Annotated in this window: 104 protein-coding genes and 1 tRNA gene; 26 read left to right on the top strand and 79 right to left on the bottom strand. The window is 36.6% G+C overall.

The genetic code is table 11. The features are described from left to right. Positions 1 to 129: 129 nt before the first annotated feature. The 9 genes from ACRD62_RS05390 to ACRD62_RS05430 all read right to left on the bottom strand — a co-directional run bounded on the left by ACRD62_RS05390 (position 130) and on the right by ACRD62_RS05430 (position 20,909). Complete coding sequence (locus ACRD62_RS05390) at positions 130 to 1,812, bottom strand: hypothetical protein (RefSeq protein WP_430819107.1); 1,683 nt, start codon at positions 1,810 to 1,812, stop codon at positions 130 to 132. 49 nt (positions 1,813 to 1,861) lie between these two features. Then, complete coding sequence (locus ACRD62_RS05395; RefSeq protein WP_430819108.1) at positions 1,862 to 5,080, bottom strand: SusC/RagA family TonB-linked outer membrane protein; 3,219 nt, start codon at positions 5,078 to 5,080, stop codon at positions 1,862 to 1,864. Between the two features lie 24 nt (positions 5,081 to 5,104). Then, the gene (locus ACRD62_RS05400) at positions 5,105 to 6,673 is read right to left on the bottom strand and encodes a fasciclin domain-containing protein (RefSeq protein WP_430819109.1); all 1,569 of its coding nucleotides are present in this window, start codon (positions 6,671 to 6,673) and stop codon (positions 5,105 to 5,107) included. Between the two features lie 24 nt (positions 6,674 to 6,697). Further along, positions 6,698 to 8,662: a fasciclin domain-containing protein gene (locus ACRD62_RS05405; RefSeq protein WP_430819110.1), complete on the bottom strand. Its 1,965-nt coding sequence runs from the start codon at positions 8,660 to 8,662 to the stop codon at positions 6,698 to 6,700. A gap of 11 nt (positions 8,663 to 8,673) precedes the next feature. After that, the gene (locus ACRD62_RS05410; RefSeq protein ID WP_430819111.1) at positions 8,674 to 10,266 is read right to left on the bottom strand and encodes a RagB/SusD family nutrient uptake outer membrane protein; all 1,593 of its coding nucleotides are present in this window, start codon (positions 10,264 to 10,266) and stop codon (positions 8,674 to 8,676) included. 49 nt (positions 10,267 to 10,315) lie between these two features. Further along, positions 10,316 to 13,594 carry a SusC/RagA family TonB-linked outer membrane protein gene (locus tag ACRD62_RS05415; RefSeq protein ID WP_430819112.1) on the bottom strand — a complete coding sequence of 1,093 codons (3,279 nt, stop codon included), beginning with the start codon at positions 13,592 to 13,594 and terminating at the stop codon, positions 10,316 to 10,318. 13 nt (positions 13,595 to 13,607) lie between these two features. Continuing rightward, positions 13,608 to 16,199 carry a hypothetical protein gene (locus ACRD62_RS05420; RefSeq protein ID WP_430819113.1) on the bottom strand — a complete coding sequence of 864 codons (2,592 nt, stop codon included), beginning with the start codon at positions 16,197 to 16,199 and terminating at the stop codon, positions 13,608 to 13,610. Positions 16,200 to 16,855: 656 nt separating this feature from the next. Then, positions 16,856 to 19,651: a glycosyl hydrolase gene (locus tag ACRD62_RS05425; RefSeq protein ID WP_430819114.1), complete on the bottom strand. Its 2,796-nt coding sequence runs from the start codon at positions 19,649 to 19,651 to the stop codon at positions 16,856 to 16,858. Between the two features lie 394 nt (positions 19,652 to 20,045). Next, positions 20,046 to 20,909, bottom strand: a complete 864-nt coding sequence (locus ACRD62_RS05430; protein WP_430819115.1) for a tetratricopeptide repeat protein — start codon at positions 20,907 to 20,909, stop codon at positions 20,046 to 20,048. Between the two features lie 386 nt (positions 20,910 to 21,295). On the opposite strand from ACRD62_RS05430, the gene ACRD62_RS05435 reads away from it, so the two are divergent. Both ACRD62_RS05435 and ACRD62_RS05440 read left to right on the top strand, forming a co-directional pair. Further along, the gene (locus ACRD62_RS05435; RefSeq protein ID WP_430819116.1) at positions 21,296 to 23,854 is read left to right on the top strand and encodes a cadherin-like beta sandwich domain-containing protein; all 2,559 of its coding nucleotides are present in this window, start codon (positions 21,296 to 21,298) and stop codon (positions 23,852 to 23,854) included. 206 nt (positions 23,855 to 24,060) lie between these two features. Next, the gene (locus tag ACRD62_RS05440) at positions 24,061 to 28,965 is read left to right on the top strand and encodes a LamG-like jellyroll fold domain-containing protein (RefSeq protein ID WP_430819117.1); all 4,905 of its coding nucleotides are present in this window, start codon (positions 24,061 to 24,063) and stop codon (positions 28,963 to 28,965) included. Between the two features lie 130 nt (positions 28,966 to 29,095). On the opposite strand, the gene ACRD62_RS05445 is transcribed toward ACRD62_RS05440, so the two are convergent. The 7 genes from ACRD62_RS05445 to ACRD62_RS05475 all read right to left on the bottom strand — a co-directional run bounded on the left by ACRD62_RS05445 (position 29,096) and on the right by ACRD62_RS05475 (position 42,009). Further along, on the bottom strand, positions 29,096 to 31,177 hold the full coding sequence (locus ACRD62_RS05445) for a glycoside hydrolase family 88 protein (protein WP_430819118.1): 2,082 nt from the start codon (positions 31,175 to 31,177) through the stop codon (positions 29,096 to 29,098). Positions 31,178 to 31,189: 12 nt separating this feature from the next. After that, complete coding sequence (locus ACRD62_RS05450; RefSeq protein ID WP_430819119.1) at positions 31,190 to 32,353, bottom strand: glycoside hydrolase family 43 protein; 1,164 nt, start codon at positions 32,351 to 32,353, stop codon at positions 31,190 to 31,192. A 185-nt stretch (positions 32,354 to 32,538) separates the two neighbouring features. Next, positions 32,539 to 36,690, bottom strand: coding sequence for a hybrid sensor histidine kinase/response regulator transcription factor (locus ACRD62_RS05455; RefSeq protein ID WP_430819120.1), 4,152 nt, complete (start codon positions 36,688 to 36,690; stop codon positions 32,539 to 32,541). A gap of 183 nt (positions 36,691 to 36,873) precedes the next feature. After that, positions 36,874 to 38,154, bottom strand: coding sequence for an L-fucose:H+ symporter permease (fucP, locus tag ACRD62_RS05460; RefSeq protein ID WP_430819121.1), 1,281 nt, complete (start codon positions 38,152 to 38,154; stop codon positions 36,874 to 36,876). A gap of 82 nt (positions 38,155 to 38,236) precedes the next feature. Further along, complete coding sequence (fucU, locus tag ACRD62_RS05465) at positions 38,237 to 38,671, bottom strand: L-fucose mutarotase (protein ID WP_430819122.1); 435 nt, start codon at positions 38,669 to 38,671, stop codon at positions 38,237 to 38,239. A 4-nt stretch (positions 38,672 to 38,675) separates the two neighbouring features. Next, complete coding sequence (gene fucK / locus ACRD62_RS05470; RefSeq protein ID WP_430819123.1) at positions 38,676 to 40,154, bottom strand: L-fuculokinase; 1,479 nt, start codon at positions 40,152 to 40,154, stop codon at positions 38,676 to 38,678. A gap of 70 nt (positions 40,155 to 40,224) precedes the next feature. Further along, positions 40,225 to 42,009: an L-fucose isomerase gene (locus ACRD62_RS05475; protein ID WP_430819124.1), complete on the bottom strand. Its 1,785-nt coding sequence runs from the start codon at positions 42,007 to 42,009 to the stop codon at positions 40,225 to 40,227. A gap of 107 nt (positions 42,010 to 42,116) precedes the next feature. Here ACRD62_RS05475 and ACRD62_RS05480 point away from each other — a divergent pair, with 107 nt between their 5' ends. Together ACRD62_RS05480 and ACRD62_RS05485 are read left to right on the top strand one after the other, a co-directional pair. Continuing rightward, positions 42,117 to 43,025: a helix-turn-helix domain-containing protein gene (locus tag ACRD62_RS05480; protein ID WP_430819125.1), complete on the top strand. Its 909-nt coding sequence runs from the start codon at positions 42,117 to 42,119 to the stop codon at positions 43,023 to 43,025. Between the two features lie 89 nt (positions 43,026 to 43,114). After that, positions 43,115 to 45,973 (top strand): bifunctional fucokinase/fucose-1-phosphate guanylyltransferase, encoded by a 2,859-nt coding sequence (locus tag ACRD62_RS05485; protein WP_430819126.1) that lies wholly within the window; start codon positions 43,115 to 43,117, stop codon positions 45,971 to 45,973. A gap of 76 nt (positions 45,974 to 46,049) precedes the next feature. Here the strand turns inward: ACRD62_RS05485 and ACRD62_RS05490 are convergent, their stop codons facing one another. The 5 genes from ACRD62_RS05490 to ACRD62_RS05510 form a co-directional block, all read right to left on the bottom strand. Then, on the bottom strand, positions 46,050 to 48,005 hold the full coding sequence (locus ACRD62_RS05490) for a DUF3857 domain-containing protein (protein WP_430819127.1): 1,956 nt from the start codon (positions 48,003 to 48,005) through the stop codon (positions 46,050 to 46,052). A 92-nt stretch (positions 48,006 to 48,097) separates the two neighbouring features. After that, positions 48,098 to 50,020, bottom strand: a complete 1,923-nt coding sequence (locus ACRD62_RS05495) for a transglutaminase-like domain-containing protein (protein WP_430819128.1) — start codon at positions 50,018 to 50,020, stop codon at positions 48,098 to 48,100. Between the two features lie 5 nt (positions 50,021 to 50,025). Then, positions 50,026 to 53,289 carry a tetratricopeptide repeat protein gene (locus ACRD62_RS05500; RefSeq protein ID WP_430819129.1) on the bottom strand — a complete coding sequence of 1,088 codons (3,264 nt, stop codon included), beginning with the start codon at positions 53,287 to 53,289 and terminating at the stop codon, positions 50,026 to 50,028. Positions 53,290 to 53,594: 305 nt separating this feature from the next. Next, positions 53,595 to 54,479, bottom strand: a complete 885-nt coding sequence (locus ACRD62_RS05505) for a lysophospholipid acyltransferase family protein (protein ID WP_430819130.1) — start codon at positions 54,477 to 54,479, stop codon at positions 53,595 to 53,597. 192 nt (positions 54,480 to 54,671) lie between these two features. Then, positions 54,672 to 55,040, bottom strand: a complete 369-nt coding sequence (locus ACRD62_RS05510; protein ID WP_430819207.1) for a transketolase-like TK C-terminal-containing protein — start codon at positions 55,038 to 55,040, stop codon at positions 54,672 to 54,674. Between the two features lie 368 nt (positions 55,041 to 55,408). Here ACRD62_RS05510 and ACRD62_RS05515 point away from each other — a divergent pair, with 368 nt between their 5' ends. From ACRD62_RS05515 to ACRD62_RS05525, 3 genes are all read left to right on the top strand, one after another. Next, on the top strand, positions 55,409 to 55,645 hold the full coding sequence (locus ACRD62_RS05515) for a hypothetical protein (RefSeq protein ID WP_319397361.1): 237 nt from the start codon (positions 55,409 to 55,411) through the stop codon (positions 55,643 to 55,645). A 1-nt stretch (position 55,646) separates the two neighbouring features. Beyond that, entirely contained in the window at positions 55,647 to 55,943 is a 297-nt protein-coding gene (locus ACRD62_RS05520; protein WP_430819131.1) for a type II toxin-antitoxin system RelE/ParE family toxin, read from the top strand. A gap of 173 nt (positions 55,944 to 56,116) precedes the next feature. Then, positions 56,117 to 57,076, top strand: coding sequence for a toxin-antitoxin system YwqK family antitoxin (locus ACRD62_RS05525; RefSeq protein ID WP_430819132.1), 960 nt, complete (start codon positions 56,117 to 56,119; stop codon positions 57,074 to 57,076). Between the two features lie 238 nt (positions 57,077 to 57,314). On the opposite strand, the gene ACRD62_RS05530 is transcribed toward ACRD62_RS05525, so the two are convergent. The 12 genes from ACRD62_RS05530 to ACRD62_RS05585 form a co-directional block, all read right to left on the bottom strand. Continuing rightward, positions 57,315 to 59,342, bottom strand: a complete 2,028-nt coding sequence (locus tag ACRD62_RS05530; RefSeq protein ID WP_430819133.1) for a transketolase family protein — start codon at positions 59,340 to 59,342, stop codon at positions 57,315 to 57,317. Positions 59,343 to 59,363: 21 nt separating this feature from the next. Beyond that, positions 59,364 to 59,795, bottom strand: a complete 432-nt coding sequence (locus tag ACRD62_RS05535) for an RpiB/LacA/LacB family sugar-phosphate isomerase (protein WP_430819134.1) — start codon at positions 59,793 to 59,795, stop codon at positions 59,364 to 59,366. A 76-nt stretch (positions 59,796 to 59,871) separates the two neighbouring features. Then, positions 59,872 to 61,509, bottom strand: coding sequence for a ribulokinase (locus ACRD62_RS05540; RefSeq protein ID WP_430819135.1), 1,638 nt, complete (start codon positions 61,507 to 61,509; stop codon positions 59,872 to 59,874). 24 nt (positions 61,510 to 61,533) lie between these two features. Continuing rightward, positions 61,534 to 62,562 carry a zinc-dependent alcohol dehydrogenase gene (locus ACRD62_RS05545; RefSeq protein ID WP_430819136.1) on the bottom strand — a complete coding sequence of 343 codons (1,029 nt, stop codon included), beginning with the start codon at positions 62,560 to 62,562 and terminating at the stop codon, positions 61,534 to 61,536. A gap of 89 nt (positions 62,563 to 62,651) precedes the next feature. Beyond that, on the bottom strand, positions 62,652 to 63,338 hold the full coding sequence (locus tag ACRD62_RS05550; protein ID WP_321412412.1) for an L-ribulose-5-phosphate 4-epimerase: 687 nt from the start codon (positions 63,336 to 63,338) through the stop codon (positions 62,652 to 62,654). Positions 63,339 to 63,356: 18 nt separating this feature from the next. After that, positions 63,357 to 65,039: a sodium:solute symporter gene (locus ACRD62_RS05555; RefSeq protein WP_430819137.1), complete on the bottom strand. Its 1,683-nt coding sequence runs from the start codon at positions 65,037 to 65,039 to the stop codon at positions 63,357 to 63,359. A 68-nt stretch (positions 65,040 to 65,107) separates the two neighbouring features. Continuing rightward, a complete protein-coding gene (gene araA / locus ACRD62_RS05560; protein ID WP_430819138.1) occupies positions 65,108 to 66,619 on the bottom strand; it encodes an L-arabinose isomerase in 1,512 nt (503 codons plus the stop codon). Positions 66,620 to 66,745: 126 nt separating this feature from the next. Further along, complete coding sequence (locus ACRD62_RS05565) at positions 66,746 to 67,438, bottom strand: NUDIX hydrolase (protein ID WP_430819139.1); 693 nt, start codon at positions 67,436 to 67,438, stop codon at positions 66,746 to 66,748. A gap of 344 nt (positions 67,439 to 67,782) precedes the next feature. Then, complete coding sequence (locus tag ACRD62_RS05570) at positions 67,783 to 68,517, bottom strand: LytR/AlgR family response regulator transcription factor (RefSeq protein ID WP_430819141.1); 735 nt, start codon at positions 68,515 to 68,517, stop codon at positions 67,783 to 67,785. After that, complete coding sequence (locus tag ACRD62_RS05575; protein ID WP_430819142.1) at positions 68,507 to 69,715, bottom strand: sensor histidine kinase; 1,209 nt, start codon at positions 69,713 to 69,715, stop codon at positions 68,507 to 68,509. The genes ACRD62_RS05570 and ACRD62_RS05575 overlap by 11 nt, the downstream gene beginning before the upstream one ends. Before the next feature lie 102 nt (positions 69,716 to 69,817). Next, the gene (locus ACRD62_RS05580) at positions 69,818 to 70,168 is read right to left on the bottom strand and encodes a DUF4907 domain-containing protein (RefSeq protein WP_430819143.1); all 351 of its coding nucleotides are present in this window, start codon (positions 70,166 to 70,168) and stop codon (positions 69,818 to 69,820) included. Next, positions 70,161 to 71,183 (bottom strand): Kelch repeat-containing protein, encoded by a 1,023-nt coding sequence (locus tag ACRD62_RS05585; protein WP_430819144.1) that lies wholly within the window; start codon positions 71,181 to 71,183, stop codon positions 70,161 to 70,163. The genes ACRD62_RS05580 and ACRD62_RS05585 overlap by 8 nt, the downstream gene beginning before the upstream one ends. 261 nt (positions 71,184 to 71,444) lie before the next feature. Here ACRD62_RS05585 and ACRD62_RS05590 point away from each other — a divergent pair, with 261 nt between their 5' ends. The 8 genes from ACRD62_RS05590 (at position 71,445) to ACRD62_RS05625 (ending at position 81,175) form a co-directional block, all read left to right on the top strand. Beyond that, complete coding sequence (locus ACRD62_RS05590; RefSeq protein WP_430819145.1) at positions 71,445 to 72,782, top strand: DUF4270 family protein; 1,338 nt, start codon at positions 71,445 to 71,447, stop codon at positions 72,780 to 72,782. Beyond that, positions 72,769 to 74,013, top strand: a complete 1,245-nt coding sequence (gene bamG / locus ACRD62_RS05595; protein WP_430819146.1) for a BamG family beta-barrel-assembly machinery protein — start codon at positions 72,769 to 72,771, stop codon at positions 74,011 to 74,013. Before ACRD62_RS05590 ends, bamG begins: the two co-directional genes overlap by 14 nt. A gap of 424 nt (positions 74,014 to 74,437) precedes the next feature. Further along, positions 74,438 to 75,763, top strand: a complete 1,326-nt coding sequence (locus tag ACRD62_RS05600) for a TolC family protein (protein WP_430819147.1) — start codon at positions 74,438 to 74,440, stop codon at positions 75,761 to 75,763. Between the two features lie 96 nt (positions 75,764 to 75,859). Continuing rightward, on the top strand, positions 75,860 to 77,095 hold the full coding sequence (locus ACRD62_RS05605) for an efflux RND transporter periplasmic adaptor subunit (RefSeq protein ID WP_430819148.1): 1,236 nt from the start codon (positions 75,860 to 75,862) through the stop codon (positions 77,093 to 77,095). A 28-nt stretch (positions 77,096 to 77,123) separates the two neighbouring features. Next, the gene (locus tag ACRD62_RS05610) at positions 77,124 to 77,876 is read left to right on the top strand and encodes an ABC transporter ATP-binding protein (protein WP_321412432.1); all 753 of its coding nucleotides are present in this window, start codon (positions 77,124 to 77,126) and stop codon (positions 77,874 to 77,876) included. A 10-nt stretch (positions 77,877 to 77,886) separates the two neighbouring features. Beyond that, complete coding sequence (locus tag ACRD62_RS05615) at positions 77,887 to 79,107, top strand: ABC transporter permease (protein WP_430819149.1); 1,221 nt, start codon at positions 77,887 to 77,889, stop codon at positions 79,105 to 79,107. A 235-nt stretch (positions 79,108 to 79,342) separates the two neighbouring features. Then, positions 79,343 to 80,464, top strand: a complete 1,122-nt coding sequence (locus ACRD62_RS05620; RefSeq protein WP_430819150.1) for a sensor histidine kinase — start codon at positions 79,343 to 79,345, stop codon at positions 80,462 to 80,464. A 3-nt stretch (positions 80,465 to 80,467) separates the two neighbouring features. Further along, positions 80,468 to 81,175, top strand: a complete 708-nt coding sequence (locus tag ACRD62_RS05625; protein ID WP_430819151.1) for a LytR/AlgR family response regulator transcription factor — start codon at positions 80,468 to 80,470, stop codon at positions 81,173 to 81,175. Here ACRD62_RS05625 and ACRD62_RS05630 read toward each other — a convergent pair. From ACRD62_RS05630 to ACRD62_RS05650, 5 genes are all read right to left on the bottom strand, one after another. Beyond that, complete coding sequence (locus ACRD62_RS05630) at positions 81,172 to 81,813, bottom strand: hypothetical protein (protein WP_430819152.1); 642 nt, start codon at positions 81,811 to 81,813, stop codon at positions 81,172 to 81,174. The two genes, ACRD62_RS05625 and ACRD62_RS05630, sit on opposite strands and share 4 nt — an antisense overlap. A gap of 90 nt (positions 81,814 to 81,903) precedes the next feature. Next, a complete protein-coding gene (locus ACRD62_RS05635; RefSeq protein ID WP_430819153.1) occupies positions 81,904 to 84,219 on the bottom strand; it encodes a glycoside hydrolase family 3 protein in 2,316 nt (771 codons plus the stop codon). 109 nt (positions 84,220 to 84,328) lie between these two features. Further along, on the bottom strand, positions 84,329 to 85,882 hold the full coding sequence (locus ACRD62_RS05640) for a carboxylesterase/lipase family protein (RefSeq protein ID WP_430819154.1): 1,554 nt from the start codon (positions 85,880 to 85,882) through the stop codon (positions 84,329 to 84,331). A 5-nt stretch (positions 85,883 to 85,887) separates the two neighbouring features. Beyond that, positions 85,888 to 88,326, bottom strand: a complete 2,439-nt coding sequence (locus ACRD62_RS05645; protein WP_430819155.1) for a glycoside hydrolase family 3 N-terminal domain-containing protein — start codon at positions 88,324 to 88,326, stop codon at positions 85,888 to 85,890. Positions 88,327 to 88,344: 18 nt separating this feature from the next. Beyond that, positions 88,345 to 90,015, bottom strand: coding sequence for a carboxylesterase/lipase family protein (locus tag ACRD62_RS05650; protein ID WP_430819156.1), 1,671 nt, complete (start codon positions 90,013 to 90,015; stop codon positions 88,345 to 88,347). A gap of 148 nt (positions 90,016 to 90,163) precedes the next feature. On the opposite strand from ACRD62_RS05650, the gene ACRD62_RS05655 reads away from it, so the two are divergent. Then, positions 90,164 to 90,907 carry an NUDIX hydrolase gene (locus tag ACRD62_RS05655; protein ID WP_430819157.1) on the top strand — a complete coding sequence of 248 codons (744 nt, stop codon included), beginning with the start codon at positions 90,164 to 90,166 and terminating at the stop codon, positions 90,905 to 90,907. A 109-nt stretch (positions 90,908 to 91,016) separates the two neighbouring features. Here the strand turns inward: ACRD62_RS05655 and ACRD62_RS05660 are convergent, their stop codons facing one another. The 15 genes from ACRD62_RS05660 to ACRD62_RS05730 form a co-directional block, all read right to left on the bottom strand. Next, a complete protein-coding gene (locus ACRD62_RS05660; protein WP_430819158.1) occupies positions 91,017 to 92,054 on the bottom strand; it encodes an alpha/beta hydrolase in 1,038 nt (345 codons plus the stop codon). Between the two features lie 56 nt (positions 92,055 to 92,110). Continuing rightward, complete coding sequence (locus ACRD62_RS05665) at positions 92,111 to 93,766, bottom strand: carboxylesterase/lipase family protein (protein WP_430819159.1); 1,656 nt, start codon at positions 93,764 to 93,766, stop codon at positions 92,111 to 92,113. A 55-nt stretch (positions 93,767 to 93,821) separates the two neighbouring features. After that, positions 93,822 to 94,994 carry an esterase gene (locus ACRD62_RS05670; protein WP_430819160.1) on the bottom strand — a complete coding sequence of 391 codons (1,173 nt, stop codon included), beginning with the start codon at positions 94,992 to 94,994 and terminating at the stop codon, positions 93,822 to 93,824. 34 nt (positions 94,995 to 95,028) lie between these two features. After that, positions 95,029 to 97,260: a carbohydrate binding family 9 domain-containing protein gene (locus ACRD62_RS05675; RefSeq protein WP_430819161.1), complete on the bottom strand. Its 2,232-nt coding sequence runs from the start codon at positions 97,258 to 97,260 to the stop codon at positions 95,029 to 95,031. Positions 97,261 to 97,510: 250 nt separating this feature from the next. Then, positions 97,511 to 98,494: an amidohydrolase family protein gene (locus tag ACRD62_RS05680; protein ID WP_430819162.1), complete on the bottom strand. Its 984-nt coding sequence runs from the start codon at positions 98,492 to 98,494 to the stop codon at positions 97,511 to 97,513. Positions 98,495 to 98,540: 46 nt separating this feature from the next. Continuing rightward, complete coding sequence (locus ACRD62_RS05685; RefSeq protein WP_430819163.1) at positions 98,541 to 99,680, bottom strand: alpha/beta hydrolase-fold protein; 1,140 nt, start codon at positions 99,678 to 99,680, stop codon at positions 98,541 to 98,543. A 9-nt stretch (positions 99,681 to 99,689) separates the two neighbouring features. After that, positions 99,690 to 100,544, bottom strand: coding sequence for an alpha/beta hydrolase (locus tag ACRD62_RS05690; RefSeq protein ID WP_430819164.1), 855 nt, complete (start codon positions 100,542 to 100,544; stop codon positions 99,690 to 99,692). A gap of 40 nt (positions 100,545 to 100,584) precedes the next feature. Then, positions 100,585 to 101,448, bottom strand: a complete 864-nt coding sequence (locus tag ACRD62_RS05695) for an alpha/beta hydrolase (protein ID WP_430819165.1) — start codon at positions 101,446 to 101,448, stop codon at positions 100,585 to 100,587. Between the two features lie 42 nt (positions 101,449 to 101,490). After that, positions 101,491 to 102,348, bottom strand: coding sequence for an MBL fold metallo-hydrolase (locus tag ACRD62_RS05700; protein WP_430819166.1), 858 nt, complete (start codon positions 102,346 to 102,348; stop codon positions 101,491 to 101,493). Positions 102,349 to 102,441: 93 nt separating this feature from the next. After that, positions 102,442 to 104,625 carry a beta-glucosidase family protein gene (locus tag ACRD62_RS05705; protein WP_430819167.1) on the bottom strand — a complete coding sequence of 728 codons (2,184 nt, stop codon included), beginning with the start codon at positions 104,623 to 104,625 and terminating at the stop codon, positions 102,442 to 102,444. A gap of 169 nt (positions 104,626 to 104,794) precedes the next feature. Beyond that, a complete protein-coding gene (locus ACRD62_RS05710; RefSeq protein WP_430819168.1) occupies positions 104,795 to 105,991 on the bottom strand; it encodes an alpha/beta hydrolase-fold protein in 1,197 nt (398 codons plus the stop codon). Positions 105,992 to 106,099: 108 nt separating this feature from the next. Then, positions 106,100 to 107,464: a hypothetical protein gene (locus tag ACRD62_RS05715; RefSeq protein WP_430819169.1), complete on the bottom strand. Its 1,365-nt coding sequence runs from the start codon at positions 107,462 to 107,464 to the stop codon at positions 106,100 to 106,102. A 28-nt stretch (positions 107,465 to 107,492) separates the two neighbouring features. Continuing rightward, positions 107,493 to 108,320, bottom strand: a complete 828-nt coding sequence (locus ACRD62_RS05720; protein ID WP_430819170.1) for an alpha/beta hydrolase — start codon at positions 108,318 to 108,320, stop codon at positions 107,493 to 107,495. A 33-nt stretch (positions 108,321 to 108,353) separates the two neighbouring features. Next, the gene (locus ACRD62_RS05725; protein WP_430819171.1) at positions 108,354 to 109,907 is read right to left on the bottom strand and encodes a RagB/SusD family nutrient uptake outer membrane protein; all 1,554 of its coding nucleotides are present in this window, start codon (positions 109,905 to 109,907) and stop codon (positions 108,354 to 108,356) included. A 24-nt stretch (positions 109,908 to 109,931) separates the two neighbouring features. Beyond that, positions 109,932 to 113,135: a SusC/RagA family TonB-linked outer membrane protein gene (locus ACRD62_RS05730; protein ID WP_430819172.1), complete on the bottom strand. Its 3,204-nt coding sequence runs from the start codon at positions 113,133 to 113,135 to the stop codon at positions 109,932 to 109,934. Between the two features lie 569 nt (positions 113,136 to 113,704). On the opposite strand from ACRD62_RS05730, the gene pckA reads away from it, so the two are divergent. Next, positions 113,705 to 115,333, top strand: coding sequence for a phosphoenolpyruvate carboxykinase (ATP) (gene pckA, locus ACRD62_RS05735; RefSeq protein ID WP_430819173.1), 1,629 nt, complete (start codon positions 113,705 to 113,707; stop codon positions 115,331 to 115,333). Positions 115,334 to 115,403: 70 nt separating this feature from the next. Here the strand turns inward: pckA and ACRD62_RS05740 are convergent, their stop codons facing one another. The 12 genes from ACRD62_RS05740 to ACRD62_RS05795 form a co-directional block, all read right to left on the bottom strand. Then, positions 115,404 to 117,482 carry a beta-galactosidase gene (locus tag ACRD62_RS05740; RefSeq protein WP_430819174.1) on the bottom strand — a complete coding sequence of 693 codons (2,079 nt, stop codon included), beginning with the start codon at positions 117,480 to 117,482 and terminating at the stop codon, positions 115,404 to 115,406. A gap of 3 nt (positions 117,483 to 117,485) precedes the next feature. Continuing rightward, complete coding sequence (locus ACRD62_RS05745) at positions 117,486 to 119,621, bottom strand: glycoside hydrolase family 3 C-terminal domain-containing protein (protein WP_430819175.1); 2,136 nt, start codon at positions 119,619 to 119,621, stop codon at positions 117,486 to 117,488. Between the two features lie 53 nt (positions 119,622 to 119,674). Continuing rightward, positions 119,675 to 122,062 carry a glycoside hydrolase family 31 protein gene (locus tag ACRD62_RS05750; RefSeq protein ID WP_430819176.1) on the bottom strand — a complete coding sequence of 796 codons (2,388 nt, stop codon included), beginning with the start codon at positions 122,060 to 122,062 and terminating at the stop codon, positions 119,675 to 119,677. Between the two features lie 169 nt (positions 122,063 to 122,231). After that, on the bottom strand, positions 122,232 to 125,042 hold the full coding sequence (galA, locus tag ACRD62_RS05755) for a beta-galactosidase GalA (protein ID WP_430819177.1): 2,811 nt from the start codon (positions 125,040 to 125,042) through the stop codon (positions 122,232 to 122,234). A gap of 401 nt (positions 125,043 to 125,443) precedes the next feature. Next, positions 125,444 to 126,973 carry an alpha-N-arabinofuranosidase gene (locus tag ACRD62_RS05760; protein ID WP_430819178.1) on the bottom strand — a complete coding sequence of 510 codons (1,530 nt, stop codon included), beginning with the start codon at positions 126,971 to 126,973 and terminating at the stop codon, positions 125,444 to 125,446. 10 nt (positions 126,974 to 126,983) lie between these two features. Continuing rightward, entirely contained in the window at positions 126,984 to 128,465 is a 1,482-nt protein-coding gene (locus tag ACRD62_RS05765; RefSeq protein ID WP_430819179.1) for an arabinan endo-1,5-alpha-L-arabinosidase, read from the bottom strand. Between the two features lie 175 nt (positions 128,466 to 128,640). Continuing rightward, positions 128,641 to 132,921: a hybrid sensor histidine kinase/response regulator transcription factor gene (locus tag ACRD62_RS05770; protein WP_430819180.1), complete on the bottom strand. Its 4,281-nt coding sequence runs from the start codon at positions 132,919 to 132,921 to the stop codon at positions 128,641 to 128,643. A 158-nt stretch (positions 132,922 to 133,079) separates the two neighbouring features. Next, entirely contained in the window at positions 133,080 to 134,204 is a 1,125-nt protein-coding gene (locus ACRD62_RS05775) for an aldose epimerase family protein (protein ID WP_430819181.1), read from the bottom strand. Between the two features lie 192 nt (positions 134,205 to 134,396). Then, entirely contained in the window at positions 134,397 to 136,043 is a 1,647-nt protein-coding gene (locus ACRD62_RS05780; protein ID WP_430819182.1) for an arabinan endo-1,5-alpha-L-arabinosidase, read from the bottom strand. 309 nt (positions 136,044 to 136,352) lie between these two features. After that, entirely contained in the window at positions 136,353 to 138,194 is a 1,842-nt protein-coding gene (locus tag ACRD62_RS05785) for a RagB/SusD family nutrient uptake outer membrane protein (RefSeq protein WP_430819183.1), read from the bottom strand. A 27-nt stretch (positions 138,195 to 138,221) separates the two neighbouring features. Continuing rightward, positions 138,222 to 141,485 (bottom strand): SusC/RagA family TonB-linked outer membrane protein, encoded by a 3,264-nt coding sequence (locus tag ACRD62_RS05790; RefSeq protein ID WP_430819184.1) that lies wholly within the window; start codon positions 141,483 to 141,485, stop codon positions 138,222 to 138,224. A 23-nt stretch (positions 141,486 to 141,508) separates the two neighbouring features. Beyond that, positions 141,509 to 143,206, bottom strand: a complete 1,698-nt coding sequence (locus ACRD62_RS05795; protein WP_430819185.1) for a hypothetical protein — start codon at positions 143,204 to 143,206, stop codon at positions 141,509 to 141,511. Positions 143,207 to 143,742: 536 nt separating this feature from the next. Between ACRD62_RS05795 and ACRD62_RS05800 the strand changes: the two genes are divergently transcribed. After that, on the top strand, positions 143,743 to 146,016 hold the full coding sequence (locus ACRD62_RS05800) for a beta-L-arabinofuranosidase domain-containing protein (protein ID WP_430819186.1): 2,274 nt from the start codon (positions 143,743 to 143,745) through the stop codon (positions 146,014 to 146,016). Between the two features lie 110 nt (positions 146,017 to 146,126). Here the strand turns inward: ACRD62_RS05800 and ACRD62_RS05805 are convergent, their stop codons facing one another. Genes ACRD62_RS05805 through ACRD62_RS05815 form a run of 3 tightly spaced genes read right to left on the bottom strand, consistent with a single transcriptional unit; the run spans position 146,127 to position 148,266 of the window. After that, positions 146,127 to 146,483 (bottom strand): response regulator, encoded by a 357-nt coding sequence (locus ACRD62_RS05805; RefSeq protein ID WP_321412478.1) that lies wholly within the window; start codon positions 146,481 to 146,483, stop codon positions 146,127 to 146,129. Beyond that, positions 146,480 to 148,015: a PAS domain-containing sensor histidine kinase gene (locus tag ACRD62_RS05810; RefSeq protein WP_430819187.1), complete on the bottom strand. Its 1,536-nt coding sequence runs from the start codon at positions 148,013 to 148,015 to the stop codon at positions 146,480 to 146,482. The genes ACRD62_RS05805 and ACRD62_RS05810 overlap by 4 nt, the downstream gene beginning before the upstream one ends. Further along, positions 148,012 to 148,266: a DUF8530 family protein gene (locus ACRD62_RS05815; RefSeq protein ID WP_430819188.1), complete on the bottom strand. Its 255-nt coding sequence runs from the start codon at positions 148,264 to 148,266 to the stop codon at positions 148,012 to 148,014. The genes ACRD62_RS05810 and ACRD62_RS05815 overlap by 4 nt, the downstream gene beginning before the upstream one ends. A gap of 259 nt (positions 148,267 to 148,525) precedes the next feature. On the opposite strand from ACRD62_RS05815, the gene ACRD62_RS05820 reads away from it, so the two are divergent. Further along, positions 148,526 to 148,900: a hypothetical protein gene (locus ACRD62_RS05820; RefSeq protein ID WP_430819189.1), complete on the top strand. Its 375-nt coding sequence runs from the start codon at positions 148,526 to 148,528 to the stop codon at positions 148,898 to 148,900. Between the two features lie 15 nt (positions 148,901 to 148,915). Next, the gene (locus ACRD62_RS05825) at positions 148,916 to 151,993 is read left to right on the top strand and encodes a T9SS type A sorting domain-containing protein (protein ID WP_430819190.1); all 3,078 of its coding nucleotides are present in this window, start codon (positions 148,916 to 148,918) and stop codon (positions 151,991 to 151,993) included. 42 nt (positions 151,994 to 152,035) lie between these two features. Here ACRD62_RS05825 and ACRD62_RS05830 read toward each other — a convergent pair whose 3' ends face one another. Continuing rightward, positions 152,036 to 152,698: a Crp/Fnr family transcriptional regulator gene (locus ACRD62_RS05830; protein ID WP_430819191.1), complete on the bottom strand. Its 663-nt coding sequence runs from the start codon at positions 152,696 to 152,698 to the stop codon at positions 152,036 to 152,038. Positions 152,699 to 152,880: 182 nt separating this feature from the next. Between ACRD62_RS05830 and ACRD62_RS05835 the strand changes: the two genes are divergently transcribed. Both ACRD62_RS05835 and ACRD62_RS05840 read left to right on the top strand, forming a co-directional pair. Continuing rightward, entirely contained in the window at positions 152,881 to 153,849 is a 969-nt protein-coding gene (locus ACRD62_RS05835) for a bile acid:sodium symporter family protein (protein ID WP_430819192.1), read from the top strand. Between the two features lie 125 nt (positions 153,850 to 153,974). Further along, positions 153,975 to 154,415 carry a VTT domain-containing protein gene (locus tag ACRD62_RS05840; protein ID WP_430819193.1) on the top strand — a complete coding sequence of 147 codons (441 nt, stop codon included), beginning with the start codon at positions 153,975 to 153,977 and terminating at the stop codon, positions 154,413 to 154,415. On the opposite strand, the gene porE is transcribed toward ACRD62_RS05840, so the two are convergent. The 5 genes from porE to porU all read right to left on the bottom strand — a co-directional run bounded on the left by porE (position 154,407) and on the right by porU (position 162,273). Next, positions 154,407 to 156,392 carry a PorE family type IX secretion system protein gene (porE, locus tag ACRD62_RS05845; protein WP_430819194.1) on the bottom strand — a complete coding sequence of 662 codons (1,986 nt, stop codon included), beginning with the start codon at positions 156,390 to 156,392 and terminating at the stop codon, positions 154,407 to 154,409. The genes ACRD62_RS05840 and porE overlap by 9 nt on opposite strands. A gap of 97 nt (positions 156,393 to 156,489) precedes the next feature. Then, on the bottom strand, positions 156,490 to 156,798 hold the full coding sequence (locus ACRD62_RS05850) for a thioredoxin family protein (RefSeq protein WP_430819195.1): 309 nt from the start codon (positions 156,796 to 156,798) through the stop codon (positions 156,490 to 156,492). A gap of 3 nt (positions 156,799 to 156,801) precedes the next feature. Then, positions 156,802 to 157,281: a 2-C-methyl-D-erythritol 2,4-cyclodiphosphate synthase gene (gene ispF, locus ACRD62_RS05855; RefSeq protein ID WP_430819196.1), complete on the bottom strand. Its 480-nt coding sequence runs from the start codon at positions 157,279 to 157,281 to the stop codon at positions 156,802 to 156,804. Positions 157,282 to 157,290: 9 nt separating this feature from the next. After that, positions 157,291 to 158,421: a type IX secretion system outer membrane channel protein PorV gene (gene porV, locus ACRD62_RS05860; protein ID WP_430819197.1), complete on the bottom strand. Its 1,131-nt coding sequence runs from the start codon at positions 158,419 to 158,421 to the stop codon at positions 157,291 to 157,293. 87 nt (positions 158,422 to 158,508) lie between these two features. After that, complete coding sequence (gene porU, locus ACRD62_RS05865; RefSeq protein ID WP_430819198.1) at positions 158,509 to 162,273, bottom strand: type IX secretion system sortase PorU; 3,765 nt, start codon at positions 162,271 to 162,273, stop codon at positions 158,509 to 158,511. Between the two features lie 326 nt (positions 162,274 to 162,599). On the opposite strand from porU, the gene ACRD62_RS05870 reads away from it, so the two are divergent. Beyond that, positions 162,600 to 164,096: an SUMF1/EgtB/PvdO family nonheme iron enzyme gene (locus tag ACRD62_RS05870; protein WP_430819199.1), complete on the top strand. Its 1,497-nt coding sequence runs from the start codon at positions 162,600 to 162,602 to the stop codon at positions 164,094 to 164,096. 96 nt (positions 164,097 to 164,192) lie between these two features. Beyond that, the gene (locus tag ACRD62_RS05875; protein WP_430819200.1) at positions 164,193 to 165,482 is read left to right on the top strand and encodes a UDP-N-acetylmuramoyl-tripeptide--D-alanyl-D-alanine ligase; all 1,290 of its coding nucleotides are present in this window, start codon (positions 164,193 to 164,195) and stop codon (positions 165,480 to 165,482) included. On the opposite strand, the gene ACRD62_RS05880 is transcribed toward ACRD62_RS05875, so the two are convergent. The 5 genes from ACRD62_RS05880 to ACRD62_RS05900 all read right to left on the bottom strand — a co-directional run bounded on the left by ACRD62_RS05880 (position 165,477) and on the right by ACRD62_RS05900 (position 170,962). Beyond that, the gene (locus ACRD62_RS05880; RefSeq protein WP_430819201.1) at positions 165,477 to 166,508 is read right to left on the bottom strand and encodes a glycosyltransferase family 2 protein; all 1,032 of its coding nucleotides are present in this window, start codon (positions 166,506 to 166,508) and stop codon (positions 165,477 to 165,479) included. The two genes, ACRD62_RS05875 and ACRD62_RS05880, sit on opposite strands and share 6 nt — an antisense overlap. Positions 166,509 to 166,522: 14 nt before the next feature. Further along, positions 166,523 to 167,407 carry a lysophospholipid acyltransferase family protein gene (locus tag ACRD62_RS05885; RefSeq protein WP_430819202.1) on the bottom strand — a complete coding sequence of 295 codons (885 nt, stop codon included), beginning with the start codon at positions 167,405 to 167,407 and terminating at the stop codon, positions 166,523 to 166,525. Beyond that, entirely contained in the window at positions 167,408 to 168,199 is a 792-nt protein-coding gene (locus ACRD62_RS05890) for an inositol monophosphatase family protein (RefSeq protein WP_430819203.1), read from the bottom strand. Between the two features lie 3 nt (positions 168,200 to 168,202). Then, complete coding sequence (gene mtaB, locus ACRD62_RS05895; RefSeq protein WP_430819204.1) at positions 168,203 to 169,525, bottom strand: tRNA (N(6)-L-threonylcarbamoyladenosine(37)-C(2))-methylthiotransferase MtaB; 1,323 nt, start codon at positions 169,523 to 169,525, stop codon at positions 168,203 to 168,205. 117 nt (positions 169,526 to 169,642) lie between these two features. Then, positions 169,643 to 170,962 carry a PhoH family protein gene (locus tag ACRD62_RS05900; RefSeq protein ID WP_430819205.1) on the bottom strand — a complete coding sequence of 440 codons (1,320 nt, stop codon included), beginning with the start codon at positions 170,960 to 170,962 and terminating at the stop codon, positions 169,643 to 169,645. Positions 170,963 to 171,043: 81 nt separating this feature from the next. Between ACRD62_RS05900 and ACRD62_RS05905 the strand changes: the two genes are divergently transcribed. Both ACRD62_RS05905 and ACRD62_RS05910 read left to right on the top strand, forming a co-directional pair. Next, positions 171,044 to 172,348: a bifunctional folylpolyglutamate synthase/dihydrofolate synthase gene (locus tag ACRD62_RS05905; protein WP_430819206.1), complete on the top strand. Its 1,305-nt coding sequence runs from the start codon at positions 171,044 to 171,046 to the stop codon at positions 172,346 to 172,348. A gap of 63 nt (positions 172,349 to 172,411) precedes the next feature. Beyond that, positions 172,412 to 172,486: transfer RNA gene (locus tag ACRD62_RS05910), tRNA-Val, on the top strand. The last annotated feature ends 19 nt before the right edge of the window (positions 172,487 to 172,505 follow it).

Consider the following 172,505-nt stretch of genomic DNA (forward strand, 5'->3'; position numbering starts at 1 on the left):
TCCCTTTTAGGGGAGGTTTGGTGGGGTATAATGAAAGTAAAGTTACAATTTGAAAGATTCCTTATTTGCAGAATCACTTTTTGGACACCCTCCTTAATTATTCAACTATTATAAACAGACTATAAGCACCTACTTACTTTGTAGATACCAATTATTTTCATCCATCAATTTTGCTCTGATAGCTTCTTTATTATCATATTTCTCAGCTACCTTATCAGCCAGATAAGCATTATCTCCTCTGCGTTTTGCTACACGCATTAAATCGTGGAAACGATTACCTTCAAATGCTGTTTCAAGTGCAAATTCTTCAATAATCTTATCTTCTACATAGTCCATTGAATCCTGCATTGTTTCTAGTTCAGGAATTGCAAAGGTTGTACTTGTTTCAATATTTCCACAACCGCGACCATGTATACCAATATTATATTGAGCTGAATATGTATTCTGATCCTCATCTATAAATGTTCCAATCCATTTAGATGCAGAAAAGTTGGTATATGGATAAAAAGTATATGAGGTCTCATCATACGATATATATTTTTCATCCCTTGGAATTAAAATGTCATTAGCCATTGTAAGTGGGCCTAAACCATTCTTTAATACAGCAAAAGCCATATTTGGTTTTTCCAGACGATTCAATGCCTCTGCGAATTTAAGGTACAAATGAGCAGAACGATATAGCACCAATGAACGGTATGATGTTCCATTCATAAAGGCAAATTTCATAATTCGACCTTTTTCGATGTTAAAAAGAGAACTGTTTTCATATAATTCGGCAGGCACATAAGAACCAAATGCTCTGATTCCACCTCTTAAATCACCTTCGATTGTAACAGTAGCTGTCTGATAATAGGTTTGTGTTTCCCAATTATTAATAGCAACATCCGAAGGTGCCAGTTGATTCATATAATAACTATTTAATGAATCCAATGGTGATCCATCCTCTTTATATTCTACAGTAGCAATTAATTTTGTAATTGTATTATATGAATTGCCATACAAGTTAATGTCCCAGTTCCAAGGGGAATACGTATCTTCATCAATGATCCCTTCATCTTCGCCATCGTATTTATTAACATACCTTGGATGTATATAATACAATTCATCATCGATTAAATCATAGTACTCACGAGCAGCATTTTCATACTGACCAGTCCATAAATATAAATCACCCAAAAGCATACGCACGTCAAAATACATATACGATGAGAATGCATCAGGTTTTTCTATTGATTTCCATGGAGCAAGATCATCAATTAACACAGGAGCTAACTCATCGAAGGTATAAACTTTAAATCCGCTATTTGCATCAGTTACATCCAGAATCGGTTCTTCAAAGTATTTTGCTTCACCATAGTTAAGAGCCAGTTGCATATATGTCCATGCTCTAATTGACTTAGCTGCAACATAATCACGATAATTCACTTTCTCTCCCTGAATAACAATTGCAGTATCTACGTTTGCTATTAGATAATTACAAAGATTTATTACAGAGTAATAAGCTCTTGAATCATTAAATTTATTATCCGAGCTAATATCGAAATTATAAATCTCTCTTAATTCCTCATCCGAAAAAGATGTTGTTTCCATCAAATCACCTCGCAACTCCCCTAACAGGACATATTGTTGCGATAGCAATTCCAATTCATTTAATATACCATTAATTGAATAGAAGTCCTTATCAGGAGATGACAGATCGACCTCAGACGGTAGTAATATCTGATCAGAGTCAGTACCTAATAATCCTTCACAGCTAACCAAAGTGACACTCAGTATAATTAATCCGATCGCTATGCTATATATTTTTTTCATACCTTTTATCTTTTTACATGTATGTAGCATGTTCCAATATTCTTTTCTGTTATAGATCTATTTTAACACCCATAAAGTAACTTCTTGTGAATGGTAATAAACCTGTATCAATACCTTGATATAATACCATATTAGAACTTGAAAACTCTGGATCCGATCCAAGATAGTTAGTCCAGGTGTATAGGTTATTAGCCGCAACCCAAACATTTAATCCAGCTATCACATTGGTTTTTAATGGCACTTTATAGTTTACAGTTAACGTTTTAAACCGCAGGAATGAACCATCCTCAATCCATCTGTCAGAGAAACGGGCATTACCCATTGGGTCACCATAGGTTGCTTTCGGTATTTCTGTTTGCTGTCCTTCGAAGAACCAACGGTTGGTCATTGCAGTTGATTGATTCATAAAATCACTTCCTGATTCAAGCAATGCCCTTTGATAGTTATAGACATCGTTTCCATAAGAAAAGGTAAATAATGCATTAACACTTAACCCCTTAAATGAAATATTTGTAAAAAATGAACCATACAAGTCAGGATTTGGGTCACCAATAATCTGTCTGTCTTTTTCAGTTATATAATGATTTCCATCTACATCATCGAAATACATATCTCCGGCACCAAAACTATGCTCAACACCATAACTATCTACAACTTTTAAATTAGCTGCAGTGGCTTCTGCCTCTGTTGAGAAAACACCTTTTGTTTTATATCCATAGAATACACCTGCTGCATTACCCACTGATGTAAGTATATCAGCACCATAAACTTCAGTCTCCATGTCTGTATTACCAGGTAATGCCTCAATTTTATTGGTATAATGACCAATTGATGCTCCTGTTTCCCATTTTAGATTCTTAAGATTCAATAATTTTACATTTGTTGAAACTTCGAAACCTAAATTTGATAACTCTCCATCGTTACTCCAATACATACCTGAACCTGCTATTTCAGGAAGTTCTTTCAGCATCAAAAGGTTTGTTGTATAACTCCTGTAAAAATCAGCATTTAAAGCCCATTTATCATTGAACCATATTGATTCAATTCCAACATTTGCTTTAGCTGTTGTTTCCCATTGTAATTCTTTATTACCAATATTACCAAAGATTAAACCATTGGCTCTGTTGTAATAGCGTACCGAAGTAAAATAGGATTGATTTGCATATGGATCCAGATTATCATTACCTGTAAAACCAAATCCTGCGCGTAATTTTAATTGATCCACAAAATCTACATTGCTCATAAATGTTTCTGATGAAATCAACCATGATGCTTCAACAGACGGAAATACAGCAAAACTATAGTCTCCTACTTGAAATCCCTCCTGGGTTTCTGAACCAAATACACTAGAACCATCAATCGCTACTGATGCAGCTGCAAAATACCTGTTATCATAGCTATAACCAATTCTGGCGTAACCTGATAGATATTTAATCTCATCGTTGATACCTTTTGTAATCTTATTGGTCAAACCTGCTGATAAATCACGGTCCTGATCTGTTCCGGTATTATGTCCTTCTCCAAAATCAGATTCGTAATAATTATATAGATATCTGAATCCAGCTAATACATTTACACGGTTTACTCCTTTTTTAAGATAATAATTAAGATAGGAGTCACTATAAATGGCAGTGTTACGCATCTGTTGGTTTCGGAACATATTCTCAGACCAACCCACATTATCAATGTAAATATCAGCTACACCCACAATAGGTCTGTAATAAGTTTCTTTTACCTTATTAAGACTGTAATCAAAAAGACTTGTAATTGATAGATTATCAAGTATTCTGAATGTTGGTTTAATTCCCATATTAAAGCGATACTGCTTACTTGTATTTAAGGCATTATCGATTACTGCAGTTGGGTTACTAATTCCAAATATATCGCTATCAGCAGGATCAGTCGTTAAGGTTCCTGAGGATGTATATAAAAACGGTGATAGATATGGTGATTTGATAAGTGCATTAAATGTAGGTGAAGTATAAAACTCGGTACCATCATCCATTAACGTTCTGTCAGTATTTGTATAACCAACATTAACTGCCAAATCAATTTGATCTGTCAAAGCTATATCAGCATTAAATCTGGATTGTAAACGATTCAAAGCTGTTGTATTAACAACTCCTTCATTACCGGTATATCCAACTGATAAGTTATATAATGCTTTTTCATCACCACCATTAACACTAATGTTACTGCTATGAAACATTCCTTGCTGATATACCTGATCGGCCCAGTTAGTATTATTATGATAGTCAAGATATGAGGATTTATCAGTATCCAGATTAAGGAAAGGTAAATCTTCAACTTCCATACCAAATCTATCTGCAACCTGTTGCTTACTCATTGAACTTAATACATCAGATGCATAGGTTGTAAACTGATCAACATTCATAGTTGGCAAAGAACTTGGTTTCTCGATGATACCAAACATTGAATTTACTTCAATCTTGGTTGCCATACCTGCTCCTCTTTTGGTTCTAATGATGATTACACCATTACTACCTTTACTACCATATATAGATGTTCCATCTTTTACAACACTTACGCTCTCAATATCATTCAGGTCGATATTCATTAAACTATTCCCAAAGTAACCTGAATGCAATGACTCTGCATCGTATTGATTATTCCAAATAACCCCATCAACCACAAATAAAGGTTGTGAATTGGCGTTAACAGAATTGTATCCTCTAATAAACATTGAAGACCCTATACCGGTAAGACCAGAACGACCAATACTTCTAACATCACCACCTAAATTACTTTGAATAAGTTCGTCAACTGAAACATAATTAGACGGATAAAATTCGTCTAACTCAGCCACTGAATTAGTTATATGTGAAGCTCTTTGATTACCTAATAATGTCTCCTTATCCTTGTATAAAGAATTAAATACATCAGAATACAGAACTATTTCAAGTTCAGTTTTACCTTTTACGGATATTTCGCGTGTATAGTAATCAAATGCCTTTACAACCAATACCTCAGTATCTTCTGTTATGCCAATTGAAAACTTACCTTCAGCATCAGTAGTTGCTGCTGATTCAAAATTTACAGTACTGATTTGTGCTGCAATTATTGGCTCTTTTGTTTTAGCATCTTTTACAACTCCTTTAATAAAACGTACCTCGTCAATATCCATATCCAAATCGCTCAGATCATCCTGTGCAAGAGCTGGGATAATAAATAAGGTACAAACCAAAGCCAGAACTAAACGAGTAAGAGCCTTATATTTTACTGTTTTAAACGATATCATTTGTTTCATTCTATTCATATTACAGTTTATACCTTACTCTAATACTGGTTCTAATTTGATACAGTCAATTCTCATATTTCTTGTGAGTTTTAAATCTGCATTGGAAGATTCAGCATCGGTTACTTCGTTGATTACTTCTAATTTTACAGGGAATTCCTCAATTGTAACATTCTCATCTTCATCGTAAGAGATGTATGGAACATTTGTATATTCAAAATCGAATTGTGTTACAAGCATTTTGGTTAATCCATCCGCCTTTACAACATTATCTGAAGGAGTTACCCTTAAACGACGTACACGACCTGTTGTTGAATTGATATAAGTAAGGACAAAGGAAACTTCCGTTTTAATTGTATCTGTTGCAACAATTGTTTCAGGTACAAACACACAATATATGTTGTATTTTGCTGATAATATGTTATCCAATGAGAAGGTAACACTTGGTTTTGCATTTGGACTGCTTGGTTCAACGTACAAATATGAGTCTTCTGAAATATCCAATCCAGAATTATAACTTGTACGAATAAACGGGTAGCTATTTGAATTATCTCTGGTTGCAGACGTTTCAGCTTCTAATTGAATTTTATTAAACCAACTCACTGTATCGCTAAATGGCATTAAATCTGTTATATACGCATAACCATTGCTTGCTTCTAACATTTCAGTGTTCGCAAATAATTCAGCTGGATTATAATACTTAGTATCAGTAGTTGAACTTATTGAATCGTAAGTAGAAGGATTTTCTATTTTATTTCTAAATACCATATCCTTCACCAAAGTATATTTGGTCATCTCCTCACTATAATCTTCTCCCCCTAAAACATCAGGAAAATTAAAATAAGGTTTGATTCTGTTGTAAGCTTCAATCCAGGCTGTATTAGTAGGATAAATAGTTGTATAAACACTATCTTCATTTGCTAAATCACCAATTGCATCCAGGATTAAGTTATTATCAATAAAAGTAGAGTCATAGATTCTTCTACCTTGCTCATCAATATCAATAACCGTACTGGCAGCTGGATTAAAAATATGTTGATCATTACCGTAAATATAGCTTTTCAACGAATCAAGACCTTCCAAATCACCAATGTACTCTTTTAAATTATTCAGATATGGAGCATATTGATTTAAAACATGCGTTAAGCCATTATTAACAGGAATATTTTGCTGAAGTAATTCAGCATGTCCAAATGTGAATAAATCCCCTGATTTCTCAAAACCAACGTTCTTACCACTTTGCATTTTAATTAAGCTCTCAACAATACCTGAAGTTCCTACTCGTCCTCTGGCAATATGATTGGTAACAATATGCTTTACCAGTGTTTCATCTGTAAGGTCAACATCAACCAATGCATCATTCACAGGAGCCCAAATAGTGAATGATTGGGAAGTTTGTAATACTTTATCATATCCAACAGATTTAACCATTGAAGTGAAAGTACTAAGGTCACTGTTAGCTTCAAGATACTCCATCATTGAAACATCTGCTCCTTCAAAGGTATCTTCTTCGTAGTGCTTATCCCATTCATCGTTACAGGATACAAATGCAATACCTAATGTTAATACCAGGAGAAAAGCACTTTTATAAATAGTATATTTCATATTCTTTTTAATTTCAATAATGCTTTAAAGTACATCTTCTGATTCTAATACCTCAACAGGAACAAACTCAAGGTAATCAAACATGAATTCACCAGCCTTCGCAGCTTTTGCCCGTAATACATGTGTTGTATCTTTATCAAAAGTATATATCCCAAGTATTCTTCTTAATGCTCGCTCACTGTCTCTGGCAATTGGTCCACCATAACCCCACGCATCTCTGACAAGTTTAAATGAACCAGGTCCTTTCATATAACCCCTGTTACGCATCATTTTGTCATTCTCAAATCCATCAGGGTCACTATAATTGGATCCTGGTTTTTCATAACCAATTTTAGGGTTTGTTGCAGTGATGGTTAGATCCAATGGAATACCACATGGTTTTCCATCCCAGTATAATTGTACCACACCTCTGTTACCAGTAGGCTGCCATCCAAATCGCACTTCATATGTACCTGCAGGTATTGGTAAGGTAGTTACCTCAAAGTCATACATTGTTTCACCTTGCTCTCCACCTAAAAACACTTCGTCTCCCTGGTAATCCAGAAATCTGTCATCAGATGTTAAGTAACCAAAACTTGTTCCCGGTGCAACAGAAACCCTTTCAATGTAACCAGTAGGAAATCTCCAGCTTTCATAAGGATAATCATCACGTGCTTGTCCCACTCTGATATTGTTATTGGCAAACTCAGGGAAGAAACTGGCAGCATCCATTCTTAATCGTTTAGTCGATAACATCTGCTTTACTTCTACCGAGTAAGCAAGTATATTATCAATTTCATGATACACACCATTTAAGGCATCATTATCATAGTTATCAGTCAGTTTTACTTCACTTCCATCAGCAACACGGTTAAAAATATCATATGGATCCAGCACGTTTGTTCTGTCGGTTCTCACCTCCAATAATGTATTTGGACACATTGTTTCGATATATTCATACATATCATATGCCTGAACCGAATGTGTTCCACCATCAACACTATAATTTTCACCTGTCTTATCAAACTTCTCAATAAAGAAAAGTCTTGGAATTTTTTTATCAAGCAAGTGATATGCAATAAATCTGTTTAAACTGTTTTTTCGATCAGTAATATCAGTAATACCAGCGTCTTCAGGAAAAACAGGATCATAAATTTCTTTCGCTTTCGCTTTCATATCTTCTAAATCGAAAATACTGTTCTCAGCCAAAACCTGATCGCTCTCAGCTAAAATGGTAAAACCATATTTACGCTCGAAAGGAACTCTGTTGATAGAACCATTACCTCCAGCTGTATTCTCTCTTACTTCAAGATCACTTGGTAGTACATATGAATCATCTTTTATTAAACCCAATTCACCAGCCAAGCCAGTTGCCACGAGTGCCTCGGAAAACAATTTAAAATTCTCATCTTCCGATATTGCTTCAACAACAGTACTTTCTGTAGGGTTCAAGACCTTATCTAATACATGAACAATACCATTATGCAACTCAATATCTTTAGAGATAATTTTGGATTCTGAATTTACCAGATAATAAAAACCTCCTGAAGTCGTTTCAACTTGCGTTTTAAGATATCTTCCACTCATTGTTAATTTTGATAAGAAACCTATTCCAAAATCTGTAGTAGGAATCTCAAAATTCTGAATGATATGATCATGCGCAATCTTTTTTAAACTATCCATCGGAAATTGTTCAATTGAACTCTTACCTTTTGATTGATAGTAGGTATACATTGCCTCATTATCTGGCAAAAAACACGTATACATCCCATAGGCATTTAATAAGCCTTTAACGGAAGTTGTATCTAATATTTTTGAGAATTCTGAAAATTCATCCGGACGTGTTGTAATATATTCACCAATAGTTTCGCCGGTAAATGTAAAATAGTTATTACCCAGGTTATCATCGTAACAGGAAGATAACGTCAGGATCATAAGACCAAACACACCAGCAAATAACTTATTGCTACGTCTCTTTAAATAAAAACTGATTTTTCTGTAACTATTCATAACTCACTGATTTAATTACCTGTTGAACTACTAGAATTAACCTGGTAAAATGGATTCTGCTCTAATGCCGAGTTCGCTTTTATTTCATCAATATGTATTGGAAGATAAAGTGCATCCATCACTGACATTTTAGCTTCAACATTATCACCTGAACCACCAAACTTTTTAAGAACATAATTAACTAAAGTTGATGGAGAGTCTTCTCTACGTGCTAGTCGCATTAGATCAAACCAACGCTTTCCTTCCCACATTAATTCTCTTTGTCTCTCACGAAGGATTAAATTTCTTAAATCAACTCCTTGATAATTATCTAATTGTAACGAATCCTGGGTAACAGGATTTGATCGTAGGAAAGTTTCATTAACTAAATCAATTACTCCCTGATCATCATTACCAATTTCGTACAAAGCTTCTGCTTTCATCAGAATTACATCCGACAAACGATAAACTACCCAGTTTGACCAATCAATACGATATGAATAACCATATGATGAACCATCAGAAGAAGTTGATTCATATTTTAAACCAACATATTTAAACGGATAAAACGTTTCATCGTCGATTTGTTGAATGTAATCTGTTTTTCTAATATCGTCTTCTCCTTCAATTACTCCGGCAGAAGCTTCATAATTAAAAGGACCACCTTTCTGAGTCATATTGAAAGGATACTTCCAAAAACCCAATTCACGACCATAGTAACCCAAATAATCACGTACTATATTATTGGTAATTCCTGAGCTCACATATTGTAATTCAAATATACTTTCAGTTGAATTACCCAGATAGAAAACATTATCCAGTACATCTTCTCTTTCTTCAAGATAAAGGGTTTTATCAGCCAGAACAGCATCACAATAATTAACGGTTGCCTGATAATCGTTACGCCAAAGAGCAATATCAGCTAATAAAGTGTTGATAAGATTTTTTGTTACACGACCTTTATTATAATCCTCAACATCATATCCATCAGTAATATAGTTTAAGGATTCTTTCAAATCTAAGGTAATGGAATCAAGAACTACTTCTTCTGGTGACTTGGCAATATTATAATCCTGACTATCATCAATACTAGGAGTGCTAATCCATGGTACTTCTTTATAGGTTCTTACCAGGTAGAAATATGACAAAGCACGTATGGTTAACACTTCAGCCCTTGCCATCTGATACTTAGCCTTTGTAAAATTTGGATCCAAATCCAGAACATCAGGAGAAAAATACAGCCAGTTATTACAATAGTTAATGGTTCGATACATTGGAGTCCACGCTACATAACCATTACTGGTTGTAATATCCACATTGATCATACGGAACATATCATCCGGTGTATCGCTACCACTTACTACATTATCACTTCTCAATTCACCCCACACCATCACTCTTGCCAGGTAATCATCTTCCAACATTGAACGGTAACAAGCTGCAAGTACCTGGTTTACCTGTGATTCATTCTGCCAGTAATCTTCCAATACCTGATCACTTTCTGGTCTTACATCAAGCCAATCAGTGCATGATGTAAAACTAACTGATATGATAAAAGCCAGGAGTACTGAATAGAAACTACCCAATTTTGATCCTTTTATATTCTTAGAAATTACTTTTATCATTACTAACCTGTTTTTATTAAAATTTATCAAATTCATCCTACATCACTGATTAAAAGGTTACTGATAATCCTAACATACAATCCTTTGATCTCGGAGTTTGACCTGTATCGGTTGTAACACCTAATCCACCGTATCCAATCTCTGGATCAACTCCTGAATAATTTGTCCATACATAAATATTATTCAGAGTAAGAAAGAATCTTAGACTTTCGATATTATACTTTTTCAGTTTTTCTCTCTTTACTGAATAATTGAAGGATAAATATTTGAAACGTAAGAATGATCCATCTTCAACATAACGGTCACTTCCCAGCCAGTTATATCCATACTGATATAATGCTCTTGGCATTTCAGTCACATCTCCGTCCTTACGCCAGCGCCAGTTAACCGAAGTACTCTGATTGTTATAACTGTACATGTTTTCAGCATACATACGGTTTGCATTCACAACCTTATTTCCATATCGGAAGTTAAAAAAGGCTGACATACCAAATTGTTTGAATGTAATCTGAGTACCGAAACCACCATTTAATTTTGGGTTAGAGTTACCTAAATACACAATATCCAGCTCATCAATATTTCCATCATGGTTAATATCTTCATACATGGCATCACCGCCTCTAAACTGGTACTCGTTACTAAGCCCATAAGCAAAATACATTGGCAATGGATTACCTCTTGAATCTGTAATTACATTACCACTGCCATCGCGCGCTACTGGTGCACTTTCCTGACTTCCTTCAATATAATCGTTGTACTGATATACACCTTTATATCTAAAACCATAGATAGAACCAAAAGCATGTCCTTCCTGTAAACGAGTCATGTACTTCCCATTTTCATAGGTATAATCCGTATTATACTGATTCAAAATATCATCACGGAGCTCAATAATTACATTTCGGTTATTTGCTACGTTAAAATTAAAATCGACTCTAAGATCCTTAGTTTTTATTAGATTATTGGTTTGCAGATTAATTTCATAACCCTGGTTATCCATGGTTCCAACATTCTGAGTTGAAATAGTAGTATAACCCGATGTTGAAGAAACCTGTGTATCATTAAATAGTAGATCCTCTGTTCTTCTCTTATATAAGTTCAAATCAAAAACCAACTTATCATTTAACAAACCAAGATCCATACCCATATTCCATTGAGTAGTTGTTTCCCATTTCAAGTCAGACAATCTCATGTTAACAGGTCTTGTTGCAGGTAATCCCATATAATTACCATAATCGGAATAAATACTAAAGTGTAAATATTCTTTTCCGGGAGGGTTACCACCAACACCCCAGCTTGGGCGAACAGCTAAGAAACTAAGCCATCTACTGGTACTTTGCATAAAAGGTTCATCAGAGATGATCCATTTTGCAGAGATGGCAGGAAATGTACCAAACTTTCGGTCTTCTCCAAACTGAGTACTACCATCACTTGTTATAGTACCTGATAAAACATATCTGGATTTGAACACATAATGTGCTCTGGCTAAGAATGAAACGCCACGATAGGCCCATCTGCTGGAACCAAAATCAGCATCCGGCACAAAATATCCCGGTATAGAAGCATCAATAAATTCACCTGGTAAATTTGTTTTACCAATAGTCTGACTGGCTCCATTACCTGTCCTGATCCTGTTCTTACCCTGAATCATTAAACTGTGATTAGGATTTGCAAAACGTGACTGCCAGGTAATGTTATTTTCGATATAAACACTTGTTGACTCGCTATCAGAGTTATAACTTCTATTAACACCATCTTCTGCATAAGGAGCATTACTGGCTTCTGCAGGTAAGAATTGAGTATTCTTTGTATTACTAATGTCAAAATTGACAATTACATCATACCTTAAATACTGTGTCTCAGGATTCAAGATGTCATATCTAAGTCTGAAGGTTGGAAGAATACGATAGTTAGCCTGATTATTGGTAGCCAGATTTGCCAAAGCTACAGGATTATATAAGTTCTTCTGATCATCGTGCAACGATGAGGTTCTTGAAATATTATAATAATTATTCGTATTAACTCCATCTGCATCCTGCTCATAAACACTTACGTTAGGCATTTTGCGATAAGCTATATCCAACAAATTGGCATAACTCCTATCATTATCTGTATAAGTAAATGAGATATCAGATATAAACTTAATTCTTCTAGACACATCGTATTCAAAATATGCTCTTGATGACATCCTGTCGAGTTTCTGACCGATAACAGTACCCGTTTGTGTTAAAAAACCACCGGAAATCCTATATTTTGCTCGATCTCCACCTCCAGAAAGACTCAAATAATGATCGTGTTTAAATCCAATCTGAGAAACTTCTTTTACCCAATCTGTATTATTATTGAAATTCTGATATTCAGAGAAGTTTGGATTATACATCAATTCCGAAATATCGGCAGCTGATTCATCTTGCCTTGGATTAAAAAGAGCTTGCTTCATCATCATGGTGTAGTCATCACCGTTAAGCATCTTTAAACCTCTTGGCTGTACAACTCCGGTTAAACGATACGAATACTGTAGATGTGTTGGTCCTTTTGCACCTCTCTTGGTTTTAATAACCAAAACTCCATTTGCACCTTTGGTTCCCCAAACTGCAGTAGAAGCTGCATCTTTAAGTACAGTAATCTCCTCAATATCGTCAGGGTTAATACTTAACAAAGTAGCAAATTCATCTTCTGTCGCATTTGCAAAATCAAAATTAGGATCAACATCCATTTCAAAAGGTACGTCATTAACCACTATTAATGGTTCACTACTTGCATTAATAGACGTTGTACCTCTAATTCTCATAGAAGTACCAGAACCAGGGTCACCTGAGTTAGCAACAATATCCAAACCTGCAATACGTCCCTGCAGTGCATCATCAATAGAAGTGGTTGGCATACCTTCCAGTTTTTCCATATTTACGGTCTGAACGGCTCCTGAAACTTCTCTTTGGGCAATTGAGAAAGAACCTTCACTATGCCTCTTCTGAGCGATTACGGCAACCTCTTCAATTGATTGCCTATCCTCTTCCATAGTAACATTTATAAGGGTTTTATCTCCTATTTGTCTGGTAAGGCTCTTAAAACCTATAAATGAAAACACTAAATCATGGTTGGTGTTCTTTACTTTCAACACATACTGCCCATTAAAATCAGTAATGGTAGCTGTGATAATCCTTTGTTGAGCATCCATTTCAACAACTGTGGCTCCAACCAGACCTTCTCCATCAGTAGCAGAAATCACTTTCCCACTAATTACAACCTCTCCACCTGATTGTCCAATAGCGTTGACTGGTAACAAAACAAAAGCCAACAAAATGGTAATTATATAATTTAATTTCATATTCATATCGGATTTACTCAAACTTCAAGACTTTATCTATTTGGTGAATAACTGCAGTTGAGGAAGTAATAATTCGAGAACTATTAAATGCAGAGCTTCCAGAGCCACTACCATCTATCTCTCTGAAATTACTTGGGTTATTATTAAACACATAATCCCTTACCAAAATATTATATAATCCAGATGTTTTTAACACCTTGGCAGTATATGGATCTTCATCTACCCCAGGCTTCCAATCTGTTGTCAGATAGATATCCTGACCATCCTGATAAACTCCAATTTTGAAATACTTATTAATGTAGGTTCCAAAATAAGTATCTCCGGGAGCCTTATCCAGATTGATAGTACTCGACTGATATGTGTATGGAGTAGTAGCAGTACCAATTTCAGGTCCACCAACAAAGACTGAATTATCCTGGAAATGATATCTCAGAAAACGTTCCATTTTTTCAATCTCATTTTGCTTCTCTGTTATATCTTCTATGGCATCAATAACATCCCAGGTATTAAGCTCACCTGCATCAATTGCAGCCTGAATAGCTTCATTGGTTGGAACATATACTGTATAATTAAAAGTATTGAAGAAACGTATGTTATAATCAATTCCGAAGTAGTTGGTTTTCCTAACAAATACCACTGAAGTAGAAGTAGATGGAAATCCATTTAATAATTCGAAGAATTTACTGAATTCCGGTGTTTCACTCAATACTTTATAAACCGAACGAACCGGAGTTTGAAGTGGCTTGTCGATTAAATAAGTGTTACCATTATTTTGTCCATAGACATCCAGTATATTAACATCCAAATTATTTGCTACATCAAAACCACCTTGCACCTTTAAATTACCATCATCTGAAACTTTAAGAACATTGTTTCCCTTGGTAAAATAAAAGTTATCTCCTGTTTCAACATTGCCAATTACAATGTGATTATCCAATAGATCCAGTAGGCGATTTGAAATAAAGTCTGTATTTGTTATCACACTTAATGAATCTCCAATTACACCTGTACTGATATCATAACTATATACTGTAGCATTAACCGCACCAGTTGTTTCATTATACCAATATTTTAATGCTCCCGGAACATCTTTACTATATGCTATTGGATCGATATATCGACTAAAATATTCATCAGATGGAACAAAGAAAGAATAAGTATTTTCCAATGAGTTTAAATATAACCTGAACTCATTCTGACGAACAGCCCAATTAAATACTTTCGTTTTTTTACCAAATAACACAGGTGCATAAACCGAAACATAATCATCTGGAGGAAATACTTTATTGGTATGATAAACCAATCCATTTACCCCAACATATGTACTTTCAATATCAGCATCTGAAATCTCAATTTTTGAGTTCTCCGTATCCTTCATATCTTCAAACTGTGAAGGAATACTTCCATTAAAAGAAAGTCTTAGGTGACGATTCATCAATAAGGCAAGAATGTCATCCGGAACTTCTTCCCATGTGATATAACGCTCTTTTAAGATACGACCCGTACCATTTTCCCAATAATCATCCATTGCGGCATCAGTCGGCACAAGTAAAGTACCCATATCTGCCTGAAGACCTGTATTTTCAGCAATATAACGATTGCTTCCAGGATTGAAGTTTAATAAATACTCTTCCCCAATCTCATTTCCATTTATAAACCATGAAGATCCTTCAGGATACTTATATAGATACCCTTTCACAAAAATACTATCATCCGTATTATGCTTTAGGTTGTAAGTTTCACTTAAATCTTCATCATACCAACCAAAGCTATAACGATCCAGTAATTTTGAAAAAGTTGTTGAATTTGCGTAATGATGTACATGTTCAGCCATATTATCACGAGGTAACATTACATCCTGTAATACATGGACATATCCATTCTTGCAAATAATATCTCTTTCAACAACAGGTATATCAAAAACATGGGCATCATGAGTACTTCTTTCCTGACCTGTTATGACTTTGAAATCAGAATTAGTAATACCTTTTGTTTTCAACATTTTTTCAAAGAAGTAAACAATTGGTGCAGATTGATTATCTTTTACAATCTTCATTCCATTAGTTCTGTAACGGTCCCAATAGCTAACCCATGGACCCTGAATTGGAAGATCATTACCAATGTCAAAACCAACACTGTCAACCGGATCATTCGCTGTAGTTCTACGTAATGCGGAGCCATATTGTAAAGTTCCACTGTAATTAAAATTTGATAATGTTTCAATTAGATAAGCATTATCAATCATACCGAATTTCAGAATCATATTCTTCTCCGTAAGAGTCAGATCTTCATAAGAAGTTACTCCCCAGTCATTGTTCTGAAAAAATCTCTCGAATGCATCGTCATCAGCAACAAAAAGAGTCTTACTACCGGTTCTTGACAAAATTTCTTTGTAATCCTTCGTATCCTCTATCAGTTTCACATATGTCTGGAAATTACCGTTGGATTTCAGATAATCATAGATACTTGCTCCTAACCATTCAGGTTCTTCTTCATCGTATCTGAATACATCATCCTTACAGGAAATAACTCCAAAACTCGTCAGTATAATAAGAACAAACAATATTGCCTTACCGACTTGCCATTCCCTAAAATTATTTTTCATCCTTTGAATTAATTTCATAATCTACTTTCATAAAATTATGGACAGTTAATACATGATTTTTATTTATTTTTTAATTCTTAACAAGATTAAAATTGATATCTCATCATTTTACCATGTCAAAACTATTTGACAGCTGTTAATTATTGTTACATTTTTTCGATTATTACTATACTGAATTTGATTCTGTGTTCATTTATATTCATTTAAAATAACTTCACCACCTTTTAATTACCTTATTATCTGCATGATTCGAATTGATTTTATTTTACATCTTATCAAATCAATTATCAATAAAGAATAATGTCGTTATTTGAACATTTTTGAAATAGTGAACATTTTTTATACTTTTTAAATTGGACACAGAAATAGAACAATAATGTTATTTTAACGTTTCACAAGATTATTTAAAATACGGTTTACAGACTATCAATTTTTCGTCAGTTAAGCATACAAATTCAGCAGAACCAATTTATCGTCAAACAACTAAATTAAAGACCTGAATGCTTAGACCTTAAGATTTAAAATCATTTTAAAATAAATATTTAATTTTTTCATTTTGCAGCAAAAGCATCTGTGCAAAAACGAAATCATATAACTAAAAAAAGGTTGTAAAAGTGAAATCGTATCACCTTTACAACCCTCTTCTACTTTAAAATTTATTGTTTAATGATTTTTTGCAAGTATTCTTCACCAACTTTAATCAGATAAACACCAGGCGATAGTTTGCTCAGATCAATTGAGGCATTTACCATTTCTTCAATAACCGTTTGTCCGGCCATATCAATCACCTGTACATTTAGTTCATCTGTTAAATCGATGTATAAAATATCTTTTACCGGGTTCGGATATACATTCAAACCCTTATATTTACTCTCTCCTAAACCAGTTATCACCTGATCAGCAGACATATCCATTATTATCCAACCCAGCTTATCCTGCAATACAGATGAAATACCATTTGAAGTCTCTCTTAGTCTTGCAATTTTAAATGCATTACTTACACTTGTATTTGGATAATATCTGACGTTAGAAGCAAATGAATTTGCTTTTGTTAACAAGCTTCCAAAAACGACAGGATCTGCATATGTTTCATCATATGTTACAGAGATAGGTGTTGTAACAATACCGGCACCATCTTCAGTTGATCCAACTGTTACTCTTTTTGTACCAATCACTCCCTGACCTTTTTCAATCGCTAAAAAGTCAATATTCTCAGCAAAAGTAGCCGTACTAATACTCTGTTCGCTCATTAAACAAAGTTCAAAACCTGTTGTTGTTACATTTTGAATTGCAACGGTTGTTGGGAAGAATGTACCATTACTTACTTGTGTACAAAATACCACCGGAACGGTTTCAAACTCTTCAGTAAAAGTAACAGAAACCCAATCTCTTTGAATTCCGCTAACTTGACCTACCTCACCTTTTAGTCCTCCAAAATCATAAACACCACTATTTAAAGCTAAAGCTGCCACATTATCAGTAGCAGATAATGTTGGATCATTCAGGTATGTCCAGGTATCTATTTGAAACTGAAAAGTTGTGGTTGATACACTATTTACTCTTTGTGTCATTGGGTAGACATTATTAAATGTCTGTGCACCCATAATTATACGAGGAGTAGTAGTAAACTTCTCTGAGAAATAACAAGAGGTCCAGTCTGTATTACTTAACTGCATCTCACCGGTCTGAATAGCATTGGTTCCTCCTGTCTGGAAATATGAAACTTCATTTGAACTTAAATATTCTCCATCGCTTTTTAACAGACTTATACGGTATGTAACTCTTCCACTATTAGTTTGATCAACTGGATCTAAGTAATATAATACACTTACATCGTCACTATAATATATTTCTTCATAAGATCCATCATTGATCTTTTTCTCAATCTTATATGCCTTACTTAGCTCACCATTAGGATCCGTCCATGACAGACGCATATTATTTGATAAAGAAAGATATCTGAAAGCTAGTGTTGGATCGCTATAATTCCATCCTGGTATAATATCATATTGTCCTGTATAAGCAATAGGAGCATTATGATCTCTGTAATACTCACCAAAAGGTGTCAGCACAACATCATAGCCATTACCATCCTGATATAAGACGGGTGCATCTTGAATCCAGTCACCACGCTGATTACCTGTATTTACCCAATCTAAGTATGTATCATTGATGGTAACAACCATAGCTCTACAATCCTCTACCCAGTCATAAAAATAGTAGCGTTCGATAAATGAACAGGTATCCAACACATTAAGAATAGCCTTCATATTACTAAGTTGCTTGGCAACATTATTGGTAGTAGCTAATCTTGTATCATTATCCGGCCAGGTTTCTGTTGTCCAGTTGGCCCCATTATTCATCTCTGTAATCCAGATCGGACGACCACCGCATCTGTCGTGATAATCTTTTAGAGTGCTATACCAACCTGAAGCTGAATTATTCCAATAAGAGTGAACAGCAACAAAATCTACCCTGTAATTTTCGTCTTCACATGCAGCGACATAATCAAAAAGGTTTTTTCCTGTATTACCCGACCAGGCATTTGCATATGCCGGTGATCCAACTCTTAAACCAGAACCATACATACCAGGCCAAATAGCAATCATATCTGCATGTGTCATATTAGACTGATCTGTTTGATCTGGTTCGTTGTAACCCAACAAATGAGTAATATTTTGTTTATTATTTATATCAGTCCAACCTGGCCATCCACCATTCTGACGAATAGCAGCATACTCATAGTTATCCGAACTTGATCCTCCAATATTCCAGTCATAATAACCTGTACCATTAATAATATTTGGATCCCATCCGGCTTTTCCTTTTTTAGTTACCCATTGATGTTTAAAAACTCTGATAAAAGAAACCGAACCTAGTAGTTCGCCCGGCATATTTATTTCTATATCTGCATCATGCGCGATAAAGACACGACTATATCCTGATCCATCAGCATTATTTGCAAAAGTAGCCTGATATCCTCTTTTTAATTTGAAAGAATGAATTGCATTATCAAAATCACCTAAACTATTATAATAAGTATGTATGGCACATTGTAAGGATTCTCCGGAAAAATCATCACCTGTATAAACAGTTAAAGGTTTAAAAGATGAACTGTGAGGCATCAAAACAGATCCGTGACCATAAATAGCTACTCTACCATTGGTACCCTGAACAAAAGATGAACCATTAACCAATACATTGTCAAGATAATTAGCAATTACATCTGAAGGCTTAATATTATCAAAGAAAACCCATGCATCTACATTATTCAACGACACTGTACTATTTACAAATGGTGCATCACTTGATGTTATATGTAATTCTTTAGCTACATCTAAAACTCTGGTTTCATCTGTTAGCTGTGTTACTATTTCAACTTCAATACCCATAGCAGGTATGGATAATAAAGCAAAAAACATTAAAAAGGTAAAAAGAAATTTTTTCATCATTCTTAACTTAATCTAGTTCCTAAATATTTTCCCCTAAGTGTTAATAAACGACTCTAACATTAAATTTTAAAATGAATTTACTAATGTTAATATTCGTAAAATTAACGGCTGCAAAATAGCATCTCAAATACATTTACTCTTGAACAAATCAATAAAAAAGTGTCACTTTTTCTTTATTATAACTCCAAATTCAACCTTAAATGATTTAATTATAATGACGAATTAACATCCAAATCCACTATAATACAATGTTTTTCAACACTTATCACCCAATACTCAATGATGAATCTCTGATTATCAAACAACCAATAATCGATAATGTTAAATAATCAAAATAAAAAAAAGCGATGAACCAAATCTGATTCATCGCTTCTTGTATAATTAATACAATATTTTATTTGTATTGCTCAGCTTTTTCTTTTTCTCCCAAACGTGTATAGATATTAGAAATTGCTGGTTTCAAGTTTGTTTTACCATCATTATAAGCTACCAACAAATACTTAAGAGCTTCCTGATAAACAGCTTTAGCCTGATCCTGCGATTTTAAATAATTTGTATAATCTACCCTTGTAGGAGCTTTCTTTGCTTCATATTTTGCTTTTTCTTTTTTAAACATTAAAGACCCCTGCTTATACAAATATATACCGGCTCCCATATTTGCACCGACATGATCCGGTTCAATTTTTAATATTTTAGCATACATCTCATATGCATTCTTTTCATCGTCAAGATTCTGGTACGCTACACCTTTATAATATAAAAACTTAGTTTCTTCAGGATAAATAGCAATTAACCCTTCTGCTTCTTTTAATAGCGCTTCATAATTCTTATTTCTTAAATAATGTTGAGCAAGACTCTGTGAAATCTCTGTTTTGAAATCCGGAAAAGATTTCATTTTTGCCATCAAAGCCCATTCATAATTTTCAGAATCATCCACATTTTTTGTTAAATTGATTAACTGATCATATATATCCAAACGCGGTACATTATATACTATGGCTTGTTTATAATTTTCGATAGCTTCCGCAGGTTTATTCAAATTTTCATAAGATAAACCAGCATAACTATATGCCATAGAAATATTAACACTATCCAAACTCTCTTTTGAACCAAGTACCTTATTACTTAATTCAAGAGCCTCCTCATACTTTCCATCAAGAAAGGTTGATTTAACTTTATTTAAATCATCATTCATTTCCTGTGCTCCTATACTAACCGCAATAAACAGCAGCATAAAGCATACAACAGATTTAATCATATTTTAATTGTTTTGGTTCTATTTCACACATCAAAGTAACCACTTTTCTTTCAATATTACAGCCTATCCCAATACTTACATGCTTGAAATATTGAGTATTCGACACCCAAATAATCACTTATCCAACAAAATTAATAATTCGCCACAAAACAAGGAGACAGAATAAGGAAACGAATGAAACAGATCGATTTTGTGCTATTTTTTAACGAATAGATACTAGTGTAGCCAATTATGTACTATTTATTCGATGAATATATTCAAGCATCAAAACCCCTTCTTATTTAACTTTGATTAACATTCCTAAAGGTATTTTTTCAACTAAAAAAAACAGATGCAATTAGGATTATAACCAACGATAATTAATTTCTAATCTAATTCACATTTTTATGAAAAAAAGATTTTTACTTTTCTCACTGCTGTTTGCAATGACACAGTTTTTTGTGTTACAAGCTCAAACAGATGTTACAGACACATATTTAACAAATCCAGGTTTCGATAGTAATTGTACATATACAATTAGTTCAACAGATGTTAACTTAGGAACTGCTGATGATGGTTCCACTATCATGACTGTTGATGGTTGGACAGGCAACTATAATGGATGGTCTGCTGGTGCAACTTTCGAATACACTACTGTAACAACTTTAAATGGGAATACAGTACCAACTGCGGATCCTGATGGTGCTTCAGGCACAACCGAAGGAGGTTTAGGTGTTTGCGCTGCATGGGCAGGAAGTACTTATTACACCCAGAGTGTGACTCTACCTGCTGGAACATATACTTTAAAATATAAAGTAAATAATTTCGGGCCGGTAACAGCTGGAACAAGTCTTGCGGGTTTTACTCCTGATGCAGGAACTGCTTCATTATCTACTCTTTCCGATATTGCAATTGATGGATCTTGGGTAACAGATGAAATAACGTTTGTTCTGACAGCTGAAACTACTGGAGTAATACAGATAGGTATCTTAAGTGTTAATGCGGGTTCAGGCGGTAATGGACGATTTATATTTGACGATGTTCAATTATTTTTCACGGCTGAAGTTGACAAATCAAATCTTCAATCATTAGTAGATGAAGCAACAACTATGTACAGCAACCAGGAAGCTGTACCTGAAGGTTCAACTGTTTATGCCGATCTTAATACAGCAATAGTAGCTGCACAGGCCGTTTTAGATAACACAGAAGCAACCCTTGCTGAAGTTGTTGCAGAGGAAGAAGCACTTCAAGCAGCAATAACTGATGTTGAAAACGCAATTGAATTACAGCAAAAGATTACAACATGGACAACACTTCCATATGATGCTACTTCTGAAATTGTTAACCCAAGTTTCGAAACAGGAAATACGGATGGATGGGTTAACGTTGGTGGTTTCGTAGGGCAAAGCAATACTTCTTTTAGTTTAAAAGCTGGCACGTATTACGTTGAAAAATGGCAAAGCTCAGGTAATTGGTCAGGTCTTAAACTTTCTCAAGTAATAGAAAACATCCCAAATGGAGTTTACAAACTAACCGCTGCCGCGCTCAATAATCCTGAAGGTACAGGTGGTGCATTTGTTTATGCTAATGATGTTACTGCAGAAGTATTAGCTACAGCTGAATATACTTTAGAAGTTGTTGTAGACAACAACACTTTAGAAATTGGCTATGACATTGTTAATAGTGGTAATTATATTGCTGTTGATAATTTCCGTTTATCTTATATAAGCGATGGTTCTCCAGTTATAGATATTGCAGAATCTTACCTTGCATTCGATGAGTTTGAAACCACTGCAACACTAACTGTAACAGGATACAACCTTACTGAAAACATCGCACTAAGTGCTCCAACTGGATTTTCTCTAGATGTTTCTTCACTTGCATCTGACGCAACAGGTGAATCTGTTACAGTTACTTTTGATGCTTCTGCAACTACTTCTGGTAATATTGAACTAACCAGTGGAACAGCAACGGCTTCAATACCTGTTTATGCTCGTTTAAATTCAGATAAATTCACTCCATATTTTGGTGACAGAGAAAACCTTGTAGCCGATGCATATTGCTCAGACAGAAGCCTATATGGAGGTTGGGGATCCGTTGTAACAACTACAAATGAAGCTGAAGTATATTGTGGTAAAGCTTCAATTAAATTAGGTACAGGTGATACAGGTTGTGATGCAGCATTTGATATTAATCCTTTTGCATACAAAGCTAATACTACCTACAGAGTTAGGGCAATGGTTAAAACAGTGGATGGTTCAATTGGATTTTTAGCAAATAGTGCTGATCCAAATTATAATGACGCATTTGATACTGGTGGAGAATGGCAACAAATTGATTTCTACTTCTCAACAGGCGCTGCACCTTCTGCAAGTTTTGTAACATTCAACAAATGTGATAACGGTTCAAATTGTACATATGCTTATATCGACAATTATGAAATTTACGAAGTAAATAATGATGCCACACTATCAGCTATTACTTTAAATGTTGGTGGATTAGATATCGCATTTGATCCTGCAACAACTACCTACACTGCTACTGTTCCATCAGGTACAGAAACAGTTACTGTTGACGCAACTTTAAGTGATGAAAGTGCAATGATTTCTGGCACTGGCGATGTAGATGTTTCAACCGGAACAGGTGTAGCTACAATAGTTGTAACTGCAGAAAGTGGTGCTGAAACAACTTACACTGTTACAATCAATGTTGATTCAGCAACAAAATTGTCAAAAATTGATCAGAATGCTGTTAAAGTTTATCCAACATTAACAACATCAGGTATCAATGTTGAATTCAGTGATAAGCCTGGAATGATTAAATTATACAGCTTATCAGGCCAATTAATTAAAACAGTTAAAGCAACATCTCAAATTGAGACTATTCAATTATCAACAGCAGGTATCTACCTTGTTGAAGTTGAAAGTAATGGTGCTAAAACCATACTTAAGGTTGTTAAAAAATAATATTAACAATAGTACTGAAAAAGGGTTACCACATTTGGTAACCCTTTTTTTATATCCTTATTTCTATTATTGCCCGAATTTGTTGTAGTAATTTTAAATTTTATACACCACTTAGTTATCTGTCCTTCCTACTTTTACGTTGTTAACTAAAGTGCAATACGAACTATTGCACTATTTTTTTTAATACCTTTTGTTAATCATTATCTATGAAAACATTCATGAAGCCTTTTAACACCTGGCTAATTTTATTAATCATTGGTTCCAATAATATCTTAGCTCAAAGTGTTACACTAACCCACTCTTATACTTTCGAGGATGGAACTGCAAAAGACATTGCAGGCAATGCAGATGGAACTGTATATGGAGGAACTTTTTCTGATGGTTTATACACAACCTCTAATCAAGGTGAATATATTTCACTACCCGCATCTTATATTGCTATTAACGAATATACAGCTATTACCATTGAGGCATTAATAACAGCCGGAGATGGAACCAATCCGGGAAATACTATGATGTATTATCTTGGAAATACCAATGCATCAGGCTATGGAACTTATGGCTATTTTACATCATTGGCCAGAGCTGATAACAAGAGTCGTGCGGCAATATCGTGTTCCGATTCTTCACCCTGGAGTTACGAAAGTGGTGCAGACGGTACAGAATTGGATGATGGCGAATCTCATTACATCGTCAGTACACTGACAAATGATGTTATTACCCTATATATTGATGGTCAATTAGCTCAAAGCACTACCCTATCAACAACCAATAAAATTGAATACCTGAGTAATGCTTATGCCTATTTATGCAAAAGTGGATACAACACCGATCCAACCTGGTTGGGATCAATTGATGAATTTAATATCTATAATGGTGCTTTCACTGCCGATATAGTTACGAATAATTATACCAGTGCAGATCTTACAGGAATTACTCTTGGTGCTGGTGAACTATCCCCGGCTTTTGATCCTGCTATTACAGAGTATTCAGTAACCTTACCTGAAGGCACATCATTTGTAACGGTTGAAGGTGCGAAAGAAGTAAATGCCGCCAGCCTTATTGGTGAAGGTATTATTAATACATCTTCTGGTACAGGCATGGCTAATCTTGAAGTAACTGCCATTGATGGTTCAACCGTAAAAACCTATACAATTAACTTTACTGTTGATGGTAATTATGGGATGTACCTGCCGGGAGGAACTGACGGAAGTTCAAGCAATATTGATATCTCAGGTCTTTCATTAACTACTTTGCCTTTTACAGTAGAAATGTGGATTAAACCTGAAGGTGATCAAAATGCATACGCTGGTTTGTTCTACCATAGAGGATCAGGCGACGCTGGCCTGCAATATGCTGCTGGTTGGCAAGGTACAAATCTTCTACGTCTTAATTTTGGTGGTAATTCTTTATTAACCGATCCTGTTAAACCAGATCAGTGGCACCATGTGGCTTGTGTTATAACGAGTACCTCTAATACCATTTATCTGGATGGGAAAGAATATACTCAGACTGGATTAAGTCAATCAGCTTATGACTTTAGTGCAGATAACCTCTTTTTAGGATGGGACATGGCTGTGGCAGACCGAACATTCAATGGCACTATCAATGAAGTTAGAGTTTGGAAACAAGCCAGAACAGCTGAAGAGATTCTATCAAATAAATATGAAGTTTTGGTTGGAACCGAAACTGATCTTGTTGCTTATTACAGTTTCGATGATCAGGCAGCATCATCTATTACAGATTTAACAGCAAACGCTCACGCTGGCACCATTAATGGTGGTGTTTATGTTCCTGCTTATACAACAACTGACACCGATGCTGATGGAATACCTGATTTTATTGATAACTGTCCTTTTAATGTCAACTACGATCAGGCAGATATGGATGGTGATGGAATTGGTGATGTTTGCGATGACGATCGTGATGGCGATGGCATTGCTGACAGCATAGATAATTGTCCTGAAGTTGCCAATGCTGATCAGGAAGATCTGGATGAAGATGGAATTGGCGATGTTTGTGACCCTGAATTACCTTCAGATTTAAATTTCGCCATGAAATTACCCGGTGGTTCAGATGGTAGTTTGAGCAACATTGATATCTCAGGTTTGAATCTATCCACCTTACCTTATACTATCGAAATGTGGATTAAACCGGATGGATCGCAAATAGACAACACTGGGGTAATCTATCATAGAGGTACTGGAAATGCAGGTATTCAATATTCTTCGAGCTGGCAGGGATCCGGTAAGCTTCGATTCATGACTAATATTTCGGGCGATTACGGCACAGTGACTGATGAAGTTACTACTGACACATGGCATCATGTTGCTGTTGTGCTTACTTCAACAACACGAACTGTTTACATGGATGGCAAATCTTATTCTCAGACAATAAACAACAGTGCTTATGATTTCTCAACCGGAGCTTTATATTTAGGTTGGGATAGCGGGGCTTCAAACAGGGCTTTTAAAGGTATTATTGAGGAAGTTCGTATATGGAATACAGCTCGTTCGGCTCAGGAAGTGGAAGACAACCAGTTTACACTTTATAATGGAGACGAAGAAGGCTTGGTTGCTTATTATAATTTTGATGATCGAAATTTATCTCTGGTAACGGACGCAACCTCTAATGCAAATCATGGAGTTATAAATGGTGGAATATATGTGTTATCCAATATTTATACTTCGATGCAGTATGGTCAATCTACAACATCGCAACCTTCAGGTTTTGTGAATACTGGTGAAAGCGTTATCATGTGTGTCGAAATTGAAACCAATCATATGCAGGATGCAATTTCTGTAACTCAATTTGATCTTTCTGCAATCGGAACAACCAACTATTCTGATATTGAGAATGTGAAAATTTATGCTGCAGGTACCGATTCTCTTTTCACGACAAATACTCTGATTGGCGAAACAGGTTCTTCTTTAAGTGCAGCTGATTTCACAGTTGATTGTGATTATTCACTTGAATATGGTAAAAACTATTTCTTTGTTGTGTATGATGTTGCCAACAATGCTACCAACGGTAATCAACTTGATTTGGTTTGTAACAACATTACAGTTGATGGCATAGTTGAAACACCTTATGTTACCGCACCGGAAGGTGTTCTGGAAATCAACTCTGATATATTTATTCATAACCAAAAGTTCTCATACGATATAGTTAGTTACGATGCTTATACGTCATCTAACGGAACTAACTTTGTATCTTTCCAGCAAAATGCATTGATGACTTACAAAGGTTACCAATACATTACCTACTGGAACCAGTCTGCACATGTTTGTATGGCTCGTAAAAAACTACCTTCAGGTAGTTGGGAAGAAATTGAGTTTACTGATTTCACCTCATCACACGATTTAAGTGATAATCACTACAATATTTCATTTGGAATATGTGCTAATGACGGAACTATCCATATTTCCTATGATCATCATAATGATGCGCTACATTATCGTAAATCAACAGTTGATTTAACAAACGATCCGGATAATGCCAATTGGTCAACTGCTTCTTTTGGTGCTAACCAGGGATATTTAATTACTGGCAGCTATATTACTGCAAGTTCACCTTATTACGGAGGAGTTACTTATCCTCGTTTTATCAGCAAGCCTGATGGAAACTTATTATTCGAATATCGAAGCGGTAATAGTGGAGATGGTAACTCGCATTTATATGAATACAATGGTGAATGGACATATATTGGTGAATACATGCATGGTCGTACCGGTACCAGTACTGATTACTCTTCAAAATGCGGATATATTAACGGCTTGCATTACACACCCGGAGGAACCAGATTACATGTATCTTTAGTTTGGCGTGAAACACCAACTGCATCAACAAACCACGAAGTATATTATGCATACAGTGACGACGACGGACGAACCTGGTACGATTGTGATGACAACCTGATTGCAACTACGGGTGTTACTCCGTTACATTACGATATGGAAGGTTTTAAGATTCTTTCTGTAGGTCAGAACCGTGGATTAATTAATCAGGAAGGTCAGGCTGTTGACAGTGATGGAAATATTCATATTCTTCAGTCGTATATGCTCGATAGCGAGGGAGATGATTCGAACTGGTATAACTCAAGAGTTAAAGCCTATTTACGACATATTTACAGAGACGAGAACGGAGAATGGCAAAGCGATGTAATTGCACCTTCAATTATTGACCGAAGCGATATTGCTGTAGATAAATTTGATAACCTTTATGTTGTTGCTCCTGGATACCGTGTATTCTTCGCTTCAAAGGCTGATAACTGGCAAACATGGACAGAATTTGATCTTTCTGAAAGTAATTCAGCCACTGCTGAAGGAATAATCGATAAAGATCTTCTTCTTCAGGATAATGTACTTTCCTTCTGTTTTGCCCACAGCGATATGGATGGTAAAATTATTGTACCTTATTATTTGCTTGAAAACACTGATGGCAATGGTAATGGAGTTAACATATCTGTTTTTGATGATACTCAGTTTGTAAACCTGAATGAACAGTCACTAGACAACATCAATATAACCAATGAGGATATTTTGACATCAAGTGATGAATTCAGTATTCTTTATGATGGTAAGCTGGAAACAAAATATGTTGAAGAATACACTTTACACCTAACTACTACTGGTAGCGTAAAAGTATGGATTAACGATGAACTGGCAATTGAAACAGGTTCCTTGGTTTCACCAACTGAGTTTCAAACTACTCTGCAATTAGTCCCTTCACACATTTATAGTTTGAGAATTGAAGGCTTATACACAAAAGGAAACACTGAAACGAAGTTAGAATGGTCAAGTGACAGCCAGACTCGCGAAATAGTGCCTTTAACATCATTTTATGGAGAATTAAAGGATTATTCTACCAATATTGATATGACTAAGGAAACAATCAAGGTAGAAACAATTCCAAACCCATTCCATTCATCATTTACTGTTAAAGCAGATGGTTTTAATGAGTATCAGCTCTTTAATTCTGCCGGAGCATTAATGGAAAGTGGCGAATTCGAAAATCAAAAAGAAGTAGGAAGTAAACTTGCTTCAGGCATCTATTACTTAAAAGTAATAAGTGATAAAAATGAGAACACTGTTAAAGTGATAAAACAATAAGAAGTTTTAAATGAACATTAAAAAAGCCCGATGAGAGAAATTTCATCGGGCTTTTTTAATGTTTTAAATTAATGGTCATTATGCATTAATTTCGAACAATAAACACATCAATAACATTAAGATTTATCCGTTATTGAACTACCAATCCAAGAGTAATATTTTTGATACTATTACTAACCAATAATTGATATAATCCTTTGGTTAAACTTAAATTAGAAACAGAAAAAGCACCATTGAAACCAGGCAACTCTTTACCACTAAAAACTTGCTTACCGCTAATATCAAATATTGACAAACTCCAGAATTGTTCTTCTGCATATGGAGTATTAATAGTTAGCAAACCTGACTTATAAGGATTTGGAAACACCTTCCATCCTTCAGAATAAGCAGTACTATTAATACCTGTTGCCGTTTCAGTATTTATTTTAACCTCTGTAATACTGTTCCACGCATTCGAACTGTTCCCCATCCCTATTATTCTTACATATTGGGCCAATTGATCGGCAAAATCATAGTTTTCCAATTCAAGAGTAGTACCACTTGACGATCCACTATAAACGGTGCTAAAATTCTCTCCATCTGTTGATAGCTGAATAGAAAAATATCCCTGACGTTCATTCCCTTTAAAAAATGCCAGGTCTACTGAAGTAACCGCTTTTTCCTTTCCCATATCAAACTGCAGCCACTCTCCTTCACCAAAAGCAGACCAACGGGTATCCAAGCTTCCATCCATGGCTTTTTCGGCATTATTATCTGTACCTGACTCAAAACTACTTGCAGTAATGGTATAAGATCCAAAATAAGAAAAGCCGATGTATTCACCGGCTTCTACTTTATTTCCTGAAATCCCCTGAATATTTTCTATGGAGAGATAATGATCTCCCAGGGACAGACTGTTAAAACTTAAGGTTACGACTTTTTTTTTACTTACATCAAGATTGGAACTTATCACAGTAACCTGATCAATCGAATAGTTAGCCGCTGTTTCTGCTGAAGTCTGATCCAGTTCTTCGTTGAAATATACCATCAAAGTATTCTCATCAACCACCTTAACAGAATCCATGTACACCATTGGCACTTCAGGCATTTCACCTTCTGCCAGGTGAACCATCTGTGATGCTGCCAGTAAGAAAGCTCCAACGCCAAAGTCAGCAGTTGAATTCTCATCAACAATCTGGCCTGGTATAGCCTTTTCTCCAATAGGTTGAACATATCCTACCCTTCCATCAGCCTGCAAAGCTGTATTATGAAGATAAGACCACGATTTTTTAACAGTTGGTAAATAGGTAGCTTCATCCAGATAACCATTATTTATCCCCCAGGCAAAACCAAATGTAAAAAATGCAGTACCGCTGGTTTCGGGTCCCGGAGCATGCTCAGGATCTAACATACTGCGTGTCCAGTAACCTTCATCCTGCTGGCAATCTTTTAAACTAACAGCCATTTTAGTGTATATCGAAATAAATTCATCACGGTGTTCATAATCCTCTGGCATATCTTCAATAATTTTAGCCAATCCGGCAAACACCCAGCCATCGCCACGAGCCCAAAAATCTTTAAAACCGTTTACTGATGTATGTGCAGGATATACATATTTTGCATCTCTGAAGAAAAGCCCAGTTTCTTCATCATACATAATGCTTTGAGCATATTTAAAGTATTCATACAACTTAGTAAGGTACAAATCATTACCTGTAACATTATATAATTTAGTCATCACCGGCATAACCATATATAAACCATCTGCCCACCACCAGTAATCATTATTTTCAGTGCTCATTTCATATTCCATCACCTCTATGGCACGGGCAATCATTCTCTCATCTTTATCTTCAGAAAGATTGTACAAATCGATGTAAGTCTGAAAACAGATTTGCCAGTCTCCAAAAAGCACATAATCATCTGTCTCTCCGTATGAATATTTCCAATTCTCCTTGATATCTGATTTAGCACCTTTCCACTCATTATGCTCAGCCCAATCCATCGAATATTTTTTATATCGATTGATGCCAGTTAACTTATAGGCTGCCATGTTACCTGTATGATAAGCTGCATGATCCCAAAATGATCTTATATTGGTTGAATTATTCATTTGCCAATAATCATTGGCTTTTTTCATGTCATTAATAATTTCGCTTTTCGTTGGCAATTCCTGCGATACCAAACTACACGACGATAATACTATTGAAACAAAAAACACTAATCTATTCATATAACTATATTACTAAATTTCTTTATCAAAAAAAGACAAATCCCACTGATCATACCATTTAATTACAGGCAGATTATTTTCAAATATGACAGGTAACCAAATATAACGCCCATCAATTGGATTGCGAGGCATCCACCTGTCTCCCATGAAGATAAATGCATCTTTCTTACCCGCAACAGGCAAAATATAAGTACTCTGGGAATGAAATGTCAATTCTGCATCTTTTCCCTGACAAGGATTACCCATGTATTTCCAAGGTCCCATCATTGAATCAGCCACCATCAAACGTGCTTCATTAGGATCCCAACCAGTACACCCCGACGTAATCATGTAGTATTTATCCTGATGCTTAAAAACTGCAGGTGCCTCATTATGCCCCCCTGGAGCAACACGAATCCATTTTCCAGTAAAATCTTTATAATCTGGAGTTAACTCTGATATATGCAATGTAAGATTCTCTTCTGCTGAATGAATATGATATGCCGTTCCATCATCATCAACAAACAATGTCATATCACGCGACATCTGTCCTTCTTTAAAATTGAGAGCCACAAACAGGCCATCTTCCACTTCTTTTCTCCATTCAGGAGTCCACCAATCATACTTTGTTTCACCTGAATGTGATTTCATTACTTGTGAGGCATCTAAAGGCCATACATTGGCATTTACTCTTGTACTCTTTACATAAGTGAAAGGTCCGGTAGGTGTATCGCTAACAGCTAAGGCTGTTCGGGCAGCCGCATATCCCTGACCTTTTAATTCGAGATGAAACCACATTACAAATTGCTTAGTTGTGGCATTATAAATAACCTTTGGTCGCTCCATTACACAACCATGTGTTATTTCTGATTCCGGATCATCAACTGAAGCCAAAGCTATTCCTTCATTCTTCCAGTTATATAAATCTTCTGATGAATAACAACGAAGTCCTAATAAACTGGTATTTCCACCTCTTCCTGAAGTTTTGTGTTCACCATACCAATAATAAGTTCCTTCATGATAAAGCAGGCCACCTCCATGCGCATTAATGTGAACACTATCTGAATCTAACCATAATTCACCCGGTTTAAAGGATTCAGATATTTCTTTTGAATTATTATTTCCAATCATCGTGCATCCTGCTGATAATACTGCACCCAATAACAAACCAGCAGATAATTTCTTAAATAAACACATTCCCATAATTTTAACTACTACCATTATCAATGGCAAAACAACTGTTTTCCTAATGATAAAAGTATTTAAATACTATGCCTGTTTATGTAAGAAATCAATACATAAACTAGTACATAATCGAGAAGTATAGCACTTAACATGCAAATACCTCATAAATCTTATACTAGTCTATCTTTGTCTAAAATTTAAGCCTGATCTACTTTTCCATCATTGGCGATGTATTCTTTTGGAGTGCACTTGTAGAATTCTTTAAAACATCTGGTAAAATAAGACGGACTTGAGAATCCAACCATATAAATGATCTCTGATATGGATCTTTTTTTCTGTAACAGCAATGATGCCGCTGTCTTTAGTCGTTGATTACGGATGAATTCTTTAACTGTCTGCCCTGTCAGGGCTTTTATCTTACGATATGCCTGATTAGCACTTAAACCAATCACTTCACTAAACTTCACAACATCAAAGGTTGGATCATCAAGGTATTTATTAACGGCGTCAACAGCATCCTTCAGAAGCTTTTCATCCAGCGATGTTAATTCAATATTCTCAGGTTCCAATATTTGCTCCTTCCGAATATGCTCATGCAATTTCTTACGACCTTGTAATATATTATGAACCTTTAACTGAAGTGCATTAATATTAAATGGCTTATGAATATAATCAATGGCTCCCAGTTCCAATCCCCGTATCTCATCTTCTGCCATTGTCTTGGCTGTTAAGAATATAACCGGAATATGTGAGGTAGAAATATCATTTCTTATTTGTCGACACATTTCAAATCCATCAATTCCCGGCATCATCACATCTGTAACAATAATATCAGGGTTTAGGGCTTTAGCTTGCGAATACCCTTCGTTTCCGTTAAACACACCCACCACATTGAACTCATTTGACAAACCCGAAACAATGAAATCATTCAAATCCGAATCATCTTCTACAATCAGAACATCAAACACTTTACCACTATCATGGGGCATCACAACTGGTACATTCTCTACTTCATTGACCTCAACATCATAATCAACTTCACTCGGTATTGGCTCCTCTGACATGTGAGAAGCCAGTTCATCGCTTCGGGTTGGAATTACAACTCTGAAACAACTTCCCTGTCCATAATCACTGTCTACCTCAATGGTTCCACCATGTTGCTCTACAAATGTTTTGGATAAATATAAACCAATTCCACCTGTACTATGGGTACGTTTCTGGTGAGTCTGGAAAAAGCGTTCAAATATTCTCTTTTTATTTTCTTCATCAATACCTATTCCATCATCTTCCACCTCTATTGCTAAAACCTCTTTATCTTCTTCATCTTTCTCGATGGCTGCTCTAATGGTTATTTCTCCGTTGTCATCAGAATACTTAAACGCATTAGAAACCAGGTTATACATGATTTTTTCAAGTTTATCACCATCGACATAAGCCATTAACTTGTCCTGAGTCATTTCTAATTCAAGATCGATTCCCCTGGTTTCAGCCATTCCTTTATACGAATCATGTAAATCCTTCATCAACTGACTAACATTGCAAACCTGCAATTGCAAATCCATTTTACCCCGATCGATTTTTCTGAAGTCCATTAACTGGTTGATCAATCGCAACAGGCGATTAGTATTTTTTAGTATCAGATCGGCTTGTTTTACCATATATGGAGATTCTTTGCCCAGCTTTTTCAATTCTTCTGCCGGACCTTGAATCAAGGTTAAAGGTGTTCTGAATTCATGGGTTATATCAGTAAAGAACAACGTTTTTAACTCGTTCAAATGCTGTTCCTTTTCTTTCTGTAACAACTCCAGTTTTATTCTACTCTTCTCTCTGACCTGTATTAATGAGTATTCCTTAAAGAAATAAAGAGTAGCGATAATAATAATAGCATATCCTATTAATGCCCATATGGTTTTCCACCATGGAGGTGTAATACTAAAACGTATCGAATAGGCTTCTTCACTCCAATGCCCGTCGCTGTTAGCCGCATTTACATGAAAAATATAATCTCCCGGAGGTATATTGGTATAGGTAGCAGAATTCCTGGTACCTACTTCATTCCATATATTATCGTATCCTTCAAGAAAATAAGCATATACATTTCGCTGTGGATCTTTATAATCCATGGCCGAAAACATGAAAGTTATTACCTGATCCTTATAAGAGAAATGCAGATCGTTAATAAATGGTACTGAATTAACAATTGTATCGCCCAGAATCCGTTCCTTGTTTTTATGATTAAGAACACTTTGATTTAATACGATACAATCGGTAATACAAACTTTTGGTGCCATCGAGTTTTTAAACAGGCTATCTGGATAGAAATAGATAAAACCTTCATCTTCTCCCAGAAAGATTTTTCCGTCAGAAGTTCTTAATCCAGCATTGGTCTCTACCGACAAGGTCAGATATTCCTTAGTCATGTAACTCTTGATAACCCTTTCTCTTTGAGGACTGAACTTAACAATACCCCGATAAGGTTTAATCCATAGCAAACCCGATTCATCCTCAAGAATATTGGTAATAATGCTGTTTCCTATTTCAGCTGAATGAGGATAACTTTCAAAAGCAATCTTTTCTGTTCCATCCGGCAATCGATCAATATACTTACGATTTAACCCTGAATTAGTCCCAATCCAAAGATTACCGCTTTGATCCTCATACAACACATTGATCACATTATCGTTGATTGCATTAGCTTCATGAAAAGAGTGAAAATATTTTTTGATTTCTGCAGTCTTCGGATCATAACAGTTTAACCCGTTTTGTGTGCCGATCCACACAAATCCATCCCGATCTTCATAAATGGTTCGAATGTTATTGTCAGATAGATGCTTATTATCTGATCCGCTATATATAAATTCGGTCGTAACCTTATTGTCCTGATAAGTCAATTTAGCTACTCCGTTTTGCTGAGTTCCAACCCAAAGAACATTTTCGTTCTTTCGTGATGACTTCAGTACATTAATTTTATTACTGGGTAATGCAGGATTGGTAGCAGTGTTGAAATACCTGAAAGCAGGGTTCTTTTTTTCCACAGCACTCTTTCCCGGATAAAAAATCAAACCTGCATCATCGGTTCCAACCCATAATCCATGTTTATTATACTCCAATGACACAATTGAACTGGAAGCAAATTCATAACCATTATGCTGATAAGAAAAATCTGGTATATCCTTCACATATTCATACCCTTCATTATTCTTTTTATAAAGTTTTAATTCAACAGAAGTACCTGCCCATATATACTCATCCTGCTGTGCAAAGGAACGTACATTTCGAAAAGCAAACTTTCCGGCTGTTTCACCCTCTATTTTAAAACGGTTAATTCCATTCTTCACGATTGATGTTCTGTCAATCTGAGCTGAACCAACCCAGAGAATACCTGTTCGATCGACAAATAAGGAAGAAATATTATTACCAGACAAACTACTTAAATCATTGGCATCCTGCTTATAATGCGATATTACAATATCTGCAGGATCTTTCTTCTGTTCTTTAGCTTCTATCAGAATTAATCCAGAACTCCATGTTCCACACCAGATATTCTGAAAATCATCAATAAAAATCCGATAAATAACATTAGAAGGGAAATTACCATTTTGCGGATTAGAGTTATAATGAGTTACATGTAAACTATCTACCTGAGGATAAACCTCAATTCTGTTTAATCCTCCACCCCATGTACCGATCCATAAATTACCATCTGCACTTTCTTTGACCTGAGTAACTGTATTATTACTAATTGAGTTATCATCATCCTCATCGTGATAATAAAACCGATTGCTCTGATTTTTTTTATCAAATCGAATTAACCCATTGTATGTTGCCAGCCAAAACAAACCTCTCGAATCCTGGCAAATATCACTTATCGTGTAATTACCCAGATATTGCTTTATCTCACCTGTTTTTGTATTTAAAATATGCAGACCTCCATTGGTTGTACCAATCCAGATATCACCCTCATCATCTTCCATTAATGATATTATTCTGTTTTGGAATGGATATGAATGTATTCGGTTGGTTTTGAGATTCAGACAATTTAAGCCCGAAGTAGTTCCAATCCATAGATTATCATCCCTACCTTCACATAACGAAACTACCTCTCGGTTACTTAGCGTAGCAGAATCACGAAAATCGGGGATATACTCCTTCACTTCATATCCATCATATCTATTCAAGCCATTCCAGGTACCAATCCATATATACCCATTCTTATCCTGAATAATTGAATTAGCTCTGCTGGATGAAAAACCATCTTTAATCGATAACTTATCAAATTCAAAAATTCTTTGAGCCTTGATACTGAAACTTAATATGGAGAGAAATACTATTAATTGAAACCGATACATAGTGAAAGTAGTTTACCTTTTATACTGTAAGACTATATAAACCCGGAGTAGTTTGTGGGCCTAAGATATAGAATAGTGGCCTGTTAAAAAAACTATTCTTTAAAAAATGAAAATTTTCTCTATTAAATAAGAAAACCTCTCAACAAGAGGTGAGAGGTCTCGCAATATTCTTTCTATCCTTTATTAAATTCCATGAACTTTTAATACTCGATAACCATAAACTGATATAACCAGAAAACTGATAAATGGCAATATGAAAGACGCATTTACTGCTGGCAACCAGGCGACTTTTCCAAAATCAATAATTAATCCCTGCAAAGGAGGCATTAATGCTCCACCAACAATTGCCATTACTAAACCTGCCGCCCCTAATGTAGAATCTTCCTTTACTTGTTCCAATGCGATCCCATAAATAGTAGGAAACATCAGTGACATAAATCCAGAAGTAACAATTAAGCACCATAATCCTGCCATCCCACCAATAAATATTACTCCAGAAATTGATAACATTCCGCCTACGCCAAATAAAAACAACAATCGCTGACTACTTATATACTTCATTAACATGGTACTCATAAAGCGACTAGCGATAAAAATACCCATGGCAATCATATTATATCTCTGCGCAGTAGCTTTATCAATTCCAAGATTCTCGGCATAATGTATAATGAATGTCCAGCACATAATTTGCACTCCCACATAAAAAATCTGTGCAAATACACCTTCGCGATAAACTTTATTTTTAATTAATCGCTGAAATGATTTCATTGGATGAATTTCGTTCTGATGTCCAATCTTTGGCATTTTTGTTACCATAATTACAATAAACATCAGGATGACTACCAAGCCCAAAATCACATATGGATTGCGAATTACCATTAAATCATGTGTCCGCTGAATAGCTTTGGTTGCTGAATCCAATGCAGAAAAATCAACATTGTTTTTTTCGGATTGTAAAGAAGATAAGATAACCTCCGAGGCTACTGTCATTCCTAGAATGGATCCTAATGGATTAAAAGATTGCGCCAGATTCAATCTTCGGGTGGCTGTTTTTTTATCACCCAACGAAAGAATATACGGATTGGCAGTTGTTTCAAGAAAAGCTAAACCGAACGTGAGAATATACAATGATAACAGAAAAAAGCCAAAGGCCTCGAACTGAGCAGCAGGCCAAAACAAAAGAGCTCCTATTGCATACAAGGCTAAACCAAGTAATATTGCTTGTTTGTAACTATACTTTTGCACAAATAAAGCAGCCGGAATTGCCATTGTGGCATATCCACCATAAAAGGCAAATTGAATCAATGCTGCTTTTGAATTGGAAATCTCCATTATGGTTCTGAAGGCTGCCACCAATGGATTGGTTATATCATTAGCAAAGCCCCATAAAGCAAATAATGTTGTGATTATAATAAAGGTAAGCAGGTACTTTTTTTCAACTACCTTGGCTTTTGATGCATTCATAAAGGGATTTTTAAAGGGATTTAAGGGATTCTAGAACATTAGACTTATAGAATTTAAACAATTAGACTACAAAAAACACATCTCAACTTACAGGAGTAACTCCTTTTTTAAGGATTATATTACCGTATTTTGCTGTTTCACCTGTCATTACGACCGCAAACGCCGATTTTGTCCGCTCGTAAAATGCAAAACGCTCTATCCGTTCAATGGGCGTAACTTGTGGATTTGTTTCATGAATTGCCTTTAAATAGCAATCTTCAACCTGAGGATCAAGTTCATCTCCTTCAACAGCTGCCATCATAATCAAAGGAGTCTTAACGTAAGCATCCAGTTCAAATAAAGGAAGAATAGCCTTTAGTAATTCAGCAATTTTTATTCCATCTGCCCTTAACACATTTGAATTAAAAGACTCTCCGGGAAAATGGGCATCAGCCAAAACAATTTCGTCGCCATGTCCCATTCGGGCAAGCACAGCTAATAAGTCAGGGCTAATTAGTGGTGATATTCCTTTCAGCATTTGATTAATCTTTATGTTTACACTTTAAATATTCCATAAATAAACGGTCCCACAAAGAAGATTCGTCATTTTTAGGTAAAAAGATTTCTGAATTACTTTTAATTACATTCAAAGCTTCTTCAGAAGATGAGTATATTCCTGCCCCTTTAAAAACAAAAAGTGCAGCACCTAAAACAGTGGTTTCTTTTTGATCGACAACATGTAAAGGTCGTTGAATTGCGTTAGCTCTTAACTGATTCCACAAAGCATTTCTGGAACCACCTCCCACACAAAGTACACTCTCGGCTGTAAAACTGCCAGCCTTCTCAATAGCAACTATTCCTTCGCGCAAACGAAGAGCCAGACTCTCCAATAATGCCCTGTATATTTCCTCTCGTTTCGTATTAATTGTTAAACCAGAAATTATGCCACCACCTTTACCTATACCATCATCATAAAAAGCTGGTGAAATAGTTAGTCCATGATCACCCGTCTTGATATCAGAGGCTTCTGATATCATTGTATCGTATAGTTCATCACCTTTTAATCCAGGATAAAAATTGGAGGAAAACCATTCCAGTATTCCTGATCCCAACCAGTTTTGTCCAATATCAAAGAAACCTTTAACAGCATCAGCTTCTGTTGTTAGATTTTGATCCAATTCTGATTTTGTGGCAGTGAAATGATCCGTACGAACCATTAATACTTCCCAGGTACCGGAACTTAAAACAGGTTGATTCAACTTAGCACCCGCTCCGAAGATAGCAAACTGTGTATCGTGGCCTGCAAAATAAACAGGCGTTCCTTTAGGTAAACCTGTTGTTTCACTTCCTATTTCATGAATGGTTCCGGCTAATTCTCCCGGTTCAGCCATCTCACCGAATAAACTTTTATCAATATCCAAACATGATAATATCTCATCTGAAAAACACCTGTTAGTGAGATCTGTCATCATTGAAGTTCCCATCATGGTGGCATCATTCTGCATTGCTCCGGTTAACTTTTGAATCAATAATGAAGGCATGAATAAAAACCGATAAGCTTTCGTAATCAGTTCCGTTTGATTCTCTTTGAACCAAATTAACTTATTAATGGTATTAAAGGCATAAGGATATGTCCCACTAAGTTGATATAATCGATTTAAAGGGCAATACTTTTCAATATTATCCATTATGGTTTTAGTTCGGTCGCATTGCCACGAAATAACAGGATATAAAATATCTCCATTAGCATCAACCAAAGCACCATCCACTCCGAAAGTAGTAAAAGTTACGCCTGCAATTCTCTTTGGATCTATCTGCTTAATTACACCTTGAGAACATTCACATAACTTGCCCCATAATTTATCTAAATCCCAGATCCTTCCACCCAACCAGTAGGGATCAGCATCCGTTTCATTCGACCTTGACTCAGATGCCAGTATTTTCCCATAAATATCCATTGCAATTACTCGCAGATTGGTTGCTCCGCAATCAAATACTATGGCAATATCTTTACGTTCCATACAAGTAAAATTAAGTAATCCCCGAGTCATCATTAAAAAAATCAGACTCGGGAATCAACTGAGAGATAGATTAAATACCATAGAGTGGGCCGTAAGTATTACAAGCCCTGTAGTCAGCTCCTTCCTTATCTTCACCAAAGGAAGCCCAGGCGCTTGGCCTGAAAATATCATTGTCGTTAACATTGTGCATGCAAACAGGAATACGCAACATGGAAGCAAGTGTAATCATATCGGCACCAATATGACCGTAACTGATGGCACCATGGTTAGCTCCCCAGTTTGCCATTACAGAATACACATCTTGAAAAGCACCAGTTCCATTGGTACGAGGCACAAACCAGGTTGTTGGCCAGGTCGGATCTGTACGCTCATCAAGAACCTTATGGATATCATCTGGTAATTCAACCGTCCAACCTTCTGCTATCTGTAATACCGGCCCCTGACCTTTAACCAGATTAATACGGCTCATGGTTACAGGCATCTCTCCTGCCGTTTTAAACAGGGAAGAAAACCCTCCACCCCTGAAATACTCGCGATTAGCTGGAGGCCATATGGTATTCTGCAGACAAGCTTTTACTTCATCTTCTGAAATATCCCAGAATGGTTTCACTGCCGGTTTTCCTTCAGCATCTTTTTGCTGGGCAGTTGCATCCAGAGTAGTTGAACCTGAATTAATCAAATGAATAATACCATTTTTAGCCTTACCTGTTAGTTCATTACCTGTAACTCGCTTTACTGCTTCGGGACTCCAATAGGTTCGCACATCAGAAAATATCTGAGAAGTATTCGTTAACAAATGACCAAATAACATGACAACACCATTCAAACTATCGTTTTCTGTGGCTAAAACAAAGGCTTCACGAATACCATTCCAATCAAAAGACGAATTTAAGATAGCCTCAGTAAAATCAGCATTCGGTTGATAGTCGGTCCATTGACGTTGCCCCTGAAAACCTCCAAGAATAGCATTCCGACCCAAGCCTTCTTCACGATACCCCATTTCAATCAGTTTAGGGTTACCTATCATCATATCCCGACAAATCAAAGTCATCTTCACCATTGTTTCCCATTCATGCTCTTTTCGTGTCTTATCTGCCTGAAATTCCGGCTTATTTCTGTCATCACCTTCCTTGCAATTTTCCTTTGTCCACTGCAATGCCTTATCAAACTCACCTTTGTCAAATATTCCTTCATCAATCCGACGAAGAATTTCTGTACTATCAACAAATTCAGTTCTTATACCCAGATAATCCTGAAAGAAATCTGAATTCACCATTGATCCGGCGATTCCCATTGAGCTATAACCAATTGATAAATATGATTTACCGTTCATTTGAGCAACTGCTAAAGCAGCTTTAACAAAACGAAGTATTTTAACCTTTACATCATCAGGGATGGTTGTATCACCTGCATCCTGCACATCACGTCCGTAGATTCCGAAAGCCGGCAATCCTTTTTGAGTATAACCAGCTAGTGCAGCTGCCAGATAAACAGCTCCGGGTCGTTCTGTTCCGTTAAAACCCCATATTGCTTTTGGAATCAAGGGATCTGTATCCATCACCTCCGTTCCATAGCACCAACATGGAGTAACGGTAACTGATACCCCAACCCCTTCTTTTTTAAATTTGGCTGCACACATAGCTGCTTCAGCAACTCCTCCAATACAGGTATCAGCAATAACACACTCCACTTTTTCACCGCCAGGTGATCTTAAATTGGATTCAATGAAAGTTGCAGCAGCTTTTGCTAAAGTCATAACCTGCTGTTCTAATGATTCTCGAACCCCTCTTTCTCTTCCATCAATAACTGGTCGAATACCAACTTTGAGCACATCGCCTATTAATCTGTTTGCCATTTCACTTGTATTTAGATTGTAACTGATATGGTCAAAAATCACATTTACCCATAAAAAATAAAATATCCAATATTTGTATATTTGTATCTATTTGAAACATTCAGTAAATGAAAAACTCCCTTCATCTTCCATACAAAGGCGACCCATCCGACATTCTTCAATACTTTCCTAAATACAATCTGCAAATACATTGTTGTCGATATTGGTGGCTTGAAAGATGGGAATACAGAGAGTTATCTTTTCCATACTGGAGAATTTATTACAATAATAAAAAAGGAGCTTTTATTACATCTGGAGATAAAACCATTGAATTACTTCCCAATAAAATTTATCTGATTGCACCAAACACCTCCTATTCCACCCATTTGTTTAATCATAAAATACCTACAAAAGGTTACGATTTAAAAGGTGGTAGAATAACCTCAGAATACCAATCCACTAATTCAATGACATCTCTTTATATTGACCACCTGTATATTCATTTTAACATTGGTTTCCCATACGATAATATTTCACCCGGTATCTTAACCTTTGACATTAGCACGCATTTAATGAATAAGATTAATATTATCACGAAACACCTTGGTATTGATAATAAAGAATTTAGTTTCTCCACCTTACTAACCATTCAATCATTAATTATTGATTTACTGGCAGAAGTAAATACAAAACAATGGGAATTACCCACTGGAAATCACCACATTCTTGAATCTCTAAACTTTATCGAGAATAATATTGGTAACCATTTAAGTAATCATACATTGAGCGAAAAATGCAGGTTAGCAACTAATACATTCACTCGATTATTCAAGCAAGAGACAGGAATGTCTCCACAAAACTATGTGAGACAAAAAAGAATTGATAACGCTTGTATACTTCTGCATCACTCTGATGAAAGCATGGATGAAATAGCAATCAGAACTGGTTTTACAAACAGATATCATTTCACAAGAATATTTAAACAAGTAACCGGGATCTCACCTGCTAAATATAGAAAAGAATTTAAGATCAACTAAGCGTAAGCCTAAGACAATCTTCAATATTTACTTATCTTAGCACTTCTGTTAACCCTACTCTATCATTATAATTTATAGACTTTATTAAAATGCAATATCTTCTTTCTTTACCGGAGAATTTGGTTTCTGTTTTTCATGATATCACAAAGCATTCAGTTGAAAACTGGTTTGTAGCTTCCGACCCAGTGGGCACAAAAATTGGGTCTGGTGGTGGAACAGCACACCTGATAGCGGAACATATTAAAACCCGGAAAGATGCAAATCTTGGGAACTATCTCAAACAGGAAAAGAAGATAATTATACATGCGGGAGGACAAAGCAGACGATTACCAGCTTATGCTCCGGCAGGAAAGGTATTATCGCCCATACCTGTCTTCAGATGGAGTCGTGGTCAAAGTCTGGATCAGACTTTATTGGATTTACAAACCCCGCTTCTTGATAAAATGATGGAGGCATCCAATGAAAACCAAAACACTTTAATTGCCAGTGGTGATGTAATGATCTTGGCAGATGACCTGCCCTTTGAATTACCCAATGCAGATGTGGTTTGTCTGGGCATTTGGGTTGATCAACATCTGGCATCGCGCCATGGTGTATTTTTCACCCCCCGAAACAATCCGCAACAGCTGGATTTTATGCTTCAAAAACCATCCCACAACGATATTGAAGATTTAACAGGAAGCCATCTTTTTATGATGGATATTGGCGTTTGGATTTTGAGTGACCGAGCTGTTGAATTATTGATGAAGAAAAGCGGCTGGACCGGGAAAGGATTTGCAAACGACATTCCGGATTTCTATGATTTATACAGCTCGTTTGGAACCTGTTTGGGTGATCATCCTACACAAAACGAGGATGAAATAAATGACTTATCAGTAGCTATTCTGCCTCTTGATAAAGGAGAATTCTACCACTTTGGAACTTCGCGTGAATTAATTACATCAACCGAAAAAATTCAAAATCGTGTTCAGGATCAACGCAACATCTGGCACAACAAAGTAAAAGCACATCCTTCGCTCTTCGTACAAAATGCACTGACGGAGATCAGCTGGAACAACGAGCATAAAAATATATGGATCGAAAACAGTCATATCCCTTCTGGTTGGAGTCTGCATCATAATCATGTTTTAACCGGAATATCTGAAAACAACTGGAATATTGATATTCCTGCCGGAGTCTGCATTGATGTTGTTCCTGTTGGCGATGAACTATTGTGTATTCGTCCGTATGGTATTGATGATGCATTCAGAGGTGATTTATCTGATACTTCGACCTTATGGATGGGGCAACCTTTCAGCCAATGGTTAGAAGAGCGAAACCTGACACTTAGTGATATAAACTTTGAGGAAACAGCAGATCTTCAGGCTGCCAATATTTTCCCATTAATTAAGTCAGATGAAATTAGTGAGCATCTGATTAACTGGATGATTAACCCATCGAAGGACGAAGACATAAAGCAATTATGGTTACAATCTGAACGTTTATCTGCTGATATGATTAGTGCTAAGGCAAATCTTGCCAGAGAAGACAAACAACGAGGACTTTTCAGAAAAGAAAATCTCAAATTTTTAGCAAAGAATTACTCAAAAAGCGTGTTCTATCAGGCAGACCTAAAAAAAACAGCTAAGGAGTTTGCGTCAAATAACCTTGATGTGCCAAATATAAGCGAAGAAACAACATCTATGATGATTCGTTTTTCTGACTCTATGTTTCGATCAGAAGTAAAAAAGAATAAAGGACTGGAATATGAAAAAGATGAGCACCTTGCTTTTAAAATTCTTCAAAACGTCATAAAAGATTCATCAACATCAAAGGTAATCCCACAACTAAATATATATTCCGATCAGATTATCTGGGGCCGTAGCCCTGCTCGTTTGGATCTTGCAGGAGGATGGGCAGACACACCACCTTTCTGTATGCAATTTGGAGGAAGTGTTATGAATCTGGCAGTTGAACTAAACGAACAGCCACCAATTCAGGCTTACATTCGATTGTCAACAGAGAAAAAAATTACTCTTAGATCCATTGACAATGGGGTATCTGAAGTTATAACAACCTTTGAAGATCTGGCTCAATATAATGCTGTAGGATCGGCTTTCTCAATACCGAAAGCTGCTTTAAGTCTTGCTGGTTTTCACCCCGATTTTTGCGCACTCAAATATAAAAGCCTCGAAGATCAACTGAGCGATTTTGGAGGAGGCTTTGAAATATCGATGTTGGCAGCCATACCCAAAGGATCGGGCTTGGGAACAAGCTCCATTTTGGCCGCTACTCTTTTAGGTACTTTAGCCGATTTTGCCAGCTTATCGTGGGACCATCAAACCATTTGTCACCGCACACTTATCTTGGAACAATTACTAACAACTGGTGGTGGATGGCAGGATCAGTATGGTGGAATATTGCCAGGAGTTAAGCTATTGGAATCAGAGCCGGGAACTCAGGAAAAGATGAATGTTCGCTGGTTGCCTGATCAGGTATTTACCGGAACCGATTATAAAGAAAACTGGTTATTGTACTATACGGGTATCACGCGTGTTGCAAAAAATGTATTACAGGATATTGTGCGCGGAATGTTCTTAAATGAAGGACAGCGGCTACAAACTCTGCAGGAGATAAAACAACATGCCTACCGAACAGCCGATGCTATACAACGCTATGATTTTGAAGCAACCGGCAAGATGGTTAGCCATTCATGGAAATTGAATCAGCGTCTTGACTCTGGAGTTAATACTCCGGAAGTACAGAAAATTGTTGATCAAATTGATGATCTTGCCTATGGTCATAAGCTATTAGGAGCAGGCGGTGGTGGTTTTATGGTAATTTGTGCAAAGGACCCTGAAGCTGCAGCACGTATAAAAAATACACTGACAACAAATCCGGTTAATGACCGTGCCCGTTTTGTTAAAATGGATATCAGCCAATCGGGATTCAGAATTTCAAGGTCTTAGAAAACAAAAAAAATCGCCTCATAAAATTGAGGCGATTAATATTGAACCTTGGGTTCCTAAATTTTAATAGCGCCACCTACTTTGGCTCTAAAACCAGCACCACTTTATTAAAGTCAGCAGCCGCATTAACCACATTTTTAAATCCTTCGAAGTGGTTTTCAGTCACAAATATTTCCTTATAATATTCGTCAACTTTAACCTTATAAACCTGACCTTCATAAGTATATTGAGAGTCAAAAATAAATATGGTTTCGTCTCCTTCCTTTTCAATTACTGAAATCACAGAAGCTTCAGGATTCTTTATTTTATAACCATCAGGAACCGTAAATACAATTTCTCTGTAGTAAGAGCGATTAAAGTCGTTTTCTGCTTTAGGATTTCTTTCATCCTCGAAATACATTTCTGTTTGCGGACCAATGGTATTTCCCAAATGAAGGAGCAGTTTATTTCCGGCTTGTTCGACAAACGAATTGGTTTCAACAATTGAATGAATCACCATATCGGCATCATCCATTTTATCCTGTTCTGGCTGTGGCTTTGATAATTCCAAAAGACTAGTCTCTGTTTCAGGAGCTTCAATGGTCATCATATTCTGAAGAATATTCTTTTTTTGCTGTTCATCTGCCATATTATAAATCTGACTAATAAATCCACCACTTAAACCCTTAAATCCAACCCAGGCATCTACCTTGGCCTGAGCCTTATCCACATCAACCCCAACATTAATGTACATATTGTGATAATTTTCATCAGCACTACTTGGTTGGATATATTTGATTTTAGCTATGGCTGATTGAAAAGTGCCGATATTTACCAATTCAACAAACAAACCATAATTAGCCGAGCACATTCCATCGAAACAGCCTAATCGATAAGAATAACTGGACGGATCGATATACGTTACTGCATCCGGTAAATAAATCAGGTATTCTTCCAGATAATTCCATGATTGAAAATCCGGATCGAATTTTACATTATCCCGCTTTGAAGTGAGAACAATCTGATGATTGATGCCATAATAACTAAATAGTTTAGCTATCAAACCTGCCATACCTCTGCTACTGGTAACCTTGTTTTCGTATACAAACGAAATATTATCAAACTCAGGCGAATGAAACTCCTTAATAAATACATTTTTCTTCAGATAATCTTCTATATGAGCAGCTTTGCTAACATTATCGCCTTGCAAAGTTCCAATATCAGCAATCCACTTTTTTAATGTTTTTTCATCATTGTTCAAATACATCATCTCGTAGATACGTTGAGCTGCATCATCCCAAGTAAGCGACTGACTTTTACTTCTGCCCAGATTATAGTCTAATCGATAATCAATTCGTTGACGACGAGGTGTGTCATAATTGAATTTTTCACCTTTCAATGCATCAATATTTGTTTCTTCACAGATATAGCAATTACGTTCATCGTCCAACACCGAATGACTTATATCTGAAACTCCGTTATATCCTTTGAAATCATACAGAATGGTTTTGGGAGTAATCATCTCGAAATATGCCTGTTGCACCGGATATTTATATTGAAAATACAAGCGACCAAAGTTATCGGAACTGACTTTATTAATGACATAATACTCCACATCATCACCCTTTTCAATTCCGTCAATGGCAAAAATCTTATAGGCATTACCACTTCCTTCTTCTTTTATTTCTTTGATGTTGTTCTGATCAAATTCGACCACTTTCCCATTTGGTTTCACTACTCTGGCTCTTATCTCCTGTACATCTATCACATCTCTTAACGAAACTGAAATTTTATTGAAATTATTGATTGATTCTTCATTGTTTAGCCTGTATTTTCGATGTATGGTGTGTTTGCCTATTAGGTTTCCTTCTTCATCATGATAGTAATCCAGTCTTTCATCGAGTAAAAGCCCAACAACATTTTCGTTCATATATTCAGGTTCAACAGCTGAATATTCAGGTTTGGGCTCCCAAAGTGGAGTTACCTTATCTTTTGTATCAGCTAACGCTGTTACCAATGAGAAACTATAGGCTAATAATATCAGGTATTTCATCTATATAATTTTAATGTCAGATGGAACAGCCAAAGAAATTGGTAAATCAAATCTAATATGGCCGTTTCATTTGTATTGTTGTTAGCTTTATTCTAAATCTTTTTTAGTACTAATGTGGATCGGTACTGTTTTCTAAGTTTATTCACCATTTCATTCCAAGTATTCAAATCATCGCCAATCAGGTAAAAGAAATTAAACCTGATTGTATTGCTCATGATAACTTTATTATCCTGCTTCTCATAGGTAATATTAAAACTGCATAAATCAGAATTAAAATGAGAATCTTCAGGCACATAACTTACTTCATAACCCTCAGGAATTTCAAAAGCTGAGATGTATTTCTCAGTACAATAAAAATCATTCTGGATAGGTCCATAAATATTGCTGGTATCAATCACCATTTCCATATATGGTTTCTCCAAATGCAGATTCACATAAATTTCATCTTCGAAATGCTTGCAGTAATCCTGTAATTTAAATTCATAATCAATCTTGGCAGGTTTATCATGCTCAAATAGGTTATAAACCTTATAATCATCAACGTTGAATTTATTATTTCCTTTATTGAATAACCGGCTAAAACTTTTATCGTATTTATCAGCTTTAACACCATCCATAGCATAAGCCAACTCAACTTTATTAAAACCAGTATGAATTCTTTTGGCTTTTCCTTTTATAGTATCATTTTCAAGTGTAATATTCACTGAGTCTTTTATAACACTGTACTCTGCTGGTGAAACAGGCATTTCAACAATCTTATAATTTTTCTCATCCTGTTCAACCAATATTTGTTTACCCTGTATATGATAAGGAACAATTCCATAATCGAGGTATTTAAAGGTGCCATCCATCACAATAACTGAATCACCTTTCTGATATCCTGCAATCATGTGATTGTCAACCGAAGTTAATGGGGTTTCGGTATATTTGTATGGCAGATGACGTGTGCCCACCCAAACAAATTTCCCCTCTAAACCGGATAACAACAGCATTTTACGAATTAAGCTTGACATACCTTTACAATCGCCAAAACGCTTTTTAAATACATCAACAGCTTTCATTGGTCTAAAACCGTCATAACCATCTTCGTAAGCAATGTACTTAATGTTATTTTGAACCCAATAATATATCTGACGTGCCTTATCATCATCACTCAAACCTTTGGTCAGCTTTTCAACCAATTGTCTCAGCTCATTTGATTCATCAGTATTGGCATCAACAATATATTGATGCATATAGCCGTACAAATCATCTACCGTTCCAAAATACTTTTCTTTCTTGCCATTGAGGTTCACCTCTTTAATGTAGGCCATTATATGAGGACTAAATTGTCGTATTGAAAAATATTTACCACCGTAGTATTCGAAGCGATCAATTTTATTGACTTCCAGCTCAATGTAATTATACTTTCCTTTCGAATATTCCTTTGTTATCAGATTAAAACCATCAGTATTGCGAAGAAAATAACCAACATCAATATCACGGTTTATTTTCAATACCACCTTTGATTTTATTACCGGAATATATGACTGAAAATATGCACTGCGTAAAAAATGAGCATCGTTATATACAAATTTGTATTCAAGTGATGTAAGTGCTCCTTCCTTTAACGATGGAAATGAGAATTGTACCAGTTTTGAATCATCGTAAAACACACTACCGTCTGTATTGTGTGTTTCTTTGAAATTATCAACGGTTACTTTCTGATACTTATTACCATTGGGAACCATTGTGTAAGCATCCTTATCAACCAGCTGACAAAATGAACTGAAACTAATTAAATCGTTGGTAAACTCTTTTGAATACTCATTCAGGATTAACATTTCACGTTTCACAGTTTGAGTAACATTCAAACTATCATCAACAATATCAAATACAAATACTTCCTCTTTTTCAGTTATGACTGCATTATACTTCGAGTATTCTTTTTTTAACTTTTCAAAATCGTAGCTTTCTTTTGCATTGATGGCAACTGAAAGTACAATAACGATCATTAACAATAATCTCTTTCTCATGCTCACTAGCTTTTCACCTCTGTAAATCGTCCATTTATATAGTTCACCTTCCTGGTCACTTTTCCAGAAGAGTTGTAAAAGGTCGTTATTCCATGTTCATTATCTGATTTCCAGTTTATAGTCTTTTTAAGCTTACCGGTTTCATAGTATTGCTGTTCTTCCCCTTCTCTTAGATCGGCAATGCTGGTATATTTACTTTTCAATGTTCCATTACTGTAATACACTTCGGTAATTCCTTCGGACATTCCATCTTTCATTTCTTTTTTAAGCCGGAGCTGACCTTTACTATCATACTTTATAAGTCTTCCATTCTGCAGGTAGTCTTTATAATCTGAAATGTAGCTCTTTTGACCATTATCATAGTATGCCTCAATGGTAAAGTCTCCTCCTTTTACATATATGGTATCACACAAAGCACCATGTTTTTTATATTGATATCCAATTAATTCATCTGCATCATAAATTAATTTGATCATTAGTTCGCCGTAATCATCATATTGATAGGAATCTCCTTGTAACTCGCCAATAAAGTATTCTTCTTTTTCTTTCAGTTGGCCATTTTCATGCCATGATGTACAGATTGAATCTTTTTCGTCAGAATAATAATTACATATCATTTCCTTTGCACCATTTTCGTGGTAATAATCCCAAATCCCTGTCTGCTCACCATTCAGATATTTTCCTTTAGCTGCCGGTTTACCATTTTCGTAATAACGAACATAGTCACCTTCTGCAACACCAATTTCCATCATTCTTTTTGAAAGGACATTTCCACTAGGATAAAACCATGAAAGTGGTCCATTAAACATACCTGCCAATGTGTTTATCTCACAATTCTTAGACTTTCCATCGTCTCCCCAAAGATTGACAACAGACTCCTTAGCAAGATCTGTATAAGAAATAGTATCTCCATTTTCATTCAATTGTAAATAATCTAGAACCTTTCCCTGGAATAGCTTTCTCTTTTCAGTAAGTTTACCATTTACACCATATGAATAATCATATCCTACCGATTCTCCATTCAGATAATAGGTAAGACCTTCTAACTCTCCTTTAGAATTATATTTAAACCAGTTATCGTCGGTATTATTATTTTTATAATAACCTTCTGTTTTCACTTGTCCGTTTTTCTCATAAGCAGTGTATTTACCTTCCAGTTGTCCGTTAACATATGGAGTAACCACACTTATCTTACCATTTGGATAATACCTGATCATATCTCCATTCAACTGATCATCTACATATTCATATTCACTTTGGAGTTGCCCATTTCTATAAAACACTTTCCACTTACCAACTGATTTTCCTTTATTCAACTGGCCTTCGGTTAGTTTTCTACCGTTTATGTCGTAGGTAACAAAGCTAAAGGTTCCCTCATCATCTCCCGAAACAGCATACCTTTCACCATTGCGATTAATGGATGCTACCTTTACAATAACACCATTTTTATAGATTTCTTCGAGATATAACTCACCATTTCGATTGTAAAATGCCAGCTGCCCTTCTATTTCACCGTCAGAATTAAAGTTACGTATTGATTCAATTATACCATTATGATAGAAGACCTTATACACTCCATTTAATTTACCATCCACATAATTGGCCTTTGAATTGAGATTACCATTCCTAAAATAAAAGCTCCACGGACCATCCTGATTGCCATCTTTGTACATTCCGGTTGCATAAAGCTGACCATTCATAAAATATTCACGCGATAATCCATCCAGCTTTCCATCTTTGTAATATTCAACCAACGATGTATCGCCTGTACTGAAAAAGCGATAATAAGGTCCGTCTAATTCACCTTCTTTATAATTAAATTTATCTCTAACCTTACCGTTAATGTGATAACTTACTCCTTTGCCATTTCGAACACTGTTGGTAAACTCCACCTCGTCACTTTTCATTCCGAAATAATTATACCAGGTTACCAAACCATTTACTTCCCCGTCTTTATAAGGAATCTCTACGCTTTTATTTCCATTATCGAAATAACCTATGTAATAACCGTTCAACTTACCTTCAACATATGTTTCAGTCGACTCCAAATCTCCTTTAGCAGAGAAATATCTCCACGGCCCCACCTTTTCTCCTTTTTCAAAACTGCCCTTGGCCTGGAACATTCCATTCGAATAAAAGTACTCCCAAGGACCTGTTTCTTCATTCTGATCATTTACATCACCTATGGAATAAATCTTTCCATTGTCGAAATAAGCAAAATCATATGGTTTATCTTCCCCATCAAGATTTGCCTGTCGTTTTTGCTTTATATATGATAACTGAGATCCGGTTGAATAAAAAGCCTTCAGATCCTTCTCGTTTTTTGAGAAATATTTCTGTACTGATTCTGCATTAGTAGAAAGCAACAGAGTATTCAACAATGGCACCAAATGTCCACCTTGCTTGATCGATTGAAAGAAAGGATAATACATCTTTACCCAGAAATCATCCTGCATTTGATCTAAGGGAAGTACATCAAATACCATTTGAGTTTGCTTAACCAGATTGGCATTAAAATCGATTATTGAAGGATATCGATTGGTTAATACAATCTTCGCCTTGATATAATGATCAACTTCTTCGAATAATGAATTATCTATTATTGGCTCGATAAACTGCCCCATGGTAGTATCAAGGTAGTTTCCTGAAAAATTCTCAAGATAAACCAGCATTGCATTGCTTCGCTGACTATTGGGTTCGAGCGCTAAAAAAGTCTCCAGTGATAACAAAGCACGGGTGTACATCTTTTGTCGTGCAGCCATAATAGCCAGCATTCGATGACTTGAAGCATGATATGGATTGCCAGTGGCTGACTCCTGAAAACAGGCTAAAGCATCATTATAATTTTCCAATCGGTAGTAGGTAATTCCAAGATTAAAATACAACAATGGTTCAAAAGGAAACTTTTCAATGGCTTGTTTATACACAGCTATTGCCATATCTGTATCACCTATATTATCGTAAGCAGTTCCTTTGGTTCGCATCAGGTGCATAACATTATCACCTTTCAGCTTTAATCCCTGATCAGCTATCATAATGGCACTGTCATTCTCACCTTTTTGCATGTATGTCATGGCCAGTTCGGCGAGCATCCATTGGTAATTCGAGTCGTTTTCATGAATGGTTCTGAACTGACTGATCGCCAGGTCATACTTTCCTTCGTCATAGGATTTCATGGCTTCTTCCATTACTTGCTGCGAAGGAATCTGTTGAGAGAATGCTACTGAAACAAAAGTAAAGAATACAAGAACAAAAAATAATTTAGGCATAATAAATGCGTGTTTCTGTTATTAGTAATTACTAATCGCAACAACAAGAGATACAAATAAGAATCTACCTTCCACAGAAACAAATAATGTTACTTTACTTACCCTTACAAATATTTGACAAATTGTTATCGCAACATGTCGCTAATGCAAGTTGAAAATACATTAATTTAGTTAAATTAAAAATCACTTAGCTTATTTAGAAGAATTAAAAAGACGCTAAATGATGTACAAAATCATACCAAATATTATCACTTAGTAATTACTGTTTTATTAATATTTTGAATATGATGCAGAATATGAGTTAGCTATAATTCGCCTTCTCTCTTTTTTAATTTCCATCTACGATGGCTCCACAACCAAAACTGAGGTGCATATCTGATATTTTCTTCCAAAGCACGGGCAAATTCTTTGATTCCTCCATTATCCTTTATCCCATCCTCACTATTCGTAAGCTTAATAAAAGTTACTTCGTAATAGCCTCTTTTAACAACCTTAATAAATGGAAATAACAAGACTTGTCCTGTTTTGGAAGCCATCACTTCAGCCCCTTTCAAAAATGCGGTTTCTTTACCTAAAAACTGAACCCAACTTCTTGATGCTTTATAATAAGGACATTGGTCTCCAATAATCAGATTAAATGATACAATACCATCTCTTTTATATTGTAATATAGTTTTGTATCCATATTTAGATTCAACACATTTAACTCCAAAACGGCTTCGCATTCTCAATATCAATTCATCAAAAAATTGACTGGTTTGCTCCTGATACAAGGCTGTAAAACTATAAGGGCGCACTAACGGAAGACTACCAAACCACTCCCAATTACCATAATGAGCCGCATAAATAATTGCACTTTCATTATTTTGTTTTAACTCATCCAAGAGTTCTGGATTCGTTATTTTAAAACGTTTAATAAGTTGCTTGGGCGATATTGTTAGAGCCTTTAAAGACTCAAATACTAAATCGCAAAAATACTTATAGAAACCCTTTACGATTTGTTTTATCTCTTTCTCATCCTTTTCCGGGAAGACACTAGTTAGGTTACTTAAGATTATTTTCTTTCGGTATCTAATTACATAACATAAAATAAATGCACAAGCATCCGAAATCAAATAGAATATCCATAAAGGTATGTATGATAAAGAATATAATAATATCTCTAATAGAAAATTAAGAAACTTCTTCATTGTTTTTTCATTGAATAAAGCGCCGGATAAAATTATACTTATTAAATTCTCTATCAAAAAATCTAACCATGATTTAGTTTACTCCTAACAAAAAGACAAAAACAATGACCTATACATCAATCACTTCCGCATCAATAAAAAAAATAGCCGACAGAACATCTCCTGTCGGCTATCATAACATGTTTATCTAAATTAACCCAATAACGTCTTAACGTTTTTGTATACAGCATCAGCTGTAAAACCAAATTTCTCATCCAACACTGTGTAAGGTGCTGAATAACCAAAATGATCCAAACCAGCAACAAAACCGTCGGCACCAACTAACCCTTCTAAGGTTACAGGTAAACCGGCAGTTAAACCGAATTTAGCAACTCCGGCAGGCAATACTGATTGACGGTATTCTTTTGGCTGAGATGTAAATAATCCATCAGAAGGAACTGATACTATACGTACCTTAACACCGTCAGCTTTTAATTTTACCGAACCTTCAACCAAAGTAGCCACCTCAGAACCACTAGCCAACAAAATTACATCAGGAGTACCTTCGCAATCGTCAACAATATAAGCTCCTTTTGCAGCTTGTAGAGCTTCTTCGTAACGGTTACCTCCTAGAGCGTAATTACGTCCCGAGGCAACTAAACATTAATTACATTTATAGTGCAAGTAAAACTAGTTTCCTATCTGAAGCAGATAATTAACAATCAGTGCAAATACTAAATATTTAAACCATGCAAATTATGCGTGTTTTCTTAAAATCTTTGGCTTGTTGATTTTAATTAGGCAGCCACGCGAAAGATTCACAAGATAGCATTAGGGTTACCAGTTGAAAAATTTGGATACTCCTAAAAACTGGAATATCACCTCCTTTTACAGGAAACTAAAACTAAATATAAATCGTTAACTTTGTAACAGATACAAAATTGATTGCTATGAATCTTCAAGCTAAGAAACTGGAGTTAGTCCAGATGATATTAAATACGGATCAACCGAAATTATTGGAAAAGGTGAGCCGATTGCTTAAGCACCATAAAGAAACTGATTGGTGGGATGAACTGCCTTTGTCCGTTCAGCAAGCTATTGAAGCAGGTATTGAAGAAGCCGACCGAGGAGAAGTGACGCTTCATGAAGATGTTATGAAAGAGGCTCGACAAAAATACGGCTTGTAAGATGAAGATAACCTGGTCTGCACAAGCAAAGCTGGATTATTACAAAGTGTTGGATTATCTGCATGAAAACTGGAGTATTAATGAAGTTAAAAGCTTCATTGATAAAACAGAAGAAGTACTTAATGTTATTAAAAAACATCCTCAATCATTTACTGAAACATCACGCGTAAAGAATGTTCGAAAAGGTCTTGTAACAAAACACAACTATTTGTTTTATAAGGTTATGCTAAAAAAGAAGGAGATTATCTTGTTGACCTTCTGGGATACTCGACAGGACCACCAGAAACTTAAATACTAATTCAACGCTCGGCGTAATTTGTAATTAAGTTAAACTTATTAAGTAGTTTGCAACTACCAATGCTCAGGTTCATCTCATAATGTATCTTATTCACAGACTACTAAATAGATCAAAGGGTCAAAAACTTCGCTAATATATTCGACCAAAATCAAAAGAATTCAAAGATAATAAACATGAAACTAGCCTTTTTTTACGTCTTATTAATAGGTACAATTTCCTTTTCCTGCACAGAAAAAGGAAAGCCTCTGCATGAATATGATAGTAATGGAGTTTTAATTAAAAGCACTTACTTTAAAGATTCTCGCCCTTCAAAAATTATTAAATTCCATAATGACACTATTGTAGAAGTTATATATCTGGACAAAGAAAATAAAAAGCATGGCATCTGTTATAAAAAGAATCTAGGTGAAGATTATTATTCGGAAACGAATTATATACACGGCCAAAAACATGGAAACGTTTATGTTATGTTTGATGATGGAAGTCGTATAGTTCAGCCCTTTAATCATGGAGAAGTACATGGTATTGAATATTTTTACAATTCCTCAGGCAATATAGACTCAGAAATTTTTTGGATAATGGGTAAACCACTAATTGAAAAGGATATAACTTATCTTTCTAAAGGTGACAAGATATATTGCACTGCTTTTGAGAATAGAAAAGCAATGCAACAAATTGAAATTGTGATCGACCAAAATAAAACAATGGAGTTTTATAACTTGCTAGAACTTAACGACAGTGGGCATATTACGAAAAAAGTTCCTATTGGCAATTTAGATATTGTAGATGATACAATAGATACTACTAGTATCCATAATGCATATCACTATGTTGACATGCCTGATACAATTTATTTTGGAGACACTTTGATTGCTAAAATTAAAATACCAATTCCAAATATAAATGGGTGTATTATGAAGTTGAAAGTTGGAAAGTTAAAAAATGACTTAAGTCTTGAGGCTGGTTATATTGAATACACTTTTGAAAAAAACAGTTTGGAAGTCGAATTGCCTATTGACAACTATGAAGTTGGTTATAATTTAATTACGGGATATGTACAATTGGTGAAAGATGATGTATTAATAATGACGAATTTATTATTTGAAGATGTTATTGTACTTCCTGCCAAATAGATTGTAACATACGGTCCTTAACCCGCCCAAGTTTGCAACTTCGTCTGTTAAATAAGCAGTTGATAACTAATAATGCACAAGTATGCGTATAAGTTATAGTAGTCACACACTACTAAACATATCAAACGTAGTCAAAGACTTCGTTTAGCTGTTCTTCCATACAAATGTCTTGGCATTTTGGCACAAAAAAAAGCCGGTATAGTTTCCTACGCCGGCTTTACAAACATGTTTATCTAAATTAACCCAATAACGTCTTAACGTTTTTGTATACAGCATCTGCTGTAAAACCAAATTTCTCATCCAACACTGTGTAAGGTGCTGAATAACCAAAATGATCCAAACCGGCAACAAAACCGTCGGCACCAACTAAACCTTCAAGGGTTACAGGTAAACCAGCAGTTAAACCGAATTTAGCAACTCCGGCAGGCAATACTGATTGACGGTATTCTTTTGATTGAGATGTAAATAATCCTTCAGAAGGAACTGATACGATACGTACTTTTACACCGTCAGCTTTTAATTTAACCGAACCTTCAACCAAAGTAGCCACCTCAGAACCACTAGCCAACAAGATTACATCAGGAGTACCTTCGCAATCGTCAACAATATAAGCTCCTTTTGCAGCTTGTAGAGCTTCTTCGTAACGGTTACCCGATGCAGCTGGAAGATCAGTGATATTCTGACGAGAGAAGATCATTGCAGTTGGAGTTTTTGTATTTTCCAACGCCATTTTCCATGCTACAGTTGTTTCGATAGCATCAGCAGGACGAAGAACTAAAGTTGAATTCTCGCCGTGGTGGTTTTTCAATTTCTCCATCAAACGGATTTGAGCTTCTTGCTCTACCGGCTGGTGAGTAGGACCATCCTCTCCTACGCGAAAAGCATCGTGTGTCCAGATATATTTAACCGGCAATTGCATCAAAGCAGCCAAACGAACCGCTGGTTTCATGTAATCAGAGAATACAAAGAAAGTACCACAAGCAGGAATCACACCACCGTGCAATGCCATACCGTTCATGATAACAGCCATTGTTAACTCACAAACACCAGCCTGGAAGAAGGCTCCAGAGAAATCACCTTTAGTGAAAGCAGTTGTTTTCTTTAAGAAACCATCTGTTTTATCAGAGTTAGCCAAGTCAGCAGAAGCAACAATCATGTTTTCTACTTTATCAGCCAATACAGATAATACGGTAGCTGAAGCACCACGAGTAGCTGAGTTAGCTTTTTGCTCGATAGCGGCCCAATCGATTTCAGGTAATTTACCTGAGAAGAATTGGTCTAATTTAGCAGCTAATTCAGGATTGGCAGCAGCCCATTCTTTTTGAGTAGCTGCTTGCTCTGTAGCCCATGCTTTCAACTCTTCCTTACGTTTAGCGTAAGTTTCAGCAACCTCAGGGAAGATAACGAAAGGATTATCACCATCGCCACCTAAGTTAGCGATAGTAGCTTTGAAATCGGCACCAGCAGCAGAAAGAGGCTGTCCGTGAGTTGATGTTTTACGCTCGAAGCTTTCGCCTGCAGCAGTAACAGCACCTTTACCCATAATTGTTTTACCAATGATAAGGGTTGGTTTTTCTGTTTCAGCTTGCACATCAACAATCGCTTTGCGGATTTGAGCCTCATCATGACCGTCGATAGTCACAACACTCCATCCCCAGGCTTCATATTTTTTAGCAACATCTTCAGCAGTCACTTCAGCAACAGTAGTTGACAACTGGATGTCGTTTGAATCGTAATACATAATCAGGTTACTCAAACCTAAGAAACCTGCGATACGACCAGCACCCTGGCTGATCTCTTCCTGTACACCACCGTCAGAAATGAATGCATAAGTTTTATGAGCAGTCCACTCACCGAAACGAGCGGCTAAGAAACGCTCAGTAATAGCAGCACCTACTGCCATTGTGTGACCTTGTCCAAGAGGACCTGAAGTATTTTCAACACCACGTAACACGTCCACTTCAGGGTGACCAGGAGTTACGCTATCCCACTGACGGAATTGTGCAAGATCGTCTGTTGAGTAAAATCCTGACAACGCCAAAACACTATACAACATAGGTGACATGTGACCAGGATCAAGGAAGAAACGATCGCGGAATGGATTTGTCATATTTGCCGGATCGTACTTTAAGAATTCAGAGTATAAAATGTTTACGAAGTCAGCTCCACCCATTGCTCCTCCAGGGTGACCTGATTTGGCCTTTTCAACCATTGCTGCTGATAAAATTCGAATGTTATCAGCACCTTTTTGTGCAGCACTTGCCATAGTTCGATTCTTAGTTAATGTTTATAATATTTCAATTTTTTCTATTCTACACTGGTGTCTTCCACCTTCAAAGGCTGTATTTAAAAATGCTTCAATAATTTCGATACAAAGCTCTTTTTCAATGAATCGGGCAGGAACAGTACATATGTTGGCATCGTTATGCTGACGAGCCAACTGTGCAATTTCTGTTTTCCAGCAATAAGCTGATCGAATGTTTTTATGACGATTCAAACTTATATTGATACCATTACCGCTTCCGCAAAATGCCAGCCCTAACTGATTTACTCCATTCTCAACTGATTCTGCCAAGAGATGAGCATAGTCGGCATAATCACAACTATCTCCACTGTTTGTGCCATAATCATTCACCGTAAAACCTTTTTTCTGAAGGTGTTCTTTTACAAATTCCTTCATTTCGTATCCGGCATGATCAGAGGCTAATCCTAACACCATCTTTCAATATGATTTTTTAAGAAAAACCGGGAGAAGTTAATGGCTCCCGGTAATTATGAATCAAGCGAGTGCAGGCCTAAAATCCTGCTTCAGTAAGTTTTCCTAATTTGATATACTTTTCGTAAAGTGCTTTGTAAGCCTCTACATTTTCAGCAATTGGATAATATTCTTTTTCGAATCCCTGTCCCATTGCCTTTTGAGCATCAGCAATTGTAGTATGTACACCTGCTGCAACAGCAGCAAACATAGCAGCTCCCAATGCCACACTTTGCTCTGAACGAGCCACTTTAATTGGCATACCTAACACATCAGCCAATGTTTGCATTACAAAGTCTGATTTTTTAGCCACACCACCGATAGCCACAACCTGGTCTACTTTAACCCCGTTTTCTAGGAAACGGTCAACGATAGCTTTTGAACCATATGCAGTAGCTTCCACCAATGCACGGAAGATACGTGGTGCAGTTGATCCCAGATTTAATCCGGTGATCGTACCTTTTACATTTTGGTCAGCATCTGGCGTACGACGACCATTGAACCAGTCAGTAGCTAGTACAGTTGACTCTTCCATTGGAATTTGTGCAGCCTCATCAGCCAAAGCAGGGATAATTTTATCCATGATGGCTTTCTTCTCCTCTTCGCTAGATACAAATTGAAGTGGCCATTCCAATACACGTTTAAACCATGCATACACATCACCAAAGGCCGACTGACCTGCCTCTAATCCCATCATACCAGGTATTACAGAACCATCCACCTGACCACAGATACCAGGAATTAATTTGTCTCCCAATTCATCTTCAGGAGCCACCATAATATCACAGGTTGATGTACCCATGATACGAACAAATGTATTAGCTTCAATCTCAGCACCTACAGCACCCATATGAGCATCAAATGCACTTACCCCCACAACAACATCAGTTGACAAACCTAATTTGGCAGCCCACTCAGCTGTTAGTGTACCGAAAGCCTCGTCACTTGTATATGTATCTTTAAATAAATTTTCACGTAATCCTTTTAATTCAGGACCTAACTCAACCAAAAACTCTTCGGGAGGAAGACCATTCCAGTCTGTATGCCATAAAGCTTTATGACCAGCAGCACAACGACTTCTCTTCACTTCATTCAAAGCTGTTTTACCGGTTAGTACAGCAGGTAACCAATCGCAATATTCAATCCAGGAAGCAGTGGCTGCTTTAACAGCTTCATCTTTACGCAAAGTGTGCAAAACTTTAGCCCACACCCACTCCGATGAATAAATACCACCTTCGTATTTAGTAAAGTCTACATCCCATTTACGAGCCAGTTCATTAATTTCATCTGCTTCTTTAACAGCAGTATGGTCTTTCCATAAAATAAACATAGCATTAGGGTTCTCCTCAAACTCAGGTAACATTGCCAAAGGCGTTCCGTTTACATCAGTTAAAGCAGGAGTACTACCGGTTGTATCAAATGATATACCTACTACATTTTCTGCAACTGAAGAATCACACTTGGCTAAAGCTTCTGCAATAGTAGCTTCCATCACCTCCAAATAATCTTTTGGATGCTGACGGTATTGGTTTTGAGCAGGCACACAGTATTTACCTTCCATCCAACGTGGATAATACTTTACTGATGAAGCCATTTCTTCACCTGTATTTACGTCTACAATCAAGGCTCTTGCTGAGTCAGATCCATAATCCAACCCTATTACGTATTGTTTTTTCATTGTTCTATTTTTTGAATCAGTTAACTAGAAATTAACCATTGCTTTAATTACATTATCACTATATGCAGCTACCTTCTCGAAAGCTAGTCCGGCTTGATCCACCTTATAATCATGAGAGATCATGTTTTGATAATAATCCGGATTACCTGCTATCATATCTATAGCTTCTTCAAAACTATTGTTCTGACGACGGACATTCTGAACACAGATCTCTTTGCGACGCATCATATCCATATTAAAACTCAATGACTGAGTTTCGGGGATACCAACAAACATTAACTTTCCTCCCGGCTTAAGAATTCTTAAAGCCTGATCGAGGGCTTCCTGTTTTCCACAACATTCATACACCACATCATATCCAAGTTCAGCCTGCTTTTTTATTTCTACTTCCTCATCAGGAGTAAAAGCTGAAGCTGCTCCGCATTCTTTAGCAAAATGCTTACGATATTCCAGTGGTTCAATAACGGTAATGTGCTTTTGCCCTCCATGCAGACAAGAGGCCAGCACTGTTAAACCGATAGGTCCTGCTCCTAAAATGGCAACTTTAAAGTCTTTTTGATGCATTGCTGAGAGCTTGTATGCATACAATCCAATTGAAAGGGGTTCTGCAAATGCTGCCAATTGTGGAGTCAAATGATCTGGAACTTTTACACAACAGATTTGTGGTATTACAAAGGTTTCACTCATACAACCTTCCATCTGCCCCGGACAACCTAAAAACTTCTGATTTAAACAGGTATGTCTTCTGTCGTTTAAACACTCTGAACAAACACCACAATAAACTGTCGGTTCGATGGCTACCTTATCGCCAATCTTTAAATCTTTTACTTCGGCTCCTACTTCCAGCACTTCACCAGAAGCTTCGTGTCCAACTCCCCAGGGATATTCGACTACTTGAGAACCAATATTTCCTTCGTTATAATAATGAATATCAGAACCGCATACTCCTACGGATTTGATAGCCACTTTAACTTCATCAGCTTTTACAATGTTAGTCTCCTTAACATCATAAACTCCAATTTTTCTAATTCCGGAAATCTTAACTGCTTTCATTTTTTTAATATCAAGTACAGAGAATTAAGTATCAAGACTAAGCACAAGGTAATATGCTTGTACTTATGTCTTGATACTAATTTCTTCACCTATCCTTGTCCGTAATAAGCATTAGCGCCATGTTTACGGTTGAAGTGTTTTTCTGTCAGATACGGATTCATAGTAGCACGTGGATTAATTTGAAGAGCCACTGAATTCATTTTGGCTACTTGCTCAATCACCACACTATTATGAACAGCATCATGTGCATCTTTACCCCATGAGAATGGAGCATGGTTTTTCACAATTACTCCAGGAACATGCATTGGATTAATATTCTTGAACGTATCAATAATAACCGTGCCTGTTTCTTTTTCATATGCTCCTTCTATTTCTGCAGGAGTCATATCGCGGGTACATGGAATATCACCATAGAAATAATCAGCCTGAGTAGTTCCTAAAATAGGAATATCACACCCTGCATGAGCCCATGCTGTTGCATAAGTTGAGTGCGTATGAACTACTCCACCAATCTCAGGAAATGCTTTATAAAGCTCCAGGTGAGTAGGTGTATCAGACGAAGGTTTCAGGTTTCCATCAACCACTTTTCCATCCAAATCAACAACCACCATGTCTGATGCTTTCATTACATCGTACTCAACCCCACTAGGCTTGATCACAACCAATCCTGATTCACGATCAATCGCACTCACATTTCCCCAGGTAAAGATTACCAGGTTATGTTTTACCAACTCAAGATTGGCTTTAAAAACTTCTTCTTTTAATTGTTCTAACATCAACTAAGTAATTAAATGTTACCAGAAATAAATATAGAACGCAACTGTTAAAGCGATGATAATTACAGTGTGAATTACATCCCACTTACCCCAGCTGGCACGTGTCGCTGCTTTTTGTTCTGGTGTAGCAGTACCAAATACCAAGCCCTGAATTTTTTCTGCACTTGGAGCTTCGGTTACCAAACTCACTACAAATACCACAACCAAACAGATTAACAACATCCAACCACTGAAGAACAGCCAGTTAGTATCATAAAATACTGATTTAAATAAACTATCTGCAGCATCAGCCGTTGATGAGTAATATACTTTCGCACCTAAACGGGTTAATCCGATAATAAAACCAGATAATAGACCCCACATACCACCTTTTGCAGTTGCTCTTTTCCAAAGAACTCCCATTAAGAAGGCAGCTGCGATACCTGGTGCCAATACTGATTGAACATCTTGCAGGTATTCATACAATACATCACCAATGCTACGCATAATTGGAATCCAAAGAATACCCAATAATACAATTACAACCGTTGCAATCTGACCAATTTTCACTAATTTCTTCTCAGGAGTTTCTGGTTTGAAACGCTTGTAGAAGTCAATGGTAAATAACATTGCTGATGAGTTAAACAACGATGCCAATGAACTCATTAAAGCAGCCAAAATACCAGATACAACCAAACCTTTAACACCAGCAGGTAACAACTGTGTTACCAACGATGGGAAAGCAGCATCAGCACTTGGTAAAACATACTCTTGTCCGTTTAAGATAATTCCACCTTTAGCACTCATAGCATAAGCGATCATACCCGGAATCAGGAATAAGAATACAGGAGTCAGTTTTAGGTAAGCGCCAAAGATAGTACCTCTACGAGCCTGAGTCTCATCTTTACCCGATAACACACGTTGTACAATAAACTGGTCGGTACACCAGTACCAGAAACCAATTACTGCAGAACCAATCAATGCTCCCAACCATGGGAAATTTGCATCACGGTTATCTCTGATTAGGTTAACCATGGTATCTCCATATTCATTGGTTTTGGTAGCACCGGCAATTTCCAATACCTGTTCCCAACCACCAACTGCTTTCAAACCTAAGACCAAAATAATTAATGATCCTAATAATAGAATCGGTGTTTGTAATACCGATGTATAAAGAACTGATTTCATACCACCAAAAATGGTATAAACAGCCGTTAAAAGAACCAAACCAACAGCTGAGATCCAGAAGAAATCTATTCCCCAAAGTTCTTCGATACCGAAAACCTGCTGGAATACCAATCCTCCGGCATAAACTGTTACAGCTACTTTTGTTAAAACGTAACTAACTAACGAAATAAGTGAAAGAATAGTACGGGATTCAGGATTGAAACGTCTCTCAAGAAATTCCGGCATGGTTAATACCATACTACGCGAATAAAATGGTACAAATACCCAACCGAGTATTAATATCATCCATCCTTGAATTTCCCAGTGTGCCATTGCCATACCTGATGATGCACCAGCTCCGGCAAGACCAATTAAATGTTCCGATCCAATATTGGACGCAAATATAGAGGCACCAATAGCAATCCATGTTGCATCACGTCCTCCCAGGAAGTAATCTTCTGAGTTGTTAGATTTCTGACTGATAACCCAAATAACGATACCGATCAGAAAGACAAAAAATAGTCCAATTACAACCCAGTCTAATGTTGTCATCATAATAGTTTGTATTTAGTTGTTTAAGAAAGAAGGAGTTGTACGCCTCCTTCTTTCCTTATTTAAGAGTATTATAATCCTTTAGATAAATGATAATACAAATCGTTCCAACGAAGTTCTTTTTTGAACTCAGGAATAGTAGTGTTTTCGTCAATCAATACCAATTCAACACCTGCCATTTCAGCGAAATCTTCCAGATATTCAACTGTTAAGTCATATGAGAAACTAGTGTGGTGAGTACCACCTGCCAAAATCCATGCTGCAGCACCAACTTCGAAGTTTGGTTGTGGAATCCACAATGCACTTGCAACCGGAAGTTTTGGAAGTTTCTTAGACTCGATACAATCAACTGTATTAACGATCATACGGAAACGGTTACCCATATCAATTACAGTTGCAGCAACACCTGGTCCGGTTTTACTTGTAAATACCAAACGTGCAGGATCTGCTTTTCCACCAATTCCCAATGGGTGAACTTCTACGCGAGGCTTATGATCAGCAATCAAAGGACAAACCTCTAGCATATGAGCCTGAAGAATTGAGCTATTCTCACCATCGAAGTTCAACGTATAATCTTCAAGGAAAGAACATCCTTTGTAATCAGGTAAGTTTTGGCTCATAAACCACATATTACGACATAATGCAGCCGTTTTCCAGTCTCCTTCAGCACCAAATCCATAACCATCAGCCATCAAACGCTGTGAAGCCAAACCTGGTAACTGATCAACACCCTCTAAATCATCAAAGTTGGTAGTAAATGCCTTAGCTCCCTTAGCTTCAAGGAAACGACGTAATCCAATTTCGATACGGGCAGCATTCTCAACCTGACCACGAAATTCTCCACCAGCTTTACAGTTATCAGCAAACTCATAATCCTGTTCGTAAACTTTAACCAGCTCAGCAACTTCAGCATCAGTTACTTTATCCTGATAAGCTACTAAATCAGCAATAGGACTGTAGTCAACATGATATCCAAATACTCTTTCTGCTTCAACTTTGTCACCATCTGTTACAGCAACATTGTTCATTTGATCACCGAAACGGATAATCAACATATCACGAGAATCAGCATAAGCAGCAGCTACACGAGCCCATGTTGCGATCTTATCCAATGTTTTTTCATCTTGCCAGTGACCAACAACTACTTTACGATTCATACGCATACGAGCCATGATATGACCAAATTCTCTGTCACCATGAGCACTTTGATTCAGGTTCATGAAATCCATATCGATTTCATTCCATGGAATCTCTTTATTGTATTGTGTATGTAAATGAAGAATTGGTTTACGCAACTCCTGTAGACCGTGAATCCACATTTTTGCAGGAGAGAATGTATGCATCCAGGTAATAACACCCACACAGTTCTCAGCACTGTTTGCTTCTTTACAAATATTATGGATTTCTTTCGATCCGGTTCCGGTAGGTTTTACCACTACTTTCACAGGAATTTTTGACGATGCATCAAATGCAGCTGCTATTTCTTTTGAATGTTCAGCAACTTGCTCTAATGTTTTTGGTCCGTAAAGGTGTTGGCTACCGGTTACAAACCACACTTCTAATTGATCTAATGCAATATTCATCTCTTTTCGATTTATAAATCAGATTAACGTTGTTTTACAAATATGATTAGATAATCTGATCATTAGTTTTTACTTTTATTAAATATACAACTTGTTATAGTACTTTATACTATCATTCTGTTAAAATCAAAGTTTTCCAAGCCGATCAAAAGACTTATCCTTCAAATCGTTTTTAAACTGAAAGTAATAAGCGCCTCTTCTCGATTCGGTTGTATTCTTCTCCTCCAAACGTTCCAACACATTCAGTGACAATACTTTCTTTCTGAAGTTACCCGTATCTAAATCGCGTTGAAATATAGCTTCATACAATCGACGCAACTGAAGCAAAGTAAATTTATCCGGAAGCAACTCGTTTCCAACCAACTCCAAACCTGCTTTAAGTTGCAACTTTTCAAGCGCGTTGTCAACCATTAGCTTATGATCAAAAACCAAGTTTGGCAAATCCTTAACCGACCACCAATGTGCACCGTTTTCGCGAACCTTATCTGAATTATGCTTATCGATACGTATTAAGGCATAATATCCAATACTCATTACCCTACCTTCAGGATCACGCTTTGGATCGGTATATACCTGAACCTGTTCAAGATAAATATCTTCCAAACCCGTAATTTTCTTCAAAACTCTGTGCGCTGCATCATCCGATGACTCTTCTTCCCCAACAAATCCACCCATTAGTGACCATTGTCCTTTGGCTGGTTCAAAGCCACGATGGTACAACAGCAACCTCAGATCACCATCTTCATATCCAAAAATAACACAGTCGATAGCGACATAATATTTGGAAAACTTATTATATTTTTCTCCCTGGTTCATCATTATGCAACAAATGTATAATAGTATTTTGTACTATTATAATTTTGAGAACATTTTTTTACTATTTTTATTAATTCTATTTAAAATGATGTAACTGATTAATTTATTCATTTTGACATAGATCCAATAATAAACCACCATTACAATACACACAATGCACTATAATGGTGACATTTAAACCTGAAAGAAAATAACTTTTCGGGATAAAAATCAGAATTACACTTACGCGTCATTAAAACACGCTGAAATGTTAACTTTTATAAAAAAGAAAGAAATAAAAACGAAGATATTAATTAATAAATGTACAAACTACTTCCATTATACCTGAAGTAATAACTGATCAAGCATTATTGCTCCATTATCCGTTTTTGAACAATGTCTTTGTACGACTTGCCAATAGGGATATATTTATCCAACCCGGCAAGTTTTATTTGATTTCCGTAGAAGGTTGTTATTTTATCAATATTGATGATATATGACTTATGAACACGGATAAAATCTTTCTCAGGCAACAAACCTTCCAGACTACGCAATGATTCCAAAGCAACATATTTTTCTTTGTCACAAAAGTATGTTACGTATTCGCGCATTCCTTCAATGCAAATAATGTTATTGAATTTTATCCGATGAATCTTATAATCTGCCTTTACCAACAGATAGTCTTTGGCAGGCTCCGCAGCCTGTACTGTAACAACTTCCGGTTGAACCACCACCGTTTCCTTATCTGCTACACGATCAAAAGCTTTATTTACACTTTGCATAAAGCGATCGAAAGAAAATGGTTTCAACAGATAATCCATCACATCCAGACTATAGCCTTCCAAGGCATACTCCTGATAAGCAGAAGTAATAACAACCATAGGTTTATGGCGCAATGTTTTCAGAAAATCAATTCCTGAAATCTCGGGCATCTGAATATCAATAAACATCAGATCCACTTTATTGGATTGTAAAACAGCCAAAGCCTTTAATGGAGAATCAAAGCGATCCAAAAGTTCCAGGTTAGGAACCTTTTTTATAAAATCGGTCAGTAATTCTCTGGCCGGAAACTCATCATCAATTACAATACAATTAAGCTTCATTTAAATCAATCTTAAGTAATACTCTAAACTCACTCTCTGTTTGCCCAACATATAATTCATGCTTTTCGGGATAAAGCATTTTCAGGCGTTGACGTGTATTTTCCACACCAATTCCTCCGGGTTCTCCATTTACGTTTTTCCCCAATAAACTGTTTCGAATTTCGAACCGTAGTAATCCTTTTTCAGTAGTCAGCACCATTTTAAGCCACCCTTTCTCAGTATCCTCCAACTTACTGTATTTAAACGCATTTTCGATAAAAGGAATCAACAACATCGGTTCAATCATTAATTGTCCATCTGCTCTGTCAATATCAACATGCAAATTTGGGATTCCCTCAATTTTAACACGCTGAAACTCGATGAAATTTCGAATATACGCTAACTCCTTTGACAATGGCACTTTCTTTCCTTCAGAATCATACAAAACATAGCGAAGCATTTCTGATAATTTCACAATCATATCCGGTGTCTTCACTGAGTTTAGTATCGATAAAGAGTAGATATTATTTAAAGCATTAAACAAAAAATGAGGATTGATCTGCGATTTCAAAAACTTCATCTCATTCTTAAGATTCTGATTCATCAGAGTCATCTCATTCTCATGTTGTTTGCGCGACTCCCCAATCACCCAAAACAAAATACTTATAAATAATATACCAATGGACGAAAGTGTTCCCATACGTATTCCTGGCGGAATTGGCACCCCTAATATTTCTTTCGAAAACGGTGGTTTGCGCCTTTCTCTCATAGCTAAGGAATCACCTTGTTCAAATTCGGGTTTCTGCCTTTTTTGCCATTCGTTATAGTCTTGCTCCCAAACCAAACTATCATTTAAATTTGAAAGTTCTTTGGACATTAAATTACGATCACGGCTAAATTCAACCTGATGATCTCTGTCGTCCGGTCCTTTTAAACCAATGTAATCATCAGTGATATAAAAAAGTATCGATGACACAACTAACACCACACCAACAGATAATACATAAGAAGTATATTTACTCTTACCCAACAAACGTGGTAACAGATAATAAGAGTTGAGATAAAAAAGGATGATATGCATAATTATGGTCCTTCCGGAAAATAATAATGCAACTTTTCTCTCCATCATTACAGATGGGCCATAAAACAAAAGCAGACTATATCCAATCCAAACTATTAAATGAATAATAATACTTGAAATTCTAGGCGGAACTCTCATCTCTCAACTACAATCAACTTAAATTTTAATACAAAAACGGGGAATAAATTTACTTATCCCCCGCAAAATACACCTTTTTAATCTAAACCCAAACAGAGTACTTCAGTTTACCGTTTCATGCTGAATAACCCCTGCTTTTATAAGCTCTTCTCCGCTAACTGTTGGCGACTCGTCATGAAGCAATTTGTTCACAACCATGTCAGCCACTATTTGCGCTTTATCTTTTGATTCGAATAAGTTGTACCCTTTAATGCCAGGTATATATTCCTGATGAATAAATACTTTACCATTTACCATAATCTCATACCCATATCCTTTATCCATGGTAAACACCTGGCTGGAAAATTTTGCATCTGAAGTAAATTCGGCGAATAACAGTGGAATAAAATATACCATTACTACTGCCAATACAATCAGATAATGAAGTTTATATTTCCGAAACAGATTAGTCATTATCGTCTTGCTCTGCGTTTGGATCGAATTTATATACATCATCGAAATATGCACTTGAACTACGACCTGTACCTACAAACGGAACATCATTTAATGTAAATGCAACTGCACCATAGCGAGCTGAACCTTCAAACTCACTTCTCTCTGTCCATAAATCAGTTGATGGATCATATTCCCATGTTCTGACTCCAGGATAACCAGGACCTCCGGTTGCTACATAACCTAATCCACCTGTAGTGAAAGCTGAAGCATAAACCCCAACGATTTCGTAGTCATCATCGTAACTTTCATCTTCGTTAGCATCATTGGCAATCTTTCTTTTCTCAGTCCAGGTATCAGTGTCTGCATCATATTCCCACAAGTCACCCAAATACTCACCATTATCGGTTCCCATACAAACGTATGCCAGGTCATTAATCACAAAGGCTGTACCATTACGTCGTTTACTACCTCCAATACTGGTTACTTTCTCCCATGTATTTGTTGATGGATCATATTTATAGAAATCCTTTAACAAATTACCATCATAACCGGTACCGACATAACCTATATCATTAACTGTAAAGGCAATGGCATCATATCGACCGCTACCCGGGAAATCTGCTTTTTGAGTCCAGGCATTTGCTTCAGGATCATATTCCCAAAGGTCTTTCAGTTTATTTTTACCATCAAAACCGGTTGTTACATATCCTTTACCTGCTGCACTAAAAGCAACTGCACTGTTTCGTCCTACACCAGGAAATTGAGCAACAGATGTTGAATCCCAGGCGTCCTTCTCAGCATTATATCTCCAGAAATCAGTCAATCGCTCATCCTCATCACCATTATATCCGGTTCCTACATAAGCATAATCACCAATTGTAAACGAAACAGCATCGCTTCGTGGAATACCTTCAAAAGAACCTTTCTTTATCCAGTTACCATATAAATCATCATCATCATCATCATCGCTACACGATACAATTAAAAGGGCCATTATGACCATTAACCATGTATAAAAGAAATTTTTTCGCATTGTTATAATTTTGAATTTGAACCAAAACTATAGGCTTGAAAAATCTACATAAAAACTTATCAACGAAAACTTCTCATTTATCCATATTTATCCAATCTTCTTCAACAAAAGTCATTCTTGTCGTTTAGGGAGAATAAACTGACATTCATTGAATTTTATATTTCATAGATAGAGATACGACCTGCATTTGTTGAATAGATTTAATGACTACACGGCTTCCTGTTTTATTTGCATCATCAAATAATTCAGATTCTAAATTGTATGTCATTAATATCGACACATTATAAATTATTTCTTTTTACAGCTCTTACCTTTATTGTTGGACTTTCAGCGTGCGATGAAGGTGACCTGGATGTAGCAAGCGGATTTGTAAGATCATCAACTTATACGGCACTGATTGATACCGTATCGATAAACTTATCCAGTATTAAGGCTGATTCAGTTCAGACTTCTGGTCGTGATGCCGGATTGGTTGGTTATTATAACAACCCGCTGATTGGAGGACAAAAAACGACCTGTTACTTTGCCATCAACATTCCTGAAAGCTTTTCGTGGGATAAGGAAAAGCAAATTATTGACTCAATTTCACTTTTGGTTAAACCCAATGGATACAGTATTGGTGATACCACTTCACTAATGTCATTCAGGGTGCACCAATTAAATGAATTGATTGATAAAGATAACAGTGCTTATCTTTATAATACAAGTCATTTTAGTTATGAGGAAGAACCTCTGGGAAGACGAGATGTTCTTTTATGGCCAGGCGAACAAAAAAGCATTGCTATTACATTAGACAAGCAATTTGCTTCTGACATTATAGATTTTGTTTTAGAAAATAAGAGTGTTTCTACCTATTCAACCTTATTCAAAGAAGAGTTTAAAGGTTTTGTTCTTGAAACAGACACAACCATTACAAAGGCAATGATTGGTTTAAACACTGCATCCGACACCTGTAAATTGAGGCTGTATTCACACATAATCAATCGTGAAAAAGAAAACTATACCATGGATTTTAGTTTACAAACCTCAACTTATCAATTTACTCAGATCGAAGAGAACAATACCAAAGAACCATGGAATAAACTAACGAATGGTACTATTAAACTTTCAGAGACAGAAACAAACTCTGAATGTTTAATCCAGAATGGAAATGGTTATTGTATCCGAATTGACTTCCCCTTCTTAAATAATCTACTTGAAATCAAACAGCAGGGTAGAATCATTAAGGCTGATTTAGTTCTTCGACCGGTAATGGATTATATGAAATATGCCGATTTGCCATCAACCATTTATATTAATGAGATTGATAAGATAAATGGCATTGGAGATTTCCTATATAATTCAAGTGGCGAATATTTAACTCCAACCTTAACCAAGGATATCTTATACAATAAGAATACCTATTATTCATTCGACATTACAAATTATTTGAATGACAGACTGGAAGAAACCATTGTTGACACTGATCAGGGCTTAGCTATTTCTTTTACCGACGATCAGGCCGGAACACAATTAGACTATATGGTAATTGGAGGCCAGTACCATAAAAACTACAAATCACAGTTAAATATTTACTATTACTATTATGATATTCAATAAAAGGCTGATTTTTGCTATCTGCATAAGTCTTCTATCCATCTCGGCATTTAGCCAAAACAATACAGCTTCTCCCTATTCAATGTATGGAGTAGGAAATATTGAATACAAAGGAGATGTTATCAACATGGGAATGGGTCACACGGGGTTGGCTCTTCCATCATCTAATTATATTAATACCATAAGTGCAGCATCGCTCAGTAAAATGGATAGTCTTACCATGCTGTTCAACCTTCAGGCGAAAGCAAGCTTAAGTACTTTTGAGTCATCCTCTCAAAAACAAAGCAATTTTAATTCCAATATCAATGGAATTTCAATGGCTTTCAAAGTGAATCCAAATTGGGGTATGGCTATTACGATATCTCCATATTCAAATATTGGCTATAATATTCAATCAGAAAAAGATATGATTGGCACCAACACAACTTATCCTGTAACCTATACTGGTGAAGGAGGCATATATGAATTGGGTTGGTCGAATGGAGTTGAATTATTCAAAAATTTCTCCCTAGGATTAAAATCTTCATTGCTTTGGGGTAACATTGATATCATTGAAAAATCAGAATATCCTTACATTCTGGGTCAAACGATTTATAATGAACATTCCTATCATGTTAGTAATTTCAATCTTGAATACAGCTTTCAGTATTATATTCCCATCCATAAATATACTTTAAGCTTTGGAGGTAACTATATGTCGGAAACCAGTTTGAACACCTGGTTTAAACAGCGCGTTTACACTGATGGTGACTACGAATATTACTCAGAGAAGACAAATGCCGACAATCTGTTCCTGCCAACCAGCTATGGAGGTGGAATTGCGATTCAGAAGGAGCAAAACTGGATTGTTGCTTTTGACTATCACAAAGGAGACTGGAGTAATATTAATTTGGCCAACACAACCAACAAAACTCGCGATACTCAACAATTCAATTTTGGTATTCAATACAGCCCTCAAAGAAATATTCACCGTTCTATTTTTAAACGAATGCAATATCGTGTAGGTGCCTTTTACGCCGATAATTACTTAAAAATAAAAGATGTTGAACTTAGTGAAAAAGGAATAACTGCTGGTTTTACCATCCCAATGAAAAACCAATCGTTACTTAACTTTGGTTACGAATATAAAGTGGGCGGGAGTTTAAAAAACGGACTGGTTAAAGAGAATTTTCACTCAATAAAACTAGGTTTGACTTTTAACGAAAGCTGGTTTAGAAAAAGTGTTTTTCAATAATTAATGATAGATTAATATTTGCCCATAATCGATGTTGCCGACACTGATTATGGGCTTTGCTTTTTTATGGAATTTAGATTATTAACAACCTATTCTCTTCACACTTATATTCTTATTCTAACACCTCCAATAATTGCCCAAAGAGGTAACATACTATTCAAAAAAACAACCTCAACATCTCCATAATCTCTCTTCACTACTACTGAATAAATTGATTTTTGCTGGTCAATTGAAAAATTTGCAGGAGTAAAAAAAGCCCCTTTATCGATAAAAATGCCCTGTTCTTCTATTTTAATTTCAGTCCTATTAAATAGGATCTACTTTCGAAATCGATATTGAAACTGACACGAAGAGTAACTCAATTTAAACAAGAGTTCATCAGTTTCAGAATGATCAAACAATAATCGAAAGTAAAATGAAAAATATGAAGATAATTAGTACACTGCTTATTCTCCTGATTGGAATAGGCAATTTATTAGCCCAGGATACTAGTTCCAACACATGGACTCTGGAACAATGTATCAACCATGCACTTTCACAAAACATTCAGGTTCAACAAACCCTACTCACTAACTTATCAAACCAGGTTGATGTAGAACAGGCGAAAGCGCAGAAGCTGCCTTCATTAAATGCCTCGGTAAGTTATACTGCCTCATGGTCGGGTTCTGATAATACCAACTCATGGGAGAGTGATTACAGAGACAATCAAAGTAATAACTTTAGCCTTAATTCCAGTGTCACTTTATTCAATAGTGGAAAACTCACCAAACTGATTGAGCAAGCCAAAATTGATATGGAAGCTGGTATTTATGATTCGGAGGCTGTTAAAGAAACGGTTTCTCTAAATATTCTGAATGCTTTTATGCAGGTAATCTTTAACAAAGAAAATGTTGAGAATGCCAAAATTCAAATGGAAGCAACACAGGAACAGGCAGAATATGCCGAAGCCAGATATGCTGCCGGAGCTATTTCGAAAACAGATTATTTGCAGGTTAAATCTCAATTGGCAACTGAAAAATCAAGCCTGATCAGTGCACAAAGTGAGTTGGCAATTTCAAAGGTAAATCTGATGCAGATGATGCTTTTACCTGTAAGTAACGACTTTGATATTTCGTACCCTGAACTAGCTGAAAATATCAATCAGGATTTGCTTCCGGATGCAACCGAGGTTTATTCAATTTCGGCTGACATCAGGCCAACATTAAGGAGCGCTGCATTTCAGAAGCAAAGTGCTGAGCTTAACGAAAAAATTGCAAAAGCCGGATATATGCCTGTTCTTTCAGCAAATACTGGATTATCTACTGGTTACAGCAATACCTTGGATGCCACCTATACTAATCAGTTAAACGACCGTTTTACTCCAAACGTGGGATTAACCTTATCGATTCCAATCTTTCAGAATAAACAAGTTAAAACGAGTGTAGCAAAGGCAAAGATTAGTTATCAGAATGCTGAATTAACTGAAAAAGATGAGCAAAACACACTTCGAATGAACATTGAACAGGTTTGTCTGGATGTGATGACTTCGCAATATGAGTTTGAAGCCTACAAAGAAGTATTTGAAGCCAACGAAGAATCATATGCTCTGGCTGAAGAAAAATACAAAAACGGTTTGATGAACTCTGTTGACTTCATTTTTGAGAAGAATAACCTGATACAGGCTCAAAGTTCATTTTTACAATCGAAATACAAATTACTATTCAATTATAAGATCCTTGATTTTTACAAAGGTCAACCCATTACTCTTTAAAATAAAGTATCAGGTAGTAAGACATCTGTATCAAGACAAACAAAAGACTACAAACCAATCATTACAGACTAATAAAAAAATAAAAAACATAGAATCATGAAACGTAAAATTATAATTATATCAGCGTTGGTTCTGGCAGCCAGTATCACTACTTTTTTCATCCTAAAACCAAGTTCAATCAGTCCGGATCAGATTGATATTGAAACCGGTGTTGTAAAACTGGGATCTATCAGCAGTACAGTAACGGCAACAGGTACACTGGAAGCTATTACCACTGTTGAAGTGGGAACTCAGGTATCAGGTATTATCGAAAATATTTATGTTGATTTCAACTCATATGTGAAAAAGAACCAGTTGCTAGCCAGAATTGATACAACTAACCTGGCTGCTGCTGTAGAACAGACACAGGCTGCTGTAGACAATGCAAAAGCTGAACTGGATTACAAACAAGCCAATTACAACCGTTTGAAGCCGCTTTACGAAAAAGAGTTGATTGCACAATCGGAATACGACGAAACAGTTTATAGCCTGAATGTTGCAAAGGCCAATTATAAAAGTGCCATTGCTCAGCACCGTAAAAACCTAATCAATCTTGATTTTGCCTTGATTTATTCTCCCATCGATGGTATTGTTTTGAACCGCGCCGTTGAAGAAGGTCAGACTGTTGCAGCAAGCTTTGAAACCCCCACTTTATTTACCATTGCCAACGACTTAACTCAAATGCAGGTCGAAGCCAATGTTGATGAAGCAGACATAGGTCAGGTTAAAAAAGGACAAAGAGTTGAATTTACAGTTGACGCTTACCCAAATGAAATCTTTCAGGGAGAAGTTACCGAAGTACGTTTGGAACCAACCGTTACGAATAATGTAGTTACTTATACCATCATTATTATGGCTCCTAACCCAGATTATAAGCTGATGCCGGGCATGACAGCAGAAACAAACATTTTTGTTATTGAGAAAAAAGATATACTGACTGTACCTAGTAAAGCTGCACGTTTTGAAGCAGATGAAGAATTGATGATGAGTTATATGCAAAACGCTCCAAAACCTCCAATGCCACAAGGTGAACCATCGGAAGGATTTCCTCCAATGGACGACAATGCCCCATCAAAAGACAAAAAAGTGATATGGGTAAAAAGAGACTCAATGTTACAACCAGTACCGGTGAAACTTGGTATGGATGACGATATCAATGTTGAAGTTCTGGAGGGATTGAAAGAAGGAGATGTTGTGGTTTTAAAAATGGAACAAAAGAATGCAGAAGCTACTGTTCAGGCAGCCGGAGGCAATCCATTTATGCCTAAACCACCACAACGTAACAACAAGTAAACAGATTACTCATTAACAATTGATTATCATGCAAAAAACAATAATAGAAGTCAAAGACTTAAGAAAAGATTATCATGTTGGTGAGGTCACTGTTCATGCCCTCCGAAAAATCAACATGCAAATACAGGAAGGAGACTTTGCAGCCATTATGGGCACCAGTGGTTCCGGTAAGTCAACTATGTTGAATATTCTGGGCTGCTTAGATAAACCAACTGATGGAACCTATCTGCTTGATGGAGTAAACATGGCCGACATGAACAAAAACCAACTGGCTCAGCTACGTAACTCTAAACTGGGATTTATCTTTCAATCATATAACCTGTTGCCTCGTACAACAGCACTTGAAAACGTTGAATTACCCTTGTATTATAACTCAAAGGTAAAGTCGAAAGAAAGAAAAGAAAAAGCGATGTATGCACTGGAACAGGTTGGCTTGGCTGACCGTTTCCATCACATGCCAAATCAGCTCTCCGGAGGTCAGCAGCAACGTGTGGCTATTGCCCGTTCACTGGTAAACGATCCGGTTGTTATTCTGGCTGATGAAGCAACCGGTAACCTCGACACCCGCACCTCCTACGAGATAATGGAGCTGTTTCAGAAACTCAACGACGAAGGCAAAACCATTGCCTTTGTAACCCACGAAGAAGACATTGCCCGTTTTATGAAACGCAATATTGTTTTCCGCGATGGTTTAATAAAAACAGAGATGACTGTGGACAAACGTCACAATGCAACTCAGCTGATTGCTGAACTTCCACATGAATCAGATATTGACTTTTAAAGAATAAATAATGAACTATATAAATCTCACTAAAATAGCCATCAACGCACTGAAGCGAAATAAATTCAGAGCTATTTTAACAATGCTGGGGATCATCATTGGTGTAGGTTCGGTAATTGGAATGCTTTCGATTGGTGAAGGATCAAAAAAGAACATACAGGATGAAATTTCAAGCATGGGATCGAACATGATATTTGTAATGCCCGGATCTCAGCGACGAGGTGGTGTTATGATGGGTAACTCCGACTCAAAATCGCTAACCATGAAAGATATTGAACAACTGGAGAAAAGCTCTCAATACCTGAGTCGTATTTCACCACAGGTTTCGAGCAGTGGACAAGCCATTAAAGGAAATAAAAACTGGCCAACAAGTATTTACGGTGTCAATACCGAATATCTTGAAATCAGAAAATATGAATTGGAAGACGGAAGAATATTTACCGACAAAGAAATCAGTAGTTTAGGAAAAGTCTGTTTGGTTGGTAAAACAGTTGTTGAAAATATTTTTGGTGAAAGTGTAGACCCGGTTGGTCAAACCATTCGCTTTGCCGGAATACCACTTAAAATAATTGGTGTATTGAAAGAAAAAGGTCAGAATGGGATGGGCATGGACCAGGACGATTTAATAATTGCACCCTACACCACTGTTCAGCGCAGAATATTAGCCATCACACATATTCAGGCTATCTATGCTTCTTCCATCGATGAGGAAAGTACAGATCAGGCAATTGAAGAAATAGAAACAGTTTTACGCAGTCAGCATAAACTAAAAGAAGGTACGAGTGATGATTTTGAAGTACGTTCTCAGGCCGAAATGGTACAAGCCTTTTCATCAGTTAGTGATATGTTAACAATGCTACTTGGTGCGATTGCAGGAATTTCGTTATTGGTTGGAGGTATCGGCATTATGAATATCATGTTTGTTTCGGTAACAGAACGCACCAAAGAAATTGGATTACGAATGTCAGTTGGTGGAAGTGGAACAGACATATTAATGCAGTTTCTTATAGAAGCAGTTATTCTAAGTATTTTCGGAGGAATCATTGGAATTGTATTTGGATTACTGATTTCAGCAGTTGCCACCAATGCTCTTAATTTACCATTTATCGTTATGCAAAATGCAATCATACTATCATTCCTTGTATGTACAGCAATTGGAGTATTCTTTGGCTGGTATCCGGCACGTAAAGCTGCCAATCTGAATCCAATCGATGCCATCAGACACGAGTAAAAAAGTAAAAATCATAAGGGCAAAAGTGAAAAGGTTAAAAGGGAAAGGAGACTGTAACAACTGATCAAAATCACTTTTCATCTCCAACTTCGGGCTACTGCCTTCTTACTTCTTACTTCTGCCCGGAATATGATCTAAAGGTCAAGATTAAATGGTTTCCACTAAATTAATAGTGACTTAGCTTTGAGTGAGACAGAAATTTATACGATGATTGGATAATTAATATGGCTATAATATGTATTTTGGCAAGAAAGAAATAACTGTTAATACAGATATGATCAAAACACCGCATAATAAGGCTTTAACGATTGTAATGCATATATTGGCATGGCTGGGGCTGGTAATTCTGCCCCAGCTTATTATCAATCGTTACTGGGGAAACCAGAATTTTATTGCCTGGGGCTTTTATCTGGCAGCTGCCATCTACGGAATAATATTCTATATCAATTACTTATTTTTAGTTCCCCGCTTTTATCTGAATGGAAAAAAAACACTTTACTTTATTATTGGTGTTGCTACCATTCTTCTTTTCTATTTCGTTTCGGAACTCTTAAATGAAACCTTTATTCATAATCCGGAGAGAGATCAAAAAATTGCCGAGGCCTTTAAAAAATTAAGTGATGAAAATATAATTCCGAAAGCGCCTGTTAGACAAATGCAGGTCTATTTCTTTGGACTCACCTCCTTAATAATTAGTGGATTTGCCTTAGGATTAAGAGTAATTGAAGAACATATTGCCACCGAAAAAAGACAGAAGGAATTAGAAAAAGAAAAGCTGAATTCAGAACTTGCCTTTTTAAAAAACCAGGTTAGTCCTCACTTTTTCTTTAATACGTTAAATAATATTTATGCCTTAATTGAAATCAGCACAAAAGATGCACAGGATTCGGTATTAAAATTATCTAAGCTGATGCGATACTTGCTTTATGATTCGGAAGATGGTAAAACTGAATTAAAGCAGGAGGTTGATTTTCTAAATCATTATATCGATTTGATGCGTTTACGTGTTTCACCAAAAGTAAACTTTGAAATTAGCTTACCCAGTGAACATCTGGGCGTGAAAATTCCACCCTTATTGTTTATTCCATTTATCGAAAATGCATTTAAACACGGAATAAGCTACCGTGAGGCTTCCTTTATCCGTATTGGTATGAAAACAGATGGAAACTCATTGTCATTTCATTGTGTAAACAGTATTAGCAAAGCTCCCGAAACTAAATTGACTGAAAATCATTCTGGCATTGGTCTTGAAAATGTAAAAAAACGATTACAACTATTATATCCAAACAGACACCAGCTGGAAATTACAAAAGAAAATGATGAATTTAAGGTTGAATTAAATATCGAATTAAACTAAGACATGATCAGAACCATTGCTATAGATGACGAACCTCTTGCACTTCAACTTTTAACGAATTATATAGAGAAAACTCCCTTTCTGGATTTAATCGGAGCTTTTGATAACCCAATTGATGCAATGGAATTTTTGAATGAGCAGGAAGCTGATCTGATGTTTATTGATATTCAAATGCCTGACCTTACTGGAATTGAATTTGCACGTATCCTTGAAAATCCACCTAAATTGGTATTCACTACAGCCTTTGAGAAATACGCTTTGGAAGGTTTTAAACTTGATGCCATTGATTATCTTTTAAAACCATTTGGTTATGAAGAATTTCTAAAGGCGGCAAAAAAGGCACAGAAACTTATTCAATACCAGTCACAGGAAACCGTAGAATCCAACAATGCATTTTTATTTCTTAAATCGGACTATAAGATTCGTCGCATTAACTTTAACGACATTTTATACATCGAAGGATTAAAAGACTATGTAAAAGTTTTTCTTCAACATCAGGATAAACCGGTAATGTCACTAAATTCACTTAAAGCCTTAGAATCAAAACTCCCTGAAGAGAAATTTATGCGCGTACATCGCTCGTTTATAGTTAATCTCGAAAAAATCGAAACCATTGATCGCAGCCGAATTGTATTTGGCAAAGAATATATACCTGTAAGTGATCAGTTTAAAAAGCAGTTTAAAGATTTTCTGGATAAGAATTTTATTTAGTCATCTTTCTTCAAAATACCAATGGCTAAAAACAATCCCAATCGGCTTACGGCATCAAAAGAAGAGCCAAATAAATTAATATCATTACTTATTCCGCCCTGTATTCTACCTCTGTCGATACCAGCCTGCACTCGAATTGTTGTAAACTGATGGCCTTCATCATTGATAATAGACAACGATTTACCTTGTGTATACCAGATCGTTTTTTTAGCCTTCAAACTATATTTTAACATTGCAATTTGCATAAGGTCAGATTGCGAACTGATGTTTACATTGGGATACAACATAATCAGCCAGTTCTTCATCTTAGCATACCATTGAATTCCTAATGACGGTTGCACCTGTCCTCCGGAAGAATAGATTGCTCCGGCAGTGGCTTTGATTGATGGTAAAAGCTGACGACCCATTGTTCCAAACAAAAGCGTATGAATGCTATTAATCGTTTCGTAGTCACCATCAAAACGAGACATCAAACTATAATCCAGTGTATTTGCCTTATTAATATTGCCCCTTGCAGAAATAGTAGCTGAATACACACTACTGAAAGCATTTCCTTCTAACGACAGTGACTGTGCTCCGACGCCCAACACTCCAATTACAAAACTGATTATCAGTATATTTAAAATCTCAATCCGCATTTAATTCAGATAATATGATCCCCTTCTGCGAATAGTATCACAGTTTAATCATCATTAATATTTATTCGAAATTTTACAGAAGCCAGGTATCTATTTACGATACCTGCTTACTCTATCATCATTGATTACTCCACTAAAATTCAATCCGTACCCAAAGTCATATGTATTTCCTTCACTATCGGTATAACATTTCATATCATGTGCTTTATCTTCAAACTGTTCTTCTACAGTCTTCATATTCTCTGGCAACTGAAATGGAAGCAAACCACTCGGTGCTGTTTTTCCACTTAATATATCCAGAATAGCCTGATGTTGTACACCCATATGCATTAATATACCATCTGCCAACGGCTCAATTTCTGACATTACCATTGGTTTCGAAGCATGAACAATAACAATAACCGGCTTATTGCCCATTGCCTTTTTGGTATCACGCACCATATAGTAATCAAAAACATTATTTGTTTTCACCGTTTTCCCTTTGTATGATCGGTTTTCAAAATCCTCAAACGGACTGCCACCAGCAATACTTTGCTCTCTGGCATATGTTGCTGTGTAATCATTGTATTGAAGACTGACAGGAACATATCCATTTCCACCTTTAGTCAAATCATTTTTGTCATACCCTGCTCCTCCATCCGGATTGCGAATACCAACTAATGCAAAATCAGCTTCTTTAGGATCATCAACCACATCGTAATATTCTTTTACCTTATCCATATTAAATGGATATTCATTCTTCTCAGGATATGCCATTCCAAACCAGTTTACTCCTCCGGGGGTGTAACGCATTGGAACATAAACCTTCAATCTTTCTTTTATAGGAAGTGTCTGCGCCTTGTTTTTCAACATCACAACCGACTTTAGTTGTGCATCATAACCCTTCTTCATGAAGTCCGGATTACCAACAACCTCTTGTGTTTTTTCAACATCCAGATAAGGATTTTCAAATAAACCAACACGAAAAACATTGCGCAAAAGTCTTAGTGCCGAAGCCTCAAATCGCTTTCGCATTGCTTCTTCTCCAAATTTATCAACTCCCATCTGATAAGCTTCCAATACCGGACCCATTTCGTTGTTTCCTCCAAACTGATCCACTCCGGCTTCAATGGCCTTAAAATGACGTTCAGCTACAGAAAGCTTTTCAACTCCCCAGCATTTTCCTTCGAACGCATCAACCGAATGAGCATCAGCCGTAATCATCCAATCAGTACAAACCACTCCATCGTATTGATATTTTTCTCTTAACAGATCAGTAATCAAATACTTATTATATGAGTTTCCTACTTTATCATCATTCACCTTATCCTGATCGAATGAAATAGTATAATAGGGCATTACAGCCGAAGCCATTTGAGTTCCACCTTTTAATTTAAAAGCACCTTCGGTAAATGGTTTCAAATGATCTTTCAGGTTATTTCCAGGATAAACAGCATAAGCTCCATAACCATAATGAGCATCTCTACCACCTTCTTCAGGGCCACCACCAGGCCAATGTTTTACCATGGCATTAACACTTGTCATTCCCCAACCGTTCTGAATTTCATCTTCTCCGTAAGAAGTTTGAAAACCATCTACATAAGCTCGGGCCATATCCGTTGTTAATTCAGGATCTTCTCCCATGGTTCCATCAAAACGACTCCAGCGAGGCTCTGTTCCCAAATCGATCTGAGGAGATAAAGCAGTTGCAATTCCTAAAGCTCTGTACTCCTGAGAAGCAACTTCGCCAAATTCCTTCATAATTTCAGGATCAAAGGTTGCAGCTAATCCTAATGTACTTGGCCACATCGAGATCTTACCACCCGCACCGGCATTGTATTCAGCATATGAATCGCTTCCATGACGTGGATCAGAACTAATATTGATTGGAATTCCCAATCCAATACCTTCAACCAAAGCCTGCGCATTATTATTCCATTGTGCAGCAACTGCAGGTGATTCAACTGAAGTAATCAATACATGACGAAGATGATCATCAGTTAAAAATATTTTTTGTTGATCCGTCAGATCACTTGCCTGCATGCCACTTTCGCTAAAAACTTTACCATTATATGTACCTCCGTACCTACCCTGAACCAAAACCGGTATTGCCTGATGACCACTGTAAAGCATCAGTCCGGCCATTTGTTCAACACTCATTTTACTAATTAAATATTTGGCTCTTTCATCTGCTGATAAGCGCCAGTCTTCATATGGATCGAGGTGGCCATTTTTATTTAAATCCTTAAATGCAAAACGACTGCTTTCAACAAGCTTCACTCCTGAATTTACAGAATATCCAAGTGTTGGTCCGTTTTCATTAATTAAATATACAATCTCATTGTTTTCCTGTACGCTATATTTAGGCTGGCAGGAAATTAAAGAAGAGATCAGGGATAAGAGCAATAATGTTGGGAGTAATCGCATGCCTAAAAATTTAAGGGTATGACGTTAAAGTTTTATTGAATAAGCAAGTGCCATTACGACACTTGCCTCACATCAATAACACAACTTAAAAAACATAACTCAAAAAGGGTTAGTCTTTAATGTTTTTGAATATGGATTCTATCAAATTCAACTCATCAAGATGAGGTAATTCTTTCATTTCTGTTTTTTCACCAAGAATCATTGCCTGGTGCATTTCTTTTGTATATGGTTTCCAGATTGGTAGTTGATCACGATTGGGATTGCCATTTCTTGCAAAATTGATCCAGTATGATGACATTATTTTTTCAAGTTGATAATCTGTTTGCGTCCATGGTCTTATTGAACTTTTATCAAGATTACAATAAGCATAAGAAACTTCACTTGTATGAAATGCCCCAAAATCCTGCTGTCCTTCTCCATATGGCACCGAACGATTAAAAAAATACACAAACGCAGGTGATGATTCTTTTTGATTTTGTAATTCAGCCCATTTGTATGCCTGAATACCAAATGTTTGCAAACCACTTAACATTATCTGAGAAGCTTGCGCTATAGAATCATTCTGAGCTGGAAAAACTTCCAAGAATTCGGATGCCCTTTCACCATATTTTTGTTCGCATTCATTTTTAAAATCAGCTGCTGATTTTAAAGGACCTCCAAAATTTCCTTCATTGGCATTCCAGCCCAATAAAACAGGAACATCATTCTGCTCACCATTAGTAAAAATAGAATGAACATCTTTTGGCAGAACATATCCATCAACAACGGGTATACTCATTGATCCTAATTTCAGTAAGCTATCTGCTGGCATTGCACGAAAATCAGCAATAGATGTAATTTCCAAGTGCTCACCCAACTCCTGATTCACAGATTCGGCAATGACTAAGGTATTTCCCATCGATAAACGATTGGTTGACATTACAGCACCACCACTTTCAGCAATGGCTCTGTGGAATAAACCTTTTGCCAAAGGTGAAGCTACAAGATAATTAACACTGAATGCACCTGCCGACTGACCAGCAATGGTTACATTATCCGGATCTCCACCAAACTCTCCAATGTTATCTCTCACCCATTTTAAAGCTGCAATCTGATCCAGCAAACCATAGTTACCCGATGTTCCGGAAGCAGCTTCTTTACTCAACTCAGGATGAGCAAAAAAACCAAATATTCCAACCCTGTAATTAATGGTTACAAAAACAGCACCTTTGGCAGCCATATTAGCTCCATCATAAATTGGCACTGAACCCGAACCACTTGAAAAACCTCCGCCATGAATAAATACAATAACCGGTTGTTTCTCTTCTTTTTTAGCCGCAGTCCATACATTCAGATACAAACAATCTTCGCTCAATGGTTCAGCAGGAGCAATAAACTCCTGTGTCCACATTAAGAAAGGTTGAGGGGTAAATTGCATGGCACTGGCAGAAAACGCTGTACAATCGCGCACACCATCCCATGAATCAACCGGCTGTGGGGCCTTCCAACGCAAATCACCAACCGGTGGTTTTGCAAACGGAATACCTTTATATGCAAAGACTTCGGTGTCAGGTAAATATTTACCTGACACTAAGCCTCCACAAACTTTCACAACCTCAACTTGTTCTTTTTCGTTACAACAGGCTGTTGCTAATAATAATATGAAGAAAAAGCGAATGACCATTCAACTTATTTCTGAGATAATTTATTGATTTCTTTTACTGGTGCCAATGCATTTGACACAGTTTCTACAACAATCGCTTCAGGTACTGTAAATTGATTAGTTCCCTGAATATTCTGACATGAGCTACCAATCAACACATCGTAAGCTCCTTCTTCAGCTACCCACGATGATGAATTTGTATCAAACGAAGCAAGATCTTTAGTTACAACATCAAAAGTAAGTATTTGTGACTCACCTGGCTGAAGTAATTTAGTTTTACCGAAGTTGATCAAAGTAGCTTCTGGTTTTTCCATTTTATTTGAAGGAGCATGTAAGTAAACCTGTACAACTTCTTTACCTGCCACATCTCCTGTATTGGTAACTTCAACAGACACTGTTAGTTTACCATCAAATACTTCTTTATCAGCTTTGATATTGTCGTATTTGAAAGTTGTGTATGATAAACCGTAACCAAATGAATAAGCAACTGGCACATTAAATGTATTGTAGTAACGATATCCTACATAAATATCCTCTTCGTGGAATACTTCCCATGGCACACGTTTCATAAATGAGAATCCGGAAAGATCTTCTGCATCATCAACATCACCAGCAATCTCATGACCAGGGAATGTTGTATGAGTCGGAGCATCATCATAAGAAACAGGGAAAGTAATTGCTAATTTACCTGATGGATTAACTTTACCGGTTAAGATATCTACAACCGAGTTACCACCTTCCTGACCACCTTGCCAGGCCAATAATACAGCATCAGGAATATTTTTCCATGAAGCCGTTTCGATAACACCACCTACGTTAAGTATCACAATTACTTTTTTACCAACAGCATGATATGCATCAGAAACCGTTTTGATCATTCCTTTTTCTGTTGCAGTAAGGTAGAAATCACCTTCAATTGGCTTACGATCACCACCTTCACCAGAATTACGACCGATGGTAATTAAAGCTACTTCTGAAGCTTCAGCCATTTTCTTAGCTAGCTTAGAACTTACGTCCATTTCTGCAACAGGAACTTTTCCACCCATCAAAACAGTCAACCAGTTATCTGATTTTTTACCTTTAGCCTGCTCTTGTTTAATATAATCTTTGTATGTAGCTGCAAGCTCATCATTCACACTGATGTTACCATTAGCCAAACCTTCCATTAACGAAACGGTATACGCCTCATTAACATCACCACTACCAGTACCACCTGCAATAAAATCGTAAGAAGTAGTACCAAAAACTGCAGCATTTTTAACTTCAGATGCCAAAGGAAGTGTTTTACCACTGTTTTCCAGCAATACCATACCTTCGGTTGCAGCCTGACGAGTTATTTGTGCATGAGCCTCCAAATTTGGTTTGTTACTGTTTTGATATCCTTTAAACTTAGGTGATTTGAACATAATTTTAAGGATACGATTAAGGTTTTGATCCAAAACAGCTTCATCCAGTTTACCTTCAGTAACCGCAGCAATTAATGTCTCTGTTTGCTCAGGAGTACCAGGCATAATCATGTCATTACCAGCTTTCATCTGAGCAACAACATCGCTACCTCCACCCCAGTCGGTCATTACATATCCTTCAAATCCCCAGTCATCACGAAGAACTTTAGTAAGTAGATCATGACTCTCTGAAGTATAAACACCATTTAATTTGTTATATGATGACATTACTGTCCATGGCTGAGATTCTTTAACAGCAATTTCAAATCCTTTCAAATAGATTTCGCGTAAAGCACGCTGACTAACATTGGCATCAACCGACATACGGTTTGTTTCCTGGTTATTAACCGCATAATGTTTGATAGATGTTCCTACTCCATTAGACTGAACACCATTTACCATAGCAGCTGCCATTTTACCGGTTACCAAAGGATCTTCTGAGTAATACTCAAAGTTACGACCACATAATGGATCGCGTTGGATATTCATACCCGGAGCCAATAATACATCAGCACCATATTCCAACACTTCGTTACCCATAGCTTTACCTACGTTATATACTAATTCAGTATCCCATGTTGAAGCCAAAACGGTTGCAATCGGGAAAGCTGTACAGTAATAAGTAGCATCATCATTTCTGCGTTTCGGTTGAATACGTAAACCTGCAGGACCATCAGCCAATACCTGAGAAGTAATATTCAATTCAGGATATTCTGATGAAAAACCAGCTGCACCCGGCAAATAGGTTCTGATATGATCTACCATATCATGGTAAACGGTATCATTTATTACTTTTTCAGGCTGAGGAAACATTGCTTTAATAGAATCAGGTAAATCCATAAACATACCTGTTCCGATCAAAAGCTGAGCTTTTTGCTTCAAATTCATTTTTGCCACAATTTCAGCGGCCTCTTTCTCACCCGGTTCTGTTACTTTTGGTGCAGTACAATTAAAAAAGAAAGCTGACATTAAGAGAAAAGACATCCCTTTTAGTCCACTACGATAAATAGATTTTTTCATATAATAATATTTGAACTTTTATTCCAATAATTTTCTAGCTTCTCTATCCGGATCATTCTTAACAACAGAAGTATCGTTTAATACCATTGTTGCTCCTTTTTCCGGTGTATACCTTGGCCACTCAGGCAAACCTCCGCCATTTGGATTACCGTTTTTCATAAAACGAATTAAGGTTTGGCTCATTTTATCCGACAATTCTCTTGGTCGACTTCCGCCTCCTGTATGGGTAAACATACGATCGGTATTATTAAACCAAAAGCAGATATCCAAACAATGGAATGCTCTCATGCGATTATTGAACATTGGAGGTTCCCAACCAAACCAGGCCATATAAACAGGTGCATCCTGCGAGGCTTTTGCATTTGCTGTTTCAATGGCACTTTTTCGATTACTGACAATCAGAGTCATTATTTCAATGGGCTTTGCTTTCGGAAATACCTTTTCATAAGCGTTATAAACAGGTTCAGCTTTATCACCCAAACCTCCGCTAAAACCGGCACGTTCGGTAAGAAAAGCAATTGCGTTTTCTTTAGTAATAGCTTCCAGTTCCGCATTATTTCGGCTCATCGACCATTCATGAAAAGTGGTACTAATAAGCATAGGCACATCAGAAGATAAGCCTTTTACATCAGAATAGAAGGATTCAAGCGGTAAGTTTCTTCCGTCAGCTACAGGTCCGAAACCTCCTCTGAATGAATTTCCTCCTGGATTTTCTTCCATGTAACGGCGTGATGCTTTATTTGCAATATCAATATATTCGCGCCAGCTAAGCTCCTGCAGTTTATCAACCTCCGAAGCTTGCAAACCGGCTTCTTCAATTATATACTGTCCTAATTTTTTCGATACCTTCTGATCTTTTCCTGCAAGTGTTGATCCACTTAACGGAACTGCTTTATGAAATAATCCTTTGGCTTTTTTCATAGCGGTTAAAGTACACACTTTAGCTCCTCCACCGGATTGCCCCATAATAGTTACATTGCCCGGATCGCCTCCAAACTCAGCGATATTATCTCTAACCCACTCTAAGGCTGCTACCATATCCAAAGCCCCAACATTTCCTGAATCAGCATATTTAGCATCGCCACTAACCGACAAGTCTGAGAATCCGATTGGACCTAGACGATGATTGATTGAACAGAAAACCACATCCCCTTTTCTACAAAAGTTTTCTCCATCGTATCCATCCTGTTCATATCCATTACCGTTAGTATATCCACCACCATGAAGCCATACTAAAACAGGTCGTTTTTTACTATCTTTAATAGCTGGTGTCCAAACATTAAGCCTTAGACAATCCTCGCTAACATCATCGTAATTCCAGTGATCAACAAACGAAGCAAAATTATTAGCATATCGGTTATCCATGATCTGAGGAGCTGTATTACCCCACCAAACAGCCGGATAGGTTTCTTTCCAAGGCCGAGGTTTTTGTGGTGGCATAAATCTGTTTTTACCACTTGTATCTGCCCCATAAGGTATACCCCTGAACTGAAAAATACCTCTCAGAATAAAACCCTGCACTTTGCCGTATTGTGTTTGTGCAATGGCAATATCATCACCGACTACCAGTTGCTGATCATCAGAGATCATCTTCTCTGACACCATGGTAACCTGTGAAAACGATGATAATCCGAGACCAGCGGCTCCAATGCCTACCGTCTTGAAAAAATCTCGTCGGTTTTTTTTCATTTTTTTGGATTTAATTTGTACTACTTTTAAGGTTTATCTACATTCGCAAAACCATTGCGTCTTTGTGACACAATGATACTCAGATTTTCTTAAACATCAAAAAAAAGCGATTAATATTTTTTAATTATTTTAGCATAAAATTATAGCTGTGACAGACATTACAAACCAAGATATTATTCCTAATATTTCTGTTGATTGTGTTATTTTTGGTTTTCATGAGAATGAACTAAAAGTTTTCCTATTAAACTATACAGGTACCAACCTTTGGGCCTTACCAGGTGGATTTATAGAAAAAAACAAAACCATAGAGGAAGCTGGAGCAGACATTTTAAAAGAAAGAATAGGATTAGAGAATATATTTCTCAAACAATTTGATGTTTTTAGTAATCCTGAACGTTCAAAACACGCACCTGAGATACTGGAACTAATTAAAAAAATTGGCAGATACGATGTGTCCGTTTTCCAATCAAGATTTATCTCAATTGGATTGTATGCTTTGTTAGATCACACAAAAGTCACAACAACACTTGATAGATACTCCGACAAATCCAAATGGGTTGCCATTGATAAGGTTAAAAACACTATTCTTGACCACAAAGAGATTATCAATACTGCTTTAAAAACTCTTCGTTTACAAATAAGCTATACTCCGATAGGTTACAACCTGTTACCACAAAAGTTCACAATGCCCGAAATGCAAAGTCTGTATGAAACGATTCTTGGTAAGAAGTTGGATAGACGTAACTTTCAGCGCAAGATGAATGCCTATAATATACTGAACAAGCTGGATGAAAAGCGTGAAGGCGTGGCTCACAAAGCTCCGTTTTTGTATGAGTTTAACCAAGAGAATTATAAAGAAGCCTTAAAGAACGGATTTAACAACAGTTGGTAAGCACAATAATAAATATCCCCGAAAAACATTTATTCCGGGGATAGCTTCAATTATTAATCTTAACACTATTTCTTTTAATTTACTGTGTAACAGTTTTGATTATTCTTGTTTAGTTGTCACTAAAAATCAGGTATGAATTAAAAAATGGTAACATCTGGTTAGGTATACGACCGTCTTTTGTATAAATATTATTCACATGTGTTCCAATATATTCCTCTGCAAAATGTTTGACTCCCACATTTTCTAATTTCTGGCTAAACATCTTACATTGAATAGTAAATCTATCACCAGCATTTCTTCCCCAATCTAATTTTATCGCCTTCAACTTATTTAAATTATCCAGATAAGCATCAACCATGTATAAAGGCATATTTTCATACCACAACTTCAGAACATCCTGATTGATGGTCATTTTTCCATCGGTATATTCAAATGGCACATCGCAATAAAATGGTGGATTCTCCGGATTTGGAGACCATGATTTACCAAAGGCAACAATTACCTTTCCAAAGTAAATTTTATTTAAATCTTCCTGCGTCTTTACATCTGCAAAATCTTTATAAGTTGTACTGTTAGGGCCATATTCTCTGACTATTGCCAAAGCTCCGGGACTTAATGCATAAACACTGCTGAATAGTTCAGGATGACGCATGGCTATTTTAAGAGCTCCATATCCACCCATACTATGTCCGGTAATACCACGACTTTCAGGTTTAGCAATTGTGCGGTATGTTTTATCCATGTATTTCACCAGGTCGAAGGCAGTAAAATCTTCCCAATTGCCAAATAACTGACTATTACTATAGAAACTGCCATCATAGGTAGTTTTCTGATCAGATATAACAAGAATAAAAGGTCGTATTTTATTGGTCGTAATTGAATAGTCCAGTATATCTGACATAAAGTCTAACATTTTATCATCTCCTGTAAATCCATGCAGAAAATAGATGACCGGATAGCGCTGCTGACTATTGCTATATCCCGGAGGAAGATATACAGAGACGGCGCGGTTTGGATCCTCTCCATAGCTATTTTCAAGATTTTTCGAATAAATAGTATCGGTTATAACCGTTCCTTTATCGACTTGGGCAACTCCTGTAGAGTAAGCACTTAGCAGCAGCAAGAATAATACAATAAGATGTTTCATAATCAGTACTTCGTTTCAATGAAGGTGTATGTTAATTTAAAAATTGCTTCAATTTATTAGATTGATTGACTTGCCAAATATCTCCACATGTCTATTTCTCTCTTATAACGATTATTTAATAATGAACATACTGTATCAATGCGCATCGTAGGTCTTGACTCTAAATTATATGGTTCCCATTCTGGTTGTCCCTTCGCTATTGGTTTGCTGTTGCGGGCAAAAGAAGTCCAGAGTTGGCACATATTATCAGCCGCCTCAAATCGTTCAGGCCGTTTTCCAGCCATCCCGTTACTAATATTGTAAAATTTAAACGGAATATCCATAGCGTGCATTGAACCAAAAGCATAATCAGTGCCAGGCACTTTTAATTCCGATTTATATCCAAAATTATACAAATAAGCAGGAGCACCACCTTGTTTCACTTTTTGCTCAGCAATAGTGATAGAGCCCAGACCCATAAACTGGATAGAGCGAATCGCAATATATATTTCTGCAGGTGTTGCAGAAGGATTCGCCTTTAGATAAGTTTCTAAAACTAATGCTGCTTTCTCTCCAAACTCAGCCTGCAGCTTTTCTTCCAGACCTTTTCTATCAAGTGTAAAAACAGATGTATCGCCACCGTACATGGCAAAGAAAATAAACTCGTCTTCGTTCCATCCGGTAATTAAAGGTTTATCTTTTGAAATATCAGGAGCAGTTGGATCAAAAGGATGATTGGGTAACACAATACCATCAACAACAGGGCCGAAGGCATTGGTGCCTATTGAACCTATTCCCATAAAACCACCTCTCATTGTGCCATCCACAGGAGTACGCTGAAGTGCTAATTGGGCATCCAGTATTTGCTGAGGTGACATCTCAAGTAGTTTCTGCCAGTTGTTTTTGGCAATTCCAAGCTGTTTCATCAACATCTCGGTGGTGACAGCAGCCTCATCAGCTGTTTTTATGATTACTCCCGGTCCACTCTCGATAGAAGCTTTATTGAAATAAGGTGCTGCCTGAGGCATAGCATACAAGCAGGATGTTTTCATTCCTCCACCCGATTCTCCAAAAATCATCACATTATCAGGATCTCCTCCAAACTCTGCAATGTTATCGTTTACCCATTGCAAGGCAAAGGCAATATCCTGAACTCCTCTGTTTCCTGATCCTTTGAATTCACCTCCTGCAACCTCATCCAAATAAAGATAACCCAACAAGCCCAATCGATGATTGGTTTCAACCACAACTACATTATATCTTTGAGCAAGGTTAGCTCCATCCTGCATGGCGCTACCTCCGGAGCCGGTTACAAAACCACCTCCATGACTATAAAACATTACAGGACGTTTTTGGTTATCGTTTGCAGGAGTCCAAATATTTAAAACCAGACAATCTTCATCGGGTAGTGGTTCATCTATACCATAGGTCTGATTAGGAGGTTGAATCGAAGGTGCCCCTAATCGATTGGCATCTCTTACTCCGGTCCACGGCTTCAGTTTACCAGGGGTAAGAAACCGACGTTCTCCGGAAACTTTACCAGCATAAGGAACCCCTTTAAAGATAGAGACACCGTTTAACCGATAACCTTTTATCTTACCATAAGCAGTATTGGATATAACATCTGTTTTGGATTGAATAACATTGGCCATCACTCGGTTTGACATAAATGCTGAAGCTGCCATACCAGCTGCTGTTAATCTGATAAATTGTCTTCGGTTAAACGATTTCATCTCATTAATAAGTTAAGTTATTGATTAAGGTTATCTAATCTCAATCCTAAATTTCTTACTTGAAAAGCAAAGGTGCAAATGTATTCAGGTAAACTCTCCAGTTTGCCCATGTGTGACCACCTTCCGTAACAAAGAAAGTATGTTTTAAACCATTCTCTGTTAGCTTAGCATCCAGTTTCTTAGCACTTTCCCACACAAAATCTGTTTTACCGCAAGCCAACCAATACATTTTATAACCAGCTTCCTTTAATCCTTTTAGCTTATCATCAATTTCTGGTTGCTCACCCCAGATTCCCATACTTAAAGGACAGATATACTGGAACATTCCCGGATATTCATTGGCAGTTGAAATGGTATGGCCACCACCCATCGACAAGCCTGCAATGGCACGATGATCAGCATCAGCAATTACTCTGAAATTACTTTCTACATAAGGAACGATATCTTTTACAATGCTGTTTACATACAAATTACGATTGGCAGGATCTCTGAAATCCAATTCCGATTGAGGTAATTTAGTTGTTATTGCAGCCATCTGATTTGGGTTACCGTTTGGCATCACACAAATCATTGGTTCAGCTAATCCTTTTTCAATCAGGTTATCTAAAATCTGACGGGTACGTCCCATGGTGCTCCAGGCATCTTCGTCACCACCGGCACCGTGCAGCAGGTATAAAACAGGGTATTTTTTACCACTGGTTTCATAACCATATGGTGTATAAACAAACATACGACGGTTTAAACCCAACGTTTTTGAATCGTACCAAACCTGATGCATATCTCCTCTTTTGTTAGCTTCAAAATAGTTTTCAGTCTTTTCCCCGGGAACCAATAAAACACTTAAGTAACGTGTTCCATCGCGTTGCAACAAAATATTGCTGGGATCATTAAGCGTTAAACCATCCACAATAAAGCTATAGGTATATAATTCGACTGCGGGAACAGGCATTGTAATTGACCAAAGACCATTTTCATCTTTTGTCATATCGACCGCACTTGGAACATCCATTTCGCCAAACTGCGTTTTCATTTTAACAGTCGGTGTAAAACCACCCATTATTTTTACTGAATCGGCTTCAGGAGCCATCAGTCGAAACGTCACTTCCGTTTCCGTAATTTCAGGAGAAATAATGGGTTTTTGGTTCCAAAAGTTTGACAATTCCTGTGCGAAAGTTCCACCACATATGGTCAACATAAGGACCAACATTAACAGCTTATTTTTTTTCATACTTTAAATTTAAATATTAATATTCAAAGGATTATTATATTTTAAACGTATGTACATACTTAACCATCAGCATCCGATTAAAAAATGAGATCGGCTCCACCTGGTGAAAATCATATGTTTTATCCGGTCGTGATTCATTATACACAATGTATAAATCTTTTCCTTCAGCGGGATTATATCTGAACCGAAAATTACCGCTTATAGCATGACTAACACTATTGTACTGTACAAAGGAGCTAATAGACAACTTGGTATTAAGCATCACCAAGGCTTTAAATTTAGCCAGATGACTCACAAATTCCTGTTCGCGCGTATTAAAAGTTAGTTTGTTTAAACTATATGAAGTTGTTAACTGTAAAGAGGAGGAGAGATTAAAAACCGGACTTATGCTTAATGATAATTGCCCACCGTCGTAGTAGCCACCGGCAGTAGCTATTAAACCACACGAAACAGGTTTAGATATGGGTGAAGATAATACATTGAAGCTGGAAAGAAACTGATAATTACCGGCTGGCACATAAGCATCCTGACTCAAGTAGAAATCAAAGTCAAACCCTTCGAACTTATTAAACAAGTATGAACTTAAACTCCAGCCACTCTTTGTCATCAAACTGAACCCTGGGTACCAATAGGCCGACTCTAACTCTTTCGTCGTCACAAATTCATTGTAGGTACCTGTAACCAGTAATTTAAAATTATACAGGGGCGAGTTTTCCCCGAAGATCCAACCATATTGTGTTTTTAAATAGGTGCCCTCTACCCCCAGCTTTGATACAAAGCCCACGCTCGGACTAAACTGAGTACCCGAATAGGTATAGTTGAGGTTGTAGGCAAACCCGGCGTCTCTTCTTCGTTCCCATTTAACAGTAGCAAACGATAAATCATTATTAGCCAGCATAGCCGTTCCGTCTGCATCGGTATTTTGAGCCACACGTGCTTCCAGGTAATCATCGCCAAACAATTTAATAACGGCATCCACCCCATAGGCCATACCTTTTGAACCATCAACACCCAAACGCGTTGTGGCCATAGCACCCACATACGAATTAGGGTTGAGCACCTGACGTCTTAAACGGTAAACTCCAAAATTTTCCGATGGCGTCGACTCAAAGGCCTCCGTTTGCATATTCAGGATACCTACATCCCATTTGCCAATACGGCCAGTTAATCGTCCACCCCCATAAATGGTCACCGGTTGCCCGTTGGCCAAACCAATGCGTCTACTGTAAAACAGCTGCTGGCTCCCGCCCAGTGAAAATTGGAAAATACTGGATCGCTCCTGAAAGAATTGTCGTTTATCGGCCAGATACAGTGAATAGCGCGTGATATTAACCAATTCATCGTCCGCTTCGGCCTGCGCAAAATCGGTATTAACCGTTAAATCAAGCGTGAGGTTACTGTTGATGTTATATTTAACATCCAGTCCACCTGTTAAATTTGAAGTTTTGTTTAAATCATACTTTGTGCCTGTTTCATTCAACTCGTGAATCTGGGTTAAACCCGTTAAGGCATATGGACTGATAAGCAATGGCTTGGAAGGCTCCACATTTTCCAGACTCACCGTTGTTGCCTGCGAGGGTTTGATGGCCGCATAAATCCCATACTGTGGGTCGATGGCCGGGTATGTATTTATCTCGTTGCAATAACTAATCGTTCGATTAACAATAAGGCCCATCTCTGTTTTGTCACCTATTGATTGAAAGCGCAAACTGGAAAAAGGAATACGCATGGTGACGTACCAGCAATTCCCTTCTACTTTAGATTTGACATCCCAAAAGGTATTCCAATTGTAATTAACCGTTCCTGTTGTTCCCACTGAATAGTTTCCATCATTTGCCATGGCATAATCGATGCGCTGTCCGGTAGGGGAAGTGAAAAAAGCCAGGGCACTTTCGTTGTCATTATAGGTATCCAGTATAATACCAAATGCATCAGAACTTTTAGATTCTTCATCACGCTTTTTACTATTTGCAACAATATTATCAGGATTCTTATAATACAATCGTGCAAATACCCACAAATAATCCTGTGTATATAACAGTCTTACATCTGATTTCTCACTTGGCTCCTTACCAAAGATAGGTTTATGCATTGTTAAATCAATTGGTGTCGCCTTTTGCCAGATTTCATCACTGATTGTAGCTGTTAGTTCAATTTTTTCAAGCGATGTGGATATAGCAATGGCATTCGCATAGGCCTCCTTATTCACCAAGAGGAAAACTAATAAACCAACTACAATATATTTTATAAATTTCTTTTCAATCATTTCTACTGCATTAACACCGCATCTACATAAGCATCTGATAGTTATCAACCAATCAACAACTCTCAATGTGCATAAAATGAGGCATACACCATCCTTTGGCACATCAGCAAGGATGAACCCTAATTCTATTCTCGACAATAATTAATTTGGTTAAGTAGATAACTTAACGGATGAGTAAAAGGTGGTTTACAGCACTGGTTAATCAAAACTGAAAACCACCTTGCTCCTTTAATTTTAGTGGATTAATCTTTTACTCAGGCCACTCAAAATCGTCTTTATCCATACGGAAAAAGCGAGCTGCATTGTTAAATAAAATATCACGTTTTTGATCTTCGGATAGGTATTGAGCATGCTCAATTACTCCCATTGAAGTTTCGAATAAACGAGGCCACATCATAAAATCGGTTCCGTACATAATCCGTTTTCCGAATCCGGCCTGTACTAATCGTTTAATATAAGCATGAACTTCATCCAAAGGATAGCTCCAGATCATTCCTGAAATATCAACATATACATAAGCATTGGCTCCCATTAATGCGATCATATGATCGGCCATAGGATAACCGGCATGCATCACCCATATTTTTAACTTGGGATGACGTGCCAATAAATCTTCCAATAAAAAAGGATCACCTAAAGAAGCTCTGTATTTGGGCTGTGTAAGATTGGCCATGCCGTTTCCTCCTGTTCCCATATGGATACCTGCAGGAATATTTAATTCTTCAGCAACTGCAAAATAAGGATCTAGGGTCATATCGCTTGGCGACATCCCCTGGTATTGAGGAGCCACCTCAGCCATTACCTTATAAAATCCGCCTTCCAATGAATCACGAAACTGCTCAACGGTCAGTGTTCCCGGGCTTATTCCTGGAATAATTCTTCCTTTTGGAGCCGCATCAGCCCAATTGTGCAGTACCTCAGCATCACCAAACGCAATCATTGTCATGTTAAAATCCTTAATGCGTTTGATAACTTCATCCTGCATGTGCTGGTCATTTTTAGCCGGCGGAAGTGGATCAACACAATCCTGGTTCATAAAGAACGGGGCCTGCTCGTTAGGATCAGCACCTGGCATATCAGACAAGAACCAGGGACACATCGATGACAACCAGGCCGGATTGACTTTCATGGTGTGCACATGGACATCAAAAACAGGTTGCTTCGTTACTTTTTCCTGAGCAAAAGCACTTCCAGCTATGCAGCAGATTAATAATAGATTTAAGATTTTTTTCATATAAAAGATTTTATGGATTCTATATTTTATAAATAACGATCATGTGCTAATGCTTAAACAACAATGGCGCCAGCTCCAATAAGTTATGTCTCCATGTAATAAAGGTATGGCCTGCAGGATAGCTATTGGATTGATATTTAATTCCGTACTTATCAAACAAAGCTTTTGTATTCTCACCATTCTGAAAAGCAATATCAGATTTACCACCCATCGCTACCCAGAATAACTTTAATTGATTGATGGCCGGATTCTTCAACTGATCTGCATACTTCTCTTCCAGAAGTTTAATGCTATCCGGGAAAAAACCCGTACTTAAAGGCAATACATACCCGAACTGCTCGGGATAAAAAATAGCCATATTCAAAGCCTGCAAACCGCCCATCGACAAACCGGCATAGGCTCTGAATTCAGGTGTTGTCTTCACATTATAGTTTGATTCAATGTAAGGAAGCAGATCTTTAAAAAAGTAGTTATAGTAAGGATCCTGATCAACACCAGGCCCACTAAAGAAACCAGCACCCGGATTACCAAAGGGCATCACCACCACCATTGGCACCATCTTTCCTTCGGTTAGGAGGTTATCCAGAATAAAATTTGCTTTTCCGGCTGTAGCCCATGAGGCATCGTTATCACCACCACCATGCTGCAGATACAAAACAGGCAACGCTTCTTTCATGGTCTCGTAACCCGGAGGTGTATACACATGAACTCGACTCATCTGACCAATACACTTCGCTTGAAACCATACTTTTTCAAGACGTCCGTGAGGCACTTCCTTGATGGCCTGATACTCAGCTTCAGCACCTGGCACTTCCACCAGGTTAGAAAAGCCATTGGCACCTTCCTTCACCTGTGAATTTTTCGGATCAATGACCTTTAGCCCGTCCACAATAAAATCGTAGGAATATAAATCGGGTTGAACTGCTTCAGACGTAACAGACCATACACCTAGCTCATCTTTAGTCATATTTAAAGGCATCCAGTTTTTCAAAAAATCACCGGAAACTTTCACTTCAGATGCTTTGGGTGCATATATACTAAAGGTAATCTGCTTTTCGCCCGAGATACTGATAGAATGCAATGTGTCGCCGGGTGATGGTTTATAACCCGAAAACTGCCCATAGGAGGATGCTGATAACTGCACGATTACAGCTGACAACATCAATATTCGGAATGTGTATTTCATGATTGTGTTTTATTGACGAAAAACATTAGACACGAAAGGCAATGCGATATACAAAGCCGAATGCCAGTACTCCCAAGTGTGGCCACCATCGCGCACTCTAAACTGCATTGGAATTTTTGCTTCGTTCATGGCCATTGCAAATTCCAGGTTGGCTTTGAAGGTAAAATCATCATCACCACAATCCACAAACCAATCCACAGTTTTCATGGCATCAACAGATGACTGATCAGCATTTTGAATCAGCTTCACGCAATTATTATCTTCGACCAGTTGATGTATCTTTTTCTGCACCGGATCATTAAAATCAATCCAGAATAAATTATCATGTCGGTAAACATACGAACTCATGGCATAAGCAGCACAAAATTTATCAGGATGATGAGCAGCATATACAATGGTTCCTCCACCCCCCATTGACAGTCCGGCCACAGCACGATTCGCTTTGTCAGTTTTAGCTCTGTAAGTCGCTTCGATGTGAGGAATCAACTCTTCGAAAAAGTAATCTTCGTAACGCCAGTCCGGATTATTGAAATAGTTCATAAAGGTTTTACCGGCTTCAGGACAAACAATAATCATCTCTACCGCTTCGTTTGATGCAATCAACTGATTGGCCACATCACCCACATGACCTCTTCCCGGCCAGTCTTTATGACTACCTCCACCTCCGTGAAGTAGATACAAAACCGGATACTGCTTGTCGGTATTGGTTTCGTAGTTTGGAGGCAGATAAATGGAGTACTCACGTTCTTCATTCAAAATTTTACTGGGCATGGTTTTGTATTCAACTTTACCAAAACCCGGCCATTGAGCAAAAACCAGTGTTGTGAAAACACTTAAAAAACCTAACGTTAAAATCTTACGCATAATATTTTTTTTAAAAGCTAAAAGCCATTAGCTGATAGCTTTATTCATTAAACCCTTTTGATACAAATGGAAGAATATTGTATAAAGCAGAATGCCAGTATTCCCACTCATGACCGCCATCTCGAACTCTTAACTGACAAGGGATTTGAGCTTTTCGCATTGCCTGATAAAAAGAAATATTTACATCAAACAAGAAATCATCATCGCCACAATCAACAAACCAACGAACTGTTTTCAGATTTGCTTTTGTAGCATCATCAGCATTTTCGATAAAACGCACACAGTGGTTGGCAATAACCGTGCGATTCAATTCAGCGAACTTTTCATCCTGAGCCGGAAGACCACCACCTTCTTCAATACCCATTAGCGCACTTAAGGCATAAGCAGAAGAGAACATATCAGGATGTTTTTGAGCGTAAACAGTGGTTCCGCCACCGCCCATTGATAAACCTGCAATGGCACGATCCTGCTTATCTCCAATAATTCGGTATTTACTTTCAATTGCTGGTAAAAACTCAGTAAAAAAGAAAGTTTCGTAAGACCAGCCTTTCATATCGAAATAACCATTCCATTCGCGACCTGCATCAGGTACAATAATAATCATCTCATCTGCTTCGTCGGCATCGATAATTCGGTTAGCCACATCCTGCAAATGACCTCGCTGAATCCAGCCATTATTGTTATCAAATACACCATGCAATAAATACAATACCGGATAAGTACGTTCCTGATCAACACTATAACTCTTTGGAAGATATACTGAATATTGACGATAAACATTTAGCACCTCGCTTTTAATGCTGTCTATTGATGCTTTTCCTTGTGGGGGCATTCCCGGGAATTGAGCATAAGTACTACCGGCTAATAATAATGTGATAAAAAATAAGCCTGCTTTTTTTAACATGATAAATTGATTTTGTTTTGTTACTAATTAATCGCTTGAAAATTAATTACCGGGTGACACCTCACCTTTCAATCCTTTTTTAACATGTTCAGGATCATAAACAATGGTTGCCGTTTTATAGGTTGACATCATTGGTTTTGCAGCACCAATGACTGGAATAATAAATGGATGTGGTTTAGGTTCGGGCTGAGTTCCTTTTCGAATCATAGCTGCTAATTGCGACATATCTTCGATATATGATTTATCAAAAGCCCGTTTAATATGAGGGTAGTGACCGCAATAAACCTTAGTTATACCATTGTTCATTAACTTATGCATTGTACGGCACGATTTCTCGTAAGTATGCATGGAAGAAAAGGGCCATAACTGGCACCACACCTGACCTGAGCCAAATGCATCTCCTGAGTAACAATTACCTGTTTGGTAATCCAGCAAAACAATGGATCCAGGAGTATGACCCGGCATGTGTTTCACTTCAATTTCTTTATTTCCAAGATCGAAAACATCGCCATCTTTCACATAATGAATGCGGCCTTTATAAGGTTCTCTTAATCGATCTATCAGAACTTCATCTGCCTGATGAAAATAAATATCTTCAAAGTCGAAGATATTACCTGCATGGTCAACATGAATATGTGTTATAACGACATACAGGGGTTTATCGGTAATTTTCTTAACTACCTCCTGAAGGTTGTGACAATCGGTACCAGTATCAATTAACATGGCTTTCTCATCACCTTCAATAATATACATGGTGGTATTATCAACTGTCTCAATCACCCACATTTTATCTTCCAGTTGAGTGATGGTCAGTTCATCGTTTGCGAAAACTTGTTTTTGGGCTTTTATAGCCGAAGAATACATAAGAATAGCTATTAAAAGGGGAAGAAGTTTTCTCATTTAATGGGATTTGATCTGTTACTGATTTAATTAAAAACAGAGATGATGCTGCACATATTAAACTGTGCAGCATTTCTCTATAAGGGTTTATTACTAATTCACTTTAATTTTTTTCTTAAGCTGATTATCTGTTGCAGAGCTATTAACCTGTAGGATAAAATCACCCGGTTCAACTACCCAGCTTTTTGAGTCAACAGCGTAATAAGCAAAGCTGCTAACAGGAACTGTAATGCTTACCTCTTTTGATTCACCAGGTTGAAGCATTACTTTATCAAAGCCTTTCAACTCTTTTACTGGTCGCATAACTGATGACTTGGGATCTGAAACATACAATTGTGCAATTTCTGCACCTGCAACATTTCCTGTATTTGTTAGAGTGAAACTCACTTTCACTTCATCATCTTTTCCGTAAGCCTTCTTATCAGTCTGCATATTACTATATGCAAATGTGGTATAAGACAATCCAAAACCAAATGAGAACTGAGGTTTGATTTTCTTGGTATCAAACCAGCGGTAACCAACTAAAATACCTTCTTTGTATTCCTGAGTTTTGTTTACACCCGGATAAGATTCTTCTCCAAATGAATGAGCTGCATTGTCGTTAATGTTAATCGGGAAACTAAATGGTAACTTACCTGAAGGGTTAACATCGCCACTGATAACATCAGCAATGGCATTTCCGGCTTCGCTACCCAGGTACCAGGCTTGCATTACAGCATTTACATCCTTTAACCAAGGCATAGCAACTGCATTTCCGCTAACCAACACTACACCTACACTTGAATTTACTTCTAAAACAGCCTTTAACAGTTTGTTTTGATTAAATGGTAAATCGTAACTGATACGATCTCCTCCTTCGCAATCCTGCTGGAAGTTTTTATTTAGTCCTCCAACAAACAAAACAATATCGGCTTTAGCAGCTGTTTCCACAGCATTCTGGAACAAGCTATCCTGATTCAATGGAGATTCAATCACTCTACCATAAGCTGACGGACCTGATGAATAACCCATCGCATGCAAAATAGTAGCATCTGCAAATCGGTTCTGAATACCTGCCAATGGCGAGATTTCATATTTAGCTTTCAATTCTGAAGATCCACCTCCAATGGTCATTGGTTTGGTAGCATTCTCCCCAATTACAGCTATGGTAAGTCCTTTTGTTTCTTTTAACGGGAAGAAATTATTTTCATTTTTCAGTAAAACAATTCCTTCGGTTGCCACCTTGCGTGCCACATCAGAATGCTCCTGATTGTTCATCCTACCCAAAGGGCGATTCGGATTCATATTGGTACGCAACATTAATCGCAAAATTCTGCGAGCTTTATCGTTAACTACAGATTCAGGAATCTCACCACTTTTAATTTTTTCGTAGAAAGGATTAGCCAGGTTATAATCGTGATAAGGAAAATTCATAGAAAAAGTCAACCCATTAGTAAAGGTTCCCATTTCAATATCCAAACCGTTCAGGGCTGCTTCCATTGTACTGTGTGTACTTCCCCAGTCACTTACAACCACACCATCAAAATTCCAATCACCTTTAAGGATGTCATTCATTAAAACTTTGTTGTGTGTTGCAAACTGACCATTATATTGATTATATGCACCCATCAAAGACCATACGCCACCTTGCTGTACAGCCGCTTTAAATGCAGGCAAATAAATTTCATGTAAAGTACGATCGTCAGCTTTTACATCAATAACATGACGATCATGTTCCTGATTATTCAAAGCATAATGCTTTACACAAGCAGCAACTCCATTTTTTTGTACTCCTTTAATATATGGAACCACCATAATGGAAGCCAGGTATGGATCTTCTCCCATATATTCAAAATTCCGACCGTTATAAGGTGTACGATAAATATTTACACCAGGCCCAAGTAAAATATCTTTTTCACGATATCTGGCCTCTTCACCTAAAGCAAAACCATATTCGTATGATAATTCAGGATTAAAACTGGCAGCCAATGCTGTAAGTGCCGGGAAAGCTGTAATAGAATCATTGGTCCATCCTGCATATCCCCAGTCGTTCCAATTAATTTCACCTCTTACACCATGAGGTCCGTCAGACATCCATATCTCAGGAATCCCTAATCGGGCAACTCCTGCTGTACTAAATTTCGATTGCGCATGGCAAAGGTCTACCTTCTCGCGTAATGTTAATTGATTGAGAATTTCATCAATTTTCTTTTCCATTTCCTGGTTCGACATTGATTGAGCACTTACTAATTGTGCTAAAAAAAACAATGCTAAAACCACACTAAAACTCTTATTCATAATGAAGTCGATTATTTATTTAAGTTTGTTTTATGTCAGGTTAAAAGGAATAAAAAAAGCATTAAATGTGCTCTAACCAGAACATTAAATGCTTCTTAAAACGTTTCTTAAGTTATTTGAAACAAGAAATCGTTGATGGATGTATATATCCATCAACGATCTTTATTACTTATTTAAATAATTGTGGTACAAATTCCGAAAGATAATCACGCCAGTTAGTCCAGGTATGACCACCTTCTGATTCAACATAGGTATATTTCATACCCATTTCATCTAGTTTAGCTCTGTACTCTACACCTGATTTGTAAAGGAAATCAGTTTTTCCCATACCAATCCAGTAAAGTTTATAACCATTATCCATTTGCTTCTTTAATGTCTCATCGAAGTTTTCGTACACTACTGATTTAACCTGATCATTAGGTAAGATAGCAGCCGAGAACAAACCAACATAGTCGAATGTATTTGGATAATAACGAGAGATATGCAATGAATGGTATCCACCCATTGAAAGACCAGCAATAGCACGGTGAGCCTTATCTGCTTTAACTCTGTAATTATCCTCAACGAAAGAAATTACATCTTTGAATGTTTCTTCGAATTTTCCATCCATAGTATGCTCCAACTGCATGCTAGGCTTGTACAAACCTTTTGGCGATTCACCTGGAGCAGCTTGTTGAGCAACGTTACCATTTGTCATTACAACAATCATTGGTTCTGCTTTACCCTGAGCAATCAGGTTATCCAAAATTTGAGAACTACGACCTAAAGCAATCCAAGCTTCTTCGTCACCACCCATACCGTGTAACAAATACAAAACAGGATATTTGGTTTTACCAGCTTCGTATCCCGGAGGAGTGTAGATAGTCATACGACGAGTTGTTTCATTTCCAGGTGAATTATACCAGCGACGAGAAACAGTTCCGTGAGGAACATCCTGTACACTGTACAAATCAGCTTTACCGCCACCAACAATAAATACATCGGTAACAGAAGCAACGTCACGAATCATATAAACATTATTCGGATCCGTAGTTTTAAGTCCGTCAACAATAAAAGAGTAACTATACAAATCTGAAGCAAGGGGAGCTGAAGTAAATGACCAAACGCCATCACCACCTTTTGTCAATAAAGCCTTACCTGGCCCGTCGAATTCACCGAATGGAGTTTTCATTTTTTCTGTCGGTAAAAAGTCACCTGTGATATAAACTGTATCGGCCTGAGGAGCCATAAAACGGAAAGTCACAGTTTTATCATTATTAACTTCAGGAGATACAATTGGAGCTCCACCCCAAAGTGCTTGTTGTGCATTTACACCAATTGCCATTAATAGAACAAGCAGTGTAGAAAGTGTTACTTTAATCTTCATTTTATTTGAATTTAAATTAGTTACGTTAGGTCTCAGAGAGTGCCCTAAAAGTTTCTTGACTACAAGGTAAACTTTCAGGACACCTTAATCAATTTCTATTTAAATTATCTAGTACACAGTAACTGCAACCGAACCAGCGTATGTAGTCTGGTAAGAACCATTATCAGTTTCAAGATCCAGCACTAAAATAAAGTCATCACCATCTGCGATTACTTCTACTGTACCACTATTAACATAGGCATTACTTGCAACATCATCAACCACAGTTGTTAATACTGATCCTGCATCATAGTAATAAGTTGAATGTAAATATCCAGCTACGATATCTCCACTTGATGGACTACTACTTACAGTATAAGTTCCTTCTGTTAATGTAGCATCACTTAATCCATAAATCTGAAGATTAATAACGCTACCATTACCTGCATGTACCCAAGTATAATAATCTGCATAATAAGTAGACGTTACACCGCTGGTTGAGAACATTAAATAAGTACTGTAAGCAGTACCATCAGAATAAGCAATGGAACTTAGTGTGTTAGTTAAAGCCTCATTTGACTCCGAAAACTCAAAACTTCCTGCTTCATCTAAAGTTGGATAAGTATATGTAGTTCCAAATTCCTCTTCTGTAGCCTCAACATCTTGTATTGCAAGATTGGTTCCACTAAAAGTTAATTTTGAATCAGTCTCAGAAATAGTAATATCTCCACTACGAGCGTAAAGTGTTTCTCCATCCTGAGTATAGTAACAACCACCATACATAACATCAGTTCCCCAGCCAAACCAACTAAGGTCTAAATAATAACCTGCTGCTGCCTGATTTGCTGCACTCAAAGACTCAGCAATTGAATATGTACCTGTAATTGTTGTTGCAGACTCATCAGTAGTTACCTCAAGATTTGCGTATGACACACCATCAGCATAAACAGTAATTTTCTGTTTAACAATACCTGAAATCACTTGATAATTTGAATCATACACAGATTCTGTCTCTACACTATAAGTATATATTGGAATATACTCATAAACAATAGAAAATGAACCAGTCATTCGAACTACAGTCTCATCGGCTAAGTAAATAATACCTTCAATTTCGTAGTTACCACTTCCATCTTCTATAACGGAAATTGTACCACTTGAAATTTGCTGGCCATTACAAGTTGAACCACTTTCTCCTATTAGATAAGTTTTATTAGACGCAGTTTCACTTGCAGTATAATCTGACGATGGTAATGCATAATTAGTCGAATACATTAATAAATTTAATGTATTAGATGCATCGTCTTTTAGATTAATAGAAAAGGCAAATAGAGTACCTTCTTTATCTCTTGATTGAGAGTCTATAACTGTGTAATCACAAACATCCGGATGAGTATAAACTCCGTCGAGCGAATCAAGTGCCTCCTCTTCACATGAAACCAGCAATAAAGCCAGCATCATCATGCTTATTAAAGATTTGAATATTGTTTTCATATATTCTTTTTTACAACTTTATTTCTAACTAATTAATAAGGTATTGTCCAATGCGTTCCAGTGCCATTTGCAGCGATTTTTGCCAGAATACCCAATCATGAATTCCATCACGGGCAATATATTCGTGAACGAAACCCATGTTATTTAATGCTTCGTGAACCAACTCATTTGACTCAAAAACCAAATTATCGGAAACTCCGCAATCCATTGTATAATCGGGTAATTCTTCAAAAGAATCATATCCGGCAATAATGCTTGATATTGATGATGTGACAGATCCAACTCCTTCAACAGCACCACTCATTGAGTAACAATACATAAATTTATCAGGATAGGTAAATGCATAATATGAAGCTCCGAAACCTCCCATAGATAAACCAGCGATATAACGCATCTCGCGTGTTGTATACACACGATAGGTTTCTTCTATATAGGGCAGAAATTCATTCCAGAAATAGGTTTCGTATTGTAGTCCGCTTTGATAGCCATTTACATAAAAGGTATTAAATGCGTCCGGCATTACAACTACCATCGGCTCTACAACTTCATTATTAAATGCATTTTGCAGGATTTGTTTAACATCTCCATCTTCTGCCCAAGAGCTGTTATCTCCTCCCATCCCGTGAAAAAGATATAATACAGGATAATAACGTTCAGTATTGGTATAATAATCGTTGGGTAGTACAATATTGTATTTCATTTCTTGACTCAATACAGCACTACTTATTTTCTTATCGGTTAGAAGGCTAACATTATTTGTTACTACTACCACACTATCTTCCTCGGTACTACAACCTGCAAACAAGATTAGTATGCCTGTAAATAACAATAGTATGTTCTTTCTAACTTTTAACATCTCTGAACTTATTATCCTGTATTAACAATTGATCTACCAACCAGTATTTTGTTCTATATTAGTATTTAGCTCAGTTTCTTGTGCTGGAAATGGGAATAAGGCATTTTTTTCCTGGAATCCATATTTACCACTTGAATTAACCGATTTATAAGTAATAGTACCATTAGCTGCCATTACAGGATATGATTCTCCCTGGTCAGCTAAAATAGTAGCAGCATCTCCCCAGCGGATTAAATCCTGGTAGCGAACATCCTCAAAACATAATTCTAATCGACGTTCCAGTTTGATGGCATCCATGGTTGCTGTTTTGCTTGAAAGTTGAGCACGGCTACGAACCAAATTCAAATAAGTATCAGCCTTATCCTGTGAACCTGCCTGCAGATTTGCTTCAGCTGCCATTAATAACACATCAGCATAACGCATAATTTGAGAGTTGGCATCCCATGCAAAACCATAACCAGCTGCAGGTACTTCATCAGAAGTAATTTTGCTTTTCCACCAGAAATAACCTTCGCCAATAATGGTAAGACCACTTTTTAAACCTACTCCCATCTCCTGAACCTGCTCATAGGTCTTCATGGTAAGATTCAAACGATATCCGTCTTCACCTTCCTCTTCAACAAAAGCATCATATAATCCTTCTTGTGGAGCACAAAATCCCCAACCCAGACTAGCTAATCCTATTTCTGAAAGATCTTCATCAAAACGATCGGAACGCCAATGAATCATTAACTGATACATATTAAAGTTATTCCAAACGTTGTTTTCATCCACTACACGGTTTGACTCAAATAGTGACTCACAGTTGTTTTTATTACTAAAAGCTGTAATATCATCATAATCTCCATCATACAGGTCATATAATCCAGAACTGATTACTTCTTCAAATACAGAAGCTGCAGCCGAATAATCTTCCTGATACAAATGAGCTTTACCCAATAAGGCTTGTGCAAATTGCTTTGTTACACGGTAAACTGAATTATCATCTACCCCTGACTTTTCTACCAGGTAACCTGATTCAATTGCATCTGTTAGATCTTGCTCTACAAATGCCCATAGTTCATCTACATCACCGTTTTCCATTGAATATTCAGATGGTTCCAATGGATGATCAACCAAAGGAGGAGTTCCCCACATCGAAATCAAATCGATATAAGCAAAAGCTCTAAATACTTTAGCTTCAGCAATCATCTGTTTTTTAATATCTGAATCTGCCTCAATATAAGTCAGAACGATATTAGCATCATAAATAATACTGTAATAACTCTCAAAACATCCTGATAAAAAAGCATGCTCAGCTGTGAAAGTAAACTCATTCATTCTTTCCAGATCAGAATTATCACCACGATTTGCTCCTCCTGCCCAAACATCATCGGAACAAATGTTTTTCAAAAATTTGTAGTCATACTGCATGTCGCGCAACTCGCTGTATATTGCGGTTACTGCACCTTCGGCACTTTCATCTGAACCATAATACTCTTCCAGACTTACAGAACCATTTTGTGTAATTTCCAATTCTTTTTCACAAGAGAGCATCCCCAACATTACTGATGCAACTGCTATATATTTGAATATTATTCTTTTCATGTCTATAAAAATTTAAATCATTGATTAGAATGACACGTTAAGTCCAAATATTACTTTCTTCATTGATGGATAACTTCCTTTATCAACACCTAAAGAACTACCCACTCCGGTAACTTCAGGATCGAAACCAATATAGTTTGTAAAAGTGAAGTAATCTTCAAGAGATCCGTAAATCCTAAGATTCTTAATACCTACTTTATCTAGTAAAGATTTAGGAAGTGTATAACCCAACTGTAACTGCTTAATCTTAAAATAAGAACCATCAAATACTCCTGCTGAAGAAGCATAGTATTTATCCAGATCATTTGCCCCTGCACGAGGTGTAGTTCCAGTTGTATTGGTTTCTGTCCAGCGATTTTCTGTAAAATGCGTTAAACTGTTTACCGCATAATCGGTACGGTTTAAACAAGCAAAAACATCATTACCTTGCGATCCTTGTCCGAATACAATTACATCAAATCCTTTATATTCAGCATTTAAAGTAATACCATAAGTAAAATCCGGAATACCTTTTCCTAATTCAACTCTATCTTCTGCACTGATCACATCATCATCGTTTTGATCAACAAAAAGAGGATCTCCTGTTGCTTCATCAATACCGGCAAATTCCCAACCATTAAAATACCAGGCTGGTTTACCCACTTCGAATCGAGTAATTGCAGCAGTTGTGTGATAGCTTGCTCCAGCAATATAAGGTAATGACTGGTGAATATTGGTTACTTCGTTATGAACAGTTGATAAATTACCACGTATTCCATAAGAGAAATCACCTCTTCGGTCGTTCCAACCTAATTCAAATTCAAATCCACTGTTTACAATATTACCTGCATTCATAGGCGAAGCACTGTTACCCACAATATATGAAGGTGTTACCCCCACCATAATTAAGTCTTTCGTCTTTTTATTAAAATAATCAACAGCAAGACTTAAGCGGCTATTCAATAAACGAGCATCGATACCGATGTTTGTTTGCTCATGCGTTTCCCACTTCAACTCTTCGTTACCAGTATAAGATGGTTTGTATCCAATGTTATAAGCAGCACTTGAACTATATGGATAACTTCCGGTACTGGCTACTGAAGTTAAATATGCCCAAGATCCTAATCCGGCTAACGAACCATTTTGTCCCCAACTGGCACGTAGTTTCAAATGATCGATAAACTGAGAAGTAGATTCCATAAACGATTCTTTAGAGATTACCCATCCCAAAGATCCTGCTGGGAAATAACCCCAACGATTTGCCTCTGGTAGATAAGAAGAATCGAAGGCATCAGCACGTAACGAAAACTGAGCTAAATACTTATCCTTATAATCGTAACTCAAACGACCGAAATAAGCATTTTGAGCTTCTAAATCAGGCTCTCCTCCAGAGATCGCTTGTACCGCCTCATCCATTGCATAAGCAAAATAGTAGTAACGCTCATCATCCATTTGAACACCAAAAACATCTTCAGTACCATTTTTACTTCCAGAAACACCATACGAGCGAATCTTAGTAAAAGAGGTACCCAACATAGCTGTTAAATTATGCTGTCCAAAAGAACGAGTGTAGTTTGCAAAGTTTTCCCACTGAAGACGAGTATTGTTATAAGTTGAAGCACTCAAATTCATAAATAGTTGGTGTGCCATTGAATTGGCATAGTAGTCGTTATCATATCCATAACTTTCCGACATTCCCAACAAATATGAAATACGAGAAGTAATCACTAATCCATTAGTTGGTTTAATATTTAAGTAAGCAGTACCGTTAACATTAAAACCAGAGCTTTCTGAATAAGATCTGTCCCTCATAATTAAAGGGTTAATATTTTCGCTGGTTACATAAGGAGAAACACTATAGTAGTTACCGTTTCCATCACTTAGCAACTCTCCAACCCCTGTTTCACGATAATTAGCCAAAGCAGCAGCCATATCATCGGTCATGTTATCTTCAGTATATGTTACAGGAGTCATAGGATCTAACTGCAGTGTACTAAGGATAAGTGAGCCATACTCAGAACCTTCCGATACAGAGCGCGACTTGTAATATTCGATCTGATTATTAGATCCAACTTCCAACCAAGGTTTAACATTATAGCTACCATTGATCATACCTGTATATCTTTTATATACATCGGCATCACCTACTACCATACCATCATTATCCAACATACTTCCTGATAAATAGTAATTTCCTTTTTCGTTACCTCCCTGGAAATTAATACTATGACGTTGCATTACTGATGGTCTGAAAATTTCTTCAATCCAATTAGTGTTTTGTTCAAAATCCCAGTACTTATACACCAAGTCCATGCTAAACTTATCAGCAGCCGTAAAATAATCGATGTATTGTTCTGAGTTCATTACATGAGGCATTTTACCAATACTTTGCGATGTGTATTGATAATCGTAAGTAATAGTACCTGTTCCTTTTTTACCTTTTTTGGTAGTAATAAGGATTACACCATTACCAGCCTGAGCACCATAGATAGCAGCTGATGCAGCATCTTTAAGAATTTCCATATTCTCGATATCATTTGGTTCGATACCGGAAATAGAAGATGCAACACGTCCGTCTACTACATAAAGCGGAGTTCCACCATTGTTGGAGTTTACACCCCTGATGCGAATTGTTGGAGAACTACCCGGAGCACCTGATGATGAATAAACCTGTACACCAGAAGCTTTTCCTGCAAGAGCCTGCAATGGGTTGCTAATAGTACGGTTTTCCATATCTTCCGATTTAACCTGAGCTACAGCTCCTGTTAAACTACTCTTTTTCTGAACACCATATCCGATAACAACAACTTCGTCGATATCCTGAAGCTCAGATTGTAAAGTAACATTAAACGTTGTTTTGCCAGCAACGGTTAATTCTACTTCCTGCATTCCAATAAATGATACTCTTAAAATTCCATCTTCAGGAACATCATTTAATTGAAACTTACCATCCATGTCGGTAACTGTACCAATTGTTGAACCTTTAACAATAATAGTTACACCTGGTATAGGTGCACCATCCTGATCAACAACAGTACCGTTTACTGTCTTTCCGTCTTGTTGGTTTGTTAGATCCGAAAAATTGTCAGAGTTTTCAGAAACTCTATAACCATCTCCTTCATTTGTTTGATTAGTCTCTGCCTGAAGTTGAATCGCAACAGACAGTCCGAATATTAAACAAACTGTTTTTAGATTGTTTACTTTTCTTGGCCAAAGCCTGGAGAAAGTACCTAACCACTTTTTTTTCATAAATTTGCAGATTGTAGTTAACTAATAAAAGGATTCTATTCTTTTCCGGGGAAGGGCCTAATCTTCCCTGTTTTTTTATTCTTCTAATATTTAATCATATGTTATTTTGCATTTTTTGGATTTTCTATCACACTAAATATTTTTTCAATATTTTCATTGCGTTATATTGACACAAAGCTAATAAAATAATTAACAATTTTTCACGTTCGCAGTTTTTTTTGAATGATTTACTCTTATTGTATTGATTTAGTGATTTTTAAAATTTCATGATTTTTTACACTTTTCCACAGCAGATCTCACTCTTTCAATATTATTATTACATCTACTCTACCAATCAATCAGTTTATAACTAAAAATAGTTTAAAAATATCCTCCTAAAAATGAATGATTTTCAATGAAAAATGAATAAATTGAAAGAGTACACCGGTTTCCTGATTATTGACTTATTGAATTTTTATTTTTTCGACCTTCTGAATTATTCCACATGAATTCAGCGCTCTACCTGAAAAAGGCAGAAAAACCTTTTTATTTTAAATTAATTAAACCAGTTAACACTAAACTTCATTTTTATGGAAACATTAAAATCTGCAATTAATCTGCAACAATATGGTATTAATGATGTCCAGGAAATTCTCTACAATCCCTCTTATGAAGAATTATATCAAGAGGAAATGAATTCAGATTTAGAAGGCTATGAAAAGGGACAGCTTACTGAATTTGACAGCGTCAATGTAATGACAGGAAGATTTACCGGACGATCGCCCAAAGACAAATATATTGTATATGATGATACAACTAAAGACACCATTTGGTGGACTTCAGAACATGCTCCGAATGATAACAAACCCCTGTCACCTAGAATATGGAAAGAACTTAAAGATGAAGTTTGTGAAGATTTGTCGGGCAGAAAGCTTTATGTTACAGATGCCTTTTGTGGAGCTAATATCAATACTCGTTTAAAAGTAAGATTTATCACCGAAGTGGCCTGGCAGGCACATTTTGTAAAAAACATGTTTATCCGCCCAACCAAGGAGGAATTATATAATTATGGAGAACCCGATTTCGTTGTTCTCAATGCTTCTAAGATGACTGATTATAAATGGAAGGAACACAATCTACATTCTGAAGTATTTACTGTTTTTAACCTCACTGAAAGAGTTCAGCTAATAGGTGGAACATGGTATGGTGGCGAAATGAAAAAAGGAATATTTGCCATGATGAACTATTACCTTCCCCTGAAAGGAATTGCCGCAATGCATTGTTCGGCCAACAAAGGTAAAGAGGGTGATGTTGCCATATTCTTTGGTTTATCTGGCACAGGAAAAACAACTCTATCAACAGATCCACACCGAATGCTTATTGGCGATGATGAACATGGTTGGGATGATGAAGGCATATTTAATTTCGAAGGTGGATGCTATGCCAAAACGATTGATTTAAATGAAGATAGTGAGCCTGACATTTACCATGCGATAAAAAGAAATGCTTTATTGGAGAATGTTAGCGTCTCTGAGGATGGTTTAGTTGATTTTCACGATCGATCGATTACAGAAAACACCCGCGTTTCGTACCCTATCTACCACATTAACAACATTGTTAAACCTGTTTCAAAAGCGGGCCATGCCAACAAAGTAATATTCTTAACAGCTGATGCATTTGGTGTTATGCCACCGGTCTCCATACTTAATCCGGAACAAACCCAATACCATTTTCTTTCTGGTTTTACAGCCAAGCTGGCTGGAACTGAATTGGGAGTAACAGAACCTGTTCCCACTTTTTCAGCTTGTTTCGGAGAAGCTTTTCTTTCTCTTCATCCAACAAAATATGGTGAAGAGTTGGTTAAGAAAATGAAAAACCATAATGCAAAGGCATATCTGGTTAATACCGGCTGGAACGGATCGGGTAAAAGAATTTCAATTAAAGATACCAGAGCCATTATTGATGCAATTTTAGATGACTCAATCGAAAAGGCTGACACAAAGACAATTCCGATTTTCAATCTGGAAGTCCCTGTATTTCTGCATGATGTAGACCCACATATTATGGATCCAAGAGATACTTATTCTAATCCGGAAGTATGGACAGAGAAAGCAACAAACCTTGCAGAAAAATTCATCCGTAACTTTAAGAAATATACAGATACAAAATTGGGTAAAGAACTTGAACAAGCCGGGCCTAAGATTCATCAAAAAGCTTAGTTCAAAGAGACTATAAATTAATTTCAAAAGACAGGTTTACTTCTAACAAAATAAACCTGTCTTTTATCTTTTATTCAATCCAAACGGTTACGCCGGCTGGTTGTAACACCTTTTCTCCAATCAAAATGGTTGCCTTGTTATCCAGATTCAACTCATAATCTGTTGATGAATAATTAACAGCTACCCAAAAGCCATCGCGATACTGAACAAATACTCCTTCAGGATAATTTTCTACACCTATATCATTAGCATTGAAAGCACTCTTAATAATATCTTTTTCCAACTGACCATCTGTTGATTCAACACCCACATACCAAACAGTACCTTTTCCGATTTTATTTTTTAGCACACATGCCGTTCCTTTGTAGAACTGATCTTTGTATGAAGCCAACACTTCGGTATCCTTGTAAGGTTTAATCAGATCACCCCACGAACTCCAATGATAGGTTTTATCGTTCATTACAATGTTTCCCGATTTACCTCCGGGCAACATATCAAATTGCTCAATTTCTCCGCCAATCAAATCATTCATGATACCGGAGAGATTACTTTCCCATAAATGAGCATTTTTATCTTTGGCCCCGGTTCTTGTGGAAACAATCAGATTACCCCCATTCTCAACATATTTCTTCCACTTTGCAACCAAAGCTTCATCAACCATTTCGTAAGCAGGCACTACAATAAAATGATAGTCTTCAAAATTATCTTCTTCGGTGATAAACTCAACCGGCGCACCCAATGAATGCAGAATCTGCTGATAACGTTGCATATGCCCCCAGGTATTCCATTGATATGTCTGACACTGACGATCCAGATTCCACAAATTATCAAATGACCACATCAACCCTGTTTTACGCTTTGCCAATTTCTCAGGTGTTTTGGCTTTCTCTGAGTAATCTTTTCTTAGTTGATTTATTTCATTGATAACCTGTACATATTCCTTTCCACCTTGACTTAAGGTAATGCCGTCAGTAGTTACAATACCATGATGGTATTGCTCAGATCCATATAAAACCTGACGATAGCGATACGTGCAGGCAAACGAACTGCCTCCAGCAAAGCAATGCCACAACCACATTCTTACCGTTCCCGGTTGAAGCAGTGAATTATGATTGGCCCAGTTAACCTGCCCCGGTTGCAACTCCATCACGCCAGTTAAACCATCTACAGACTTGTAATAATCATTAGCATACATCAAAACCGAATAATCTCCCAACCTGAATCCCAGATCGCCCAGATTACTGCTTCCATAATTCGGATAAGCTGTAAATGAAGCAAAATCCATTTTTGTGCTTCTTCGGGGATCTGTTTGTCCACCTTTTGCAACATAATTGGTTGTGATATACTGTGATGGAACGATGTACTTTCTCAACTCTTCGGCCTGAAAATCCAGAAAAGCAGCTTGTGTGTCAGCGGTAAATCGTTTATAATCCAGTATGGCTATTGGATTTGTCCCCCACCATCCTACGGAAGTGGCATTGTAAATATGCACCTCATCAAACGATGCAAATAACTGACTCCAGAATCGAGTACCCCAAGCCTGATTTAAAGCTTCAATAGTTGTATATTTCTTTTGCAACCACTTTATAAAAGCCTTTTGAGCCGATGGACTGTAATCTTCCTTGGCCTCTGGTTCATTATCAATCTGCCAGCCAATTACTGTTTTGTTTTTACCATATCGTTTGGCCATTATGGCGACGATCAGTTGTGTTTTTTCTAAAAAAACCGGATTTGACAACGACATATTGGCACGTGTTCCATGTTGTTCGCGCTGATAGTTAGCATCCATCAGATATATTTCGGGATATTTGATGCCCATCCAGACAGGAGGACAAGGAGTTGGTGTGCCCAAAATAACCTTCAACTTATATTTTTTAGCCAGCTCAATGACTTTATCCAACCAGGCAAAATCATAAACACCTTCCTCAGGTTCCATCATAGCCCAGGCAAATTCAGCCATATGGATAAATTCAAATCCATGATTGGCAATGTTTTTAATATCCCGGTCCCATTGATCAGGATTCCAGTGCTCAGGATAATAATATACCCCGACAGACATTAAATCTTTCTTCTTAAAAAATTCTTGTGCATTGGTACTTAATGAAATTATAGCTACCAACGACAGAAATAAAATCTTTCTAAAATTCATATCTTATTTAATCTCAATATTCTTTGTCAATCTGATATTATCCGATGAGCTTCCAACCATAACACTAACTGATCCTTTTTCTAGTACCATTTGCTTTTTCACTTCATCCCAATAACAAAGATCTTTTAATTTAACAGGTATTTCCAATTTTACGGTTTTTCCTTTTTTGATATTAACACGTTGAAAGCCTTTTAATTCTTTAATCGGTCTGATCACTTTAGTATCAGGAAACGAAACATATACCTGAACAACCTCTTCTCCATCAAAATCACCAATATTGGCAATATCTAAGGACACCATGATTTGATCATCCGATTTATTTAACTCTAAATTTTCATACTCAAAACGGGTATAACTTAAACCATAACCAAAGGCAAATAGAGGCTGTTGAGTTGAGTACATATAAGTCCGGTTATTCCAGATATTGTAATCCAATAAATCGGGTAACTGGTTTTCATTCATGGGCCATGTTTGTACCAGTCGGCCTGCAGGGTTATAATCACCAGAGAGTACATCCGCCAGGGCATGTCCCATCTCCTGACTATTGTGTGTGATATGAACTATAGCCGGCAAATTATGGTGTGACCAGTTAATTGCATATGGAAAATTACTCACCAATACCAAAACTGTATTTTGATTTTGTTCAAAAACCTTTTTAATCCATTCTTCATCTTCAAGATTGATGGATTTTCGATCAACCGACTCTTTCCCATAACTATCACGTGTTACCTTTGCCCATCCGGCATTTCCTGTCGGGTGATTTCCACCAAAAACCAAAACCAAATCAGCTTCTTTAGCCGCAACAAGTGCTTCGTTCATTAGTGAATCTGGAACATAGGTAATTTCCATATCCTTTCCGAACCGTTCCTTCAAGCCTTGCAAGGGAGTTACTAAATAGGGAGCAGAACCCGAATACCAATCCAATAAAACCTGATCAACCAATTGTCCAATCACAGCAATCTTCTTTACTTTCTCTTTAGTAATGGGCAGAGTTGAATTTTCATTTTTCAGTAGCACAATCGACTTCTGTGTTGCTTCTCTTACTATTTTTTTATTCCTATCAGTCAACCATGGTTCAACTTCATTATTCTTTCCGATGGTGGCATATGGATTTTGAGATTCTTCATCCAACAAACCTAATTTTATCATCACCCGAAAAACGCCACGTAAAACCTCATCAATCTCGTCTTCAGAAACAAATCCTTTTTCAACTCCTTTGGTAATGGCTGTTTTATAATCATCCAAAAACTGATTAATACCGGATTTAACTGCCATGGATGCTCCCATCTCGATTGAATCATAGTATTTATGATCGGAGATTAACAATTTCAGAGCACCACCATCAGTACATATAATTCCGTTTTGCCCCCATTCGTCAACTGTTAATTCCTTTAACAGCGGACTAACCATCATTGGAACTTCGTTCACCTTATTATAAGCAGCCATATAAGCTCTTGATCCACCTTCTTCTACTCCCATTTGAAAAGGCAAAGCATAATACTCACGCAACTGACGTTGATTAAAATTGGAGCTTGACCAGGTACGACTATCCTCGTTGCTGTTAGCCAGAAAATGCTTCATCAATGAAGCTACCTGCCAATGATCAGGATCAGGTCCTTGTAAACCTTTGATAAAAGCCACCGACATGGTTCCGACTAAAAACGGATCTTCGCCATAACACTCTTCTGTTCTGCCCCATCGCGGATCGCGACCAAGATCAGCATTAGGCGCACGCACAACCAATCCTCCCCTTTTATATTTGGGCGATTGAGCCATATAACGAACTTCATACCCTTCAATTTCACCCATTTGACGCATCAGGGTAGTATCCCATGTTTGCCCCATTCCATACGATTGAGGGAAAGTAGTTGTGGGTACAGGATTCCCTCTGCCCCAGTTACCGGGTTCACCCATTGCCAGTCCATGCAATCCTTCAACATGACCAGTTGCTTCAATTCCCAAACGAGGCACGGAAGGATTTGTGCTTAAACAAACAATTTTCTCATCCAACGTCATTAAAGAAAGTAGGTTGTCAATCCTTTTTTCTGTATCCAGTTTCGGATTCTTAAACGGAAAGGATTGAGAAAAAAGCGAAACAGGAAAAACGAAACAAAGCAATATATATGCAATTCGTATCATGAAAATTAATAATAAGGGAAGTCCTGTTTTAACAATACTTCCCGGATTTATTCTTATTTATTCTCAGTCAAGCTGAAGGTGACTCCTTTAACAGAACCTTTTGTTAAGGATAGCTGATCATCTTTCTTTTCAACACTAACCTCAACCAATTCATTGTTTGATGGTAAACAGATAAATCCACCTGCTTTACTTGAATCACCGCAGAAAGTTCGCAATTCTAATTTTGACCAATCCATATCTTTAGTACTCTGAGCAAGTTTAATATGGGGAATAATGCTTCCTTCGCGCACCAGCATCACAATTGGAATATCGCCTGCCTCAATGGCATGCCAACCTTCTGCATACAATTTACCTGTCTGATAATCTATCCAGTTTCCTTTTGGCAGATACACATTACGTTTGGTTACTGCTTCAAAAAGTGGAGCCACCAGAATATCGGAACCAAACAAATACTCATCATCCACTAGCCAGGCACCCGGATCATCAGGAAACTCAACAAATAAAGCACGCATCATAGGCAAACCTTGCTCTGTACATTGTTTTGCCTGAGCATAAATATATGGCATCAGCTCGTAGCGCATATTATCAGCCTTTTTGAAGTCTTCCAGAAAACTTTCACCATATTCCCATGGCTCTTTTGGCGGCGCTCCATGACTACGGGTGTGAGATGTTAACATGCCAAAAGGAGTCCAGCGACGGTATAGTTCCTCAGGTGTTTTTAAAACAAAACCTCCTATATCGTGACTCCAGAATGAAAATCCACTCAATCCAATGGATAATCCACCTCGTAAAGCAGCGGCCATAGCTGTATTTGTATTGGCAGGATCGCCTCCCCAATGTAAAGGATATCGCTGACTACCAGCCCAGGTGCTTCGTGCCCACATTATCTGTTCGCCTTTAATCTCTTTGGTAATATCTGCAACGGCTTTATTATATCGTAATGGATACAGGTTATGCTCGTAAAACCCTGTTCGCCCGGATGCATAAATACCATTGTAAGGAGCAGCCTCGCCAAAATCAACTTTAATGGCACCAACACCCAACTTCAATAAATCACCTATCTTCGCCTGATACCACTCAACCGTTTCAGGGTTCGAAAAATCCAATACCGCATCTTCGTATGGTAGATTTCCTTTGGCATTTTTCACATACAATTCTTTTTCAACAATCTCATTAAACAAGGTATTTTGAGGAACAAAATAAGGCAATTGCCACAAACAGGTTTGAAAACCCTGCTTTTTCAGATCTTTAATCATCAACGCCGCATCATCAAAACGCGATTCAGAGAATTGATAATCGCAGCGCCAGTCCGTTTCGAACCAACCCGTGTCGAAATGAATCACATCACAAGGCACTTCATTATCACGAAGCTTCTTAGCTACTTCTCGCCCTTCCTGTTCTGAGAAATAAGTTATACGACTCATCCAGAAACCAAAACTCCAAAGTGGTGGCATAGCTGCCTTTCCTGTTAAATCGGTATACTCATCCAAAATATCTTTAGGATCGCCCAGAAAGACAAATAAATCCAGCGTTTCATCTCCAATCATTAAGGAATTAACACCACTGAAATACTTACCAAAATCACAGGTTATAGGAGTTGAAGTATGCATAAACATTCCGTAACCTCGGTTACTCATAAAAAACGGAATGGGTTTATACATGGTTTCGTTCTGTATACCGTTGGCATCATCGGTACATAGCACCACTTTTTGCCCTCGCTTATTAAACTCAGTATATGACTCACCACAACCGAAAATCATTTCGTTTGGCTCCAATGTAAAAGCTGCATTCACACTACGTGAATAATCCGAAGCCCTGCGCACAAAAGAAAATGGCATGATGGGCGTATAAGTGGTTTCGGCATTATCGATATGATGATTGGTTTGCGTCAGCAATTTTCCTTGATTATTATAAAACGAAACGCGCCATGGATTAACACTGATAACCACCTTTCCATATTTCGAAGTATAAATATGTTTGCCTTCTTCTGATGAATACTTCCACGAATGATCGACCGGAGCGGTGCCATTAACCAACATTAATGAAGGCTGATTAACCGTTTTATCGATACCTGTTTGCATCTGCAGACGCACTGTTCGAGGTGAAACAAATTCAAGCTTAAAAGGCAAAGTTGGTGATGCCTGGTATTCACCTTCGGGAAATTCATTGGGCGTTACCGGACGTAATACACCCAGCATATTATTGAAAGCATAGCGGGTCTTATATTCATACCTCGAATATTTAACCTTACCAACTCCGGTATTTGGATTGAAAGACGAAAGTTCTTCAGCAAAATAATAGGTATTCTTAAAGTCATAGAAATCTTTACTGATGTCGACAGGCTCATTTACCAAGCCGTGATTTTGTAATTGGGCAAAGATTTGGTGTGATTCGAAAAGCAAAACACATAAAGGAATCAACCAATAGAATTGTTTCTTCATTACTCTTAAGATTTAGTTCTTTGGATTTACACCGTAAAATTACATCTACCTGCAAGTTATGAAGTGTATAAAATGTTAACAATGGCTGACATTAGGTTTTTGAAAAACAAAAAGCAGAAGAACCGGAATCCTTCTGCTTTCATAAAAATTGATCTATACATTAAAACAATTATTCAACCGTAATAATAAGTTTTGTGCCTTTAAGTCCGTTGGATGTTGCATTTAAAATAATTTCTCCTGCCCCCCTCTCATCTGGTTGAACAATAACCTGTGCCAATCCATTGAATAATTTTCTTTTCCACTGATCAGCACCTTTCACCATTTGAATATCGCCTAAATGCTTATTTGGTTCGTCCCATTGATTTGGTGGTGCTAAAGGTAATCCAACTAAAACAAGATTATTAGTACCTTCTTTCAATAACGAATTATCAATCTTGAACACTGCCATATTATCTAAATCTCCTTCAATAGGTTGAATATTTACTCCATTTAAATATGCCTGCAGATTATCTCCAACTTTTTTAGAGTACCAGATGAATTGACCGTTGGTCACATCTTCTTTTGAAAGATCAAATTCTGTTACCATCATTTTATTCTTCGAATCTTTCTCTAAAATAGCTGTTGCAGCTTCTGGCAGATCCACCTCTATTTCTCCTAAATCGTATTTCCTAATCTTAGGCGTTTGAATAACTTTATAATCATCAATAAATTTATCTTTTTCCAATGAAGTTGGATTTCCGTTACCAACGCCAATTAGTTTTCCTGGTCCTTCTAATGTAAACTCTATTAAATTATCAGCTACTGGCACTGCCCGGCCTTTTTTATCCAATACTTTAACGGTTACAACAGAAACATCGTTGGCACAATTTTTCAACATGGTTTTATGCCCTGCTAACTCAATCTTATATGGATCAGTAGTTGTTTCAACAATCTCCTCCATTATTTTTTCCCCATTGGCATAACCAACCGCTTTTAATTTTCCAGGTTGATAAACAACAGGCCACTCCAAATGACCATTAACCTCCATACTTTTTCGACCTTGTGTTTTACCATTAAGGAATAACTCCACTTCCTCACAGTTGCTGTATGCCCAAACCTGTATGGTATCACCTTCTTTTCCAGTCCAGTTCCAGTGAGGAAGCAAATGTAAAACAGGCTCATTACCCCACCACGATTTCAGGTAGAAAACATTGTCTTTTGGGAAACCACATAAATCCATCATACCAAAATACGAAGTGATAGATGGCCATGCATAAGGTGTTGGTTCACCTCTATAATCAAAACCAGTCCAGATAAACATTCCAGCCAGGTAATCACGTTCAGCATAATGCTTCCAGCTGGTCTCAATTGTTTCCCATGTTGGACGAGGTAAATGATCGTAAGCTCTCATATAGTGCTTTTCAGGATCATCAAAATAAATCCCACGGGTTGCCCAGGTAGAACCTTCCTCTGTACCCATTGAGGGTTGATTTGGAAATAACTCGTGATGCTTATCGGTATCCCATTGTCCCAGGTAATTGTAACCCATCACTTCAACTGCAGCAGAAACACCCTGATTACAACCACCGCTAACAGCAGTATTCATCGGCCGGGTCGGATCAATGGTTCGGGCAAAATTTTGCATCGTAGTGGTGATTCTCTCACCCAAAACATTACACTCAATGCCCCATTCTTCATTACCCATGGACCAAACAAAAATACTAGGATGATTACGGTCACGACGGATCAATCGCTCTACCTCATCAAAAGCTTCCTGATGGCTCCCCATTAATCGATTTTCGTCGATAACCAAAATTCCCATTTCGTCACACATAGACAATAACTCAGGTGTTGCCGGATTATGTGAACTTCGATAAGCATTACTTCCAAAATTCTTCAGTTGTTGCAAACGCCAGCGAATTAACTCATCAGGCATAGCACAACCCACACCAGCATGATCCTGATGATTATTGGTTCCTTTTAGTTTTACATGTTTGCCATTTAAGAAAAATCCTTTATCAGCATCAAAATAAACTGTTCTAAAACCAGTACGGGTCTTATATTCATCTACTACATTTCCATCCACTAAAATTTGAGTAATAACGGTATGTAAGTATGGATCCTCAAGTGACCATAAATGAGGATTACTAACAACCATTGATAAATCCACTTCACCTTTTGCCATTGCTGCTAAAGTATTTTCTTCACTTTTAGCCTCAGCCAAAACTTTACCCTCAGCATTGATTACTTGCTGACTAACAACAAATATTGATGAATCTATTCCTCGATTTTCAATCTCTGTTTTAACGGTAACGTTGGCTTTATCAGCATCGATATCAGCATAAACAAAGGTTCCGTCTTTTTGAACATGTAAAGGCGATGTCTTGCGCAGCCAAACGTGGCGATAGATCCCTGCTCCTTCGTAATACCAACCTTCTTCGATGGTAACATCAGCCCGAACAGCAACAACATTCTCTCCACCATAATTTAATAGGTCTGTAATATTATAACCGAAGCTCTGATAACCGCTTGACTCATTCCCCAGATAATGTCCGTTAACCCAAACCATAGCATCCCGCGAAACTCCATCGAAATCAATAAAAATCTGATTGCCAAAATCCTTCTCATCAATCGTAAAATGCTTTCGATACCAACCCACACTAACATCCGGAAAATTTCGACCTACTGCCTTATAACCATGGCTATGGCTGCCTTTGGCATCAAAAGGAACTTCTACTGCCCAATCGTGAGGTATATTCAACTGACGCCATGTTCTGTCGTCGAATGAAACAGCTGCAGCTCCATCACCAAAACCTGCTTTTGCCAGATAGGTAAAATAGCTTGTTCCGGTGTTAAAATCCTTTTCAAAATCGGTTGGATGCCCGTATGTAAATTTCCAATCCTTATCAAAATTGATTCTTTCTCTAACCACCTGGGCATATACACTCGGTATTAAAACCAGTAACCCTAATAACAAAACAGTTTTTCTATTTAAACTCATAATGATGCTATACTTTTTCTATTCCAGAAATGTACTCTTATTGTCAATGACGATTTAATGAAAATCAATCGTTTTATTGCCGGATTGAATCAAACCAACAGTCATTAAATTAATTATTTAAATTGTTGCATGCAATTGAAACCTCATTCTATCAACATTTGCAAAAATAATTATGATCAGATTGCTTTAAATTATTGTTTGTTTCCTATTGGGTATGTAAATGTTAATTTATCAATCATCCAATAAACCTACTCAGATAATTAATCAACTAATAACTAGTACTTAGATAAAATATTCAAACAAAAAAAATGTCACAAGACAATTAAAGTCCTGTGACATTTTTTTCTTAAATATTATTTATACTTAAAGGTAGAAAGATCTACCTGAACTACCATTTAAAGCTATTCCAAAGTAATCAAAACAACAGATTTTGCTGGTATTTTTATTTTCATTGTACCATTCTTTGGTTTGGCAACTTTAAATTCTTTTAATGATACCTGTTCCGTTTGATCAAAATCGTTTAACGATTGTAATTTTTCTCCTGTAACAATCAGTCCTGTTGCATTTTTATATTTCTGATTATCAAAAGTATATTCAATTTCCTCATCCTTGTTTGGATTCAAATTACAAACAGTCATGCTTAGTTTACCATCTTTAATAGATGCTGAAGCATTTAATGCCGGAACCTCTTCATCACCCACTTTGTACATTTCTGTCTGAACATCTAAAGGTACCAAAGTAGCATCCTGATGAACACTGTACATTTTAAAGATGTAGTAAGTAGGTGTTAACAACATTTTATCCTCACGCGTTAAAATAACTGACTGTATCACATTAATCATCTGGGCAATATTTGCCATTTTAATACGATCAGCATGATTGTTGAAGATATTCAAATGAATTCCTGCCAGTATAGCATCTCTCAAGGTGTTTTGCTGATATAGGAAACCTGGGTTTGTACCCGGCTCACAATCATACCATGCTCCCCACTCATCTACGATCATATCAATTTGCTTCTTTGGATCATATTTATCCATAATGGCAGAATGATTGTTAATTAACTCTTCCATATAGAAAGTTTTTCTCATGGTAAGATGATACTCAGCTTCATCAAAATCTCTCGCAGATCCTTTGTTTCCCCATCCTCCGGGATGAACATAGTAGTGAAGTGAAAGTCCATCAACAATGTGCTTGTAGTGCTGAAGTTTTTTCATCAACACTTCTGTCCAGTTATAATCGGCAACATTAGCACCTCCAGCAATTTTATAATCAGCACCATGACAATAGGTTGCATAATTACGATACAGATCAGCATAATACTCTGGAGTCATATTTCCACCACAGCCCCAGTTTTCGTTACCAATTCCCCAATATTTTACTTTCCATGGTTCTTCCCGCCCATTTTGTTTACGCCACTCAGTCATGGGACTTTTATTGGATGAAGTCATATATTCAACCCACTCCTTAGCCTCTCGTACCGAACCGGATCCAACATTAAGATTAATATAGGCATCAGCACCAATCAACTCACAAAAATCCATAAACTCATGGGTTCCAAAACTATTATCTTCCGTTACGCCTCCCCAATGAACATTAACAATGGAAGGTCGCTCACTTTTGGGTCCGATACCGTCTTTCCAGTTATATGTATCGGCAAAACAGCCTCCAGGCCATCGCAACAAAGGAATTTGCATTTCACGTAATGCATTAATCACATCTACACGAAAACCTCGGACATTTTCAATAGATGAACCTTCACCAACATAAAAGCCATCATAGATACAACGTCCCAGATGTTCTGCAAAATGACCGTAGATATCTCTGTTGATAACTGTTTCAGCCTTTTCAGTATTGGCCGTAATTTTGTTTTGAGCAAATACTGTTGTTGACAAAAACAGTACTGCAAGAAGAAGAATAGATTGAATTCTCATTTTTTGTAGCTTATTTAAGAGGTGTTACTTTTTTACCCCAGATTCCGTGACCGCTTGGTAAAATACCACTGAACAGAATGGTTTCACATTCCTGTTCCCAATCCCATCCTCTGAAGATAGCACATTCAATTTTGCTTGTTTCATCACCCGCAAGATAAAGAACTCCATCCTTTAAATCAAAATTTTTAATTTGTTCCAATTTTTCAACTCTAACTTCGCCATTTGTTGTAAAAGTTGCTTCAACAGAAACATTAAAAGCTTCTGGTTTATATTGCCAACCACCGGGAGTATATAGTTTTTTATCGGGTATATTCTGTAATTCAATAATTTCCCATAATCCGGTTAACTCCTCTTTTTCAATCTGATCTTTATTCTCAATAATATTATATCGTTCCGGTGACAACACAGGCCAGCCATTTGATAACCAGTTTACCTCACGCACATGCATTTGCAGCGCCAGATTTTCGGGAGCCAATCTACCCTGATGCATAACATAATACTTCCCGTTATCGTTTAATACAGCACAGTGAGCATTCCCGTTCCATCCGGGATGATTCTTAAACATATAACTATGGGTTAAAATTGGATAGTTATCTGTGGTGTCTTTTAAATCGTTTCCAAAATAATCCAGGAATGGGCCCTCTGGTGATTCAGATCTTCCAACACGTAGATTATAAAAACTGAATAAGGAGTCGTATGATACAAAAAGATAATACATATCCTGTTCTTCGTTGAATACGATTTCAGGAGCTTCAATCACCCGATCCTTACCATTTTCAAGACGGGCAATCAAATGACCTTTATCTCCGGGAGTTAAAGCTAAACCTGTTTCGGTATTCAGTTCCATGCAATATAACCCTCCAAAGTATGAACCATATACCATCCAGTCCTTACCAGTTTTTTTGTCTGTTATTACGGATGGATCAATTGCATTCATTTTACTTTCACGGGTGGTTTTTACAATTTCCCCCTTATCTTCCCATGGTCCTAAAGGTGATTCAGAAGTTGCCATGCCTATGAAAGATGCATTAGATCCAAAATAAGAAACCGAGTAATATAAACGATACTCATCACCTACTTTACGAATGAAAGGCGCCCACATATTATCAGCTGCATGCCCACCATTCACACTTTTTACATATGTAAAGGCTTCTTCAGGTGTTTCATCAAATACCCATCCTTCAAAATTCCAGTTTACCAAATCCTTTGAACTTCGTATCGGAAGTTTTCCAATATGAACACTGTCATCCTTAAAATTAATATTCGGTGGTGTAAAATAGGCACCCGTAGCATATACATAATATGTATCACCTACTTTTATACAAGACGGATCATGAACATTGGCTGCATTCCATTGATTACGATGACTTAAACTTGATATCTCAGTATAGTCATCAGTGTATGGGTTGCGTTTCTTTTCAGCAGGTTTCATGCTGCAAGCCTGAAGGCCGATAACACTTACCAAAATTATTAAGTAGGGAAAATATCTCATCTTGTAATATTTGTTACTATTCAAAACAAAATTAACCTGAGAGATAGTCTATAGAGAGGACAAACGTTTTTATAAAGTGGATAGATGTAGAATATACCTACTATATATTCAACCAATGTTCTGTAAACAACTTCTGTATACGCTATCAGTTAGAGCATCTTATAAGTTTACACAATTATGCACCTGTGTATTCACTTGGCGAACAATCATAGAATTTTTTAAATACACGGCTAAAATATTTCGGATCGTTGAATCCAACCATTACAGCAACTTCGGCAACCTGATATTTTTTAGATTTAAGTAAAGGAATCGATTTTTTTAGTCGAAACACATTGATGTATTCATTAGGTGAAACATTGGTTAATGCTTTCAGCTTTTTATACAACAAACTTCTGCTAACAAACATTCTTGACGAGAATTTTTCAATATCGAAAGTTGGGTCAGCATATAATTCAGAAACAACATTATTCACCTTTTGCATAAATTCATCGTCCAACGAACCTCCTTTTAAATCCAATTCTTCAGCGCTATTCTGCAGATATATTTTCTTCAGTTTTTGCCTGTTCTCAACCAGACTTTTTATTTTGGCCAATAACAATGCAAAATTGAATGGTTTGGTAATATAATCATCGGCACCTACTCCCAGACCTTCCACTTGATTCTCTTCCATACCCTTGGCTGACAGCAATATGATTGGAAGATGACTGGTATTAAGATTATTTTTTAATTGCTTACATAAATCCAAACCATTCAGCCTTGGCATCATAATATCACTAACAACCAAATCAATTTCTTCTTTTAAGGCCTGATCATATCCATCCTGGCCATCTACCGCTGTATAAACTTTGTAGGTATCACTTAATGATTCACTTAAGAAATTTCGTAAATCATCATTATCTTCCACAATTAAAAGCTTTACTTTCTCTCTATCGTCATCATCATTTAATTCAGCTTTTTCTTCTGTAGCTTTCATTAAATTTACTTTCTCAATCAACGAAAGCGAATCTCCAATTTCCTTTTTAACAATAGTATATTCTTTAAAAGCGGCTTCTTCTATTGGTAGTATTAAAGTAAAAGCAGAACCTTCACCAAATTCGCTTGACACCGAGATTTGACCATTAAGCTTTAGTACTAATTCTTTTACTAACGAAAGCCCGATACCTGTTCCAAAGCCCAGATTATTATCGGCACGATAAAAACGATCAAATACCTTTTCTAATGTTTCCTTTTTAATTCCCTGACCAGTATCTGTCACTACGACCTTGATACATTTACCTAATTCCTCGTCATTAAACTGCTGTAGTTCCAGATCTACTTTACCATCCTCGGGTGTATACTTAAAGGCATTTGACAATAAATTAAAAAGTATATTTTCAAGTTTTGATTTATCGTACCACCCTTCATAATCTCCTTTGCTAACATTAATAGAATAGGCTATATTTTTATCTTCAGCCAACACTTTAAATGCTTCACCAATCTCTGTAATCACTTCATTCAGATTACCATCATGCAGAAAAACCTCTAATTTACCGGCTTCTAATTTGCGGAATGTTAATATCTGATTTGTTAACATCAACAATCGTTCAGCATTTCTTTTAACGATATTTATCGATTTCTGCACATTCTCAGGAAGCTGATACTTGGGATTATTTAATATTCTTTCAATAGGCGAAATAATCAGTGTTAATGGGGTTCTGAACTCATGCGAGATATTTGTGAAGAATTGCATCCTCATCTGATGAATACCTTCAACCTCCTTGTTTAAGGCAATTAACTGATCACGCTGTGATATAATTTCTTTATTCTGATCCTCTAACAGACTTTTCTGATTCTCAATTTTCGCTCTCCTTCTCTCCAGTTGTTCATTATTATCCAACAACCTTTGTGAAGTTTCTTCAAGTTGTTTGTTCTTTTCATTAATTTCTAAAGTACGGGCACGAACAAGTTGTTCCAGTCTTTTCTTTTGCATTGAAATGCGGAAAGAGCGATAACGAGCATAGGAGGCACCCAATAAGATGATGAATGCGACTACCAGTAACTTAAACCACATTTCCTGCCAAAACGGAGGTATAACCTCAATGTATACCTCTGTGATATCATCATTCCAAATTCCTTCGTGATTAGTGGTTTTTAACTGGAATGGATAAACTCCACCTGCAAGGTTGGTATATGATGCGATTCTTCTTTTTGAATCCACCTTAATCCAATCTTTATCAACTCCCTGCAATCGATAAGCATAGGTTATTTTCGATGAATGAAGAAAATTCAAAGCCGAAAACTCAAGCGAGAATACATTGTCTTTATACGAAAGTGTAATTGTATCATTAGCAAAAGAAGATCTTTTCAATGGTATTTGTCCATGATATTCTTCCCCTGGTTGAACGTTCTGGTTATAGATATTTAATTTGGTAATAGAAGCTTTTGTATTGTATGAAACACTTTCAATGCTGTCAGGATGAAAATAGTTTAAACCACTTAATCCTCCAACATACAAATACCCATCCTTATCTTTGTATGCTGCCGACCAGTAATACTGGTTATTTCTTAAACCATCCTGTTTGTAATAGTTGATAAAATGATTATCCTTTTCATTAAATCTCGCGAGTCCGTTTTCAGTAGTAATCCAAATATTATTTGAATTATCTGTCAGAATGGAATATACTACATTATTAGCCAATCCATCTTTTTGATTGTAAATCCTGAATTCGTAGTTACCATTGGTTGTTTCAATACATTTGGCTATCCCACCTCCATAAGTACCAACCCAAATATCTCCGTTCTCATCTACGTTGAGTGAACTAACGTAGCTATTTGGCAAACTATTGGCCTCATTGGTTTCTTTATACCACACTTGTTCATACCGTGAGATTACAGTAGGTTGATCATTTTTAACAAGTTTACCATTAAAACGGTGAAGACCATTGGTGGTACCAATCCAGTAAAATCCATTTTTATCTTCAACCATACAACCTACTTCCCAAACCGACATACCTCCATCCGGGCCAATCGGATAGAAACGATCCTGTACCTCGTTGTATATACATAAACCAGACTGCGTTCCAACTAATAGCTCACCCGACTGATTGACATACATAACCGAAATAAAATCACTTGGCAATCCATTTTCTGAGTGATAGGTTTTTAATATTCGATTAGATCCTTTTTGCAGTACCTGAATTCCCATTCCCCAACTTCCTGCCCATATATTGTCCTTTTTATCTTCATAAATGGAAGTGATAAAATTACTCTCTATTGAATTTTTATCAGAAATGGTTCGATAAAACTGAATATCTTTTCCTTTTGTATTAACTTTTGCCAATCCATCTCCGGCTGTCCCAACCCATAAATTATTTCCGCTCTTAAAAATTGAATTGATAATATCCTTATTCAACACCTCGAATTCGGGATTTAAATCGTCTAGCGAATAAAAACTCTTTTGATGAATGTTATAATAGGCTAATCCAATTTTATCGGTACCAACCCAAACACTTCCAAATTCATCTGCGAAAAGTGAGCGGATGAATTCAACCTGATTTATTTCTTCCCGATTTGTGAAAAGTCTGGAACGGGTAACTAATTTATTATCTAAATTTAAACTACAAAATCCACCCAAGGTGCCGATTAACAATATATCAGCATCACTTTTAGCCAAGGCTGTTACATTTGCATGACTCAAGGAGTTATCATCGTTGGCAATAAAATTATACCATTCAATTTCTCCTGTTTGTTTATTCAATACAAACAATCCATTATTGGTGCCTTGAAAAAGATAATTTTGATCCTCAAGGATACTTTGCACATATGTTGGAATCACCACCTCTGGCTGATATTGATAAGGAATAAAATTATCAACCGAGGTATCAAACACATATAAACGTTCGTTTGTACCCAATAATATTTTACCTTCCAAACCTTTTTGAATACTTAATGGTCTTGGGTTATCTCCTTCATACAAATAATGCCCTGATAACTTCAATTGATTGTTCGCCTGAGATAATTTATATATCCCGTTGGTTTTAGTAACTACCCAAAGAAGTTCATCTACACACAGCACTTTAATAACGTCTTGCTTAAAAACCGACATGATTTCATTCGGTAAAACAGAAACAAACTTACCCTCCAATAAATTAAATATCTGCAGTCCTTTTTGTGTGGTTACAAAAAGAGATACCTTGTCATCGAATGCCAGATCTAAAATTCTATTATCCCACAAGTTATCATCAGTTCCCTTTGAGAAATAATATTCAAACTCATAACCATCGTAGCGACATAATCCATTATCGGTACCTATCCATACAAATCCAAACCCATCTTTTATTATTGATTGAACAGTATTTTGTGGTAATCCATCGTCAATATTAATATAATCAACACGTGGATTAATTTGCCCCTGAAAAGACGAAGAGGATAGAATAAATAATATAAATATGGTAAATCGTAAGAAATTATCTTTCATATGCTGCTGTAATACTTCCAAACAATTGAAATATTTCTGAATAGGGCCGATCAGCTTTGATTCTTTACTATTGTATACAAATATAAGAGAGCTGAGTATTAAAAAAAAGAAGGCAGTAAAAATACTGCCTTCTAATTCATTTATATTCTTAATAATCTTTATTCAACTCTGAAAGCATAAATACAAATTGAATAATACTCATCACCTGGATTTACTAAAGTTGAAGGAAATTCAGGTTTATTAGGTGTATCAGGAAAATGCTGAGTCTCTAAACACAAAGCTTCACGATAATTTAAAGTCTTACCATATTTACCCGGGTATTTTCCATCCATAAAATTACCGCCATAGAACTGAATACCAGGTTCATTTGTATACACATCCATAACACGACCAGAAACAGGTTCTTTTAAGGTAGCAGCTAAAGTCAAACCATCTTCTGCCTTATTTAAAACCCAGTTATGATCATATCCACCACCCTTTTTTAGTTGCTCATCATCAGCATCAACTCTGGCTCCGATAGCCGTTAGTTGTCTAAAATCAAATGGAGTTCCTTCAACGGGAGCCAATTCTCCGGTTGGAATCAAGCCTGCATCAACAGGAGTGTATGCATCGGCATTAATCATCATCAGATGATCATTAATAGTTCCGGAAGCCTCACCACCTAAATTAAAATAGGTATGATTTGTAAGGTTAACGTGAGTTGGTTTATCAGTTGTAGCAAAATATTCAATCTTTAACTCATTCTTATCTGTCAATTCATAAACAACTTTCACTTCCAGGTTACCAGGATATCCTTCTTCACCATCAACTGAAGTATAGGTTAATTCCAACTTATTTTCACCAATCGGAGTTGCAGACCAAACTCTGTCGAAGAAACCTGTTGGTCCACCATGTAAAGTATTCACTCCATCGTTTTGACTTAATTTAAAAGTATCCTCTTCAATAACAAACTGAGCATTTCCAATACGATTACCGTAACGACCGATTAATGCACCATAAAATGTTTCAGGATTATTTAGGTATTCATCAGCCGTGTTATATCCAAGGCTAACATCTGCATAATTTCCTTTTTTATCAGGTACCCAAAGATTAACTACCCTACCTCCCAGGTTAGTAATCTGAGTTACCATACCTGTATTATTCTTTAAAGTATAAAGCTTAACTGCCTCACCATTATAAATGGTTGAAAAGGAAGCCTCATTAATTAAAATTACGTTGTCAGTTTTTTTGCTGCATGATGCAAAAATTGATGCAATCATTAAAGCAAATACCAATTTTTTCATATAAATCTCAATATTAGTTTAACATTAATAGAGCAATCAGAATCTAAAATATTAAAAGTAAAATTAACTTTTTTTCTTAATTATATGGATGAGTTAGGGATAAAATAAACCCTGGTAAAGGTTTTTAATTCTTTACCAGGGTTCATATGATTTTTAAAGTAAAACTGAGAGTGTTACTTGCAAAAACTTCTTTTAATCTACTTTTTTACCCCAAATTGAGTATTTTTTATCAACAGTAAGGCCTGAAAAAACAATCGTCACTTCACGAGGATTTGCCTCCCAGTCAACTTCACGTTCAATACACAAAGTTACATTACCGATTGTTAAAGTGTTGGTTGAACTATTGAACGACCAACTTCCGGTTAAAGCACCCGTTGCGGTTCCATCTTCATTTAAAACTAATTGAGTTGATTTTTGCATGTTGGCATAACTGTATCGTAGTGTAATACACTCCCATGAACCAACAAGTTCATCATTTGTAATAGCACTCTCAGGTACACCTGTATATCTTTCAGGCATAACAACCGGCCATCCACTTGCTGTCCAACGAATTTTTCGTACATGTCCCATCATAATAGCATTGGCATAAGCATTACCATTAGTTCCGGCAGGAAGACGACCTTGAGAAGCATAAAACCAATCACCATCTTCGTTTTGAAACACTGCACAATGTGAAATACCAACCCAACCAGAATGATTATTAAACTGATAAGGATGTGTAACAATTGGATAACAATCAGCTCCTGCTGTTACATTGGCACCATCGCTGCCATAATATGGTCCGTCAATTGAAGTAGAACGACAAACACGAGTATTATATGGCACATCAAGTCCATCATAAGCCATAAACAGATAGTAATATCCATCTTTGTAAACTATTTCAGGAGCTTCACTACCTTGCCATCGAGAATTTGATGATCGCGTAGCAATTCTTTTTCCATATCGTGATGTAAGATCTGTTACATTGTTTGCATAGGGTTCACCTAAAGTATTAACAGGTTTACCTGTTGAAGCATTTAATTCTAAAATTGTAAAGCCACTATGCCATGAACCATGAATCAAATAATGCTCCCCGGCATTGGTAACAATGTATGTTGGGTCAATTGCATTATAATAGAAATAACCACTCCAATCGTTAGTACTGGCTCTACTATAATCAAGGCCTCTATCTGATGAAGAACAGGTCACATAACCTTTGTCTTCCCAACTGGCTCCGGCAGGATCAGTAGATTCACACATACCAATAAAAGCACGTTCTGACCAGCTACCATCAAAAGCATCTGATAATGGATTTCCTGTTTTAATATAGTTATTGATTACGATGCTGTAATACATCCGTAATTTCTCTTGCCCACCTACTGTAATTTTGCGTACTACCGGTGCCCAATAACCATATTGGATATCGTCAGTAGCAATTGCGGAAAGTCCCATTCGCGAACGAATGTTGTTTAATGAATCTGCTACCCAACTTGGTGGATCATAGAAAGGTCCTCCAACCCATTCCCAATTAACTAAATCGGTGGAACGCTTACCCTGGAAGTGTCCATGACCTTCGTGTTCATTACCAAATGAAGCATCGGTATTATACATGTAGTAATATCCATCGTAAAAAGCTACTGATGGGTCATGCACATTGGCCAAATTCCACTTAGATCTGTCACTCCAAGATGCTATATCATCACCTGTCCAGGTATAATCATCATTGTAGGTAGGAATCACGTATTCCTTATCTGGTTCCGGATCTGGATCTGGATTAGGGTTGGGATCTGTTCCCTTATCCGAACACCCCATCCAGGCAAACATCATCAATGCACTCAATCCCCAAACAAATTTCTTCATATCTCCAAACTTAATAAGATTCTTGAATTCAAAATAAACTAATAAATGACCATTAAGGGTGGACTATAACTTATTTAATGTAGAAAAATAGATAACATCTTACAAGTAACATCAATACAACTACTTACATTCTAACACATTAACACATACCGTATTAAACTAACAAATATAGTTTACTTCTTAATAGTCTGAATATGATATAGAGTCATACATTCATTTATTCATATTACCAGCAAATAAAAAAACTTCCTTACCAATGGCAACAATCGCATTGATAAGGAAGTTATTAAGTAAGCTATAAAATAATTGTTAGTCTAAATTATAAACCGGTCTAACAGCATATCCTTTTTCAAAGAAAACAGTACTATTATCTGAATTTTTATTTGCCGAGTTACCAACAAGATTCGGATTAGTATCAAGATTAGTTTGCCATACAGGGAAATATTCATGTCCTGTAATGTAGGTATCATAAGATGATCCATTGGAATTAACAGCACTTAGCTCTTCTGTATCAACAATTACAAATTCTTCTTGTTTTTCTACACCGTCTTCTACCCAGGTGTATAGTTGTTTAGGAGCTAACTTATAATAAGAATGCTCTTTAAGTTGCTGCATACGACCAGCATCATAGAAGAATCCCCAACGAATCAAGTCAGTTCCGCGACCATTTTCACAACCAAATTCTTTTGGACGCTCAACATTTGCAATTTGCTCAAAAAGTGCATCAGCAGTTGGAAAGTCAGTAAGTTGAAGGTCTGGAAGAGCTACGCGTCGACGAACCTCATTTATGTAATCAATGGCTGTTTGTGTTGGACCATTAATTTCATTTTCACATTCGGCTGCACGCAATAGAACATCACTATAACGCATTAAACGTAAATTAATACCTGTTCTTAACCCTACAATTACATCTTCAGAAATGTCTGTTCTTGCATAAGTCCACTTTGCAATGGATATACCTCCCTGAGAAGTGTTAGATCTAAACTTAAGAATCCAGTCATTATCTTTATCACCTGTAACAGGTATTAATTGATCTTTATATGCTACATTTTGACGAGGATCTCCATCTGGGTACGCAGCTGTAGCAACACCTGTTATCGCATCATATTCAGCCTCATAGGTAACCAATGTCCAATATAAACGTGGATCAAGGAAACCATCTGTACATTTCTCTTCTTTAAACAGGTTATATAACCATGGTGATGCAGCACAGTCACCCCAGCTACCTTTATCCTGTGGAGCATAGTTACTTTCTACAGCATGACCTTGTGTTGCTTCTGAACTGATGTTTACAGGAGTCCACTCTTCATCTGTACCACCTGTTCCATAGTCCATAAATTGAACTTCAAATAGACTTTCTTTATTGTTTTCTGTGTCTTCTCTGAAATTATCACCAAAATCAGCAGTTAGTTCATAATCACCATAATCACCAGCGATAATATCTTTAAGAATAGCATAAGCCTCAGTAAATTTATGACGGAACATTAACGTTCTTGCCATATATCCGGCAGCAGCACCTGAAGTAGCACGACCTGATGCCCACTCTCCACCTTCATTTCGCGATGGCAAAATCTGCATTGCTAATGTAAGATCTTCCTCAACTTTATTTAATACTGAGTCCTGACTGGCAGTTTGTGCATACATCGTACTTATATCAGAATAATCATCATAATTAGTAATTAATGGTACATCCTGATATATTGTTGCTAAATTATAGTAAGCTAAAGATCTTAAGAAAAGAGCCTGTCCTTTAATTTGATTGTACGAGTCTTCCGACATCTGAACTCCGTCTACTTTTGACAACACAAAGTTTGCACGGTTTACAACATGGTAGTTATCACGCCATGGCCATTCAGCCATAAAATAAGCTGAAGTATGATTCAGGTTATCTGCATCAATATACCATTGTTGGGATGAGTTCCATACCTCATCACCCCTCACAGCATCAATAACATAACCTACGCGGGCAAAGGTACCTTCCAAACGAATTCGATTGTAACACGATACAATAGCTTCCTGAAGTTCCGACTCTGTGTCTCCGAATTCAAATGTGGTCTGATTATTCGGATTGGTAACATCAAGCTGATCATCACAGGCAGTCAACCCAGCGATTAGCGTGAATATTACTAGAAATATATTTAAACGTCTCATATTGCTTCTCTATTAGTAGATTATAAATTAGAATGTCATGTTTAATCCAACCATAAATGATCGTGGTGTTGGATAAGAGGCATAGTTGTAACCAGGTGTGAATGTACCGCCTGAAAAGTCTACGTTATAACCTTTGTACTTGGTTATTGTAGCCAGGTTCTGAGCAGATGCATATACACGAACATTACTTACAGTGCCTTTAAACCATTCGTTAGGGAAATTATATCCTAATTGCACATTTGCAATTTTTAAATAGCTAGCATCCTGAATATATCTGTCGCTGAAATAATTGTTTGTGGCATTAGCTGATTTATATTGAACGCGAGGCACATCAGTGTTTGTATTTTGTGTTGTCCAGGCATTTAACAGACTTACATCCTTGTTAGTTGCACCATATGAACTTCTTAACTCACCATCAACAAAATCAACTGCTTTAAACCCTGCAGCACCAAATGTAGCAATGCTTAAATCGAAACCATTCCATTCAACACGAGCATTTAAACCAAAGTTCACATCTGGCAATCCACTTCCCAAGAATGTTCGGTCCTCAGCATTAATGGTACCATCGTTATTAAGGTCTTTGTATAACAAGTCACCCGCTTCAGCTCCCGGTTGAGAAATAAACATACCTTCGTCATTTTTACGACTATCTATAGCTACCTGGTTTTGAGCTATACCATTTCTGATATTATAAGTGCCATCTTCATTCTGAACATCATCTTCAAGCACCCAACCATAAAACGAACCTACTTCACGTCCTACTTCTGTGCGACATACGCCATTATTTTGTGGCTCATTGGCAACACCCAGACTGGTTACTTCGTTTGACAGCGTTGATATGTTTGCAGAAATATCATACTTAATAGCATGGTTATAATTGCGGTAAGTAAACAAGAATTCCAAACCTGAGTTAACCATGGTGGCTGCATTCATTTTTACTGTTTCATTAGTAACACCTGCTTCAGCTGGAACTCTAACATTATAATGCAAATCTTCGGATGTTGATTCGTACCAGTCGAAATTAAATTCAAACTGATTATTAAACATGGCCAAATCAAGACCAAAGTCCAGGGTTTTCTTAATTTCCCACTTCAATCCTGTATTTACATAGTTTGAAATAGCAGAACCTGTCACCTTATTATTGTCGAAACTATAAGTATAATCTCCTCTTGCCATGGTTCCCATATAGTCATATGGTCCAAGGTTTTCAATACTTCCCAGTTCACCATAGCTACCACGAAGCTTAAGTAAGCTGATGGTTGATTCACTTACAGGAAAGAAGTTTTCACGTTCGATACGCCAACCTGCAGATACTGATGGAAAAATATCAAAACGATCTTCAGGAGAAAGACGGCTTGAACCATCACGACGTGCTGTTGCCGAGATCAAATATTTACCATCGAAGTTATAGTTAATACGACCAATATAAGAAGCCATCATCCAATCACTTTCGTAGCTGAATGAATTATTATCTGTTGCATTATTTAGTTGCAAATAATAAGGCTCAGACATATTATTCCCTGTACCTGTTAGTGAATGATAATATACACTTTGGTAGGTCTGACCAACAACAGCATCAATATTATGCTTCCCGAAAGTACCATTATAATTAATTGTATTCTCAATCAGCTGATCACTGGTATAACGATATTCTTCACTTAGTACTTCGCTTTCCTTTGGTAAATAGTTTGTGGTACTTGAAATAAATGCCGGAATAAATGTATAATTCTTAACTATAGTCTTACTGTAAGCCAAGTTAAGGTTGTACGATAACTTTTGATTACCGCTTTCAAGGCCAAGCATATCCAAAATATCAAAACTTGTATTAGCAGAACCTACAAAACGATCAACTTTTACATTTCTTTCCAACAGATTATTAGTCATCAACACATTAGTCATACGCAAGTCACCATGAACATCGTCGTAGTATGTACCATAACCAAATGCATCATAATTCCATCCGGAAGCAGAAGAAAGTTTGTCATCAAGCACCCATGTAGACTCATCATAAGCCTTAATGGTTGAAGGTAAAAGAAGAGCCGAAGCCATTACCGGATACTGACCACCATAAAGACCTTGCACATATTCATTTGCATTACTAAGGGCCATATTATCCTGATCGCTGTGACTATAAACCAAACTAGTTCTGATTTTTATAAACTTCACATCCATGGTATTGTTGATACGTGCAGTGAAACGGTCGAAGTTTGGACCTGCACCTTCCATGGTACCTTCCTGGCTAAAGTAGTCAAGACCAATATTGTAGGTATTGTTATCACCACCACCAGAGAAATTAACATTATGATTCTGACGAATACCTGTTTTAAACACTTCATCAAACCAATCTGTGTCAACAGTTGCAACTTCTGATCCATCGGCAAGAGTAGTCCATAGATAATTACTACTTGAAGGATTATAACCACCCGGAAGTTCTACATCACTGTTGGCGTAAGCCATTGTTAAGTACTCTTTGTACTGATCTGCATTCATAACATCGTAAACTCCTTTTTGAACCTGATCAATACCGTAGTAACCAGAATAATCAATCTTCATCGGAGAATTCTTCTGTCCTTGTTTGGTGGTAATGATAATCACACCATTACCTGCACGTGAACCATAAATAGCTGCTGCAGAAGCATCTTTTAAGATCTGAATTGATTCGATATCGTTTGGAGAGAAGTCACGAATGGTTGTTCCCATTGGCACTCCATCAATTACATAAAGAGGATTTGTACTACCAAAAGAGCCAATACCACGAATACGTACGGTTGGATCTGCACCCGGCTGACCATCTGAAGTAATTTGAACTCCTGATGCCTTACCTTGTAACATTGTTGAGATGTTTGAATTCGATTGTTTCTTCATCTCTTCAGCATCCACAATAGCGACAGAACCTGTTAAGTCAGCTTTTTTCTGAGTACCATAACCGATTACAACTACCTGATCGATTTCCTGCATATCAGAAATCAATGAAATAGTGCCCAGTTGAGTTTTTCCTTCAACAGGTATTTCAATTGTTTTATATCCAATAAAAGAAATAACAAGTGTAGCATCAGATGATACATTAAGAGAGAAGTTTCCATCGATATCAGTTATGATACCATTGGTTGTACCTTTTTCCTGCACTGTTGCACCCGGAACAGATTCTCCGCTATCGTCAACTACTTTACCAAATACAGTTATATCGCCTTGCTGGATCATCGATATCTGATCTGTATTACCATTTCCTACAGCAAATGCTGATGGTACAAATACCAACAATGCCAACAGGATTAAATATATATATTTCATAATTAATTTATTTATCTTAATAATTATTCAGTAATTACGACATAAGCTCCTTCAATAACCAGGGCACAATTCAAGTCAGAACTGTCAATAGTTATACCTTCATATTTCTGGAAATGTGTTTCACCTGAAGCATAGGTAACATCATAATTGATATCGGCCGTATTATCACCATTATTGGTTACTGTAATTACAACCTTTGAACCATTAATATTTGATGTAAAAATATCCCAGTTCCAGTCGCTCGAAAGAACTGCAGTACCATAGCCGTCTCCCCATCCAAAGCTATCCATACGAACTACACCATACTCTGTATTATCAGCTTTTCGAAGAATTGTACAAGGGCTATTCCAGTTATTAACTTCATTTGAATAACAGTACGTAGTAAACACTTTGCTAGAACCAGCTGCAACAGTATAGTCACTAGAGAATTCAGTCCACCATGCTGTTGAGAAATCTGTTGCTCCAACCTGACTGGTTCCTTCAATAATTGTAAGCGGACAAGTTGTAGTTACTGTACCTGTTGCTCCAACATAAGAAATAATAGCATCCTGAGCACCGGCAGCTAATGGAATTTCGAATTGAAGAGTCGCATTATCCATAACACTTGTCGAACCATCTGAATAAGTCGCTGTTACAACCAAACCTTCAGTATCAAAAGCTGGAGATTCAGTTCCGAAGAATGCATAAGTTGTCATAACCGGCAATGATGTAACCTCAAGATTCGTAACTGCATTGGTTACCTCTAAAGTATAACTGGTTGTTACCGCCGGACCATAATTGCCTTGTTTGGTTTTACTGTAAGCCACGGCAACAGTCTTTTGACCCAAAGTAGACATATCAGGAATCACACTGAATGAAACATCTGCAGTATCAACAACTGTCGATGAACCATCAGCAAATGTAACCGTTGCTACTCCATCTCCCCAGAAATCTTCGTCACCAATTTCAACAAAATTTGGTGTTCCGGTAACAGAGATAGAAGCTGGATTAACATCTTCAACAACTGTAACCTTTGAAGGTATCAGATATGCCTTCTTCATCTCAAAATAGCTACCGTCACAAATCAAGAAAGCCGAAATATCTTCACTAGCAGAAACTGCCTGGTGATATGTTTGAACAAGCTCTGTTCCATTTGTTCCAACAGCAGTTGCTGTTATATATACGTTACCTGTTGCAGAGTGATCAATATCCAGACTAACTTTGGCTCCATCCATTGTGGTGCGGAAATCGTTCCAAATATCACCGTCTCCATCTGTATCAGGATAGTTTTGAGATATTATATTAAGATCAAAATCATCATTACCCCAACCATATGCATCAGATCTTAATACAAAATACTCAGAATAATTTTCAGCATCCCGATCCGGAACATTCACAATGGCTAAATTCCAGTTGTTCCAGTTATTAGAACTTCCACCATTATGATTGATAAATTCAAGATGTAATAATTTGTTTGTTGGAATCGTAAAATAATCTGAGAAATGAGCCCACCATGCAGCACTATTATCTTCCGGACCAACAATTGCGGTAGCAATGGTTACATAGGTTGTATCACCTGTGTCAATACTTGCATTTGCATTAGCAATTGAGTCGATCTGGTCTTGCAGATCAGAAGGTGCATTAATCATATACACGTCTGACTGCTCACACCCAACTAAGCCAAATGCCGCAAAAACTACTGCGAACAAGGCGCGCCTGATCAGTTTGTTTGTTATTTTCATTACTATAGCTTTAGTTAACAATTAATATCAATGTCTATTCATTATTTAAAAAATGCATTCATTCTAACAGAATCTCTGCATTTGTACTATTCTCATTAATCACTTCTATAAATAGCAATAAGGAAAATGACTTAATAATTTTGGTAACTCAGTTAATTTTTCCTAATTCCCGTTTTAGAAATTTTCACATTCACGTTAAATGTGTTTCAAAATGTTAAATCAAAAGTACACTCCTATCACATCGGAAAGGTTCATTAATATTTTTTTTTGGTGGATAATTAGTGACAGAATAAGCGAAAGAATCCAACAACCATATACACTTCATTATCTGAGTAATATAAATAGTTAAGTGCACAAATAAATAATACATTTTATAGATTTGTCCACTTTATTGACGGATTATTGACAGTAAGAATTAAGAATATTTTCCAACTTTGCTACCTGGAAAATGTAAATACAACTAAATTAATATGAATAAATTCATCGTTTTTTTAACAATTGCTGTATTTTTTCTTGGGTGCGAAAAACCAGCAAAAATGCAAACGTTTTCTTTGGAAGATGTCAGATTAAATTTCTCTCCTTTCTATAATGCTCAGAGAGTTGACCATAAGTATTTATTAGAACTTGATATTGATCGGCTATTAGCACCATATTTTAAAGAAGCAGGATTGGATGTTGTTAAAGAAAACTACACCAATTGGGAAAACACCGGTTTAGACGGTCATATTGGTGGACATTATCTATCGGCATTATCAATGATGTATGCATCAACTGGTGATAAAGCTTTATTGGACAGAGCTAATTACTTTGTAACCCAGTTAAAAAAATGTCAGAATGCCAGTGGCAATGGATATTTAAGTGGCATACCCGGTGGAAAACAAATGTGGAACGAAATTTCGGAAGGTAAAATTGATGCCGGCAGTTTCTCATTGAATCATAAGTGGGTACCTTTATATAACATCCACAAAATATTTGCAGGACTAAGAGATGCCTATTTGTATACACATAATGAAGAAGCGTTGAGTATACTTATTAAGCTTTCTGATTGGTTTATGAGTGTTACAGCTCATTTATCAGACGAACAATTACAGAAAATGCTAATTAGCGAACATGGTGGAATGAATGAGGTTTTTGTTGATGTGGCAGAGCTTACAAATGATGATAAATACCTCAATTTTGCACGCAGGTTCTCAGATTATTCAATCTTAAATCCTCTGCTAAACAAAAACATCAACCTGGTTGGATTACATGCCAATACACAAATACCTAAAGTAATAGGATTTAAAAGATATGCCGATGTAGCTAAAGATTCATCATGGAATAATGCTTCTGAATATTTTTGGGATTTAGTTGTGAATGATATGACAATTTCAATTGGCGGAAACAGTGTTAGAGAGCACTTTCATTCGCCCGATGATTTCTCCCCTATGATTAAGTCGGAACAAGGACCAGAGACTTGTAATACTTATAATATGCTCCGATTAAGTAAGCTACTGTTTTTGAGCGAAAACGACCATAAATATCTTGACTACTACGAAAGAGCTCTATACAATCACATTTTGTCCTCACAGCATCCAAAAACAGGTGGGTTTGTTTATTTCACTCCTATGCGTCCACAACATTACAGGGTTTATTCACAGGTCCATACTTCTTTTTGGTGCTGCGTAGGCTCTGGTTTGGAAAACCATAGTAAGTACAGCGAATTAATTTACACTCATACTTCTGATAATTTATTTGTAAACTTATTCATTCCATCAACATTAAATTGGAAAGAACAAGGAGTTCAACTTTTAATGGAAACTCAATTCCCATATTCCGAAGAAATAAGTTTTGTAATACAAAAAGCGGGCGCACCTTTTAATCTGAATTTACGTTTGCCATCATGGTTGGGTGAAGAAACACCCATAGTGAGTTTAAATGATAAGCCTATTCGTTCTGATATAACCAATGGTTACATAAAAATCAATTATTCAGATTGGAAAGAAGGTGATTTAGTAACCGTTAAAATGCCAATGCATACATCCATCGAATATTTGCCCGACAACTCGAATTATGCATCAGTTGCATACGGTCCAATTGTGTTAGGCGCCAAAACAGATACTTTAGATTTAGATGGATTATATGCTGATGATAGCCGGATGGGACATATTGCAAGAGGCGAGATGAGACCTTTGGAACAGGCTCCAGCCATTATTTCTGACCAGAAAGATTTCAAGGATCATATACATCCGATTGAAGATAAACCAATGCATTTTTGGATAGATGTTGATGGAGGTAAGAAAATGGAGTTACAACCATTCTTCGAAGTACATGACGCAAGATACATGGTATACTGGCCTGTATATACAAAAGATGAATTTAATAGTCAGATGGAGAAAATTAAGGCTGAAGAGGAAGCTCTAATGGCTCTTGAAAAGAAAACTATTGACAAAGTGGCTCCCGGAGAACAACAACCGGAATCTGATCATTTCTTTAAAGGAGAAAAAACAAATTCAGGCTTAAATGGCGAGAGGTTCTGGCGTGATGCATCGGGTTGGTTCAGCTACCAACTGAATGATAAAAAGGCTCAGGCCCGGATCTTACGAATCGAATATTTCAGTGGTGATGCAGGACGTAAGTTTAGAATTGAAATGAATGGAAATCTCTTAGTCAATGTTTCATTAGAAGCGAATAATGATGGGTTCTATTTTATAGACTATCCGTTAGATAATATTAAAGACAAAATCAATACCGGTAAAATAGAATTGAAATTTATTGCAGAACCCGGTTCCATTGCGGGAGGAATCTATGGAGTGAGACTAATGAAATAGTATCTCAACTGAATAAAAATAAAAAAGTGGATTTTTCGAGATCCACTTTTTTTTATCTTGTCTTATTGATACAGAATCAACAGATTATCTCTAATTCTACTATAAGCTACTTAAATATTTTTTTCTATTTCACTACGAATAAGATTCATATTAAAAGGCTTACGAAAATATTTCACAATCAGGTTTTCGTTTAAAGCTTGTTGAATCTCGGTTGATATGTCAAAGCCTGTAAGAATATAACATTTCAGATCCTGGAATTTTCTTTTGGCCTCTTTTACAAAATCAATTCCATTCATTTGAGGCATTCTCATATCACTAAAAATAACCTTGATATCAGGATTTTCCTCCAAAACCTGCAATGCAGCAGGACCATCATCGGCTGTTATTACGTTATATGTTTTAGATAAGTTTATTGAGAATAATTCACGATTAATAAACTCATCATCTACAAAAAGGATCTTCGTCATTTTACTTGATTCACTTTATTGAAATAAGGAAGCTTAATTCTAATATTAGTTCCGGCCCCAAAATTAGAAGTTATTTCTAACATTCCATCATGTTGTTTAATAATATTATAGGTTATTGCCATTCCTAATCCAGTCCCTTCTCCGGGAGCTTTTGTAGTAAAAAAAGGTGCAATTACTTTATTCAGGTTTTCTTCGGCAATACCAATACCTGTGTCTGCTATATCAATAATAATATTCTTTTCTTCCCTATAAGTTTTAATGGTGATTGTGCCTTTTCCATTTATTGCCTGACAAGCATTCAGAAATATATTCATAAAAACCTGGTGCATCTTTCCCACATTTCCTAATGCAATTAATTGATTGGATGCAAATTCTTTTATGATTCTGATGTTATTTTTTAACCGATAATTAATCATCACCAAACAGTCATCAATCACAGCATGAATATCAACCAACTCATTACATCCATCAACATTCCTGCTAAATTGATTTAAACTGGAAACAATAGTTGAAGCTTTATCAACACCTGTTTTAATATGCTTCAATAACATAGGTATATTACTATCCATTAACTGATTATCTTCCATTATACTTTCCAGGGCTGTACAGGCTCCTAATATAAAATTCAATGGATTATTTATCTCATGAGCAACTCCGGCAGTTAACACACCTAAAGAAGCCATCTTTTCTGAATCAATTACCTGTTGCTGTGCAACCTTCAGCTGACTAATTATTTCCTCCAGTTCAGCATTTTTCTTTTGTAATTTTTCATTTACAACGCCCACCTCTCTATTTGCAGAAATTAAGGCCTTCGTACGTTCATTTACAATCAATTCTAAATTTGCTTTGTGTCTTTCAAGCTCAAGACGTGCATCTTTAATCTCAGAAATCTCTCTTCCTTCAGGAATAATGTATAATAATTTACCATCATTATCCATGATGGGCTTAAAGGTAACGTCGAAGTGTAACAGCTGATTATCCTTGGTTGAATGAGTTGATTCGAATCGTATGGTTTTACCTTTTCTGGCTTCTTCTATTGCTTTACGTACTTTTTCTTGTTCTTCTTCAGAATGATGCCACCAATATGTTTTATCAAAAGGTTGCCCAATAGGATTATATTCATCATCTTCAACAATCTTCATAGCTGTTTCATTGGCTTCTAGCAACTCCCCTTTTGCATTTAATAAGCCCATAAAAGAAAAAGATTGATTAAACAAACCTTTGAACTTTGTTTCACTCTGATTTCGTTTTTCTAATTCAGTATTTAATAATGAAGTATGTATTGAAAAAATTAAAATCGGTAAAAAAAGCAATGCTATAAAATCCTCAAAATCTTCTGCGGTTTTAAAATCAACAAGATATTCGAGAATATTTACAAAGGCAGAAAGAAACAAGGGAAACATTGCAAGTGCCAATATCAGTTGAGACATTCTTTTGTTTTTCTTATATCTGAATACCAATGTAACCATTGCAAATAAAAGTGCAATTGCAGCTATAATTTCCTGAAATATGATAATATACTCATCCATCATAGCTCCTTCTGATAAACACTAATTGCAAACATTATACTGGCCAACATAAACGAAAAATGTTCAACAAGATTAATCGTAACCGGTATAAAAAACACCTCAATAACTGATAAAAACTTAGATAGAAGAATTAACAAAATTCCTAAGAACCAGAATGACTTAGTATTCGTACGTGTATCTTTTATTAATTTAATAAGATAAAGAGTAAGCACAACACTGGTAATCAAGTCTATTAATTCTCCAATCTGAATCATATTCTCTAAATTGTTTCCTGTTAAAGTAAAGGAACATTATAGCATTAAGATAAGAAGTATCTAGAATATCTCTATAAAATTGGAAAATTATTTATCCTTGTAAATTCATACACTTAAGTTGATCATTCGGAAAAAAGAATATGAACTATCTTCTGTAAAAGACGCCAAACCTAAAAAATCTTAAAACGTCATTCCATAAAGTATATTGAGTAACTGAAAATATTAGCTTATCTTTCAGAACAATTGAAAAATAAATTTGATGTCTGGAATAAAGTTTTTACCTGTTTTAGTATTCACAATTCTAATATTGTCTTGCTCTTCACAAAAGAAAAGTACTACTGAAACTTCATCTGAAGATATTGGCAGACCAGCAGTTCCATCGGAGCAAACGATTGAAATGAACTCAATTTTGGCTGAGGGAAAAATAATAATGAAAGAAAATAAAATCTACTTTATTGTTTCAACTGTTTTGAAAAGAGGCAGACAAGCTCCTGTAGTTTTGAGAGGCGAAGAGTTGCTCATAATAAATGACAAAATAGACGATTCACTTAAAGGGAATACAATAAAAGCCTTATTAAAAGGCGATGAAAATCAACAAGAAAACAAACATTGGACCTTAATTAAAACACACTAAATCTTAAACCTAAAAATGAAAAAACATTTATTTAAATACTCTATTCTTTTTACAGCAAGCATTCTTGCTATTTTGGCAATATATTTTCTAAATCAAAAATCAGAAATTAACGAAGGTTTTGCTGCAACCAGAATTAAATCCAGTTTTTCTCCCAAAGCAACTCCCGGCTCAGCCGAAGAAAGAGATGAATTCTTTTTCAATGTACTTAGAGATCCTTCCACTAATTCAATTCCAGAAGGAATCAGAACAAAAGAAGTTGCACTTTTCAATCAATTTAAAGCATTAAATCTTAAAAGTACTCAAGCTGATAATTACAACTGGTCTGAAGTTGGTCCTGGTGATGTAGGTGGCCGGACAAGAGCTTTAGCCATTGACATTCGAAATGCAAATCATGTTCTGGCTGGTGGTGTTTCCGGAGGAATCTGGAGGTCTACAGACAAGGGACAATCATGGTCGCTGCAAACCACTCAAACCGAATCATTCGCTGTTAATTCCATCTGTCAGGATACCCGGACTGGTCACCAGGACACATGGTATTATGTTGGTGGTGAATTTTCGGGCAACTCAGCTAATGCCCGAAGTGCCTATTATACTGGTTATGGCTTACATCGATCAACAGATAATGGTGTAACGTGGGAAGCTATCATTGATGATACCAATCCATATTCATGGAATAGTTTACTGGATTATGCATCCAAAATAATGGTTGATCCTATTACGGGTACCATTTACATTGCAGCACACAGCTATGGTATTATTTATGCCTATGAAGATTTGGGTGAATATAAGATTGGAGGTGTCATTGGAGGTAGTAATGATCATTATTATTCCGATTTTGATATTGACAGCAATGGTAATATGATTGTGACTTTGTCAGAGTATGGTTATGATTCAGATAAAACTATTTCAGCAGGTGTTTATTATCGTCCGGTTGGATCATCAGTTTTTACAAAAATTGAAATGGAGTCTACTAATCCGGATGGATTCCCAACAACTTTTTCACGAAGTGTAGTTAAATTTGCACCATCCAACCCGAGCATTGCCTATGTTTATACAGTTGATGGTTCAACACCATATTTCCATGTTGTTCATATCAATCAGTCAACTGTAGCAAATTCATATTTGACCGATCGCACAGCCAATCTTCCAACGTATGGTTCTTTAGGAAGCCAGGGTAGTTACAATATGACATTAGCTGTTAAACCTGATGATGAGGATTTTGTAATCGTTGGCAGTACATCTTTATTCCGATCAAATGATGCCTTTGCTACAACTCCAGACATTGATTTTGGATGGATTGGCGGATATGGCCCTGAGGGCTCCGGTGTATTTTTCTACCCTAATCATCATCCTGATTGTCATATTACTGTTTTTGATCCTTCCAATGCTAATGCTGTTTGGAGTGGTCATGACGGTGGTTTAAGTTACGTATCAGATATAACCCAAAGTATTACTATTCCTGAGTTACTTCCCTGGCAGGATATGAACAATGGATATAATGTGACGCAATTTTATACTTTGGCAAATCCAATGATGGCTAATGAGACTCGTTATCTTGGAGGTACTCAGGACAATGGTTCCCCCTTCTTTAAAACAGGCAGTTCATCTTCTGTTGACATCAGCACCGGCGATGGCGCGTATTGCTACTTATCACCCAATTACGCTTATATTTCAACACAAAACGGGAGTGTAATGCGAACCGGCTATAACCAAATAACCGGCGACCCATTAAATCCTTTTTCTTTAACAGAATCAGATAATTGGTCGCGTATTACACCGACGGATGCAACAGGGCAGCTTTTTATCAATCCATTCTGCATCGATCCAAGCGGAGATACTACCATGTATTATGCAGGAGGCGAGCAACTATGGATCAATCTGAATGTTGAAAACATAAGCAATTTTAATTCAGGAACCACAATGGAAGGATGGTATGCACCTGCTGCTTTAGATGCTCCTGGTGAAGCAATTACTGCTATGACAGCGTCAAAAGTACCTAGTCATATATTCTATTATGCCACCTTTACCGGAACATACCCTAACTTATACCGGGTAGAGAATAGTGTTGAAGAAGAATCTGCGATCAGCAGAACAACAATAACAATGAATACAGCCTCTGAGGGTTCGTACCCATACTACATAGCTGTTAATCCTTATGATGCCGATGAAATTATTGTGGTGTTTGCTAACTATGGAGTTCCTTCTCTTTTTCATTCAACTGACGGAGGAGCAACTTTTAGTATTATAGATGGTAATCTAGCAGCCACAGAAGCCTTACCTGGTCCATCCATAAGAAGTGCAGCTATTCTGAACTGGAACGGAGTAAAAACTTATTACGTATCAACCAGTATTGGAGCATATGAAACAAGCGCACTGGCAGGAGCCTCAACTCAATGGACTAATATAGACAGTAATAACCTTGGTAATGTTGTTTGCAACCGTGTTAAAGCAAGTGAATTTGATGGTAAGGTTATTGTTGCAACCCACGGTAGAGGATTGTTTACAGGTGAATCAGGGAATCCACTTTTTATAAATGAAAAATTACCTAACCTGAACAGATTGACTACATCCCTGAGTGATGCAATTAATATCAGCAATGTATTTGGACATAAAACAGGTGCTGATATCACCTTAACGTTAGCCAACAATTCTACGCCTGCTGCAGTTGCAGCTTCCATAAACAATAATACATTAATGCTTAGTTATGAAAACAGCACTGCAGGATTGGCTTTAATTACCCTTCAGGCAACATCAGGCACTGATGTGGCTCAGGTGACATTTGCCGTTACGGTTAAAAAAGATGGTTCAACAAATGTTGATAATCTTGTAAATAGTGGAAATGAGGATGAATTTACCATTTATCCAAATCCAACAAATGGTATATTTAAAATTAGATTAGAAGAACTGAATAATAATGCAGCTGATGTAAAAATTTATAATATGCGAGGACAGTTAATTGATACAAAATCCTTTGAGAATTCCAGTTCGATATCGGATTATGAATTTAACATCAATCAGGCAGCAACAGGTTATTACCTTGTATTAATAGCAACTTCTGACGGTGCGAAGAAAATGAAGATATTTAAAGAATAGCAAACAAGAAAAAACGCCTTCCGAATCCGGAAGGCGTTTCTTTTATGATATCATCACTATTTTATTAAGCTTATCTTTACTGTTAATCCGTATCTCGTTACGACTAAAGGTAAGAATACCGTCCTCCTTAAATTCAGTTATCAATCGACTTACCGACTCTTTTGAAGTGCCAATCCAACGAGCCATATCAACCCTTGAAATGACCAGAGGAATAGCTTCGTCGTCTTTGGCCTGAAAGAGTTCCTGTAACTTTAAAAACAGGTTAGCTAATCGGCCACGTACAGTTTTTTGCGATATTTCAAGCATTGAATTACATGTCTGCTTTAATTCTTCACAGGTTTGTTTCATTATCAACTCCGATAATGCCTTATCCTTTTTCATCGAGTCTTTCAATAAATCACCCGGAATAACACATACCTGAGCGTCATTTAAACTCTCGCAACCTGTCACTTCCGGTTCGTCAGAAAGCATTGAATGAAAACCTATTAAGCTTCCTTCTTTCACTAGGCGAACAATCTGCTGTTCGCCCCTGGCACCACTTCTGTATATCTTTAACAAACCGCTCTTCACATAATAAGCATGGTTCATATTGGAATCCTGAGCATAAACCAATTCACCTGATTTATACTTCTGACATTTTTCATAAATCAACTGCCCCAACTCGGTATTCTCATTAAAAAACCTGGAATAGTTAAACACTGCCATACTTATATTGATTTAAGTTAGAATAATGATTCAAAGGTAAAATATTTTTGAATGAACAATCAATGACTAATTGCATCTCTATATTTAACACATAGTATCGAAAATAGTTACAAAAGATGTTGATAAAAACAAGAAAGGCATGTGCCAATATATTTTCAGCTTATATTTACCAAAACTTTTAAATGAAAAAAATAATAGATCCATTTATTCTGGCTTTAATGGCAATGATTGCATTAGGCTGGCTTATGCCTGAACCAGCATTATATAATGGTTGGTTTTCGTTAGAAAAGATTACTCAAATTGGTATCGCTCTTATTTTCTTCTTTTACGGTTTAAAACTAAGTCCCCGCGAAATGCGCCAAGGCATGAATAATATCAAACTTCACTTATTGGTGCAGATAACAACCTTTGCTTTGTTTCCATTACTAATATTAGCCTTTTATCCTTTGCTAACAAGTGATGAGTCAAGACTTATATGGCTGGCCATCTTTTTTCTGGCGGCATTACCTTCAACCGTTTCTTCATCTGTTGTAATGGTTGTAATGGCAAAAGGAAACGTACCTGGTGCTATTTTTAATGCCAGTTTATCAGGATTAATTGGCATCTTAATCACCCCTCTTTGGATCGGATTATTTATTAACACTACCAATGCTTCATTTGAGTTATCCGGAATACTGATCAGTCTTTTCCTTAAAATTTTATTGCCGGTAATTATTGGTTTGTTTTTGCACCGCTTTTGGGGAAAATTTGTGAAGAAACATAGCAAAAAACTGGCTTTGTTCGACAAAAGTATTATTCTTTTAATCGTATATAAAAGCTTTGCCAAATCATTTAACAGCAACCTTTTTGAATCAATACCTTGGATTAATCTATTAATTATTCTGGTTTCTGTATTGGCATTATTTAGCTTAGTTTATGCCTTAGTTAGTCAATTGAGTAAATGGTTAAACCTTGGTCGAAACGATCGTATCACAGCTCTTTTTTGTGGATCAAAAAAATCATTGGTACACGGATCTGTGATGTCAAGCGTACTGTTTAAAGGGATGGCTGCTCAAGGTTTAATGTTGCTTCCAATTATGCTGTACCACGCCATTCAGTTGGTTATTATTAGTTTTATTGCTCAAAAAATGGGTAAAACAGCAGAAAAATAATCGATTTAATTTCTCCTCTTCATTGTGCATCAATAGTCAACTTCTGCCAAAAACTGTATCATAAAAGAAAAGCTTAGTTTTTATGAATTAATGAATATTCTTATCATTGCAGCAACAAAATCAGGATGGAAGAATTAGCTAAAATTTTCGCAGTTTATATTTCAGGTGCAGCGGGTTTTTACAAAGGAGTTGCTATGGGTATTGCTGTTGGATTAAGCCCAATATTAACAGCCATTTCAACCTCATTAGGATCCATTTCTTTTACCATCATACTATTCTTTGCCGGTGATAAATTCAGAAACTGGATGATGAACCGATTTGGTAAAAACAAGCTGGAGAATAACAAGAAGAAGTTTACCCGATGGATGGATAAATATGGCGTTGCCGCCCTTGGATTGATGGTAAGTGGCTTAATCGGCCCGATACTGGCTTTATTAATTGGTTTGGCATTAGTAAATGACCGACGAAAGTTTTTGTTTTATATGATCACCGGAATACTTTTATGGACCTTTTCACTGACTTACCTGGCTGATCCTCTTGTTCAATGGGTTAAACAATTATTCTGAATCGTCGTCTTTTTTAACCTTAAACTCAATTCTGCGATTGATTTCGTGAGCAACCCGTTTATTGCTGCTACCTTTTATTCGGTTAATATTAACCTCGGTCAACTCAGTTCCTTCAGTTAAAAAATCATATTTTTCAGCTAGTTTTGCATCTACTTTAACTGGTTGACTATCGCCTAATCCTTTAGCCGACAAACGTTGTGTTTTAACACCTTTAGACAGCAAGTAGTTCATGACAGCTTCAGCTCTTTTCTGACTTAAAACAATCGATTCTGTTTCGTCACCCTCACCCGAAGCATGAGCTGCAATATCCAGAACAATATTCTGATTCATATCCAAAATAGCAACCAACCTGTCAAGTTCCTGTTTTGAATCATTGTTCAATTCATATTTACCATTCTGGAAGTAGATATTTTGAAAAACAATGGCATCTTCCATTGGCATCATTGGCACTTCAAATTCAAATTCCTTATTATCGCTTAAACCTACTGTTGTAAACTTATACTTATAATTAAAGAATCCTTTTGAAGCCACCATAAAAACATAATCAGTTTGCTTTTTTAACTGAAGACCAAACGATCCGTCTTCCTTTACATTTAGCTTTATATTGGTGCCATCTGTTCCTATTAATCGCACATAAGCATTGCCAATAGGTGTTTCCTCCTTCTGATCAAACACCTTACCTCTCATACTAAATTCCAGCTTTGGAAGAATAAACGAATAGATGTTATCCACACCTTTTGAGCTTCCTCTTGATGAACTGAATAATCCTTCTTCTTCCATCCCTTTGAAGATAATACTAAAATCATCGCTCTCACTGTTAATCGGGCGACCAAGATTTGTTACCTTGTAATAGCCTTCTTCTTCATCAAAGACAGCACGATAAATATCCAGTCCTCCATATCCAACATGACCGTTGGAAGCAAAATAAAGGGTGCCATCATTTCTTACATAAGGATATAATTCATCACCTGGCGTATTTATAACATTACCCAGATTAACAGGTTCTTCCCATCCGCTTTCACCACCTTTTTGAGCTTTCCAGAGGTCTTTACCACCTTCTCCACCCGGCATATCACTAACAAAATAAATGGTTGAACCATCAGGTGATACAGCCGGATGAGCCACTAATATACTATCACCTCCAATGGTTATTTGTGTTGGCTCTCCCCACTTACCTCCCGAACGACTCACTTCAAACATCTGAGCAGTCAAAGGCTCTTCATTGTTATATGGGCAGCGTGTAAAATACATGGTCTTTCCATCTGAGGACATGGTTCCTGCACCTTCATCAAATTCGGTATTGATAGTTTCGTCAAGAGGTTCGGGATCAGTCCATTTACCTTTTGCATCGATACGTGCCATATAAATATTAGAGGCTCCCTGACCAGTTATGCGGTTTCTCTTTCTCGACTTCTTCTCAGTACGCATTGATGAAAAATACACCTGATCATACTCGGTACTGGCATAACAAGGTGAGAAATCACTAAAACGAGTATTGCTTAAGCCTTTAACTTTCTCAACCTGATACCTGGTTTTAATCGAATCAGATTGAATCAACCGAATCGAAGCCTGACCATTCTGAGCTCTTTTGTCAAGAGCCTTTTTATCCAGATAACTTTTATAGGCTTTTTCTGCCTCATCAACTTTACCTGATGCCAGGTAACATTGAGCCAAATACAATTCAGCTTCTATGTTTTCGTATTTATATCTTACACTTTTACTGTAGCTACTGGCTGCTTTACTGTATTTATTGGTATTTCTATAACATTCGCCCAGATAAAACGAAATTTCGCCCTTTGTATACCTGTTTTTTTCTTTTCGGTAAGCTTTTTTGAATTGTTTAACAGCCCTGTCATATTCACCAATTAAATATGCTTTATTGGCATTTCCCATTTTCTTACCTCCCGAGCAGGAAAATAAAAGAAAAAGAATCAAAATGAAAGAAATATTTCGGTAAGTATTCGACAAAAAGGGCATTAACTCCAATGTTTAATAAAAACTCAAAAATAAACAATTATTATAAAGGAGAAAACGACTCCCTGTTTGAATTATTGCCTGTCTTAGGTAGGTTATTCTAAAATAACAGCTGATAAGGGCGGGCAATGGCTTCATCAATTTGTCCTAAGCCAATATTTCTGCTAAAACGATAGTACTCTTTACCCTGAAAATAAACCAAAACAGTAGGAACTGCAAACACCTGAAAGTTGGCTGCCAATTCAGGCTGCTCCACTGTGTTTACATAAGAAAATTCGCACTTAGGATACTTTTCAGCTATTAATTCCTTCACTTTTGGTTTAAGCACCTTACATACATTACATGCATCGTGCGAAAAATAAAGTACAATCGCATCTTTATCCTGAACTAATTTTTCTACTTCATTCATAACTTATTGTTTTGAAATCAAAACCGTAGCATAAGCCGCTATTCCATCTTCTGTTCCTACAAAACCAAGTTTTTCAGTTGTTGTTGCTTTTATTGCAATATCTTCTATATCAATCGACATGGTTTCGGCCAAAACCTTTTGCATCGTTGGAATATGATCTTTTAACTTAGGTGTTTGCAATGCAATGGTTGAATCAATATTACCAATTGAAAAACCTTTTTCTTCAATCAATTCAACAGTCTTTTTCATTAGAATCTTACTGTCTATTCCTTTTAAAGAAGGATCATTATCAGGAAAATGATAACCAATATCTCTCATATTAGCAGCACCTAATAAAGCATCACAGATGGCATGTATTAAAACATCACCATCTGAATGACCTATACTTCCTTTAATATGATCGATTTTAATACCGCCTATCCATAGTTCCTCGTCTTCTCCAAGCTTATGTACATCGTATCCAAAGCCTACCCGTATCTTCATAATCCAGTCTTAACGTTTTCTCTTTCCACCAGCCATTTCACTCAAATCGAATGAAAGAGAGAAACGCATGGTATTTGCAAGTGGATTATTTGCAACCATAGGAATGATATAAGACGCATCAAGTTGAAACATATTAAATCTTAAAGCTGCACCAGCAGAAGCATACTTTCTGTTTCCCTGACTTTCGTGCTCATGGAAATAACCGGCACGCAAAGCAAATTGTTTATCATACCAATATTCAGCACCCAATGAAAATGTCAACTCCTGCACTTCACCAGACATTCCATCCGGATGATCACCAAAAGATTTAAATATAGCTGCAGGTACTGATAAATTTTCTACATCTTCAGTATCATCCTGATTTAACTGCGCTGAAGGCACTAATAATTTATTCACATCAAAAGCGAATGAGATAGAGTTGTACTTATCCATTTCCATTTCATAACCAACACCTATTCGTAAGTTGGCCGGGATAAACTCTTTATTAACACCATCATAACTAATTTTAGATCCCATATTAGAGATATTCATACCGGCTGTAAAAGCGGCATCATTACGATTCACCTTCAACGGTGTACGAAAATAAAAAGCCACATCAGCTCCAAAAGCATTACCAGCCTGTAAATCTTCAGCAGTACCACTGGTTAAATCAGATCGTATATAACGAAAGGCCACAGCACCAGAAAATTTTTCTGATAAAACTCTTGAATAAGCAGCATCTAATGCAAACTCGTTAGGATTACCAGTATAGGTTGCAACTCCATCTGCTCCGGTAAAAGTAATTTGTCCAAGAGAGAAATAACGCAACGATGCACTTACTGTTTGCATCTTATCAATGCGATAATGATATGTCAGATATGACATATTAATATCGTTTACCAAAGCCCTCAACCACGGTGTGAATGAAATAGATACACCCATACTACTTTCAATAAAAGCATATTTTGCCGGGTTAAGATACTGCGAGTTCATGTCAGGCGAAGAAGCTACACCGGCATCTCCCATACCTCCTGATCGAGATTCAGGATTGATATTTAAAAAAGGAACAGCCGTTTGTATAGAGGTTTGCGCCTTAATGAATATAAAGTTTAAAGACAGGATGAAAATTACTGAACCGATCTTTAATAAATTTTTCTTCATACTAATTCTATTAACTATTTTGAAAGTTCAAATTTACATCAGTTTTCCCCAAAGTGATATAGATGAAACTGTAAAATTTGATAATTATTATTCAACTACTAATATTTTTTTGGAAAATACGCCTGTTTGGCCTTCGTCTCCGACAAACTCACATCGCAAAATATAAAGGCCTTTAGGTACAAATGACGGAAGCTGATAATCGAATGGCGATACAGCTCCTCCAACAGATGAAACCTGTTGTTCTGTTAAATCAATTAAACGACCACTTAAATCAAACAATCGCAATGTGGCATCCAACATCGAATTTGGAGCATCATGATCAAACGAAATTTTGATTGTTTCGCCTGACATAACCGGATTTGGATACAGCATTGTATTATTTACTTTTAATTCTCCGCTCAACTCAACAACAAACTCTATTTCAATTGAAGTAGAATTATTCAAATTATCCCATGCTTTGAGTTCCAGCTTATGCCTTCCTGTTTCCATTTCACTCAACTGATAAGATAAAGTTCCTCTTTGATAATCATTATTATTTGAATTATAATACTCGTTTAATACTGAAGAACTTGCTCTTTCATCATCAATTGTCAGAGTTATATCATGCCCGATCCCTACTCCACTGGTATTAATTCCGCTCTGATCATAGAAGGTTGCGTACAATATGGGGCGGGTTCCGGTAATATCACCACTTTTAAAACCTTCGGTATTCAACCAAATTGTTATTTCCGGCCCTTCCTCATCATTAACCTGATTATCCGTTACTCCACCAACCATTATTTCGTTATTGGCTCCGAATGCCTCAACCTGATTAAAATCAGAACCATAAAAACTAACTCTCCCGTTTCCAACATGGTATCTGATATCCTTCGGTACCATAAATGATACATTAAATGTGTCATTCTTCACATCTACGTCACCTTTGAAAATTCTGTTTTGATAAACCTCAAATTCAAAAGGCACTGTTCCTCCATTTCCCAATGTGGTTATTGTAACAGGTTTATCAAATACCTTTACTGTTACTGTTCCATCCTCAAACATATTTTCATTTCCTTCACCAATAACACCTTCTATTGAAATCAGATCCAGAGCCTTCAGAGTATCCTGCTTGGCAGGATCCATTTCATCGTTAATTTTGTTGATTGAGATATTGTTTGTAGGATAATTCAATTGCAGTGCAGGATCACCTAGTAAAGTGAAGTTTAATTTGTTGATCGTATTACCTGAGGCATTTTTTGTTGACTTTATTATATCCCCTAAACGTAACTTCTCTCCATTAGCATCTTTTTCAAAAATGTAATTGTAAAGATTTGTGTTAATATCAAAATTGGAACTCGACCAGGCAACCCTTGTTGTTGTCAAAAGGGCAATACCTCCACCATTAGGAGTCGTCAAAACAGCTTCCCCTGCAGTCCCATCCGTCATTGTCCAATCATCATATCTGCTAAATTCACAGGTAGCTGTAACAAATAAAGGTAACACACTAAAATTAGACAAACTTTGTATAGCTGATTTATCCAGGATATTCTCATGAGCCAAGTACCTTTCTCCACCATGTCCTGTATAATTAAATATCAAAGTGCCTTGATTTAACGCTTCAGCTACAGCTTCATTCACCCCAGGATAACGATCACCTGATGATGTAGTCACCTTATCATATGCATCAAAATAGATTTTTGTCATGTCGAATCCCGGATGGGCAAGTTTAACTTTTTGCGTTAATAATTCAGCCTGTCTCATATGCAGATTATTATCACCATCATCTCCAACAAAAGTCAATGTTGATTTCCAATTGGTAAACAACGGATCAAACATATATTTCTCTATTTTATCAACTACTATTTTAGCTTGTTGCACTGTATTAACAGGAAAACGACCGATTCCGATATCCAGCTTGTTATTCTGAATATATTCTCCTTCTGTTAAATCAAGTAATCCAAAAAAATCATCTGATGTATATGAATTGGAATAATTGATTGAGTTTTCCGACTGATAGGTCAATATAAAATTGGTATTATCTGAGTCTGTACTTCTATTATCATACGAACCATTACCAAATAGTAATAAATATTTAAATTTATTATTATCCTTGTTATATAAATACCGCGCAAAATCCCTAATGGCACTTACATCTGGCTGCCCGGAAGAAAATTCATTATAAACCTGTTCAGGTTCAACAATTAAACACTCTAAACCTGTTTTTTGATTATGAAGTTGAGCTAATCTTTTAGCCTGTTCTAAAAACAAAGGATGAGAAACAATTAACATTTCAGGTACCGTTTCTCCATGCAAATCCTGATTTTCTATTTCTTCTACGTAAGTAGGTTGCGAAAAATCAGCAGTAGGATCAAAAACAACAAACTCTTTAATATATCCAGTTGATGTTGTAAATCCGCGTTTGGAACCATAATCTTTTAATTCTAATTGAACTGGTGAGAGATGATTACTAACATCCCACAATATGGATGAACTATTAGTATTAGCAATATAGAATCTGGTAATATTACCGTTTCCAACCACATCTTTATTTCTAAACTCCAGTTGATCTTCAAGAACCAAAGTTTCATTCGCATTTAAACTATAATAATTAAGGTAACCATAAGCTCCACTTGCCGTCGTATTATACTGTAATAGCAATGATACATCTTTGCTATCGCTATAAAATGAAGACTGCCCTATTGCTTCCTGAGCCACACTTCCAGTAGAAGTACCGTAAACAACCGAAGGAATTGAAATAGTTTGCAGAGCAGATTCTGATCCATTCACGAACGTTTGAACACTCGAACTTAAATTGGAATGTCCAACAAAACTTGTCATTAGTTTAATTGGCTTATCTAAATTAAGATTAGGAAAAGTAAAATCGTACTGCTGTTGATCACCGGCTAAAATTCTTTCGCCATACCAGGTTCTTCCTGATTTTACCATATTAATTAATTCCAACTCAAAAAAAGTATAACTATCATACTCGCTGGTTTCAGTTGTATAGGTTTCGTATGATTCAGAAGAAGTTTGTACCATTTTACCTTCTCCAACATCTTCCGTTAAGAAATAATATGCTTCATCCGAATAATCATGAATTTGATGAAGAAACATATCACGCTGAGAATTATATGTCCATTTTACAGGTCCTTGAGCATAAAAATAAATCGCATTATTGTAATGCATTATCGCATTCTCCTGCAAGTCATCCAATCGAGCTGTGCCGTTAAGTTTTGGTAACATATTTCCACCATTACCAAAAACCTTAACATTTTGTCCATTACCAAAGCCCCATGAAGTTAAAACAGAATACGGAATTTTATAAACGCCCGATTCGCTAATCGAAACTTTAACCCATTTACCTGAACCTAATACCGAATTAGAGGCTGTTTTAGCATTAAGTTCTGATTTCAAGTTTTCATTTAAAGAATCTCCTTCAGGAAGCATTACTTCTACTTGAAACCTTGAAACCTTATTAAAAGTCATCAATTGTTCGTTATAGACAATAGGTATTATTGTTAATTCAAGATAATTTTGCTTTCTGATTGTAACAATATGCTTTTGTATGGTTGTTAAAGATTGTGGGTTGATTTTATCCAAAACACTAACTTCAAATGCATTTAATGAAGATGATTCTATTGACTTATATTTAATATCAATATTATCTATCGAAATATTTGATTGAATTGGGTATTGTAACAATAGTAGTGGTAATCCTTCCTCTGATTGTCCCGATTGATTATCAAAGCTCAAATATGGTTGATATTCATTACAGATATTCCATTTGATATCAATAGATTCTTTAAATGATTGAGCATTTAATCCAACCAGGACAAACAAACTAATAAAGCTTAATATGATTTTTTTATTCATTCTCTTGTCAACTACGTAATACAAACGTTACTAAAGCATTAAAAGTTTATCCTTGCATCCTCCGAACACAATACAAACCTGCTATTTTCATCATCTTTTTAATAAAAGACACAAAAATAAATCTTTCAGCATAAGATTTTCCTATATTTAACGTTTAGAGTAAAGAAAAATTGCTCTTAGTTATATTGTGAACAAAAAAATAACACTAAACCTTCGTTTGGTATAACCTTTTTTTATTTTTGCAGTATAACAACGTCAATTGAACTTTACTTTTAGTTTATTTGATTCATAAAAACGTGAATAATAGAATACAATACTATAAAGCTATGAGGATTAAAAACGGAATTATTCTGGCTGTTTTTGCTTTAAGTATGATAGGTTTCTCATCATGCAAAGGTGGTAAAGGCAACCAAAGTGTTTCATCTGCTACAGGATGGGAATACAATACTCCTGATAACGGTGGATTTGAATACAAATCTGGTTATGAGCAAGAAACAGGACCAGGTCTTGTATTTATTGAAGGTGGTACCTTCATCATGGGTCGTGTAGAACAGGATGTTCTTTACGAATGGAATAATTCTCCACGTAGAGTAACCGTTCCTTCATTTTACATGGATGAAACTGAAGTAAAAAACGTTGATTACCGTGAATATCTATTCTGGGTCAACCGAGTATATGTTGATTACCCTGAAGTTTACAGAAAGGCATTGCCTGATACATTGGTATGGCGTCGTCCAATGGCTTACAATGAGCCAATGGTTGAAAACTACCTTCGCCACCCAGCCTATTCTGAATATCCAGTAGTTGGCGTAAACCACACTCAGGCACAGGATTATTGTAAATGGCGTACTGACCGTGTCAACGAAATGATTTTGGTTAACGAAGGAATTCTTGAATTTGATGTTAACCAACAAAACGAAAACGTATTTGATACAGAAGCATACTTGTATGGACAATATGAAGGTATCCAGGGTAAGAGACCAATGGAAGACCTTAATCCAAATAACGAAAGCCGTCGTGTAAGATGGGATGATGGTTTACTTTTACCAAAATATCGCCTCCCAACCGAAGCTGAGTGGGAATATGCTGCCCTAGGTTTAATCGGTAACTCATATGACGAAAGAATGACAAACCGTCGTATTTATCCTTGGGATGGTCACATTTTACGTAATGCTGACAAGAAAGAACGCGGTAAGATGATGGCTAACTTCGTTAGAGGAACTGGTGATATGATGGGTATGGCTGGTGACTTAAATGACGCTGGTGACATTACCGTTGATGTTCATTCATATTATCCTAACGATTACGGATTGTACTGTATGGCAGGTAATGTTAACGAATGGGTAGCTGACGTTTATCGTCCATTATCATTCGAAGACATGGATGAATTCAGCCCATATCGTGGTAATATTTTCCAACAAAAAGTATTAGACGAAGAAGGTTTCATTGTTGAAAAAGACAGTCTGGGACATATCCGCTACAGAAACGAAACGGATAAAGACATAATGAACCGTAAAAATTATCGTACTGCTGATAACCGCAATTACGATGATGGAGATGCTGTAACAAACATCACTGAAGGTTCATCTTGGGTTGATTCACAATCAGGTACAGGTAATATGTACTCAGGAGCACCAAACAGTAGCCTAGGTAGCTTGGTAAGCGACCGTTCAAGAGTTTACAAAGGTGGAGGTTGGAGAGACCGTGCCTACTGGTTAAGCCCTGGTGCCCGTCGTTATCTGGACGAACGTGAAAGTCGTGATGACTTAGGTTTCCGTTGTGCTATGACTCGTGTAGGTAGTCCGGTAAAAGGAAAACAATAATAAAGAACCAGATAATTCCATAGATATAGGAGGTTGACTATTCAAGTCAGCCTCTTTTTTTTTATTTTCGCTATCGTTAAATTAACTTTTGAGATAATGGCAGAATTAGCAGATATCTATAAGGCATTTTGTGAATCTTCAGAGCTTTCAACAGACAGTCGAAACTGTTCCAATGGAGCTATGTTTGTAGCCTTAAAAGGCGAAAATTTTGACGGCAATAAATATGTTGAAGAAGTTTTATCGAATGGTGCCCGATATGCTATTGCCAGCGATGAAAAACTAAGACATTTACAAAACGTATTTATAGTTGATAATACACTTGAAACACTTCAAAAACTAGCACAACATCACAGAAGAAAACTAAAATTTCCTATTATCTCAATTACAGGAACCAACGGAAAAACAACATCTAAAGAACTTATAAATGCAGTTCTTTCTGAAAAATACCAGTGTAAAGCAACTGCAGGCAATTTTAACAACCACATTGGCGTTCCTTTGACCTTATTATCTTTTAAAGATGATTTAGAAATAGGAATTGTTGAAATGGGTGCCAACCATATTGGAGAAATAGAATTGCTTTGCAGCATAGCAGAGCCGGATTATTGTTTAATCACTAATGTAGGAAAAGCTCATCTGGAAGGTTTCGGATCATTTGAAGGGGTAAAAAAGGCTAAAGGAGAAATGTATCATTATGCTTTTCAGAACAACAAACCAATATTTATCAATAAGAACAATCCCCATCTTCAGGAGATGGCGTTCTTAAACTCTAAAAGAATTGAATATGGTGATAACACTGAATTTGAGGCCCGCATTACAGAGTTAACACCTTTTGTGAACATTGAATGGTCCGACAAAAAGCTCAATAAGGAATTTCAAACCCAAACTAACCTGATAGGATCATATAATCTGGAAAATATTAACGCTGCTATTGTCATTGGAAGATATTTTGATGTTGATCCAACTTCAATCAATGAAGCCTTAAATAAATACAAACCAACAAACAATCGCTCCCAGTTTATAAAGACTGATAAAAACAGAATTATCATGGATGCATACAATGCCAATCCTTCAAGTATGGCTGTTGCATTGGATAATTTTGAGCGGATAAAAGAAAAGAATAAACTTGTTATTCTGGGTGGTATGAAGGAGTTAGGTTCAGATTCTGTTGAAGAGCACAAGAAGCTGATTAACATTCTGAATAATTGCAATTTCGACTCTATAATTCTCATTGGGGATGAATTTAAGAACTTAAATTTCAGCTATAACCATTTCTCAACAAATAAACAATGCATTGATTATCTAAAGCAGAATCAACCAGATCAATCATACATTTTAATCAAAGGTTCGAGAAGTAATAAATTGGAAGAAATTCTACCTTTTTTATAATCTAAAATGCTTTAGCTGACTAAAACGAGTTATCTTCTTAAAGTAAAATGCCCAAATAATACTTTGAGGATAGGTTTCTATATGTTTCAACTTCACTCTGAGAGACTTCTGCTCCCGACGTTTTTTTAAGGCTGATGGTATTCTGCTGTAAAAATCCATGTGAGCATTAAAAACGGCCATAAAAAATTTCCATTCGCCTTTTACACCAAAATGAACAGCCGCCACTCCATCTAAAATCATTCTAATAAAAAGTATGGGTAATAAGCTTTTCGAACTAAGATTCTTAAACATCATTACCAGATTATTTCTGAAGTTTAGGTAGGTTTTACGTGGATGCTGCTGATCCAGAGTTGCTCCGCCAACATGTAAGACTTCTGATCCTGGAAAAACTTTAATATCGTACCCCATATTTTTTAACCGCCAACACAAATCAATCTCTTCCATATGTGCAAAAAATGACTCATCTAAACCACCGGCAAAACGATATAAATCGGCTCTTATCATTAGTGCAGCACCTGTTGCCCAAAAAACTGATATTGAATCGTTATACTGCCCCTTGTCTTCCTCAATTTCATTCAAAATCCGACCGCGACAAAAAGGATAGCCAAATTTATCAATGTAGCCTCCCGAAGCACCTGCATATTCAAACTTATCAGGATCATTAAAGGCTCGTATTTTTGGCATACAGGCAGCTAATTCACTATCCTTATCCATTGCATCAATTAATGGATCAAGCCATTGGGGTTCTGGAGAAACATCACTGTTCAAAAGAATATAATAATCAGTATCAATTTGCTCCAATGCCTTATTGTATCCACCTGCAAATCCATAATTACGGTCTAAAGAAACAACACGAACACTTGGATGATTATTTTTAAGATAGCTAAGACTATCATCAGAAGAAGCATTATCTGCCACAATAATTTCAACATCCTGACGATCAGAATTTTTAATAACTACTGGCAGAAATTTCTCCAACAAGGATTTTCCGTTCCAGTTTAAAATTACGACAGCAGTTTTTGACATTCGTTAGCTAACAGTTAATTCGTAAATATTCTTTCTTCTGAATACTTCCAACGGCGATGTGACCATAACCAATATTCAGGCTTATCAATGATAACTTTTTCTAAATACCTAATGTACTTTTCGGTAATTTCATAAGGTTGAGTCTCTTCTGGATTTTCAACTAAAGGAATAATATCAACCTCATAATAACCCCTTTTTACTTTCCTCATATCAAAGAACACAACCGGTGACTTTGTTATTTTTGCTATCTTCTCAGGTCCGGTCAATACGGCTGTATTCTGATTCAGAAACCTGGTCCAATATTGAATTTCAGGTTCACCCGGACTTTGATCGGCAATTAAACCAAGAACAAAACGTTCATTTTTCTGCTTTAACTTAATAACCTCTTTTAATGTAGCTTTCATTGTAAAATTACGATTCCCCCACCGTTCTCTTAACTTTAACATGTAAGCATTAAAGGGTTTATTTTTTAACGGTCTGTAAACATCACAACCTAAGGCTTTGCAATGAAGATTTACACTTGGAATCCATTCCCAATTATTATAATGTGCCAAAACCGCGATTACATCCTTTCCCTCATCATATGCCTTATCCAACAATTCAATATTATTGAATTTCACTCTTTGCTTCATTTCAATATCTGATATTGTCTGAAGCTTTGTTGTCTCCATAAACGTATCGCAGAAATGACGATAAAACCGGTTTCGAATATGCTTTATCTCTTTTGCTGACTTTTCAGGAAAAGAAAATTTCAGATTTTCATCAATAACAGAACGACGATATCCTATCAACCGAATTAATAGATAATAAAAATCAGAGAAAACATAGAGAACACGCAAAGGCAATAAACAACCTAACCATAGTATTCCTATAGCAATATTAGTAAAAAAAGACTGCATTTAATATACCATCAACTTATTCACCACCTCACTTAATTCATCGTGAGTGGCTACATTACTGGCAACAATCTCTCTTCCGAAAATATAGTTATCACCTTTTGTAAAATCACAGACTCTTCCTCCAGCCTGTTCAACAATAAAGGCTCCTGCAGCAACATCCCACGGTTTTAAATCATATTCGTAGAATGAATCAAACCTGCCACAAGCCACATACACCAAATCGGTGGCTGCCGAACCGAGACGTCGTAATCCATGGGAGTTTTTCATAAAATAATCCATAGACTTTATAAAACCCTCCATCAGAGTAAAATTAGAATATGGAAAGCCGGTGGCTATTAAACTATCGGCAACAGTGGCTGCTTTTGAGACCTCAATTGTCTGATCATTCAGGTAGGCCTCTCCTCCTTTCCATGAATAAAAACATTCGTCAAGGCCCACCTCGTAAACAACCCCAACTACTATTTTATCTTCTTCCATCAAAGCAATACTGATCGCATAAGGAGATAAACCATGAATAAAATTAGTTGTCCCGTCAATAGGATCAATGATCCAGTTGAAACGATCTCCACGCACATCTTCCGTTCCTTCTTCGGCTATAAAACCTGCTTCCGGCAAAAGCTTCTTTAAGCCTTCCACAATTCTTTTTTCTGATGCTTTATCGATATGTGTAACAAAATCGTTACTTCCTTTAGTCTCAATATCTAATTTTGCACTCTGTCTTTCTTCCTTGATGAACAAACCAGTTGATCGTGCTATTTCACAAACTGATTCACACATAGCTTTGTAATTCATATATTATAATTTATGCAACTCAACACTCATTGCCATATCATCAAATGCCAGATGTTTTAATCTGACTTTAACTATTTGATTGACCAAAGTTGAATCGTATTTAATTTCTGATTTTAAATAATTCGGTGTATAACCTGTCATGTATCCTTCATGCTCTGCTTTTTCGAATAAAACTTCAGTTTGATATCCAATGTGCTTTTTATAAAACGAAAGTGTTTTTTGGTCAGATAAGTCATGAAGCTTTTTACTGCGTTCTTTGCGAACACTTACAGGTACCACATCTTCAATTTTAAGTGCCTGCGTATTTGGCCTTTCAGAATAGGTAAAAACATGTAATTGAGAGATATCTAAACCATCCAGAAACTTATAAGTTATTTCAAAGTCTTCATCCGACTCACCTCTCACCCCGGTTATCACATCCACTCCAATAAAAGCATGCGGCATTACCGATTTTACTTTCTCAACTTTCTCTTTAAAAAGCTGCGTATTATACTTACGTTTCATCAATTGTAATATTTTATCACAACCCGATTGAAGCGGAATATGAAAATGAGGCATGAAACGTTTTGATTGAGCCACATACTCTATAATTTCATCCGTTAACAAGTTTGGTTCAATGGAAGAGATACGATATCGTTCAATGCCTTCCACTTCATCCAATGCCTTCACTAAATCGAAAAAAGTCTCATCAGTCCCTTTTCCAAAATCACCAATATTTACGCCAGTCAGGATAATTTCCTTTGCCCCTGATTCAGCTGCTTTCCTTGCCTGATCAACAGTATGAGATACCGTATCACTACGACTTCGCCCCCGCGCTAATGGAATGGTACAATACGAACAAAAATAATCGCATCCATCCTGCACTTTTAAGAAACAACGGGTACGATCTCCAAAGGAGAAAGAAGGTTGAAACTTTTTGTTCTCACCTATATTACCGGCATGTACTTCGGTTGTATTGTGCTTTTTGCCATCCTGCAGATATTGAAGAATATCAAATTTCTCATCTGATCCTAAAACCAGATCCACTCCTTCAATATGAGCAACATCATCGGGTTTAAGTTGAGCGAAACACCCCGTAACCACAATAAATGCCTCTGGATTTTGCTTGATGGCTTTACGTATAACCTGCTTACATTTTTTATCAGCCAATTCGGTTACCGAACAGGTATTAAAAACATACACATCGGCTTTATCGCTAAATGAAACCTTCGAAAAGCCAGCTTCCATCATCGTTGCTGCAACGGTTGATGTTTCGCTGAAGTTTAATTTACAACCGAATGTGTGAAATGCTACTTTTCTGTTTTTAAAAACCGATTGGTCAATCATCTGCCTAACTTTAGTCGGCAAAATTATGAAAAAGTAAGCGATTAAGAGGCTTTAAATATAAAAACCCGCCCTTAAGAAATGTTAAGGACAGGTTCTACTCATCTAATATATTTCAATTTATAACAAATTCGAAGCTAATTCAGCCAGATAACTTCTTTCTCCTTTAATCAGGTTAATGTGAGCAAACAGTTCCTGACCTCGCATTTTGTCTGTCATGTAAGCCAATCCATTTGACTGCATATCCAGATAAGGCGAGTCAATTTGTTGTACATCACCGGTAAAAACAAGCTTTGTTCCTTCTCCAGCACGTGTTATAATTGTTTTCACTTCATGAGGAGTAAGATTCTGAGCTTCATCAATAATAAAAAAAGCATCCGAAAGACTACGGCCTCTGATATAAGCCAATGGTGTGATAACCAGCTGTTCATTTTTCACCATTTCATCAACCCGATTCACCTCTTTACTAGTTGGTTTAAAACGGCTTTTTATTACACCTAAATTATCAAACAACGGCTGCATATATGGTCCAATCTTTTCATTGACATCACCCGGAAGAAATCCTAAATCGCGATTGGCCAATGGTACAATGGGGCGTGCCAGCAATATCTGATTATACATCTGAAACTGTTGCAAGGCTGCTGCCAGAGCCAAAAGTGTTTTACCAGTCCCGGCTTTTCCGGTTAGCGAGACCAGTTTAATATCTGGATTAAGAAGGGCATCCAACGAAAAAGTCTGTTCGGCATTACGAGGTTCAATTCCATAAGCAGTATGCTTTTCAACACGTTTAATTAAACCGGATACTTTATCATGGAAAGCCAATACACTCTGATTACCATTTCGTAATACAAAATACTGATTTGGCGGTAGATCTTCATCAGCAGGAAACTGACTCTCAGGAATACCCGGATGTGTATATAACGCCTCAATCAATTTTTTATCAAAGTCTTCATGAATCTCAACTCCATTATTAAGAATATCGATATCCTTAACTTTATCATTTTCGTAATCTTCAGACTTTAACCCAAGAGATTTCGCTTTCAATCGAAGATTTATATCCTTGGTAATCAATATCGATTGTCGACGAGGAAATTTTTGCTTAACATGCAATGCGATGGCTAGAATCCTGTGATCAGCAGTGTGTTCACTAAACGAATCCTTCATCTCTTCGGGTAATGGTTTACCTGTGGCCACAAACAGTTTTCCTAAACCTTTACCAAGTGAAACGCCGTCTTGAAAAAGCTTCTCACCTGCAATTTTATCCATCTCGCGGGCAAATTCACGTGCCTGAAAATTAATTAAATCATTACCTTTCTTAAACTTATCCAACTCTTCCAGAACAACTATTGGAATGATTATATCATTTTCCTCCAAGTTGTATATACATTTGTGGTCGTGAAGAAGAACATTAGTGTCGAGAATAAATATTTTTTTAGCCATATATAAAGGGTTTGTGTTGCTATTAAAGATAAGGAAATTTCGACGTGATGTACATTTGGCAATTATTAATTTTGATAAAAGATGAAGAGTTATAAAGAGACATTGGACTATTTATTCAGCCAACTTCCGATGTATCAGCGAGTAGGTAAAGCAGCATATAAAGCTGACCTTTATACCACTTTAGAATTAGATAAATATTTTAATCGTCCCCATACTAATTTTAAAACCATTCACGTTGCAGGAACAAATGGTAAAGGTTCTGTTTCGCACTGTCTGGCATCTATCTTACAACAAGCTGGTTACAAAACAGGTTTATATACTTCACCTCATCTGATTGATTTCAGAGAGCGCATTAAAGTGAATGGTGAGATGATTTCGGAACAGTCAGTTATTGACTTTGTTGAAAATCACCAGGAAATTATTGACAAACTGCAACCTTCATTTTTTGAGATGACCGTTGCCATGGCTTTTGAGTATTTCAAGGCACAAAAGGTTGATATTGCTGTAATAGAAGTTGGTATGGGTGGAAGATTGGACTCAACAAATATTATATCTCCAGAAGTTTCGGTAATTACAAATATAGGATTGGATCATACAGCCTTTTTAGGTGATACATTACCTAAGGTAGCTATTGAAAAAGCGGGGATTATTAAAGAAGGGATTCCTGTAATAATAGGGCAGACACAGGAAGAAACCACTCCTGTTTTTATCGAAATGGCAAAATCAAAAAATGCTCCGATTACATTTGCAGATCAACAAATGAGTGCTCCCTATTCAACCAATAGTATTGACGAAAAACAAATATTTCAGATTTCATCGCATAATAAGGTAAAATACCCTAACCTTAAACTTGATCTGCTAGGTAATTACCAACGTAAAAATATAATTACCGTTCTTTGTACTATTGAATCTCTTCAACAAAATGGTTTTAACATCTCAATTGAAGACCTTTACAAAGGACTTGAACAAGTTGTAGTTAACACAGGTTTAAATGGGCGCTGGCAAACCATTGATTATAATCCAAGGGTTATTTGCGACACGGGGCACAATGCGGAAGGCATTGAGTTAATCGTACAACAAATAGAAAATACGGCCTATAAAAAATTGCATTTTATTATTGGAATGGTAGATGATAAGGATCATTCAAAGGTTTTATCACTATTACCCAAAGATGCAATTTATTATTTCACCCGAGCTGCTATCCCAAGAAGTATGATCCCTTCTAAACTTCAATCAATGGCCATAGAACACCAGCTTAAAGGCAATTGTTACGATACTCCGCATGAAGCTTTAGATAATGCAAAAAAATTAGCAGATCCTAATGATTTGATATTCATCGGAGGAAGCACTTTCATTGTCGCTGATATATTACAAAAACTCAAATAATATTTGGAGGTGACAAAAAAGAGATATATTTTTGCATCGCTTTTCTAGAGAGATCTATGAAAAGGGCGATTAGCTCAGTTGGTTTAGAGCACTTGGTTTACACCCAAGGGGTCGGGGGTTCGACTCCCTCATCGCCCACTCATCAATCAAAAGCGAT

The sequence above is a fragment of the Carboxylicivirga caseinilyticus genome (genome assembly GCF_050589785.1).
GTDB lineage: Bacteria > Bacteroidota > Bacteroidia > Bacteroidales > Marinilabiliaceae > Carboxylicivirga > Carboxylicivirga caseinilyticus.

Bases quoted from the DNA above. Each gene is read 5' to 3' on its own strand.
- galA (WP_430819177.1), bottom strand. From the start codon at position 125,042: ATGAGTTTAAATAGAAAAACTGTTTTGTTATTAGGGTTACTGGTTTTA.
- ACRD62_RS05705 (WP_430819167.1), bottom strand. From the start codon at position 104,625: ATGAATAAGAGTTTTAGTGTGGTTTTAGCATTGTTTTTTTTAGCACAA.
- ACRD62_RS05785 (WP_430819183.1), bottom strand. From the start codon at position 138,194: ATGAGACGTTTAAATATATTTCTAGTAATATTCACGCTAATCGCTGGG.
- ACRD62_RS05790 (WP_430819184.1), bottom strand. From the start codon at position 141,485: ATGAAATATATATATTTAATCCTGTTGGCATTGTTGGTATTTGTACCA.
- ACRD62_RS05760 (WP_430819178.1), bottom strand. From the start codon at position 126,973: ATGAGAATTCAATCTATTCTTCTTCTTGCAGTACTGTTTTTGTCAACA.
- ACRD62_RS05550 (WP_321412412.1), bottom strand. From the start codon at position 63,338: ATGTTAGAACAATTAAAAGAAGAAGTTTTTAAAGCCAATCTTGAGTTG.
- fucU (WP_430819122.1), bottom strand. From the start codon at position 38,671: ATGCTGAAAGGAATATCACCACTAATTAGCCCTGACTTATTAGCTGTG.
- ACRD62_RS05575 (WP_430819142.1), bottom strand. From the start codon at position 69,715: ATGAGAGTTCCGCCTAGAATTTCAAGTATTATTATTCATTTAATAGTT.
- ACRD62_RS05690 (WP_430819164.1), bottom strand. From the start codon at position 100,544: ATGCGTAAGATTTTAACGTTAGGTTTTTTAAGTGTTTTCACAACACTG.
- ACRD62_RS05740 (WP_430819174.1), bottom strand. From the start codon at position 117,482: ATGAATTTTAGAAAGATTTTATTTCTGTCGTTGGTAGCTATAATTTCA.
- ACRD62_RS05675 (WP_430819161.1), bottom strand. From the start codon at position 97,260: ATGATTGAAAAGAAATTTATAAAATATATTGTAGTTGGTTTATTAGTT.
- ACRD62_RS05835 (WP_430819192.1), top strand. From the start codon at position 152,881: ATGAAAAAAATAATAGATCCATTTATTCTGGCTTTAATGGCAATGATT.
- ACRD62_RS05505 (WP_430819130.1), bottom strand. From the start codon at position 54,479: ATGAAGAAGTTTCTTAATTTTCTATTAGAGATATTATTATATTCTTTA.
- ACRD62_RS05530 (WP_430819133.1), bottom strand. From the start codon at position 59,342: ATGGCAAGTGCTGCACAAAAAGGTGCTGATAACATTCGAATTTTATCA.
- ACRD62_RS05515 (WP_319397361.1), top strand. From the start codon at position 55,409: ATGAATCTTCAAGCTAAGAAACTGGAGTTAGTCCAGATGATATTAAAT.
- ACRD62_RS05660 (WP_430819158.1), bottom strand. From the start codon at position 92,054: ATGAAACATCTTATTGTATTATTCTTGCTGCTGCTAAGTGCTTACTCT.
- ACRD62_RS05535 (WP_430819134.1), bottom strand. From the start codon at position 59,795: ATGGTGTTAGGATTAGCCTCTGATCATGCCGGATACGAAATGAAGGAA.
- ACRD62_RS05415 (WP_430819112.1), bottom strand. From the start codon at position 13,594: ATGAAATTAAATTATATAATTACCATTTTGTTGGCTTTTGTTTTGTTA.
- ACRD62_RS05795 (WP_430819185.1), bottom strand. From the start codon at position 143,206: ATGAAAATAACAAACAAACTGATCAGGCGCGCCTTGTTCGCAGTAGTT.
- ACRD62_RS05430 (WP_430819115.1), bottom strand. From the start codon at position 20,909: ATGATTAAATCTGTTGTATGCTTTATGCTGCTGTTTATTGCGGTTAGT.
- ACRD62_RS05395 (WP_430819108.1), bottom strand. From the start codon at position 5,080: ATGAAACAAATGATATCGTTTAAAACAGTAAAATATAAGGCTCTTACT.
- ACRD62_RS05565 (WP_430819139.1), bottom strand. From the start codon at position 67,438: ATGATGAACCAGGGAGAAAAATATAATAAGTTTTCCAAATATTATGTC.
- ACRD62_RS05650 (WP_430819156.1), bottom strand. From the start codon at position 90,015: ATGAAAAAAAACCGACGAGATTTTTTCAAGACGGTAGGCATTGGAGCC.
- ACRD62_RS05615 (WP_430819149.1), top strand. From the start codon at position 77,887: ATGAACTATATAAATCTCACTAAAATAGCCATCAACGCACTGAAGCGA.
- ACRD62_RS05750 (WP_430819176.1), bottom strand. From the start codon at position 122,062: ATGAAGAAACAATTCTATTGGTTGATTCCTTTATGTGTTTTGCTTTTC.
- ACRD62_RS05695 (WP_430819165.1), bottom strand. From the start codon at position 101,448: ATGTTAAAAAAAGCAGGCTTATTTTTTATCACATTATTATTAGCCGGT.
- bamG (WP_430819146.1), top strand. From the start codon at position 72,769: ATGATATTCAATAAAAGGCTGATTTTTGCTATCTGCATAAGTCTTCTA.
- ACRD62_RS05480 (WP_430819125.1), top strand. From the start codon at position 42,117: ATGAAAAACTCCCTTCATCTTCCATACAAAGGCGACCCATCCGACATT.
- ACRD62_RS05905 (WP_430819206.1), top strand. From the start codon at position 171,044: ATGAAGAGTTATAAAGAGACATTGGACTATTTATTCAGCCAACTTCCG.
- ACRD62_RS05475 (WP_430819124.1), bottom strand. From the start codon at position 42,009: ATGGCAAACAGATTAATAGGCGATGTGCTCAAAGTTGGTATTCGACCA.
- ACRD62_RS05590 (WP_430819145.1), top strand. From the start codon at position 71,445: ATGTCATTAATATCGACACATTATAAATTATTTCTTTTTACAGCTCTT.
- ACRD62_RS05485 (WP_430819126.1), top strand. From the start codon at position 43,115: ATGCAATATCTTCTTTCTTTACCGGAGAATTTGGTTTCTGTTTTTCAT.
- ACRD62_RS05605 (WP_430819148.1), top strand. From the start codon at position 75,860: ATGAAACGTAAAATTATAATTATATCAGCGTTGGTTCTGGCAGCCAGT.
- fucP (WP_430819121.1), bottom strand. From the start codon at position 38,154: ATGAATGCATCAAAAGCCAAGGTAGTTGAAAAAAAGTACCTGCTTACC.
- ACRD62_RS05870 (WP_430819199.1), top strand. From the start codon at position 162,600: ATGAGGATTAAAAACGGAATTATTCTGGCTGTTTTTGCTTTAAGTATG.
- ACRD62_RS05410 (WP_430819111.1), bottom strand. From the start codon at position 10,266: ATGATAAAAGTAATTTCTAAGAATATAAAAGGATCAAAATTGGGTAGT.
- ACRD62_RS05555 (WP_430819137.1), bottom strand. From the start codon at position 65,039: ATGATGACAACATTAGACTGGGTTGTAATTGGACTATTTTTTGTCTTT.
- ACRD62_RS05730 (WP_430819172.1), bottom strand. From the start codon at position 113,135: ATGAAAAAAAAGTGGTTAGGTACTTTCTCCAGGCTTTGGCCAAGAAAA.
- ACRD62_RS05725 (WP_430819171.1), bottom strand. From the start codon at position 109,907: ATGAAAAGAATAATATTCAAATATATAGCAGTTGCATCAGTAATGTTG.
- ACRD62_RS05665 (WP_430819159.1), bottom strand. From the start codon at position 93,766: ATGAAATCGTTTAACCGAAGACAATTTATCAGATTAACAGCAGCTGGT.
- porU (WP_430819198.1), bottom strand. From the start codon at position 162,273: ATGAATAAAAAAATCATATTAAGCTTTATTAGTTTGTTTGTCCTGGTT.
- ACRD62_RS05600 (WP_430819147.1), top strand. From the start codon at position 74,438: ATGAAGATAATTAGTACACTGCTTATTCTCCTGATTGGAATAGGCAAT.
- ACRD62_RS05400 (WP_430819109.1), bottom strand. From the start codon at position 6,673: ATGAAATATACTATTTATAAAAGTGCTTTTCTCCTGGTATTAACATTA.
- ACRD62_RS05745 (WP_430819175.1), bottom strand. From the start codon at position 119,621: ATGATACGAATTGCATATATATTGCTTTGTTTCGTTTTTCCTGTTTCG.
- ACRD62_RS05780 (WP_430819182.1), bottom strand. From the start codon at position 136,043: ATGAAGAAATTTGTTTGGGGATTGAGTGCATTGATGATGTTTGCCTGG.
- ACRD62_RS05525 (WP_430819132.1), top strand. From the start codon at position 56,117: ATGAAACTAGCCTTTTTTTACGTCTTATTAATAGGTACAATTTCCTTT.
- ACRD62_RS05880 (WP_430819201.1), bottom strand. From the start codon at position 166,508: ATGTCAAAAACTGCTGTCGTAATTTTAAACTGGAACGGAAAATCCTTG.
- araA (WP_430819138.1), bottom strand. From the start codon at position 66,619: ATGAATATTGCATTAGATCAATTAGAAGTGTGGTTTGTAACCGGTAGC.
- fucK (WP_430819123.1), bottom strand. From the start codon at position 40,154: ATGGAACGTAAAGATATTGCCATAGTATTTGATTGCGGAGCAACCAAT.
- ACRD62_RS05440 (WP_430819117.1), top strand. From the start codon at position 24,061: ATGAAAACATTCATGAAGCCTTTTAACACCTGGCTAATTTTATTAATC.
- ACRD62_RS05710 (WP_430819168.1), bottom strand. From the start codon at position 105,991: ATGAAGATTAAAGTAACACTTTCTACACTGCTTGTTCTATTAATGGCA.
- ACRD62_RS05445 (WP_430819118.1), bottom strand. From the start codon at position 31,177: ATGAATAGATTAGTGTTTTTTGTTTCAATAGTATTATCGTCGTGTAGT.
- ACRD62_RS05450 (WP_430819119.1), bottom strand. From the start codon at position 32,353: ATGTGTTTATTTAAGAAATTATCTGCTGGTTTGTTATTGGGTGCAGTA.
- porV (WP_430819197.1), bottom strand. From the start codon at position 158,421: ATGAAGAAAAATTTATTAAAGATCGGTTCAGTAATTTTCATCCTGTCT.
- ACRD62_RS05685 (WP_430819163.1), bottom strand. From the start codon at position 99,680: ATGAAATACACATTCCGAATATTGATGTTGTCAGCTGTAATCGTGCAG.
- ACRD62_RS05455 (WP_430819120.1), bottom strand. From the start codon at position 36,690: ATGTATCGGTTTCAATTAATAGTATTTCTCTCCATATTAAGTTTCAGT.
- ACRD62_RS05635 (WP_430819153.1), bottom strand. From the start codon at position 84,219: ATGCGATTACTCCCAACATTATTGCTCTTATCCCTGATCTCTTCTTTA.
- ACRD62_RS05820 (WP_430819189.1), top strand. From the start codon at position 148,526: ATGTCTGGAATAAAGTTTTTACCTGTTTTAGTATTCACAATTCTAATA.
- ACRD62_RS05645 (WP_430819155.1), bottom strand. From the start codon at position 88,326: ATGAAAAAATCTATTTATCGTAGTGGACTAAAAGGGATGTCTTTTCTC.
- ACRD62_RS05825 (WP_430819190.1), top strand. From the start codon at position 148,916: ATGAAAAAACATTTATTTAAATACTCTATTCTTTTTACAGCAAGCATT.
- ACRD62_RS05890 (WP_430819203.1), bottom strand. From the start codon at position 168,199: ATGAATTACAAAGCTATGTGTGAATCAGTTTGTGAAATAGCACGATCA.
- ACRD62_RS05805 (WP_321412478.1), bottom strand. From the start codon at position 146,483: ATGACGAAGATCCTTTTTGTAGATGATGAGTTTATTAATCGTGAATTA.
- ACRD62_RS05830 (WP_430819191.1), bottom strand. From the start codon at position 152,698: ATGGCAGTGTTTAACTATTCCAGGTTTTTTAATGAGAATACCGAGTTG.
- ACRD62_RS05715 (WP_430819169.1), bottom strand. From the start codon at position 107,464: ATGAAAACAATATTCAAATCTTTAATAAGCATGATGATGCTGGCTTTA.
- ACRD62_RS05720 (WP_430819170.1), bottom strand. From the start codon at position 108,320: ATGTTAAAAGTTAGAAAGAACATACTATTGTTATTTACAGGCATACTA.
- mtaB (WP_430819204.1), bottom strand. From the start codon at position 169,525: ATGATTGACCAATCGGTTTTTAAAAACAGAAAAGTAGCATTTCACACA.
- ACRD62_RS05885 (WP_430819202.1), bottom strand. From the start codon at position 167,407: ATGCAGTCTTTTTTTACTAATATTGCTATAGGAATACTATGGTTAGGT.
- ACRD62_RS05580 (WP_430819143.1), bottom strand. From the start codon at position 70,168: ATGACTAATCTGTTTCGGAAATATAAACTTCATTATCTGATTGTATTG.
- ACRD62_RS05500 (WP_430819129.1), bottom strand. From the start codon at position 53,289: ATGCCTAAATTATTTTTTGTTCTTGTATTCTTTACTTTTGTTTCAGTA.
- ACRD62_RS05815 (WP_430819188.1), bottom strand. From the start codon at position 148,266: ATGATTCAGATTGGAGAATTAATAGACTTGATTACCAGTGTTGTGCTT.
- ACRD62_RS05850 (WP_430819195.1), bottom strand. From the start codon at position 156,798: ATGAATGAAGTAGAAAAATTAGTTCAGGATAAAGATGCGATTGTACTT.
- ACRD62_RS05420 (WP_430819113.1), bottom strand. From the start codon at position 16,199: ATGAAAAATAATTTTAGGGAATGGCAAGTCGGTAAGGCAATATTGTTT.
- ACRD62_RS05585 (WP_430819144.1), bottom strand. From the start codon at position 71,183: ATGCGAAAAAATTTCTTTTATACATGGTTAATGGTCATAATGGCCCTT.
- ACRD62_RS05490 (WP_430819127.1), bottom strand. From the start codon at position 48,005: ATGAAATACCTGATATTATTAGCCTATAGTTTCTCATTGGTAACAGCG.
- ACRD62_RS05640 (WP_430819154.1), bottom strand. From the start codon at position 85,882: ATGGTCATTCGCTTTTTCTTCATATTATTATTAGCAACAGCCTGTTGT.
- ACRD62_RS05800 (WP_430819186.1), top strand. From the start codon at position 143,743: ATGCAAACGTTTTCTTTGGAAGATGTCAGATTAAATTTCTCTCCTTTC.
- ACRD62_RS05405 (WP_430819110.1), bottom strand. From the start codon at position 8,662: ATGAATAGTTACAGAAAAATCAGTTTTTATTTAAAGAGACGTAGCAAT.
- ACRD62_RS05680 (WP_430819162.1), bottom strand. From the start codon at position 98,494: ATGAAAAAAATCTTAAATCTATTATTAATCTGCTGCATAGCTGGAAGT.
- ACRD62_RS05625 (WP_430819151.1), top strand. From the start codon at position 80,468: ATGATCAGAACCATTGCTATAGATGACGAACCTCTTGCACTTCAACTT.
- ACRD62_RS05610 (WP_321412432.1), top strand. From the start codon at position 77,124: ATGCAAAAAACAATAATAGAAGTCAAAGACTTAAGAAAAGATTATCAT.
- ACRD62_RS05770 (WP_430819180.1), bottom strand. From the start codon at position 132,921: ATGAAAGATAATTTCTTACGATTTACCATATTTATATTATTTATTCTA.
- ACRD62_RS05520 (WP_430819131.1), top strand. From the start codon at position 55,647: ATGAAGATAACCTGGTCTGCACAAGCAAAGCTGGATTATTACAAAGTG.
- ACRD62_RS05840 (WP_430819193.1), top strand. From the start codon at position 153,975: ATGGAAGAATTAGCTAAAATTTTCGCAGTTTATATTTCAGGTGCAGCG.
- ACRD62_RS05670 (WP_430819160.1), bottom strand. From the start codon at position 94,994: ATGAAAAAAAATAAGCTGTTAATGTTGGTCCTTATGTTGACCATATGT.
- ACRD62_RS05540 (WP_430819135.1), bottom strand. From the start codon at position 61,509: ATGAAAAAACAATACGTAATAGGGTTGGATTATGGATCTGACTCAGCA.
- ACRD62_RS05545 (WP_430819136.1), bottom strand. From the start codon at position 62,562: ATGAAAGCAGTTAAGATTTCCGGAATTAGAAAAATTGGAGTTTATGAT.
- ACRD62_RS05570 (WP_430819141.1), bottom strand. From the start codon at position 68,517: ATGAAGCTTAATTGTATTGTAATTGATGATGAGTTTCCGGCCAGAGAA.
- pckA (WP_430819173.1), top strand. From the start codon at position 113,705: ATGGAAACATTAAAATCTGCAATTAATCTGCAACAATATGGTATTAAT.
- ACRD62_RS05390 (WP_430819107.1), bottom strand. From the start codon at position 1,812: ATGAAAAAAATATATAGCATAGCGATCGGATTAATTATACTGAGTGTC.
- ACRD62_RS05495 (WP_430819128.1), bottom strand. From the start codon at position 50,020: ATGAGAAAGAGATTATTGTTAATGATCGTTATTGTACTTTCAGTTGCC.
- ACRD62_RS05700 (WP_430819166.1), bottom strand. From the start codon at position 102,348: ATGAGAAAACTTCTTCCCCTTTTAATAGCTATTCTTATGTATTCTTCG.
- ACRD62_RS05630 (WP_430819152.1), bottom strand. From the start codon at position 81,813: ATGCGGATTGAGATTTTAAATATACTGATAATCAGTTTTGTAATTGGA.
- ACRD62_RS05435 (WP_430819116.1), top strand. From the start codon at position 21,296: ATGAAAAAAAGATTTTTACTTTTCTCACTGCTGTTTGCAATGACACAG.
- ispF (WP_430819196.1), bottom strand. From the start codon at position 157,281: ATGAAGATACGGGTAGGCTTTGGATACGATGTACATAAGCTTGGAGAA.
- ACRD62_RS05810 (WP_430819187.1), bottom strand. From the start codon at position 148,015: ATGATGGATGAGTATATTATCATATTTCAGGAAATTATAGCTGCAATT.
- ACRD62_RS05765 (WP_430819179.1), bottom strand. From the start codon at position 128,465: ATGAGATATTTTCCCTACTTAATAATTTTGGTAAGTGTTATCGGCCTT.
- ACRD62_RS05875 (WP_430819200.1), top strand. From the start codon at position 164,193: ATGGCAGAATTAGCAGATATCTATAAGGCATTTTGTGAATCTTCAGAG.
- porE (WP_430819194.1), bottom strand. From the start codon at position 156,392: ATGCCCTTTTTGTCGAATACTTACCGAAATATTTCTTTCATTTTGATT.
- ACRD62_RS05620 (WP_430819150.1), top strand. From the start codon at position 79,343: ATGTATTTTGGCAAGAAAGAAATAACTGTTAATACAGATATGATCAAA.
- ACRD62_RS05900 (WP_430819205.1), bottom strand. From the start codon at position 170,962: ATGGCTAAAAAAATATTTATTCTCGACACTAATGTTCTTCTTCACGAC.
- ACRD62_RS05775 (WP_430819181.1), bottom strand. From the start codon at position 134,204: ATGAAAAAATTGGTATTTGCTTTAATGATTGCATCAATTTTTGCATCA.
- ACRD62_RS05425 (WP_430819114.1), bottom strand. From the start codon at position 19,651: ATGATGAAAAAATTTCTTTTTACCTTTTTAATGTTTTTTGCTTTATTA.